The organism is Streptomyces sp. NPDC002580, from assembly GCF_042889485.1.
Classification (GTDB): domain Bacteria; phylum Actinomycetota; class Actinomycetes; order Streptomycetales; family Streptomycetaceae; genus Streptomyces.
Genome location: NZ_JBIAQZ010000006.1, coordinates 153990 through 381116, shown reverse-complemented (window position 1 = coordinate 381116; position 227127 = coordinate 153990). Strand labels below are relative to the sequence as shown.

Below are 227127 nucleotides of genomic sequence, written 5' to 3'. Positions count from 1 at the left end.
CGCCGGCGAGGACCGTGCCGCCGGTCTCCTTGGTGTCGGTGATGGCCGTGTCGAGGATGTTCGTGCCGGCCTTCAGCGTCTTGAGGAAGGCGGCCTCCTCGGCGAGGGCCACGGTCTCGATCCGCTGCCGGTCGCTGACCAGGTCCGGGTACTGCTGGCCCATCATCTCGATGACGACGTCGACGAGGTCCTTGACGACCGGACCGGTGGCACCGAGCAGCCTCATGTTGCGGATGGCGCGGCGCATGATGCGGCGCAGCACATAGCCACGGCCCTCGTTGCCGGGGCTCACGCCGTCGCCGATGAGCATCACGGAGGTGCGCATGTGGTCGGTGACCACGCGCAGCGACACGTCGGACTCCGGGGTGGCGCCGTACGCGACCCCGGTCAGTTCGGTGGCCTTCTTGATGACGGCCATCGAGGTGTCGATCTCGTACAGGTTCTGCACGTCCTGCAGGATCATCGCGAGGCGTTCCAGGCCGAGGCCCGTGTCGATGTTCTTGCTGGGCAGGTCGCCGAGGATCTCGAAGTCCTCCTTCGAGGTGCCCTCGCCGCGCTCGTACTGCATGAAGACCAGGTTCCAGATCTCCACGTACCGCTCGTCGTTGACGGCCGGGCCGCCCTCGACGCCGAACTCGGGACCGCGGTCGTAGTTGATCTCGGAACACGGACCGCAGGGGCCGGGAACGCCCATGGACCAGTAGTTGTCCTTCTTGCCGAGGCGCTGGATGCGCTCGGCCGGGACGCCGATCTTGTCGCGCCAGATGGTCTCGGCCTCGTCGTCGTCGAGGTAGACCGTGATCCACAGGCGCTCCGGGTCGAGCCCGTAACCACCCTTGTCCTGGGGCGTGGTGAGCAGCTCCCAGGCGTAGGTGATGGCACCTTCCTTGAAGTAGTCGCCGAAGGAGAAGTTGCCGCACATCTGGAAGAACGTGCCGTGCCGCGTGGTCTTGCCGACCTCTTCGATGTCGGGCGTGCGCACGCACTTCTGCACGCTGGTGGCGCGCGACCACGGCGGCTTGACCTCGCCGAGGAAGTACGGCTTGAAGGGCACCATGCCGGCGGGGACCAGGAGCAGAGTCGGGTCGTCCGCGATGAGCGACGCCGAAGGGACGACGGTGTGACCGCGCTCCTCGTAGAAGCTCAGCCAGCGGCGGCGGATTTCAGCCGACTCCATCAGTGGTCCTCATTCCGGTTGTACGTGTACGTCGTGTTCTCGATGTACTTGATCTGCTTGTCGCTGCCCGGCCGCTCGTGGTCGCCGATCGCGGCGATCCTGCGTTGCGGGGGCAGTTCGGTGTCCGGGCCGTGGTTCAGGCCCAGCACCTCGCCGAGTTCGGCCTCCCGCTGGGCCATCCCGTCGCGGACGTCGAGCGCGAACTCCTTGAGCCGGTGACCCGCGTCGATCGCCTTGTTGGCGGCCTGCGCCGCGAGGCTCTCGGGGGTCAGCCGCCTGAGCTTGCGGTTGACCTTGGTGGTGGCCCATACACCCGCGGCTGCGCCTGCGGTGAACCAGAACGTACGGCGGAACATCGCTGCGTCAGTCCTTCTTCCGCTTTCCCCGCCGCGCGGACGGGACGGTGCGACCCACGATCACGCTACGCCGGGGCGCCTTGTCGGGCACATTCTCACGACGGCCTCCGATGGCCCGGCGCACGCCGTAGCCGAACGCCGCGACCTTGACCAGCGGGCCGCCGAACGTGGAGGCGACGGTCGTCGACAGCGCGGACGCGTTCGACGTGACCTCCTGGACGTCCGAGGCGATGGCGTCGACGCGCTCGATCTGCGTCTGCGCGGAGCGGACCGCCACGGAGGCCTCGGCCAGGAGCGGGACGGCCTGGTCGGTCACGTCCGCCACGAGCTTGGTGGTCGCCCTGAGCGTCTGGGCCAGCCTCGCCAGCGCGACGGCGAGGAAGGACACCAGGATCGCCCAGAAGACCGCCACCAGAATCCCGGCCACCTCGCCACCGGTCACTGTCGCACCCGCTCCCTGACTGCCTGAACATCGAAAAGTCGTCCCCCGACCCTATCGCGCCAGGGCGGCCGCTCCGTACCGCATTAATCGGCTCCGGAGCGTGGAGTCGCCCGAAGCGATTGTACGGAGCGCCAGCGGGTCAGTACGCTCCGTATCTCATGCAGCGTTCTCACCGCGCTCGGCGCTCCCGTCCCGCGGAACCCGGCAATCTGCCCCTGGAACTCGACGCGTTCGTGGGGCGCTCCACCGAACTCGCCCGGCTGACCGGGGCACTGAAGGCGGTCCGCCTGGTCACCGTGACCGGCGTGGGAGGTGTCGGCAAGTCGCGGTTCGCGGCGCACGCGGCGGCCCGGACGGACGTACGCGACGGGGTGTGGCGTGTCGACCTGTCCGCGGTGCACGACCCGGAACTCGTCGAGTACGCGGTGCTAGAGGCCCTCGGGCTCACGGACCACACCGCGAAGTCGCCGCGGCAGGTACTGCTCGCCCATCTCGCCCGGCGCCGGCTCCTGCTCGTCCTGGACGGCTTCGAGCACCTGGTGGAGGTGAGCGCCTCCCTGGTGGGCGAGTTGCTGCGGCGGTCGCCCGGGCTGCGGGTGCTGGCCGCCGGCCGCCGGCCGCTGGGCATCGGGGGCGAGCGGGTGTTCCCGCTGGCCCCGCTGGGCGCGGCGGAGGCGACGGAGCTGTTCGCGGACCGGGCGGCGGCCCGGGTGCCCGGGTTCGCGCTGGACGAGGGCAACCGGTCCGACGTACAGGAGCTGTGCCGGCGGCTGGACGGGATCCCGCTGGCCGTGGAACTGGCGGCGGGCCGCCTCGGCACCCTCTCCCCCGCGCAGCTGCTCGCCCGGCTGGAGGACCGGTTCCGGCTGCTGACCGGCGGTCTGCGTGACGCGCCGCCCCGGCACCAGACGCTGCGGACGGCGATCGGCTGGAGCCACGAGCTGTGCACTCCGAAGGAACGGCTCCTGTGGTCACGGCTGTCGGTGTTCGCCGGGCGGTTCGACCTGGAAGCCGCCGAGTACGTGTGCAGCGGGGACGGCCTGCCCGCCGACGACGTCCTCGACGTCCTCGGGGAACTCCTCGCGCAGTCGGTGCTCTCGCGCGAGGAGACGGCGGCGGGTGTCCGCTACCGGATGCTGGACACGGTCCGGGCCTACGGCGCCGACTGGCTGGCGGCGACGGGCGACGCGCAGCGGCTGCGCCGCCGGCACCGCGACTGGTACATGGGCCTGGCCACCTGGTGCGAGCTGGACTGGTTCTCGCCGCGGCAGGGCGAGGTGGCGGCCCGGGTCGAGACGGAGCTGCCGAATCTGCGGTGCGCCCTGGAGTTTTCGCTGACCGAGCCGGACGACGCGCATCTGGGCCAGTACCTGGCGGGCGCCCTGTGGTTCTACTGGGTCGGCTGCGGCCGGCTCTCGGAGGGCCGGCACTGGCTGGAGCGCAGCGTCGAACTCGACGGCGACCGTGACCAGTCGCGGCTCAAGGCCCTGTGGGTGCTGGGCTACGTGGCGGTCCTCCAGGGCGACTCGGTGCCCGCGCTGTCCGCGCTCCAGGAGTGCCGCGAGGAGGCGGAACGTTCCGAGAACGCCGTCGCGGTCGCGTACGCCGAGCATCGCACCGGCTGTCTGGCCCTGGTCACGGACGACATGGCCCGCGCCGAGACCCTGCTGCGCTCGGCGCTGGACCGCTATCACGAGATCGGCGAACTCAACAGCAATGTCCTGATGGGTCAGGTCGAACTGGCGATGGCGCTCGCCTTCCAGGGCGACCTGCCGGGCGCGGTGAGGCTGTGCGAGGACGTCCGCCGGGTCTGCGAGGACCACGGGGAGCGCTGGGCGCTGGCATACGCGCTGTACGTGCTGGCGTACGAGGCCCAGGTCGAGGGTGACCAGGCGCGCGCCCGGGACCTCCTGGAGCAGGGCCTCACCATCGCGCACACCTTCCACGATCTGCTCGGCGCCGTCCTCGCGGTCGAGCTGCTCGCCCTGGTCACCGCGGTGGAGGGAGATCCCGCGGAGGCCGCGCTGCTCCAAGGGGCGGCGTCGCGGATGTGGCCGTCGGTGGGCCTGCCGCTGTTCGGTTCGGCGTACTACAACGCGCCGCACGAGCGCTGCGCCGCCCTGGCCCGGCAACGGCTGGGCGACGAGCGGTACGCGCAGTGCCTGCGGGCGGGGGAGCTGCTCGGGCAGGACGCGGCGGTCGCCCGCGCGCTCGGCGGGGCCGGGGCTCCGCCGCTGGAGGCGGTGCCGTCGCCGCGCAGGCTGCCCCCGGACATGCGAAAGCCCGCCGTCTCGCCCACCGCGAAGGGCGGGGAGACGACGGGCTGACACTGACGCGCAGGTGGTGCCACGTCCGCCGAAGGAAGATCAGCGGGCGTAGTACTCGACGACGAGCTGCTCGTCGCAGATCACCGGGATCTCCTTGCGGTTCGGCTCACGGTCCAGGCGGAACGCCAGGGCCGGGAGGTTCACCTGGAGGTAGCGCGGGGTCTCACCGTCGGGGGCGAACCCACCGGCACGGGCGACCTCGAACAGCGTCTTGCTGCGGCTGCGCTCGCGGACCATCACGACGTCGTCGGGACGGACACGGAACGAAGGCTTGTCGACCTTGGCGCCGTTGACCTCGATGTGGCCGTGGACGACCATCTGACGGGCCTGGTAGATCGTGCGGGCGATGCCCGAACGAAGGACCAGGGCGTCGAGACGACGCTCGAGCTCGATGACCAGGGCCTCACCGGTCTTGCCCTGCGTCTTGGCGGCACGCTCGTAGGCGCGGACGAGCTGGCGCTCGGACACGTCGTACTGCGCGCGCAGACGCTGCTTCTCGAGCAGACGGACCTTGTAGTCCGAGTTCTGCTTGCGGCCACGGCCGTGCTCGCCCGGCGGGTAGGGGCGGGCCTCGAAGTACTTGACGGCCTTCGGGGTCAGCGCGATGCCGAGGGCACGCGACTTCTTGACCTTGGGGCGGGACTGGTTCGGCATGAACCAAACACCTCATGTCTCTGATGCGAATACGGCTTCACCAGGGTTAGGGGAGGTCGCAATCCGCAGCCCGGGAAACCCTCCTCGCCGACGTGGCGAACCACGGGGACGGGGCGGGCAGCCGCTCCTGGGTCTGGGCACATACGTGCAGCACGCGAGTGACCCACCGACCGGTCCCGGAATTCCGGGTGGTGGTGGGTTGCCCGCGACACCTTCGACGGTGCGCGACGCTCCTGGAATCCCCCCGTGACGGCAGGGGCTCCGGCTGGATGTCCCGTTCTGGTGGTGCCGACCGGAGCCGGACACGGGACGCAGCGCTTCGAGTCATCCTACAGGGTGCTCAGGAACGCCCTCGACCGAGGTGCTTCCTGGTCCACTCCACCGCGTCGGCGTAGCGCGCCTCGGCGCCGTGCCGGGTCGGCGCGTAGTACTCCCGGCCCTGGAGCTCCTCGGGCGCGTACTGCTGGGCGGCGATGCCTTCGGGCAGGTCGTGCGGATACACGTACCCCTGGGCGTGCCCGAGCTTGGCGGCGCCCTTGTAATGCCCGTCGCGCAGATGGGTCGGCACCGGACCGGCGTGCCCCTTGCGGACGTCCTCCATGGCGGCGCCGATCGCCATGGTCGCGGCGTTGGACTTCGGGGCCAGGGCCAGGGCGATGGTCGCGTGGCTGAGGGTCAGCGCGGCCTCGGGAAAACCGATCATGGCGACCGCCTGGGCGGCGGCGACGGCTATGGGCAGCGCGTTCGGGTCGGCGAGGCCGATGTCCTCGCTGGCGGAGATCATCAGGCGGCGGGCGATGAAGCGGGGGTCCTCGCCCGCCTCGATCATCCGGGCCAGGTAGTGCAGGGCGGCGTCCACGTCGGAGCCGCGGATGGACTTGATGAGCGCGCTCGCCACGTCGTAGTGCTGGTCGCCGTCGCGGTCGTACTTCACGGCGGCGCGGTCGACCGTCTCCTCCAGTGTCTGGAGGGTGATCTCCGGCTCGCCCTTGTCGAGGGCCGCGCCGGCCGCGGCCTCCAGGGCCGTCAGGGCGCGGCGGGCGTCGCCGCCGGCGATCCGCAGCAGGTGCCCCTCGGCGTCCTCGGGCAGCGCGACGGCGTCCGCGAGACCGCGCGCGGAGGCGAGCGCCCGGCGCAGCAGGCCGCGCAGGTCGTCGTCGGTGAGCGGTTCCAGGGTGAGGAGCAGGGAGCGGGAGAGGAGGGGGGAGATCACCGAGAAGTACGGGTTCTCGGTGGTCGCGGCGATCAGCGTCACCCAGCGGTTCTCCACGGCCGGGAGCAGGGAGTCCTGCTGGGCCTTGCTGAAGCGGTGGATCTCGTCCAGGAAGAGGACGGTCTCCTTGCCGAAGCCGCCGGTGGCACGGCGGGCGCCGTCGATGACCGCGCGCACCTCCTTGACGCCCGCGGTGATCGCGGAGAGCTCCACGAAACGCTTCTGGGTGGCTTTGGAGACGACGTACGCGAGGGTCGTCTTGCCGGTGCCCGGCGGGCCCCAGAGGATCACCGAGGAGGGTCCTGCCGGGCCGCCCGCACCCTCGGCGACGAGTCTGCGCAGGGGCGAGCCCGGCTTCAGGAGGTGCTGCTGGCCCACGACCTCGTCGAGGGTGCGCGGACGCATCCGAACGGCCAGGGGACTTCCGGACGGGTCTTTTTCCTGGCGTTCTTCTGCCGCGGCGGTGAACAGGTCGGGCTCCACGTCAGGAACCCTATGTCACCGCACCGACAATCCCCGCGGGAGTGTCAGCGGGTCCAGAAGTCCCACCAGCGGGTCAGGATCAGCATCCCGATGATGCCGATGTGCATCGTCGGCAGGACCCAGGTGAACTCGCCGAGGAAGGCCTTCGTCCAGCGCGGGGCGGGCAGGAAGCCGTTGCGGACGTTGAACGAGGTCACGTACCAGAACATGATGATCGTGGCGACCCAGGCCAGGCTGCACCACAGGCACAGCGAGTTGATCCGGTACAGCGACTGGAACTGGAGCCAGGTGCAGAACGCGACGCCGAAGAGCGTGCCCGCGTTGAAGGTCAGCCAGTACCAGCGCGGGAAGGTGGCCCGCGCGAGCAGGCTCACACCGACGCAGATCACGATGCCGTAGGCGACGAGGCCCAGCATCGGGTTCGGGAAGCCGAAGACCGCGGCCTGGTCGCTCTTCATGATGTTGCCGCAGGAGACGACCGGGTTCAGGCTGCAGCCGGGGACGAAGCCCGGGTCCTCCAGCAGCTTGAACTTGTCGATCGTGATGACCCACGCGGCAAGGAGACCGGCCGCGCCCGTGATCACCAGCAGCAGGGCGAGGGCGCGGCTGCCGCCGGCCGTCCGCACGGCCGCGGAGCGTTCCTGGTCGGTCGGGACGTCCTTGACTGTGGTCTCGCTCATCACGCCGTTTCCGTTGCTTCGAAGGGGCCTGCGGGCAGGCTCATTGTGCCGCACCCGCCCGCTTGTCCACCGTTCGGTGGACATAAGAAGGTACGCAAGGCCGTCCCGGAGCGTTCGGTTCGGGGGGAAGCTCGTCGGCATGACAACACACGCGGACGGACTCGCGGTGGACGTACGGGGGCTGCGCAAGCAGTACGGGGACGTGACCGCCGTGGACGGCATCGATCTCGGCATCCGGAAGGGCGAGGTGTTCGGCCTGCTCGGACCCAACGGCGCGGGCAAGAGCACCACCGTGGAGATCCTCCAGGGCAACCGCCGGCGGGACGCGGGCGAGGTCTCGGTGCTCGGCTCGGACCCGGCGACGGCCACGCGCGCGTGGCGCTCACGGGTCGGAATCGTCTGGCAGGACGAATCCGCGCCCGCCGAGTTGACGGTGGACGAGACAGTGCGGCATTTCGCCCGCTATTACCCGAATCCCCGTGATCCCGGGGAAGTCATCGGCCTGGTCGGCCTGGAGGAGAAGGCGGGCAGCAGGATCAAGTCCCTGTCGGGCGGTCAGCGACGGCGGCTCGACGTGGCCCTCGGTGTCATCGGCGGCCCCGAACTGCTGCTCCTGGACGAACCGACCACGGGATTCGACCCGGCGGCGCGACGGCAGTTCTGGGAGCTGATCCGCAGGCTGGCCGACGAGGGCACGACCATCCTCCTGACCACGCACTACCTGGAGGAGGCGGAGGCCCTCGCGAACCGGCTGGCCGTCATCTCGCGGGGCCGGGTCGTCGCCGAGGGCGAACCGGCCGCGCTGCGCGAGCGCTTCGGTACCGAGGCCACCGTCGAATGGACCGAGTCCGACGGCAGCCCGCGCAGCGAGCGCACGCAGACGCCCACCCGGACCGTCGGCGAGCTGATCCACCGCTTCGACGGGGAGATCCCCGGGCTCAGGGTGAGCCGCCCGACCCTGGAAGACGTCTATCTGCGACTGACCGGCCTGGAGGACGCGCGATGACCACGACCGAGGTGCGCCCGCGCACGGGGACCACGAGCGAGGGGCTGCCCGGCGTCTGGGGGCTGGGGCTGCGGCGCGGGGCTCTGGAGATCAGGCAGTTCTTCCGGCAGCGCGACCAGGTGGTGTTCACCTTCGCCTTCCCGGTGGTGTTCCTGTTCCTGTTCGCGTCGATCTTCAGCGACGACGTGGAGGGCGCGGGCATCACCGCCTCCCAGCTGTACGTCCCGGCGATGATGGCCGCGGGCATCATGTCGACCAGCTTCCAGTCCCTCGGCATCTCGATCGCGATCGAACGGGACGAGAAGGTGCTGCGCCGGCTGCGCGGCACACCGATGCCGCCGGCCGCGTACTTCTTCGGGAAGATATGGCTGGTCCTGGTGACCGGCGCCCTGGAGACGGCGATCCTGCTCGGCGTCGGCACCACGCTGTACGACGTCGACCTGCCCTCGGACCCCGGCAAGTGGGCGGATTTCGGCTGGATCTTCATCCTGGGCCTGACGGCCTGCGCCCTGCTCGGCATCGCGATCAGTTCGGTCCCGAAGTCGGGCAAGAGCGCCTCGTCGGTGGTCGTCCTGCCCTTCCTGGTCCTCCAGTTCATCTCCGGCGTCTACATCAGCGTCGACACCATCCCGGACTGGATGCTGAACATCGGCGCCCTGTTCCCCCTCAAATGGATGTGCCAGGGGCTGCGCGGGGTGTTCCTGCCCGACTCGGCCAGGGTCCTGGAGCAGGCGGGCGACTGGGAGTTCGGACGGGTCGCCCTGGTGCTCGGAGCCTGGTGCGTCGGAGGATTGCTGCTGTGTCTGCTGACCTTCCGCTGGAAGAGCCGGCGCGACGGATGAGAACTCCGGCCGCGTGCCCCGGACCGGTGCCGGAGGGGACTCGTCCCGCACCGGCGCCGGACGGGGCTCCCGTGCGTCCCGCGCCGGGCGGGGCACGGCCGGGTCCGGTGCCGGACGAAGCGCGAACAGGGCCCGTTCCGGAGGGAGCCCGAACCGATCCGGCGCCTGGCGGGGCCCGCGCCTCGAACACCTGGGAACTCTCCTTCCGGCTCTGGGACTCGTACTTCGCGATCGTGTGGGTGGCCACCCTGGTGTTCGTGCTCGGCACGGCCCACCCGGGGTGGCACGTCCGTCTCGCGGCCGGCGGGCTGCTCCTGCTGCTGATCCCCTGGTACCTGCTGGTCGGACGCCCCGTCCTCACGTCCGGCGAGCCCGATGGGCGACGGGCCCTCGGCTACATCGCGGGCGCGGTCCTGCTGTTCCTGCCTCCCGGGGTGCTGGTCGGCGAGACCCGCCTGATGACCTTCGCGCTCATCCCCCAGTGCTTCATGGCGCTGCGGCTGCGCCGTGCCCTGACGGCCACGACCGTCGTCAACATCGCGCCGGTGGGGGGCTGGGCCCTGCTGTGGCGCCCCGAGGGCCAGGACCTCTTCTTCAACTCGGTCTTCGCCGTGGTCACGCTCGTGTTCTCGACGGCCATGGGCAGCTGGATCATCCGCGTCATGGAGCAGAGTCGGGAACGGGCCGCGCTGATCACCGAGTTGGACGCCAGCCGGCACGAGGTCGCCCGGCTCTCGGCCGCGCACGGGGCGCTGGCCGAGCGCGAACGGTTCTCCCGGGAGATCCACGACACGCTCGCCCAGGGCTTCACCAGCCTGCTGATGCTGGTCCAGGCCGTCGAGGCCGAACTCGACCACGATCCCTCGCGGGCCCGCCGCCATCTGGCCCTGATGGAGGCGACCGCCCGGCAGAACCTCGCCGAGGCGCGGGCCCTGGTCACCGGGGGCGCGCCCGCCGACCTGGACGGCGCCACGCTGCCCGACGCGCTGCGCCGGCTGGCCGCCCGCCATGACGCGGAGGTCGACATCCGGGGCCGGGTACGCCCACTGCCCGCGGCCTCCGAGGTGGTGATCCTCCGTTCCTGCCAGGAGGCACTGGCCAACACCCGCAAGCACGCCGGGAGTTCACCCGACGTCGCGGTCACCCTGGCCTACACCGCAGACTCGCTGACCCTGGCCGTACGCGACGACGGCCGCGGGTTCGACCCCGCCCTGCCGACCGCCGGATACGGGCTCACCGGGCTCCGCGCGCGGGCCGCCGAGGCGGGCGGTACCGCTGTGATCCGCAGTGCGCCGGGCGACGGCACGACCGTCACCGTGTGTCTGCCCGTTCCCGGGAGTGACGTGTGATCAGGATCATCCTCGCCGACGACCATCCCGTCGTCCGCGAAGGGCTGCGGGCGATGCTCAGCGCCGAGCCCGATCTCGAGGTGGTCGCCGACGCGTCCAGCGGTCCACGGGCGGAGGCGCTGGCCGCCGAACTCCGGCCCGACATCGTGCTCATGGACCTGCGGATGCCCGAGGGAGGGGGCGTCGACGCGATCGCGCGGATGACGCGGGCCGGGCTGCCCTGCCGGATCATCGTGCTGACGACCTACGAGACGGACCGGGACATCCTGCGGGCGGTGGAGGCCGGGGCGGCGGGGTATCTGCTGAAGGACCTGCCGCGCGCCGAACTGGCGGACGCCGTACGGGCCGCGGCGCGGGGCGAGACGGTTCTGGCCCCGTCCGTCGCCGCCCGGCTGGTCGACCAGCTCCGCACCAGGCCGGAACGGCCCCGCCTGTCCGAGCGGGAGACCGCGGTGCTGCGCCTGGTGGCCGAGGGCTGTACGAACGCGGAGATCGGACGCCGGCTGTTCATCGGCGAGTCCACCGTGAAGACCCATCTGCTGCGGGCCTTCGGGAAGCTGGGGGTCGACGACCGGACGGCCGCCGTGACGAGCGCCATGCGCTTCGGCTTCCTCGAATAGGGCCCCGCCCCACGGCCTGCCGGTTGCCTGGCGCCGGTGGGCTTCCCGGCGCCGGTGGGCTTCCTGGCGCCGGTGGGCTTCCTGGCGCCGGTGGGACTCAGATCCCTCAGTCCCACCGGCATTCACGGACCGGGGTCCGGGCGAGGTGCCCGCTCAGCCCAGGCGGGACCGCAGCTCGGCCACGATCTCGCCGACGGCGACCGCCGTCTGCTCCCCGGACTCCATGTCCTTGAGCTGCACGACGCCCTCGGCGAGGTCGCGCTCACCGGCGACGACGGTGAAGCGGGCCCCGCTGCGGTTCGCGTTCTTCATCGCGCCCTTGAGCCCCTTCGCGCCGTACGAGAAGTCGGCGGCGACACCGGCCCTGCGCAGTTCGGTGACCACGCCGAACAGCGTCCGGCGGGCCTCCTCCCCGAGCGGCACCGCGAACACGCTGGTGGCCGAGGGGATTTCGAGCTCCACACCCTCCGCCTCCAGCGCCAGCACCGTACGGTCGACACCCAGCGCCCAGCCGACGGACGGCAGCGCGGGGCCGCCGATCATCTCGGACAGCCCGTCGTAGCGGCCACCGCCGCCCACCGCGGACTGCGAGCCGAGACCGTCGTGCACGAACTCGAACGTGGTGCGCGTGTAGTAGTCCAGGCCGCGCACCAGCTTCGGGTCGTCCTCGAAGGAGACGCCCGCGGCCGTGATCAGGTCGCGCACCTCCTCGTGGTACGCCTTGCAGGCGTCGCAGAGGTAGTCGCGCAGCGACGGCGCCCCGCCCAGCTGCTTCTGGACGTCCTCGCGCTTGTCGTCGAGGACGCGCAGCGGGTTGATCTCCGCGCGGCGCAGCGTCTCCTCGTCGAGGTCCAGGCCCCGCAGGAAGTTCTGGAGCGCTTCCCGGTACACCGGGCGGCACTCCTTGTCGCCCAGGCTGTTCAGCAGGATGCGGAAGTTCCGCAGGCCCAGCGAGCGGTACGCCTGGTCGGCCAGGATGATCAGCTCGGCGTCGAGCGCCGGGTCCTCGGCTCCGATCGCCTCGGCGCCCACCTGGGAGAAGTGGCGGTAACGGCCCTTCTGGGGGCGCTCGTAGCGGTAGTACGAGCCCGAGTACCAGAGCTTGACGGGGAGGTTGCCCAGCTTGTGCAGGTTGGCCTCCAGAGCCGCGCGCAGCACGGAGGCGGTGCCCTCGGGGCGCAGGGCGAGCCTGTCGCCGCCCTTGGTCTCGAAGGCGTACATCTCCTTGGTCACGATGTCGGTGGACTCACCGACACCGCGCGCGAACAGCTCGACGTTCTCGAAGCCGGGCGTCTCGATGTAGCCGTAGCCGGAGTTGCGCAGCGGAGCGGCGATCGCCTCGCGGACCGCGAGGTACTTGGCGCTGTCCGGCGGAATCAGGTCGTACGTGCCCTTGGGGGCCTTGAAGGTGCTCACGGAAGTCTCGTCACATTCCTCGTCGAGGAGCGGAGGTCGGGTCCGCCCCGCGTTCTTGGCGGCTCGCCGCCACCTGCCGCAGATACGGGTTGGTGGCGCGCTCCTGGCCGATGGTCGTCTGGGCGCCGTGGCCGGACAGCACCACGGTCGAGTCGTCGAGCGGCAGGCACACACGGCCCAGCGAGTCGAGCATCTCGTCCATGTCGCCGCCCGGCAGGTCGGTGCGTCCGATGGAGCCGGCGAAGAGCAGATCCCCGGAGAAGAACACGGACGGGATGTCCGCGCTCTCGGGCATCTGAAAGGTCACCGACCCCTTCGTATGGCCCGGCGCGTGCGCGACGGACAGGTCGAGACCCGCCAGCTTCAATTCCGTGCCGTCGGTCAGCGTCCGTACGTCGTCGGGCTCCCCCACGGTCAGTTCGCCCATCAGCGGCATGCCGATGGACCGGCCGAGCGCCCGCTCGGGGTCGCTCATCATGTACCGGTCCTCGGGGTGGATCCAGGCGGGCACGTCGTGCGCTCCGCACACCGGGACCACCGAGGCGACATGGTCGATGTGGCCATGGGTGAGGATGACCGCGACGGGCTTGAGCCGATGCTTCTTGAGTGCTTCCTCGACTCCCTGGGCGGCCTGATGGCCCGGGTCGATGATCACGCACTCCTCACCCGCGGCGGGGGCGACCAGGTAACAGTTGGTCCCCCAGGCCCCGGCGGGGAACCCGGCAATGAGCACGATCGTCCTTCGTGGTGGCGTACGCGCTGGCGTCGTACGGGCGGGTGGCTGTGGATCAGAGCCTACCGGCGCTGCCGATTCCTCAGCGAACCCATATACGGTACGGGGCACACGCAGGCGGTCGGCTCAGGCGACGCACGCGTCCCACTCGACGTACGAGACGCACGAGGAGAAACCCGGTGGTCAGCCAGGAACAGCGGCGGCGTCAGCTCGCCCGGGAGAAGTTCTTGCGACAGCAGCAGCGCCGCACATCCGCTCGACGGAGGACCCATACACGCAACGCGGTGATCGCGGCGGTCGTCGGCGTGGTCGTCGCGGGCGGCGCGACGGCGTACGCGACCGGGGTCTTCAAGAGCGACGACAAGAAGACCAACGCGGGCGCGGAGGCGACGCCCAGCGCGACGCCGACGAGCAAGGCGCCCGATCCGTGCGAGAAGCCCGCAGAGGGCAAGGTGAAGCCGCTCACGTGGAAGAAGGAGCCGGCGGTCACCATCGACAAGGCCGCCGCCTACACCATGAAGATGGCGACGACCTGCGGCGACATCGACATCGCCCTCAAGGCGTCCGCCGCCCCGCACACGGTGAACTCGTTCGCGTTCCTCGCCGGCAAGGGCTACTTCGACCACACCAAGTGCCACCGGCTCACCCCCGAGGGCATCTACGTGCTGCAGTGCGGTGACCCTCAGGGCACCGGCGCGGGTGGTCCCGGCTACACGATTCCGGACGAGAACCTGAAGGACAAGGTCCTGAAGGGCAACACCTACCCGGCGGGCACGGTCGCGATGGCCAACCAGTACAACCCGCAGACGCAGAAGGGCCGCGACACCGGCGGCAGCCAGTTCTTCCTCGTCTACAAGGACAGTCAGCTCCCGCCCGACTACACGCCGTTCGGCACGTTGTCCGACGCGGGCATGAAGGTCCTGACGAAGATCGCCGCCGCCGGTGCGCAGGCCGCCGACCCGACGACCGGCAACACCGCGCCGAACGCGACCGTTGTGGTCAACAAGGCGACGGTCACGAAATCCTGACCCCTCAACTGCGGAACTTCGGTCGCGCGGGATGCGGACAGCCGCCCCGGCGGTCGCCTATGTTGGCCGTGACGAAACTGTGGACGATGCCAGGGGGCGCTGACGCCCCTCACAGGCATCATGTGGAGGAGGCGCTGTGAGCAGCGACCCGTGGGGCCGCGTCGATGAGACGGGGACCGTGTACGTGCGTACGGCCGACGGCGAGCAGGTCGTCGGTTCCTGGCAGGCCGGTACGCCTGATGAGGCGCTGGCCTACTTCGAGCGCAAGTACGAAGGCCTGGTTGTCGAGATCGGCCTCCTCGAGAAGCGGGTGAAGACCACCGACCTGTCGGCGAAGGACGCCCAGACCGCCATCGATCACATCCGCGAGCAGGTGGACGCCCACCACGCGGTCGGCGATCTGGCCGCCCTGAAGGTGCGGCTGGACAAGCTCGTGGAGACGGTCGACGCGCGCCGTGAGGAGCGCAAGGTCCAGCGGGCCAAGCAGTCCGACGAGGCGCGGCACGCCAAGGAGGCGCTGGTCGTCGAGGCCGAGGAGCTGGCGCAGAGCGACCAGTGGCGGGCCGCCGGGGAGCGGCTGCGCGCCCTGGTGGACACGTGGAAGGGGCTGCCGCGACTCGACCGCAAGTCGGACGACGAGCTGTGGCACCGCTTCTCGCACGCCCGCTCGGCGTTCTCCAAGCGGCGCAAGGCGCACTTCGCCTCGCTGGACGCGCAGCGCGAGGACGCCCGCAAGGTCAAGGAGAAGCTGGTAGCCGAGGCCGAGTCGCTGTCCGGCTCGACGGACTGGGGTCCGACGGCGGCCCGCTATCGCGAGCTGATGGCGGACTGGAAGGCCGCGGGCCGCGCCCAGCGCGAGCACGAGGACGACCTGTGGAACCGCTTCCGCGGCGCCCAGGACGTGTTCTTCGCGGCGCGCGGTTCGGTCTTCGCCGAGCGTGACGCGGAGCAGTCGGAGAACCTGAAGCTCAAGGAGGAGCTGGCCGAGGAGGCCGAGAAGCTCGTCCCGGTGCAGGATCTGAAGACGGCCCGCGCGGCGTTCCGTGCCCTCAACGAGCGTTGGGAGGCCATCGGGCACGTGCCGCGTGACGCCCGTCCCAAGGTCGAGGGCCGGATGCACGCGGTGGAGCGGGCTCTCCAGGAGTCCGAGGAGACCGAGTGGCGCCGGACGAACCCGGAGGCACGCGCGCGTGCCGAGGGTCTGACCGGTCAGCTGCAGGCCGCCGTGGACAAGCTCCAGGGCCAGATCGAGGCGGCGCGCTCCGCGGGCAACACCTCGAAGGCCGACAAGCTCCAGCGGGAGCTGGACGGCCGTCAGGCGCTGCTGGACCAGGCCCTGAAGGGTCTTCAGGAGTTCGGCGGCTGATCCCGGCGATACACCCGGCAGCACGAGGAGGGCCCCCGTACGGTTCGTACGGGGGCCCTCCTCGTGCTGCGGGACGCGTGCTGCCGGGCGGGCCCGGCCGGTTCGTGCGGCGCGGTGCCCGGCCGACGCGGCCGGGCACCGTCGGCCGTCAGGCCTCGGAGGGTCTGCGGGCCGACGTCACGCGGTACACGTCGTACACGCCCTCCACGCCCCGTACGGCCTTCAGGACGTGCCCCAGGTGCTTCGGGTCGCCCATCTCGAAGGTGAAGCGGGAGGTGGCGACCCGGTCCCGTGAGGTCTGGACGGCCGCGGACAGGATGTTGACGTGCTGGTCGGACAGGACGCGCGTGACGTCCGACAGGAGACGGGACCGGTCCAGCGCCTCGACCTGTATGGCGACCAGGAAGACCGAGGACTGGGTGGGGGCCCACTCGACCTCGAGGATGCGTTCGGGCTCGCGCGACAGCGAGTCCACGTTGACGCAGTCGCTGCGGTGCACCGACACGCCGCTGCCGCGGGTGACGAACCCGATGATCGGGTCGCCCGGCACCGGCGTGCAGCAGCGCGCGAGCTTGACCCACACGTCGTCGACGCCCTTGACGACCACACCGGGGTCGTTGCTGCTGCGCCGCTTGCGGCCGCGGCCCCGCGCGTTGGGTACCGAGTCGTCGATCTCCTCGGTGGCAGCCTCCTCGCCGCCGAGCGCCTGGACGAGCTTCTGGACGACGCTCTGGGCGGTGACATGGCCCTCGCCGATCGCCGCGTACAGGGACGAGATGTCGGGGTAGCGCATCTCGTGCGCGAGGGTGACCAGGGAGTCGCCGGTGAGGATGCGCTGGATCGGCAGGTTCTGCTTGCGCATCGCGCGGGCGATGGCGTCCTTGCCGTGCTCGATCGCCTCGTCACGGCGTTCCTTCGAGAACCAGGCGCGGATCTTGTTGCGGGCGCGAGGCGACTTGACGAAGCCGAGCCAGTCGCGGGAAGGGCCCGCGCCGGCCGCCTTGGAGGTGAAGACCTCCACCAGGTCACCGTTGTCGAGAGTGGATTCCAGCGGCACGAGGCGGCCGTTGACCCGTGCTCCTATCGTCCGGTGGCCGACCTCCGTGTGGACCGCGTACGCGAAGTCCACCGAGGTCGCGCCGGCCGGCAGCGCTATGACGTCGCCCTTGGGCGTGAAGACGAAGACCTCGTTGCGCGACAGGTCGAAGCGCAGGGACTCCAGGAACTCGCTGGGGTCCTCGGTCTCCTTCTGCCAGTCGAGCAACTGGCGCAGCCAGGCCATGTCGTTGACGGTGTCCTGGCCCGCGCTGCCCTTGGCCGCCCGGGGCACGTCGGTGCGGATCTTGGAGGAGCCGGCGACGGTCTCCTGCTTGTACTTCCAGTGCGCGGCGATGCCGTACTCGGCGCGGCGGTGCATGTCGAACGTCCGGATCTGGAGTTCGACGGGCTTGCCGTTGGGACCGATGACCGTCGTGTGCAACGACTGGTACATGTTGAACTTCGGCATCGCGATGTAGTCCTTGAACCGGCCGGGGACCGGGTTCCATCGCGCGTGGACGGTGCCGAGCGCCGCGTAGCAGTCGCGGACGGTGTCCACGAGGACGCGGATGCCCACCAGGTCGTAGATCTCCGCGAAGTCACGGCCGCGGACGATCATCTTCTGGTAGACGCTGTAGTAGTGCTTCGGCCGTCCGGTGACGGTCGCCTTGATGCGGGCGGCGCGCAGGTCGGACTGAACCTCGTCGGTCACTATGGCGAGGTACTCGTCGCGCTTGGGGGCACGTTCGGCGACCAGCCGGACGATCTCGTCGTACATCTTGGGGTAGAGGATCGCGAAGGCGAGGTCCTCCAGCTCCCACTTGATGGTGTTCATGCCCAGGCGGTGGGCGAGCGGCGCGTAGATCTCCAGGGTCTCGCGCGCCTTCTTCTCCTGCTTCTCGCGCTTGAGGTAGCGCATGGTGCGCATGTTGTGCAGACGGTCGGCGAGCTTGATGACCAGGACGCGGGGGTCCTTGGCCATGGCGACGACCATCTTGCGCACGGTCTCGGCCTGGGCGGCCTCGCCGAACTTGACCTTGTCCAGCTTGGTGACGCCGTCGACGAGCAGGCCCACCTGCTCGCCGAAGTCGCGGCGCAGGGTGTCCAAGCCGTACTCGGTGTCCTCGACCGTGTCGTGCAGGAGACCGGCCATGAGCGTCGCCGGGTCCATGCCCAGCTCGGCGAGGATGGTGGTGACGGCGAGCGGGTGCGTGATGTACGGGTCGCCGCTCTTGCGCTTCTGGCCGCGGTGCCAGCGCTCGGCGACCTGGTACGCCTTCTCGATCTGCCGCAGCGTCGCCGTCTCGATCTTCGGGTCGTTGCTGCGCACTATCCGCAGCAGCGGCTCCAGGACCGGGTTGTACGGGTTCGAGCGCTGGACGCCGAGGCGCGCGAGGCGGGCACGGACGCGGTTGGAGGAGCCACCGGAGCGCGCGGGCTGACCCGGCGCGGGACGGACCGCCGGGGTGGCCGCGGGGCGCTCGGGAGAGGCCGGCTTGGGGCGTGGCTGCTCGGCAGCCGCGTCGTCGGGCGCCGACTGGGCGTGCTCGACCGGCCCGCTCGCGGTCTTCCCGGCGGGCGTCTCCGCGGGGCCCGAGGCGGGCTCGGGCTTGGTGGGGGCGGTTCCCCCCAGGCGTTCAGCACTGGGGGCGAGTGGCTGGGCCTCGTCTGGCAAGAGGACTCCTCGTGCGCGATCCGGGTCCCCCGGTCAGGCTCCGGAAACCCCATGGTAGCGATCCCGGGCGCCGGACTCGCGGTCGGCCGTCCGCGACGGCCTCCCACGGCGACAACGCCAGAGGCGGGCACCGGATTCCTCCGGGCCCGCCTCCACGGTGTCCTACGGGTGCCTCAGGCCTTTCCGGGGCGCCTCCCGGGATATGTCCTCCCGGAAGGGGCGCACAGGGCCTCAGATCGTGAGGAGCGCCTCCAGGGGAGCTCCGTCCAGGGCCGGCTCCAGGCGGCCGCGGCCGCCCAGGAAGCCGAGCTCCATCAGCACGGCGACGCCCGCGACCTGGGCGCCCGCTCTGCGGATGAGCTGGAGCGAGGCCTCGGCGGTGCCGCCCGTGGCGAGGACGTCGTCGACGACCAGCACCCGGTCTCCCGCGCTCAGGTCCTCGGCGTGCACCTCGATCTCGGCGGAGCCGTACTCCAGGTCGTACGCCTGCGACAGGGTCGCTCCGGGGAGCTTGCCCGCCTTGCGGACGGGGATGAAGCCGAGCCCCGCGTGCACCGCGACCGGGGCTCCGAGGATGAAGCCACGGGCCTCCAGACCGACGATCTTGGTGGCTCCGGTCCGCACCGCGATGTCCGCGAGCGCGCCGGTCAGCGCGCCGAAGGCGGCCGGGTCGGCCAGGAGCGGGGTGATGTCCTTGAACATCACCCCCGGCTCCGGGTAGTCGGCCACGTCACGGATACGGCTGGACAGGAGCTCCTCGATACCGGTCATCGGCGCTTGCCCGAGGGCCGGCCGCGACCGCGGGTGCGGGACGCGGGCTGGTTGCGGGGGCCGACGACCGCGGGGGCGACGTCCTCCGGGTCCTCGTCGTCGTAGTACGCGCCCTCGGCGACCTGCGGCTCCAGGGACTCGCCCTTGGCGGCCGACTGGGCCCGCTTGGCGAGGACCCGCTTGCGCAGGGCCTTCATCTGCGGCTCGCTCTCCTTGAGGTCGGCGACGAGCGGCGTGGCGATGAAGATCGAGGAGTACGCGCCGGCCGCGAGACCGACGAACAGCGACAGCGAGATGTCGTTGAGCATGCCCGCGCCGAGCACACCGCCACCGATGAACAGCAGGCCCGCGACGGGCAGCAGCGCGACCACCGTGGTGTTGATGGAACGCACCAGGGTGCCGTTGATGGACCGGTCGGCGACGTCGCTGTAGGTCCAGCGGGTCTGCTTGGTGATGTCCTTGGTCTGCTCCTTGAGGCTGTCGAAGACGACGACCGTGTCGTAGAGCGAGTAACCGAGGATCGTGAGCAGACCGATCACGGTGCCCGGGGTGACCTCGAAGCCGACCAGGGCGTAGATGCCGACCGTGATGGTGATGTCGTGGATCAACGCGACCAGGGCCGCGATGGCCATGCGCCACTCGAAGGCGATGGCCAGGTAGATCACCACGAGGACCATGAAGATCGCCAGACCCTGCCAGGCCTTGTTGGCGACCTGGTCACCCCAGCTGGGGCCGACGAGGTCGGCGTTGATCTTCTCCGAGTCGACCTTCAGGTCCGCGGCGAGCTTTTCCTTGATCTCGTCCGACTTGGCGGTGTCGATGCTGGCGATCTGAACGCGCAGTCCGCCGTTGCCCAGCTTCTGGACGACCGCGTCGTGGCCCGAGGCCTCTTCCGCGAACGTCTCCGCCTGGCTCACCGAGACACTGGTCTTCTCGGTGGTGAAGACGGCGCCGCCCTGGAACTCGATGCCCATGTTCAGGCCCCGCACCGTCAGGCCGAGGATGGCCGTGATGGTGATCAGGATCGAGATGCCGTACCAGATCTTGCGCTTGCCGACGAAGTCGTAGCCGATCTCACCGCGGTGGAGCCGGGCGCCGAGGGTGCCGAGTTTCGACATCTCACGCCTCCTTCGTGTCGACGGGGGCGGACGCGCGACGGGTGCGGCGCAGCGGCGGCTTGGCGCCCAGTCGCTTCGGGTCGAGACCGGACCACTTGTGGCCGTTCGCGAAGAAGTCCTTGCGGGCGAGGATCGTCATCAGCGGCTTCGTGAAGAAGAACACGACGACGACGTCGAGCACCGTGGTCAGACCGAGGGTGAACGCGAAGCCCTGGACCTTGCCGACGGTGACGATGAAGAGCACCGCGGCGGCGAGGAAGGACACGAAGTCGGAGACCAGGATGGTGCGCCGGGCGCGCGGCCAGGCACGCTCGACGGAGGGGCGCAGGGTGCGGCCCTCCCGGATCTCGTCCCGGATGCGTTCGAAGAACACGATGAACGAGTCCGCCGTGATACCGATCGCGACGATCGCTCCACAGACGGCCGGCAGGTTCAGCGCGAAGCCGATGGCCGGGCCGAGCAGCGCCATGAGCACGTACGTGAGGGCGGCGGAGACCAGCAGGGAGGCGATGGCGACGAGCGACAGGCCCCGGTAGTAGACCACCAGGTAGATGATGACCAGGCCGAGGCCGATGGCGCCCGCGATCAGACCGGCCTGCAGCTGCTCGCCACCGAGCGCGGCGGTCACCGTGGTGACGCTGGACTCCTTGAAGCTGAGCGGCAGAGCGCCGTACTTCAGCATGTTGGAGAGGTCCTGCGCCTCGGTCTGGGTGAAGTTGCCGGAGATCTCCGCGTTGCCGCCGGTCAGCGCCTGGCTGACGAACGGGTCGGAGACGACCTCGTTGTCGAGGACGATCGCGAACTGGTTCTGCGGCGACTGGTTCTTGGCGAGCTTGCCGGTGATGGCGGCGAACTTCTCGGAGCCACTGCCGGTGAACTGCATCGTGACCTTCCAGCCCGATGCGCCCTGCGTGTCGAACTCCGCGGCGGCCTTCTTGATGTCCGTACCGGACACCTCGGCCGCGCCGAGCACGTACTTCTGCCACTGGCCCGAGGAGTTCTTGCCACAGGCCAGCGTCGGGTCGGTCGGCTTGACGCCCAGTCCGGCCTTGGCGCGGGCGGCCGGGTCGGAGCAGTCGAGGGCGGCGTAGTCGGCCTGCAGCTTGGCGGTCGCGGGGTCCACGCTGGCGCTCGCGGAGGGCGAGGCGCTGGAGGAGGCCGAGGAGCTCGCGGAGCTGCTCGCCGACGGCGAGGAGCCGGCCTTCAGGGCGTCGGTGACGGCACGGCCCTGGGAGGTGGCGGTGGCCGACGGCGTCGCGGTGGCCGAGGAGGACGAGGTCGCCTTGTCGGTCGCCTTGTCCGTGGCCTTGTCCGTGGCCTTGTCGGAGGCGCCCGGCGACGGGCTGGCCGACGCGTCGGCCCCGGAGACCTCGGTGGTCAGCACGGGACGGAAGTAGAGCTTGGCGGTGGTGCCGACCTGCTCGCGGGCCTGCTTGGAGTTCGTGCCCTTGGGGATGTTGACAATGATGTTGTCGGCACCCTGGGTCTGAACCTCGGCCTCGGAGACACCGAGACCGTTGACACGGCGGTTCATGATGTCGACCGCGGTGTCCATGTTGGTCTTGTTGATCGCGTTGGGCTGGCCCGGCTCGTTCTTCGCCGTGAGCGTGATGCTCGTGCCGCCGGCGAGATCGATGCCGAGACGCGGAGTGGTGTTGCCGGAGGCGAACATCCCTCCGGTGAGCGCCGCGATGGCGATCAGGATCAGGGCCAGCGAGCGCCCCGGCCTGCTCTGGGCGCTCGCGTTCCGGCCCTTCTTCGGTGCTGCCACCTTCTCGTACTCCCTCTCGGGCCGCCCCGCGCCGGGTGAGCGCGCAAACGGCCATGCCATGGTGTCGGGACTCCGTGCGAGAACAGCACGTCCCGGGAGGTGTCGGCGCGGATCGCGCCGCGCTCCCGGGTCGTGACTACTTCGCGTCGGCCTCGCCGTCGGTCTTCTTCGGCTCCGTGACGTCGACGGCCTGGTCGGCCTTCACCTCGTCGGCCTCGTCGGCGGGCTTGACCGCCACGTCCTTCTTGCCGAGGTCGAGGGGCTTGTCGTCGGAGGCGTCGGAAGAGGCGTCGGCGGCGGGCTCGTCGGTCTCGGTGAGGGAGGAGGCGTCGTCCGGCACGACGGAGCCGTCGGCCTTCAGGTCGTGCTCGATGCCGTGGACGATGCGGTTGTACTCGTCGTCCGTGAGGACGGCACCGATCGCATTCTTCGCGAAGAGCAGGTCCACACCCGGAGCGGCGTCAAGGAGAACCGTGTCCTCGTTGACCTCCTTGACTGTGGCGTACATACCACCGATCGTGCGCACGCCGGAGCCGGGCTGCAGCTCGTTGCGCATGGAAGCCGCCTGCTGCTGCTTCTTCTTGGCCGACCGGGTCATCAGGAACATGGCCCCGATGAGCACGATGAACGGGAGGAGGGTCACGAGACTCACGGGTCGGAACTTCCTTCTTCGACCGCAAAGGTGAGCGGCCTGCTGGATGGGGGTATGTATGCCGTCGACAGGGGCGGCATCGGCGGAGTCTAAGCGAGTCCGCGCTCAGGGAACAACGCTCAGCATGGCACCGGGGTTCCTGCCCCGGTACCTCCGCGCGCCGTCACGCCCCGAACAGGTCCTGTTGTCCGTTTCCGCCTGCTGAGCGGCTCGGCGGCGTGAGGCCGAGATGTGCCCATGCCGCGGGTGTAGCCACCCGGCCACGGGGAGTGCGGGCGAGGAGCCCCTCTCTGACGAGGAAGGGCTCGGCGACCTCCTCCACCGTCTCACGCTCCTCCCCCACAGCGACAGCGAGTGTGGACAATCCGACAGGGCCGCCGCCGAAAAGCTTGATCAGCGCCTCCAGGACCCCGCGGTCGAGGCGGTCCAGACCCCGCGCGTCGACCTCGTAGACCTTCAGCGCCGCGCCTGCGATCTCCCGGCTGACGATGCCGTCGGCCCTGACCTGCGCGTAGTCGCGCACCCGGCGCAGCAGACGGTTGGCGATGCGGGGCGTGCCGCGGGAGCGGCCGGCGATCTCGGCGGCGCCCGCGGTGTCGATCTCGACGTCCAGGAGGCCGGCGGAGCGGTGGACGACCCGCTCCAGCTCGGCCGGCTCGTAGAACTCCATGTGCGCGGTGAAGCCGAAGCGGTCGCGCAGCGGCGGCGGCAGCAGTCCCGCGCGCGTGGTGGCACCGACCAGGGTGAACGGGGGCAGCTCCAGCGGGATGGCGGTGGCGCCGGGGCCCTTGCCGACGATGACGTCGACGCGGAAGTCCTCCATCGCCATGTAGAGCATCTCCTCGGCGGGCCGGGACATGCGGTGGATCTCGTCGAGGAACAGGACCTCGCCCTCCTGGAGGGAGGAGAGGATCGCGGCGAGGTCTCCGGCGTGCTGGATGGCGGGCCCGCTGGTGATCCGGATGGGGGCGCCCATCTCCGCCGCGATGATCATGGAGAGGGTGGTCTTGCCGAGGCCGGGGGCACCGGAGAGGAGCACGTGGTCGGCGGTGGCGCCTCGCGCGCGGGCCGCCCGCAGGACCAGGTCGAGCTGCTCGCGGACCTTCTCCTGGCCGATGAACTCGCCCAGGTCCTTGGGGCGCAGGGCGGCCTCGACGGCCTGCTCCTCGCGCTCGGCGACAGATCCCACCAGCCGCTCGGCGGAGTCGTCGGTCGTGTCGTCCCAGTTCATCGGTGGTGCCTCGCGGTCTCGTCGTGGTGGGGCGGCCGGTGGGCCGGCGGCCGGGCGTCGCCCCGGGGCGCGGGCTCGGCCCGGGTGCCGGGGCCGTCGGTCAGCGTGCTCGGTTCAGGGTCTGCAGGGCGGCCCGCAGCAGCAGGCCGATCTGCGGGGTTCCCTCGGCGGCCTCGGCCTGCGGGGCGACGGCGGACACGGCCTCGTCGGCCTCGCGGGTCGCGTACCCGAGGCCGATGAGCGCGGCGTGCAGCTGTTCGCGCCAGCCCGCGGCGACCGGCGCCCCGACGGCCGGGCCGCCGGGGCCGACGGGCTCGCCGAGCCGGCCCTTGAGATCGAGCAGGAGCTTCTGGGCGCCCTTCTTGCCGATGCCGGGGACGGCGATGAGCGCCTTCTCGTCGCCGCCGGCCACGGCGCGGCGCAGCGCGTCGGGGGTGTGCACGGCGAGCATCGCCTGGGCGAGGCGCGGACCGACTCCGCTCGCGGTCTGGAGCAGCTCGAAGACCTGGCGCTCGTCGTCGTCGGCGAAGCCGTACAGGGTGAGGGAGTCCTCGCGGACGACGAGGGAGGTGGCGAGTTTGGCGTGCTGGCCCGTGCGGAGTCCGGAGAGCGTGCCCGGCGAGCACTGGACGGCGATGCCGATGCCACCGACCTCGACCACGGCGGAGTCGGGGGCGAGGGCGGCGACCGGGCCGCTGACGAAGGCGATCATGCGGTACGGCCTTTCGAGGCTTGACGCGGGGCGTTCGAGGCGTGCGCCGCCACGGCCCGCTGGAGTCTGTTCTGCGCGAGGTCCTGGTGGGGGCGCTTCTCCGCGACCGCCTGCTGGAGTCTGTTCTGGGCGGGGGCGCGCCAGATGTGGCAGATGGCGAGCGCGAGGGCGTCGGCGGCGTCGGCGGGTTTGGGGGGCGCGTCGAGTCGCAACAGCCGGGTGACCATCGCGCCGACCTGGGCCTTGTCCGCGCGTCCGCTGCCGGTGACGGCGGCCTTGACCTCGCTCGGGGTGTGCAGGGCGACGGGGATGCCGCGCCGGGCCGCGCAGAGCATGGCGACGGCACTGGCCTGGGCGGTGCCCATCACCGTACGGACGTTGTGCTGGCTGAACACCCGCTCCACGGCGACGTGTTCGGGCTCGTACTCGTCGAGCCACTGCTCGATGCCCTGCTCGATGGCGACCAGGCGCAGGCCCAGCTCGGCGTCCGCGGGGGTGCGGACGACTCCTACGCCGCGCATGGTCAGGGGCCGGCCGGCGACTCCCTCGACCACTCCGACACCGCACCGGGTCAACCCGGGGTCAACACCCAGCACCCGCACCCGGGCCCTCCTTCGACTTCCCGCCATCACCAGGGGGTTCCCCGGTTCGTGCAGGCTATCGGGTGCCACTGACAGGACTACGGGCCGACGGGTGTGTCCCATCGGCCCGTGGCACTGCGTGAGGCGCCAGGCGTCAGGCGTCGACCTTCTCCATGACCTCGTCGCTGACGTCGAAGTTGGCGAAGACGTTCTGCACGTCGTCACTGTCCTCCAGGGCGTCGATCAGCTTGAAGATCTTCCGGGCGCCCTCCTCGTCGAGCTCGACCTGCATGGTCGGGACGAAGTTGGCGTCGGCGGAGTCGTAGTCGATCCCGGCCTCCTGGAGCGCGGTGCGCACCGCGACCAGGTCGGTGGCCTCGGAGAGCACCTCGAAGCTCTCGCCGAGGTCGTTGACCTCCTCCGCGCCCGCGTCGAGCACGGCACCGAGGACGTCGTCCTCGGACAGCTCGCCCTTGGGGACGATGACGACGCCCTTGCGGTTGAAGAGGTACGACACGGAACCGGGATCGGCCATGTTCCCGCCGTTGCGGGTCATGGCGACGCGCACGTCGGAGGCCGCGCGGTTGCGGTTGTCGGTGAGGCACTCGATGAGCACGGCGACACCGTTCGGGCCGTAACCCTCGTACATGATCGTCTCGTAGTCGGCGCCACCGGCTTCGAGGCCGGCGCCGCGCTTGACCGCCGAGTCGATGTTCTTGTTCGGGACCGAGCTCTTCTTGGCCTTCTGGATGGCGTCGAACAGCGTCGGATTGCCGGCCACGTCGGCGCCGCCCGTGCGGGCCGCGACCTCGATGTTCTTGATCATCTTCGCGAAGAGCTTGCCGCGCTTGGCGTCGATCACGGCCTTCTTGTGCTTCGTCGTAGCCCATTTAGAGTGGCCGGACATCTGCCTGTCTCCTTCGCGTAACCCAACCTGTACGGACTCCCCCAGGCTTCGGAGCCTGGGAAGACCCCACAGATCCTACAAGGATGCCGGTGTCCGGTTCGCGCGCACCATCTCGACGAACAAACCGTGCACGCGATGGTCGCCGGTCAGTTCCGGGTGGAACGACGTGGCGAGCGCGTTGCCCTGGCGCACGGCGACGATGTGGCCGCCGTGCTCGGCGAGCACCTCGGCCTCGGCTCCCACGGACTCGACCCAGGGGGCGCGGATGAAGACGCCCTCCACGGGATCGCCCTCGACGCCCCGGACGTCGACCGCCGCCTCGAAGGACTCGTTCTGCCGTCCGAAGGCGTTGCGGCGCACGATCATGTCGATGCCGCCGATCGTCTCCTGGCCCGAGCGCGGGTCGAGGATCTTGTCGGCGAGCATGATCATTCCGGCGCAGGTGCCGTAGACGGGCATGCCGTCACGGACGCGCGCACGAAGGGGCTCCATCACTCCGAAGAGGACGGCCAGCTTGGAGATCGTGGTGGACTCGCCGCCCGGGATCACCAGACCGTCGATCTCGGCGAGCTCCTCGGGACGCCGCACCGGCCTGGCCACGGCGTCCGCCGCGGCCAGGGCGATGAGGTGTTCCCGTACGTCGCCCTGGAGTGCCAGGACGCCAATGACAGGAGTGGTCATGTGACTACCAGCCGCGGTTGGCGTAGCGCTCGGTCTCGGGGAGGGTGTCGCAGTTGATGCCGACCATGGCCTCGCCGAGGTTGCGCGACGCGTCCGCGATGATCTTCGGGTCGTCGAAGAACGTGGTGGCCTTCACGATGGCGGCGGCGCGCTTGGCCGGGTCGCCCGACTTGAAGATGCCGGAGCCGACGAAGACGCCCTCGGCGCCGAGCTGACGCATGAGCGCCGCGTCGGCGGGGGTGGCGACACCACCGGCGGAGAACAGGACGACCGGGAGCTTGCCGAGCTCGGCGACCTCCTTGACGATCTCGTACGGGGCGCGCAGCTCCTTGGCGGCGGCGTAGAGCTCGTTGTTGTCGTAGCCGCGCAGGCGGGCGATCTCGTTCTTGATCTGGCGCAGGTGACGGACGGCCTCGACGACGTTGCCGGTGCCGGCCTCGCCCTTGGAGCGGATCATGGCCGCGCCCTCGGCGATGCGGCGCAGGGCCTCGCCCAGGTTGGTGGCGCCACAGACGAAGGGGGTGGTGAACGCCCACTTGTCGGAGTGGTTGACCTCGTCGGCCGGGGTGAGGACCTCGGACTCGTCGATGTAGTCGACACCGAGGGACTGCAGGACCTGGGCCTCGACGAAGTGGCCGATGCGGGACTTGGCCATCACCGGGATGGAGACCGCTTCGATGATCTCCTCGATCATGTTCGGGTCCGACATCCGGGCCACGCCGCCGTCCTTGCGGATGTCGGCGGGCACCCGCTCCAGGGCCATGACGGCCACGGCGCCGGCGTCCTCGGCGATCTTCGCCTGCTCGGCGTTGACCACGTCCATGATCACGCCGCCCTTGAGCTGCTCGGCCATGCCGCGCTTGACGCGGGCTGTGCCGATCGCGGTGTTCTCGGCGGGCTGGGCGGAGTTGGAGAGCGTGCTGGACACGGGTTGACCTCACTCGGTGAAAGTGGACTGGTGCTTACCGAGGAAACGCGAGGCGACCAGGCCACTGCAAGGGCCAATGGGGAGGCGGTGGCTCATTTTCCTCCCCGCCTCCCCCGCGCGTCAGGTCGTCGGGCGGTCGGCCAGGGCCGTCGGGGGCTCGTCGTCCATCTCGAAGGCCATCGGGAACGGGGCGTGGCCCGCGAGGCGGAACCAGCGGACCTTGCGGTGGCGGCGCAGGGCGCGGGCCGCGCGTACGGCGTCGTTGTGGAAGCGCCGCGCCATGGGCACCCTGCGCACGGCCTGGGCCAGTTCGCCCGCCGCCGCCTCGCCGCCGGGCACCTCGCGGACCGCCTCGACCTGCTGCGTCTCCCCGAACACGGCCCGCAGGGCCTGGCTCAGTTCGCTCTCGGCCACCTCCCGCTGTTCCTCCTCGGCCTGCCGGGCCGCGTGCGCCGCCTCGTAGAGCACGATCGAGGCGGCCGGGTCGAGCACACCGGAGGTGGCCAACTCCTGGGCCACGGAGGCCCGGCGCAGCAGCTGCGCGTCGAGGCCGGCGCGGGTGGCGTCGATGCGGGCGTGCAGGCGGTCGAGCCGCCCGGCGGTCCAGCTCAGGTAGAGGCCGATCGCGACGAGGCCGACGAGGATCCAGATGAGGGTTGCGGTCACGGGCGGCAAGGCTACCGGTGCGGGGGTTCGGCTCCCTCGGGCCCCGGGTGCCCCGGCGGCCCCGGGAGGGTCCCTCTCCGGTCTCCCCGCCGCAGCGCACCGCGGATGCGAATCCGCCCTTCCCGCCCACGAGGCCCCGCCGGGCCGGGGCGAGCCGAGCACGGGCCGTTGCCCGGCCGGTATCGGCGGCTCGCGGCGCCCGCGCGGGAGCCGGAGCCGGAGCGGGAGCGGCAGCGTTGATGGACCCGGCGCGGGAGCGGTCCGCCTCGGGACGACCGGCCCCACGCCTCCGCGCCCACGGCGAAGCCCCGGAGAACCGGGCGGCCCCGCACGAGGGGGGTCCGCGTCGGGCCTGACCTGCCGTCACCCCGTGAGCCGATGGCCGATCCCCGAAGAGCCCGGCGGCCACACGCACCACGAGCCGCAGGGGAATCCGGGCGGTCCCGCACGCAGGCCGTTCCGCTTCGGGACGGTCCGGCCGTCATCCACCGGACACGGTGAAGCCGAGGAGACCGGTGGGTTCACGCGGCGCGGGACCGGGGTGGGTCGGCCCGGATGCGGGACCCGTGAGGTCCGGTCGGGCCGCTCGCTGTTCGCGTACCCGCGACGAAGCCCGGGTGACCGCGCACCCGCCACAGAGCCGGGGGGCTCCGCCCGGGCCAGGCGTTCGCGAGGTGACCCGGGCCCTCGTGTCCGCCCCGGTGTCTCAGTCCCGGGCCAGGCCGAAGCGGGCCCGCAGGCCGGTGCGCTCGTCGGTGGCGACCGCGGCCGCGCCGTCCGTCACCGTCTCGTACACCGCCAGGATGTCCGCGCCGACCGTCGACCAGTCGAAGCGCCGCACATGGGCGCTGCCCCGCTCACGCAGTTCGGCCCGGCGCTCCGGGTCGCCGAGCAGGCGCACCGCGGCGGTGGCCAGGGCACCCGCGTCCTCGTTGGTGAACAGCTCACCCGCCGCGCCCTGGTCGAGGACCTGGGCGAACGCGTCGAGATCGGCGGCGAGGACGGGCGCTCCGGCGGACATCGCCTCGACCAGGATGATCCCGAAGCTCTCGCCGCCCGTGTTGGGGGCCACGTAGAGGTCGACGCTGCGCAGGAAGCGGGCCTTGTCCTCGTCGCTGATCATGCCGAGGAACTCGACGCTCGAGCGCATCTCGGCCGGCAGCGACTGGACGGCCTCCTTCTCGTCGCCGCGTCCGGCGACCAGCAGTCGCGTCTGCGGACGCTCGGCGAGGATCTTCGGCAGGGCCTTCATGAGCACCGGCAGGCCCTTGCGGGGTTCGTCGATGCGGCCGATGAAACCGATGGTGTCGCCCTGCCACTCGGGCTTGGGCTTGGCACGCGCGAAGAAGTCGACGTCGACGCCGTTCGGGATGACGACGGCGTCGCCGCCCAGGTGCTCGACGAGCGTGCGCCGGGCGTACTCGCTCACGGCGATCCGGGCGCTGATCTTCTCCAGGGCTGCCTGGAGGATCGAGTACGCGGCCACCATCGCCCGCGAGCGCGGGTTCGAGGTGTGGAAGGTCGCGACGATCGGGCCCTGCGCCGCCCAGCAGGTCAGCAGGCCGAGCGACGGCGAGGACGGCTCGTGGATGTGGACCACGTCGAAGGTGCCGTCGTGCAGCCAGCGCCGTACCCGGGCCGCCGAGAGGAAGCCGAAGTTCAGCCGCGCCACGGAGCCGTTGTACGGCACCGGGACCGCGCGGCCCGCCGAGACGACGTACGGCGGCAGCGGCGTGTCGTCGTCCGCGGGGGCGAGGACGGAGACCTCGTGCCCCAGGCCGATCAGGTGCTCGGCCAGGTCGCGGATGTGGAACTGGACGCCGCCCGGGACGTCCCAGGAGTACGGGCAGACGATGCCGATCCTCACGGGGTCCCCTTCTCGGGATGCTCGGTGTTCGTCTGCTCGGGACGGCGCGCGGTCGACTCCTGGGGAGCCTTCCCGGGTTCGAGATCCTTGAGCCACAGCCGCTGCAACATGTGCCAGTCCTCCGGGTGGTCGGCGATGCCCGAGGCGAAGGCGTCGGCCAGCGCCTGTGTCATGACAGACGTCTTCTCGGTGCGGGTGCCCGACTCGGGGACCTCGACGGGCGGATGGATCCGGCCGCGCATCACGGGCGAGTCGTCGTACCAGAGGGTCACGGGCAGGAGTATGGCGCCGGTCTGCTGGGCGAGCAGGGCCGGACCGGCGGGCATCCGGGTCGCCTCTCCGAAGAACTCCACCTCGACGCCCGACGCCGACAGGTCCCGTTCGGCGACCAGGCAGACCAGGCCCCCGTCGCGCAGGCGCCGGGCCAGCGTGCCGAACGCGGTGCCGCCGCTGTGCGGCAGCACCTCCATGCCGAGGCCCTCGCGGTAGGCGACGAAACGGTCGTACAGCGATTCGGGCTTGAGGCGCTCGGCGACGGTCGTGAACGGCGTCTTCAGCCCGGTGGTGACCCAGGCGCCCGCGAGATCCCAGTTCGCCATGTGCGGAAGCGCCAGGACGACACCGCGGCCGGAGGCGAGGCTGTCGGTGAGGTGATGCACGTCCTTCGCCTCGAACCCGTTCCTCACCCGCTCCTCGCTCCACGCGGGAAGCCGGAACGACTCCATCCAGTAGCGCAGGTACGAGCGCATGCCGGCCCTGGAGAGCTCGGCGAGCCGCTCGGGTGTCGCGTCCGGCACCACGCGCGCGTAGTTGCTCTCCAGCCGCTGCACGCCCTTGCCCCGCTTCTTCCAGGCGATGTCGGCGAGCGTGCGGCCGAGGCGTACGGCGACCGGCTCGGGGAGCCTCTTGACCGTGCTCCAGCCGAGCGCGTAGGCACCGTCGACCAGCCGGTCCCCGAGGCTCGTCACGAGGCGGCCCCGCTGCTCTGGGAACCGGTCGCGGCGTCCGCCTCGGCGGACTCCCGGCGGACGGTGACGACGCGCTGGATCAGCGTGACGAGGCTGCCGACGGCGACGATCCACAGCGCGACGGGCAGCAGCACCTGGACGCCGGGCACGCCGAACGCGTGCAGTCCCGAGAGACCGGCCGCCACCAGTGAGATCACCAGTCGCTCGGCACGCTCGACGAGTCCGTTGACGGCGACCGGCAGGCCGATCGACTCACCGCGCGCCTTGGTGTAGGAGACCACCTGGCCGCTGGCGAGGCAGAAGATCGAGACGGCGCACAGGGCGTTGTCGTCGCCGTTGCCCGCGTACCAGAGGGCGAGTCCGCCGAAGATCGCGCCGTCCGCGACCCGGTCGAGCGTGGAGTCCAGGAACGCGCCCCAGCGACTGGTGCGGCCGAGCTGGCGCGCCATGTTCCCGTCGACCAGGTCGGAGAAGACGAAGAGCGTGATGACGATCGTGCCCCAGAAGAACTCTCCCCGGGGGTAGAAGACCAGCGCGCCCGCCATGACTCCGGCCGTGCCCAGGAGGGTGACGGTGTCGGGGCTCACCCCCCTGCGGATGAGAAACGCGGCGAACGGTGTGAGGACACGCGTGAAGAATGCACGCGCGTACTTGTTCAGCATGGCCTTCCCGAGGGTCGGTGTCGCCGGGCGGCCCCTGCTGGCCGTCGGCCGCCCCATCGTAGCCACGCGTGCGCTTGTGCGATGTCCGGGCACCCGAGCCCCGTGTCACGACGGGACGCCGTCGGTGTCACGGCGCGATCGCGTCCCCTGTATGGACGCACCGTGACGCGAGTGCCAAGCTCGAAGGCACCGCGGGCGCCACCGGAGCCGCCATCGCACGCGGCCTCCGCACGTCCGCGCCCACAGAGACCTCACCGTGCACGGGAGGCAAGGCCATGGGCGACAAGGCGAACACACACCCCGGAGCCGCCGGCAGGGCTACGGCGGCCGACCACCCCGCGTCCGTACGGAATGTGGTGCTGGTCGGCCACAGCGGATCGGGCAAGACGACGTTGGTGGAGGCTCTCGCGCTGACGGCGGGAGCGGTGAACCGGGCGGGCCGCGTGGAGGACGGCGGCACCGTCTCGGACTACGACGAGATCGAACACCGGCAGCAGCGGTCGGTGCAGCTCTCCCTGGTACCCGTCGACTGGGACGGGTACAAGATCAATATCTTGGACACCCCCGGATACGCCGATTTCGTCGGGGAGTTGAGGGCCGGTCTGCGAGCGGCGGACGCGGCCCTCTTCGTCGTCTCGGCGTCGGACGGGGTGGACGGCTCGACCCGGATGGTGTGGGAGGAGTGCGCGGCCGTGGGCATGCCCCGGGCCATCGTGGTCACCCACCTCGAATCGGCCCGGGCGGACTTCGAGGAGATGACCCGGATCTGCGCGGAGGCGTTCGGCGGGGACGACCCCGACGCCGTGCTCCCGCTGTACCTGCCGCTGCACGGCCCCGAGGCACCGGACGGGCACGCGCCCGTGACCGGCCTGATCGGGCTGCTGACCCGGCGGCTGTTCGACTACTCCTCGGGGGAACGCGAGGAGTCGGAACCGGGACCCGGGCAGCGGCCGCTCATCGAGGCGGCCCGCAACCGGCTGATCGAGGGGATCATCGCCGAGAGCGAGGACGAGACGCTCATGGACCGCTACCTCGGCGGCGAGGAGATCGATCTCACGACCCTCGTGAAGGACCTGGAGCAGGCCGTGGCCCGCGGGAGCTTCTTCCCGGTGCTGGCCGCGGCCCCGGCCGCCGAGGGCGCCCGGCAGGGACTCGGCACGGTCGAGCTCCTCGAACTCGTCACCGGCGGCTTCCCGACACCGCTGGAACGCCCGGCGCCCACGGTGACCACGCCGGACGGCGCCGCCCGCGAGGTGAAGGCCTGCGATCCGGACGGACCGCTGGTCGCGGAGGTGGTGAAGACCGCGTCCGACCCGTACGTGGGCCGGGTGTCCCTCGTCCGGGTCTTCTCCGGAACCCTGCGCCCGGACGAGACCGTGCACGTCTCGGGGCACGGTCTGACCGACCGCGGGCACGAGGACCACGACGTCGACGAGCGGATCGGCGCCCTGTCCGCGCCCTTCGGCAAGCAGCAGCGCGCCCTGACGCACTGCATCGCGGGCGACCTCGCCTGCGTGGCGAAACTGAACCGCGCCGAGACGGGGGACACGCTGTCGGCCAAGGGCAACCCGCTGCTCATGGAGCCGTGGCGGATGCCCGACCCGCTGCTCCCCCTCGCCATCGAGGCGCACAGCAAGGCGGACGAGGACAAGCTCTCCCAGGGACTCGGCCGGCTGGTCGCCGAGGACCCCACGATGCGCCTGGAACAGAATCCGCACACGCACCAGGTCGTCCTGTGGTGCCTCGGCGAGGCCCACGCGGACGTCGCCCTGGAACGGCTGCGCAACCGGTACGGCGTGCAGGTCGACGTGGTCCCGCACAAGGTCTCCCTGCGGGAGACGTTCGCCGCCCCTTCCACCGGGCGCGGACGGCATGTCAAACAGTCCGGCGGGCACGGCCAGTTCGCGATCTGCGCGATCGAGGTCGAACCGCTGCCCGGCGGCTCGGGCATCGAGTTCGTGGACAAGGTCGTCGGCGGCGCCGTGCCGCGGCAGTTCATCCCGTCCGTCGAGAAGGGCGTGCGCGCCCAGGCGGCCAAGGGCGTGGCCGCGGGCTATCCGCTCATCGACGTACGGGTCACGCTGACCGACGGCAAGGCGCACTCGGTGGACTCCTCCGACGCCGCGTTCCAGACGGCGGGCGCGCTCGCGCTGCGCGAAGCGGCGCGCGAGGCCAGGATCCATCTCCTGGAACCGGTGGCCGAGGTGAGCGTCCTGGTCGGCGACGACTACGTGGGCGCGGTGATGAGCGACCTGTCGGGGCGCCGCGGCCGGGTCGTCGGCACCGAGCAGGCGGGCGGCGGGCGCACCCTCGTACGGGCCGAGGTGCCGGAGATCGAGATCGGGAGGTACGCCGTGGACCTGCGGTCCGTCTCGCACGGCACCGCGCGGTTCGACCGGCACTACGCGCGGCACGAGCCCATGCCGCAGCAGGTCGCCGAACGCCTGCGCGAACAGGAGTCGGGTATCTGAGGGTTGGGGGTTTCGTCCGTCGGCGGGCGGCTTCCGCCGTCCGCCGACGAATGTCGGCCACGACCGTTACGCTGAGAACCTGATCAAGACGATGACCTGATCAACAGGTGTGCGGGGCAGGGAAGTCGGGAAAGCCGCAGGAGCGGGTGCGGCGGCGATGGGGGCGGAAGTGGCGTTCGACGGTTTCGATTTCACTCCCGGGGCGCAGGTGCCGCTCACGGGGGCCGCGGGGCAGACGGCGGCGACCTACGCCCTGGCCTCGGCGGCGTACCGCGACAGTCCGGTGGAGGAGATCCTCAAGGCCGACAACGAGTGGCACCAGTCGACGGTCAAGGCCGGGAAGGTCAAGCTGTTCGCGCCGAATCTGGGCGAGGCCTTCGCGGGCGCGGTCACGGCCCGCATGCTGGGCGCCGACCGCAAACCGCTCATCCAGTCCTTCGGCACCGAACCGCAGGTCGTGGTGGAGCACTGCCTGGCGGCGACCAACATCCGCCGGGACAGGGACAACTGGCTGTCGGCCGTCATGGTGCTCTGCGGGCTGCTGTTCCTGCCCGGACTCCTGGTGTGGCTGCTGGTCTTCCAGATCCGTACGCAGATCGCCAAGCGCGAGGACAAGCGGGCCTCCGCGCTCGGCACCACGCTCCTGGTCGCCGTCGGCGCGCTGGCCGTCCTGTTCCTCCTCCGTATGCCGTTCACCGGCTTCTGGGCCTGGTACGCGCGCGCCTCCGTGGTCCTCCCCGTCGTCGGCTGGCTGTGGGCGAGGCAGATCTGCGAGCGCACGGCCAAGGATCTGCGGGCGCGCTGGGACAGCATGCTGTCCGGCGGCGGCGTCGGCGCCAAGGTGCCCGGGGCGGTGCCCGGCAGCCCCGGCGAGACGGCGGCCGAGCGGCTGCGTCAGGCCCTCGCCCGGCTCACCGCGGAGCAGGGGTCCAACTCGGTCTTCTACGCGGGCCCCAAGGGCGTGCTCGGCATGGGCACCCGCTGGGGCAGCTGGCAGCTCGCCGAGGACCTGGAGTCGAAGGACGCGGGCAAGGAGATCCACCCGTTCCGCAGCTGGGACGTCATCCGCAGCATTCACGACCAGCTGCGGATGCTGGAGCGCGGTCCGCTCAACACCGGTGGTTTTCCCGCGCCTTCGATCAAGCACTGGGTCGTCACGCCGATCGGCGAGAACGCGAAGGCGGTGTCCCGGCCAGGCGGCACCGACGTGGACGCGTACACGGTCCGGACGCACGCGATCCAGGACATCTGCAACAAGCAGCAGTTCGGCAGCGGCGACCGGCACTATCTCGGAGTCCAGTGGACGCTCTGGGACGGCCAGTTGATCATCACGATGATGATCACGGTGACCGTGCTGCACCAGACGTTGCGCATCGAGGTGACCGGGCACGCGCTGGGGCCGGTGAACTCGCTGTTCACCACCAAGCCGGAGGCGCCGACCAAGGAGGTCGCGAAGGCCGTCAAGTTCTGGGAGACCCGCAAGGTGAGCCTGCCGCTGGTCACCACGGACGAGGTCGTACGGCTGACCGCGCGGGCGCCCCTGACCTGGTACCCGCCGCTCCTGAACTGGCTCGGCGGGAGTCTGACGCTGCCCGAGCCCTTCGGACTGCGGCACGCCTGGGCCGATCAGCCCTGGCGGCACCGTTTCATGGCGGACGACGCGCTGCGCGCCGCGACGCCGGTGCTGCGCGTGGTCCACGCGGCGGCGATCAAGGTCCTCGAGGAGAACGGCGTGGACACGGAGAAGTTCGGCAACCGCTCGGCCTTCCTCAGCACGGCGGTGCAGGACCCCATGCCGCGCAAGGCCGACCTGTACGACGCGTAGGCCCGCGGGAGGAGGGGCGCCCCGCGCCGGGCGGAGTCGCCCGGAGCCCGCCTCCGCCTCCGCGGCACGACCCCCGGGCGACTCCGCCCGGGGCCGCCCCTTCCGCCCGGATCCTGACCGGATCTAAGCGGTGGGCCAGGCTTCCGCCAGCATCTCGCGGGTGTCCGCGAGGAGTTGCGGCAGGACCTTCGTATGACCGACGACCGGCATGAAGTTGGTGTCGCCGCCCCAGCGGGGAACGATGTGCTGGTGCAGATGGGCGGCGATGCCCGCGCCGGCGACGGTGCCCTGGTTCATGCCGATGTTGAATCCGTGGGCGCCCGAGGCGGTGCGCAGGGCGGTCATGGCCTGCTTGGTCAGCTCACCGAGTTCGGCCGTCTCCGGCCCGGTGAGGTCCGTGTAGTCGGCGACGTGGCGGTAGGGCACGACCATGAGGTGCCCGCCGTTGTACGGGTACAGGTTGAGCACCGCGTAGACCTGCTCCCCGCGCCTGACGATCAGACCGTCCTCGTCGGACTTGGCCGGGATCGAGCAGAAGGGACAACCGTCGTCGGCCCCCGGGCCGGTGGGCTTGTTCTCGCCCTGGATGTAGGCCATCCGATGGGGCGTCCAAAGGCGCTGGAACGCGTCCTGCGTTCCCACTCCGATCTGCTGCTCCGGCTCACTCGTCATGTGTTGCAGCATATTGCTTCGCCCGTTCGCGGCGTGTCGGCGGGTGCCGCCGAAAGGCGCCTGCGGCGAAGCTGAGGCCATGGACGACGACAGCCCGACGGCCCGCTGGGAGCGGCGCACCGAGGTACCACTGGGAGCCGCGTCGCTGCTCTTCCTCGCCGCGTACGCGATCCATGTGCTGGCGCACGGCCTGCCCCAGGGAGGGCGGGATGTCTGCCTCACGGTGATCGCGGTCACCTGGGCGGCGTTCCTCTTCGACTACCTGGTGCTCTGGCGGCTCAGCGGACAGGGCGTCGGGTTCGTCCACCGCCACCTGCTGGACACCGTGGTGCTCGTCCTGCCGCTCCTGCGGCCGCTGCGGGTCGTCAAGCTCTACGACGCCGTCCTGCGGCGCCGCGGGGAGCCCCGGCTCCCGCTGTACGCGCGGGTGATGTTCTACGCGGGCATCGCGGTCCTGCTGCTCGGCTTCTCTGGTGCCCTGGCCGTCTACCAGGCCGAGTACAGGGCGCCGCACGCGACGATCGTCACCTTCGGGGACTCGGTGTGGTGGGCCGCGTCCACCCTCGCGACGGTCGGCTACGGGGACGTGACACCGGTGACGCCCAAGGGACGCACGATCGCGGTCGCCATGATGATGTGCGGCCTGGCGCTGCTGGGCGCGGTGACGGGGTCGTTCTCCTCGTGGCTGCTGCAGGTGTTCTCCCGCGAGGGCGACGAGAAGCCCCCGGGAAGCTGAGCTTCCCGGGGGCTTCTCGTCGCATGAGCGCTGCCGGATCAGATCTGCGTACGCTCCTCGACGACCTTAGCGATCTTGGCGATGGCCTCGTCGAGCGGGATGCCGTTCTCCTGGGAGCCGTCGCGATAGCGGAAGGAGACGGCGCCGGCCGCCATGTCCTCGTCCCCCGCGATGACCATGAAGGGCACCTTCTGCTTCTGCGCGTTGCGGATCTTCTTCTGCATGCGGTCCGACGACGCGTCGACCTCGACGCGCAGGCCCTTCCGCTTCGCCTCGGCGGCGAACTTCTGGAGGTACTCCACGTGCGCGTCGCCGATCGGGATGCCGATCGCCTGGACGGGCGCCAGCCACGCCGGGAACGCGCCCGCGTAGTGCTCCAGGAGTACGGCGAAGAACCGCTCGATGGAGCCGAAGAGCGCGCGGTGGATCATGACCGGGCGCTGCTTGGTGCCGTCGGGACCGGTGTACTCCAGGTCGAAGCGCTCGGGCAGGTTGAAGTCGAGCTGCACGGTCGACATCTGCCAGGTGCGGCCGATGGCGTCCTTCGTCTGCACGGAGATCTTCGGGCCGTAGAAGGCGGCGCCGCCCGGGTCCGGGACGAGCGGGAGGCCCTGCTTCTCGGCGACCTGGCGGAGCGTCTCGGTGGCCTCCTCCCAGATCTCGTCCGAGCCGACGAACTTCTCCGGGTCCTTGGTGGACAGCTCCAGGTAGAAGTCGGTGAGGCCGTAGTCGCGGAGCAGGCCGAGGACGAAGGTGAGCGTCTTGTCGAGCTCGTCCGCCATCTGCTCCTTGGTGCAGTAGATGTGCGCGTCGTCCTGGGTGAAGCCACGGGCACGGGTCAGGCCGTGCACGACGCCCGACTTCTCGTACCGGTACACGGTGCCGAACTCGAAGAGGCGCAGGGGCAGTTCACGGTACGAACGGCCGCGCGCGTCGAAGATCAGGTTGTGCATCGGGCAGTTCATGGGCTTGAGGTAGTAGTCCACGCCCTCGTCGAGCTGCATGGGCGGGTACATGCCGTCGGCGTACCAGTCCAGGTGGCCCGAGGTCTCGAAGAGCTTCCCCTTGGTGGCGTGGGGGGTGTAGACGAACTCGTAGCCCTCTTCCTCGTGCCGGCGGCGCGAGTAGTCCTCCATGACCCGGCGGATGATGCCGCCCTTGGGGTGGAAGACGGCGAGGCCGGAGCCGATCTGGTCCGGGATGGAGAACAGGTCCAGCTCGCTGCCCAGCTTGCGGTGGTCGCGCTTCTCGGCCTCGACGAGGAAGTCGAGGTGCGCCTTCAGCTCCTCCTTGGAGGGCCAGGCGGTGCCGTAGATGCGCTGGAGCATGGGGTTCTTCTCGCTGCCGCGCCAGTACGCGGCGGCGTTGCGCATCAGCTTGAACGCCGGGATGTTGCGGGTGGTGGGCAGGTGGGGACCGCGGCAGAGGTCCTTCCAGCACAGCTCGCCGGTCTTGGCGTCGAGGTTGTCGTAGATGGTCAGCTCGCCGCCGCCCACCTCGACGTTCGCGCCGTCGTCCGTGGACGCGGAGCCCTTGATGCCGATGAGCTCCAGCTTGTACGGCTCGTCGGCCAGTTCCTCGCGGGCGGCCTCGTCGGTGACGACGCGGCGGGAGAAGCGCTGCCCGCGCTTCTGGATCTCCTGCATCTTCTTCTCGACGGCCTTGAGGTCCTCGGGCGTGAAGGGCTTCTCGACGTCGAAGTCGTAGTAGAAGCCGTCCTTGACCGGCGGGCCGATGCCCAGCTTGGCGTCGGGGAAGAGCTCCTGCACAGCCTGGGCCATGACGTGCGCGGCGGAGTGGCGCAGGATGTTCAGGCCGTCCTCGGAGGAGATCTCGACGGGCTCGACCTCCTCGCCGTCCTTCACCTCGTACGCGAGGTCCTTCAGCTCGCCGGCCACGCGGGCGGCCACGACGGTGCGCTCGCCGGTGAAGAGGTCGGCGGCAGTAGTGCCCGTCGTCACCACGCGCTCTTCCCGCTCGGAATCGCGTTGGATGATCACACGGACGTCTGACACCGGACTCTCCTGACTGAAGGCGACTCCACACCACATACGGCATGGCATGGCAATGCCCGAATCCTACCGAGCCCGGGGTCCCCTCCGCGAAACGGTTAGAGGACGGGGTTCCCTCAGTCCTCGCTGCAGGCCTCCTCGAAGAAGTCCAGATTCTCCTGGAGCGACTTCATCAGCCGGTCCCGCTCGGCCTCGTCCACCTGTACGGGTACGACGCCGGAGGCGTCCGTGAGCCGCCGGAAGCCGCCGCGGCTCTCCAGCCGCCCGTGCACCCGCACCGGCAGTCCGACCAGGTGGGCCTGGCCCGCGATCCGGTACGCCTCCTCGTCGAGGGTCATCCGGACGTGCGGGACCTCGGCGCCCGCGAGGACCCGCAGCCTCACCGTTCCGGGCCCGCGCGGGCCCGACCTGCGCATCCGGACCACGGCGCCGGTGACGCGCACGGGCACGGACGGCTCCTCCCGCAGATAGCGGGCGCCGGCGTCGCGCAGCACGGGCAGGTCGCCGGGCGAGAACTCGACGGGCTCGGCGGGGTTCGCGCCGCCCTCTGGGGCGCCCTCGGCGGGCGACCACTCGACGGTGATCCGGGCGCCCTCGGTGCCGCGGACGAGGGCCACCAGGGATTCCATCAGTTCATGGCTGACCCCGGCCTCGACGGCCGCGTCGAAGGCGTCCATCCCGCCGGTGGCCCGCTGGTAGTCGATCGCCTCGCGGGCGGCGCACAGGGCCTCGTGCAGGCGGACGGCGAGCGGGCGGCCGGTGGCGACGGGCACGAAGGCGGTGAGGCGGCGGCCGCCGGGTTCGGCGCCGACCAGGACGTTCTCCAGGGAGGCCGCCGCGGACCTGCGGTGGCGGGCGCCGTAGTAGCCGGCCCGCGCGCGGGTGGCGAGGGCGGCCGCGAGCAGCATCTGGCGGGCGGCCCCGCGCAACTGCTCCTCCACGGTCCAGGGCGCGGCTCCCACCGGCCCGGTCGGCACGTCCCGCCACCAGCGGATCTCGTCGCTGGGCACGGCGAGGGCGACGAGCACGTCGCGGGCGGACGGGGATCCGCTGCGGGCGAGGGCGACGAGGGCCTCGCCGAGGAGGTCGTCGCTGTCGGGGAAGGCCCGGTTCTCCGGCACCAGCAGGCTGGTGCCGCCGCCCCCGGGCCCGGGTGGGGTCCACCGGCCGTACCGGCCCGCCGCTCCCCCGCGGCGCTGCCAGCCGTGTCGCCGCAGGAGTGCGCCGAGGACGGCCGGGTCGACCTGGTCGGGGTTCGGCGGATCGTTCCAGACGGCTTCGGCGGGGTGCGGCCTGACCGGCCGGAGGACCTCGTCGATGGGGCGGTGTGTCATGGTCTGCCTCCCGTCCCGACCCTCGTCATGATCTCGCAGAGGGCCCGGTCGTCGAAGATCCGGGCCGTCGGGACGCGGACGGTGGTCCGTCGGCGGCCCGTGATGGCGTGCCCGGCGAGGTTGATCCAGTAGCAGCAGTGCCGCAGGTCGAGCCGGTCGTGACCGGCACGCAGCCAGTCGTCCTGGGATCGGGGCACGAGCATCACGACCAGGATCTTGTGCACCGAGACCGGGGTGCGCGCGAGCTTCGCCAGGTGCTCGTTGTCGAGCGTGAAGGAGAAGGCGGGCCCCTGGGGGCGGGGCGGTATCTGGTAGGTGCACTTGAGCTGCACCTTGATGGTGACCTCGTCGTCGACCGTGTGCCCGGGGGCGCTGTGGCTGACGTGCCAGTCGATGCCGTTGTCGGGAAACGGCTGGGACAGCGAACAGCCCGCGGCCGCCGCGACGGCGTGCAGATAGCCCACCTGCAAGGTCTCCATGCAGGCGGTGGTGGCGAGCGATCCGCGATGGGGTGCCGTCCGCTGGGGCAGCAGCCCGCCCCGTTCGGGCTGCGCGAGTGCCATGAGTCCAACAGCCTTCCAGGCTTGGTGTATCCCCGCGACGGGTCGCTGAACTGCAAAGACCCGTACCTCTGTTGTCTCCTGGCGGCGTACGGCGCAAACAGCCCGGGTATCACCAAACGGGCAGAAGACGGTGCGTCGGCTGCCGTGGGTGAACGAGGAGTTGTGTGCGTATGACGTGCTGGTACGAGGGCCCTCTGGCCGCGTTCGACACGGAGACCACGGGCGTGGACGTCGAGACCGACAGGATCGTGTCGGCCGCCGTCGTCGTCCAGGACGCCGCCGGTACCCGTCCGAGGGTGACCCGATGGCTGGTGAACCCGGGAGTGCCGGTGCCCGCGGGGGCGACGGCGATCCACGGGCTCACGGACGAACATCTGCAGCGCAACGGCCGCTGGCCGTCGCCCGTGATGGAGGAGATAGCCCGGGAGCTGGGCGCCCAGGCCGCGGCGGGACGGCCGCTCGTGGTGATGAACGCCCCGTTCGATCTGACGTTGCTGGACCGGGAGTTGCGCAGACATCGCGCTTCGTCCCTCGACCACTGGTTCGAGTCGGCGCCACCGCGCGTGCTCGATCCCCGTGTCCTCGACAAGCATCTGGACCGCTATCGCAAGGGCCGTCGCACCCTGACGGACCTGTGCGCGCACTACGAGGTGGCGCTGGAGGGCGCGCACGACGCGGCGGCCGACGCGCTGGCCTCGCTGGAGGTGGTCCGTGCGGTGGGGCGGCGTTTCTCGGCCCGGCTGGAGCGGCTGTCGCCCGCGGAGCTGCACACGCTCCAGGCGGTGTGGCACGCGGCACAGGCGCGCGGGCTGCAGGCCTGGTTCGCGCGCAGCGGGACGCCGGAGGCGGTGGATCCGGCGTGGCCCCTGCGCCCGGATCTTCCGGCGGCGGCCTGACCGGGCACGATGCCCGCGGGGCAACGAAAAAACCGGTCCGTCTGTGACGGACCGGTCTTCTCCGGGTGGGCGATACTGGGTTCGAACCAGTGACCTCTTCGGTGTGAACGAAGCGCTCTCCCACTGAGCTAATCGCCCGGGAACGCACCGAACAATACAGGTCCCGGCGGGTGGGGTTCAAACCGCTTCGAGACGCGCCCTCAGGCCGCGCTCTCCGGCGCGCATCATCAGGGCGTGGTTGGCGCGGAAGAAGGGGCGTCCCGGCACGGCGAGCCGTCGCAGCAGCCGCGTCCGTACGCGCACCTCCTGGTCGTAGCGCGCCCGGGTGCCCGGGCCCGCGGCGTCGAAGGTCCAGCGGGCCCAGCCGTCGAGGTCGCCCGACATCTCGATCTCCAGGACGCCGGCCACCGGGTCCCGGCGGGCCGGGCGGGCGGTGACGGTGATGTCGTACGGCAGGACCGAGCGGATCCGGATGACGCCGCCCTGGTCGCCGAGGGGGGTCACCTCGCGCACCTGGGGCCACCAGCGCGGGTAGTTCGCGGCGTCTTCCAGTACCGGGTACACGTCCGCGGGCGGCGCGGGCAGCTCCCACACGCTGTGAAACCGGTAGTGGGTCCAGTCCATGGAACGAGTCTGCCCACCGGTGGCCGGATGTACCGGCCCCGTCCGTGCGCCGATCTGAGTACGGCGTGAGTACGCGCGCTCATGACCGATGACGTGACCGGGACCACACTCCGGTGTATGACCCAGATCCCGTCCCCGGCCGAGGAGTTGCGGCTCCTCGACGCCGAGCTGTGGCAGCTCGACGCGCGCCGCGCCGTGTTGCTCACCCGTCGCGCCTGGCTGGTGCACGCCCTCCGGCCGCCGCTGCGGGTCCCCGCCGCGGGCCCCACCGCTTCCGCCCGTCGGTCCGAGAGCACGGCGCCCGGAGTGCAGAACACCCTCCTGCTCCTCGGCGGCGTCCTGCTCACCGTCGCCGCCGTGGCGTTCACGCTCGTCGGCTGGGGACACCTGGGGATCGCCGGACGGTCCTCGGTGCTCGGCGCGGTGACGCTGGCCGCGCTCGGCGCGCCCGTGGTCCTGCTGCGGCGCGGGCTGCGCTCGACCGCCGAGGCGCTGGCGGGGCTCGGCCTGGCGCTGACGGTCCTGGACGCGTACGCGCTGTACGCCGTCGCCTTCCCCGGCGCCGACGGTCTCGGTTACGCGGCGATCGCCTCGGCGGCGCTGTCCGCCGTGTGGGCGGCCTACGGGCTCGCGGTGGGCGCCGCCCTGTCCGGGGCTGCAGGCCCTCGGACGGCCGAGGCGGGCACCTCGCCGGCGACCGCTCCGACCGCCGGACCCGCTTCCGCCGAGGGCGGTTCCGGACCCATGGAAGCGGGCACCGGACCACAGGTCACCGCCCCCGCGCGTCCGGCGCTGCGGCTGCCCCTTCCGGCCGCCGTCGTCGCCGCGCAGTTCCCGCTGTTCCTGTGGGCGGTGGCCGCCGCCGCGGGCGCGCACGCCGTCACGGCGGCCCTGCTGGTCACGGCCGCCTTCGACGCGGTGCTCGCGCTGCGCGTGCCCACGAGGTCCGTCCGCGCCGTCGCCGCCGTCGGCGCGTACGGCCTCGGTACCTGGGGCACCTTCGGCGCCGCCTGGCTGTCCTGGACGGCCACCGGTCCGAGCGCCGCCGCCCGTGCGGCGGCGCTCCTCCTCCTGGCCGCGTCGATCGCGCTGACGGCGGCGTGGGGTGCCCCGAGGCCGGGCGTGGCGACGGGTATCGCGGCGGCCGGGGGGCTGATCACGGTCCTCGCGTTCGGCGGCGTGCTGCGCACGTCGCTGCCCGGCGAGTGGACGGTTCCCGCTCATCTGGCGTGCGGCATCGCCCTGTCGGCCGTCGTACGGACCGGACTCCCCGCTCCCCTGCGCCGGGGGATCACCCTGGCCTCCGGCTGTGCGCAGGCCCTGGCCGTGGCCTGGGCGCTGCCCGTGGTCGTGATCAGTCTGCTGGGGCCGGTCGGCCGCGCGGGCTCGGTCTGGTCCGGTGTCCCGGCGAGCGCGCGGGACGCGGTCGCGGGCGGGCTCCCCTGGCCCTCGGACCTGGTCACGGCGCCGCTCGTCCTCGCGCTCGTCGCCGCCGTCCTGGTGGCGGGCGTCCGCGCCGCCGAGTGGCGTCCGCACGCGCTGACCGGTGCGCTGACGCTGACGTGGGCTACGGTGCTGGTCCTTCCGCCGACCCTCGAACTCCCTTACGCGGCCGGGCTGTCCGCGTACGGTCTCACCACGGTGGCCCTGCTCGGGTACGCCCGTTGGGCGCCCTCCCCGCTGACGGCCGTGGTGCTCGCTCTCGTCACCTCCGTCAGCCTCGCGTTCCTGTCGCTGGCCTCCGAGGCCGCGACCCTGACCGTGCTCGGCGCGCTGGCCGTCCTGTTCGCGGCCGCCGCCCTCCGGACCGGCCCGGGCCCGGTCACGGCGCCCGCGTCCCTCGGGTACGCCACCGCGCTCGCCTGCGCCACGGGTGCCTCCCTGGGGCTGGAGCCCCGGCACACGGCGCTGCTCGTGCTGGTCGTCCCCGTGGTCGCCGCGTTCGTGGCGGCGCGCGTCGACCCGGTGGCGACGCGGGTGTCGATCGAGGTCACCGGTGCCGTCGCGGCGCTGCTCGCGATCGCGCTCACGGTCACCGATCCGGCCCTGCTCGCCACGGTCCTGGCGCTGTGCGGGGTGATCGCCGCGGGCACGGCCGTACGGGAGGACCGGCGCGGCGTCGGGTACGCGGCCGCCGCCCTGTTCGTCCTGGCGGCCTGGGTGCGGCTGGCGGCCTGGGGCGTCGGCTCCCCGGAGGCGTACACCCTGCCGGTGACCGTCCCGGCGCTGTTCGTGGGCGCCTTCCGGCGCCGGCGGGACGCGGCGGTGTCGTCGTGGACGGCGTACGCGCCGGGCCTGTCCGTGACGCTCGTGCCGAGTCCCCTCGCGGCGTGGGGCGACGCGCAGTGGCCGCGCCCGCTGCTGCTGGGCGCGGCGGCGCTGGCCGTCACCCTGCTGGGTGCCCGGCACCGGCTGCGGGCCCCGCTGCTGCTGGGCGGCACCGTGCTCGTGCTGGACGTCCTGCACGAACTCGCCCCGTACATCGTCCAGGTGGTGGGCGCGCTCCCCCGGTGGACGCCTCCCGCACTCGCCGGTCTGTTGCTGCTCGCGGTCGGTGCCACCTACGAGCGGCGGATCCGCGACGCGCGGCGGGTGCGGGAGGTGCTGGGCAGGATGCGCTGACCCGTCGGGGCGCGCCCGGTCACGAGGGCATCCGGTCGCCGAGCAGTGCCAGGTTCTCGATGGCGGCGAGGCCGTAGAGCGCCGTGTCGTTCGTGTAGACCCAGTTGGCCTCGCTGCCCGGCACCAGGGTGACCGGGCCGCTCAGCTTCTCCGTCTTCCAGGGCGAGGACTCGGTGTAACCGTCGGAGTTGTAGAACTTCGCCCAGGCGCGGGTGGCGAGCTGGGCGTCGCCCGTCTGGACGGCGGCGTACGCGTCGAGGCGTGAGTGGCCCTGGAAGAGCAGCAGGGTGCCGAAGTTGGTGCCGTAGCGGGCGGCCTGCTCGGCCTTGGTGGCGTTGAAGTAGCGGCAGTAGTCGAGGTAGGCCTCCTTGAAGGCGGGCATGTCGACGAGGTCGATGAGCTCGGCGCACAGTTCGTTCAGGCCGAAGACCGCGGAGAGGTGCGAGACGCCGACCACGGGGTCCGCGGCGACGGCGAAGCGGCCGGTGTCCAGGTCGTACAGGCCGCTGCCCTGTACGAATCCGTTGGGCTGCGCGGCGATGGTCTCCATCGTGGAGAGCACCCGCGCCCTGGCCTTCTCCCACTTGGGTCCCCTGCGTTCCCACTCGGTCAGCCACGCCGAGACGAGCCCGCTCCAGTCCGTGCCGAAGCCGATCGACAGCGCGTGCCGGTCCGGTGTGTACGGCTCGGTGCGGATCTTGCGGAGCGGGTCGAGGGCGAGGAAGGTCTCGTCGGAGTCGACGTTGGCGTGCATGAGGTCGCCGACGCGCTCGTCGGCGGTGAGGAAGTAGTAGTAGCGCCGGTAGGTGGTGTTGGCGATGCGCTGCTGCTTGGCGCTGTCGGCGTAGTGCTGGACGCCGTGGCGGGTGCCGAGCCCCGCCCACCGGCCCAGGTGGTAGACGTCGACCTCGCCGGTGTGCCGGGTCATCGCCTCGGCGAACCGGAAGACGTCGGCGCGCCCGCTGCGCAGGTACGCGAACCACAGCCAGAGGTCCGGCGACAGTTCGGAGTTGTCCCAGGCGTAGCCGCCGACGTCGTAGCGCCACTGGTGCCTGGCCGGGTCGTACGAGTGCATGATGTCGCCGTAGTCCCAGAAGCCGTACCAACGGCGCATCTCCACCTGGTCCTTGTAGTAGGTGAAGAGGAAGTCGAGGTGGTCCTCGATCTTGGCCTTGGCGGGCGTGGACCTGTCGGGCTCGGCGTAGAGGCCCGGCCCGAACACCTTCGCCCCGATCAGCTGCTTCGGCGGGGCCGCGAGCTGCGGCAACACACGTACAGCGTCGATCTGTTCGGCGAGCTTCTCGGGACTGGGCGTCGACTCGTTGGCCCAGAAGAGGAGTTCCGAGGTGCGGGCGATGCCGTACGGGGTACCGAAGCCGGGTTCGTGGTCCTCGTAGGTGATGTTGAGGCCTTCGAGCTGTTCGGCGTACGTGTCCTGGCCCATGCCGTCGTGGTAGAAGCGCAGGTCCATGGGCCGCGCCTCGGGCGACCAGAGCCAGAGGGTGACCTCGGCTTCGTCGGTGTGGGCGTCGCGGATGTCGAGCTGGGCGGGGAACTTCTCCCAGAAGTCCCGCAGCCCGAAGGAGAATCCGCCGCTCGGCCCGCCGACGTAGCCGAAGCCCGACGCGCGCCGGCCACCGCCCGCGCCGATCCAGCCGTACCCCTTCTTGGTGCGCTTGCGCAGCGTGAAGCCGTCGGCGGAGAGCTGGGAAAGGGTGTAGTCGCCCCACTCGGGGATGTACTGGAGCCGGGTGGTGACCCGCTGGTCCCAGGTGGCGGGGTCGGGCAGCCTCTCCCCCGCGAACTGGGCGGCCTGGACGGCCGCTCCGGGGTCGCGGCGCAGCCCGGTCACGCCCTTGACCGCCTCGCGCAGCAGACCGGTGCCGTCGCCGCCGATCCGGATGTGCCGGTCGTAGGCGGCGTCCCGCATCGGGACGGTGAAGCGGACGCCCAGCCCGCGCACGAAGTCGCCGCTGCTCCTGCCCGGCTCCTGCTTTCCGTCGAAGGTGATCGTGTGCACCATGCGGAAGGAGTCGGCGCCCGCGTAGAAGTACAGGCGGACCGAGAAGGGCAGCCAGCTCCGGCCGCCCTTGCGGTGCTTGCCGTCGACGCGGACGACCGCCCGCACGGGACCGTCCTGTTCGACCTCCACCGCGGAGATCGCGCTCTCGAACCGCTCGGACCTCTCCGCGCCCTGGTCCTCGTCCTCGATCTCCGGCTGCCGGATGAGGACGAGGCGGCCGTTCCTGGCTATCTCGGTCGTGCCGCGTGTCACGGACTTGACGATCGTGGAGCCGCTCCGGCCGATCCTCGCGGTGATGACCCCGGTCGACACGTCGATGCTGCCGCCGCTTCTGTCGACGGTCACCTTCCGTTCCGGCGCGGCGGGTTCCCCCGCCGTCAGCGTGAGCCTGCCGGTGTCCGAACTCACCGCGTGGGCGGTCCACTTCAGGGATCCGTCCGGCCATTGGGCGATCGGCCAGGACTGGACGGGGACGGCCGTGCCGTCGGCGTCGGTGAGCGCGAACGTCTGGTCCCGCCGGTACGCGCCCTTCGGCCAGGGGACGCCGACGGTGGATCCGGGGGCGGCGCCGAGGCCGCCGTCCTCCAGCCAGTCCAGGGTCACCGGGCCCGGGTCCGCGGCCCCGGCCCCGGGGGCGGCCTGCGCGTTCGTGGCGCCGAGGGCCCAGCTGAACCGCGCCGCCGCTCCGGCGACGGCGGCCGCCTTGAGAAGGGACCTGCGGGGGATGCGAGACATGGCCTTTCCTTTCCTATCGATGGTCAGGGGCATGACAGATCGGGGGCCGGACGCTCGGTGCTCCGGCCCGCGGGAGACGGACTCAGCGGCGCCGCCGGCGTTCCTCGACGGCGACGGCCGCCGCCGCGACGGCCCCGAGGACGGGTACCGCCAACGGCGCGGCGAGCAGGGCGGAGCAGACCACGACGACCAGCCCGGCGACGAGCAGGAAGGACCCGGCGGGATCGAGGACGCTGCGGCGCCCGGCGTCCGCGAGCAGCTCGCGCCACCTGGCTCCCGGCTCCCAGACCGCGGCCGCCCGCAGCACGGAGACGGCTCCCCCGATCAGCGCGAAGATCCCGACGGCCCCGACGAGCGGGCCACCGGGGATTCCGGCGCGTACGGCCTGGACGTCCACCCGGACCACCGCCGCCCCGGCCCACGCGGCGGCCCCGACGAGCCGGCCACCGCGCAGGGACGCCCGGAAGTCGGCCACGAACTCCCGCCATCCACCGCCCTCATGGGCCGTACGCCGCCGCAGGTGCCGCGCGCCGGCCGCGAACGCGGCGGGGAAGGTGACCAGGGGCAGCGAGGCCAGCGCGATCCACACGCCGGTGAGCAGACACTCGGCGAAGAGGGCGAACCTCTCGGCGAGGACGGACTCCCGTGGTGTGCGGCGGGCCCCGGCCCGGGATCCCGGCTGGGTGGCGGCCATCTCAGCCCTTCAATCCCGACGTGGCCATACCGTCGATCAGATACCGCTGGAAGGCGAGGAAGAAGAGGAGCACCGGCAGCAACGCCACCAGCGACATCGCGATCATGCCGCCGTAGTTGGCGACCCCCTCCTGGTCGCGGAACATCATCATGCCGAGCGAGACCGTGTACTTGCCGGGCTCGTTGAGGTAGATCAGCGGCCCCATGAAGTCGTTCCAGGCGTTGATGAAGGTGAAGATCGCGCTGGTGATGAGGGCCGGGCGGCACAGCGGGAGCACGATCGACCAGTAGATCCGCAGGTGCCCGCAGCCGTCGAGCCGCGCCGCCTCGTCCAGCTCGCGGGGCAGGTTCCGCATGAACTGCACCATGAGGAAGACGAAGAACGCCTCGGTGGCCAGGTACTTGCCGATCAGCAGCGGCACATAGGTGTTGACCAGCTCCAGCTTCTGGAACATCACGTACTGCGGGATGAGCAGCACGTGATACGGCAGCAGCAGCGTGCCGATCATCAGCGAGAAGAGCAGGTTCCGGCCGGCGAACCGGATCTTGGCGAAGGCGTACGCGGTCAGCGAGCAGGAGATCAGGATGCCGACGACGGAACCGAGCGCGTAGAAGAGGGAGTTCTGGAAGAAGGTGGCGATCGAGATGTCGGCGATGCCGTCGGCCAGCCCCTCGAAGTTGGCGAGGATCGGGCTCGTCGGGAACAGGTCCAGACTGCCGATGATCTCGCGGCTCGGCTTGAACGAGGCGCCGAGGACCCAGAGCACGGGGTAGAGGACCACCGCGAGGACCAGCAGGGCCCCGATGTGCCAGGCGAGCGAGCCGGTGCGCTCGCGTCCCGAGGTACGGGAGCGTCCGGGCTCGGCCGCCGGGACGTTCGCGGCGCCGGAGCCGATCGTCTTGCCGGTGATGCCGCTCATCGGGCGTCCTCCTCGTAGTGCACCCAGCGCTTCTGCGACCAGAAGAGGACGGCCGTCACCAGGGCGACGGCGAGCAGCAGCATCCAGGCCATGGCGGACGCGAAGCCCATCTGGGACTCCCTGAAGCCCTTCTGGTAGAGGTAGCAGGTGTAGACGAGCGTGGCGTCGGCCGGACCGCAGGTGGTGTTGGAGACCACGTACGCCGAGCCGAAGATCTGGAACGAGTGGATGGTCTCCAGGAGCACGTTGAAGAACAGCACCGGGGAAATCATCGGCAGGGTGATGCTCCAGAACCTCCGCAGCGGTCCCGCGCCGTCCACCTCGGCCGCCTCGTACAACTCCCTCGGCACCTGTTTGAGCCCGGCGAGGAAGATCACCATGGGGGCGCCGAACTGCCAGACGGTGAGCGCGACCAGGCTGTAGAGCACCCGTCCCGGGTCGCCGACCCAGCCTCCGGCGGGGAAGCCGAGGAACGACTGCGCGCGGTCCACGACGGCGTCGTCGGAGAACAGCGCGCGCCAGACGAAGCCGACCGAGACGCTCGCGCCGATCAGCGACGGGGCGTAGAACGCGGCCCGGTAGAAGGCCTGGCCGCGGCGGCTCTGCGCGAGGAGCAGCGCCACCCCGAGCGCCAGCAGCAGCTTGAGCGGGGTGCCGATGACCACGTACTTGGCCGTCACCTCGACCGACTTCTGCCACCGGGGATCGTCGAACATCGTCGTGAAGTTGTGCAGGCCGATCCACTTCGGTGAGGCGAAGAGGTTGTAGTCGGTGAACGCGAAGTACAGGGAGGCGGCCATCGGGCCCGCGGTCAGCAGCAGGAAGCCCGCGATCCAGGGGGACATGAAGAGGTAGCCGGCGAGATTCTCCCGGCGTCCCCGCCGCCTCTCGGCGGCGGGGGCCGCGGGCCGGGCCGCCGGCACCTCGGGCGGAGAGTCCTTGACGAGCGTCACGGCGGTTCCCATCAGACGGCGAGGGCGGTCTTCGCCTCGGAGAAGAACTGCTTCACCGCGTCGGGGACCTTGGTGGTGCCCTGCGACATGTCACCGCCGATGCGCAGGAAGGCCGATTCGACGGTGTCGGCACCGGCCGGGTGCGGGGTGATCGTGCCGAGGACTCCCGCCGCGGCGACGTCCTGCTCGTACTGCGCGATGGCCTTGCTGGGAGCGTCGGCCGGCTTGAAGGCCTCGAACTGCTCGGTGGTGGCCAGGATGCCCCGGTCGTAGCCCATGATCTTGCCGACCTCGGGGTCGTGCACCATGAAGTCGATGAACTGGGCGACCTCCTTGGGGTGCTTGGTGCGCGCGGAGGCGCTGAGCATCAGGGAGGCGAGGTACTGGCCGGTCTGCTTTCCGTCGGTCGTCGGGATCGGCGCCAGACCGTAGCTGCTGTCGCCCTCGGCCGTGTAACGGACCGTGAAGTTGTCCCAGGTGAACTCCGAGGCGGCGTGGCCGGCCGAGAGCGAGGACTTGGGCTTGTCCTGCTCGACCCGCTTGGGATCGGTGATGATGCCGGCCTTGACGCGGTTGTAGCCGTCCGTCCACCACTCCGTCAGATCGGCCTCGTCGAAACCGAGTCCGTCCTCCGTGAAGAACGCCTTGCCGTTCTGCCGGAGATAGAGGTCGTACAGGTACATGATGGCGAAGTAGCCCGTGTCGCCCGGCGTCTTCTGGCCGTCGTGAACCTTCTTGAGCGCGGCGAAGTACTCGTCCCAGGTCCATCCCGGCTCAGGCTTGACACCGGCCTTCTCGAACACCTTCTCGTCGACGACAAGTGACATGGTGTTGGATCCGACGGGAATACCGAGCTGCTTTCCGTCGACCTGACCGACCTTCTCCACACCGGCGCGGAAGTTTTCCAGGCTGAGATTTCCGGCGTCTATCTGGGACTTGAGGTCGAGCAGGATCCCGCGCTTGTCGTACTTCCGCAGAAATCCTACGGCGTTCTGGAATACGTCCGGCGGATTTCCGCCCGCCGCCTGGGTCTGGAACTTCTCCCAGAAGGCCACATAATCCTGGAAATCCGTCTTCACCTTGATCTTCGGATACTTCTTCTCGAAGAGCGCGATGGACCGATTGATCCGCTTCGCCCGCTCGTCCGCGCCCCACCAGGCGTAACGGATCGTCACGGTCCCGTCTCCGGCGCCTCCGCCGTCCCCGCCGCAACCGGTCGCCGCGGCCAGCCCCAGCGTGGCCAGCGAAGCTCCGGCGGCCTTGAGGACCGTCCGCCTCTCGACACTCCCGTTGTTCCCCACCGTAGGGCCTCCCCGCACGTCGTCCTCGCCTGCATGAATCGTTTCAAGTAAGCGCTTGCTGCCACAAGGTACGGAGGGCCATCGGGCGCGTCAATGATTCGGACAGGATTTGATGTGCGGCGCCGCGGCCCCGTGGAGCCGGACTCCGCGGCGGGGCCGGCACCCGCGGACCGGAGTCCGCAGGTCGGGCGTACGGGGTCGGCCCGTCGGACATTCCGTCGCCGACGCGGCGAGACCCGCGCACGGCCGAAAAGGTACTGGTGCCGGGGGTTCTGACGGGGTGTCGAGCGCGGTGACGGAAACGGAGCGTGACGACGAACGGAGCCGCACCCGATGGCGGCGCCCGGCCCGGCCCGGTCAGGTCAGGTCAGGTCAGGTCAGGTCAGGTCAGGTCAGGTCAGTGTTCGGGGTGGGGCCAGGGCTTGAGTCCGGATCACGGGCGGGGCGGGTCGGGCTGGCGTCGGGGCGGGCCGGGCTGTGGCGGGTCGGGTCGGGTCGGGTCGGGTCGGGTCGGTTCACATCCGCGCCCCGACCGGTACGGGTCAAGCCGGTTGCCCGGGTCGGCTCGGGTCGGCTCAGCTCAACTCCGCAGCCCACCCCGCCTTCCGAAGCCGGTGTCCGGCCGCCTCGGCCCGAGTCCCCATCCCGGCCGGGCCCGCTCGAGCCGATATCCGGGGCGACCTCCCTACCCCGGCCCGGCCGTATCGACGTCCGGGGCGATGCGGCTCAAGTCCGAACCCCGCCCTGCCCGCCCGACCCGACGTCCAGGCCGATACAGCTCAAGTCCGAACCCCGACCATGTCGGCTCAGGCCAGGGCCCGAGGGCACTCGGCTCAAGTCCCGGTCCCCGGCCGGACCTGCGCGAACCTCCGCCCCGGCCTGCTCAACCCAAGTCCACGGTCCATCCCCGGCCCACCCGAACCGATGTCCAAGCCGGTTCGCCGCGAGTCCGGAACCCGACCGGGCCGCTCAGGCCAGCACCCGAGGACGCCCATCTCAAGCCTTGGCCCCCCGCCGGACCAGCTCAAGCCTGCGCCCAGGCCGGTCAGCCCAAGTCCCAGCCGGACGGGACCAGTCCGAGCCGAGGTCCGAGTGGGCTCGGGCCCGGCTCAAGCCCGTGTCCGGGTCGGCTCAGCCCAAGCCCGCTCTCCCAGCACCCGCCTTGCCCGACTGACCGCCTCCCGCTCTCCTGCCCTCCTGCCCTCCTGCCCTCCTGCCCTCCTGCCCTCCTGCCCTCCTGCCCAAGTCAACGCCCGACTTCTCTCAACCCCAAGTCCACCGCCCTGCCGGACCCACTCAATTCGATGCCCAGGTCGGCTCGGCCGGGCACCGCAGCCCGGGCCGGTCGGTCGGTCGAGCCGGGCCGGGCCGGGCCGGTCGGATGGGATGCGGTGCCGACTCGGCGTCGATCGATGCCGGCCCGGGCGCGAACCCCCTGCTCGCCCGGCTTGTGTGCCCAGCCCTCGCCGGCGCCCCCGGCCCGGTCCAGCACCACGGTCTCCGCCCGCGCGGGGAGTCTGCGCCGAGCTCGAACCGCGGTCGGCCCCAGCACGTCGGCCCGGCTCGATGCGCTCCCGCCTAGGCGGCGCGACCCTGCCGATTCATCCCCGGCGACACGGTCACGGGCGCACCGCCGGGCCGGTCCAGGAAACGTGGATCAGCGGGTCGAAGTGATGTTCCGGGGGCATCGACGACATCGGCACGCCCGCCGGAACCCGCTCAGGGGGCAAGAGCTCGGACGGCGGACCGAGGTGCCGCCGGGCGCGACGACGGGGCGATCCGCGAACCGTCCGACGCGGGGCGGCCACGGAGAGCGGCGTACGCCTCCGGGCGGGTCGGGCGCCGGGGTCGGGCCCCTGATGCGACGACATGGCGGCGGCCCCTCGCGCCCAGGACCAGGAGAACGCTCCAGAGCACCCACACCGGAGGAGGCAAGGACACCGCCCTCGCCCTCCTCCTGAACGGGGAGACGCGCAGGGACGGAGCCGTCGCGCGGCCGGGAGTGACCCGCAGGAGCCCCTGATGACACCCCTCGGTCGAGTCCGTACTCGCAGGAGTCCCCTGGTGACGCCCCCTCGGACCAGCCCGCCCGAGCCCGACGCAGGGCCCTCGGCCGGGCCGGACTCGGATCATCGGCGGCCCCGCCCGTTCGGCGCGGCCGTCCGACCCTCACCACGACGAAAACGGCCCCGGTCCACGTGTCGTGGGCCGGAGCCGTCTTTCGTCTGTGTGGGCGATACTGGGTTCGAACCAGTGACCTCTTCGGTGTGAACGAAGCGCTCTCCCGCTGAGCTAATCGCCCGGGCGCAGAGAGAACATTACCCCATGTCAGGGGGTGGCTTCGACCAGCGGAAACGGCCCGGAGGAGGCGCGAGGGGACCTCGTCACTCCTTGATGTTCCAGGGCATCTCGAAGCCGAACTTCCAGAGGTAGACACCGACGAGGACGGCCACGATCACGAGGCCCACCGTGGTGAGGATGATGTTGCGACGCCGGACCCTGGGGTCGAGCGCCCGCTGCGTGGCCTCCGTGACCTTGCGTTTCGTCCAGCGGAGCACCAGCTGGGCCCAGACGAACTCGGTCGCCCAGATCGCCATGCCGCCGAAGATCACCAGCCAGCCGGGGCCCGGCAGCGGAAGCATGACCACGCCCGCGCCGACGACCGCGAGCCCGACGACGAAAACGCCCACCTGCCAGCTCACGTGCAGCGCGCGGCGCGCCTTGATGAATTGCGGCGCCCGCGAACCGAGCGCTCGTTCATTCTCCGCCTCGTCGTCCACCATGGCGACCTCGCCCGGCTCGTCACTCCCCGTATTCATACGACCAAACCCTACCCGAGAGAAACCGGTCACCGGAATGGCCCTATCCGACGAACGTGCCCTCGGCCGGATGAGTTACATAAAGACACGCAAAACACTCAGAGGGGTTTACAACGCCACCGTAGGTGGCATGTCGATTTCGCCGACGTGCGAATCCCCGAGCGCACACTGAGCGAAAGGCCCTGGCGCTTATGAACACCACGGTCAGCTGCGAGCTGCACCTGCGCCTCGTTGTGTCGAGCGAGTCCTCACTGCCTGTACCCGCAGGACTGCGGTATGACACGGCCGATCCCTACGCCGTGCACGCCACCTTCCACACCGGAGCCGAGGAAACCGTCGAGTGGGTGTTCGCCCGCGACCTCCTCGCCGAGGGCCTGCACCGGCCCACCGGTACCGGCGACGTCCGAGTCTGGCCGTCCCGAAGCCACGGCCAGGGCGTCGTATGCATCGCCCTGAGCTCTCCGGAGGGCGAAGCCCTGCTCGAAGCCCCTGCGAGGGCCCTGGAATCATTCCTCAAGCGAACGGACGCAGCCGTGCCGCCCGGCACGGAACACCGGCACTTCGATCTCGACACGGAGCTCTCACACATCCTGGCCGAGAGCTGACGCGTCACCAGAGCCGCCCGGCGCCGTCCACTCGGGGAGACGGCTCGGGCCTGGACAACGCATGAATGAGGACACCGGCGCCGGCGCCGCGGACTTCCGCGGCGTCGGCGCCGGTGTCCGTGCACCGCCGTCACTCCAGCCCCACGCTCGCGGCCCCCTCCGCAGCCACCCCCACGACCGGGAGCCGCGACCGGGGCACGACGGCCGGGAGTCGCGAGCGGACATCACGGGGCGGACACCCCCGGCCGGGCAGCCGGCGCCGGGCACCGCACCGACCGGTCTCCCACGGTCACCGCCCGTCACGTCCGTCGGACGCCTCCCTCACCTCGGCCCTGCCTCCCACCTCGGGTGGCTCCTCTCGGCCCCGCGCTGCGGGCCGCCCCGGAAACTCGGCGACCGGCCCCCGCAGGACCTCCGGAGCGTCCGCTGCGCGCCCTCACGGACCCTCGCCCGTCTCCGCCGCGCCGTGAAGCCACTAACATCGGCCAGCATCGGGCGGGCACCCTCGCCCGACCCCCAGGCCAGGGAGCGAAACGTGCTGATCACCCACGACGCCCGGTGTGCGCTCGACGCCGTGGTGGATCTGGTGAACACCGCGCCGGAGGACGAGACGGCGGACGGGCTCGCCGATGTCCCGGCCCTCGCCGATTTCGTACGGAAGCACGAGATCAGCGATGTCGGTGTGCTGTCAGAGCGCGATCTCGCGGCGGTGCGCGACGTTCGCGGCCGGTTCGCCGGGATCTTCGCCGCCGAGGATCCGCGGGTCGCCGCCGCCCTCATCAACGAACTGGTCGCCGCCGCCGGCACCACGCCTCGGCTGACGGACCACGACGGCTACGACTGGCATGTCCACTACTTCGCTCCGGGCGCCTCGGTCGCCGACCACCTCGCGGCCGACTGCGGGATGGCCCTGGCCTTCTTCGTGGTCGCCGGGGAGCAGGAGCGGCTGCGCCGCTGCGAGGCCCCGGACTGCCGTCGGGCCTTCGTCGACCTCTCACGGAACCGCTCCCGCCGCTACTGCGACAGTCGCACCTGCGGGAACCGGCTCCACGTGGCCGCCTACCGGGCACGCCGGAAGGAAGCCGCGGGCTGACCGACCGGCGGGCCGACGGAAGCGCCGACAGGTGCGCCGAAGGCGTGACCGGCCGGAGGATCGGTCCCGTCGGGGAGGGGAGATGCCTGGTGGCGCTCAGGTGGAGCCGGGCTGACGGAGCCCTCGGCGGGTGACGCCAGGGGCTCCGTGTACAGCTCAGAGCAGCAGCAGGTCGTGCAGCGAAGCCATGAGCAGCAGGCAGCCGATCACCGCAAGGAAGATCATCAGCGGCGGCTGGGAAAGCGCGAAGAGGCAACCACGCCGCTCCTCGGGCGGGGCGGCGGTGTCGCTCGTTGTTGTGTCCAGCATCTCGCGGGCGATGATGACGCAGAGAGCACCTGGTCGGCGATCAACACGCCCGGAATATACGGGAGTTCGCTGGATCATGTGACGGGCGCGCTCGAACGTGAACGGTTCCGCGCGTTCGCCGTACGACGCACGTGCGATCTTGCACCGTCTCAGCCGGTCATATGCCGTGCTTCTTCAGGATCGCCTCGATGTCGCTGAAGTCGTCCCCGGAACTTTCGGCGCGCGGTGTCGCGGCGGGCCGCCGGGCGGCCGCTCCGGCGCCCTGGCCCAGCGACGGAGCCGAGGCCGCGGGAGCCACCGCGTCGCCCCGGCCGGCGGCCCTGGCCGCCTCCCTGCGCTCCTTCCGCGTCCCGCCACCACGGCGCTCGACCGCGCGCGTGGCCATGAACAGCAGCCAGGAGCCGCCGAGGAGGATGAAGCCGGCCCACGCGGTCGGGCTGAACGCGGTGTCGGCCAGCCAGCCGACGACACCCGTCATCACCAGGCCGATCGGCACCAGGGAGTAGGCGGCGATCCGGGCGGCCCTGAGGAAACGCTTGCGGTAGGCCGTCACCGCGGCGATGCCCAGGCCGGCGACGGAGACGGCGGCACAGACGGTCTCTGCGATCATTCCGGTCCTCCAGGCAGGGCTCGGTGGTCGGGAAGGTTTCGTCCCTTCCATCCTGCACCGCCCCGTGCCCGGTATGCCACGGTCCGGGCAGACCTCAGGGAGATCTCCGGGTCGCCGTCCTCCCCAGGTCCCGGTTGAACGGCCTCTCCCGGGACTGCGAGACTTGATCCCATGAACGACTCCTCCGACTCCTCCACCGCGTCCCCGGCCCCTGTCCTCCTGGACGTCTGGTGCGACCTCCAGTGCCCCGACTGCCGTGACGCCCTCGCCGACCTGCGCGCGCTGCGCGCCCGCTACGGCGACCGTCTGGAGCTGCGGCTGCGACACTTCCCCCTGGAGAAGAACAAGCACGCCTTCGCCGCGGCGCAGGCCGCCGAGGAGGCCGCCGAACAGGGCAGCGCCTGGCCGTACATCGAGGCCGTGCTCGCCCGCGTGGAGGAGCTGGGCCGCGGGGGCGAGGCCCGGCTGGTCGAGGTGGCGCGGGAACTCTCCCTGGACGCCGAGGAGTTCGACACGGCCCTGATCGACGGCCGGCACATCCTGATCGTCGACGCCGACCAGGCCGAGGGCAAGGCGATCGGCGTCACCGGCACCCCGACGTACGTCATCGACGGTGAACGTCTGGACGGCGGCAAGAGCCAGGAGGGACTGCGCGAGCGGATCGAGCGGATCACCGACCGGCTCCTCGCCGAACAGGCGTGACCTCCCGCGACACCGACACCGGCAGCGATGTCGGTGTCGAGCTTCAACCGGCACGCGTCCAAGGGCTCTTGACGGACCGGAGTCGGACGAGCCGTGTCCGCCTACACCAGCGCCTTGTACAGGTAGTGGCTCGTCGTCCTGTAGCCGAGTGACTCGTAGAGCCGCTCGGCCGGGGTGTTCCCCGCGAAGACGTTGAGGGCGATGTGGTTCAGCCCCGCGGACCTCGCCTGCGTCTCGGCCAGCAGCATGAGCGTACGGCCGTGTCCGCGCCCGCGGTGTTCGGTGTGGACCCCGACGTCGTACACGAAGGCACGTCCGTCCCGCTGCCCCAGCCAGAGTTCACCCACGGGAACGCCCTCGTGCTCCAGGACGCTCAGCCACACGTTCGCGGTGGCTGGGCCGTGCGGCAGCGCACCGCCGAAGTCACGGTCCGCCTTGGCGCGCGCGTCGGCCTCGGGAACACCGCGCCGGATCCAGTCCTCGGCGTACTCCCGTCTGCCCGTCCGGTCCCAGGCCTCGTACTCGTGCCGGGTCATGGTCCGGCCCTCGCTGCCGGGGGGCAGTACGGGCGGCGGACCGTCGAGCGCCTTCTCCATCCCGCGGTTGCGCCGGACGTAGCCGAGCCTGCCGGTGAATTCCAGCGCCCCTTCGGCATCGCCGGGGACGGCCACCTCGATCTGCCGGCAGCCCCAGCCGCGCGCCACCTCCTCCGCCGCCAGCGCGGCCACGGTACCCCTGCCACGACCCCGGTCCGGCTCGTCGATGCGCAGCGCGTGGATCGTGGCGACGGACGTTGCGGAGGCGGGATCCGCCGTGAGGTGGACGACGCCGACGGGACGGCTGTTCACACACACACGGTAGTGGCGCGAACGCGTCCCGTCGGCTGCCTGCTGAAGCGGCTCGGTCGGCCGCAGAGTCGTGGTCATCAGGGATTTCTACCCCCCAGAGGGCCGCGCGAGCAGCCGAATTACCTCGCGGCCGGTGACCGGGGCGTCCCGGTCAGGGATCGAGGTCGTCCGCCGCCCGCTCCTCGAAGACGCGCATGGCCTTGGCGGTCACCGGGCCCGGCACGCCCGGCAGTTCACGGGTGTCGACCCGGTGCACGGCCTGCACGTCGCGCAGCGTGGAGGTCAGAAAGATCTCGTCGGCGCGTTCGAGGACGTCCAGCGGCAGGTCGGTCTCCTTGGCGCCCGTCCATTCGACGGCCAGGGCGCGGGTGATCCCGGCGAGACAGCCGGAGGCGACCGGCGGGGTGTGGATCTCTCCGTCGAGGACGACGAACACGTTGGACCCGGTGCCCTCGCACAGTTGCCCCACCGTGTTGGCGAACAGCGCCTCGGACGCGCCGTGTTCACGGGCACGGGCCAGGGCGACCACGTTCTCCGCGTACGAGGTGGTCTTGAGGCCGGTCAGGGCTCCGCGTTCGTTGCGGGTCCAGGGGACGGTGACGACGGCCGTGGAGTCGGGGCGGCGGTCGGAGGCGCCGAGCGCGACGACGAGGGTCGTCCCGTGCTCGCCGCGGTCGGAGCCGAGCGGGCCGTGGCCGCCGGTGTAGGTGATCCGGAGCCGGCCGAGCGGCATCGGGTTGGCCTCGAGGACGGCGGCGCAGGCGCGGCGCACCTCGTCGGCGTCGGGCTCGGGCAGGCCGAGACCGCGCGCCGAGCGGGCCAGCCGGTCGAGGTGCCGGGTCAGCGCGAAGGGGCGGCCGTCGACCGCCTTCAGGGTCTCGAAGATGCCGTCACCCACGGTCAGCCCGTGGTCGAAGACGGAGACGCGGGCGGCCTCGATGTCCTGGAGCCCGCCGTCGAGCCAAAGCTTCACTGGTTCCCACCTCGCATGGATCCTCCGGCGCCGGACGGACCGTCCGGTGTGACGTTTCTCCCCGGCCCCGGGCGCGAACCGGGGAGTCCCCGGGTGCGGCTCAGGACGGGAGGGGCCCGTCACCCGCCTCGTACGTTCCCGACGCTACCGCGAGCAGCCGGGACGCCTTCAGTTCGGTCTCCCGCCACTCGCCCTCGGGGTCGGATCCCCAGGTGATGCCCGCTCCCGTGCCGAAGCGCAGGACTCCGGCGGCGCGGTCGATCCAGAAGGTGCGGATGCCGACGGCCAGCTCGCCGGTGCCCCGGTCGGCGTCGACCCAGCCGATCCCTCCGCAGTACGGGCCGCGCGGCGCGGTCTCCAGGGCGTCGATGATCCGCAGGGCGCTGGACTTCGGGGCGCCGGTCACGGAGCCGGGCGGGAAGGCCGCGGCGAGGAGGGCCGGCCAGCCGACGTCCTCGCGCAGCTCGCCGCCGACGGTGGAGACGAGGTGCACGAGGCCGGGGTGCTTCTCGACGACGCACAGGTCGGGCACGGTCACGGTGCCGGTGGAGCAGACCTGGCCGATGTCGTTGCGGACGAGGTCCACGATCATCACGTTCTCGGCGTAGTCCTTGTCCAGGAGGTCCGCCTCGGTACGTCCGGTGCCCTTGATCGGGCCCGACTCGACGGAGCGGCCCGCGCGGCGGACGAAGAGCTCCGGGGAGGCGGTGGCTATCTCGACGCCGTGGTCGGGCAGCCGAATCGTTCCCGCGTACGGTGCCGGGTTGCCGCGGGCCAGCAGGGCGGTCAGCGCGTCGACGTCCGCGTCGGGCGGGACGGGCGCGGAGAGGACGCGGCAGAGGTTCGCCTGGTAGACCTCGCCCGCCGCGATGTGCTCGCGGATGCGACGGACACCGTCGGTGTACGCGGCGCGGTCGAGGGACGAGGTCCAGTCCCCGGCCGCCGGGCCGTGCCACCGGCCGGGCACCGGCGCGGGCACCGGCTCGTTGCGTACGTCCCGGAAGCGGGCGCAGGTCAGACGCCCCTCGAAGTCGGCCGAGACGGCCCAGAAGCCGCTCGAGTCCAGGGCCGCGGGATCGCTGGTGACATCGAGGAGACCGGTCGCGAGGCGGCCGCCGAAACGGGCGAGAGGAGGAAGGTCGAGCACGCGGTCGAGTCTAGGTCGGGCCCGCCGCGGGTGCCCTGGCCTCGTCCTCGGGGGGACAGACCGCAGCACGCTGCGCAAACGCGTTTTTGTGCTGGCCCCGGAATCCGCTAGAGTTCAACTCGTCGCCGGGACGCGCAAGCGCCACGGAAACGACAAGCGGACGTAGCTCAGTTGGTAGAGCGCAACCTTGCCAAGGTTGAGGTCGCCAGTTCGAACCTGGTCGTCCGCTCGCAGGAAGTGGGGGATCTTCCCGAACCCCTACACTCCTGGTGGAGTGGCCGAGAGGCGAGGCAACGGCCTGCAAAGCCGTCTACACGGGTTCAAATCCCGTCTCCACCTCCAAGGACGATTAGCTCAGCGGGAGAGCGCTTCCCTGACACGGAAGAGGTCACTGGTTCAATCCCAGTATCGTCCACTGGTCCGCAAGGATCCCCGCGCGATTAGCTCAGCGGGAGAGCGCTTCCCTGACACGGAAGAGGTCACTGGTTCAATCCCAGTATCGCGCACGCAGTACCATCAGCAAGCGTGGCTCCGGCCCCGTGACCCGCGCGATTAGCTCAGCGGGAGAGCGCTTCCCTGACACGGAAGAGGTCACTGGTTCAATCCCAGTATCGCGCACCAGCAGAGCCCCCGGCCGTCTCGTACGGTCGGGGGCTTCGTCGTGCTCCGGCCGATGCGGCCGTTCCCGGAACACGACGCGGAACACGCCGAAGGGGCCCCTCCGCTCGGAGGGGCCCCTTCGGTCGTTCAGGAACGTTCAGGACGAGAAGAGCATGTGCCCGAAGCTCTTGTGCCGGTGGTGGCTGCCGTGGCCGCCGTAGTGACCGCCGCCGCCGTGCTGCGGGGCGCCCCAGGCGGGGGCCGGAGCGGACGGGTACGCCTGCGGGGCGCCCTGGGGCGGCGGCGCGGGCTGGGACCACTGCGACTCCACGCGGGTCAGCGACTCCAGCTCGCCGTAGTCGAGAAAAATCCCGCGGCAGCCGCTGCACTGCTCGATCTGGACGCCATTGCGGTTGTACGTGTGCATCGGCGCATGGCATTTCGGACACTGCATGCTCGGCTCAACTCCTCGCCGGTCGGTACTGCTTCCGCCTGGACAGACTCTGCCCGGCCTCGGTCGGTTGCACCCTACGTCGCGAAACCTCGCGTCAACTCGGGCGGGGTGGAACTCATTCGGTCGCAGGCGTCGACCACGGCCCGCTGCACCTCGTCCAACGGGCGGTCCGCCGCGGCGGACTTGACCACGGCCAGGGCCGCGGTCTGCACGGTGAGGGCCCGGGCCACGACGTCCAGGGCGGGCCAGGGATCACCGGCGGCCGGAACGGCCGGGCCGCCCGCGGCCCGGTAGGCGGTGAGGAAGCGGAGCCACTCGTCGGACGGGAGCAGCCCGCAGGCGTACCAGGCGGCCGGACGGGCCAGGTCCCACGCCGCTTCGCCGACCCCGAGGTCGTCGACGTCGATGAGGAACCAGGGACCGTCCGGCGCGGGACGGCGTACGAGCTGGCCGAGGTGGAGGTCGCCGTGGCACAGGGTCGTGACGTCCGGCATCGGGGCCTCCGCCCGCGCCCAGCCCGGCAGGGCGGCCCAGGCGCGCAGCACCGGGGCGGCGGCCGGATGCGGGCCGGCCGCGCGCAGCCGGGCGATCGCCCGGAGGGCCTTGTCGGGCCCCCGCATGGGCGGCAGGCCGTCCGGGGCGGGGGCCAGGTGCAGACGCGCCAGCAGGGTCCCGGCCGCCTCCCAGGGGGCCGCCTCGGGGGTCTCGGGGTCGACGGGGCCGCCGTACGGCCAGAGGGTCACCCGGCGGCCGAGGAGGTCGACGGGGATGCGGTCCAGAGGCGGCAGGAGGACGCCGGGGAGGCTCGCCGCCACGGAGAGGCGCCGGGCGAGCGCGGCGGGATCGGTGTCCTGGGCGTGGGCCTTGGCGACGACGTCGCCGTGCCGGACGACGGTGCCGTCGTCGCGGTCCGCGAGGACCGCGTCCTCCGCGCCGCAGGGGCAGGGGGTCGCGGCCGCCCGGTGCGCGGGGTGCGCCGCGTGGCGCGCCGCCTCGGTGAGTGCGGGCAGCAGGGTGTCTGCGGTCACGGGTCCCCCTGGAGTCGTACGACGTCTGCCGCCGAGGTTACGCAGGTGGTGACGGGCGTCGGCACCGCGCGCCCCCACCACCCCCGGGTGCCGCCCGGCTCGGGCGCTCCCCGTCTCGGCCCAGTACCGCGGGGTGCGGGCGCTGTCACCGGCACCGCAGGGCCCTGGTGCCTGCCGTCCCCGGCGTCCGGGCAGAAAAATGCCCGCGCAGCTCCCCAGCTGCGCGGGCATTTTCGTGCCGTCCGCCGCACCCCCGTCCCCACGGGGTTTCATGGCCGGATGTCCCCGCCCGGACCGCTCTTCCGGGCCTGGGACGCCGCTCAGCGCCCCAGCATCACGCCCACGGACGACGCCTGTGTGACCACCGCTTCCCAGCCGCCGAAGACGACCACGAGCAGGGCCGCCAGGGGAAGGACCATCGCTGTCGCCACCAAGGGGTGGCGCCGGCCCTGGCGGTTGCCGAACGCCGCGCTGTACGCCTTGCGTCCCTGCGTGCGGAGCACTGTCCGCGATGCCGTGTGGGCCATGGTCCCTCTCCTGACCGAGCTTCTGTCGTATCTGGCAGCGGCGGGTGTCTGACCTCGGGGGACGAGTGCGCCACCCGCCGCTTGAGGTCAAATCTAGGCGCGCGGCGGGGGCGGGTCGTCATGCCCTCGTACCGATTGCCGGGCCTCCCGGAGGATGAGCGGTCACCCGCGGAGTACTCCCCTGGGTGGAGACGAGGACCTGGGTCTCAGGGTCTTCCCTGAGGGCGCGTCCGATGTGCCCCTACTGTTCCGAACTGTCCTCCCGGGGGACCGGCTGCTCGACGAGCGCGAGCACCCGAGTCGCCATGAAGCGGGCGGTCCGTACCACTGATCCGTTTCGCGTGACTTCGCTCACTTCCACCACACCTCGGCGCACCGCCGTCTCCACCCGGCGCCCCGCCCTGCTCGCCACCACCTCGTACGTGCGCGTCGTGTCCCCTGCGTCCACGACTATCTCCACGCGGTCACCCTTCACGGGATCAATCCCCCTTCTGCGATGGATGGTTGGGATCACGGACGGTCCAAAGAGGCCTTTTTCGCAAGCTCCCTGACCACCTCTCAAGTTTCCCACCCGGCACTGACAATCGATCGGAACGAGAGGGCGCGGCCTCTGCGCGCACCCGGCCGCGGAAACGTAAGCTGTGGCTCGTCAAACGGACCGGGCAGCGGGGATGGACATGGCGATGATGCGCCTGAGGCGCGAGGACCCGCGTGTCGTCGGCTCGTTCAGGCTTCACCGACGGCTCGGCGCGGGTGGGATGGGCGTTGTCTACCTGGGATCCGACCGGCGCGGCCAGCGGGTCGCGCTGAAGGTGATCCGGCCGGATCTGGCGGAGGACCAGGAGTTCCGTTCGCGGTTCGCGCGTGAGGTCTCGGCGGCGCGGCGGATCAGGGGCGGCTGCACCGCCCGGCTCGTCGCGGCCGACCTGGAGGCGGACCGTCCGTGGTTCGCCACGCAGTACGTGCCCGGCCCCTCCCTGCACGACAAGGTCGCCGAGGAGGGACCGCTGTCGGCCGCCGACGTGGCGGCCGTCGGCGCCGCCCTCTCCGAGGGACTGGTCGCGGTCCACGAGGCCGGGGTGGTCCACCGCGACCTCAAGCCGTCCAACATCCTGCTGTCCCCGAAGGGGCCGCGGATCATCGACTTCGGCATCGCGTGGGCGACCGGGGCGAGCACGCTCACGCACGTCGGCACGGCCGTCGGCTCCCCGGGCTTCCTGGCGCCGGAGCAGGTGCGCGGCGCCGCCGTCACCCCGGCCACGGACGTGTTCGCGCTCGGGGCCACGCTCGCGTACGCCGCCACCCAGGACTCGCCCTTCGGACAGGGCAGTTCCGAGGTGATGCTCTACCGCGTGGTGCACGAGGAACCTCATCTGCACGGGGTTCCGGACGCCCTCGCGCCGCTCGTCCGGGCCTGCCTGGCGAAGGACCCCGAGGAGCGGCCCAGCACGCTCCAACTGTCCTTGCGCCTCAAGGAGATCGCGGCCCGCGAGGCCCAGGGCACCGCGGACGTGCGGCCGCCCGCGCCGCGCACGGATCCGGACCGGGCGCCGGTCCGGCAGACCGAGCAGTACACCGAGCAGCGCACCCAGCGCCGCCCGGGGGCCACTCCCCCGCCGCGCACCGGCGGGACGAACGGCGGCTCCCGGTCGGGATCGCGTCCGGCGCCCGCGCGCAACACCGGCCGGTCCGGCGGCAGGCCCGCGCCCCGCAGCGGTGCCGGGCGGCCCGGGCCGCGGACCACGGGGACGGGCCGGCGGCCCGCCAATCCGCGGCTGCTGCGCCAGCGGCTGTTCGTGTTCGTGGTGGTGACGCTGCTGGTCGCGCTCGGGATCGCGGCGGCCCAGGGGTGTCAGGGGCCCGCCCGTGGGCTCGACGACGGGGGCCGGCCGGGGGACGACGTACGCCAGGGGCGGTCGTGGTCCGTGCCGCCGACCACCGGCGGCTCGACGGCCGGACAGCACCGGGGCCCGCTCCAGCCGCTTCAGCGGCTGCACCCGGAGGACTAGGGACGGGTCGGCGGGTCGCCGCCGGGGGTCGGCTCATCCCCGCCGAGGCAGCGAGCGGGCGAGGGTGGACTCGTCCCCTCCGTGCCCTGCGGTGATCGCCCTCGTCGGCCACGACGGAGGCGCCTGACGGCGGCGGTCGGTGCCGGAGAGGGGGCGTGGTGCGGGTGGCCCGGTCCCTCTCCCCCGCTCCCGCCCGCAGGGCCGTCAGTGCTCCGGACGGCCCGTCGCCACCGCGTAGAAGGCGACCGCGGCCGCCGCTCCGACGTTCAGGGAGTCGACGCCGTGGGCCATCGGGATGCGGACCCATTCGTCGGCGGCCATCAGGGCCCGGGTGGACAGGCCGTCGCCCTCCGCGCCGAGCATCAGCGCGACCCGGTCCATGCGGTGCGGGGCCGCCTCGTCGAGGGAGCTGGCCTTCTCGTCCGGGGTGAGGGCGAGCAGGGTGAACCCCGCCTCGCGCACCGACTCCAGGCTCTTGGGCCAGGCGTCGAGACGGGCGTAGGGGACCGAGAAGACCGCGCCCATCGAGACCTTCACGGAGCGGCGGTAGAGGGGGTCCGCGCAGTCCGGGGAGAGCAGCACCGCGTCCATGCCGAGGGCGGCCGCGGAGCGGAAGATGGCGCCGATGTTGGTGTGGTCGTTGACCGACTCCATGACGACGACCCGGTGCGCCGAGCGGAGCAGTTCCTCCGCCGTCGGGAGCGGCTTGCGCTGCATGGAGGCGAGCGCTCCCCGGTGCACGTGATAGCCGGTGACCCGCTCGGCGAGCTCCGGGCTGACCGCGTACACGGGGGCCGGGAGCTCGTCGATGACGTCGCGCATGACATCGACCCATTTGGCGGAGAGCAGCATCGAACGCATCTCGTACCCTGCGTCCCTGGCCCGTCTGATGACCTTCTCGCCCTCGGCGATGAACAGGCCCTCGGCGGGTTCGCGCCTGCGGCGCAGTTCCACGTCGGTCAGGCCCGTGTAGTCGCGCAGACGCGGGTCGTCGGGATCCTCGACGGTGATGAGATCGGCCACAGGGTGATACTGCCTTGTCCTGGGTGTGGTGCCAACGGCTGGGAACGGGTTGGGTTACCCGGGGTTACTCGGGAAGGCCGGAGCCCGCGTTCACGACCTCGCCGATGACGATGACCGCGGGCGGCCTGACGTCCTCGGTCCGAACGGTCTCGGCGACGGTGGCCAGGGTGGCGTCGACCCGGCGCTGTGCCGCGGTCGTGCCCTCCTGGACGAGGGCGACGGGGGTGTCGGCCGGCTTGCCGTGCGCGACGAGCGTGTCGGCGATCCTGCCGATCTTGTCGACGCCCATCAGGACGACGAGGGTGCCGCGAAGCCTGGCGAGGGCCGACCAGTCGACGAGGGAACGCTCGTCGTCGGGGGCGACATGACCGCTGACCACCGTGAACTCATGTGCGACGCCCCGGTGGGTGACCGGGATGCCCGCGGCGCCCGGCACCGAGATCGAGCTGGAGATGCCGGGGACGACCGTGCAGGCGATGCCCGCCTCGGCGAGCGCCTGGGCCTCCTCCATGCCGCGGCCGAAGACGAACGGGTCGCCGCCCTTCAGCCGGACGACGGCCTTGCCCTGCCTCGCGTGCTCGATGAGCGCGTTGTTGATGGCCTCCTGGGCCATGAACCGGCCGTACGGGATCTTCGCCGCGTCGATCACCTCGACGTGCGGGGGGAGTTCGGCGAGCAGGTCACGGGGGCCGAGACGGTCGGCGATGACCACGTCCGCCTCGGCGAGGAGCCGGCGGCCGCGGACCGTGATCAGGTCGGGGTCGCCGGGACCACCGCCGACCAGGGCCACTCCCGCGGTGCGGGCGCGGTGGTGCGGCGCGACGAGGGTGCCGTCGCGCAGCCCCTCCACGACGGCGTCGCGGATCGCGGCGGTATGACGGGGGTCGCGGCCCTTGGCGTTCGTGGTGAGGACGGCGACGGTCACGCCCTCGCTGTGACCGGTGGCCGGGGTCCACGCGGTCGCGGCGTCGGCGTCGTCCGAGCGGACGCACCAGACGCGGTGGCGCTCCGCCTCCGCCGAGGCGGCGGTGGAGGCCTCCGGGTCGCTGGTGGCGATGAGGGCGTACCAGGCGTCGGCCAGGTCGCCCTCCTCGTAGGGGCGCCTCGTCCAGGTGATCTCGCCCGCGTCCGCCATCGCCTCGACGGACGGTGTCGCGTGCGGTGACACGAGGTGGACGTCCGCGCCCGCCGCGATGAGCGCGGGGAGTCGGCGCTGGGCCACGTGGCCACCGCCGAGGACGACCACGCGGCGGCCGGCGAGTCGGAGGCCTACGGGATAGGCGGGGTGTTCGGCCATGGCGGGGCGGCTCCCTCGTGCAAGCAGGCGGTGCGGAGGGGCGCGCTGCGACTCTGAAGCGGCCCTGACGTGGGGTTTTCGGTAGGGATTCCAGACTACGGCGGGGTGGGTGGGCGGCGTCGAACGCCTGCCCGCCCACCGACGCCGACGGCCTACTTCTCGGTCACCCCGGCCGAGTCGAACGTCGCGACCTCGTGCATCGCCCGGGCTGCGCTCTGGACGATGGGCAGGGCCAGGAGGGCGCCGGTGCCCTCTCCGAGGCGCAGGTCGAGGTCGATCAGCGGGCGCAGGCCCAGCTTGTTCAGGGCGGCCACGTGACCGGGCTCGGCACTGCGGTGCCCCGCGATGCAGGCGGCCAGCACCTCGGGGGCGATGGCGCGGGCCACCAGCGCCGCGGCCCCGGCGCTGACGCCGTCCAGGATCACCGGCGTACGCAGGGACGCGCCGCCGAGGAGGAGGCCGACCATGGCGGCGTGTTCGAGGCCGCCGATCGCGGCGAGGACGCCGATCGGGTCGGCCGGGTCCGGCTGGTGGAAGTCGATGGCGCGGCGCACGACCTCGGTCTTGCGGGCCAGGGTCTCGTCGTTGATGCCGGTGCCGCGACCCGTCACCTCGGCGGGGTCGGCACCGGTGAACACCGAGATCAGGGCCGCCGAGGCGGTCGTGTTGGCGATGCCCATCTCACCGGTCAGCAGGGCCTTGTTGCCCGCGGCCACCAGGTCGCGGGCCGTCTCGATGCCCACTTCCAGCGCCGCGACGACCTCTTCGCGGGTCATGGCGGGGCCCGTCGTCATGTCGGCGGTGCCCGCGCGGACCTTGCGGGGCAGCAGACCCGGCGTGGCCGGCAGGTCGGAGGCGACACCCACGTCGATGACACAGACCTCGGCGCCCACCTGGTTGGCGAACGCGTTGCAGACCGCGCCGCCGCCCAGGAAGTTGGCCACCATCTGCCCGGTGACCTCCTGCGGCCACGGCGTCACGCCCTGGGCGTGCACACCGTGGTCGCCCGCGAAGATCGCGACGGCGGCGGGCTCCGGGATCGGCGGCGGGCACATCCGGGACAGGCCCGACAGCTGCGCGGAGATGATCTCCAGCATGCCGAGGGCGCCCGCGGGCTTGGTCATCCTCTTCTGGCGCTCCCACGCCTCGCCCAGCGCCTTGGCGTCCAGGGGGCGGATGTTGGAGACCGTCTCGGCGAGCAGGTCGTGCGGCTCCTCGCCGGGCAGCGCGCGGCGGCCGTACGTCTCCTCGTGCACGACCCACGACAGGGGGCGGCGCTTGGACCAGCCGGCCTGCATCAGCTCGGGCTCGTCGGGGAACTCGTCGACGTATCCGACGCAGAGGTAGGCGACGACGTCGAGGTGCTCGGGCAGGCCCAGCTCGCGGACCATCTCCCGCTCGTCGAAGAAGCTGACCCAGCCGACCCCGAGACCCTCGGCACGGGCCGCGAGCCACAGGTTCTCGACCGCGAGGGCGGAGGAGTAGGGGGCCATCTGGGGCTGGGTGTGCCGGCCCAGGGTATGGCGGCCGCCGCGGGTCGGGTCGGCCGTCACGACAATGTTGACCGGGGTGTCGAGGATGGCCTCGATCTTCAGTTCCTTGAACTGCTTGGCGCGGCCCTTGGGAAGCGACTTGGCGTAGGCCTCGCGCTGGCGCTGGGCGAGTTCGTGCATGTTGCGCCGGGTGTCGGCGGAGCGGATGACGACGAAGTCCCAGGGCTGGGAGTGGCCGACGGAGGGCGCGTCGTGCGCGGCCTCCAGGACGCGCAGCAGCACGTCGTGCGGGATCGGGTCGCTGCGGAAGCCGTTGCGGATGTCACGGCGCTCACGGATGACGCGCAGCACGGCCTCGCGCTCGGCGTCGCCGTAGCCGGGTGCCGCGGGTCCGGTGGACTCTCGTACGTCTTCCACCACGGCCGTGCTCTCTTCCTGGTCGGCGACCTGGGTACGCAGGTCCTCCGCTTGCTGTGCGACTACGGGTTCCGGCTCCGCGGTGAGCGGTTCCACCGGGGTGGCCGGCTCGGGAGCGGGCTCCGCCTCCCGGGGAGCGGGTACGGGCGCCTGCGCGACCGGCTCCGCCTCGACCTCGGGCGTCTCGGCCATGGACGTCTCCGCGACGGATCCGGCGCTCTCCTCGACCGGGGCGGGGGGCACGACGGCCTCGCCGGGGGCGGGTGCCACGGCGGCCTCGGCCCGCGCGGGTTCCTGGAGCGGCTGCTCCTCCTCGCCGGGGAGGGGCGGCACGGGCATGCCGTGCGGCGGGGTCGGGGCCGTCGGCACCGCGACCGCCTCCGCCTCGGACACGAGGGGCGCGGCGGGGTGTCCGACGGCGCCCGTCGCGTCCGGCGCGCTCGGCTGGTGCCGCCTGCCGCGGGACCGGCCCGCCGGAGGAGAGACCGTCGAGCGCGCGGCGACGCCCACCGGCACGCCGTGCGGGGCCTCGGCGGGGCCGGGCTCGGGGAAGGTGACGCCGTTGTGGGCGAAGGCGCCGTCCTGCGGGAGCGCGGTGGCGTCCTCGGGGAGCGCGGCACCGTTCACGGCGAACACGGCCGGGTCCACGAGCCGCTGGACCTGGGGCTCCTCGGGGTCGGCGGCCGGCGCGCCGTGCGCGGCCTGTGCCGAGCGGGCGGAGAGTGCCGTCAGGGCGGACCCCGCCCCGTCGAAGGTGTGCGGGGCGACGGCCGTGACGGGGTGCTCGGCCTCCGCCTGGGACGCCTCGTCCGCGAAGCGGACGGCCGGTTCCGGGACGTGGACACCGGACACGGCGGAACCCTCGGCCTGGACCGCGGACTCGGCCGGGCCGGATCCGAGCGGGTCCGCGTCCGCGGTCCCCGGCGGGACGGTGTGCGGGCCGTGCGGGGCCGTGAGATCACCGGCCGGTGCGAGGGGCTCCGCGGGCACGACGTGCTCGGCGTCCGCGGGGACCTGGACCGGTGCCGCCTCGGGCATGAACGCCTCGGCGTCGCCACCGGCGTGCTCGGCCGCCTGCTCGGCGATCTGCTCGACGGCCTCGTAGGTGTCGGGAGCGCCGAGGGTGTGCGCGGCGTCCGGGAACTGCGGGGCGTCGGGAAGCTGCTGGAGCGGGGGGACGTCCGTCACCGGCCCGGCCTCGGAGGCCGGTCCTTCGGTGTGGTCCTGGAGGTCGAGCGACACCTCGTGGACCTGGGGCACCGGCGCCTGGCCGGCGTCCTGCGGCACGGACTGGTCGAGGACGAAGGGCACCGCCACGAACTCCGGCGCCGGGTCGGCCTCGGCGGCCCGCGGCACCCCGGGAACGGGTGCGGCGTCCACGCCGACCGTGTTCCCGGGCAGCGGCCCGGTCTCGGGGCCGAACGATTCCGGGGCCGACGGCTCGGCGGCCGTCTGCGGAGCCCACGCGACCGTGCCCTGGGGCGGGGTCGCGCCGAGCGGGGCCACGTCCAGGTACTCGGGACCGGCCGTCGCGGGGCCGGCGTGCCGCGCGGGCGTGGCCGGGGCGGTACGGGAGCCGCGGCGTGAGCCCGCGGGTCCCCGGTCGGCCAGGGAACGCACCGGACTGGAGGAACCGTCGGGCGTGGGCGGGCCGAGGTGCAGCGGGCGGCGCGGCGCCACGGGCTGCGGCACGGGCGCCGGGTTCGGCGCGCGGACGGCGCCGAGGTCGACCGCGCCGGTGTCCCGCCCGGACGTCTCGTGCGGGCCGGGTTCGTCGGTGAAGGGCATCGGGGTCGGCGGCGGCACCTCGTTGCCCCAGGCGCCCTGGGCGCCGGGAGCTCCCGGCATCAGAAGCAGGTCGTCTTCCTCGACGGGGCTCTCGGAGGGATCGAGGAAGGTGTACGCGCCCGGCGTGGTGACGCCCGGCTGCTCCACCATGCCTGCGCTCTCCGGCAATCCCTCGCCCGGGACCTGGCCGGTGTCGGTCATGCGTACCCCTCGCCCATCGGTTAGTGCTTCCAAGTCCAGCTCGCCCGGAACGGCGCACCGACCGCCCCACAGTGAAGAACGAGCGTGCGTGCCCAGCGGCACGAACGACCTGCCAACAAAGACGACAAAGCCATTAACTGGCATTGTCCCGGTCGTTCCGCCCTCGCGACAGGTTGATCCGCGAGCGTCCGCTGTGGACTGCGCCACGTTGCGCGTCCTCCGGGTTCCGCCGTACCACACACGCCTCAAAACGGGCGGGTTTTCCGGACATTGGCCTACGAAAGGCCGACCCCCGGGGCGCGGTACAACGATCGGCCAGCCTACCGCGCGCAGTACGACCGCAGGATCACGGGGCGCGATCCGGCAAACGGCCGCTGAGCAGGAACGCGACGCTCCGCTCCTTCTCCGTCCAGGCCCTCGTGTCGAGTTCGACGGACTGGATGAGGGCGCACTCGACGTCGTAGCCGTGCTCGGTCAGGTCGCGGCCGATGAGTTCGGCGGCGTCGCGGGTGGCGGCATGCGTGACGATGCGCTGCGGCCGGCGGTCGGCGACGGCCGAGACGACCGCCGCTCCCCCGCCGCCGACGCGGACGACGTCCGGTTCGGGCAGGTCTTCCAGGGCGTGCGGGGCGGTGCCGTGCACGATCTGCATCTGGACACCGAAGCGGCGGGCGGAGTGTTCGGTGCGGGCGCACGAGCCCGGGCTGCGGTCCACCGCGATGACGGCGGCGCCGGTGCGGGCGGCCTCGGTGGCGAACGCGCCGCTGCCGGAGCCGATGTCCCAGACGAGGTCGCCGACGCGGGGTCCCAGGCGGGCGAGTTGGGCGGCCCGCAGCAGATCCGTCTCGCCCTCGCCGAGGGCGCCGCCGTACGCCCCGGCGGGCAGGGCCCAGCCGCGGGGCCCGGCACCGGGCTCCCGGCCGGCGATCCAGCCGCCCCCTTCGGCCGCGGCCACGAAGCCGCCGATGACGATCACGACGTTCGGGTCGCGCCAGGTGTGGTCGGCCGCCTTGTCGGAGGTGAGGATCGTGACCTGTTCCCGGGTGGTGCCGAGTTCCTCGCAGATGACGAAGGTCCGGTGCACCCCTTCGAGGAGCAGCCCGAGTTCGGCGGGCCCGGCTCCGGGCGAGGTGAGGACCGCGACCTTGGTGTGGGCCCGGCATACATTCACCGCGCGTCGCAGGGTGCGGCTATGTGCGACAACCACTTGTGCGTCGTCCCAGGGCATTCCCGCGCGGGCGAAGGCCGCCGCCACCGGGGAGACGGCGGGTACGACTTCGACCTCCAGGCCGAACTCGGGCGAGCGCAGGGTCCGTACGACGCCGAAGAATCCGGGGTCCCCGTCGGCGAGGACGACGGCGGTACCGCGATGGCCCGCGATGCGGCGGGCGGCGAGGCCGACGCTGCCGAGACGGACCCGTTCGGCGCTCTCGGGCACTTCGGGCAGCGCCAGATGGTGGGCCGCCCCGGCCACCAGTGTGGCGGCATCGAGGGCGGCGCGCCCCGCGACGGTCAGCGGCGAGCCGTCCCAGCCGATCACCGTGACCCGGTCGGCCATCGTCGTCAGTCTCCAGAGGGTCTTCGCGGGTCGTCAGGTGCAGCCCGGACGGGCTCCGTGAGGGTACCTGGTGCGGGCCGTGGGCCGCCGTGCCGGGCGGCGTGGCGCGGGAGCGACTCCGTCGGGCCCGACCGCCACCCCGGCGCACGCTCCCGGGTCGGCACCGTGGGGACGGGCCACGGCGCGGGCACTCCGGCACGGCCCGTGTCTCGTCGCGCGGCCTTCCCGTACGCCGGTGAGGGTCCCGCGCGCGACGGCGCGGGTCGGTCCGACCCGGTCAGTTCCAGTCGGAGAACGACGTGAAGCCGCCGGTGTCGGCGAGGTGCTCGCCGATGCCGTCGAGGTCCTCCGGCAGCAGGCTCCACACGATGAAGTCGGTGCGCAGGTCGACCCAGGCGCCGTCCTCGGTACGGGTCCGCGCGATGCAGGCGTTGCGCAGCACGCCCTCGCTGATGCAGCCGATCCGCTGGGCGACCTGCTGCGAGGCGGTGTTACCGGCGGCCGTGCGCAGCTCGATGCGCTCGAACTTCTGCTCGCGGAAGAGCCATCGGGCGGTGGCGAGCGCGGCCTCGGACGCGTAGCCCTCGCCGCGCGCCCAGGGGGCGATGATGTAGGAGAGCTCGGTGGAGCGGACGCGCCAGTTCGTCCTGCCGAGTTGGATGATGCCGACCAGGCGCTGGGTGAGGAACTCGGTGACGGCGAGGTCGAGTCCACGCCCCGCCCTGCGTTCCGTGGGCGCGTAGTCGGTGATCCAGTCGCGGGCACCGTCCTCGGTGAACGGCTGAGGTATCGACGTCCAGGCCGCCACCATCTCGTCGTTCATCATCTCGGTCAGCGCGGGCACGTCGTCCTCGTCGAGCGCACGCAGGACCAACCGCTCCGTGCTGATGGAGATGTCGGGGAAGGTGCTCGTCATGCGACGCTCCGTAACCGTCGGGGACTTCGGACCTGATGTACCGTCGGGTCCGTTGAACTGCCCAGCATGCAGCATGAAACCACCGAACGGCACAACGGGGTCCACTCCGGGTAATGGAGTGGACCCCGTGCGGTGACGAGCGGGTCGTGGGCCCTGACCGGCCCTCGGGACCGGGCTCTTCGCGGCCCGGAACCGGCCTACTTGAACGACGGGATGACGGAGCCGGCGTACTTGTCCTCGATGAACTTCTTGACCTCGGGCGAGGTGAGGAGCTTCGCCAGCTTCTTCACGCGCGGGTCGCCCTCGTTGCCCTTCTTGACGGCGAGGAAGTTGCCGTACGGGTTGCTCGTCGCGGACTCCAGGACCAGGGCGTCCGCGGCGGGCTTGAGGCCGGAGGATATGGCGTAGTTGCCGTTGATCACCGCGGCGTCCACGTCGTCCAGGGAGCGCGGGGTCTGAGCCGCCTCGACCTCCTTGAACTTGAGGTTCTTCGGGTTCTTGGAGATGTCCTGCGGGGTCGCCTCGCTGCCGACGCCGTCCTTGAGGGTGATGAGCCCCTTGGACGCGAGCAGCTTCAGGGCACGCGCCTCGTTCACGGCGTCGTTCGGGACGGCGACGGTCGCACCGCTCTTCAGGGCGTCGGCGCTCTTGATCTTGTGCGAGTAGAGACCGAGCGGCTCCAGGTGCACCGTGACGACGGGCACGATGTGGGTGCCGCGCTTCTCGTTGAAGTCGTCGAGGTACGGCTGGTTCTGGAAGTAGTTGGCGTCGACCGAGCCGTCCTCGGTCGCCGTGTTGGGCACGATGTAGTCCTGGAACTCCTTGACCTCCAGGTCGAGTCCCGCCTTCTTCGCCAGGTTCGTCTTGATGAAGTTGAGGATCTCCGCGTGCGGAACCGGGCTGGCGGCTACGACCAGGGGTCCGCTGTAGTCGGAGGACGACGAGGCGGATTCCTTGTCCGAGCCGCAGGCGGAGAGCCCGAGGGTGAGGGCTCCGGCGGCGAGGACAGCGGTGGTGATCTTGGCGGCGTTACGCACGAAAAGTGCCTTTCCTGAGAGGTGGGGCGGACCCGTCACGGGGAACGGGGAAATCTGTGGGTGGACCGGGGACCGCGCGGGTCCCCGGGTCGATCAGGCGGCCTTGCCGACGTCCGCGGCCGCGGACCGCCCTGCCTTCAGCAGGCGCAGCCTCGGGGCGGGGCCGGAGTGGCCGCTGCGGCGGTCGAGGGTGCGGGCCGCGTAGTCGCCCGCGAACTGGATGGCCGAGATGACCACGGCGAGCAGGGCGACGATGATCCACATCAGCTCGGTCTCGAAGCGCTGGTAGCCGTAGCGGATGGCGAGGTCTCCCAGGCCGCCGGCGCCCACGGTGCCGGCCATCGCGGAGTAGCCGATGAGGGCCACGACCGTGGTGGTGCCCGAGGAGATCAGCGACGGCAGCGACTCGGGGACGAGGACCTTGCGGACGACGGTCCAGGTGTTGCCGCCCATCGCCTGTACGGCCTCGACGAGCCCGCCGTCCACTTCACGGACGGCCGTCTCGACCAGGCGCGCGAAGAACGGGATCGCGCCGATGGCGAGCGGCACGATGGCGGCCTCACGGCCGATCGTCGTACCGGTGATCCATCGCGTGAAGGTCATCAGCGCGACCATCAGGATGATGAACGGCATCGAGCGGGCGATGTTCACGACCTGCCCGATGACCTTGTTGGCGAGGACGTTCTGCAGCAGGCCGCCGCGGTCCGTCAGCACCAGCAGGACACCGAGCGGCAGGCCGCCGACGATCGCTATGAGGGTGGACCAGCCGACCATGTAGAGCGTGTTCCAACACTCCTCGGACAGCAGCGGCTGCATCTCGGACCAGGTCACTTGGCATCTTCCTTCACCAGTACGGGCTCCTGGCCCTGGATGTCGATCTGCAGGCCCTGCTCGCGGAGGAAGCCGATCGGTACGACGTTCTCCTCGTAACGGCCGGGCAGTTCGATGCGCATCCGGCCGACCTGCCTGCCCCCGACGGTGTCCATCGCGGCGCCCAGGATCGAGATGTCGATGTTGTAGGTGCGCGAGAGCTGCGAGATGACGGGCTGCGTCGCCGCCTCGCCGTGGAAGGTGACGTCGACGACGGTGCGGTCGTCACCGGAGGCGTCGCCGCTGACCGGGAAGAGCGCGGCGGCCAGCTCGGAGCCCGGGGTCGCGAGCAGTTCGCTGACGGTGCCGGACTCGACGACGCGGCCGTTCTCCATCAGCGCGGCCGAGTCGCAGATCGTCTTGACGACGTCCATCTCGTGGGTGATGAGCAGGACGGTCAGACCCAGTTGCCGGTTCAGGTCGCGCAGGAGCTGGAGGATGGAGCGGGTGGTCTCCGGGTCGAGCGCGCTCGTCGCCTCGTCGGAGAGCAGCACCTTCGGGTCGCCGGCGAGCGCCCGGGCGATGCCGACGCGCTGCTTCTGGCCGCCGGACAGCTGGGCCGGGTAGACCTTGGCCTTGTCGGAGAGGCCGACGAGGTCCAGCAGCTGGCGCGCCTTGTGACCGCGCTCCCGGCCGGAGACCCCGAGGATCTCGAGCGGCAGCTCGACGTTCTCCTGCACGGTCCGCGAGGACAGCAGGTTGAAGTGCTGGAAGACCATGCCGATCCGGCTGCGCGCCTGCCGCAGTTCCCGGCCCGCGCGCGGGCCGCGCCCGGCGAGGGCGGTGAGGTCCTGGCCGGCGACGGTGACCGTGCCGGAGGTGGGTCGCTCCAGGAGGTTGACGCAGCGGATGAGCGAGGACTTGCCGGCGCCGGACTGGCCGATGACGCCGTACACCTCGCCTTCGCGGACGTGCAGATCGACGCCGTCGAGGGCGGTCACTTCACGGCCGCGCGAGCGGTAGACCTTGGTGAGGCCCGTTGTCGTGATCACTGGGGTTTCCGTCACTGTCGAGTGCGGGGCGTGGGTGTGCGCCGGGCACGGGTGCATTCGGTCGGGAACGCGGCACGGTTCTCGCGATGGCGATGGAACCGGAAGGAGAACGTGTGCGCGGGGCAGCCCGGTCACGTACGCGGTACGGACACTGGGCGCGGCGATACCGCTTCGGGGCGCGGAATCAGGCGGTGGTGCGAGGGCCCTCTAGCGGGCGCACATTCGACACAGACAACGAGCACCGGGCGTCATGGTCGCCTCGGTCGCAAGGATGCGGTTGCTCGTCGTGGTCATGGAAGGAAGTAAACCAGACCGGGGGCCGGGCCCCGCCATCCCTGTCCGAATAGCGGACAGCGGTGGACGCGTCCGGCCACGGACGGGGATCCCTCTTCCCGCCGAGGGCCAGCGGGACAAGGGGGGAGGGGCGCTCGTCCGCGGGGTCCGTCCGCTTCGCCTGCCGGACGGTTGTGGCAAACGCCACGGTGGTGGAATCGGTGACGCGGTCAGCCCGGAGCGCCTGGCGCGCATCGTGACGCGTCGGCCCGCGACGCCCTCGCCGCACACCCCGGGGGCGAGGACGTCGGGCCTTTTGGGCCGTAATAGGGTCGCGGCATGTTTGATGCCCTGACGGTCGCCACGGCCGTCGCCGCGCTCGCGCTCGCCGCCTGGTGCGGTTGGGCCGCCTACCGCGATCAGCCCACCAAGGACTGGCACTTCATCGGCATGGCCGTGGTGTCGCTGCTCACCCTGGTCCAGCTGGTGATCGGCGTGGTCCAGCTGGCGCGCGGCGAGAAGCCGGAACAGGGCACGACGATCTTCGTGGCGTATCTGCTCGGCGCCCTCGCGTGCGTCCCCGCGGCGGGATTCATGTCGCTGGCGGAGCGCACCCGGTGGGGTTCGATCACGGTGGCGGCGGGCGGCGTCGTCCTCGCCGTGCTCCAAGTACGGCTCTACGACATCTGGGGAGGCTGAGATGACGGCCACGGAGGAGAACACGAGCGCGCCTCGGGACGAGCGCGGCGCGGAGCCGTCGGCGCTCCCGGCGGAGCGGAAGCGGGCCCGGCTCATCAGCGGGCCCGGCATGCTGCTGCTGTGGCTGTACGGCGTGATGGTGGTCGGCGCCGTCTCACGGTCGGCCGTGCAGATCTCCACGGAGTTCGACAGGGCGCCGCTCGCCTACTCGCTCTCCGCCATCGCCGGTCTCGTCTACGGGTTCATCACGTACTCGCTCGTGCGCGGCGGCGAGACGGCGCGCAGGGCGGCGCTGGTGTGCTGCGCCGCCGAGCTCGCGGGCGTGCTGGTCGTCGGGACCTGGACGCTGGTCGAGCCGTCCGCCTTCCCCGACGCCACGGTGTGGTCGGACTACGGCATGGGCTATCTCTTCATCCCGGTCCTGCTGCCGCTGTCGGCGATGCGCTGGCTGCGCAAGGCGCGTACGGCCGCCGCCCCGGACGGGCCGTAGCGCCCGAGGCCGGCCGGACCGCGGGGCTCAGGCGCTGGCGGCGTACGCCCCGGTGTCCGCGCCCTTGGCCAGGGTCACCAGGGTCATGCGCTCGCCGACCCGCTCCTGGGAGACGGGCTCGTAGCCGTGCTTGCGGTACAGGCGCAGATTGCGCTCGCTGCGGTGGCCGGTGAAGAGCTGGAAGGACTTGGCCGTTCCGTCGGCGCCGAGCCGGGCCTCGATCGCGGCCAGCAGGCGCCCGCCGAGGCCGTGCCGCTGCATGCGCGGATGCACGATGAGTTTGTTGATGCGGGCCGTGCCGTCGGCGTCGACGGCGCCACGCACCGAGGCCACCACCTCGTCCCCGAGACGGGCCACCAGTACGGTGCCGTCGGCCAGTTCCGCCCGCAGCGAGTCGAGCGGTTGGGTGAGCGGCTCGATGCCGTAGTCGCCGTACAGCTCGGCCTCGCTCTGGTAGCAGAGGTACTGCAGCTTCAGGATCTGTTCCGCATCCTGCTCGGTCGCCGCCGAGATGGTCACGCTCATGCCCATGTGTGCATGCCTCCCGCTCACTTGTTCCACCTACGTCCTTCACTCCTATCCCCGTCGTCAGCGGGCCGCAACCTCCGCGGCCAGCAAACGGCGCAGACATCCCAGGCATCTGGAACGTTCCGGACCAAGACTCCCCTGTGAGATACCCAACTCGCCTGCGATCTCCCGGTAGGTGAGGTCCCGCGGAGAGAGCAGCGCGGCCATCAGACTCGGGCAGCGACCGGGCAGCCGGCGCACGGCGTCGTGCAGCTCCCGGTGGCGCTCGGCGGTCATCGCCCGCTGTTCGGGACCGGAACCGCCGTCCTCCGCGGGCTCCACGGCGTACGGCTGCTCGGCGCGCGCCGCCCGGCGGCTGCGGCGGGCCTCCGAGCGCACGGCCCGGCGCAGCCAGCGCTGCGGGTCGGCGGGCGGGCCCGTCGTCTCCAGGCGCTCCAGGAGCCGCAGCCAGACGGCCTGCTCCAGGTCGCCGCGCTCGGCGCCGGACGCGTGCGCCTCGGCCGACGCCTCGGCGGCGAGCAGCGGCCGCAGGGCGGAAACCATCTCGTGGGTCATGTGCGGCACGACGCGGCCGCCCCGGCGGGAGGTTGCCGGGGCGGCCGGATGTCACTCCATCCGGGGTGACCTGGTCATCCGTTGACGCCCGGGGACGTCGGCCCGTCCCCGGAATCGTCCGGGGACGGCCCGGGGTGCCGGACTCAGCCCTTGAGGAAGTCCGCGCGCGCCAGCACCGCGGTGTCCGCGTTGTCGGAGAAGACACCGTCGATGCCCGTCGCGAAGTAGACCTTGAAGGCGCCGAAGGCGTCTCCGTAGGCGTCGACGGCGGTGCCCTTGCGGAAGTTCGCGGGAAGGAAGGGGTTCTCGTTGCGCATGGTGTACGGGTGCAGGATCAGGCCCGCGTGGTGCGCGTCGGCGACGAGCGTGGTCGGCGTGGTGAGGTTGCCGGCCGCGTCCTTCGGGATGACCAGGTCGAGCGTGGGGCCGATGCCCTGCGCGTAGGAGGCGATCCATTCCAGGCCCGCGGGCGTGACCAGGTCGGCGACCGTACGGGGGTCGCCCGCCTGGACGAAGTCCCAGGGGCGGGTGTTCGCGCCGGACAGCAGGACGACGAGCGGGTTGCCCACGAGCTTGTTCAGCCGCTCGACGCTGCTCGGCTCGAAGGACTGGAGGATGACCGGCGAGTCCTTCCTGTCCTTGCCGTACTTGCGCAGCAGCTTGGCGACCCGCTCCTCCAGGCCGAGGCCGAGGCTCCGGAAGTAGGTGGGGTGCTTGGTCTCGGGGTAGATCCAGACCTGCTTGCCGCGCTTGCGGGTCTGCTCGTCCTGCCAGCGGAGCACCTCCTCGAAGGTGGGGATCTCCCAGCGGCCGTTGTAGAGCGTGTTGTGCGGACGGTTGGCGGGGATGCGCTCGACGGCGCGCAGGGTCTTCAGCTCGGCGAGCGTGAAGTCCTCGGTGAACCAGCCCGTGGTGGCCACCCCGTCGAGCGTCTTGGTGGTCTTGCGGTCGGCGAACCCGGGGTGCGCCGAGACGTCCGTGGTCCCGCCGATCTCCGGCTCGTGACGGCATACGAGGTGACCGTCCCTGGTGGGCACCAGGTCGCCCGCCTCGACGACGTCGGCGCCGAGGTCGAGGGCCAGCTGGTACGAGCCGAAGGTGTGCTCCGGCCGGTAGCCGCTGGCACCGCGGTGTCCGATGACGGTCGGTCTGGGCAGGTTCCGGTATCCGCCGCCCCCGTGGCGTTCGTCGGCCCGCGCCACGCCCGGCGACCCGAGGACCGCTCCGCCCGCCCCGAGCACCGCGGCCCCGAGCAGCGTCCGCCGCGCCGTGCCCCGCTCCTGACCGTTCGACTCCTGCGCTCCCATGAGCGCTCCCCTCGCCGTAGGTGCCCTGCTCTGTCGAAGCGGGACGATCGTAGAGGTCCGCGTGTGACGGGAGGGAGGCCTGCGGCGGAACACGTGGGTGACCCTGGATGTCGCACGGGAAGCGGAACCTGACAGTCCGTCGGCTTGGGTCCGGTGGCCGGGGGTAGGCGTGAGCCGACGGCGAACGAGCGGAGAACCGTGGCGGGGTCACCCGTTCGCCGGTGCGGCGCGCGATGTCCGTCACATCGTTTCGCCCCGATGTCGGCCGCTCACGGGCGCGCCACCGCAGGTAAACGCGGGTCAACAGTGCGTATCCAGTCGATGAACCCGATGTGCAATCATCCCGGATCCGCGAGTATCGTCCTCACCTGCACATACTCCATACCGATCCCTTGACACCGGAGGGCCCGTTGTCCCGCTTCGCGCTCATCAAGGCAGTGCTCGGACCGATCATGCGCCTGATGTTCCGCCCACGGGTGGAAGGCGTGGAGCACATCCCGGGCGACGGCCCGGTGATCCTGGCCGGCAACCACCTCACCTTCATCGACTCGATGATCCTTCCGCTGGTCTGCGACCGGCAGGTGCTCTTCATCGGCAAGGACACGTACGTCACGGGCAAGGGCCTCAAGGGCCGCCTGATGGCGTGGTTCTTCACCGGTGTCGGCATGATCCCGGTGGACCGGGACGGCGCCAACGGCGGCGTGGCCGCGCTGATGACCGGCCGCCGCGTCCTGGAGGAGGGCAAGGTCTTCGGGATCTACCCCGAGGGCACCCGCTCCCCCGACGGCCGTCTGTACCGCGGCCGCACCGGCATCGCCCGGCTCACCATGATGACCGGCGCCCCGGTCGTCCCGTTCGCGATGATCGGCACCGACAAGCTCCAGCCCGGCGGCGCCGGGATCCCGCGGCCCGGTAAGGTCACGGTCCGCTTCGGCCCCGCCATGGAGTTCTCGCGGTACGAGGGCATGGACCGCGACCGCTACGTGCTGCGCGCCGTGACCGACTCCGTGATGACCGAGGTCATGCGGCTGTCCGGCCAGGAGTACGTCGACATGTACGCCACCAAGGCCAAGGCCGCCTGACTCCTCCGCCCGCGACGGGCGCCCGGCTCCTCGCCCGGCCCCGACGGCGTCTTGTGGGAACGGGCCCCGACCGGCACGACCGGTCGGGGCCCGTTCCTGTCCGGTCAGGACTCCAGTCGCCGACCGCGCAGCAGGAACCACGCCGCCACCGCGGTGGCGAGCAGGACCGCGGCGCCGACGCCGGAGGCGATCGCCAGACCGTCGACGAAGGAGTCCCTGGCCACGTCCAGCATCGCCTCGGCGGTGGGCCCGGGCAGGCTTCCGGCGGCCTCCACCGCTCCGCCGAGCGAGTCGTGCGCCGCGGCCGGTGTACCGGCGGGGCCGGTGAAGCCCGCGTACACGCCGGTCACGATCGAGCCGAGCAGGGCGATCCCGAGGGCCGCGCCGAGTTCGTACGCCGTCTCGGAGACCGCCGACGCGGCGCCCGCCTCGTTCTTGGGCACGGAGGACAGGATGACGTCGGCGGTGACGGTGAACGAGAAGCCCGCGCCGATGCCGACGACCAGCAGCGCGGCACCGAGCAGCGGATAGCCGGTGGACCGGTCGAGGAGCGTGAGCGTGCCGAGCGCGAGGCCCACCGCGGCCAGTCCGGCGGAGACGACCGCACGCACGGAGAACCGCCGCGCGAACCGTCCCGCGACCAGGCCCGCCGCCACCGCGCCCGCCGCGGCGGGGATTTCGGCGAGCCCCGCCTCCAACGGCCCTCGCCCCTGTACGAGTTGCAGGTACTGGGAGAGGAAGAAGACGAGTCCGGACAGGCCGAGCACGGTGAACAGGTCGGCGAGCACCGCGCCGGAGAACCCCCGGTTGCGGAACAGGCGCACGTCCAGCAGCGGTGTGGGAAGCGTCAGTTGGCGACGTACGAACCAGAAGAGGGCGCCGGTGCCGAGCAGCCCCGCGGCGAGCGCCTCGCCGCTCGCCCCGTGCGCGGCGACCTCCTTCACCGCGTACACCAGGGCGATCACACCGACGAGCGAGAGCGTGACGCTGATCAGGTCCCAGGGGCCGTGGGCCGGGTTCCTCGACTCGGGCAGCAGCTTGATGCCGACGAGCACGAGGACGACCATCACCGGGAGGTTGATGAGGAAGACCGAGCCCCACCAGAAGTGTTCGAGCAGGAAGCCGCCGACGACGGGACCGACCGCCGTCCCCGCGGAGGCCGTCGCGCCCCAGACGCCGATGGCGAGGCTGCGCTCGCGCGGGTCGTGGAAGATGTTGCGGATCAGGGCGAGGGTGGCGGGCATGAGGGTCGCGCCCGCGACGCCGAGCAGCGCCCGGGCCAGGATCATCATCTCGGGTGTCGTGGCATAGGCGTTGAGCACGGATATGAGGCCGAACGCCGTGGCGCCGACGAGCAGCAGCTTCTTGCGGCCGACGCGGTCCCCGAGGCTGCCCATGGAGACGAGCAGACCGGCGATGACGAAGGAGTAGACGTCACCGATCCACAGGAGCTGGGTGCCGGAGGGCTGCAGGTCCTCGCTGATGTACGGGGTCGCGAGGCCGAGGACGGTCGCGTCGACGGCCACCAGCAGCACGGCGAGGACGAGGACGCAGAGCGCGAGCCACCGGCCGGGGCTCTTCTCCACCTCCGCCGCGCGTACCGGCTGCAGGGTGCTGGTCATGGTTCCTCTCTCCGTAGCGCGCCGCCGAGCAGCAGCTCGACGATCAGGTGGTGGAAGTCGTTGGCGGCGACCCGGCCCTCGGTCACGGCCCAGGCCGCCGAGGCCATCAGCCCGTAGAGCGCCTCGGTGAGCCAGGCGGGGGTGAGGTCGATGCGGAACTCGCCGCTCTCCTGGCCGCGCCGGAACAGGGCCGCCATCCGGGCGTCGAGCCGGGCCCAGCCCTCGTGCTGCCCGTCGCCCTCGAACAGCTGGTTCTCCGTATAGAGGAAGGCGAGCAGTCCGGCGACCTTCTCCAGCTCCCGCACCAGGCGGCGCACGGCTTCCTGGGCGGTGCCGTCCTCGAGGCGGGCCGCGTCCAGCGCGGCCTCGCACTCCTCGATACCGAGTGCCTCCAGCGCCCTCACGAGCGCGTCACGGCCGGCGAACTGGCGGTGCAGCGTGGCCCGGCTGATCCCGGCGGCCCTGGCGACCTCGTCCATGGTCGCGGTGGATTTCCGGGTGAGCAGGGCGGCTGCGCTGCGCAGCACGTGGTCACGATCGACAGCCATGAGACAAGAATACTCCAAATGAGACATGGATGTCTCACCAGGGTGCGCGTTTCCCGCTCGGTGGCGGTCGGCGGGGAGTGCGGTGCTCAGCGTGACGGTGCTGTCCGGGTGGACCGCGGACGCCTCGCCCGACGGGCGGTGCTCAGTGCCAGGGCAGCTGCCCGCGTCGCTCCCAGTACGCCCCCGGCTCCTCCGTGAGCGCGGCGAGCCGGGACAGCTGGTCGTCGTCGAGGTCGACGACCGCGGCGTGCAGGTTCGAGGCGAGCTGGCCCACGGTGGCCGCTCCCGAGAGGACCACGCCGGCCCAGGGCTGCCGCAGGATCAGCGCGAGGGCCACCGCGTCACAGCCGAGGGAGGTCTCCTCGGCGACGGCCCGCAGCGTCCGGGGCGCGTTCGGTCCCGCGAGCCGGCCGTTGGCCATGCCCTCCTTGACGATCACGGTGAGTCCGGCCTCGCGCGCCTCGGCGAGCGCCGGGGCGGCCGAGGTCTCCAGGACGTTGTACGTGGACTGGACGGTACGGAAGAGGGGTGCGCCGTCCACCGTCACGGCGAGCGCCGCACGGATCGCCTCCGCCTGGGCGGGCCCACTGGTGGAGAAGCCGATCGACAGGCCCCCGGCCGCCGCTTCGGCGAGTGCCGCGTGCAGTTCCTTGTCCGTGAGGGCCGGGCTGTCCGGGGTCACGGAGTGGATCTGGTAGAGGTCGAGCCGGTCGCCGAGCAGCCCGGCGGTCTCCGCGCGCTGCCGCTCGTACGCGCCGAGGGAGTGGTCCTTCACCTCGTGCGCCTCGGCGTCGGTGCGCCAGTCGGCCGTGTAGGTGTAGCCCCATTTGCTGCCGACGACGAGGTCGTCGATGTCGGGGCGGCCGCTCAGCCAGTCGGCAAGGAACTCCTCGGAGCGGCCGTAGGAGCGGGCCACGTCGACGTAGCGCACCCCTTGGGCGTAGGCGGCGTCGAGGAGTTCATGGGTGCGCTCGCGCAGGGCGTCGACACCGCGGTCGGCCGGGAGGTCGTCCTCGCGGCCGAGGTTGATGTAGCCGGGGCGGCCGACGGCGGCGAGTCCCAGTCCGAGGTGGGCGGTGGGAGTCGTGGCTGAGGCGAGGCGTGCGAAGGGCATCGCGGCTCCGATCGGTCGGCTCCTTTACGGCTGCCGACCAACGTAACCCGCGACACCGTCCGTCGTACGGCACCACCTCCGCACGGCGCAGCTTCGGGCGTCGGACCGCCGCCCGAGAAGGGGCGGCCCCGTGCCGGTCACTCCCGCACGGGACCGCTCCCCTCCCGCTCCGGACTACTTCCGCTTCGCCCGCGCCCACGTCTGCTGGGCGGCGACGTCCGTCTTGATCTCGGCGAGCTGGACGGCGACGGCGCTGGGCGCCGTACCGCCGCGGCCGTCGCGGGAGGCGAGGGCTCCGGCGACGTTCAGGACGGACCGGACCTCGGGCGTCAGGTGCGCCGAGATCTTCGCGAACTGCTCGTCGGTCAGCTCGTCCAGCTCCTTGCCGTCCGCCTCGGCGACCTTCACGCACTCGCCGGCGACCTCGTGCGCGACGCGGAACGGCACGCCCTGCCTGACCAGCCACTCGGCGATGTCGGTGGCGAGCGAGAAACCGGCCGGGGCCAGCTCCTCCATGCGCTCGCGGTGGACGGTCAGCGTGGCCATCATGCCGGTGAAGGCGGGGAGCAGGACCTCGAGCTGGTCGCAGGAGTCGAAGACCGGCTCCTTGTCCTCCTGGAGATCGCGGTTGTACGCGAGGGGCAGCGCCTTCAGCGTGGCCATCAGTCCGGTCAGGTTGCCGATCAGACGGCCCGACTTGCCGCGCGCGAGCTCGGCGATGTCGGGGTTCTTCTTCTGCGGCATGATCGACGAGCCGGTGGAGAACGCGTCGTGGAGGGTGACGAAGGAGAACTCCTTCGTGTTCCAGATGATGACCTCCTCGGCGATCCGGGAGAGGTTCACACCGATCATCGCGGTGATGAAGGCGAACTCCGCCGCGAAGTCGCGCGAGGCGGTGCCGTCGATGGAGTTGGCCGCGCTGCCGTGCTCGAAGCCGAGGTCCTTCGCCACCGCCTCCGGGTCCAGGCCGAGGGAGGAACCGGCCAGGGCGCCGGAACCGTACGGCGAGACGGCCGTCCGCTCGTCCCACTGGCGCAGCCGCTCCGCGTCCCGGGACAGGGACTGGACGTGGGCCAGGACGTGGTGCGCGAACAGCACCGGCTGCGCGTGCTGGAGGTGGGTGCGGCCGGGCATCGCCACGTCCGGGTGGGCCTCGGCCAGACCGATCAGCGCCTCCTGGAGGTCGGCGATCAGACCGCCGACGATCCGGGCGTGGTCCCGCAGGTACATCCGGAAGAGCGTGGCCACCTGGTCGTTGCGGGAGCGGCCGGCGCGCAGCTTGCCGCCGAGGTCCGCGCCGAGGCGCTCGAGGAGGCCGCGTTCCAGGGCGGTGTGGACGTCCTCGTCGGCGACCGTGCCCACGAACGAGCCGTCGGCGACGTCCGACTCCAGCCGGTCGAGGCCCCCGATCATGCGCGTGAGCTCGTCCTCGGTGAGCAGGCCCGCCTTGTGCAGCACACGAGCGTGGGCACGCGAGCCCGCGATGTCGTACGGCGCGAGGCGCCAGTCGAAGTGGACGGACGCGGACAGCTTGGCCAGGGCCTCGGCGGGACCGTCGGCGAACCGTCCGCCCCAGAGCCGGACGTCACCGCTGTTGCTGCTCACTTGCGTTACTCCTCGAAAGGTGTGGATGTGCCACCGCCTCCCCACGCGTGCGTGAGGAGGCGGCTGCAAGGCCAGTGCTCGAAAGGCTCCGGGGCGGCGGACACGACACGGCCCGCGCCAAGTGCCGTACCGCTTACGCCAGATCCCGCTTGGCGGCGATCTTCGACGACAGGCTGTAGATGTCGATGAAGCCCTTGGCCGCGGCCTGGTCGAAGGTGTCGCCCGTGTCGTACGTGGCCAGGTCGAAGTCGTAGAGCGAGGTGTCGGAGCGCCGGCCCGTGACGACCGCGCGGCCGCCGTGCAGGGTCATCCGGATGTCGCCGTTGACGTGCTGGTTGGCCTCGTCGATGAAACCGTCCAGGGCGCGCTTGAGCGGGGAGAACCACTGGCCGTCGTAGACCAGTTCGCCCCAGCGCTGCTCGACCTGCCGCTTGTAGCGGGCGAGTTCACGCTCGACGGTGACGTTCTCCAGCTCCTGGTGGGCGGTGATCAGCGCGATCGCGCCCGGAGCCTCGTACACCTCACGGGACTTGATGCCCACGAGCCGGTCCTCGACCATGTCGATCCGGCCGATGCCCTGGGCTCCGGCACGCTCGTTGAGCTGCTGGATGGCCTGGAGGACGCTGACGGGCCTGCCGTCGATGGCGACCGGGACACCCTGCTTGAAGGTGATGATCACCTCGTCGGCCTCACGGTGCTCGGCCGGGTTCGAGGTGTACTCGTAGATGTCCTCGATCGGGGCGTTCCAGATGTCCTCCAGGAAGCCCGTCTCGACCGCGCGCCCGAAGACGTTCTGGTCGATGGAGTACGGGGACTTCTTGGTGGTGGCGATCGGGAGCTGCTTCTCCTCGCAGAAGGCGATCGCCTTGTCCCGGGTCATCGCGTAGTCGCGGACCGGGGCGATGCACTTGAGGCCCGGGGCGAGGGCGACGATGCCGGCCTCGAACCGCACCTGGTCGTTGCCCTTGCCGGTGCAGCCGTGGGCGACCGTGGTCGCGCCGTGCTTCTGGGCGGCGGCGACGAGGTGCTTGACGATCGTCGGCCGGGAGAGGGCGGAGACCAGCGGGTAGCGGTCCATGTAGAGGGCGTTGGCCTTGATGGCCGGGAGGCAGTACTCGTCGGCGAACTCGTCCCGGGCGTCCGCGACCTCGGCCTCGACGGCGCCGCAGTCGAGCGCTCGCTTGCGGATGACGTCCAGGTCCTCGCCGCCCTGGCCGACGTCGACCGCCACGGCGATGACCTCGGCGCCCGTCTCCTCGGCGATCCAGCCGATGGCGACGGAGGTGTCCAGACCGCCTGAGTAGGCGAGTACGACGCGCTCGGTCACGGGATTCTCCTCACAGTGCATTCGCTGACATGCATGAGTATGCAGTGTTCCGCATGATTCGTCAATCTCGGCCCGCCCCGGCACGCCCGGCCGAGGAATCTTCACCGAGGGTTGAACACTCGTAATCGTTTCCGCGTACCTCCCGCTGAACGCAGGCGCCGCGTTCGCGCACGGCAGCACCACGGACAACGGACCACCCGGACGACCGCCGGGCGGCCCCCACCCTGACCGAAAGAGGCTTCCGCATGTCCAGGGCTCTTCCGAAGTACAACAAGCGGCGCGTCGTGATGATCGGCGGAGCCTCCGCCGTCGCCCTCTCCGCGGCCGTGATCGCCGGCAGCGCCCTGGCGGGCGAGACACCCGGGAACGGCGCCCGGAACGCCACGACGAAGGCCGCCGCCGCGGGCACGGTGAACTGCCCGGCCGTCGCGCCGAGCCTGCCCGCGGTCCCGGCCTCCGCGAAGGCCGAGGTGGACCGCAACCTCACCCTGCTGAACACCCAGATCACCGAGGCGAACAAGCGCCTGGCCGACACCGTCGGACAGGGCGGCCCCAACTTCGTCCAGAACGCGATCCTCGGCCCCCTCAAGGACAAGCGCGTCGCCACCGTCAACCGCATCGCGACGGCCATCGGCCGCACCGCCGCCAAGCCGACCGGCCTGGACTCGCTGGCGCCCTGCACGCTCAACGCGGCCGGAGGCGTGGCCGCCGGCGACGCCGTGCCCAGCGCGCCGGCCACCGCACCGGCCGCCGGCGACACCGGCGCCGGCGACACGGGCGCCGCCACCGCGGCGGGCACCATCACCTGCCCGGACGTGGCGTCGCGACTGCCCGCCGTGCCCGCCACCGCGAAGGCCGAGGTCGACCGCAACCTCACCCTGCTGAACACCCAGATCGCCGAGGCGAACAAGCGCCTGGCCGACACCGTCGGACAGGGCGGCCCCAACTTCGTCCAGAACGCGATCCTCGGCCCGCTGAAGGACAAGCGGGCCTCCACGATCGACCGCATCGCGATCTCCATCGGCCGCACCGCCGCCAAGCCGACCGGCCTGGACTCCCTCGCCGCCTGCACGCTGACCAAGTGACGTGACACCGCCGCCCCGGTCGGCACGTGCCGACCGGGGCGACCGAGGCGGCCGGGGCGGCGACGCCGTTCCGCCGCGTCCAGCGGGCGACCTGCCCGGATCCGGCAATCCCTTAGACAGCCGAAAGACTTTCCCCGATAATCGTTAGACATGGGAAAGACTTATGAACGCATGGACGGCCGCCTCCGCACCTTCATCGAGGCGCAGCCCCTCTTCTTCACCGCGACCGCGCCGCTGTCCGAGCAGGGCACGGTCAATCTGTCCCCCAAAGGGCTCACCGGTTCCTTCGCCGTGCTCGACGAGCGGACCGTGGCCTACCTGGACTTCGCCGGGAGCACCGCCGAGACCATCGCGCATCTGCGCGAGAACGGCCGGATCACCTTGATGTGGTGCGCCTTCCAGGGCCCGCCGAACATCGTCCGGGTGCACGGCCGCGGCGAGCCGGTGTTCCGCGACGATCCACGCTTCGAGGAGCTCCTCGGCCACTTCGCCACGATCGATCCGGCCTCCCACGGCCTGCGCGCGATCATCGTCGTGACCGCCGAGCTGATCCGCGACAGCTGCGGATACGCGGTGCCGTACATGTCGTACGACGAGGACCGCGATCTGCACGGCAGGCGCTTCGCGCGCGAGGACGACGCCTCGCTGAGCGCCTACTTCACCAAGAAGGAACACATCGCGACGAGCCTGGACGGACTCCCCGGGCTGCCGCTCCCCCTGCCCCCCAGCACCGTCTGAGCCCGCGCCGCGCCGGGGAGCAGCCGCATCCGCCTCGGTGCTCGTGTCCACCCTGGGCCCCGGCGGGTCGCCGCTCCGCGTGAGCCTCCCGGGCGCACTGCCGACGCCGGGGGTGGCACCCGCCTGACCACCGCTCAGGCACCGCACGGGAGAGCCGTGTCGGACACACCGACGCGCAATCGACCGCGAGCGCCCGGTGCGTGGACACGGGGCCGGCGTCGACCGTGAGTCTCGACGCACGGGCGCGGGACGGGTGTCGCCCGCACGTCGACGGGAGCGGGGCCACCCGGTTCCCGCCCCGTGGAGCACCCGGGTCCACGCGGGCCTCCGGACCCGCGCGCCGACCTGCGATCCGAACTGTTCATCGAGTCCGCAGTTGGCTCCCGAACTTCTGAACGCACCGGCCTCGCGGACCGTATCTCTGGGCCAGGGGACCCTTCCCCCTCTACCCGTCCCAGGACGAACACGGAGGAACCGTGTCCACGATCGCCGGTGGTCGCGCCGCGCGGCGCCAGACCATGCGCCGAATCCGCCCTCGCCGCTCGCCCGCCGTCCCGTTGCTCATCGCCGTCTGGGCGGGAGCCGCGGGCGTCATCTGGCTGTGGTGGAACAACACCCCGTCCATCGCGGACAACAACGGCAGAATCCTCAACGCCGGCCGCATCACCGGACTGCTCGCCGGATACCTGATGGCGCTCGTGGTGCTGCAGATGGCCCGCGTCCCCGCCCTGGAACGCAGGGTGGGATCGGACCGGGTGGCACGCTGGCACGCGATGACCGGCCGCTACACCATCTGTCTGGTCCTCGCCCACCTCTTCCTGACCATGTGGGGCTACGCCCTCCAGTCCGGCAAGGGACTCGGCGGGATCGTGCAGCAGACCGTCGACTCGGTCAACCAGCTGCCCGACATGGGCAAGGCCGCGATCGGCACGGGTCTGCTCGTACTGATCGGGTTCATCTCCGTCGGCTGGCTCCGCCGGCTGATCCCGTACGACACCTGGTACCACGTCCACCTGCTGACCTACGCGGCGGTGTTCCTGACGTTCTGGCACCAGCTGTCCACCGGCAACGACTTCGCGGTGGAGCCCGTCGCGAAGACCGTCTGGTACGGCCTGTACGGGTCGGTGACGGCCCTGGTCCTCTGGTACCGCATCCTTTCCCCGGTCCGGCTGAACGTGAAGCACCGGATGCGGGTCGAGGCGGTCATCGAGGAGACGCCCGGCATCGTGTCGGTGCTGATCAGCGGGCGCAAGCTGCACCGCATGGGCGCCGAGGCCGGACAGTTCTTCCGCTGGCGCTTCCTGGCCCCCGGGATGCGGTTCAGTTCCCACCCGTACTCGCTCTCCGCGGCCCCGCGCCCCAACATGCTGCGCATCACGGTGAAGGCCATCGGCGACCACAGCTCCGCGCTGCGTGATCTGGAGCCGGGCACCCGGGTCTGGGCCGAGGGCCCGTACGGCGCGCTGACCGCGGGCAAGCGCAGCCGCGGCAAGGTGCTCCTGGTGGCGGGCGGCGTCGGCATCACCCCGATGCGGGCGCTGTTCGAGACCCTCCCCGGCGCGTCCGGTGACCTGACACTGCTCTACCGTGCCAACACCACCCAGGACCTGGCCCTGTGGGACGAACTCGCCGCGATCTCCAAGGAACGCGGGGCGCGCCTGATGTACGCGGTGAACAGCCCCGACGGCGAACGTCCGGACATCTCGGCGGACTCCCTGCGCCGCAAACTGCCGGACATCGACCACCACGACGTCTTCATGTGCGGGCCGCCCGGCTTCGCGCAAGAGGTGTACGACGCACTGCGCGGCGCGGGGGTCCCCGCCCGCCGCATCCATCACGAGTCGTTCGAGATGTGAGCGACGGGAGTCAGGAACGATGAAGAAGAATCACCCCATCCGGCGGTTCATGCTCGCTACGGCCGCCACTGTGTCCGGCATCGTGCTGTTGCTGGCGCTCAAGCCGTCGTCGGATCCGGCCGCCGCGTCCGCCCAGGGCGGAGCCGTGCCCCAGCAGACCGCGGCCGGGCAGGAGTCGCCGCAGGGCGGCAGCGCCCAGAAGCCGGGCACCACCACCGTCACCGGTGACGTGGCGAAGACCGAGTACGGTCCGGTCCAGGTACGGCTGACCATGAGCGGCGGCAAGATCACCAAGGCGGACGCGGTCCAGGCTCCCGCGGGCGGGACCAGTGATCAGAAGACCGCTCTCGCGGTGCCCAAACTCAACGAGGAGGCCGTCACCGCGCAGAGCGCCGACATCGACGCCGTCTCCGGAGCGACCTACACCAGCGGCGGCTACAAGAAGTCCCTGCAGTCGGCCCTGGACAAGGCGAAGGCCGCCGGCGGCTCGGACTCCTCGGGATCGGCCGCCTCGCCGAAGGCCCCGGCGGCGCAGACCCGCGTCATCACCGGGAAGCTCGCCCAGACGCAGTACGGCCCCGTCCAGGTCCGTGTCACCCTCAGCGGAACCAGGATCACCAAGGCCGAGGCCGTCCAGGCCCCGAGCGGCGGACAGAGCACGCAGATCAGCGGCGACGCCGTACCGAAGCTCAACCAGGAGGCCGTGGCGGCGGGCAGCGCCGACATCGACGCCGTCTCCGGAGCCACCTACACCTCCGGCGGGTACAAGAAGTCCCTGCAGTCGGCACTGGACAAGGCCGGTGGCTGAGCCCACCGAGGAGGCACCGCAGGAGCTGCGCCACGCCGAGGAGGTGATGGGCACGGTCTTCTCCTTCGACGTGCGCGGCGGCGAACCGGCCGCCGTACGGACGGCTCTGGAGGAGGCGGTCGCCCAACTCCATCAGGTGGACGCGGTGTTCAGCACCTACCGCGAGGACAGCCAGATCTCCCGGCTGGTACGCGGAGAGCTCACGGTCGAGGAGTGCGACCCGGAGGTCGCCGAGGTGCTGGAGCTGGGCGCGGAGGCGGAACGGGTCAGCGACGGCTGGTTCAGCCTCCGGTACGGGGGCGAACTCGACCCCACCGGGATCGTCAAGGGCTGGGCGGCCGAGCGCGCGGCCCGGCACCTCGCGGCGGCCGGGGCGAGCGGGGTGAGCGTCAACGGCGGCGGCGACGTCCAGCTGTGGGGCGTGCCCGGCCCGCACCGCCCCTGGCGGGTGGGCGTGTCGGACCCGCTCCGACCGGGCTCGCTCGCCGCGGTGGTCTCGGCCGCCGGTGTCGACGAACTGGCCGTCGCGACCTCCGGCACCGCCGAGCGCGGCGCCCACATCGTCGACCCCCGCACCGGCGGACCCGCGGTCACCGACCTGCTGGCCGTGACCGTGGTGGGCCCCCGGCTGACCTGGGTGGACGCCTGGGCGACGGCGGCCTTCGCGATGGGCTCGCGGGAGGGGCTCGCCTGGCTGGAATCGCTCCCGGACGTGGAGGCCCTGCTCATCACGGCGGGCGACGAGGTCAGATGCACGGGAGGACTCGCCCAGCGCCTGGGGTGACCGCCGCACAGCCGGCCACCGCACCTCCCCGCCGTACCCGGAACGGCCCCCTGGTCACCGTGACGTTCTCTGGTCATCGTGCCCGGCGCTCGCCCGTGACCACCGTGACGTTCCTCGGTCCAGTGCCCGGCGCTCGCCCCTGGTCACCGTGACGTTCCCAGGTCACCGTGCCCGGCGCCCGTTCTCACGGCATCCGGACCGGTGTCACCAGGGGCCCGGTGACCGGTGTGCCGCCACGGTCGTGGTTTCCGCCACGTGCGCGGGCGACCGCACGGCCGGCCACGCCGACCCCGCTCCCCGTCCCCGTCCCCGTCCCCGTCGGACGGTACGAGGCGCCCCGCTCCGGGGCACCCCACGTCGTGGAGGGCCCCGGTCGGCTCCCGCCGTACGGGCCTCCGGCGCCGCCCCGGCATCCCTGCCCCTGGGCGGCAGGCCTCACCGGACGCACCGGACTGCGGGCCCGGCCCTCCGTCCCGCCCGTCTCGCGGCGCTCGGCTCGGTGTCAGGCCTCTCAGTGGGCGTTCTGGGCCAGGCGCAGCAGGTGGTCGGCGAGTGCCTGGCCGCCCGTCGGGCTCCGGCTGATCAGCATCAGGGTGTCGTCGCCCGCGATCGTCCCGAGGATGTCGTGCAGTTCCGCCTGGTCGATCGCCGAGGCGAGGAACTGCGCGGCCCCCGGCGGGGTGCGCAGGACCACGAGATTGGCCGAGGCCTCCGCGGAGATCAGCAGCTCCGAGGAGAGCCGCCGCATCCGCTCCTCCTTCGCCGACTCCCCCAGCGGCGCGCGCGGGGTGCGGAACCCGCCCTCGCTCGGCACCGCGTAGATGAGGTCGCCGTCGTTGTTGCGGATCTTCACCGCGTTCAGCTCGTCGAGGTCCCGGGAGAGCGTCGCCTGGGTGACGTTCAGCCCGTCGTCGGCGAGCAGCTTCGCCAACTGGCTCTGCGAGCGCACCGGTTGCCGGTTGAGGATGTCCACGATCCGGCGGTGGCGTGCGGTGCGGGTCTGCGGCACGGCAGGCCCTGCGTGCTCGTGGTCCTGCGCCTGACTCATCGTCGTCGTCCCATTCCCGGAATCATCCGTCCCCGTTGGCTGCGTCGAGGATGCCGGGGAGAGCCTCCAGGAACGCGTCCACCTCGTCGTCGCCCAGGTTCAGCGGCGGCATCAGCCGTACGACATCGGGGGCGGGCGCGTTCACCAGGAAACCGGCGTCCTGAGCCGCCTGCTGCACCTGGGGCGCGAGCGGCTCGGTGAGCACGATACCCAGGAGCAGTCCCGCACCCCGGACGTGGTCGATCAAGGGATGGCCGGAACCGTCGCCGACGCCCTCGATCCCGTCCCGCAGTTTCTCGCCCGCGCGCTTCACGTTCTCCAGGAGTCCCTCGGACTCGATCGTGTCGAGCACGGCGAGTCCGGCGGCACAGACGACCGGGTTGCCGCCGAAGGTCGTGCCGTGGTGGCCGGGCTTCAGCAGGCCCGCGGCCCGGCCGAACGCGACGGTGGCACCGAGCGGCAGCCCGCCGCCGAGGCCCTTGGCGAGCGTCACGATGTCGGGCAGGACGCCCTCGTGGGCCTGGTACTCGAACCAGTGGCCGGTACGGCCGATTCCGGTCTGCACCTCGTCGAGCACGAGCAGCGCTCCGGTGGCGGCGGTGATGGCGCGGGCCGCCTTGAGGTAGCCGGGGGGCGGCACGACCACACCGTTCTCGCCCTGGATCGGCTCGATGATCACCAGAGCCGTGTCCTGGGTGACCGCCTCGGCCAGCGCCTGCGCGTCGCCGAAGGGGACGTGCGTGACGTCACCGGGCAGCGGCAGGAACGGCTCCCGCTTGCCGGGCTGGCCGGTGAGCGCGAGAGCTCCCATGGTCCGGCCGTGGAAGCCGCCGGTGGTGGCGACCATGTGGGTCCGGCCGGTCAGCCGGCCGATCTTGAAGGCGCCCTCGTTGGCCTCGGCCCCCGAGTTGCAGAAGTACACCCGGCCCTCGCGCCCGAAGAGCTGGAGCAGCCGTTCGGCGAGCGCGACGGGGGGTTCGGCGACGAAGAGGTTGGAGACATGGCCGAGGGAGCCGATCTGCCGGCTCACGGCCTCGACGATCGCGGGGTGGCCGTGTCCGAGCGCGTTGACCGCGATGCCGCCGACGAAGTCGAGGTACTCGTTGCCGTCGGCGTCCCACAGCCTGGTGCCGGCGCCGCGGACGAGCGGCAGGCGCGGGGTGCCGTAGTTGTCCATGAGCGCGCCCTGCCACCGCTGGGTGAGCTCTGCGTTCGTCGCGGTGCCGGTCATGCGGCGCCCCCCGCTTCCTCGTCGTCCGGCACGACCATCGTGCCGATGCCTTCGTCGGTGAAGATCTCCAGCAGGATCGAGTGCTGGACCCGGCCGTCGATGACCCGGGCGGTGGTGACGCCGCCCCGTACGGCGTGCAGACAGCCCTCCATCTTCGGCACCATGCCGCTGGCCAGCTCGGGAAGCAGCTTCTCCAGCTGGGAGGCGGTGAGGCGGCTGATCACCTCGTCGCTGTTCGGCCAGTCCTCGTAGAGGCCCTCGACGTCCGTGAGAACCATGAGGGTCTCGGCGCCCAGGGCCGCAGCGAGTGCCGCAGCCGCCGTATCAGCATTGACGTTGTAGACATGTCCGTCGTCCTGGCTCCGGGCGATCGAGGAGACGACCGGGATACGGCCGTCGGCGAGCAGTGCCTCGATCGCGCCCGTGTCGATCGCGGTGATCTCGCCCACCCGCCCGATGTCGACCGACTCGCCGTCGATCGTGGGCCGGTGCTTGGTGGCGGTGATGGTGTGCGCGTCCTCGCCGGTGAGGCCGACGGCGAGCGGCCCGTGCTGATTGAGGAGCCCGACCAGTTCGCGCTGGACCTGTCCGGCGAGCACCATGCGGACGACGTCCATCGCGTCCTCTGTGGTGACGCGCAGGCCCGCCCTGAACTCGCTGACGATGCCGTGCCGGTCGAGGGCGGCGCTGATCTGCGGTCCGCCGCCGTGCACGACGACCGGCTTGAGGCCCGCATGGTGCAGGAACACGATGTCCTGGGCGAAGGCGGCCTTCAGCTCGCTGTCGATCATGGCGTTGCCGCCGAACTTGACCACGACGGTCTTGCCTTGGTGCCGGGTCAGCCAGGGCAGCGCCTCGATGAGGATCTGGGCCTTGGGCAGCGCGGTGTGCTTGCGGGTCACATTGCTCATGACGAGTACGCGCTGTTCTCGTGCACGTAGTCGGCGGTGAGGTCGTTGGTCCAGATCGTGGCCGTGGCGTCGCCCGCGGCGAGGTCGGCGACGATGTGGACCTCGCGGTAGCGCATGTCGACGAGTTCGCGGTCCTCGCCGACGCCGCCGTCCTTGCAGACCCAGACGCCGTTGATCGCCACGTTGAGGCGGTCCGGCTCGAACACGGCCCGGGTGGTGCCGATCGCGGACAACACGCGTCCCCAGTTGGGGTCCTCGCCGTGGATCGCGCACTTGAGGAGGTTGTTGCGGGCGATGGAGCGGCCCACCTCGACGGCGTCGTCCTCGGTCGCGGCGCCCACGACCTCCACCTTGATGTCCTTGCTGGCGCCCTCGGCGTCGCGGATCAGCTGCTGTCCGAGGTCGTCGCAGACGGCCCGGACGGCCTCGGCGAACTCCGAGTACTCCGGGGTGACTTCGCTGGCGCCGGAGGCGAGCAGCAGCACGGTGTCGTTGGTGGACATGCAGCCGTCGGAGTCGACCCGGTCGAAGGTGGTGCGGGTGGCGTCACGCAGCGCCTTGTCCAGGGTCGCGCCGTCCACGTCCGCGTCGGTGGTGAGCACCACGAGCATGGTGGCGAGGCCGGGGGCGAGCATGCCGGCGCCCTTGGCCATGCCTCCGACGGTCCAGCCTCCGGTGGACCCCGCCCCGGTCGATCCCACCGTCACGACGGACGTCTTGTGCACGGTGTCCGTGGTCTTGATGGCGATGGCGGCCTTCTCGCCGCCGTGCGGGCCGAGTTCGGCGACGGCCAGGTCGATGCCGGGAAGCAGTTTGTCCATCGGCAGCAGGACGCCGATGAGGCCGGTCGAGCACACGGCGACACTGCCCGCGCCCGTGTCGCCGAGCGCCCCGGCGACCTTCTCGGCGGTGGCGTGGGTGTCCTGGAAGCCCTTGGGGCCCGTACAGGCGTTGGCGCCGCCCGAGTTGAGGACGACGGCGTTCAACTCGCCGCTCTTGAGGACCTGTTCCGACCAGAGGACCGGGGCGGCCTTCACGCGGTTGGAGGTGAAGACGCCGGCGGCGGCGCGGCGGGGCCCGTTGTTGACCACGAGGGCCAGGTCCGGGTTGCCGTTCTGCTTGATCCCCGCGGCGACCCCGGCCGCGGTGAATCCCTGTGCTGCCGTGACGCTCACGGTGCGACTCCGATCGTGGAAAGCCCCAGCTCCTCGGGGAGGCCGAGGGCGAGGTTCATGCTCTGGACGGCACCGCCAGCGGTGCCCTTGGTCAGGTTGTCGATGGCGCTGATCGCGATGATGCGGTGCGCGGCGGCGTCGTACGCGACCTGGACCTGAACGGCGTTGGAACCCTGGACGGACGCCGTCGCGGGCCACTGGCCCTCGGGCAGCAGGTGGACGAAGGGCTCGTCGGCGAAGGCCTTCTCGTAGGCGGCGCGCACGGACTCGGCGGCGACCCCCGGCTTCGCCTTGGCGCTGCACGTGGCGAGGATGCCGCGGGACATGGGCGCGAGGGTGGGGGTGAAGGAGACGGTGACGGGCTCCCCCGCGGCGCCGCTGAGGTTCTGGATCATCTCGGGGGTGTGCCGGTGGACGCCGCCGACGCCGTACGGGGTCATCGAGCCCATGACCTCACTGCCCAGCAGGTGCGCCTTGGGCGCCTTGCCGGCGCCCGAGGTGCCGGAGGCGGCGACGATCACGGCCTCGTTCTCGGCCAGCCCGGCCGCGTACGCCGGGAAGAGGGCCAGTGAGGCGGCCGTCGGGTAGCAGCCGGGCACCGCGATGCGCTTGGACCCCTCCAGCGCGGCGCGGGCACCCGGCAGTTCGGGGAGGCCGTACGGCCAGGTCCCGGCGTGCGGGGAGGCGTAGAACCGCTCCCAGTCGGCCGGGTCCGCCAGCCGGAAGTCGGCGCCCATGTCGACCACGAGGACCTCGGGGCCGAGCTGTTCGGCGACGGCGGCGGACTGTCCGTGAGGCAGCGCGAGGAACACGACGTCGTGACCGGCCAGCACCTCGGGGGTGGTCTCGGCGAGGACGCGGTCCGCGAGCGGGAGCAGATGCGGCTGGAGCGCGCCGAGCCGCTGTCCCGCGTTGGAGTTGCCGGTCAGGGCGCCGATCTCGATCTCGGGGTGTGCCAGGAGCAGGCGCAGGAGCTCCCCGCCCGCGTACCCACTCGCTCCCGCCACCGCCGCACGCATCGTCATGGAACCCTCCTCTTGGATGGCATGACTATACGTTTCGATGCACGTTTATGCAATCCTGCTCCGGCCCGCCCAGCGCGGCCCACCTCGTCCGGCCGCGCGAGCCGGCGGCCCGGGACGGTGGGCGCGGCGCGGGCCTCCGGGAGGGGCGGGGCGGCCGCTCCGGCCCAGGAGTCGGGCTGCACGGCCTTCCCCTCGACGATCAACCGATCCCCACCCGCACGCCGACTCAATCCCCTCCACGCGGACACCACATGATCGGAGCCGAAGAGAATGCGGCGGCGCATCGAATGAATTCCGATCAAACGTTGATATTCGGCCCGATGGGTACCGCCTGCTTGGAACCATCCCCCGCATGCGTTTCCACCGGGCCCCGCACAGAGCTCTCCTCCTCTGCCTCGCCGCCGCGACGCTCGCCGGCTGCTCCGGCTCCGGGGTCGGCTCCTCCGGCGTCGGCGGCTCCTCCCGTGCGGGCGGCCCGGCCGCCACGTCGGCGGCGGACTCCCGGCGGTCCGTCGTGACGTTCGCGGGCTCGTCGCCGCTGGGTCCCGAGGCGACGCGCCGGACCGCCGACCGGATGCGGGCGCGCGTCAAGGCGCTGGGGCTCAGGGACGCGCGGGTCGAGGAGGGCGACGGCACCGTCACGGTCACCGGTCCCACCGCCGACGAGAAGCGTCTGACGGGGCTGGGCGACTCCGGCAGGATCGGTTTCCGGCCCGTCCTGGCCCTGGAGGCCCTCAGCACCTCACCGACACCGGCATCGCGGCCCTCGCCCAGCGCGGACCCCGCGCGACAGCGCGCCGTCACCGAGGGCCTGCGCCCTCGTACCGCCGGTTCTCCGTCCGCCGGTGCCACGACGGGGACGGACGAGGAGGGCGCGGCCGACGCGGCCCTCCGGCAGCGCTTCTCGGTGCTGGACTGCTCGAAGGGGCAGCGGTCCGCGACGGAGGCGCGGGCGGCGAACCGGCCGCGCGACAGCGTCGTCGCCTGCGGAGCCGGCGGCGACGGCTCCCCTCCGGTCAAGTACGCGCTGGGTCCCACGGCCGTGGACGGGACTCGGGTCGCCTCGGCCGAGGCGGTGCACGACGAGCAGACCGGGAACTGGGCCGTGTCGCTCGACTTCGACTCCCTCGGGGCCCGCCAGTTCTCGGCCGTGACCGCGGACCTGTCCACGAGACAGTCACCGGAGAACCAGTTCGCCATCGTCCTGGACGGCGCCGTGATCTCCGCCCCGTCTGTCGGCCAGGCGCTCACCGGCGGCACCGCCGAGATCTCCGGATCCTTCACCCGGACATCGGCCGAGGAGCTCGCGGCCAACCTCGGCTCGGGGGCCCTCCCGGAGCCGCTGACCGTCACCGGTGTGACCCGGCTCCCCCACGGCTAGTACGTGCCGCCCGACGGGAACCGCCCCCCGTGGGGACGGTCGCCGCCGCGGGGAGCCCGATCGCCCGCCGTCACGCCCCGTCGGCGCGACGGACCGTACTCACCCGAACCCCAGGAGTCCCGACCGTGCACACACCGACCGTGCAGTCACCGGCGGCGTCGTCGTCCGCCCACTGGAGCGCGTACGAGATCTTCGCCGTCCTGTCGGGGATCATCCTGATCGGAGCGGCCTTCGCACCGGGCATGTCCTTCAAGAACCGCGTCTGGGCCGTCCTCGGCGGGATCGCCTTCATCTGCTACGGGTGGTACGTCGCCCACCAGACCACGGGTACGTTCAGCTTCCCCGTGATCATCTTCCTCATCCCGCCGGGCGCGGTGATCTACCTGCTCGTCAAGGCGTACGGCCGCACGAGCGGCCCCGGTACCCCGCCGGGCGGCGACCCCGAGGGCCGCAGGTCCCCGGGGATCGACGGCTGAGGTCCCGACGCGGGCCCGGTCCCCGCACATGCGGAAGCCCGCCGCCGCACACGCGGGGCGGGCCGCCGGACGCGGTCGCCGGTGACCTCCGGGAAGCGGCGGCCGGCAGATGGCCGGTGCCCTTCCCGGAGCGGCTCCCGGGGTCAGGAACGCTTGGCGGCCTGCTCCGCCTGCTTCTCCTTGATGCGTACCTCTTCCTTGCGGACCTCCGCCTGGGTGGCGCGCTCGCGCCGCAGCCACTCGGGGTTCTCGGTCTTCAGCGCCTCGATCTGCTCGGTGGTGAGGGCGTCGCTGACGCCGCCCCGGGCGAGCCCTGCGATGGAGACACCGAGCTTGGCCGCGACGACCGGTCGCGGGTGCGGGCCGTTGCGGCGCAGCTCCTGGAGCCACTCCGGCGGGGCGGTCTGCAGCGCGTTCAGCTCGGCACGGGAGACGACACCCTCCTGGAACTCGGCGGGGGTGGCCTCGAGGTACACACCCAGCTTCTTCGCCGCGGTGGCAGGCTTCATCGTCTGGGCGGTCTGGTGCGAACTCATGGGGTCAAGGGTATCGAGCGCACGGGCTCCCGCCGACCATCACCGGTACGGCACCCCTGGCGCCGCCGGGTAATCTGACGTGGTGACCGGCTCCGAAGCATCCCCCTCGTTCAGGCTCGCCTACGTTCCCGGGGTGACGCCCTCGAAGTGGGTGCGGATCTGGAACGAGCGGCTGCCCGGCGTGCCCCTGACCCTCGTCCAGGTCTCCGCCGCCGAGGTGTACGACGTCCTGCGCAGGGGCGACGCCGACGCGGGGTTCGTGCGGCTGCCCGTCGACCGGACCGACCTCAGCGCGATCCCCCTCTACACCGAGACGACGGTCGCCGTGGTGCCGAAGGACCACATCGTGTCGGCGGTCGAGCAGGTCTCCGCCGAGGACCTGGCCGACGACATCGTGCTGCACCCCCTGGACGACCCGCTCGACTGGGAGCGGCTGCCGGGCAAGCCCGCCCTGGAGCGGCCCGCCAGCACCGAGGACGCCGTCGAACTCGTCGCGGCGGGCATCGGGGTCGTCCTCGTCCCGCAGTCCCTCGCCCGGCTCCACCACCGCAAGGACCTCACCTACCGGACGGTCACGGACGCCCCCGAGTCGCGCGTGGCGCTGGCCTGGCCCGAGGAGAGGACCACCGACCTGGTGGAGGACCTCATCGGCATCGTGCGCGGCCGGACGGTCAACAGCACGCGGGGGCGCTCCTCGGCCGCGGCGCAGCAGAAGTCCGCTCCCGGCACGTCCGGGTCCACGTCCCGGAAGCCGGACTCGGGCGGCGGCGCGCGGCGCAAGCCCGCGCCCGGCAAGTCGGGCGGAAAGGCGACCGGCAAGAACCCCCGGAGCGGCGGTTCCGGCGGCCCGAAGGGCGGCGCCAAGGGCGGCGCGAAGCGCGGCAGGCCCCGCCGCGGCTCCTGACCCGGTTCCCGCCCCGTGACCGGCGGGAGGTACGGGATCCCGGCGGCCCTTGACCTGGAGCGCGCTCCAGGTTCTACGGTTTCCTCATGACCGGCGGACACCCCCTCCCGAGCACCCCGGAACCCGCGCTCACGATCGCCCAGGTCGTGGAGCGCACCGGGCTCTCGCACGACACGCTCAGGTACTACGAGAAGGCGGGCCTGATCGAACGGGTCGGCCGGACCACCGGGAACCAGCGGCGCTACGCGGCGGGGGACCTGGCCTGGCTGGAGTTCCTGATCAGACTGCGCGAGACCGGCATGTCGATCGCGGACATGGAGCGCTTCGCACGGCTGCGCTCCGGGGGCGACCCGACGGTCCCCGACCGCCTCGCGATGCTCCGGGAACACCGTGCCGACCTGGAGGACCGGATCCGCGCGCTGCGCCGCGCCGCGACCGCGCTCGACGCCAAGATCGACCACTACGAAGGGCTGCTGGAGCGGCCCGGATCGGACGGACCGGCATGAGCGACGCCACGAAGAGCACCGGATCCACCACCCGCGAAGAGCGTTTCGAGCACGGCCTGAAGATCCTCGACCGGGTGGACGGCGAGGCCGGTCAGCGGGTGCTGGCCGCGCTCTGCGACATCAGTCCCGAGCTGGGGCACCAGATCGTCGCCTGGGGCTTCGGCGACATCTACGACCGCCCAGGACTCGCCCCGCGCGACCGCCAGTTGGTGACCCTCGGCATGCTCACCGCGCTCGGCGGCTGCGAGACCCAGCTGGAGGTGCACGTCAACGCGGCGCTGAACGTGGGGCTCTCCTCGGAACAGATCGTCGAGGCGCTGCTGCACTCCGCCGTGTACTGCGGCATCCCGAAGGCGATGAACGCGACCCTGGTGGCGAAGAAGGTGTTCGGCGAGCGCGGGCTGCTCCCGGTGGGGTCCCGGCCCGCGGCCGACCCCACCGCCGCGTGATCCCCGTCGAACGGCAGGATGGGGAGGGGCGCGAGCGCGACACCGGACGGGACGGGGGCGGGACGGTATGGGCGAGTTCTGGCCGGTAGGGGATGTACTGGCGTACCTGGGCGGGAGCTGGCGGGTGGAACGCGCCGTGCGGGACCTCGCGCACGACGCCGCGGGGCGCTTCACCGGGACGACGGTCTTCGGTCCGCTCGGAACGGGGGAACTGCAGCACCACGAGTCGGGCACGTTCGTGTGGCAGGGCGTCGCCAGGCCGGCCGAGCGGACCCTGCGGTTCCTGCCGGGACCGGGCCCCGGAACCGCTCTCGTACGGTTCGCCGACGGCCGTCCGTTCCACGACCTGGACCTGCGAAGCGGTCGGTACGTCGCCGACCACCCGTGCTCGGCGGACCTCTACCGGGGAGAGTTCACCGTCCAGGGCGAGCACCGCTGGCGGACCGTCTGGCGCGTGCGGGGGCCCGCGAAGGATCTGGTGCTCACCACCGACTACCTGCGCGTGGACTGAGCGAACGCCCCGTCGAGGCGCAGGTTCCAGCGGCCCGCCCGCCCCATGACGGAGACCGTCGACAGGGGACGTACGTCGATGTTCCAGTAGGTCGACGGCGGCGCCTGCAGCGCGTAGACCAGCGCGGCACGGACCACCGACGGCTCGACCACCGCGACGATGCTGCCGCCGTCGTCCATCGGGCGGGTGTCGAGCCAGGCACCGACCCGGGCGATGAAGGACAACAGGGACTCGCCGCCGTGGGGCGTGGAACGCGGGTCGGCCAGCCAGGCGTCCACGGCCGCGGGCTCCCGGGCCATGGCCTCACCGAGGGTGAAGCCCCGCCAGCGGCCCATGTCGCAGTCGCGCAGGGCGAGCTGGACCAGCGGGGCGTAGCCCAGGACGTCACCGGTGGCCCGGCTGCGGGGCGTCGGCGAGCAGTAGCGCAGTTCCGCCGCGGCCAGCGGAAGCAACCCGTTGGCGGCACGCTGTGCTTCTTCCCAGCCCGCCTGGTCCAGCGGCCAGTCGTCCTCGAACCGCTCCGCGAGCAGCGCGGAGCTGCGTGCGGCGGCGACGAACGTGACCCGAAGTTGCATGCGCAGATCGTGGGTCGCGGGCCTCCGCAGGTCAAGGGGGGTCACTCAGGGTGTCCAAAAAGTTCACTGCATCAACAACTCCTCCTGGCCGGCCGACCGCCCGATCCACCGGGTTCCGCTCCGTCCGCCCGGCCCTGCCGAACGGACGGTGCGGCCGGCGCGGGCATGATCCACGGGGCCCGACGGCGACCGGGGCGATCCGGGCCCGGGGCTCCCGTCCGGCGGAGCGGGGCCGGGTCCGGGCCCCGCCGGTCCCGAGGCGGGATCGGGGCAGGGCCCCGCCCGTCGCCCGGCGCGGTCCCGGGCCGGACCCCGCCCGGGCGGAGACGCCGGAGCCGACACCCGGCCTCGCCCTTCGCGCGGCAAGGATCGAGGCCGAAGGGCCGCCAACTGGCTTTCCGGCCCCGCCCGGTCAGGCCCGCACCTCGTCGAACGCCACCGCCAGACGCCGTACCCCCTCCGTGATCTCCTCCGTCCCGGCCACCGCCGCGAAGCTCAACCGGATCTGGGCGGCCGGGGGTTCCGCACTGAAGTAGGGGCGTCCGGGGGCGACCGCCACCCCCGCGCGGAGGGCCGCGGTGACGAGAGCGGACTCGTCGGTGCCGTCCGGCAGCCGGAGCCAGAGGTGGTAGCCGCCGAACGGGATGTGGGGCAGGGCGAGTTCGGGAAGCCGCAGCCGCAAGGCGGCGGTCATGGTGTCACGCCGGGTCTTCAACTCGGCCGAAACAGCTCGCAGATGACGCGGCCAGGCCGGCGAGCCGACGAGTTCCAGCGCGGCCTCCTGGAGCGGACGCGGCACGAAGAAGGTGTCGACGACCTGGATGGCGCGCAGCCGTTCGAGCACCGGGCCGCGCGCGGCGAGCGCGCTCACCCGGAAGCTCGGCGAGGTCGCCTTGGTCAGGGAACCTACATGGACCACGACCCCGTCCGGGTCCTCGGCGGCCAATGGACGCGGGAGCGGCCCCGCGTCCTCGTGCACCAGACGGCGTACGAAGTCGTCCTCGACGACGAAGGCCCCGGCGTCCCGCGCGATGCGCAGCACCTCGCCCCGCCGCCCGGGCGCGAGCACGGCACCGGTCGGATTCTGGAACAGCGGCTGGCAGACGAAGACCCGGGCGCCGCTCGCCCGGAACGCGTCGGCGAGGAGCTCGGGCTTGACCCCGTCGGGATCCACCGGGACGGGCACGGGGCGAAGACCCGCGGCGCGGGCGATGGCCAGCATGCCCGGGTAGGTGGGTGACTCGACCAGGACGGGGGCACCGGGCGGCGCGAGCGCGCGCAGGGAGGTCGTCAGGGCGGACTGGCCGCCCGCCGTGACCAGCACCTCGGCCGCGCCGATCGCGCCCCCGATCCCCCGCGCGAACCACTCACGCAGTTCGGGCAGGCCCTCCATGGGCGGCCGGGACCACGCGCCGGGGCGGCGGCCCGCCCGGGAGAGGGCCGCGCCCATCGCGCGCTCCGGCTGGAGCGAGGGGTGCAGATAGCCCCCGTTGAACTCGATGACACCGGGCGGCGGCGCGGCCAGCGAGGCGAGGACTCCGGACGCGTCCACGGTGCGCGGGACGAGCTCGGTCGCGGCGTCCGCACTGAGCGCGACCTCCTGCCACGACGTGTCCCCGGTGGACGTCAGGGCCGCCCGGGGGCGCGCCCGGAACGCGCCCGCTCCGGGGCGGGTGACCACGAGCCCCTCGGCGGCCAGCTGAGCCAGCGCCCGCGACACCGTCACCGGACTCACCCGGAACCTCTCGACGAGCTCCCGGCTCGACGGCAGCTTCCCACCGGGAGAGTAGCGGTTCAGTTCCTGTCGCAGATGATTCGCCAGATCTCCCACACTGCTACGCTCTTGCATGAGAGCAGAGAGTAGCGCTATCGACCGGACCGGAATAGCGGTCAGCACCGGAGCCGGTCCCCGGTCCGCCGCGCGCACCGGGACCGGCCGCGCCCCGGCCGACTCGTCCGCCGAGAGCCGCCCGGCTCCGGCCGGCCCGCCACTCCGGACCACCGGACCCGCGGCCGGTGGTCCGCTCCGGGACCCCTCGGTCACCGACCGCCGCGCCGGAACCCTCCAGGCGGCCCTGGGCGTCACCGCCTTCTCCCTCACCTTTCCCGCCACCGCCTGGGGCCTGGAGGGCTTCGGGCCCTGGTCCCTGGTGGCCGTGCGCTGCGTTCTGGCGGCGGTCGTCGCGGGCGGCTGCCTCCTCGCCCTGCGGGTGCCCGTACCGGCCCGGCGGCACCTCGCGGGCCTGGCCGTCGTCGCCGCCGGTGTCGTCCTCGGCTTCCCCCTGCTGACCACGCTCGCCCTGCGCACCTCGACCACCGCGCACGCCGCCGTCGTCGTCGGGCTGCTGCCGCTGACGACGGCGGTCTTCTCCTCCCTGCGCACCGGCGCGCGGCCGTCGCGGATGTTCTGGCTGGCGGCCTGCGCGGGCGCGGCGGCCGTGATCGCGTTCACCGTGCAGCAGAGCGGGGGCGCCCTGACCGGTGCGGACGCCTACCTGTTCGGGGCCCTGCTGATCTGCGCGGCGGGCTACACCGAGGGCGGCAGGCTGGCCCGGTTGATGCCGGGCTGGCAGGTCATCGGCTGGGCCCTGGTCCTGTGCCTGCCGCTCAGCGTGCCGGGCGCGCTGCTGGCGCTCTCGCACGAGCCGGTGCGTCTGACGGCGCACAGCGTGACCGGGCTGCTGTGGGTAGCGGTCGGTTCGCAGTTCCTCGGACTGGTCGTCTGGTACCGGGGGATGGCGTCGATCGGAATCCCGAAGGCCAGCCAGTTGCAGCTGGCCCAGCCGCTGCTCACACTGGTGTGGTCGGTACTGCTCCTGGGCGAGCGGCTGACCCCGGCGGCACCCCTGACGGCGGCCGCCGTGCTCGTCTGCATCGCTCTGACCCAGCGCGCGCGAGGCTGACCCGCGCGCACGGGCCGAGCCGGCCCGCCCGGGCGGCCGTGGACTTCGGGCCACGCACCGTTACTCCCGTAGAGACGAGGAGACCGTTCAGATGCACGCAGCAAAAGGTGACCAACTGGTGCAGCACGGCAGGGTTGTCGGCCAGCACGACAAGGTCGCGGAGATCACCGAGGTCATGGGATCGGCGGGGGCTCCCCCCTACCGTGTGCGGTTCGAGGACGGCCACGAGGCCGTGTGCTCGCCGGGACCCGACTCCGAGATCCGCCACAAGGACATGCCGCGGTAGGACGAGAGGGACGGCGGGCGTTCCCGCCGGGAACGGGGGCTCGGCCGGCCACCGAAGGTGGCCGGCTACCGGTAGTGGTCGGCGACGACCCGCGCCATCGCGCCGGTGCGGTCGGCGCCGACCTCCGTGGCCGAGAAGAAGACATGACCCCGGACCTCGGCCCGGCCGCGGGCGAACGTGAGGTGCCGGGAGAGTTCGGCCGGGTTCTGCCACGCGGCGGGCTGCCCCGCGGCGCCCGCCTTGTACAACGCCTCCCCCACGTACAGCTGCACACCCGTCCCCCGGGCGACCCGCGCCCACCAGGGCAGCAGCTTCGCGTAGTCGGCCGCGTCGAAGCCGATGTTCCAGTACAGCTGGGGGCAGATGTAGTCGATCCAGCGTTCCCTGACCCATTTCCTGGTGTCGGCGTGGAGATCGTCGTACGTCTGCACGCCCGCCCGGGTGTCCGAGCCGTTCGGGTCGGTCTCCGCGTTGCGCCAGACACCGAAGGGGCTGATCCCGAAGCGGGTGCCGGGGCGGACCTTCTTGAGGGCCGCGGCCATGTCCAGCACCAGCCGGTCGACGTTGTGACGGCGCCAGGCCGCCCGGTCCGGGAAGCCCGCGCCGTGTTCGGCGTACGCCGCGTCGTCGTCGAAGACCTCGCCGTCCACCGGGTACGGGTAGAAGTAGTCGTCCCAGTGCACGGCGTCGACCGGGTAGCGGCGGACCGCGTCGAGCATCGCGGTCCGGACGAACGTCCGGACCGGTGGCAGCCCGGGGTTGTAGTAGAGCTTGCCGCCGTACCGCACGATCCAGTCCGGGTGGAGGCGCGCGGGGTGCGAGGCGGCGAGCCTGCCGGGATCCGGCTGCCCCGAGACGCGGTACGGGTTGAACCAGGCGTGCAGTTCCAGGCCGCGCGCATGGGCCTCCCGCACGGCGGTGCCGAGCGGGTCCCAGCCGGGGTCCCGGCCCTGGACGCCGGTCAGGTGCTCGGACCACGGCTCGTACGGGGAGGGCCACAGGGCGTCGGCGGTGGGACGGACCTGGAAGATCACGGTGTTCAGTCGGCGGCGGACGGCCGTGTCGAGATGGGCGAGCAGTTCGGCGCGCTGTCGCCCGGCGCTCAGGCCGGTGCGGGAGGGCCAGTCGCGGTGCGAGGCGGTCGCCAGCCACATGCCCCGCACGGCACGGGCCGCCCTCGGCCGGGGTGCCGCGGCCGGGCTCCGGGCGGCTCCCACGTCCCCCGCGGCACCCAGCCCCGACAGCGTCGCGAGCGCCGCCGTCGTGAACGCCCTGCGTGGCAGTCGCCCCACGCCCGCCCCCTCACTCTGTGGATCCCCGCGATCACGGATCGTCCCGACGTCCAGCATGCACCACCCCAACGATCGATCATCGATACTTGGGAGTAACGTGCACGTTCGGAGCAGGCGCCGAACAACGGAGGACCTGCCAGGGCGTGCGGATCAGCGAAGGGGACGATGTGACCGACATCGAACGCGTCGGAGTGGTGGGCTGCGGCCAGATGGGAGCGGGCATTGCCGAGGTGTGCGCCCGCGCCGGTCTCGACGTCAAGGTCGCCGAGACCACCGGAGAAGCCCTGGAGATCGGCCGGACCCGGCTCTTCTCCTCCCTCGCCAAGGCGGCCGGGCGCGGAAAGATCTCCGAGGACGAGCTCAAGGCCACCCAGGACCGGCTGAGCTTCACCACGGACCTCGGCGAGTTCGCCGACCGCGACCTCGTGATCGAGGCCGTCGTCGAGAACGAGCAGGTGAAGACCGAGATCTTCCAGGTGCTCGACCAGGTGATGACCAGGCCGGACGCGATCCTGGCCTCCAACACCTCCTCGATCCCGCTGGTGAAGCTGGCCGTCGCGACCTCGCGTCCCGACCAGGTCATCGGCATCCACTTCTTCAACCCGGCTCCGGTGCAGCAGCTCGTCGAGCTGATCCCGGCGCTGACCACCTCCGAGGGCACCATCAGCCGCGCCCAGCTGTTCGCCGAGAAGGCGCTCGGCAAGCACGCGATCCGCGCCCAGGACCGCTCGGGCTTCGTGGTCAACGCGCTGCTGATCCCGTACCTCCTGTCCGCGATCCGGATGTTCGAGTCGGGCATGGCGAGCCGCGAGGACATCGACAACGGCATGGAGATGGGCTGCGCCCACCCGATGGGCCCGCTCAAGCTGTCCGACCTGATCGGTCTCGACACGGTGGCCTCGGTCGCGTACTCGATGTACGAGGAGTACAAGGAGCCGCTCTACGCCGCTCCCCCGCTGCTCCAGCGCATGGTCGACGCCGGCCGCCTCGGCCGGAAGTCCGGCTCGGGCTTCTACGCCTACGGCCAGTGACAGGCGGACCCTGACCGAACGCCCCCTCCGTCCCACGGAGTCCGGGCGGGCGCGGGCCCGGCACCTTCCTCGGTGCCGGGCCCGCGCCGTTCGCACGCCGTGTGCGCGCCGGGCCCGCATATGCCGCGCGCACACGCTCCCCACGCGTCCACCAGGCGAGTTGACTTTCCGTGCGCACACAAGGGATGTGCCGACTACGGAAAGGAGCGGACCCGTGACCGCCGACCCCGAGCATCCCGTGGCACCGAAGGAACTCGCGGAGTTACGCCGGTCCCTCGAAGTGGGTCTCACCCGCATCGAGGGAGGGCTGGCACTGCTCACCCAGCGCGACGACCAGACGGCCAAGGACCTCGATGATCTCAGCACCCGGATCGTCGCGCTCGAACACACCCGCTGGCCGCTGCCCACCCTCGCCGCCGTCGCCGGCGTGGGCGCGTTGGCGGTGGCGGTCTGGCAGGCCCTGGGCCACTAGGCCCCCGCCGGATCCAGGACGACGGGGGGATCAGCTCAACACGTCCTGCCCGAGCCTGAGATGGTGCAGGAGGAGCAGCGCGGCGGCCATGTTGGCGGCCGGGACCTCACCGCGGGCGACCATGTCCGGGACGAGCTTCAGGGGGACCCACTCCCTGCGGTCGGACTCGAAGTCGTCCACGGGGTGTCCGATGTAGGCACCCTCGTCGGACCAGTAGATGTGATGCCGGGCGTCGGTGAGCCCGTTGGAGGGCTCGACGCTCATCAGATGCCGTAAGGGTCCCGGCCGCCAGCCGGTCTCCTCCTCCAGTTCACGGGCCGCGGCCACGACGAGGTCCTCGCCGTCCTCGACGACGCCCGCCGCGAGCTCCCACCCCCAGCTGTCGGTGATGAAGCGGTGCCGCCACAGGAGCAGCACCTCGTTGGCCTCGTTCACCACGGTCGCCACGGCGACGGGCCGCAGCCGTATCAGGAAGTGATCGAGATGTCGCCCGTCCGGCAGCTCCACGTCCGCGAGGTTGACGCTGAACCAGCGGTTTTCATACACAGTTTGTTCGTTCTGTTTCGTCCACTGCACGGTTATGCCACCTTCCGCCGAGTAGATGGCAATATCGCAGCCGCAGTCTCCTGACAGCAGGTGCGCAGCGGGCGGGGCTGGGGCAGGGACGGCGCACACGGCGGGCCGGAGCGGCGACCCGGCGGTCCGGTGCGAGAGAGGTGGGACGGCTTTCGAGTGGCCCCTACAGCGGTACGCGCAGTGCGCCGTCGATGAGTTCCGCGGCCTCCGTCGTGCCGGCGCAGCCGCTGCGCGCCAGGTGCTCGCGCACCGCGCGAAGTCTGTCGCGCAGCCGCTGGGACTCCATCCCCCTCGCCTGCTCGGCCATCCGGACGGCGGTGGCCACCGCCTTGTCCGCGTCGCCCTGGCGCAGCTCGATCTGACTGAGCATCGCCAGCCGGTGCACGCGGCCCCGGTCGTGCGCCGGATTGCCGACGGCCGCGACGGCGTGCTCCGAGGCGGCCACCAGGTCGCCGAGGCTGAGCAGCGCCTCCGCCACCTGCACGTTGACCAGTCCCGGCTGGACATAGCCGGTCTCGTCCGGTTCGTAACCACGCCGGATGCGATCGGCGGCCTGCTCGGCACGCCGGATGCAGGAGAGCGCGCTGCTGCCGTCGCCGAGGTGGGCGTACGCCTTGGCCTGCATCGCGTACAGGTCGGAGGCGAGCGCCGGAGTGATGTGGCGCCCCGCGGCGCGCAGCGCGGCCTCGGCGAAGGCGACCGCCTGCCGGTACTCACGCATGAACAGCGACTGGTTGACGAGCAGGGCTATGACGTACGCGCCGAGTCCCCGGTCCCCACTGGCCTTCGCCAGGCGCAGCGCCTGGTGGAAGTAGCGCTGGGCCAGCCCGTGCGCGTCGGAGTCGTAGGCGCAGATGCCCGCGATGGCCACCAACCCACCCGTCGCGCGGTGGAGTTGACGGCCGGTGGCGTCGGTGTAGCTGCCGCGCAGCAGGGGCGCGGTCTCCGAGTTGAGGAAGCCGACGATCCGGGTGCGGGTCGCGATGCCCCCGGCCTTGCGGTACATCTGCTCGTAGTGGGCGCGGGCCGCCCGCAGCATCTCGATGTCGGCCATGCTGACCTGATGGCGGCCGCCGCGGGAGACGTCCACGTCCTCGGGCGGGTTCTCCCACTCCCACACGGGCATCACCGCGGGTGTGCCGGTCACGGCGGGTGCGCCGAGGAGGTGAGGGCGCTGCTGTTCGTCGGAGCGCCACAGGGCGGTGGCGCGTTCGACGAAGCCGGACAGCGAACCGGCGTGCGGGGTGGACGGTTCGCCGGGGACCCCGAGGCCGATGTCGTCCAGGGTGACGGGCCGGTGGAGCCGCGCCGCGAGCACCTCGCAGATGAGGTCGGGCACTTGGCCGCGCGGCCGCTGGCCCTTCAACCACCGTGCCACGGCGGTGTGTTCGTAGCGGAGCGCGAGTCCGCGCGCCCGTCCCGCCTGGTTGACATGGGCGGCGAGTCCCGCGTGCGAGATGCCGGCCTCGTCCAGGATCGCGTCGAGCAGGGTGTTGGGCTGCATACAGGCCCCCGAGTGGCTCGTTGCCGACGGCGCCGATATCGTGCCCGACCGCGCGCCGCACCGCGCCCGACAGAGTAGCGCGTCCCGTTTCGCACGGGGTGTGAAGCGAATGCCCGTATCCGTACCGTACGCGCACTGTCGCGGAGAGTTTCGGACCGGTTGACTGAAATGCCTCGCAAGAGGCCGGTCGGGCCGCCGGCTCCCCCTCGTACAGTGCGGCGGCCCGCTCGCGCCGTCCGCCCGGCCGCCTGTCCGACACTCCGCGGCGGGGCGGACGGCCGGGACCGGCCCCGCCGGGGCGACCGCGGGACTCCGGTCGTCCGGACGGGTCCCGTGGCCGGGCGTGTCCGGGGCGGCGGAACCGCATGCCGCCGCCCCCAGGACACGGACACCGCACCCGCTCCCTCGGCCGGAAGGACGCTGGGCCCTGTCGTCACCTTCCCGACCGCCCCGCGACGCCACGCGCGCACGCTCGCCGCAGGGCCGCCCTCCCTGCGACGACGGGAGGTGACGACAGGACCTAGCGGGGCAGGTGATGGGAGACCCGGCCCTGTTTCAGGGCGACGCGCCGACGGTCGTTGCGCAGCACCAGAAGGGCCACGTCGTCGGCGGGCCGGCCGCGGGTGTGGCGCAGCAGGGCGGCGAAGACGGCGCGCAGGACGGACCGCGGCACGACGGGGCCGTCGCGGACCGCCTCCGTGAGCGTCGCGAGCAGCGGAAAGAACCGTCCCTGGGGATCACGGGCGTCCTCGGCACCGTCAGTGTGCAGGAAGAGCCCCTCACCGGGCAGGAGTTGCCCGCACGGTTCGGCCGCGAGACCGTCCGGGAGCGGGAACGGCCCGAGCGGGGGCAGCGGTTCGGCGTGGACCAGCGGGCGGACCCGGCCCCGGCCGAGCAGATACGGCCAGGGGTGGCCGCAGTTGAGTACGTACACCTCGCCGTCGCGGCGGATCTCCAGCAGCAGGAGGGTCACGAACTCCTCGGCGGCCGGGCCGTCGAAGTCCGTGCAGGCCGAGGGGTGTCCGGCCCGCTCGCGCAGATGCCGGGCCAGCGCCCGCTCGAGTCGCGCGAGCACGCCGCCGAGGTCGGGTTCGTCGTGCGCGGCCTCGCGGAAGCTGCCGAGGACGGCGGCGACGGGACCGATGGCGCCGAGTCCGTGGCCGCGGACGTCTCCCATCACGACCCGCACTCCGTGCTCGGTGGCGATCGCCTCGTACAGATCACCGCCGACGCTCGCGCCCCGGTCGGCGGAGAGCTGGGTCGCGGCGATGTTCAGCCCGTCGATCGACGGGGGCAGCGGGCGCAGCAGGACGTTCTGCGCGGCCCCCGCGACTCTGCGGATCTGCCGGAGCTCACGCAGCATCACCCTTCGGACCTGGGCCGTCAGTCCGACGCCGACCGCGAGGAAGACGGCGCCGGTGGCGACGCGGGCACCGAGTCCGTTCTGCTGCGCGAGCGGACAGGCCATCGTGTACGAGATGGCCAACGCGCCCCAGACGACGGGCAGCCCGAGGCTCAGCGCCCGGCGCGGGGGCAGCCGCTCGGCGGTGCGGCGGGCCCGACGGCCGAGGACGTCGGGGTCGCCGCGTCCACGGCCCCGTCGGTCGAATCCGGTCCGGGGCCCGCCGCCGCGCACCGCCCGGGTGATGCGGGCCCGCAGCCTCCCGCCCCGGCGCCGCAGCCCGTGAACGCCCCCGGCCGGGTCCCCCGAACGCGTCCGGAGCGTCGCCCTGCGGGGTGCCCCACCTCTGATACGGATCATGCCGATTGGCCCCCCAAAAGGCACGGACAGCGCAGACGGCCTCGGAGAGACCGGTCCGATTCTGTCGACCGCCCGCCCCGGCCGGGCCGGATCGCCCGGGCACATCACCCGAACGAGTGAGGTGACTTCAGGCGCCCGCATTTATGCAGGCCGGAGCCGGGAAGCCCGGAAAGGGGAGCGGGGAGCCGTGCGCCCGGCCGCGAACGATCCACGGCACCGAACGGCGCACAGCTCCCCGGTACGACCGGTGGCACCCCGGGTGGAACCCCGGGGAACCCGTCAGGTCCTAGGCTCCGCGCAACACGGCTCCCACGCGCTCGGCGGCCAGCGCCACCGCCGCGTCGCGCGCCGCGGAGGCCTCGTCGACGGTCAGGGTGCGGTCGGCGGCACGGAACCGCAGCGCGTAGGCGAGGGACTTCTTGTCCTCGCCGAGCTGCTCGCTCTCGTACTCGTCGAACAGCCGGATGGACTCCAGGAGTTCACCCGCGCCCTCGCGCAGCGCCGCCTCGACGTCCGTGTGCGGGACGGCCTTGCCGACGACCAGCGCGACATCCTGCGTGGCGACCGGGAAGGTCGAGATCTTCGGGCCCTTGGGGTGGCCCGAGCTCGCCCGCTCCAGCACGTCCAGGTCCAGCTCCATCGCGCAGGTGCGCGCGGGCAGGCCCAGCGTCTTCAGCACCCCTGGGTGCAGCTCACCGGCGTACCCGATGACCTGCTCCGCACCGTCCACGACGACCGCGAGCTCGGCGCAGCGGCCCGGGTGCCACGGCCCGTACTGACCGGAGCGGACGAGGAGTTCGGTCCCCGCCTCGCGGGCCAGGGTGCGCGCGGCCTCGATCGCGTCGGCCCAGTCGGCCGGGCGGCCCTTGTCCCACCAGCCGGCCTGCTCGCGGGCGCCCGCGAGGACGACGGCGGCGTGCCGGGGCTGGACGGGAAGCGCGGCGGTCAGGGAGGCGACCTGCTCGTCGGTGGGACGGCGGTCGACGGGCAGCCGCCCGGCGACGCGCAGTTCCTCCTGCGGCTGGAAGACCAGGCCCGTCTCGAAGAGGGCAAGGTCGTGGCTGCCGCGTCCGTCGTTGCGGCGCAGGCTCTGGAGCAGACCCGGCAGCAGCGTCGTACGGAGCGCGGGCTCCTCGTCGGAGAGCGGGTTGACCAGCTTGACGACCTTGCGCTTCGGGTCGTCGGCGGCCAGACCGAACTGGTCGAAGACATGCTCGCCGATGAACGGGTAGTTCGGCGCCTCCACGTATCCGGCGCCGGCCAGCGCGCGGCCGATCCGGCGGTGCAGGCGCTGCCGGTCGGTGAGACCGAGGCCGGCCGGGGGCTTCGGCAGCGTGGAGGGCAGGTTCTCGTAGCCCTCGAGACGGATGACCTCTTCGGCGAGGTCGTTCGGGTCCGTCAGGTCGGGCCGCCACGACGGGACGGTGACCAGGAGCTCGTCCTGTCCGTAGACGTCGCAGCCGACCTGCTGGAGGCGGCGGACGACGGTCTCGCGGCCGTAGTCGACACCGGCCACCTTGTCCGGGTGGTTCGCCGGGATGGTGATGGTGTGCGGGGCCGACGGCGTGATGACCTCGGTCACCCCGGCGTCGGCGGTGCCGCCCGCGAGGAGCACGAGCAGGTCGACGGTCCGCTGGGCCGCGGCGGACGCGGCCTCGGGGTCGACGCCGCGCTCGAAGCGCTTGGACGCCTCGGAGGCCAGCTTGTGACGGCGGGCCGTGCGCGCGATCGAGATCGCGTCGAAGTGCGCGGCCTCGATGACGACCTCGGTCGTGGTGCCCTCGGTGTCGTCGATCTCGGTGTGGGCGCCGCCCATGACCCCCGCGAGGCCGATGGGCCCGCGGTCGTCGGTGATCACCAGGTCCTCGGCGTGGAGCGTGCGCTTGACGCCGTCGAGGGTGGTGAGCTTCTCGCCCTTCTCGGCCCGGCGCACGCCGATGGTGCCCTGGACCCGGCCGCGGTCGTAGGCGTGCAGGGGCTGGCCGAGCTCCAGCATCACGTAGTTGGTGACGTCGACGGCCAGCGAGATCGGGCGCATCCCGGCCTTCTGAAGCCGGCGCCGCAGCCAGATCGGGGACCGGGCGTCCGGGTCGAGCCCGGTCACGGTGCGCGCGGTGAAGCGGTCGCAGCCCATCGGGTCGGAGATCTGCACCGGGTGGCCGAACGCGTTCGGGGCCGGTACGTCGAGCAGCGCGGGGTCGCTCAGCGGCAGACCGTAGGCGATGGCGGCCTCGCGGGCCACGCCGCGCAGCGACAGGGCGTAGCCGCGGTCGGGCGTGACGGCGATGTCGAGGACCTCGTCGACGAGCTGGAGCAGCTCGATCGCGTCGGTGCCGACCTCGACCTCGGGCGGCAGCACGATGATGCCGCCGGTGCCGTCGTCGCCCATGCCCAGCTCGTCGCCGGAGCAGATCATGCCGTGCGAGGTCTTGCCGTACGTCTTGCGCGCGGCGATCGCGAAGTTGCCGGGCAGCACGGCGCCGGGCAGCACCACGACGACCTTGTCGCCGACGGCGAAGTTGCGGGCGCCGCAGACGATCTCCTGGGGCTCACCGGTGCCGTTGGCCGTACCGACGTTCACGGTGCAGAAGCGGATGGGCTTCTTGAACTCCGTCAGTTCCTCGATGGTGAGCACCTGGCCGACGACCAGGGGGCCCTTGAGGTCGGCGCCGAGCTGCTCGACGCTCTCGACCTCCAGGCCTGCCGAAATGAGCTTGGCCTGGACGTCGCGCCCGGTCTCCGTCGCCGGCAGGTCGACGTACTCCCGCAGCCAAGAAAGCGGGACCCGCATCAGATCTCCATCCCGAACGGCCGGGTGAACCGGACGTCACCCTCGACCATGTCTCGCATGTCTTCTACGTTGTGACGGAACATCAGCATCCGCTCGATGCCGAACCCGAAGGCGAATCCGCTGTACTTCTCCGGGTCCACGCCGCAGGCGACCAGCACGCGCGGGTTGACCATGCCGCAGCCGCCGAGCTCGATCCAGCCCTCGGAGGAGCAGGTCCGGCAGGGACGGTCGGGGTTGCCGACGGACTCGCCCTTGCAGACGTAGCAGAGCATGTCCATCTCGGCGGACGGCTCGGTGAAGGGGAAGTAGTTCGGACGCAGCCGGGTCTTCATGTCCGAGCCGAAGAGCGACTGGACCATGTGGTCCAGGGTGCCCTTGAGGTCGGCCATGGTCAGGCCCTCGTCGATGGCCAGCAGCTCGATCTGGTGGAAGACCGGGGTGTGCGTGGCGTCGAGCTCGTCCGTGCGGTAGACGCGGCCGGGGCACACGACGTAGACGGGCGGCTCGCGGTCGAGCATGGCGCGGGCCTGCACCGGTGAGGTGTGGGTGCGCAGCACGACACCGGACTCGTCGCCGTGGGTGCCCTCGGGCCCCTGGACGAAGAAGGTGTCCTGCATCTGCCGGGCCGGGTGGTCGGGCGTGAAGTTGAGCGCGTCGAAGTTGAACCACTCCGCCTCGACCTCGGGGCCCTCGGCGACCTCGTATCCCATGGACACGAAGACGTCCGCGACCCGCTCCATCATGGTGGTCAGCGGATGCCGGGCGCCCGCGGGTACACGGTCGTACGGCAGGGTGACGTCCACCGCCTCCTCGACCAGTACGCGCGCGTCGCGCTCGGCTTCCAGTTCGGCCTGGCGGCCGGCGAGTGCCTTGTTCACGGCGCCGCGGGCCTGGCCGACGAGCTTGCCCGCCGCCGCCTTGGCCTGCGGGGGCAGTGCGCCGATCTCGCGGTTGGCGAGGGCCAGCGGAGAGGTGCCGCCGGTGTGGGCGACCTTGGCCTCCTGGAGCGCGTCGAGGTCACCGGCGGCCGCGAAGGCGGCGAGCGCCTCGTCCCGCATGCGCTCGATCTCTTCCGGTTTCAAGGCCTCGACCTCTACAGGGTCGTACGACTTATTAGGTGCCGACATCTCTTCCCGTGCTTCCGGTTGGCTGGCTGAGGGTCCCCGTCACCGACCCGGAGACGAATCGTCCGCAGATGAGAGGACGCGAAGGTGCCAAGGTCCGAGTCTATCGGGGGTGGGGGCCTGCCCAGGACTGGGCGTCCTCGCGGTGCTCCCGTGCTGATGCGCCCGTGGCGGCCGCTGCGGCGTCAGAGGAGATACGCCGGGGTGGCCACGGGCAGCGTAAATCGGAACTCGGCTCCCCCGCCGGGGGCTCGGCCGACCGTGATGGAGCCGCCGTGGGCCTCGACGATGCCCTTGACGATGTAGAGCCCGAGGCCGGTGCCACCGCGCTTGCTGCCCCGCCAGAAGCGGGTGAAGACGCGGTTCATGGACTCCTCCGGGATTCCGGTGCCCTCGTCGCTCACGGTGACCGACGTGACGGCACTGGCCGTGCCCTCGTCGTCCGGCCGCTCACGCGGGGGCATCGAGGGTGCCACGTCGATGGTGACGGTTCCCTCGCCGTGGCGCACCGCATTTTCGATGAGGTTGCTGAGCACCTGGTCGACCTTGTCCGGGTCGGCCCAGAGCGCGGGCAGGGGCTGTTCGACGCGCAGCAGGAACCGGTCGGCGGGCTGGCCCGAGGCGACGTACGCCTGGATGTGACGGCTTACGGCGGCGCCCATGTCGACGGGCTGGCGGCGCACTTCGAGGCGCCCGGAGTCGATGCGGGAGATGTCGAGGAGCTCGGCGATGAGCCGGGTGACGCGGTTCGCGTCGGCGTCGACGGTCTCCAGCATCAGTTTCTTCTGGTCGTCGGTGAAGCGTTCCCATTTGGCGAGCAGGGTCGCCGTGAAGCCCTTGACGGAGGTGAGCGGCGAGCGCAGTTCATGGGCGACCGTGGCGATCAGCTCGGCGTGGCTGCGCTCGGTCCGGCGGCGGGCCTCGGTGTCCCGCAGGCAGACGACGACCCGGCGGACCGGGCCGGTGGGCCGGGTGCGGACGTAGCGGGCGGAGACGAGGACCTCACGGCCACCGGGGAGCAGCAGGTTGCGCTCGGGCTGGCCGTTGCGGATGGCGAGGCCGCCGTAGGGATCGGTGAGCTGCCACCAGCGGCGGCCTTCCAGGTCCTCCAGGGGGAGCGCCGATTCGAGCCGGCTGCCGAGGGCCTCGACGGCGGGTACCGCGGTGATGCGGGCGGCGGCGGCGTTGAAGCAGATCACCCGGCCGTGCTCGTCGGCGACGACGATCCCGTCGGGCAGGTCGTCGGGGTCTATCCCCAGCGCGGGACCGGCTCCCGCGGTGTCATCGTGCGGGGACGCGGACGGGCCGCGCACGTCTCGTGCTCGCAGCGCGCTCTGCGCGCCGCCCGTGCCGACACTCATCCCCGTACTCCACCTCTCGTCCGGCGCAGAGGGCCCCCGAGCCCGTCACCCTACTAGCTGTCGGTGACGGAGCGGCACCCTGTGGAGGCGCGCTGTGCACGGGCTGACGCGTAGAGACATACGGCCGCGGCCGTGGCCAGGTTCAGGCTCTCGGCCTTTCCGTGGATGGGAACGCGCACGACCGCGTCGGCCAGCGCGCGGGTCTCCTCCGGGAGCCCCCAGGCCTCGTTGCCGAACACCCAGGCGGTGGGACCGCCCATGGTCCCCTTGTCCAGTTCGTCGTCGAGGTCGTCCTCACCGGCGCCGTCGGCGGCGAGGATGCGGATCCCCGCCGCCTTGAGGCCCGCGACGGCCTGCTCGACGGGCACGCCGACGGCGACGGGCAGATGGAACAGGGAACCGACGGAGGCCCGTACGGACTTGGGGTTGTAGAGGTCGACGGACGCGTCGGTCAGGACGACGGCCTCGGCGCCCGCGGCGTCCGCGCAGCGCAGCACGGTCCCGGCGTTCCCCGGGTCGCGGACGTGGGCGAGGACGGCGACGAGCTTCGGGCGGGCCTCCAGGATGTCCTCGAAGGGCGTGTCCAGGAAGCGGCAGACCCCGACGAGACCCTGCGGGGTGACGGTCGTGGAGATGTCCGCGACGACCTGCTCGTCGGCGAGGTGCACCCGGGCGCCGGCGCTCCGGGCGCCGGCGACGATGTCGGCGTAGCGCTCCGCGGCCTCGACGGTGGCGAACAGTTCCACGAGGGTGGCGGCGCCGTCGGCGCGGTGCGCCGCGGCCTCCCGGACGGCCTGCGGTCCCTCGGCGAGGAACAGCCGCTCCTTGCCCCGGAAGTTCCGCCGGGCCAGCCGCCGGGCGGCCAGGACACGCGGGGAACGGGGCGAGATCAGCTCGGGGCTGGCGGAGGGCATGTTCTGGTTCACCTTCGGTATCGGTGCGGTTCGCACGGCAGCGGGGGCGACTGTGTCCCAGGGGCGCGGGGCCCTGTCGATCTGCTGCTCCGCCGCGTGGGCGCGACCGGCCGCCGACGGCCCGCGCCCGGACGACCATCCGTGGGGGAGCAGCAAAGGACCCGCAGGTCTGCAACCTGCGGGTCCTTATCGTCACATCGGCTCAGAGCCAGCGTGGCGTCACGCGGCCTTCGGCGCGTTGACGTCCGACGGCAGGGCCTTCTGCGCGACCTCGACGAGCGCGGCGAACGCGTTGGCGTCGTTGACGGCCAGCTCCGCGAGGATCTTGCGGTCCACCTCGATGTTGGCGGCGTTCAGACCCTGGATGAGGCGGTTGTACGTCATGCCGTTCTGGCGGGCCGCAGCGTTGATGCGCTGGATCCACAGCCGACGGAAGTCGCCCTTGCGCTTCTTGCGGTCGTTGTAGTTGTAGACCAGGGAGTGGGTGACCTGCTCCTTGGCCTTGCGGTACAGGCGCGAACGCTGACCGCGGTAGCCCTTGGCCGCCTCGAGGATCGCCCGGCGCTTCTTGTGGGCGTTTACTGCCCGCTTGACGCGTGCCACTTTTTAACTCCTTGTTGCGGGGCCACGGTGGTACTCACACGGCCCGAAATCGATTGGGTCCCGGATTTGGACGAACAGCGCCGAGGCGCCGGTACGTCACTTGCCGAGAAGCTTCTTGATCTTCGCGGCGTCGCCCGGGGCCATCTCGGCGGTGCCGGTGAGACGACGCGTCACGCGGGACGACTTGTGCTCGAGCAGGTGGCGCTTGCCGGCGCGCTCACGCATCACCTTGCCGGAGCCGGTGATCTTGAAGCGCTTGCTGGCACCGCTGTGCGACTTGTTCTTCGGCATAGCGCCGTTCTCTCCTCGTCAGTGGCGTTCCGGTGCCCGGTCGCAAGACCGGGCACGGTGGAACGTCATATGTATGGATTGACATCCCGGGGTGTCAGCCCTGGGATCACGCCTCGGCGGACGCCTCGGCCGGAGCCTCGGCGGATACCTCGGTGGTCTCGCCCTCGGCGGCCTCACCGTCGACGATGTCGCCTTCGACGATGTCGCCGTCAGCGGCGTTCTGCGAGCGACCCGGGTTGGCCTTAGCTTCTGCCTTACGGGCTGCCTGGGCCTCACGGGCCTCGGCCATCGCCTCGGTCTTCTTCTTGTGGGGACCGAGAACCATGATCATGTTTCGGCCGTCCTGCTTCGGGTTCGACTCGATGAACCCGAGGTCCTCGACGTCCGAAGCGAGACGCTGCAGCAGTCGGTAGCCGAGCTCCGGCCGGGACTGCTCGCGACCACGGAACATGATCGTGATCTTGACCTTGTCGCCCTGCTTGAGGAACCGGACGACGTGACCCTTCTTCGTGTCATAGTCGTGCGGGTCGATCTTCGGCCGGAGCTTCATCTCCTTGATGACCGTGTGCGCCTGGTTCTTGCGCGCCTCACGGGCCTTCATGGCCGACTCGTACTTGAACTTGCCGTAGTCCATGAGCTTGCAGACGGGCGGGCGAGCAGTCGCCGCCACCTCGACCAGGTCGAGGTCGTACTCCTGAGCAAGCTCAAGGGCCTTGGCAAGCGGAACAATCCCGACCTGCTCGCCGCTGGGACCGACAAGTCGCACTTCGGGAACGCGAATCCGGTCGTTGATGCGGGGCTCGGCGCTGATGGATCCTCCTAGGTAGCACCACACGGCGGTCTGGCGGACAGCCGCGTATGTCTCTGATGACACTGGGACCAACCATCGCGGGGCATGAAAAAATGCCCCTGACGGGACACAGGCGGGGCTCCATGGATTGCCGGAGCACCGCCGCGGTCAACCGCGGGGCGCGCATTCGGACGACTCCACCGTCCGTACGGAACGGTGGGGGCCGTCTGACCGGATGACCCGCCGTCCCGGGGGACAGTCAGGTGGGAGTTCGGAGCCTCCACTTGTGGGCCGAGCACATAGGTGTCCGGCCGGTCGTTACACAAGGTTAGCAGCTCCGCCGGGCAGGCGCTAACCGGAGGCCTCCCCGCCGTCGCACACCCGGCGGCGGGCTCCCGCGGACGGGGCCGCGGACGCCGGGGCCTATCGTGGGAGGCATGAGTGACACCCCTCCCCAGAACCCCGACTACGACACCATGACCCGCGACATCGCCGAGGTCCCCGCGGTCGAGGTCATCGTGACGGTCGCCGTCAACCTGATGAGCGCCGCCGCCGTGAAGCTCGGTCTCACCGAGGAGGGCGACGAGCACAAGGACCTGGACGAGGCGCGCAAGCTGGTCACCGCGCTGGCCGGGCTGCTCGACGCGAGCGCGACCGAGATCAGCTCCTTCCACGCGGCACCGCTGCGTGACGGTCTCAAGTCGCTCCAGCTGGCCTTCCGCGAGGCCTCGCTCGTCCCGGACGAGCCGGGCCAGGGCCCGGGCGAGAAGTACACGGGCCCCGTCTACGGCTGACCCGTGCCCGGGTCCCCGCGGACCCGGACCTACCCGCGTACGTACAGGGGCTCGCCCGGTGGCGTCGCCTCGGCCGGCAGAAGTGCCAGGTCGAGGCCGCGCACCAGGCGGGCCCTCAGTGTTTCGTCGGCGGCGAGCCGTTCGGCCACCGCGCGCGCGGTCGCGGCGGGGTCCGCCGACGGGTCGAGGACGAGGGCGAGCGTGCCGTCGGCCCGGCCGGGGCCGAGATGGGCGCGGACCACCCGCGGCTCGGCGGCCACCGCTGCCCGTACCGCCTCGACCACCGCGGGATCGGCGAGCGGATCGGCCGTCGTCCGCCCCTCGGCCACGGCCAGCAGGGCGGAGCCGGTCAGCTGGTAGGACACGGGTCCGGCCAGGTCCAGCACGATCGTGTCGGCCTTCTCGTGCGCCGCGGCCTCCAGGACCTGCCGCAGGCGTACGGCGACCGGGCGGGCCTCCGGGTCCCAGGCGGCCAGCGCGTCGGTGGAGGTGAAGGCGGGCAGGGCCGTGCGGTTCCCTGCCTTGAGGGTGGGCACCGCCATGTCGCTGGTCTTCTCGCGGCGCAGCCCGTTCGCGTCCTCCTCGACCTCGCCGAGCACGGCCACGATCGGCACGAGCAGCCGGGCGGTCCCGAGTGCCTCCAGGACCGGGGGCACCGCGGTGCGGTCCGCGGACCAGGCGGCGAGCGCCGCGCTCAGCCGGGGGTCGGCGGAGCCGTCGTCGTCACGGAAGCCGGGGTCGGGAATGTTCTTGTTCGCCACGGTCCCCGACCCTATCGGGGGGATGCTGCTGCGCTTGTGCGGCCCCGGAAACGCGGTGGTGACGGATTCACGATTTTCTCAGGCTTCCCTGACGCGCCTCTAACACGCGTCTAACCACGGGCACAGCCGGGCCGTCCAGCATCACGGGATGGACCGTCACAGAGCACGCGGGCGCCGCGCCCGGCCGTCGGGACGCAAGCCGCTCCTCTCCCTCGCGGTCGCCTCCGCGGTCCTCGTCGGGGCGACGGCGGCCGGGGCCGTGTACGTACAGGCACAGGCGCACGACGGCCCGGCCGCCGTATCGTCGTCGGCGCCGGCATCGCCCTCTTCGTCGCCGGCCGGGAGCGAGGAGGCGTCGGTGGAACCCGTGGCCGAGCCCTCCGTCGACCGGGACGCGCTGCTCGCGAAGGCGTTGAGGTCCGTGTCGGTGCCGGACGGCGCGAGGACGTCGGTCGCCGTGCTCGACGTCGACTCCGGTGAGAGCGCGGTCCACGGTGACGCCTCCTTCGACACCGCGAGCATCGTCAAGGTGGACATCCTGGCCGCGCTGCTGCTCCAGGCCCAGAAGGCGGACCGCCGTCTCACCGCGCGGGAGAGGACGTACGCCACCGCGATGATCGAGAACAGCGACAACGCGTCGGCGTCCGCGCTGTGGGCCGTGATCGGCCGGGCGGACGGCCTGGACTCCGCGAACAGACGCTTCGGTCTGACGGACACGGTGGGCGGCGACGGCGAGCTGTGGGGGCTGACCCGGACCACGGCGAGCGACCAGCTCAGGCTGCTCCGCCAGGTGTTCGGTGACGACTCGGAACTGAGCGGGACCTCCCGGTCCTACCTCCAGGGACTCATGGGCAAGATCGCGGCGGACCAGCGGTGGGGGGTGTCGGCCGCGGCCGACGGCTCCGGCTGGGCCCTCAAGAACGGCTGGCTGGCGCGTAGCACGACCGGGCTGTGGGTCGTCAACAGCGTCGGGCGGATCTCGGTCGACGGCCACGACTATCTGGTGGCGGCGCTGTCGAACGGCAACTCCACGCAGGCGAAGGGCATTTCCCTGGTGGAGGCGGTGGCGAAGGCCGCGGTGTCCGCGTTCGGGGACACGGTCGAGGGGTGACGGGTCCCGTACGGGACCGTGGGCGGGTGCGCCGGGTGCGCGTCCGCCGGGCACCGCGCCGTGTACGCGGGGCGCGCCCGGCGCACACAGGTGACGCGGGTGACGCGGTGGCGTACGTCGTGCCGCCGGCCCGCACTCCGTGGATCGGGGGAACTTCGAACGGGGTTCTAGGACCGGCCGAACAGGCGTGGGTCCGGGCTCCTGCGGCCGCGCCAGAGGACCACCGCCGCCGCGAGCAGCGCCAGGCCCACGGCGCCCGCGAGGGGGCCGGCCCACTTGTCCGAACCGCCGCCGTCGTCGGGGGCGTCGGGGCCCGTGCCGAAGTACTTCTGCCCGTACGCCGTCGGCCCGGGGCTTTCCGGCTCGATCTTGCCGCCGGCCTTGATGGCGGCGGCGGGGTCGATGAAGCCGAAGCCGCGGGCGTCGTCCCGGCCCCCGGAGGGGACGTCGCGGGCGGTGTCCTCCAGGAGCTGTTTGATCTGGGCCGGGGACAGGTCCGGATGGGCCGCCCTGATGAGCGCGACCGCGCCGGAGACGAACGCGGACGCCGCGCTGGTGCCCCAGCCCTCGTAGTAGCGGTCGTCCGGGTCGGCGATGACGACGTCGACACCCGGGGCGCTGACGGTGGCGTACCAGCGGCGGGTGGAGAAGGAGGCGCGGGTTCCGTAGCGGTCGACGGCGGTCGCCGCGATCACACCGGGGTACGCGGCGGGGTACGAGATGTGGTCGCCCTTCTCGCCGCCGTTGCCGGCCGAGGCGACGACGACGGCACCCTTCCGCAGCGCGTACTGGACGGCCTCGTCCTCGGCGGGCTCGGGGTGGGCGGACTTGGAGTCGTCGCCGAGGGAGAGGTTGATGACGTCGGCGCCGTGGTCGGTGGCCCAGCGGATGCCCTCGGCGAGCGCGTTGCCCCGCGTGTTGCGGGCCTTGGAGCGGGCCGGGTCCTTGTCCTCGAGGATGACGCGGACGGGCAGGACCTTCGCCTGCGGGGCGATGCCCATGACGCCGTCGGCGCCGCCCGCCCCGTGTCCGTGCCCGGCGATGATGCCCGCCATGGCCGTGCCGTGCCGTGCCCAGGGCCGGTCGCCGCGGCTCGCTCCGAAACCGACCATGTCCTTGCCCGCGAGCACGTTGCCCGCGAGGTCCGGGTGCCGGTCGTCGACGCCGGTGTCGAGGACGGCGACGGTGACGCCCTTGCCCTGGGTCGTGCGCCACGCCTCCCGGGTGTGCATCGCGTCGAGGCCCCACTGCTGGGCGCGGATGCCGTCGGCGTACGCGACGGTCGAGGGCACCAGGGCGAGGGAGCCGGCGAGGAGGACACCGAGGACACCGGACCTGCGGGAGAGCCGGGGCGGGCGGGCAGCCAGGAGCGCCCGGGCACCTTCGACGACGGCGGAGCGGTCCGGCCGGGCCGCTCCGGGCGGTCCCGGCCTCCGGTGTCGTCCGGCCGTGCCGGTCCCCGCGGTCCGGCCGGTCTCCCCCGCCATCTCGCTCTCCCCCGTCTCGTCGGTCCGCCGGGCCGGCGCGCTGTGGTCGGCGGCTGCCCGCCCGGTCGTGCCGGGCCGCCGCACGCGGTCGGCGGGGCCGTCCTCGCGGATCACGACCGCTTCTCCGTGACCGAGTCGACGACCTTGCGGAAACCCCGCTCCACCCGGTCGGCGAGGCCCTGTGCCTCGTGACCGAGGCCCGCCTGGGCCACGGCCGCGGTCGAGCCCGCCTTCGTGGCCTCGGCCGCGGGCCGCGGGGCGGTCACCTTGCGCCCGTCCGCGAACCCGGAGACGGCGTACACGACGACCGGGGCGTCCGTGAGGACCCGCTCGGTCCAGGAGGCGCGCTGGGCCTTGCCGAAGCCCTCGGCGACGGTGCCCTTCGCCGCGTAGGGGCGGGGCATGAGATCCGTGCGCCGGTCCAGGCCCTCCTTGCGGAAGCGGGCCTTCAAGGAGGTCATCGCCGCCGCGTCCGCCTTGGTGAACAGCAGTCCGACGGTGGTGACATGACTCCGGGTCGCGTCCATGTAGGTGGCGCGCAGCAGTCGCAGGCAGCCGACGGGGGCGAGCGCCTGGCGCAGCAGCGGGTCGAAGGCGGCCTCGCAGCCGGTGTCCGGTGCGACGGCGATCCGCGTCCAGCTGCGGTCGGAGCCGCCGGGTCCCGCCCCGTCGCCCCGCACGGTCGGCGGGAAGAGCACGTCCACGGGCACGCCGTGCCAGAGCTCGCCCGCCGCGGTGAAGGCGCCGCGCGAACCGGGTCCGTCCGCTTCGTCCCCGGTCAGCCAACTGCCGGTCACCGCACCGCCGATGAGCCCGAGTCCGAGAACCACGCAGGCGGCGGCGACGAGGGTACGGTGCCGGGCCCGGCCACGGAACGGACGTCCGCGCGGGGTGTCCTCGTGGTGGGTCTCGGGCTCGGCGAACGTCACGAAGGGGCGGTGCGTGCCCGGAGCGCCCTCGGCGAAGGCTCCAGGCGCAGGCGGAGCGGGAGGGGTCGCCGCGAACGGGGCCGAGACGACCGGCGGCGGGGTGACGGGCGGCGGGGTCGCGGCCCGCAGCCGGGACTTCTCGGCGTGCTCGGTCAGCAGCCGCCGGGCCGTCTCGGAGAGCCGCTCCCCGGGAACCGGTGCGGGCTCCTGGGCCCCGGTCCGCGAGGGAGAGCCGGCCGGTCGCGGGGACTCTGCGGAGTGCGGCGGCTCGGCAGGGTGCGGGGGCTCGGCGGGGTGCGGAGGCCGGGACGGACGCGAGGGTTCGAAGGCACGCGGGGTCCCCGGGACGCGCGCGGGCGCGGGCGGGTGCGGCTCGCGGGTGGGTCCCGGTCCGGGGTGCCGTGCCGCGCCGGGCCGCGACGGCCCGGTGGTCTGCGGGGCAGCACCGGGTCCCGCCGGTCCGACGGGACCCGGTGACACGTCCGGGAAGCGCGCGGAGGCCGCGGGGGGCGGCGGCGCCATCGGCCCCGGCCGTCCCTCGGGACGCAGGTGGGGGAAGCGCCGTGACTCCGGCCGGGCCGGGGACGCGGGACCCTGCGGACGTACGTCCGACGCGGGCCGGTCCTGGGCCGCGGCGGCCGCGCGGTCCGTCGGGGCCGCCTGGCGGCCCCGCTGGGGCGCTTCCGGCGCGGGGTCCTGGGACGCGGTCGGTGCCGTGGGGCGCCGAGCACCGGCCGGTGAGGCGCCGGAGGGTGCGGCACCGGCCGAGACCGTCTTCGGCGTGTCCGACGGAGGCGCCGCCGGCGCGGCGGAGGGGCCGTACGCGGGTGCGCCGGACGACGCGGGCAGGGGCCTGCCCGGGGAGACGGAGGCGGGCCGGCCGGGCGACGCGGGTATCGGGCCGCCCGCCGAAGCGGACGTCGGCGCCTCGGACGAGGCCGGTCCCGGCGTACCGGACGACGACCGGGCCGGGGACGAGGCGGGCTTCGGGGGGTCCGTCACGGCGGACACCCCGCCCGATTCCGCCGACGTGTCGAAGAAGTCGTAGGAGGGCGGCGGTGAGGGCACTCGCGAGGCGCGCACGGCTCCCGACGGGGAAGCCGGAGGGTACGTCGGCGCGGCGGCGGGCGACGGCGCCTGGGCGTCCTCGGGCGACCGGGACCCGTCTCCGCCCGCGAAACGGCCTCCCGTCGAAGCGGGCCGCTCAGGTGCCGACGGCGGGCCCGCGGGCTGGGGCGGCACCGACCGGCCCGGTGCGCGGGGCGGGCTCGCGGGGCGCGGCGGGACCAGCGGAGCGCGGTTCGACGCGCCGGGTCCCGACCCTGACGGGGTCCCCTGCCCGGTGGGCGAAGGGGGCTCGGCGGACCAGTCCTCCCCGCCCGACGGCCGGTGTCCGGACGCCGGAGACGGCGCGTTCGCCGGAGGGGGCGGGGTCAGGGGGGTCCGGGAAGGCGGGACCGGGGACGTCCGGTCGGTCGCCGGGGGTTCGGCGGGTGGGACCGTGGGACGCGGGGGAATCGAGGCGCGCCGCGCTTCCGTGCTCATGCACCCCCCGTTTCCTCGTACCGGGCTGTCGGCCGCCGCGGAGCTCGCGAGCCGTTTCGTCTCCGCGGAAGGGACTCGCCACGGGCACGCATACCCGCGACCGTGGACCGCCACCCCCGGGCAGGGCCCGCCGGGCGAGGTCGTCCCTCCCTGCGTCCGCGCCACTCTACGGGTTGACGCGCGTCCGGCGGGAACCAGTCCGGAGCCCCGGGGCATCTGCCCGGAACATCCCCTACCCTGCGGTAATCGATTCTGGCAGTCTTCGCACATGACTGCCCGTGCCGCCGACAGGGCCCGTTACGACCGGGCCACCGCTCACCTCGACGCCCCCGTCGCGATCGTGGATCTGGAGGCATTCGACGCGAACGCGGAGGATTTGCTCCGCCGGGCCGGCGGCAAGCCGATCCGCGTCGCCAGCAAGTCCGTCCGCTGCCGGACCCTGCTGGAACGCGTCCTGCGACGGGACGGCTTCGCGGGGATCATGTCCTTCACCCTCGCCGAATCGCTGTGGCTGGCCCGGTCGGGTTTCGACGACGTGCTGCTCGCCTACCCGTCGGCCGACCGGAAGGGCTACGCCGAGCTGGCCGGCGACCCCAAGCTGGCCGCCGCGGTGACCGTCATGATCGACGACCCGGCGCAGCTCCGGCTGATCGACGAAGCCCGTGAGGGCGGCACCGAGGTCGTGCGCGTCTGCCTGGAGCTGGACACCTCGCTCAAACTGTTCGGCGGCCGGGTGCGGGTGGGCGCGCTGCGCTCGCCGCTGCACTCCCCCGCCCAGGTGGCGGAGATGGCCCGCGCCGTCGTCCGCGCACCGGGGTTCAAGCTGGTGGGGATCATGGCGTACGAGGGCCACATCGCGGGCGTCGGGGACTCCGTCGCGGGACGGCCGCTGCGCTCGCGCGCCGTGCGGCTGATGCAGAGCACCGCCCGCAAGGAGCTCGCGCAGCGCCGCGCGGAGGTCGTCCGGGCGGTACGGGCGGTGGAGCCGGACCTCGAGTTCGTCAACGGCGGCGGTACCGGCAGCGTCCAGCACACGGCCGCCGAGGACTCGGTCACCGAGATCGCGGCCGGGTCCGGGCTCTACGTGCCGAGGCTCTTCGACAACTACACGTCGTTCAGCGGACGTCCGGCCGCGCTGTTCGCCCAGCCCGTCGTGCGCCGGCCGGGTGTGGGCGTGGTGACCGTGCTGGGCGGCGGGTACCCGGCCTCCGGGGCCCCGGGCGCCGACCGGCTGCCCGTCCCGTACCTGCCGGAGGGGCTGGCGTACGACCCCCAGGAGGGTCCCGGCGAGGTGCAGACCCCGCTGCTCGGCTCCCCGGCGGACGATCTGCTGATCGGCGACAAGGTGTGGTTCCGGCACGCCAAGGCCGGTGAGCTGTGCGAGAGGTTCGACACGCTGCACCTCGTCGAGGGCGACGCGGTCACCGCGACCGTCCCGACGTACCGCGGCGAGGGTCACACCTTCCTCTGACCCACCGATCCACTGGCCCCTGATCCCCTGCTGTCCTGATCCGGTGGTGTTCCGCTGATCCGGGGCTCCGCCGGCACGGCGAGCGGCCCGCCGCCCTCGGATCAGGGGCCCGGTCCGCTCCCGCGTCCCGAGGTCCGGGACGGTGGTCGGCGCGGCGGCACCCCGCCCCTTCAGGTCACGTCACGTCGACGGGCCGATGCTGCTGCCCGCACCGCCGCCCCCGTCGCGGTCGCCGACGGACCGGATGCCCTCGGTGATCCGGTCCATGTCGGACAGCGGCGGGCCGTCCGGGCCGGCGTCGAAGGCGAAGCGGACGATGACCAGGGACTCCGAGCCCACGCTGGAGGGGAAGGCCAGCGACTCGACGTAACCCCCGGGCCCCACGCCGGTCTTGACCTTCCAGCGCACGAAGTACCCGGCGCGCCCGGCCACGGCGACGGAGCCGGACTTCACCAGCCGGTGGGATCGGACGCCCCCGAACGGTCGGCTGTCGAGGAGGTCCCGGTCGTACGCGCTGTCGGTGGCGTCCTCGATGTCCCCCTCGGCCAAGGCCTTCGGGGACCGCTCGTCGGTGGCCGTGGCCGTGCGCGACGTGATCCGGCCGTGCCGGCACAGACCGGGGTCGCCCGGGCAGTCGTAGGTGCCCGGAGTGCTCATCAGCAGGTCGTGGTCGGCGGCGTACTTCGGCCGTTCCCAGCCGTCGAGCAGGGGGAAGGTGATGCCGTCGAGTTCGTCCACGACGACGGACGGGTCCCCGGCCGACGGCGAGGGTCCGGACGGGGAGGGCGAGGGGCCTCCGGCGCCCGTGGCGGACCCGGCGGTCGGCGTGGTCGGTGTCCCGGTCTCTTCGCCGCTGTCGTCCCGCAGCAGCACCGCGCCCGTGACGATCGCGGCGACGAGGACGACCGCGGCGGTCACCAGCGCGACGGCCCTGGCCCGACCGGGCCCGGAGCCGCCGGGCGACTCCGGCCGCGTCAGGGGCTGTTGGACGGACTCGGGCTGGCGCCGGTGGTCGGTCCACATGGTCCCGTCCCACCAGCGCTCGACGAGCGGGTACGACGGGTCGCGGTACCAGCCGGGTGGAGGCGTCATGCTCATCCCGGCACTCTAGTGCCGCGTCGGTCAGGCGTTCGCCCGCCGGTGAACGCCCGCCGCGCACGGGTCGCGCCCCCTGCGATACGCCCTCCGGAGGTCCCCGGCGAAGCCGCGCGGCCGGTCCGAGGGCGGGGCGCGTGCCGGGCGACGGGACGGGGCGGGGGGACGGGCGACGACAGGTCAGGGCAGGGCGAAAGCCGGCCGACGGGGTGTCAGGACCGCGGCGGGGATCAGTACACGGTGTCCGCCAGGTCCGGCACGACCGAGCCGTCCCGTCCGCGCACCGGCCCGGGGGCTCCGTCCGGCGCGGTGTAGGCGCTCGTGGAGCACGGATAGCGCCCCGGTCTGCGGGGCAGCGGATCGATGAACATCGGGTTGACGACCCAGCGGCCGTCGGCGTCGTCGTACGCCCGGCACATGATCTCGCCCTTGTTGCGGTTGATGACGAGATGGGCGCCGGTGGCGTCGCCGACGAAGGTGACGTCGGTGTCGGCGTCCCCTGCCGCGATCACGGGACGGTGACCGGCGTCGCGGCGCTGCCAGGCGGCGGCGCCGCGCACGCCGTAGATCTCCTGGTTGATCCAGCAGCGTTTCCCGTCGACGTACGGGATGACCTCCCCGCGGCTCTCGGGGACGCCGCCGCAGCCCTGGTTCCGGGTGGTGATCCGGCCGTGCCGGTCGAGGACGGACCGGATCGCGACGGTGTGCGCCGCGTCGACGCCGACGCCCCGCGACCACACCTCGGTGACGGGTTCGGAACCCGCCGAGACGATGAAGACGTCGAATCCGGCGCGGCGGAGCGTACGGATGAGATCGCGCTGCTGGTCGTAGTAGCGGACGTACGCGGGGACCGTGTGGGTGCCGAGCGTGCGGGTCGAGCCGACGGGGGCCGCGAGCGCTTCGGCGCGGGCGCTACGGGCGTAGGCCGACAGTTCGGCGACCGTGTGCCCGGCGAACAGCTGGGGCACCCAGGCGTACTGGGGGACGGTGCGCCGGTGGTTCCAGCGACCGGTGAACGCGGCGGCGCCGCTCATGGTCCGGCCGGTCTCGCGGATCTCCAGGATCTCGTCGGCGCAGCGGGCGTTCGTGGCGGTCGGCAGGGGTGTGCCCACCGGCACCCGGGTGCCGCAGGCGGCGGTGAGGGCGCCGGCCGCCGTGTCGCCGAGCCACTCGCTGGTGGCCCTCCAGCTCGCCGGGCGCAGGATCCGGTCGTGCCGCAGCGCCCAGGAGATCGTGGCGTCGGTGGCGTCGTTCTTGGTGACCGTGTTGTCCCAGTCGAAGACGGCGACCGGCCGTTCGCCGTCCCCGTCGCCTCGCGCGCAGGTGCCGCGGTCGTCGATGACCTGTTGCAGGCGGGCCCGGTTGTCGCCGTGCCAGACCCCGGACAGGCGGGGGCAGTTCCGGTGCGGGGAGGGGGTCGTCGGCGGCGCGGCCGCCAGAGCGGCGGCCGCGGCCAGGGTCCAGGCCAGCATGTGCCGGTGCGGTCGTTTTCTTCCGTCTCGCATGACAGAGGGACCGTACCGGGAGAGGGCCTACAGGGGCGTGACGTACGCGCCCGAGATGCCTCCGTCCACCAGGAAGTCGGTGGCGTTCACGAAGGAGGAGTCGTCGCTGGCGAGGAACGCGACGGCCGCCGCGATCTCGTCCGCCTCGGCGAACCGTCCCACCGGGATGTGCACCAGCCTGCGCGCGGCCCGCTCCGGGTCCTTGGCGAACAGCTCCTGGAGGAGCGGGGTGTTGACGGGGCCGGGGCACAGGGCGTTGACGCGGATGCCCTCCCTGGCGAACTGGACGCCCAGTTCACGGGACATGGCCAGCACACCGCCCTTGGAGGCCGTGTACGAGATCTGCGAGGTCGCGGCTCCCATCCGGGCCACGAAGGACGCCGTGTTGATGATGGAGCCGCGGCCCTGTCGGCGCATGTAGGGGAGGGCGGCCTTGCAGCACAGGTAGACCGAGGTGAGGTTGACGTCCTGGACGCGCTTCCAGGCCTCCAGGCCCGTGTCCAGGATGGAGTCGTCGTCCGGCGGCGAGATGCCCGCGTTGTTGAAGGCGATGTCGACGGATCCGTAGGTGTCGTACGCGGTCCGGAAGAGCGTCTCGACCTGCTCGGGGTCGGTGACGTCGACCTTGACGAAGGTCCCGCCGACCTCCTCGGCCGCCGCCTTTCCGCTGCGCTCGTCGATGTCGCCGCAGACCACGTGGGCGCCCTCGGCGGCCAGCCGGCGGGCGGTGGCGAGGCCGATGCCGCTGCCGGCGCCGGTGATGACGGCGGTGCGGCCGACCAGCCGGCGGCAGATGTTCGCTTCGGTCGCTTGCGTCGCTTCGGTCACAGTGCGGGGCCCTCCGTGCTGATGAAGACGTTCTTGGTCTCGGTGAAGGCGGTGAGGGCGTCCGGGCCGAGTTCGCGGCCGATCCCCGACTGCTTGAAGCCGCCGAAGGGGGTCCAGTAGCGGACGCTGGAGTGGGAGTTGACGGACAGGTTGCCCGCGCGGACGGCCTGGGAGACGCGCAGGGCGCGGCCGACGTCGCGGGTCCAGACGGAGCCGGACAGGCCGTAGTCGGTGGCGTTGGCGAGCCGGACGGCGTCGGCCTCGTCCTCGAAGGGCAGCACGACGGCGACGGGTCCGAAGACCTCCTCGACGGCCACGCGCGCGCCGGGGTCGACGCCGGTCAGGACGGTGGGCGCGAACCAGAAGCCCGGGCCTTCGGGGGCCTTGCCCCGGATGCCGGGCGCGTCGGCGTCGACGTAGGACCGTACGCGCTCCAGCTGGGCCCGGGAGATCAGCGGGCCCATCTGCGTCCGCTCGTCGGACGGGTCGCCGACGACGACGGACTCGACCGCCGGGGCGAGGAGTTCGAGGAAGCGGTCGTGGACGGAGCGCTGGACGAGGATGCGGGTGCGGGCGCAGCAGTCCTGGCCGGAGTTGTCGAGGAAGGCCATCGGAGCCGCCGCGGCGGCGGCCTCGACATCCGCGTCGGCGAAGACGATGTTGGGGCTCTTGCCGCCGAGTTCGAGGGTGACGCGCTTGAGGAGCGCTGAGCCCTTCGCCAGCACCTGCTTGCCCACGGCCGTCGACCCGGTGAAGACGATCTTCGCCACGCCGGGGTGTTCGACGAGCGCGGCGCCCGCGACGGGTCCGGCCCCCGGCAGTACCTGGAACAGGTGCTCGGGCAGGCCCGCCTCCAGGGCGAGTTCGGCCAGCCGCAGTGCCGTCAGCGGGGTCGTCTCGGCGGGTTTGAGGACGACGGCGTTGCCGGCGGCGAGGGCCGGTGCGGTGCCCCAGGCGGCGATGGGCAGGGGGAAGTTCCAGGGGGCGATGACCGCGACGACGCCGAGCGGTTCGAGGAGGGTGATGTCGAGGCCGCCGGGGACCGGGATCTGACGGCCGGTCAGCCTCTCCACTCCCCCGGCCGCGTAGTCGAGCAGGTCGCGGACGTTGCCCGCCTCCCAGCGGGCGTTGCCGAGGGTGTGACCGGCCTCGCGTACCTCCAGGCGGGCCAGTTCCTCGACGTGGTCGTCGACGACGGCCGCGAAGCGGCGCAGCAGCCGGGCGCGGTCGGCCGGGGCGAGGGCGACCCAGCGGACCTGGGCCCTCGCGGCCCGTACGACGGCGTCCCCGACGTCCTGGGCGGTGGCGGCCGGGACGGTGGCGACGACCTCCTCGGTGGCGGGGTCGAGCACCTGGAGTTCGTGCTCGTACGGGGGCGAGGTGTACGGGTACGACGGGTACGGGTGCGGCAAGGGGGTCCTCACATGCGTTCGAAGGAGCGGCGCAGCTCCCAGTCGGTCACCGCGGCGTCGAAGGCCTCCAGTTCGACGCGCGCCATGTTGCGGTAGTGCGCGACCACCTCGTCGCCGAAGGCGGCCCGCGCGAGGGGGCTGTTCTCCCAGAGTCCGGCGGCCTCGCGCAGGGTGGTCGGGACGTGGTCGTACGCGGCGGCGTAGGCGTTGCCCGCGCACGCCTCGGGAAGCTCCAGCTTCTGTTCCACGCCGTACAGACCCGCCGCGACGAGTCCGGCGACGGCCAGGTACGGATTGACGTCGCCGCCGGGCAGCCGGTTCTCGAAGCGCGTCGAGCGGCCGTGGCCGACGACGCGGAGCGAGCAGGTGCGGTTGTCGTGGCCCCAGGCGACGGCGGTCGGCGCGAAGGAGCCGGGCTGGAAGCGCTTGTACGAGTTGATGTTGGGCGCGTACAGGAGCGAGAAGTCGCGCAGGGCGGCCAGTTGTCCGGCGAGGAAGTGGCGCATGACCTCCGACATGCCGTCCGGGTCCTGGGCGGAGCCGGCCATCACGTTCCTGCCGTCGGCGTCGGCGAGGGAGAGGTGGATGTGGCAGGAGTTGCCCTCGCGCTCGTCGTACTTGGCCATGAAGGTGAGCGAGACGCCTTCCTGGGAGGCGATCTCCTTGGCGCCGGTCTTGTAGATCGCGTGCTGGTCGCAGGTGACGAGGGCCTCGTCGTACTTGAAGGCGATCTCGTGCTGGCCGGGGTTGCACTCGCCCTTGGCGGACTCGACGGTGAGGCCGGCGGCCTGCATCTCGTTGCGGATGCGGCGCAGCAGGGGCTCGACGCGTCCGGTCCCGAGGACCGAGTAGTCGATGTTGTACTGGTTGGCCGGGGTGAGTCCCCGGTAGGCCGCGTCCCAGGCCTGCTCGTAGGTGTCCTTGAAGACGATGAACTCCAGCTCGGTGCCGACCTGGGCGGTGTAGCCGAGCGCCGCGAGGCGTTCGAGCTGGCGGCGCAGGATCTGGCGGGGCGCGGCGACCACCGGGGAGCCGTCGTTCCAGGCGAGGTCGGCGATGAGCAGCGCGGTGCCCTCGTTCCACGGGACCCGCCGCAGGGTGGAGAGGTCGGGACGCATCGCGAAGTCGCCGTAGCCCCGGTCCCAGGAGGACATGGCGTAGCCGTCGACCGTGTTCATGTCGGCGTCGACGGCGAGGAGGTAGTTGCAGCCCTCGGTGCCGTGCTCCAGCACCTCGTCGAGGAAGAAGCCCGCGGCGAACCGCTTGCCCTGCAGGCGCCCCTGCATGTCGGGGAAGGCCAGGACGACCGTGTCGATCTCACCGGTCCCGACGAGGGAGCGCAGCTCCTCGACGAGGAGCGGGGGTGTGCGGTCTGCCACCGGAAGTGCCTCCTTGGGTCAGCCGAGAGCCATAAGGTATTGCCGAGAACCATTGCTTGGGAAGGGGGCGCGACCGGATGACGCGGGCGGAATCCGACCGTGGGACGGGCGACCGGCTGACGCCGGTGCTGCGGCCGGTACGGGCGGGCAACGGCTTCGAGGAGGCACTGGAGCAGATCCTCCAGATCGTCCGCCTCGGGCTGGTGCCGGGCGGCGAACGGCTGCCCGCGGAGCGGGAGTTGGCGGAGCGCCTGGGGATCAGCCGGGTGACGCTGCGCGAGGTCCTGAAGGTGCTCCAGGACCAGGGGCTCGTCGAGTCGCGGCGCGGCCGCTACGGCGGCACCTTCGTGCTGGCCCGCACCGCCACCCCCGGTGAGCACGAACTGCGCCGCCGGGTCGCCGCGGTCGACATCGAGGACGTGCTGCGCTTCCGGGAGGTCCTGGAGGTGGGCGCGGCCGGGCTGTGCGCGACGCACGGGCTCGACGCGGAGCGGTCCGGACGGCTGCGCGAGGCGCTCGCCCGGACGAACGACGCCCCGCTGACCGACTACCGGCGCCTGGACACCCTGTTCCACCTCACCCTCGCGGAGCTGTGCGGCTCCCCGTCCCTCACCGCGCGGTACGCGGCGGTCCGGGCCTCGGTCAACGACCTGCTGGACTGCATCCCGCTCCTCGTCCGCAACCTGGAGCACTCGCAGCGCCAGCACACCGCGCTCGTCGAGGCGGTGCTGGACGGGGACGCGGACGGGGCGCGGGAGATCATGCGCGAGCACTGCGCGGGCACGGCGGCGCTGCTGCGGGGGTTCCTGGCCTGAGCCGGACGTGCCGCGCGGAGCCCCGCGTTCCGCTCCCCCGCCCGCAAAGGTATGAGACCTTTCCATTGAAGTGGTGGAGTCGTCGCCGTCCACGGGCGACGGGGCGACCCGGAATCCGAGGGAGTAGCGCGTGAGCAGGCCGCTGGTCGGTGTGAGTACGTATCTGGAGGCCGGGGCGCGCTGGGGCGTGTGGGAGCTGGAGGCGGCGCTGCTGCCGGCCGGCTATCCGCGGCTCGTGCAGCGGTCGGGCGGACTCGCCGTGATGCTGCCGCCGGACGATCCGGACCTGGCGGGGGAGACCGTCGCCCGGCTCGACGCGGTGGTCGTCGCGGGCGGCCCCGACGTCGACCCCGCCCGGTACGGCGCCGAGCGCTCCCCGCGGACGGGCCCGCCCGCCCCCGAGCGCGACGCCTGGGAACTCGCCCTGATCCGGGCCGCGTTGGACTCAGGCACGCCGCTCCTGGGCGTCTGCCGGGGCCAGCAGCTCCTGAACGTGGCGCTGGGCGGCACGCTGGTCCAGCACCTCGACGGGCACGTGAAGGACATCGGGGTGGTCGGACACCACGAGGTCACGCCCGTACCGGGGACGCGGTACGCCGGTCTCGTACCCGGTCCGTGCCAGGTCCCGACGTACCACCATCAGGCCGTGGACCGCCTCGGCACCGGCCTCGTGGCCTGCGCGCACGCCGCCGACGGCACGGTGGAGGCGATCGAACTCCCCGGCCCCGCCTGGGTCCTGGGCGTCCAGTGGCACCCGGAGATGGGCGACGACCTGCGGGTGATGCGGGGCCTGATCGCGGCGGCGACCTGAGCGACCGGCCCCCGCGCCGCCATCCTCCACCCCGTCACCCCTCGACCCCGTCACCCCCTCCACCCCCTCCACCCCGCACCCCTCGGCGCCTCCACCCCTCGGCGCCTCCGCCCCTCGGCGCCTCCGCATGCCGAACCCGGGGTGCTGTTCTCCTCTTTCCGGGGCCGGAACATTCCAGCCCGTCCGGCGATCGAGGACGAGGCCGTCAGGCCGAAGCGGGGGTCTGGGGGCGCAGCCCCAGGAACGGGACGGGAAGGGGCGGAGGGGGCGAAGAAGCCGGCGGCGGAAGCGGGCCGGACCGCTACGCCCCGCGGGTCAGGGACAGCAGGTCCCGGGCCGGCCCGGTGGGGCGGTGCCCCGTCGGCCAGACGGCCCGCAGGGCGCGCGTGAGCCGGACATCGGCGAGCGGGATACCGACCAGCCGGTGGGCGGACAGTTCCTCGCCGAGGGCGAGTTCGCTGAGGACGGCGGGCCCGGCACCGCTGACGGCGGAGGCCTTGACCGCGGTCGTCGAGGACAGCTCGATCAGCGGGCGGGCGAGTCCGCCGAGCGCCGCGTCGAGGACCTGGCGGGTGCCCGAACCCTCCTCCCGCAGGATGAGCGGCGTGGCCGCCAGCTCCGCCGCGGCGAGCGGCGCGCGGCGGCGCGCCCAAGGATGTCCGGGCGCCGTCACGACGATCAGCCGGTCGTGCGCGATCACCGTCGCGTCGAGGCCGGACGGCACCGAGAGCCCCTCGACGAAACCGAGGTCCGCCTCACCGGTGAGCAGCCGCTCGGCGACACCGGCGGAGTTCCCGGCGAGCAGCGACACCGCCGTGTCGGGGCGCTGCGCGCGCAGGGCGATCAGCCAGCCGGGCAGCAGGTACTCGGCGATGGTCATGCTCGCGGCCACCCGGAGCCGCGAGTCACGCCGGTCGCGCAGGGCCTGCGCACCGGCGTCGAACGCCTCGGCCGCGTCCACCACCCGCCGCGCCCAGTCGGTGACGAGCGCTCCCTCCCGGGTGAGCCGGGAGCCGCGCGGCGAACGGTCGACGAGCGCCACCCCCAGCTGCCGCTCCATGGAACGGATACGGCTGCTGGCCGCAGGCTGGGTGATCCCCAGCTCGCGTGCGGCGCGTCCGAGACTCCCGAGGCGTGCCACCGCCAGCAGCAGTTCCAGCGCGCCGAGATCGGGGACCCGGTGCGCGATCCCGGCGCCGGTCCGACCCTGAGCGCTGCTAGTCATAAATCCAGCTTATGCCCTCATAGGCGAGGACTCCCTGGTGGGGCGCCGCCGGGCCCGCGACCGTGGAGCCATGGTCACCGCAGCCCAGCCCCTCACCGCCCACGAGGCGGGAACCCTCCGCGACACGAAGGCCCCCCGGATGCCGTGGAACCGCGCCATACCCGCGGTCCGGTATCTCGGCCCGAACTGGTACGCCTCCGTGATGGGGACCGCGATCGTCGCCACGGCCGGAGCCGGACTGCCCGGGCACGTGCCGGGCCTGCGCACCGCCTGCACCGTCGTGTGGGCCCTCTCGCTGGCCCTGCTGACGCTGCTGCTCGCCGCCCGCGCCCTGCACTGGGCGTACCACCGGGACCAGGCCCGCGCCCATCTCCTCGACCCGGCCGTGGCACCCTTCTACGGCTGTCTGTCGATGGCGCTGCTCGCGGTGGGCGGCGGCACCCTGCTCGTCGGCCGGGACTGGATCGGGACACCGGCGGCGGTCGTCGTGGACTCCGTCCTGTTCACGGCCGGGACGCTGATCGGACTCGCGGCCGCCGTGACCGTGCCCTACCTCATGGTCGTACGGCATCGCATCGAGCCCGGACAGGCGTCCCCCGTGTGGCTGCTGCCGATCGTCGCCCCCATGGTGTCGGCCGCCCTCGGCCCCCTCCTCGTTCCCCACCTGCCGGCCGGACAGCCGCGGGAGACGCTCCTCCTGGCCTGTGTCGCGATGTTCGGGATCAGCCTGGTGGCCACCATGGTGATGCTGCCGATGATCTTCGCCCGGCTCATCACCGGTGGCCCGCTGCCGCTCGCGCTCACTCCGACGCTCTTCCTCGTGCTCGGCCCGCTGGGCCAGTCGACGACCGCGGTCGGCAAGTTCGCGGACGCGGCACCCGGCGTGACACCCGCCCCGCTCGACGAGGGCTTCGCGCTCCTCTCCGTGCTCTACGGCGTCCCCGTGATCGGCTTCGCGCTGCTGTGGCTCGCGCTGGCCGTGGCGATGGTCGTACGGGCCCGCCGCCAGGGCATGGGTTTCGCCATGACGTGGTGGGCGTTCACCTTCCCGGTGGGCACCTGTGTGACCGGCGCGGAGGGCCTGGCCCGGCACACCGGCCTGGCCGCCTTCGACACCCTCGCCGTCGCCCTGTACGTCCTGCTCGTCGCCGCGTGGTCGGTGGCCGCCGTCCGCACGGCCCACGGCCTGTTCAACGGCAAGCTCCTCGCGGCACCCCGCTGAGGACGGCACCCCGCTGAGGACGACCTCCCGCGCCACCCCTCCAGGCTTCACCGTCCCCGTCGGACAGGTCACGGCCGGTTCCACCCGCCGGCAGTGGCCTCTCCCTGTGGACCCGCAGTACGGACGACCGTCACGCTGACGGCTGAGACACGATCGAGTCCGGATGCGGGGGAGTTCGGATGGAACCACGGACGCATCCCGCGCGCCGGAGCGGGCGGCCTTCCGTGCTCCCTCCACCGGCCCCCTGAACAGCCGACTTCTCCGGGCCGGGCCCGCGCCGCTTCGGGACGTAGATGACACGGCCGCGACGGGAAGCCACGGGCTGGGGGGGCAGGGGCAGGGCTCGGTCAGGAGGTGTAGCTCCGGAGCCCGCCCCCGGGGGACGGGGCGGCGGCGTTCACAGTGTCTCGGCCAGCCGTGCGCGGGCCTGCGCGAGTGACGGTCCGTACCAGGTCAGCAGGCGGCCGTCGACGAGTGCGCAGGGCACCCCGGGGAAGCACTCCGGACCGTCGTCGGGAGTGAAGCGGTAGGGCTCGTCGGGCAGCACCACGAGATCCGGGGCCGCCGCGGTCAGCTCGGGGAGCGGGATGCGCGGGTAGCGGTCCCCGTGGTGGGCGTACACGTTGTCGACGCCCAGCCTGGCGAGGACGTCTCCGGCGAAGGTGTCGCGGCCCAGTACCGTCCAGGGCCGCCGCCAGACGGGCACGACCGCGGTCCTGCGGGGGCGGGGAGCGGGCGGCTCGGCCCACGCGTCCTCCGCCTCGTCCAGCCAGCGCGGACGGCTCCGCGCGCCGCACGCGCGGAGCACCCGGTCCAGTTCCCGGAGGGCCCCCGGCACGTCCCGCACCTCGGTGACCAGGACCTCGGTACCGGCCTGGCGCAGGGCGGTCAGGTCGGGCTCCCGGTTCTCCTCCTCGTTGGCGACGACGAGGTCGGGCGCCAGCCGCAGGACGGCGTCGACGTCGGGGTTCTTGGTGCCCCCGATCCGTACGACGTCGAGGTCTACGGGGTGGCTGCACCAGTCGGTCGCGCCCACCAGGACGGCGGGTACGGTCACGGCCACGGCCTCCGTGAGGGAGGGCACGAGGGACACCACACGCACGCCTGTCCGCCTCTCCCACGTCATTCTCGCCAGAACCCGCTCGGCGTCACCCGTGCCGCCCGGCGTCACCCGCACCGCTCAGCGCCGTCCGAACCGCCCGGCATCACCCGTACCGCCCGGCATCGCTCGCACCACCCCGCACCGCCCGGCGCCGTCAGAACCGTCCGTCGTCGCCCGTGCCGCTCAGCGTCCGCCGAAGTTGTGCCGGTCCTCCACCGCGTCGATGTGGTCGGCGACCTCGACGACCACCACTCTGGTGTCCGGCACGGTGGCGCGCCAGCGGTGCCGGACGCCGCCCGACAGGTAGAGCGTGTCGCCCCGCCCGAGGCGATGGGCCCGCCCCTCGGCCTCGACCTCGACCGCACCGTCGGCGACGAACATCAACTTGTCGTTGCGGTGCTGGAGTTCGCGGGCCTCTTCGTGGTCGCCGGTGAACTCGGTGGCGTGCATCTGGTGATGACCGCGCACCAGGGGGCGGGCCTGGGATTCGGGAGTGAGCTCGGCGCCCACGTCGGCGCGCACGACGTCGACACTGCACGCCGGGTCGGCGGCGGCCAGCAGTTCGGCGGCCGAGGTGCCGAGCGCGTAGGCCACCCGCTCCAGTGAACTCTTGCTGGGCCGCGCCCGCTCGTTCTCCACCTGGCTGAGAAAGGGCACGGACAGGCCGCTGCGTTCGGCCACGACGGCGAGGGTGAGCCGTAGTTCCCGACGCCGTCGCCGTACGGCCGCGCCCACCCGAAGGGGCTGTTCTTTGTGGTCGCCCATGGCTCCGGCTCCCTCCCTCGCGTCGTCGGTCCGCGAACCGCCCGAATATGTGGTCCGCTCCTTCTGATGAGTTGTTTGCACCCTACGCATGTTCGGCAAACCGTTTCATGGACCCGTCACATCGACGTCACATAGAAGGAGTGCGAGGGTTACAGTTCGCGCCACCGCGTGAGCCGGTCCGCCCCCGGGGGCGCGTTCCCCGCCGGCGGGACGAAAGAGCCGATCACCAGGGCCGGATGCCCGTGCGCGGCCGACAGCGGTGTCGTGGCGGGTCGAGCCGGAGCCCGGCGGTCCGCGAGCGAGCGGCCGGTGAGCAGGGGACGGGTGCGCGGCCGACGGGTCCCGGGCGGCGGCGAGCCGGAGCCCGAGGCGCCCGCCCCCTCGCTCCATCCCGGTCAACTCCAGCCACTCCACGCCGAGTTCGAGGTCGTGCGTGGTCGGGGGAGTCGCCCACCGAGCCCCTCGGTCCCGCGGGGCCCGGTTCCGCCGCTGGTCGCACTCGGTGTGCCGGGATCCCGAAGTGGGCGCGAGCGGCGGGAGGTTGACGTTCCGCGAGGGTGGCCCACCCGCTGACGACCGGGGCGCCGGACCGTGGTGCCGTACGGGAGAGGCCGTGTCGCGCGTGGCCTCGGAGCGGCGCGCGGAGGTGGCCGGGCGCCGAGCGTGCGGTCCCGGGCCGACGCCCGCATGGCTCCGGGGCCGGGGTGAGGAGCCCGCCGTGATGGGTTGTCCGGATCTTTCCCGTACGCCAGTACGGAGTCACGTGTCCCTTCGGCCGCGCGTACGGTCCGACCGCCGACGGCGGAAGCATCCGGCAGCAGGGGCGCACGCACGCCCGGGTCTCCGGACCGGGCGGAGGAGTGAGGGAGGAGGAGACCGGGAGGCGGCAGGACGGCAGGGGGTCGGAGGCAGGAGGTGGGAGGCAGGAGGTGGGAGGCAGGAGGTCGGACGGGACCGGACGCGGAACGCGGTCCCCCGGACGCCGCGAGGGGTGGCCCTCGTCCCGCGGGTCAAACAAGCCCGCACGACCAGGACCACCCCTCAGGGTGAACCGCTCACCGCCGCCCACCGTCACGCAGCACGGCTCACCACCGCTCGGCGCGCGGAGCGCGGCCTATCGCGGAGTCATCCGCCGCACCATGTCCGGGTGTTCCTCGAGCCACGCGGCTACGGCGTCCTCCTCGTGCCCCTGTCCGCGCCGTTTGATCTCACCCTCCAGGCCGCCGAGTTCGGACTCGCTCATCCTGAAGTTCCTGATCCATTCGGTGAGCTTCGGGTACTGCCCCGGGAACGCCTTGCTGGAGATCGTCCGGATGGTGTCGCCCTCGCCGAACAGCTTCTTGTCGTCCTTGAGCTTGGTGAGCCCGTACTCGCTGTAGGCCCAGTGCGGTGACCACAGGACGACCGCGACCGGCCGCTTCGCCGCGTACGCGCGCTTCAGCTCGGCCAGCATCGCCGGCGTCGAGCCGTCGACGACCTCGTACTCCTTGTCGAGCCCGTAGCCCGGAAGCACCTTGTTCTTCAGCAGGTTCATCTCACCGGTGCCCGGCTCGATCCCGATGATCTTCCCGTCGAAGGTCTTCGACTTCCCCTTGAGGTCGGCGAGGGACCTGACGTCCTTCACGTACGAGGGGACGGCGATCTCCAGGGAGGTCGGCTCGTACCAGGTGCCCAGGTCCTTCAGGTCGTTCTTGTGGCGCTCCCAGTAGGTGGACTGGGCGTGCGGCAGCCAGGCGTCGAAGTTGAGGTCGAGGTCCCCGGAGGCCAGGCCCGTGTAGACGGGTCCGACGTCCATCTGCTTCAGGTTGAGCGTGTAGCCGCGACGGGCCAGGACGTGCTTCCAGAGGTAGGTGACGGCGACGTCCTCGTCCCAGGGGAACCAGGCGACGTCCAGGGCGCGCTTCGCCTCGGCCGGGGCCGCGGCGGAACCGCTCCTGACCGGGGCCAGCTTGTCGACGACACCGGGGTTCTTCTTCAGCCAGGAGCGCACGGCGTCCTGCTGCCTGCCCTTGCCTGCCTTGTTGATCTCGGCCTCGAGGCCGGTCAGCTGCTTCTCGGTCATCCGGAAGTGCTTCAGCCACTCGCCGACGACCGGGTTGTCCCGCGCGAAACCCTTGCGGGACAGGGTGTGCACGCCGTCGCCCTTGCCCCAGGCGCCCTTCGGGTCCTTGAGCTTCTTCAGCTTGTAGTCGCTGTAGGCCCAGTGCGGCGACCAGAGGGTGGCGACGATCGGCTGCTTCGCGGCGTACGCGCGCTTCAGCTCGGCCAGCATCGCCGGCGTGGAGCTGTCGACGACCTCGTACTCCTTGTCGAGCCCGTAATCCTTGAGGACCTTGCTCTTGAGCAGGCCCATCATCCCGGCGCTGGACTCGATGCCGGTGATCCTGCCGCCGAAGGTGGCGGCCTTGCCCTTGAGGTCCTCCAGGGAGTCGACGCCCTTCATGTAGGCGGGCACCGACAGCTCCAGGGACGTCGGGCCGTACCAGGAGCCCAGGTCGTCGAGCCGCTCGCCGTACTTCTTCCAGTACTGCGCGTGTGTGGTCGGCAGCCAGGAGTCGGTCTCGAAGTCGACGTCGCCCTGGGCCAGCGAGGTGTACAGCGGGCCGGCGTCGAACTGCCTGACCTCGGCCCGGTAGCCGCGCCGCTCCAGGATCTCCTGCCAGAGGAAGGTGGAGGCGACGCCCTCGTCCCAGGGGATGTAGCCGATGGTGACCTTCTCGCCCCGGCCGACGTTCTCGCCGTCGGCCGCGGTGGAGGCCGAGCCCGCGCCGCCGAGGACGCCCATGCCGCCCGCGGTCAGGGCGAGCACGACGACGCCCACCACGGCCACCACGGGACGGGGGCGGTACGACCAGATCCTCAGGCCTTGCGCGGCGCGCGCCTTGGCGGCGGCGCGGCGGCCGAGGGGGGAGACGTGGGTGCCCAGTGCGCCGGTCATGCGGTCGAGGTAGATCGCGAGGATGACGATGGCGACGCCGGCTTCCGAGCCGAGGCCGACGTTCAGCTGGCCGATGGCCTCGTTGACGTCGCCGCCGAGGCCGCCGGTGCCGACCATGCCCGCGATGGCGGCCATGGACAGGCCCAGCATGATCACCTGGTTGACGCCGGCCATGACGGTGGGAAGGGCCAGTGGCAGCTGGACGCGCAGCAGGATGTCGCGCGGGGTGGTGCCGAACGCGTCGGCGGCCTCGACCAGTTCCTTGTCGACCTGGCGTATGCCGAGTTCGGTCATGCGGACGCCTGGGGCCAGCGCGAAGATCAGGGTGGCGACGATTCCGGCGGGGGCACCGGTGCCGAAGAACAGGATCGCCGGGATGAGGTAGATCATCGCGGGCAGCGTCTGCATGAAGTCGAGGACCGGCCGGACGATGCCGCTGACCCGGTCGGAGCGGGCGGCCCAGATGCCCACCGGCACGGAGACGACGAGCGCGATGAGCGTCGCGACGAGGACCAGTGAGAGGGTCACCATCGCGTCCTCCCACAGCCCGAGGGAGTCGATGAAGGCGAATCCCGCGAAGGTGAGGACACCGGCGGAGGTGCCCCGCAGCCAGAAGGCGATGACGGCGAAGATGCCGGCCAGGAGCAGCGGCTCCGGCGCCTGGAGGACCGCGTCGATGCCGTCGTAGGTGCCCGAGAAGACGGTCTTGAGGAAGTCGAAGAGCCAGGCCATGTGGGTCAGAAGCCAGTCGACGGCGTCGTTGACCCAGTCGCCGAAGGGGATCCTAGGCATGCGCCTTCACCCCCTGGTCCCGCGAGCCGGTACAGCGGTCGGGGGTGCCCCGCTCGTCACCGAGGAAGCCGACGAGCCGCTGCCGGGGGACGACACCGACGAGGGCGCCCTTCCCGTCGAGGACCGCGACCGGGTGCGACAGACGGGCGCTGATCGCGCACAGGTCCACGAAGGGGGTCTCGGGAGTGGCGGTCTCACAGGCGCAGTCGGCCTCGTCGCCGCGCAGGCCCGTGTCCATCACGGCGCCCGCGGTCAGCACCCGTGAGCGGTCGACGTCCTGGGTGAAGGAGGCGACGTAGTCGTCGGCGGGACGGACGAGGATGTCCTCGGCCGATCCGGTCTGGACGATGCGGCCGTCCCGCATGACGGCGATCCGGTCGCCCAGGCGCATCGCCTCGTTGAGGTCATGGGTGATGAAGACGATGGTCTTCTCGAGCTTCTTCTGGAGTTCGATCAGCTGGTCCTGCATGTCCCGGCGGATCAGCGGGTCGAGCGCGCTGAACGACTCGTCCATGAGCAGCAGGCCGGCGTCGGTGGCGAGCGCGCGGGCCAGTCCCACGCGCTGCTGCATACCGCCGGACAGTTCGTCGGGCCAGGACTTCTCCCAGCCCGCGAGTCCGGCCAGTTCCAGGGCGGCGGCCGCCCGCTCCCGGCGTTCGGCGGCCGGTACGCCCTGGACCTGGAGGCCGTACGCGGCGTTCTCCAGCACGCTGCGGTGCGGGAACAGCGCGAAGTGCTGGAAGACCATGCTGATCTTGCGGGAACGGACCTCGCGCAGTTCGCGCGCGCTGAGCGCGGTGAGGTCCTGGCCGTCGAAGCGGACGTGCCCCGCGGTGGGTTCCAGCAGCCCGTTGAGCATGCGCAGCAGCGTGGACTTGCCGGATCCGGACAGGCCCATGACGACGAAGATCTGCCCCGGCTCCACCGTGAAGGACGCGTCGATCACGGCGGCGGTGGCGCCGTCCGCGCGCAGCTCCTCACGGTCGGCCCCCTGGCGGAGCCGCTCGACGGCCGCTTCCGATCGTCTTCCGAACACCTTGTACAGATGGTCGGCCTCAAGCCTGGATGACACGGGTGCCTCTCGTTCGTGCAGGGGAACGGGATGAACGAACGTTTCTTCGTTCCCGACGGCGGGTGACGGTTGAACAGACAACCGGGTTCACTCAGAGGCGGCGCCTGCCCCCGCTCACTCACGGCAAACACGGGAGTGGTCCAGGTCACCGTCAGTGGCGTACGGCATGATGCGGGACGTGACACAGCAGACTCGACGACTCATGCTCCTCGACACCGCCTCGCTGTACTTCCGCGCCTACTTCGGCGTTCCGGAATCCGTGAGGGCCCCGGACGGCACGCCGGTCAACGCCGTGCGCGGGCTGCTGGAATTCATCGACCGGCTGGTCAAGGACCACCACCCCGACGACCTGGTGGCCTGCATGGACGCCGACTGGCGCCCGCAGTGGCGGGTCGACCTGATCCCGTCGTACAAGGCGCACCGGGTGGCCGTGGAGACCGAGACCGGCCCCGACGAGGAAGAGGTGCCGGACACGCTCTCCCCTCAAGTACCCGTCATCGAGGCCGTTCTGGACGCGCTGGGCATCGCGCGCGTGGGTGTCGAGGGGTACGAGGCGGACGACGTGATCGGGACCTTCACCGGACGTGCCACCGGCCCGGTCGACATCGTCACCGGCGACCGTGACCTGTACCAACTCGTCGACGACGGGCGCGGGGTGCGCGTCCTGTACCCCCTCAAGGGTGTCGGCACGCTCCAACTCACGGACGAGGCCTGGCTGCGCGAGAAGTACGGCGTGGACGGACCCGGGTACGCGGATCTGGCACTGCTGCGCGGGGATCCGAGCGACGGGCTGCCCGGTGTGCCCGGCATCGGGGAGAAGACGGCCGCCAAACTGCTCGCCGAGTTCGGCGACCTGGCCGGGATCATGGCCGCGGTCGACGACCCGGAGGCCAAGCTGACCCCTTCGCAGCGCAAGCGTCTCGACGAGTCACGGCCGTACATCGCCGTGGCACCGACAGTCGTCAAGGTCGCCGGTGACGTGCCGCTGCCGGCGGTGGACACGGCCCTGCCGAACGAGCCGCGCGACCCGGCCGCCCTGGACGAACTCGCGGCGCGCTGGGGCCTGGGCGGAGCGCTGCGCCGACTGCTCACCACATTGCAGGCATAGCCGAACACTTCCGGCATGACTGGTACCCGTCGACACATAGGTGCCAGAGAGGAAGGAGTGCTAACTTAGGTAAGCCTAACCAGGTAAACAGGAGGCAGTCATGGCAGAGCGCCCGGAACGCAAGCCCCGCAGGCCCCACACCGCGCAGGTCGTGCGGACCGAGCGGCTGACCCCCCACATGCAACGCGTCGTGCTGGGAGGCGACACCCTGACGGAGTTCACCGCGGGGACGAGCACCGACCACTACGTGAAACTGCTGTTCGGCGCCGAGGGCGTCAGCTATCCCGAGCCCTTCGACCTGGAGCGCATCCGCGAGGAGTTCCCCCGCGAGCAGTGGCCGGTGACCCGGACGTACACGGTGCGTGCCTGGGACCCCGAGGCGCGCGAGCTGACACTGGACTTCGTGGTGCACGGGGACGAGGGACTCGCCGGACCGTGGGCGCTGCGGGTCCAGCCGGGCGAGGTCGTCCGGTTCATGGGTCCCGGTGGCGCCTACGCGCCCGACACTGACGCCGACTGGCATCTGCTCGCCGGTGACGAGAGCGCGCTGCCCGCGATCGCCGCCGCCCTGGAGTCGCTGCCCGACGGCGCCGTCGTCCGCGCCTTCGTCGAGGTCTCCGGTCCCGAGGAGGAGCAGAAGATCGACTCCGACGCGGAGGTCGTCTGGCTGCACCGCGGCGACCGGCCCGTCGGCACGGCCCTGGTGGAGGCCGTACGCGCCCTGGAGTTCCCGGAGGGCCGGGTGCACGCGTTCGTACACGGCGAGGCGGCCTTCGTGAAGGAACTCCGGAGACTGCTGCGGGTCGAGCGGGAGATCGCCCGCGAGGACCTGTCCATCTCCGGCTACTGGCGCCTCGGCCACAACGAGGACGGCTGGCAGGCCTCGAAGCGCGCGTGGAACGCCCAGGTGGAGGCGGAGCAGGAGGCGTCGGCCTGAGGCCGGGCCACACCCCGTACACACGCCAGGAGGCGGTCCCCGTCGCGCGGGACCGCCTCCTGGCGTGTGTACGTGTACGCGTGCGTGTCACCCGCCCCGCGGTGCGTGCGGCCTGCCGGCCGGCCCGTACGCCGGTACGGCCTCTGGACCGCACGCCGGTTCGGCCGCTGACCGACCGCACGCCGGCGCCACCGGGGTGGTCCGCGCCCCCGGCGAGCCCGAGCAGCACGATGACGACCGACTGCAGGGCGGTGATCAGGCCGTTGTTGACGACGTTGCCGTTCATCAGCGCGGCCCGGCTGACCGGGGTGGTCAGGAAGCGGTCGATCGTGCCGCGTCGGATCTCCTCCAACGTACCCGTGCCGGCCCACAGGTTGGAGCTGAGGGCGCTCATCACGACGACGCCCGGCACCAGGTGGTCCAGGTACGAGGTGGTGCCGAAGCCACCGAGTTCGACGACGTTCCTGAAGAGGCCTCCGAACAGGAGGAGCCAGATCACCGGTTGGATCAGGGTGATGAGCGCGTACGCGGGCCGGCGCGCCGGCACCATCAGTTGACGCTGCGTCATGTACCAGGTCCGGGAGACGGCGGCGCTCATCGGGCACCTCCGGCGAGGACGAGGAAGCGGGCGCCCTCCGCCTCGGCCTCCGAGTAACGGCGGCCCGCCCAACGGAGATAGACGTCGTCGAGCGAGGGACGGGCGAGGGTCGCGGCGGTGACCTCGACCCCGGCCCGCTCCAACGCCCCGAGCAGCGCGGGGACCGCGGCACCTCCGCCGTCGGCCCGGACGCTGACGCGCCGCCCGAGTAGCCCTTCACCGGGCGGCGCGCCGCGTCGGTGAGGGTGAACCGCTCCAGGAGTCCGTCGACCCGGCGGTCCAGGTCCGCGCCCCTCAGGCCGTAGAGCCTGCCCTGGAGGCGGAGGTTCTCCCGGCCGGTCGCCGCCGGGTCGGCGCCCGGGCTCTGGGCGACCACGCCGATCGCGCGCCGCACCCGGTCCGGGTGGCGCAGGACGTCGTGGCCCGCGACGGTGGCGGGGCGGGTCGGGCGCGGACTCCGTGCGAGGGGCGCCGGGTGCGTGAGCACTTAGGCCCGTCGCCGACACGGCCGCGTCACGCGGGCGAAACAGGGGCTCCCTAATTTCTGTCACCCGACAGGAATTCACTCCCTTCCGCGCCGAAGGCAGGTGCCGCCGTGACCACCACCGCCCCCTCCGACGTACGCCCCGATCCGCCGACGTCCCCGCAGGACAGCTCCCTCACCGAGTTCGGCTACCGCCAGGAACTGCACCGCAGCCTCGGCCGCTACGCCTCGTTCGCCGCCGGGTTCTCCTTCATCTCCGTCCTCACGACGGTCTTCCAGTTCTTCGCGTTCGGGTTCGCCTTCGGCGGCCCGGTCTTCTTCTGGACCTGGCCCGTCGTGCTGATCGGCCAGCTGGCCGTCGCCGCCTGCTTCGCGGAACTGGCCGCGCGCTATCCGATCTCCGGCGCGATCTACCAGTGGTCCTCCCGCCTGTCGAACCGCGCCTTCGGCTGGTTCGCGGGCTGGATCATGGTGATCGGGCAGGTCGTCGTGGTGGCGGCCGCGGCGCTCGCGCTCCAGATGGTGCTGCCCGCGATCTGGTCCGGCTTCCAGCTCGTGGGCGACGACCCGGCGCCGACCAGCCCCGACGGCGCGGCCAACGCGGCCGTCCTCGGTGTCGTCCTGCTCGTCCTGACCACCCTGGTGAACCTCCTCGACAACCGCGTGATGTCCACGGTCAACCGGATCGGCGTCACCGCCGAGATCATCGGCGCCGTCCTGATCGTCGTCCTGCTGTTCACCCACTCCGAGCGCTCCCCCGGCATCACCTTCCACACCGGCTCGGGCGGCTCGGGTCTGCTCGGGGCGCTGATGGTGGGCTCGTTCATGGCCGCGTACGTGATGATCGGCTTCGACAGCGCCGGCGAGATGAGCGAGGAGACCCACCACCCGAGGCGTACCGCGCCCCGTACGATCCTCACCGCGCTCGGCGCCGCCGGCCTGCTCGGCGGGCTGATCGTGCTCGGCGGGCTGCTCGCCGCCCCGAGCCTGACCGACGGCCGCCTCGGCGTCGACGGCCTGAGCTACGTCCTGACCAGCAGCCTCGGCGACGGGCTCGGCCGGGCGCTGCTGGCCGATGTCGTGGTGGCCGTCGCGGTGGCCACCCTGGCGATCCAGACCTCCGCCAGCCGCATGCTCTTCTCGATGGCCCGCGACCACCAGCTCCCCTTCTCCGGCCGGCTCGCGAAGGTCGACCCGCGTACGGGCATGCCGAGCGCCCCCGCCCTGGTCGTCGGTGTCCTCGCGGCCGCCCTGCTGCTCCTGAACTTCGCCTCGCCTGACGCGTTCCTGGCGATCGGCACCACCTGCATCGTGATGCTGTACCTCGCGTACGCGATGGTCACCGGACCGCTGCTGGTGCGCCGGCTGCGCGGACGCTTCCCGGCGGACGGCGCCGACGAGACGGGCGCCCCGCTGTTCTCCCTCGGCCGCTGGGGCGTCCCCGTCAACGTGCTCGCCCTCCTCTACGGCCTCCTCATGACCGTCAACCTGGCCTGGCCGCGCGCCGAGGTGTACGACCCGGCGGGCGGGCACTGGTACTTTCAGTGGTTCACGGTGCTGTTCCTCGCCCTGACGCTGGCCGTGGGCGCGGGGTACCGGGTGTTCAGGTCGCGGGCCACCGTCCCGGAGTCCTCCGAGGTGGTTCCGGCCTCGTACGCTTGAGCAGGTGAGACGCAAGCCCAGGATCCCGCCCTCTCCCCTCCCGCAGCGCCAAGGGGTCGACCCCGTGCGGATCAGACTGCCGCGGGAGGGGGCGTGGGCCACGGTGCGCGAGCACCTGGTGGAGCGGCTCGCGGCCGGGGACGGCGTCATCGACGCGATGATCGACGACGGGCTGATCGTCGGGGAGGACGGCCGGCCGCTCTCGGCGGGAACGGCCTACGCGCCCGGGATGTTCCTGTGGTTCCACCGGGAGCTGCCGCACGAGGAGCGGGTGCCGTTCCCGCTGGAGGTGGTCTACCGGGACGAGCACATCGTCGTCGCCGACAAACCCCACTTCCTCGCCACCACCCCCCGCGGCAGCCATGTGGCCGAGACGGCCCTCGCCCGGCTGCGCCGGGAGCTGGACCTGCCGGCTCTCGGCGCCGCGCACCGCCTCGACCGGCTGACCGCCGGGCTCGTGCTGTTCACCGTGCGGCCCGACGAACGGGGCGCCTATCAGTCGCTGTTCCGCGACCGGCTCATCTCCAAGGAGTACGAGGCGCTCGCCCCGTACGACTCCGGTCTCGGCCTGCCGCGCACGGTCCGCAGCCGCATCCTCAAGGAGCGGGGGGTGATGGCCGCGCGCGAGGTGGAGGGTGAGGTGAACGCGGTCAGCCGGATCGAACTGGTGGAGCATCAAGGCGGGCTGGGCCGCTACCGGCTGATTCCCGGCACCGGTCAGACCCATCAACTCCGTTTGCACATGAGCGCGTTGGGCGTGCCGATCCTCGGCGATCCGCTGTATCCCGTGGTGACCGGGCCGGTGCCGGCCGGTGACTTCCGGCGCCCGCTGCAACTGCTGGCGCGGGCACTGGAGTTCACCGATCCGGTCACCGGACGGTCCCATCGGTTCGTCAGTGGGCGGGCGTTGGAGGCGTGGACCTCGTACGACGCGTGGGCGGCCCGGAGCCCCGGGGATCAGTAGCCGCGCCACCACCTCAGGAGGCGCTGCCAGGCGCCGGGCCGGTGGGCGGGCTCGGGGGCCGGTGCGGCCGGGGGCGGCGGGGCCACCGGCGCGGGCGTGGGCTCGGCCGGTGCCGGACTGTCCGTCATGACGTGCCAGTGGGACCGCTGGGCGGGCAGCGCGCGGACCGAGGGACGTTGCGTGACCTCCTGCTTCGGCTTCGGCTGGAACCGCACGGGCAGGTCGACGAGGTGACGTGAGGACATGGAGCCGCGCCAGCGCAGGTCGCTCTCGTCGCAGTCGATCTCGACGTCCGGCAGTCGCAGCAGCAGGGCGTCGACGCCGACATCGGCGATGGCACGGCCGATGTCCTGGCCCGGGCACTCGTGGGGACCGCCGCCGAAGGCGAGGTGGGAGCGGTTGCCCTGCATGCTGGCGGCCAGGTCGGGACGGATCCTGGGGTCGATGTTGCCCGGCGCGATCCCGAACAGCAGTCCGTCGCCCTTGCGGATGCGCTGGCCGCCGAGTTCCGTCTCCTGCTTCGCGAAGTAGCCGAGGACGGCGCTGAACGGCGGCTCGTTCCACAGGGACTGTTCGACCGCCTCGGGCACGGTCATCTGCCCGCCGTTCAACTGGGCACGGAAGCGCGGATCGGTGAGCACCATGCGCAGCACGTTGGCGATGAGGTTGGCGGTGGCCTCGTAGGCGGCGAGCAGGACGAGTCGCAGGTGCTGGGCGACCTCGTCGTCGGTGAGCCGGGCCGGGTGGTTGATGAGGTGGCTGGTGAAGTCGTCCTCGGGCTCGGCGCGGCGCCGCAGGGTGTGCTGGGTGAGCACGCCCATGACGTACTCGTTGCTGGCGATCGCGGTCTCGGTGCCCTTGAGCAGGTCGCGCGTGGCCTGCACCATGCGGTCGTTGTAGTCCTCGGGCATGCCGATGATCTCGCAGAGCACGGACATCGGCAGGTGCTCGGAGAACTGTCCGACCAGGTCGGCCTCGCCGCGTTCGCAGAACTCGTTGACCAGGCGCTGCGTGGCGCGGTTGATGTAGCGCCGCAGGCTGCGGAAGTCGATGGTGGTCATGGCGCCGGTGACCGCTCCGCGCAGCCGCAGGTGCTCGTCGCCCTCGGCGTGGGAGCAGATGGGCTGCCAGGCGATGTGGGGGGCGAGCGGGTGGTCGGCGCCCGCCGTGCCGTCCTGGACGGCGGTCCACAGCCGGCTGTCGCGCGTGTAGTGCGAGGGCGTGCTGACCATGTGCAGGTTCTCGGCGTGGCCGAGGACGACCCAGATCGGCACGTCGTTGTGGAGTAACACGGGCGCGACGGCGCCGTGTTCGGCGCGGAGCTTCTCGTACAGGGTGCCCAGGTCCTCGGCCTCCGGCCCGTACAGACGGCGCAGTCCGCCCGGGTCGACGGCGTGGGCGGGGCAGCCGGGCGGGGGCCCGAACGGGGGTTCTTCCGTACCGGCCGGGAAAGGGGATTCAGTCGTCACAATGATCGCTCCGAAGCTGAAATGTGTTCTGTGGATGGGGAGTTGACGTACGAGGGGGCGTTCACCGTACGACGTTCAGACGCGCGCCGAAGTCATCGCCAGCGAATGCAGGAACCGCATCAACGTCATCAAGGTGTCGCGGCTGGAGGCCCTGCGGCGGGCGTCGCACTTCACGATCGGGATGTCCTCGGACAGGTCGAGCGCGGCCCTCAGGTCCTCGACCGGGTACCGGGGCGCGTCGGGGAAGTCGTTTATCGCGACGACGAACGGGACGCCGCGTTCCTCCAGGCGGCCGATCACATCGAAGCTGACTTCCAGGCGGCGGGTGTCGATGAGGACGACCGCCCCCAGCGCTCCCTCGAACAGTCCGTTCCACAGGAACCAGAAGCGCTCCTGGCCGGGGGTGCCGAACAGGTAGAGCACCAGTTGGTCCGTGATGGAGATCCGGCCGAAGTCCATGGCGACGGTGGTGGCCGTCTTGGACTCGGACCCGTAGTTGTCGTCGACTCCGATGCCGGCCTGCGTCATGGTCTCCTCGGTCGTCAGCGGCTTGATCTCGCTGACGGAGCCCACCATGGTCGTCTTGCCCACGCCGAAGCCGCCCACGATCACGATCTTCACGGCCGCCTGCGCGGTGTGCGGAAGGTGGTCCTCGGCACGAGGGCCCGTGATGGTGTCAGAGCTTTTGAAGTCCATGCATCACCGCTTCGAGGAGGGAACGGTCGGGGAGCGCCTGCCGGACGATCGGGGCGCGCGCCTGTACCAGTTCGGCCGCCAGCAGCTCGGTGAGCAGGACGGTCACCACGCTGTACGGCAGATGGAGATAGGCCGAGATCTCGGCCACGGACAAGGGGGCCCTGCACAGCCGCAGCAGCGCCGACTGTTCGGGCTGGGCGGCCGGGGGCGGCTCGGCGGCGCGTGCCACGACCAGCGTGACCAGGTCGAGCGCGGCGCGGTCGCCGTCCTCGCCGCCGCCCGTGAGCACGTAGAGCCGCTCTGGGTTCTTCGGCTTGTCCTGCCCCTCCTCCCCCTCGTGGTCCTCCGGGACCACGAGGGGGGAATCCGTCGCGGGGGGTTCCGCTGGCCGCTCCCTGGGTTGGCGCCGACGCCGTTGGGGAGGAGTCATACGGTCTGCCCGTTGCGCCGAGGCGGGCTGGTCAGGTGGGCCCCGATCCGGACGACGAGATCGCGCATGCGGTTGCTCATCAGGCCGGGTTCCGCGGCCTGGTTGGCGAGCACCGCGAGGTAGGCGTTGGCTCCCGCCGACATGAGGTAGAAGTAGCCGCCGTTGATCTCGATGATGACCATGCGCATCCGGCCGTCGCTCTTCGGGATCTCGCTCGCGACGGCTCCGGCCAGGCTCTGCAGGCCCGCGCAGGCCGCGGCCACGCGGTCGGCCGCGTCGGGATCTCCGCCGTAGCGGGCGATGCGCAGTCCGTCGGCGGAGAGCACCACGATCTGCTGGATTCCTGGCACTCCGTCGGCGAGTTCCTTGAGCATCCAGTCGAAGTTGGCTCGCTGCTGGATCACTTGAGGTCCCCCTCGTCATCTGCCTCTTCGCCGGTCTCGGCAGGGGCCGGTCGGTTGTCCGTGCTGAAAGCGGTCGGGTCCGGGTCACCCTTGAGCCCGTTCATGAACGCCTCGACCCACAGCCCGGGTTCGGGCTCCTTCTCCTCCGGGACCGGCTCGGGAGACCACGGCGACGGGATGCCGGTGGCCTCGGCGGCCTCCTGCTCGGCCCGCGCCTCGGCGAACCGCTGGCTGAGCGGGACCTTGACGCGGCTGCGGCGCTGCGGCAGGCCCCCCGGGGTCCACTCCGTGACCACCGGGACGTCGTCCTCGCGGGGGTCGCCGCTCGACCCGGGGATGCGGGGGCCGGTGGTCGGCTTGCGCTTCTTGGGCTTGCGCGCCGGGCCCTCCACCCCGCCGTTGTCGATGCCGGTCACCGAGGGGGCCCCGATGCCGTGCGCGAGACCGGGAGCGAAATCGGTGGTGAGCATGGCGCGCGGGGCGACGAGGACGGCACGGACACCGCCGTACGCGGACTGCCGCAGCGAGATCTGCATGTTGTACATCTCGGCGAGTCGACCGACGACGGCCATGCCGAGCCGGGGCGCCTGCCCCATGACGTTCGGGTCGACGCCCGCCGCGGCCAGCCGGAGCAGCTCCTCGATCTTGCCGCGGGCCTCGTCGCTGAGGCTGACGCCGCCGTCCTCGATCTCGATGGCGACGCCGGTCTGCACCTCGATGGCGGTGACGTGCACCTTGGTGTGCGGCGGCGAGTAGCGGGTGGCGTTGTCCAGGAGCTCGGCCAGCGCGTGGATGAGCGGTTCCACCGAGACACCCGTGACGGCCACGTCGACGATGTTGTGCAGCTCGATGCGCCGGTACTCCAGGATGCGGGACATCGCACCGCGCAGGACGCTGAACAGCGGTACGGGCTCGGGCCATTGGCGTCCGGGGCGGCCGCCGCCGAGCACGGCGATGGAGTCGGCGAGCCGGCCGATCAGCGCGGTGCCGTGGTCGATGCGCAACAGGTCGTCGAAGACCTCGGGGTTGCGCCCGTGGTCCTCCTCCATCTCGCGGAGTTCGTTGTTCTGCTGGTGGACGATGGCCTGCACGCGTCGGGCGATGTTGACGAAGGACCGCTGCGCCGCGTCGCGCATCGACTCCTCGGCGTCGATGATCTTGAGCAGTTTCTTCAGCAGGTCCCGCTGGGACTTGGGGATCTCGGGGAGGTCCGCGTTGTCGCGTCCCAGGGTGCGGAGCACCTCCGAGGGCGAGTCCCCGTCGTGCAGTCGGTCCAGCGCGTACGGCAGGACCTCCTGCGTGAAGCGCACGAGGTCCTGGTCCTGCGCGGCGACGCGCCGCTCCAGGGACGCGGTGCGGTGCGCGAAGTCGGCCCGCAGTTCGCGGGCGACGCGGCCGCGGCGGACCGCCTCGCCGCCGATCGCGATGACCAGCAGCGTGGCGAAGCCACCGCACAGGGCGACCGCGGCGCGGGCCGGCTCGGTCACGGCGGCGACGGCGGCGCCGGTCGCCACGGCCATCAGCACGGCGGGCAGCAACAGCACGCGCGCGTAAGGAAGTTCACGGCCACCGGGAGGCGATTGAACACTCACCATGTATGCCCTCTGAGACAAGTCGGCTGGGGGTGGGGGAGTTTACGGGGTAAACGACATGAATCGACACCAGTCAAACAGTATCTTCGGAACTTTTGGGAACAAGCGCACGAATACATCTCAACTCGGTGCGCTGCGGGCGAGCTTAGTCCGACCGGATCAACGCTGTGTCATATTCAGCAAGCACCTGAAATCGCCCGGGAGACTGGAGTAACCTCAGCCCCATTTACACGCTGCGCCCCCATTCGCACACGGTGCGTAACGGCGTTCGGGCGTGCGAGATCCACGCCCTCCCGGGGTGGAGCGGCGCCGGACCCTCAGACGCCGGCGATGCGCAGCGCCGCGTCCGCCGTGGCCTCGGCGAAGGCCGACACCGGGCGCTGCGGATCGGAGCGGTGCACGAGGATGACCCCCTCGATCAGACCGAAGAGCAGATCCGTCCGCAGATCGAGCTCACTCTTGGCGAGCGCGCCGCCGGCCGCCGTGGCGGCGAGCAACTGACGGTAGGTGTCCTTGAGTTCGGCCCGTACGGCATGGAAACCGGCGAAGCGTTCGGAGCGCACCTCGGGCAGCAGGTAGAGGCCGCCGAGGTTGTGCGGGCCCCCGCAGAGGACCTCCACGTCCGCACGGCACAGCTCCCACAGCCGACCCTCGGCCGGGGCGGCGTCGGCGGCGAGGAGTTCACGGGCGAACGCCAGCGACGGCGTGACCGTGGACTCCAGCAGCTCGGCGAGCAGCTCCTCCTTGCCGGACACGTAGTGGTACATGGACGCCTGGCGCATGCCCGCCCGTTCGGCGACGGCGCGGGTGGTGGTGGCCGCGTATCCCCGCGTCGTGAACAACTCGGCGGCGGCGTCCAGCAGTTCGGCGCGCGGCGTCAGCCCGCTGTCCGGCCGCTGCGCGGCCCGCGGCCTGCCGACCCGTCGCCCGCCACCTGTTCCCATGCGTTCGATCCTCGCACACGCACGGCGCCCCGCCGGGGCCCTGCCGGGGCGCCGCGGGTGGCGCGCGGGGCGCCGTGCGGACCCCTGCCCGGCCCCGGCGGCGCCGCCCCCGTGAGGGACAGGTAACCGCGCGGCAACACACGGGACACGGCCGCGACCCACCCCGCCCCTAATTTCTGTCGGGCGACAGAAATGACCCAGGAGCCGGAGGACCCCGCGATGGCGACAGCGACCACGCACGGAGCACGCGATCACGCCCGCGCCCAGGAGGGAACCCGCGCGGAGGCCATGCCCGTGGTTCCCGCGGGCGACTGGCCGGGTCCGTCCCACGGGCCGGGGCCGCTGGTGTGGGCCGAGACCGTGGCGGGCGGCAACTACACGCACAAGGTGCTGGCCCGGGGCACCGAACTGCGCCTGACCGACCTCGCGGGCGACGCCTGCGCGCACCTCCTGCTGTACGTGGCGGACCGCCCCTGGGAACGGCTGAACGTCGCCGACACCGTCAAGGTCCAGTGGAACGCCTACCTGGGCCCGGGGCGGTTGCTGCTCTCCGACCAGGGGCGGGTGCTCGCCTCGGTGGTGGCCGACACCTCCGGACGGCACGACGCCCTGTGCGGCACCTCCACCCTCGTACGCAACACCGGGCGGTACGGGGACGGAACCCCGCAGTCCGCGTCCCCGGCCGGACGCGAGCTGTTCAAGCTGGCCGCCGCCAAGAACGGGCTCGGGCCGCGCGATCTGCCGCCCTCGCTCTCCTTCTTCCAGGGCGTGGAGATGAACGAGGACGGCTCGCCGGCCTTCACCGGTTCGGCCGGTCCCGGTGCCGCCGTCACCCTGCGCGCCGAGCAGGACCTCACCGTGCTGATCGCGAACGTCCCGCACCCGGCCGATCCGCGCCCGGAGTACACGAGCACCCCGCTGGAGGTGCTGGCCCGGCGCGCACGGGCGACCGAACCGGACGACCCGCTGTGGGACGCCACACCCGAGGGCCGCCGCGCCTTCCTCAACACCGCCGAATTCCTTGCCACGAGGGGGCTCGCATGACGCACGTCACCGTCCCGGCCAGGGCGGCCTGGTCCGCCGTCGTCCGCACCGGCGAGACACTGACCGTCACCGATCTGCACGGCAACCAGGCCGTCGACTTCCTCGTGTACGACGCGAAGGACACGGCCGTCCGCTACAGCGCGCCCGACACGATCCAGGCCCAGGGGAACATCTTCCTGACGACGGGCAGTGTGCTGATGTCGAACGAGCACACCCCGCTGATGACCGTCGTCGACGACCAGGTCGGCCGCCACGACACCGTCGGCGGCGCCTGCTCCAAGGAGTCGAACACCCTGCGCTACGGGCACCACACCTGGTCCCAGCACGCCTGCGTGGACAACTTCCTCGCCGAGGGCGCCCGCCACGGCCTGGGCAAGCGCGATCTCGTGTCCAACATCAACTGGTACATGAACGTGCCCGTCGAGAAGGACGGCACCCTCGGCATCGTCGACGGCATCTCCTCCCCGGGGCTCACGCTGACACTCCGCGCCGAGCGCGAGGTGATCGTGCTCGTCTCCAACTGCCCGCAGATCAACAACCCGTGCAACGGCTTCGAGCCCACGGCGGTCACGATGACGATCGGGGCACCCGCATGACCTTCGACACCCTGCTGATCGCCAACCGCGGCGAGATAGCCGTCCGGATCATCCGCACCGCCCGTGAACTGGGCCTGCGCACGGTGGCCGTGTACTCCGACGCCGACCGTGCCGCGCCCCACGTCCGGCTCGCCGACGAGGCCGTACGCCTCGGCCCGGCACCCGCCAAGGAGTCCTACCTCGACGGCGACCTGGTCCTGAAGGCGGCCAAGGACACCGGGGCCGGGGCCGTCCACCCCGGGTACGGCTTCCTGTCCGAGGACGCGGCGTTCGCGCGGCGCTGCGAGGACGCCGGGATCGTGTTCGTCGGGCCGACGCCCGGGCAGCTGGAGCTGTTCGGCGCCAAGCACACCGCGCGGGCGGCGGCCGAGGCCGCGGGAGTACCGCTGGCGCCGGGCACCGGGCTGCTCGCCGGACTCCCCGAGGCCCTGGACGCGGCCGGCCGCATCGGCTATCCCGTCATGCTCAAGGCCACCGGCGGTGGCGGCGGCATCGGCATGTCGGCATGTCGATCGGCCGAGGAACTGGCCGAGGCCTGGGACCGGGTGCAGCGCGTCGCTGCCGCCTCCTTCTCCTCCGCCGGAGTCTTCCTCGAACGACTGGTGGAACACGCCCGCCATGTGGAGGTGCAGGTCTTCGGCGACGGCCTCGGCCGGGTCGTCACCTTCGGCGACCGCGACTGCTCGCTCCAGCGCCGCAACCAGAAGGTCCTGGAGGAGGCGCCCGCCCCCGGCCTGCCCTCCTCCGTGCGCGACCGACTCGCCTCCGCCGCACGCGAGTTGTGCGCCTCGGTCGGCTACCGCTCGGCCGGAACGGTCGAGTTCGTGTACGACGCAGCCCGAGAGGAGGCGTACTTCCTGGAGGTCAACACCCGCCTCCAGGTGGAGCATCCGGTCACCGAGGAGATCTACGGCGTCGACCTGGTCGCCTGGATGTTGCGCCTGGCCCGGGGCGAGCACGAGGTCGTGCGGGACCCGGGGGCGCCGCGCGGTCACGCCGTCGAGGCCCGCCTGTACGCCGAGGACCCCTCACGCGAACACCGGCCGAGCGCGGGCCTGTTGACCCGGGTCGCGTTCCCCGACGGGGTCCGCGTGGACGGCTGGGTCGAGACGGGCACCGAGGTGACCACCTCGTACGACCCGATGCTCGCGAAGATCATCGCGTACGGCCCGGACCGGGAGCGGGCCCTGGAACGGCTCGACGAAGCGCTGGCCGGGACCCGGGTGGACGGCATCGAGACGAACCTCGGGCTGGTGCGGGCCGCGCTCGCCGAACCGTCCTTCCGCCGGGCCGCGCACTCGACGGCCACCCTGGCCGGCGTCACCGATCCCACCCCGCGCGTCGAGGTCGTGAACGGCGGCACGCTCACCACCGTGCAGGACTGGCCCGGCCGCACCGGCCACTGGCAGGTCGGGGTGCCGCCGTGCGGCCCGATGGACGACCTCTCCTTCCGGCTCGGCAACCGGGCCCTCGGCAACACCGAGGGCGCGCCCGGACTCGAATGCACCCTCCAGGGACCGGCGTTGAGGTTCACCCACGCCACGACCGTGTGCGTCACGGGGGCTCCCGCACCGGTCACCGTGGACGGCACGCCCGTCGCCCGGTGGGAGCCGGTGACCGTGCCGGCCGGATCACTGCTGGAGGTCGGCGCGCCCGCCGCGCACGGGCTGCGCACCTACGTGCTGTTCGCGGGCGGCGGCCTCGACGTCCCCGCGTTCCTCGGCAGCGCCGCCACCTTCACCCTCGGCCGGTTCGGGGGCCACGGGGGCCGGGCCCTGCGGACCGGGGACGTGCTGCACGGCGGCACGGTCACGGCCTCCGGGGCACCCGTACCGCCCGGCGACCGCCCCGGCTTCACCGCCGAGTGGCGGATCGGCGCCCTCGAAGGACCGCACGCGGCACCGGAGTTCTTCACCGAGGACGACATCCACGACTTCTACGCGGCCGACTGGAAGGTCCACTTCAACTCGGCCCGCACCGGCGTACGGCTCATCGGCCCCAAGCCCCGCTGGGCCCGCACGGACGGCGGCGAGGCCGGCCTGCACCCGTCCAACATCCACGACACCCCGTACTCGGTCGGCGCCGTCGACTACACGGGCGACATGCCGGTGCTGCTCGGACCGGACGGCCCCTCCCTCGGCGGCTTCGTCTGCCCGGCGACCGTCGTCAGCACGGAGCGCTGGAAGCTCGGCCAGCTCCGCCCCGGCGACACCGTGCGGTTCGCGCCGCTCGCCGACGACGGTTCGGCGCGGCCGGCGATCGTCGACGGCGGCGTGCTCGCGCGGGACGGCGACGTGACCTACCGGCGCAGCGGCGACGACAACCTGCTGGTCGAGTTCGGGCCCATGCAGCTGGACCTCGCCCTGCGCATGCGGGTCCACGCGCTGATGGAGGCCGTGACGGGCGCCGCCCTCGACGGTGTCACCGACCTGACGCCGGGCATCCGCTCGCTCCAGATCCAGGCGGACCCGCGCCGGCTCCCCCAGCGCGAACTCCTCGAATCCGTACGCCGGACGGTCCGCGCGCTCCCCCCGACCGACCAGCTCGTCGTCCCCTCCCGGACCGTCCATCTCCCGTTGTCCTGGGACGACCCGGCCACCCGCGAGGCCATCGCCCGCTATATGGCCGGGGTCCGCGACGACGCCCCCTGGTGCCCGTGGAACATCGAGTTCATCCGCCGGGTCAACGGCCTGGACTCGGTGGACGACGTGTACCGCACGGTCTTCGACGCGGAGTACCTGGTCCTCGGCCTGGGCGACGTCTACCTGGGCGCCCCGGTCGCCACCCCGCTCGACCCCCGCCACCGGCTGGTCACCACGAAGTACAACCCGGCCCGCACCTGGACCGCCGAGAACTCGGTCGGCATCGGCGGCGCCTACCTCTGCGTCTACGGCATGGAGGGGCCCGGCGGCTACCAGTTCGTCGGCCGTACGACACAGGTGTGGTCGCCCTGGCAGCAGCGCGGCGCGTTCGAGCCGGGCTCGCCCTGGCTGCTGCGCTTCTTCGACCGCATCAAGTGGTACCCGGTGGAGGCGGACGAACTCCTGGAGCTGCGGGCCGACATCATCTCCGGCCGCTTCGTGCCACGCGTCGAGGAGGGCACCTTCTCACTCGCCGCGTACGAGGCCTTCCTCGCCGAGAACGCCGAGTCCATCGAGGAGTTCCGGTCCCGGCAGGGCGGCGCGTTCTCGGACGAGCGGGACGCCTGGGAAGCGGCGGGCGAGTTCACCCGCGCGGACACGACGGCGGCCCCACCGGCTCCGGCGGCCGAGGTGAGTGTCCCGGAGGGCGGCCGGCTGATCGAGGCCGAGTTCGCCGCGTCGGTGTGGCAGGTGCACGTGACACCGGGCGAGCGGGTGACGGCGGGGCAGCCGTTGCTCGCGCTGGAGGCGATGAAGATGGAGTCGCGTGTCCCCGCCCCGATCGACGGAGTGGTCCGGCGGATACTCGCCGGACCGGGCGATCAGGTCGAGGCGGGCACGGCCCTGGTGGTACTGGCCCCCCTGGAACCAGCGGCACCCTGACCCCTCCCCCGCCCGTACGCCTCCCGACCTCCCCACCTCCACCCGGTAGCGGTCCCGCACCGCTCCTCCCCCACCCGTAACCGTCCCGTGCCGCTTTCCCCCACCGGTAGCCGGTCCGCACCGCTTCTCCCCACCGGCAGCCGGGTCGCACCCCCTCCCCCATCCGCATCGGCCTCGCCCAGACGCCCGCACCCGTCCGGGTCCGATCGCCTCCGGCGCCGGCGCCACCCGCCTCGTCCGCACCGTTCCACCCGCCCGCACCCGGCCTTCGTCGTCCGTCCCCGACCCCGCTCCGGCGGCCGCACCACGACCGTCGGCGCTCCGCCGCCCTGCCCGTCGCGCCGCCCGTCGCGCCGGGGCCCCGGTCCGCCGGAACCCGGCGGACCGGGGCGGACCGGCACATCCGGCGGAGGCTGGCGGGGAACCCGTCCCAGCACAAGGAGTTCCGATGTCCGCCCTCACCCGAGTCCGCACGGCGTACGCCCGCATCGAGGCGGTGGACCGCCCGGAGATCTGGATCGACCTGCGCCGCCGGGAGGAGGTCGAGCGGGAGGCCGAGGCCGTGGACGCCCGCGTCGCCGCCGGGGAACGCCTCCCGCTCGCGGGCAGGCTCCTCGCCGTGAAGGGCAACATCGACGTGGCCGGCCTGCCCACCACGGCGGGGTGCCCGGCCTACGCGTACACACCGGGCGCCGACGCCCCCGCGGTCGCCCGGCTCCGCGCGGCCGGAGCCCTCGTCCTCGGCACCACGAACCTCGACCAGTTCGCCACCGGTCTGGTCGGCACCCGCTCCCCGCACGGCGCCGTCCGCGGCGCCCTGGACCCGACCAGGATCAGCGGCGGCTCCAGCTCGGGATCGGCCGTGGCCGTGGCCCTCGGCATCGTCGATCTCGCCCTCGGCACGGACACCGCCGGGTCCGGCCGCGTCCCCGCGGCGTTCAACGGCGTCGTCGGCCTGAAGCCGACCCGCGGTCTGGTGCCGACGACCGGTGTCGTCCCCGCCTGCGCCTCCCTGGACTGCGTCACCGTGTTCGCCCGCACCCTCCCGGAGGCCGAACAGGCCCTCGCCCACCTGACCTCCCCCTCCGGACGCGCCCTGCCTCCACTGGCACAGCGCGCGCCGGGCCCCTGGCGCGTCGCCGTCCCGCCGACGGAACAGCTCGGCGAACTGGACGAGGGCTGGGCACAGGCGTACGAGGCGGTGGTGCGCCGGCTCTCGGCCGCCGGAGCCGAGGTGCGCACCCTCGACCTCACCCCGTTCACCGAGGCCGCCGCGATGCTCTACGAGGGCGCCTTCGTCGCCGAGCGCTACGCGGCGGTGGGGAGTTTCATCGACAAGTTGACCGCCGAGGGAGGTGACGGCCTCGATCCGACCGTCGCGGGGATCATCACGCGGGCCCGGGACGTCCCGGCCCACCAGCTGTACGCCGACCAGGAGCGGCTGGCCGCGCTGCGCACCCGGGCGCTCGCCGAACTGGCCGACGCGGACGCCCTGCTCCTGCCCACCGTGCCCGGCCATCCCACGCTCGCCGAGGTCGCCGCCGATCCGCTGGGCACCAACGCCAGGCTGGGCCGCTTCACCAACTCCACGAACCTCTTCGACCTGGCCGCCGTGGCCGTCCCGGCCGGTGCCACCCCCGCGGGACTCCCCTTCGGCGTGATGCTGATCGGCCCGGCGTTCACCGACGAGCGGCTCGTCCGGATCGCCCGCTCGCTGGAGCCGGGGACGAGCCTCGCCGTGGTCGGGGCGCATCTGTCCGGTCAGCCGCTCAACGCCCAGCTGCTGTCCCTGGGCGCCCGTCTCGACCGTACGACCACGACGGCCGCCGTCTACCGCCTGCACGCCCTGGCCACCACCCCGCCGAAGCCGGGGCTGGTCCATGTCGGGGAGGGCGGCGGCGCCGTCGAGACCGAGGTGTGGAGCCTCCCGGCGGACGGCCTCGGACGACTGCTGGCGGCGCTCCCCCGCCCGATGACGCTGGGCAGCGTCGAACTGGCCGACGGCAGCCATGTGCCGGGATTCCTGTGCGAACCGGGCGCGCTGGCCGACGCTCCCGACATCACGGAGCACGGCGGCTGGCGCGCCTACCTGCGCCACCACGCGGGCCGCTGAAACACCCGGCGACGACCGGGGGCCAGCCGGCGCGCCCCCGGATCAGGGGCGATGAGGCCCAGTGCTCTTCACCCGCCGACGACGCCGGAGATCCCCACCCACCGCACGGGAACAGTGGCACCGGTGGTGCTCCCCAGCTTCCCGACGAGGGACACGGACGCCCGCGATTGCCCGGCCTCCCGCGCGGGAGGACTCGGACGTCGGCGGTGTCCACCGCCCCGGCAGGAAACACGGGCACCGGTGTTCTCGACGCCAGGGCAGGAGACGCGAAAGCCGGTGGTGCCCCGCCTCCCCGACGGGAAGCGGAGCACCACCGGCCGAACCACCGGGCCTGCCGAGCGCGCGGGCTCAGCCCACCGACGAGTAGGCCACCACCCCGCGCAGCAGGGCGTCGACCGCCTTGCGCGCGTTCTTCGCGACCGTCGACTTCTCGCCGCCCGAGACGGGCGCGGCTGCCGCGATCTGACCGAGGACGTCGATGACCTGCTTGCACCAGCGCACGAAGTCGCCGGCGGGCATCTCGGCCTCACGCAGCACCTCGTCGAGGCCCTTGCCGGACGCCCACTCGTGGGCGGCCCAGGCGAAACCGAGGTCCGGCTCCCGCTGGCCGACCCCCTCGGTCTGGCTGATCCCGAAGTCCTCCTCCAGGGCGTCGAGACGGCCCCAGATGCTCACCATCTCGCCGAGCGCGGCCTTGGCCTTGCCGGAGGGCACCTTCGGCGCCATCGCGTCGTCGGCGACCCGGGACTCGTAGACCAACGCCGATACGCAGGCGGCCAGTTCGGCGGGGCTGAGCCCGTCCCAGACACCGGCCCGCAGACATTCGCTGGCCAGCAGGTCGAGTTCGCCGTACAGCCGGGCGAGCCGCTTGCCGTGCTCGGTGACCTCGTTGCCGCGCAGGTAGTCCAGCTCGGTGAGCAGGGCGACGATCCGGTCGAAGGTGCGGGCGATGGTGTTCGTCCGCCCCTCGATGCGGCGCTCCAGCTGCGTGGTGTCCCGCTGCAGACGGTGGTAGCGCTCGGCCCAACGGGCGTGGTCCTCACGGTCGCTGCACCCGTGGCAGGGGTGCGCGCGGATCGCCGTGCGCATCCGCGCGATCTCACGGTCGTCGGCCGCCTCCGCGCGCTTCTTTCGGTGCCGGTCCGGGACGATGTGCCCGGCCTTGGTCCGCAGGGCGGACGCCAGATCCCGCCGGGACTGCGGCGAGCGAGCGTTGAACGACTTGGGGATCCGCATCCGGTCGAGGGCCTCGACCGGCACCGGGAAGTCCATCGACGCCAGCCGCTTCACCTGGCGTTCGGCGGTGAGCACCAGCGGGCGCGGACCGTCGTGCTGCTCGAACCCGCGGTGGCCGTTGGACCGGCCGGCGGGCAGCCCGGGATCGAGCACCAGGGCGAGTCCGGCGTACTTGCCGGTCGGCACGTGGATCACGTCACCCGGCTTCAGCTTCTCCAGGGCGACGGCCGCTTCGGCCCGGCGCTGCGACACCCCCTGGCGGGCCAGCTCGGTCTCCCGGTCCTTGAGTTCACGACGCAGCCCCATGTACGCGTCGAAGTCCCCGAGGTGGCAGGTCATGGACTCCTTGTAGCCCTCGAGGCCTTCCTCGTTGCGCTGCACCTGCCGGGAGATCCCGACGACCGACTTGTCGGCCTGGAACTGCGCGAAGGACGTCTCCAGGAGCTCGCGCGAACGGTGCCGCCCGAACTGCTCGACCAGGTTCACCGCCATGTTGTACGACGGCTTGAAGCTGGAGCGCAGCGGATAGGTGCGGGTGCCCGCGAGTCCCGCCAGGTGCTCGGGACTGAAGCCGCGCTGCCACAGCACGACCGCGTGGCCCTCGATGTCGATGCCGCGGCGGCCGGCCCGGCCGGTCAGCTGGGTGTACTCGCCGGGGGTGATGTCGGCGTGCTGCTCGCCGTTCCACTTGACGAGCTTCTCCAACACCACCGAGCGCGCGGGCATGTTGATGCCCAGCGCCAGGGTCTCCGTCGCGAACACGGCCTTGACGAGGCCGCGGACGAAGAGCTCCTCGACGACCTCCTTGAAGGTGGGCAGCATGCCCGCGTGGTGGGCCGCGATGCCGCGCTCCAGGCCCTCCAGGAACTCGAAGTAGCCGAGGACGTGCAGGTCCTCGTCCGGGATGGAGGCGGTGCGCTCCTCGACGAGTTCACGGACCCGCGCGCGGGCCGCGTCGTCGTTCAGCCTCAGTCCGGCGTGCAGGCACTGCTGCACGGCGGCCTCGCAGGCCGCGCGGCTGAAGATGAACGTGATGGCGGGCAGCAGTCCTTCGGCGTCGAGCCGCTCGATGACCTCGGGACGGCCCGGTGTCCAGATGCGCGACCGCTGCCTGCGCTCACGCTCCCGGTCGGCCTCCCGCATCGCGCGGCCCCGTCTGCGGTCCTGGTACGAGGGCCGGCTGGCCTCCATCCGCGCCATGCGGGTGAGGTCGGGGTTGACGGCCTTCCGCTGGCCCTCGCCCTCCTCGAACAGGTCGTACATCCGCCGTCCGGCCAGCACGTGCTGGAACAGCGGGACGGGTCGGTGCTCGGAGACGATCACCTGGGTGTCGCCGCGCACGGTGTCCAGCCAGTCGCCGAACTCCTCCGCGTTCGACACCGTCGCCGACAGTGACACCAGGGTCACCGACTCGGGGAGGTGGATGATCACTTCCTCCCAGACGGCGCCGCGGAAGCGGTCGGAGAGGTAGTGCACCTCGTCCATCACCACGTAGCCGAGTCCGAGGAGCGTCTGCGAGCCCGCGTACAGCATGTTGCGCAGGACCTCGGTGGTCATGACGACCACCGGCGCCTCGGAGTTGACGCTGTTGTCGCCGGTGAGCAGGCCGACCTTGTCCGCGCCGTAGCGGCGGCACAGGTCGGCGTACTTCTGGTTGGACAGCGCCTTGATCGGCGTGGTGTAGAAGCACTTCTTGCCCTGCTGGAGGGCGAGGTGGACGGCGAACTCGCCGACGATCGTCTTGCCCGAGCCGGTGGGCGCGGCCACCAGGACGCCCTTGCCCGCTTCGAGCGCCTTGCAGGCCTCGATCTGGAAGGGGTCGAGGCCGAAGTCGTACATCTCGCGGAAGGGGGCGAGCGCGGTGGCCTGCTCGGCAGCGCGCCTGCGTGCTGCCGCGTACCGCTCGGCCGGTGAGAGGTCCTCTGTCATCGTGCTTTCGAGACTACCGGGAGCCACTGACATGAGGACGATCATTATCCGGATCGGACCCCGTGAAACCTTGGATCACCGCAGCTCAGGGAAGTGCGACGCGCACCGCGGCCGGTATGCACTCCGCGGTCAGCGGCAGCGGCCCGAGCGGCTCACCGTCCGCGTATCCGGTGACGCCCTCCGCGACGAGCTCGACACGGGACGCCCGGTAGGTGCTCACCACGGGATGGTCGACGTGGGTACCCCGGTACACCTTGGGGAACACCTTGAGCAGCGTCGTACGGCTGCAGTCGCCGACCACCGTGATGTCGAACAGTCCGTCACCGAGGTCGGCGCCGGGGCAGATCCGCATGCCGCCGCCGTACGACGATCCGTTGCCGACGGCCACGAGCGTCGCGTCGATCTCGCGGGTCGCGCCGTCGTCCAGCGTGAGGCGGTACGGGACGGGCCGGAACGCCGCCAGTTCGGCGAGCATGGCGAGGTCGTACCTGAAGCGGCCGACGGGCAGCCGCATCCGGTTGCCGCGGTCGTTGACCCGGGAGTCGAAACCGGAGGCGAGGACGGTGCCGAACCAGCTGCCGTTCACCCGGCCCAGGTCGACGTCCTGCACCCGGTCGCCCTTGAGTGCCTCGGCGATCAGCCGCCCGGCGGCCGCCGGGTCGCGTACGGGCACCCCCAGGGCCCGCGCGAAGTCGTTGCCGGTTCCGACGGCGACCAGGCCGAGCGGGGTGCGGGTGCCGGCGACGGCCTGCAGGGCGAGGTTCGCCATGCCGTCGCCGCCGACCGCGACGAGGGCGCCGGTGCCGGCCTCGACGGCCTCCCGCGCCCGCGTGAGGCCGTCCGCCGCGTCCTCGCCGAGGACGGTCCGCACGGAGAATCCCGCGGCCCGCAACGCGGAAGCGGCCGGCTGCGCCGCGCGGGCGCCCCGGCCGCGGCCCGCGGTGGGGTTGACGAAGAGGGTGATCTCGCTGGTCATCGCCCGACCCTACGAGGTTCCGGGCCTCGTCAGGTCACGTCGTCATAACCGTTGACCCGCTCCGAGTTCGCCTGCTCCGGAAGGGTCCGGCCGGCCGTCACGGACTCGGCCTCGCCGATGTCCTCGGGGGTGAGGTCGAGGTCGGAGGCCTCGTCGTCGGCGGGGCCCTCCGCCGCGCGGCGGGCACGACGCCGGTCGTTCATCAGGGACACGCCCGTGGCGACGAAGTACAGGATCCAGATCGGCCCCGCCAGAGCCAGCATGGAGACGGGGTCGGTGCTGGGCGTGGCGATCGCCGCGAAGAGCGTGATGCCGATGACCATCGCGCGCCACCAGCCCGCCATCCGCTTCCCCGAGAGGACACCGCCGAAGTTCAGCATGACCAGCAGCAGCGGAAGCTCGAAGGAGATCCCGAAGACGAGGATCATCCGCATGATGAGCTGCAACAGGTCGTCGAGCGGAAGCTGGTTGTCGCTGCCGATGATCGAGAACTCCAGCATGACCGACGCCATCTTGGGCAGCGTCCAGTACGCGAAGTAGGCGCCGGCGACGAAGAGGGGGACGCCCGCGGCGACGAAGCCGAGCGCGTACTTCTTCTCGTCACGGTGCAGACCGGGCGCGACGAAAGCCCAGAGCTGGTAGAGCCACACCGGGGCCGCCAGCACGACACCGGCCGACATCGACACCGTCAGTGCCAGCGTGAACGGACTGAGCAGACCGTTCTGCACGATGCGGGCGCACTGCACGGTGTCGGTGCTCTTCGCCAGATCGGAGAAGCTGTACTCGCACCCCACGGCGTCAAGGATGGGGTTCGTGAAGAACTCCATGATGTTCTTGTAGAAGAAGGCCGAGACGATCATCCCGATGACGATCGCCAGCAAGCTCTTCACGAGCCGGTTGCGGAGCTCGCGAAGGTGATCCACGAGGGGCATCCGACCCTCGGGGTCCTTCTCCGTGTCGCGGGCAGACTTGAGCAACCCACATCCTCATCTCATGCGGCGGGCCGGACGTCACCGGCCCTGCGTCAGCGCTGGGTCGTGTCCGTCGGCTCGTTGACCGGGCGGGAGCTGGTCACGTCGCCGGGGGCCGCCTGGATGGTGCGCTGCGCCGGGGGCTGCTCGTCGGTGCTGGGCGGGCCGGCCGGAGCCGGGTTGCTGCCCTCGTCCTTCATCGCCTTCGCCTCGCTCTTGAGGATCCGGGCGGACTTGCCGAGGGAGCGCGCCATGTCCGGAAGCTTCTTCGCGCCGAACAGCAGGATGATGACGACGAGGATGAGAATGATCTCGGGAGCTCCGAGCCTTCCGAACATAAGTCTTTACCTTCTCACCGAGGCTGCATGGTCGTGGGGTGCTGTCCGATCGGTCGGACACCTGTCCGATCGTCGTGTCGCCAGCGATCGTAGCGCTCAGGGGTGAACGCGGAGCAATCCCTGTGCGTACTCCCAGGTCGCGGCTCGCGCCTCGTTATCCGGGCCGCGACCTTGAGCGTACCTGTCCTCGATGAGAAGTTGACAGGCCGAAGCGGCTCATTGCGTATCCATGGAACGACTCATACCGCGTCCATAGAGCGGGCGGCTCCGACGGCGGCCCGCTCCAGGTCCTCGGCGGCTCTGTTGATACGGCGCGCGGAGTCGGCCACCTGACTGCCCAGACGCTCCGCTTCCAGGAAGACACGGACGGCGAGCACTCCGAGAACGGTGATTCCCAGGAAACCCGCGGCGATCGCAAACATCGGCCAGAACATGACGTCGACCCTAGAGGGTGGAGTGCAGCCGCAGGGTGCGGACCCCGCCCCCGGTGAGGAGCTCGACGATGCGCTCCCCCGCGGGCTTGCGGACGGCGGAACCGCATTCGGGGCAGGTGAAGGAGTAGAACGTGGTCCTGCTGCTGGCGCCGATGGCCAGGCGCAGGGCTCCGGGCCTGAGCTCGAAGCCGGCCCGGCAGTCGGGACAGGCGGCCCTGAACAGGACCTCGACGACTCTGCGCATCCCCGCGAAGGCCGTCACGACCGACACCTCGGGCGCCCCCGAGGGCGCTCCCGTCCGTCCCGGCGTTCCCGCCCACCCGGCACCCGGCTTCTCCGGACCACCCGGCCCGCCCCGCACCCCGGACATCGACGACCTGTTCAAAGCCCTTGCTCCCGCCCCTCGTACGGTCCGTCCTCAGCCCCTTCGAGCCCGTCGTAGGCGGCGAGTGCCTCGCGGGCCGCGCTCCGGGCGCTGTCCGCGAGGTCCTGCGGCGAGACGATCCGGCCGTCACCGCCGAGACGCAGGGCCAGCCGCCGCAGCGACGTGGGATCGGGGGTCCGCAGGGAGATGCGCAGCCCGCCGTCCGGCAGCTCGTCCGCGCTGTCGTGCGGGTAGTACTCGGCGACCCAGCGCCCGCCCGGCCCGACCTCGACGACCACCTCGGGATCCTCGGCCGCGGGCTGGACCAGCCCCTCGGAGAGGTCCCGCAGCTCGATCTCGGGCGGTGCGGACGGCTCGTCCAGGATGCGGATCTCGGCGACCCGGTCGAGCCGGAAGGTGCGGCGCGCCTCGGAGCGGCGGCACCACGCCTCGACATAGGTGTGCCCGACGCTGACCAGGCGGATCGGATCGATCTCGCGCTCGCTCAGCTCGTCCCGCGAGGGCGAGTAGTAGCGGATCCACAGCCGGCGCCGCTCGGAGATCGCCCGGTCCACGTCGGCGAAGACACCGCCCTCGGACTCGAACGTCACCGACAGCCGGGAACTGGCGCCCGCCGCCTCCCCCGAGGCGGCCTCCACCTTCGCGGTGGCCCGCAGCAGCGCCTGCCGGTCGCCCTCGCGCAGCCCGGGCAGGGTGGACACCGCGCGGGCGGCCACCAGGAGCGCGGTCGCCTCGTCGGCGGCGATCCGCAGCGGCGCGGCGACGTCGTCGGGGTTGTGCCACCAGATCCGGTCGCCGTCGGTGTCGATGTCGAGCAGATCGCCGCCCCGGAAGCTCGTCCCGCACAGCGGCAGCACGTCGAGGTCGGAGATCAGCTCGTCCTCGGTGATCCCGAAGGCGCGGGCCACATCGCCGATGCGCGCTCCGGGGCGCTCGCGCAGATAGGTCACCAGGGAGAGCATCCGCCGCGTCTGGTCGAGCGCGTTCGTGGGCCTGGCCGGTTTTCCTGCCACGTTCTTGACGTTCCCCTCAGCCCTTGGCCACGGCGCGCAGCCGGTCGACCACTTCGGCCCGCAGTTCGGCGGGCTCAACGACGACCACGTCCGGCCCGAACTCCACGAGCCAGGCGTCCAGGCCGTGCCCGTACGGAATCTCCAACTCGTCCCATCCCTCGCCCAGTTCCCGTACGGAGACGGCCTTGGCCCGCAGTGGGTAGCCCGCGCCGCTGCGCAGCCGGATCAGCGCGGAACGGTCGGCGATCTCCCCCGCCCAGCCGGCCACCGTCTCCCGCACGGTGACGACATCGGGCACCTCGACGGTGTACTTCCCCGTACGCGCGCGGACCTTGCCGGTGATCCGGGAGAGCCGGAAGACGCGCTCGGCGGCGCGGTCGCGGTCCCAGCCCGCGAGGTACCAGTGGCCGCGCCAGCACTCCAGGGCCCAGGGCTCGACGTGCCGGGTCTCAGGGCGCACGGCCGTGGCCTTGCGGTAGTCGAAGACGACCGGGCGGCGGTCGCGGCAGGCCAGCATCAGGGGTTCGAAGGCCGCTTCGTGGACGGGGATGTGCGGCTCCAGGGCACCGTGCGCCTCGTAGGGGTCCACGTCCTCGGGCAGACCCGCGGCCCGCAGCTTCTGGAGCGCCCCGCTCGCGGCACCGGCCAGCCGGGCCTGCTGCCAGACCTTCGCGGCCAGCCCGAGGGCGGCGGCCTCCTCTGCGTCGAGGGTGATGGGCGGCAGACGGTTGCTGTCGCGGCGGGCGAGATAGCCGACCTCGCCGTCGAGGTTCTCCACCGTCTCGATGACCAGGCCCAGCTCGCGCAGGTCGTCCTTGTCCCGTTCGAACATCCGGTTGAAGGAGTCGTCCGACCCTGCTTCCAGATACGCCTCGATGGACTCGCGGAGTTCGCGCTTGCTGAGCGGCCGCCGCGTCCCGAGCAGACACAGTGCGAGGTTCATCAGCCGCTCGGCCTTGGCAATGGCCATCGACGCCCTTCCTATGGTGCTTCCGACCGATGACCGTACCGCTCCGACGTGCCGCGGCAAAAGCCGAGGGCCCATGCCCGGACAGGCATGGGCCCTCGACGATCAGATCTGATCTCTTTAAGGTCAGACTCCGAGCAGGTCGACCACGAAGATCAGGGTCTCACCCGGCTGGATCGCCGGGGTCGGGCTCTGGTTGCCGTAGGCGAGGTGCGCGGGGATGGTCAGCCGGCGACGACCGCCGACCTTCATGCCCTGTACGCCCTGGTCCCAGCCCTTGATGACACGGCCGCCACCGAGCGGGAAACGGAACGGCTCCCCACGGTTCCAGCTCGCGTCGAACTCCTCACCCGTGCTGAACGCCACACCCACGTAGTGCACCGTGACGTTCTGACCCGACTTGGCCTCGGGGCCGTCACCCTCCCATACGTCCTTGATCTCGAGGTCGACCGGCGGCTCGCCCTCGGGGAAATCGATCTCGGGCTTCTCGATGCTCACGTCTTTGCTCCTGCTTGTGTACGTATGGGCAACGCGGACAGTCTTACATCAAAGACGGGTCACATCTTCGCCAGGATGTCGACCGAGAAGACGAGCGTGGAGTCCTTCTTGATGCCGCTGCCGCTCGGCGGGTTGTCGCCGTAGCCCAGCTTCGGCGGGATCACGATGAGGACGCGACTGCCCACCTTCTTGCCGGTCAGCCCCTGCGCCCAGCCCTTGACGACCTGCTGCAGCCCGAACGACGTCAGCTGACCCCGCGAGTACGTGGAGTCGAACTCCTTGCCGGTGTCCCAGAGCACGCCCTCGTACTGCACCAGGATGCTGCTGTCGGCCTTGACCTCCTCGCCGTCACCCTCGATCACGTAGTTCGCCACCAGCTTCGTGGGAGCGTCCGTCTTCGCCGGGATCGTGATCTTGGGGGCCTTGCCGTCCGTGTTCGTGCCGACCTTCGGCAGCGCGGCGTCGTTCTGCGGGACGTCCTTCCCCTTGGCGGAGCTCTTGGAGTTGAACGTGTTCTCGATGTCCACGACGAACACGATCGTGTCCGTGCCCTTGATGCCCGCCTGCGCGTTGCCCTGCTTGCCGTAGCCCCAGGTCGGCGGGACGGCCATCTCGACGCGGCTGCCGGCCTTCTTGCCGATCAGGCCGTAACGCCAGCCGTCGATGATGCCGCCCTGCGCGAGCTGGATGACCAGCGGCGTCTTACGGTCGTAGGAGTTGTCGAAGACCTTCGCCGTGGCCCAGATCTGGCCGAGGTAGTTGGCCTGGATGTAGTCGTTCTCCGCGACCGTCGTGCCGTTGCCCGCGATGACCGTCCTGACCGCGAGGTCCTTCGACGGCTCACCGGTGCCCTTGGCGACGGTCGGCTTCTCCCCGAACTTCGTACCGGCGGTGATCGCCGGCAGCGGCCCGTCGACGATCTTCGGCGGGGGCGGAGCGGAGGCCGCGGCGGACGCCGAGGGCGACGCGCTGCTGGACTTGGCCGTGTCTGACTTGCCGTCGTCACCGCATCCGGCGAGTGTGACCAGTCCAGCGGGAACGGTGAGAAGGAGTGAGCGTCGGCGCACGGTGGGGGCCTCGTATCGGTCGATCTTGTTGATGGCGTGCGCGCAACTCTACGACGTGAGAAGGGCGCCGTACGGAAAACGTACGGCGCCCCGCGTTGCGTTCCGCCTCACTCGCGGAACGCCCGGCTCACATTCCGGCGATGAGCTTCTCCACCCGGTCGTCCACCGATCGGAACGGGTCCTTGCACAACACCGTGCGTTGTGCCTGGTCGTTCAGCTTCAGATGGACCCAGTCGACCGTGAAGTCCCGGCGCTGCTCCTGCGCCCGCCGGATGAAGTCGCCGCGCAGCCGCGCCCGAGTCGTCTGCGGCGGCACCGACTTGCCCTCGAAGATCTTCAAATCGTTGCAGATCCGAGCGGCTTGCCCCTTCCTCTCCAACAGGTAGTAGAGGCCACGACGACGGTGGATGTCGTGATAGGCGAGGTCTATCTGCGCGACCCGCGGGTTTGACATGGTCATGTTGTGCTTGGCCCGGTACCGCTCGATGAGCTGGTACTTCATGACCCAGTCGATCTCGGTGCCGATCCGGTCGAGGTCCTCGGCCTCGATCGAGTCGAGCACCCGGCCCCACAGTTCCAGCACCTGGTCGACGGTTCCGGTACGGATGCCGCGGCGCTCGACGAAGTCCACGGCCTTCTCGTAGTACTCGCGCTGCACCTCGAGGGCGGAGGCCTCACGGCCGCTGGCCAGACGCACCTTGCGCCGGCCGGTGATGTCGTGACTGACCTCACGGATCGCCCGGATCGGGTTCTCCAGCGTGAGGTCGCGCATGACGGTGCCCGCCTCGATCATGCGCAGGACGAGGTCGGTGGCACCGACCTTCAGGAGCATGGTCGTCTCGGACATGTTCGAGTCGCCGACGATGACGTGCAGCCGCCGGTAACGCTCGGCGTCCGCGTGCGGCTCGTCACGCGTGTTGATGATGGGCCGGGAGCGGGTCGTCGCGGAACTGACACCCTCCCAGATGTGCTCGGCCCGCTGACTCACGCAGTACACGGCACCGCGCGGCGTCTGCAGCACCTTGCCGGCGCCGCACAGCAGCTGCCGCGTGACGAGGAACGGAATGAGGATGTCCGCGAGCCGGGAGAACTCCCCGTGCCGGGCCACCAGATAGTTCTCGTGGCACCCGTAGGAGTTGCCCGCAGAGTCGGTGTTGTTCTTGAACAGATAGACGTCGCCCGCGATTCCTTCCTCGTGCAGGCGTCTTTCGGCGTCCACCAGGAGTCCTTCGAGAATGCGCTCGCCGGCCTTGTCGTGGGTGACGAGTTCCGTCACGTTGTCACATTCGGGTGTCGCGTATTCCGGATGTGATCCCACGTCGAGATAGAGGCGGGCGCCGTTCCGCAGAAAGACATTGCTGCTGCGGCCCCATGACACGACACGGCGGAAGAGGTACCGCGCCACCTCGTCGGGAGACAGGCGGCGCTGTCCCCTGAACGTACACGTGACGCCGTACTCGTTCTCCAGCCCGAAAATGCGGCGGTCCATGACTGAACATTACGCCCGATCCCCTGAGCTGAAACGGGGTTCGACGGCACGGTTTGGATCATTTTCCGATGAGGCCGCGACAACCGCTCCCGAGCCGGTGGCCGCGAGGACCCGACCCGTGGCCAGCAGAACCACCAGCGCGGCGACGCCCGCGACCCCCGGAACGGCGAACCCCCGGGCCGCCCCGCCCCACTCGACGACCGGCCCCGCGAGGCCCGTTCCGACCGACGCGCCCACCGTGAACGTCGTCACGAGCCAGGAGAAGGCCTCGGTGACCGTCCCCGCCGGCGCGTGCCGGTCCACCAGCACGAAGGCGCAGGCGATACAGGGCGCGAGGAACACTCCGGCGAGCGTGGCCAGAGCCGTCATCGCCACCGGCCCGGGCACCAGCGTCAGCGGGAGGTAACACACCGCCAGAAGGCCCACGAGCACCCGCAGTCGCCGCTCCGGAGCCCCGCCCCACGAACGCGCTCCGTAGACCAGACCGCCCAGCAGCGCGCCCAGCCCGATGCCCGCCATCAGCCAGCCGTACACCGCGTCCCCGCCGTGCCCGTCGGCGTACGAGAGCGCGGCGACCGTGATCGAGCCGAGCGCGATCCCGACGAACAGGAAGGCCGCCAGCAGGGCCAGCAGTCCCGGGGAGCGCAGCGCCCCCAGCCAGTGCGCCTCCCGCGGAGCCGAACGCCACGCGCGCGAGGGCGGCGAGAGAACCACCGAGAGGGCGCCCAGGACCCCGATCACGGCGAGGATCAGCAGAGCGGCACGGGGGGACCAGAGCGCGGCGCACAGCGTCACCAGCAACGGGCCGACGGTGAACATGACTTCCTGGGCCACGGCGTCCATCGCGTACGCGGTGTGGACCTGCTCCTCCTCGCGCAGGACGGAGGGCCACAACGCCCGCAGGCCGCCCTCCAGGGGTGGCGTGAAGAGTCCGGCCACGGCCATGGCGGCGCAGGCGAGCGCCGTCCGGTCCGTCCCGACGAAGGCGAACACACCCATCCCCAGGGCCGAGACGAGCGCCGCCGGCAGCTGCACCCGCGGCTGCCCCCGCAGGTCCACCAGCCGTCCCAGCAGCGGCTGCCCCACCGCGTTGGCCACCCCGTACACCGCGGCGAGCACGCCCGCCAGGCTGTACGTGCCGCCCTCGGCCCGGACGAACAGCACGACGGCGATGGCCGCGGTCGCGTTCGGCAGCCGCCCCACGAGCGTGCCGACGAGCAGCCGGGCGGCGTGCCTCGCCCTGAGGATCTCCAGGTATCCCGCGGCCATGTCGAGCCCTTCTCGTAGTGCGCGACGCTTACGTGTTACGTATAACGTCCTTCTCCATACGTACCATGTGCGCTGTCCGGGAGTCCAGACGAAGGAGCAGGCCGACGGTGGCAAGAGGTAGCACGCGCCCCACGAGCCGGGACGTCGCCCAGGCCGCCGGGGTCTCCCAGGCGGCGGTCTCCCTGGTCCTGGGCGACAAGTGGCGCGGCCGGGTCTCCGCGACGACCGCCGAGCGCGTCCGGGAAGCCGCCCAGGAACTCGGCTACCGCCCCAACCTGGCCGCCCGCAACCTCCGCCTCGGCCGCACCCGCACCGTCCTCCTCGTGGTCCCCGCCCTCACCACGGAATTCTTCGCCGGCGTCTACACCGGCGCCGCCCGCGTGGCCTCCGAACACGGCTTCGGCCTCGTCCTGTACCCCTCCCCCGAAGGCATCGGACCCGCCCGCGACCCCTTCGGCTCCGCCCAGGCCGCCCTCGACGGCGTCATCGCCTCCTCCATGGCCGCCGACGCCCTCACCGCCATCCGCGGCGACCAGCTCCCCCTGGTCATGCTCGACAGCGACCCCGCCGGCAGCCAGGGCGCGGCCACCGTCAACCTCGACATCAGGGACGGCGTACGCCAGGTCACCGGCCACCTCCTGGACCTGGGCCACCGCCGCTTCCTGCACCTCGCGGCCGACATCGCCTCCTGGACCTTCGAGGTCCGCGGCCGGGAACTGGCCTCCTGCCTCTGCGAGGTCCCCGGAACCAGCCTGCGCATCGCACGGGCACCCATCTCCTTCGAGGACGCCCTGGCCGCGACCCAGACCGCCCTCTCCGCCCCGGGACCCCGCCCCACCGCCGTGATCTGCGACGACGACAAACTCGCCGCGGGCGCCTACAAGGCCGCCCGCCGCCTCTGCCTGCGCATCCCCGACGACATCTCCATCACCGGCCTGGACGACCTCGCCCTGGCCCGCGCCCTCGACCCGGAACTCACGACGGTCCGCCTGGACGCGGAACGCTTCGGCGAACAGGGCATGAAAGCCCTCCTGGCCGTCCTGGACGGCCGCACACCCCCACAGGAGGACATCCCCGTGGAACTGGTCGTACGAGGCTCCACGGCCCCACCAGGCCCGTAGACGCCACACTCGACGGCCCCGGCCCACCGGACACGGGTCCCTCACCGTGCCCGCGCACAGGGACACGCAGGTACACGCCCCACGCGGAAGGGGCCGCACCGGTATGCACCGGGGCGACCCCTTCCGTACGAGCACCGACGGACGCGAGACCGAACCACCACCTCACCCGCCGACGCCGCTCCTCGTCACTCGTCCTCGGCGTCCTCGGCCTCCGCCGCGGTCTCCGCTCCCCCGGCCTCCAGCAACCGGGCCAGCTGACGACCGACGATCCGCTTGAACTTCCGCTGCTGCGGGCGCGACCGGTCCAGCACCGCGACCTCCAGCCGCTCCGCCGGAATCTCCCGCTCACCACCACCCGGCTCCCGGGACAACGACTGGACGGCCAGCTTCAGCGCCTCCGCCAGCGACATCCCGTCCCGATGCTGGGTGTCCAGATAGGTGCTGATCTGCTCGGCGTTGCCACCGACGGCCACCGAACCGTGCTCGTCCACGATCGAACCGTCGTGCGGCAGCCGGTAGATCTGGTCACCCTCGGGCGTCTCCCCGACCTCGGCGACCACCAGCTCCACCTCGTACGGCTTCTCCGCCGCCGACGAGAAGATCGTGCCCAGCGTCTGGGCGTACACGTTCGCGAGACCACGGGCCGTCACATCGGCACGGTCGTACGTGTAGCCACGCAGGTCGGCGTAGCGCACCCCGCCGATCCGCAGATTCTCGTACTCGTTGTACTTACCGGCGGCCGCGAAGCCGATCCGGTCATAGATCTCGCTGAACTTGTGCAGCGCGCGGGACGGGTTCTCGCCGACGAACACGATGCCGTCGGCATACTGCAGCACGACAAGGCTGCGGCCACGGGCGATGCCCTTGCGGGCATACTCCGCACGGTCGGCCATCGCCTGCTGGGGTGAGACATAGAACGGAGTCGACACCGGCTATCCGTCCCTTTCTGTCGAAGTCACTGGATCACCTGGAAGGAAGAAGCCGGTCTCAGAGCAGCGCGGCACGCGGGCCGTCGGGCTGCACGAGTCGCCGCTCCAGGATCGAGCGGGCGATCTCGGAGGATTCCTCGTCGGTGAGCCGGCGGAAGCCGCTCTCGGTGATCACGGTGACGATCGGGTAGATCCGGCGCGCGACATCGGGACCACCGGTCGCCGAGTCGTCGTCGGCCGCGTCGTAGAGGGCCTGGATGACCAGCGTCGTGGCCTGGTCCTCCGTCAGATCCTTGGCGTAGAGCTTCTTCATCGCGCTGCGCGCGAAGACCGAGCCGGAGCCCGTGGCCGCGTAGCCCTGCTCCTCGGAGCGGCCGCCGGTGACGTCGTACGAGAAGATGCGGCCCTTGTTCCGGTCCACGTCGAACCCGGCGAAGAGGGGAACCACGGCAAGGCCCTGCATGGCCATGCCGAGATTGGAACGGATCATCGTGGACAGGCGGTTCGCCTTGCCCTCCAGGGAGAGCTGCGCGCCCTCCACCTTCTCGAAGTGCTCCAGCTCCAGCTGGAACAGCTTCACCATCTCGACGGCCAGACCCGCCGTACCGGCGATGCCCACCGCCGAGTACTCGTCGGCCGGGAAGACCTTCTCGATGTCGCGCTGCGCGATGACGTTCCCCATCGTGGCCCGCCGGTCGCCGGCGAGGACGACCCCGCCGGGGAAGGTGACGGCCACGATCGTCGTGCCGTGCGGGGCCTCGATGACGCCCTGGACGGGCGGCAGTTGCCGCTTGCCCGGGAGCATCTCCGGCTGATGCTCGGACAGGAAGTCCATGAAGGACGACGACCCGGGCGTCAGGAAGGCAGCCGGTAGACGCCCGGTGCTACGAGTGTTGGCTTCCACGCGTTTCCCTCCAGGTAGGCGGCAGCCCGACGAACAGCGTCGGGATCGTCTCCCAACTTGCCGATGGCCGAATTGCAGTTGAAGCACAGTACGCCACGGACACTACCCGTCTTGTGGCAGTGATCCACATGAACTGCAGGAGCTTTCAAGCAGATCACGCAGAGCCCCTTTTGAGAGGCGACCATGTCGTCCCGCTGAGCCTCGGTGAGACCGTAGCTGCGCTTCAGGTGTCCGGCGCGGCCCCTTGGCCGCCTTACATGCCTTGCAACACGTCGCGAGCCCGTCGGAGGCGGTCGCATTGCGATGCCAGCCGCTGTGCGGCTTGATTTCCCCACAGCTTCGGCAGTGCTTGTGGCCTTCGGGCACCTTCACCCTGGGCCTGACATTCCTGCCCTTGGCCAGCTGGCGAGTTTGGTGATACTCCGCCCAACACTCTCGGCAGTAGGCCTGCAGCCCGTCACGGGCCGCTTTGTTCTTGGCGAAGGCTGCTCGCGGCCTGGATTGCTTGCACCGCGAGCAGCACTTCACGCCTTCCCTGTTTCCCAATCGCGAGGCCCCCGTCACCTACGATTCGAAGGCTACTCGCCACCCTTCTGAACGAAACTTCGAACGAAGTCCTCGGCATTCTCCTCGAGTACATCGTCGATTTCGTCAAGAACCGAGTCGACATCGTCGCTCAGCTTTTCCTGGCGTTCCTTGAGGTCGTCGGTCGCCTGTGCGTCCTGCGTCTGCTCCTCGACCTCCTCGGTGGAACGCGTCGCCTTCTGCTGTCCGCCGCCGGTGTCCTTGGTCGCCATAACCCTCACCCCGCTCGGTTCGACGTTCTTGATCAGACCCTACAAGCAGGGTCCGACATCGGCCCCGCAGTTTCTCCAACGTACGGGGGCCATCTCGATGATTCCCTTACGCCGGTCGTTCCACCCCGTCCGGCCGGTGCCGTCCGGGAGGGAAATCAATGGCCCGAAAGGACCCTGACCAGGTCCTCTGCCGTGCGGCAGCGGTCCAGGAGTTCCTTGACGTGATTACGCGTTCCGCGAAGCGGCTCCAGGGTTGGAACGCGCTGGAGCGAATCCCGGCCCGGCAGATCGAAGATCACCGAGTCCCAGGATGCCGCCGCCACGTCGTCGGCGTACTGCTCCAGGCAGCGGCCACGGAAGTACGCCCGGGTGTCCTCCGGCGGCTTCGTGCGGGCCCGCTCGACCTCTCTCTCGTCCAGCAGGCGCTTCATCTTGCCGCGGGCCGCCAGCCGGTTGTAGAGGCCCTTCTCGGCGCGTACGTCGGCGTACTGGAGGTCGACCAGGTGCAGCCGGGCGGCGTCCCAGTCGAGGTCGTCGCGGCGCCGGTAGCCCTCCATGAGTTCCCGCTTGGCGACCCAGTCGAGCTCTCCGGAGAGGCTCATCGGGTCGTTCTCCAGGCGGTTGAGCGTGTCCTCCCAGCGCAGCAGGACGTCCTTGGTCTGTTCGTCGACGTCGGCCCCGAAACGCTCCTCGACGTACTTGCGGGACAGCTCGAAGTACTCCATCTGGAGTTGCACCGCGGTGAGTGTGCGTCCACTGCGGAGCGTGATCAGGCGCTTGAGGGTCGGGTCGTGGGAGACCTGGTGGAGGGTGCGTACGGGCTGGTCGACGGCCAGGTCGACGGCGATGAAGCCGTCCTCGATCATGGACAGGACGAGCGCGGTCGTGCCGAGCTTGAGATAGGTCGAGATCTCGGAGAGGTTCGCGTCCCCGATGATCACGTGCAGCCGGCGGTACTTCTCGGCATCGGCGTGCGGCTCGTCGCGGGTGTTGATGATGGGGCGCTTGAGGGTGGTCTCGAGGCCGACCTCGACCTCGAAGTAGTCGGCGCGCTGGCTGAGCTGGAAGCCGTGCTCGTGTCCGTCCTGGCCGATGCCGACGCGGCCCGCTCCGGTGACGACCTGGCGGGAGACGAAGAACGGTGTCAGGTGCCGCACGATGTCCGAGAAGGGGGTTTCCCGCTTCATCAGGTAGTTCTCGTGCGTGCCGTACGAGGCGCCTTTGTTGTCGGTGTTGTTCTTGTACAGGTGGATCGGCTGGGCGCCGGGGAGCTGGGCCGCGCGCTCCGCGGCCTCCGCCATGATCCGCTCGCCGGCCTTGTCCCACAGGACGGCGTCCCGGGGGTTGGTGACTTCGGGGGCGCTGTACTCCGGGTGTGCGTGGTCGACGTAGAGCCGTGCACCGTTGGTGAGGATGACATTGGCCAGGCCGATGTCCTCGTCGGTGAGCTGGCTGGAGTCGGCCGTCTCCCGGGCGAGATCAAAGCCTCGCGCGTCCCGCAGCGGGTTCTCCTCCTCGAAGTCCCAGCGGGCGCGGCGCGCCCGGTGCATCGCCGCCGCGTAGGCGTTGACGATCTGGGACGAGGTGAGCATGGCATTGGCGTTGGGGTGACCGGGGACGGAGATCCCGTATTCCGTCTCGATGCCCATTACTCGCCGTACGGTCATGCGGCCCTCCTTGCCCGGCGGCGCCCTCGGTCGGGGGCGCTGCTCAAGTACCGCTGGCGCTCCGGTGCGTGTGCGGTGCCCGTCCCCGCACTGCGCGACTCGGCGGTACGAAAGAGCCTAGAACGCCTATGCGCTGGTGGGGAGATCATTTGCGTCATTGCTGTGGTCCGGCTTCGTCCTGAAAAACAGTCGGCTGCGGGTACCCGTGGAGGGGACCCGCAGCCGCCCTGTCTTTTACAGGTACTGACCGGTGTTGGCCACTGTGTCGATGGAGCGTCCGGTGTCCGCGCCCTGCTTTCCGGTGATGAGCGTGCGGATGTAAACGATCCGTTCGCCCTTCTTTCCGGAGATCCTGGCCCAGTCGTCGGGGTTGGTGGTGTTGGGGAGGTCCTCGTTCTCCTTGAACTCGTCCACGCATGCCTGGAGGAGATGGGAGACGCGGAGGCCCTTCTGGCTGTGTTCCAGGAAGTCCTTGATGGCCATCTTCTTGGCGCGGCCGACGATGTTCTCGATCATGGCGCCGGAGTTGAAGTCCTTGAAGTAGAGGACTTCCTTGTCGCCGTTGGCGTAGGTGACCTCCAGGAAGCGGTTCTCCTCCGATTCGGCGTACATCTGCTCCACGGCTGTCTGGATCATGCCGTGGACGGTGGCCGCCCTGTCGCCGCCGTGCTCCCCGACGTCCTCGGGGTGCAGGGGGAGGCGCTCGGTGAGGTACTTCTGGAAGATGTCCTTCGCCGCTTCGGCGTCCGGACGTTCGATCTTGATCTTCACGTCGAGCCGGCCGGGCCGCAGGATGGCGGGGTCGATCATGTCCTCGCGGTTCGAGGCGCCGATCACCACGACGTTCTGCAGGCCCTCCACGCCGTCGATCTCGGCGAGCAGCTGGGGGACGATGGTGTTCTCCACGTCCGAGCTGACGCCGGATCCCCGGGTGCGGAAGAGGGATTCCATCTCGTCGAAGAAGACGATGACGGGGGTGCCCTCGCTGGCCTTCTCCCGTGCGCGTTGGAAGACGAGGCGGATCTGCCGCTCGGTCTCGCCGACGTACTTGTTCAGGAGCTCGGGGCCCTTGATGTTGAGGAAGAAGCTCTTGCCGGTGGCCTGTCCGGTCACTTCGGCGACCTTCTTGGCCAGTGAGTTGGCCACGGCCTTGGCGATGAGCGTCTTTCCGCATCCGGGGGGCCCGTAGAGCAGGACGCCCTTGGGCGGCCGCAGTTCGTGCTCCTTGAAGAGGTCGGGGTAGAGGTACGGGAGCTCGACGGCGTCGCGGATCATCTCGATCTGGCCGCCCAGACCGCCGATCTGCTCGTAGCCGATGTCCGGGACCTCTTCGAGGACGAGTTCCTCGACCTCGCTCTTCGGGACGATCTCGTAGACATAGCCGGAACGGGGTTCGAGGAGCAGGGCGTCTCCGGGACGGATGTTGACGTCCAGGAGTGGTTCGGCGAGCCGGACCACCCGTTCCTCGTCGGTGTGCCCCTGCACGAGGGCGCGCTCGCCGTCCTCGAGGATCTCCTTGAGGGTGACGATGTCGCCGACGCTCTCGTACTCCATGGCCTCGACCACGTTGAGAGCTTCGTTGAGCATGACTTCCTGGCCGCGCCTGAGCTCTTCGAGCTCCACGCTGGGGCTGACGTTCACCCGGAGTTTGCGGCCCCCGGTGAAGATGTCCGCCGTGCCGTCCTCGTTCGCCGTGAGGAAGACACCGAAGCCGGCCGGTGGCTGTGCGAGCCGGTCGACCTCCTCCTTGAGGGCCACGATCTGGTCGCGGGCCTCACGGAGTGTGTTCGCGAGCCGCTCGTTCTGTGCGGACACGCCTGCCAGGTTCGTCTGCAACTCGACGATCCGCTCTTCGAGAATCCTCGTATGCCGCGGAGAGTCGGCGAGCTTGCGTCGCAGGACGGCGATCTCCTGCTCAAGGTAGGCAATCTGCCCGGCGGGGTCATCGGACCCTCTTCCCGGGCGGATGCCGCGGTTCATGTCGTCGTCGTGGGCTGCCACGGTCCTCACCTCCTCCAAGGGGAGCTGGACGCTTCCAGACCCTACCTGGGTGGGTGTCGATTGAAACCCCTAGATCACAAAGACTGTAGGGGTGTGTCCGATCTTCACCCTTGCGCTCTCCCTCACGCCAGGGGAATACCCACCGAACATGATTGGGAAGCGGACGGAGGTAGGGTCGAAGTGTTCAACACCCGTCAGAGCTGGCCCGATTCCCCAGTCTTCGGTCCGCTCGACGCAGAAAATGGCAGGAGAAACGACCGTGCAGCAGGAGACCGGAGCCGACGGCGAGGCGCTTGAGGTCTGGATCGACCAGGATCTCTGTACCGGCGACGGGATCTGCGTCCAGTACGCCCCCGAGGTCTTTGAGCTGGACATCGACGGTCTGGCGTACGTGAAGAGTGCCGATGACGAGCTCCTGCAGGCGGTGGGTGCCACAACGCCCGTACCGCTGCCCCTTCTGCGCGATGTGACCGACTCGGCGAAGGAATGTCCGGGTGACTGCATCCATGTCCGTCGGGTTTCGGACAAGGTCGAGGTCTACGGCCCTGACGCGGTGTGATTTTCCGAACACTCCGCGCCACGATTCGTCCCGTGCGTCACACCCTCCGCGGCGCGGAGGGTGTTTTCGTCTGTCCGGGCCGGGCGGGTGCGGATGTGCCCCGCCGGGCGCTCAGGACAGCGTCGAGCGGATGAACGCGCCGTTCTTCCACTGCCACTTGACGCTGTCCTTCACGTCCGGGCAGCAACTCGGTACGTCGACCGAGGAGTAGCCGAGGAGTGTGGCCGTGACGGCTGCGTCGCGCACCGCGAAGTCGGTGACGCTCATGCGGTCCTTGGGATCGACCAGGGTCGCCACGACCCGGGGATCGGTTCCCTCGGTCTGGGTGAGGACGTAGACGCCGCTGGGCGGTGTGCCGGAGCCGGCGTCGCAGCGGACGACGGCCACGGTCTCCGGGCGGCCGTCGCCGTCGAGGTCGCCGGAGGCCTTCTTCTCGACGAGCGCCTTGAAGGGGCCGCAGGCGATCGGGAAGTCCACCCCGGTCGGGTCGGGGGCGGCCACCGGGGCCGTCACCGATTTCGCGTCGGCGCCGGGCTGGGCCGCCGTCGCCGGGTCGGGCTGGAGGACGGAGGAGAGCGCCACGACTCCCGCCAGGGCCGTGGCCGTGGCTACCCACTGAAGGGGGCTGGTGTGCGTGTGGGCCAGTTCCGGGACAACGGATTGCTGCACTAGGGGTGTCTCCCGCGAGGGCTGTGCCGGTGGGGGTGAGGTGTCCCGCATGGTGCCACACGTCACAGCCCGGTGGAACGGCGGGGTCCGGACTCGTGAGGAGTTCCGGTGGAGTCTCCCGCTCCGTTCCGGCACGGCCGCGGCGGTCGGGCCCGGGCGGGGGCGTGGGGGTTCTCGGCGGCTCCGGCCGGCCGGGCGCGGGAGGCGTCTTCCGTACGTCCTGGCGCCCCGGGTTCCGCCGGTCCGCCCGCCACGCGAGCCGACCGCGGGGGCCTTGCGGGCGGCCGGCCCGCGTGGGCGGGCGACGTCCCGTGGCAGGCTCCCGGGGGGGGCGGGGCCGTAGGTCCCGGACAGGGCCGCCCACCTGCGCGGCGGGCTCCGTGCCGGGTCCCGGGCGGCAGGGGTGCGGTGGGTTCGGGGATCCGGCGGCCGGGTTCCTGGCGTCCCGTCAGAAGCCTTGCGGGCGGCCGCCGGAGCGTTCGGCGGAGCCGTCGGACCGGGTTGCCGAGGTCCGCCGGCGGGTCTTCTGGCGGTGGGTCAGGGAAACACCGATGTGGCCGAGTTCCCCGGTCGGTCGGGGAACTCGGCCACATCGGTGGTGTGTTGGGTACGTCAGCGGCCGGAGCCGCCGTCGGCGTTCGGACCGGAGTAGTCCTCGCCGTACGAGCCCTTGGAGGGGCGGCGGCGGCGCATGGGCGGCTCGACGCCGTCCGCGAGGCGGCGGGCGGTGAGCAGGAAGCCGGTGTGGCCGATCATCCGGTGGTCGGGGCGGACGGCCAGGCCTTCGATGTGCCAGTTGCGGATCATCGATTCCCAGGCGCTGGGCTCGTTGAAGCAGCCGATCTCGCGGATCGACTCGACGGTGCGCGCGAGCTGGGTGGTGGTCGCCACGTAGCAGCAGACGATGCCGCCGGGGACGAGCGCCTTGGAGACGGCCTCCAGGCACTCCCAGGGGGCGAGCATGTCGAGGATGACGCGGTCGACGTCGGTGTCGCTCAGGTTGTCCTGGAGGTCACCGACGGTGAGCTGCCAGGCGGGGTGCGGTCCGCCGAAGTAGCGTTCCACGTTCTGCTGGGCGATCTCGGCGAAGTCCTCGCGGCGCTCGTAGGAGTGCAGCATGCCCTGGTCGCCGATGGCGCGCAGCAGGAAGCTGCTGAGCGAGCCGGATCCGACCCCCGCCTCGACGACGCGGGCGCCGGGGAAGATGTCGGCGAAGGCCAGGATCTGCCCCGCGTCCTTGGGGTAGACCACGGCGGCGCCGCGGGGCATGGACAGGACGTAGTCGGGGAGCAGGGGGCGCAGCGCGAGATAGGCGACGTTCCCCGTGGTGCGGACGACGCTGCCCTCGGGAGCACCGATCAGCTCGTCGTGGGGGAAGGAACCCTTGTGGGTGTGGAAATTCTTCCCGGCCTCGAGCGTGAACGTGTAGTGGCGGCCCTTGGGGTCGGTCAGCTGAACCTGGTCCCCGACCTTGAAGGGCCCGCGCCTGCGGGCGGCACCGGTCGGTTCGGACATGTGACCAGCCTACCGGTCCCGGGCGGGGCCGCCGACCACGGTCAGGAGGGCCGGGCCATGGCCTTCACGAAGGCGCGCTCGACGTCGGCGGCGGACAGGACGCCGTAGATCTCGCCGGAGTCCTCCACCACCAGGTACTCGGTGGCGGGGCTCGCGCGCAGGACGTCGAGGAGGTCTTCGCCGGCGAGTTCGGCGGAGACGCGCATGCCGTCGGTGAGGTCCTGGGCGAGGCCGCTGACGGCGACCCAGGGGCGGCGGTGTTCGGGTACGCCGACGATGGCGGCCTCGCGGACCAGGGAGAGCGGTTCGCCGTCGACGTCGACGACGACGAGGGCGCGGGCGCCGACGTCGTTGGCGCGGCGGAGCGCTTCGGAGAGCGGGGTGCTGGTCTCGACGGGGACGGCGCGCCGGGTGAGGGAGCGGGCGCGCAGTTCGGGGAGGTGTTCGCGCAGCCGGGCCATCCGGAGGCTGTTGCCGGCGCCGGTCCAGATGATCGCCGCGAGGATCGCGGCGAGGAGGGCGTCGGTGACGGTGTCCATGCCGCCGAAGTCCTCGGGGGCGGCGCCGAGTGCCTCGGACCGGGTGAGCAGGGGCAGCCCGATGAGGACGGAGACGGCGAGGGCGCGGCCGACCCAGGCGGCGGCGACGGTGCCGCTCATCGGCTTGCCGGTGATCTTCCAGACGACGGCGCGGAGCATGCGGCCGCCGTCGAGGGGCAGGCCGGGCAGCAGGTTGAAGGCGGCGACGAAGAGGTTGGAGACCATCAGTCCGGCGAGCAGGACGCCGGGGATGGTGCCGGGTTCGACGGGCAGCATGGCGAGGTAGAAGAGGCCGGACAGGACGAGGGAGAGGAGTGGGCCGACGAAGGCGAGGACGAATTCCCTGCCGGGGGTCTCGGCCTCCTTCTCGATCTCCGAGACGCCGCCGAAGAACTGGAGCTGGATCCGGCGCACGGGGAGTTTGAAGCGGAGGGCGGCGACGGTGTGGGCGAGTTCGTGGACGAAGACGGAGGCGTAGAAGGCGACCGCGAAGAAGAGGGAGACGAGGTAGCGGGTGGCGCCGAGTTCGGGCAGGACGCGGTCGAGCTGGCCGCCGAACACCCAGGTGATCAGGGCCGCGACGAGGAACCAGCTGGGCGCGACGTAGACGGGGACGCCGAACGGGCGGCCCATGAGGAGTCCGCCGCCGGGTTCCTTCGGGCGGCGGGGCGGTCGCCTCTTGCCGTTGCCGGTGCTCGCCAGGGTGCGGTGGGCCTCGGCGTGTTCGTCACGGGCGGTGAAGGGCGAGGGCCCTTCGTGGGGTTCGTCCGGGCCGGCGGAGGGTTGACCGGGTTCGTCGTGGGGCCGGGGGCCGTCGGTGCGTTCCGTGGTCGTGGGTGGTTTCGCCAGGGGGTCGGTGGACGCTCCGGGGCGGGGTGTGGGGTCGGGGTGCGTCTCGGACGTGGTCCGGGGCGCGGTGGCGTCGTCGGCCGCGGAGTCGGCGGGGGGTCCGGGGTGGGGCTCGGCCTGGGTCCGGTCGGGGTCGCCGGTCGTCGTCGGGGCCGTGGGGTGGCCGTCGGCGGAGGTGTCGACCCCGTCGGTGTGCGCCCGGGTCCGGGAGTCGTGATCGGGGGCCGGGGGCGTCGGCCCGGGCCCGGCGTCGCCGGCGCGTGGGGCGTCGGCGGCCGGACCGGTGGAGGCTCTGGGCCTCTCGTGGTCCTCGGTCGCCTCGCCGGTGCCGGACCGCGGCTGCCCGCTCCCGCCGCTCTCGTCCACGATGTCCCCTCGTTCGAAGAGTCTCCCGCCCCGGGCCGTGCTGAGCGGAAGGGTCTGTGGTCGATGGTATGCGGCCGTCGCGGCTCGTTCCGCCCCGGCACCCCCTCTGTTTTCCGCGGCGTGCTCCGGGCGGGACGGGGTGACTGTCGGTGGCGGGCCGTAGAGTCGTCGTCATGGAATCCAGCACCGGGGGCGGCGCGCCCGATGAAGCGGTGGCGGCCGCCGAAGCCGTCGTGTCCGTCGCCGTGGGACCGGCTCCGGTGGTCGCGCGGGCGCCCGCCTCGCTGTCGCCCTCGCGTGCCAGTGACTTCATGCAGTGTCCGCTGCTGTACCGGTTCCGGGTGATCGACAAGCTGCCGGAGAAGCCGAGCGAGGCGGCGACCAGGGGGACCTTGGTGCACGCGGTCCTCGAACGGCTCTTCGACGCCCCGGCGGCGGACCGGACGGCGCCCCGCGCCAAGTCGCTGATCCCGGGCCAGTGGGACCGGTTGCGGGAGTCCAGGCCGGAGGTCGCGGAGCTGTTCGCCGACGATCCGGAGGGTGAGCGGCTCGCGCGGTGGCTCGGCGAGGCCGAGCGGTTGGTGGAGCGCTGGTTCACGCTGGAGGATCCGACGCGGCTCGAACCGGCGGAGCGGGAGCTGTTCGTCGAGGCGCGGCTCGATTCGGGGCTCACGCTGCGCGGCATCATCGACCGGGTCGACGTGGCTCCGACGGGCGAGGTCCGGATCGTCGACTACAAGACGGGGAAGGCGCCGCGGCCGGAGTACGCCGAGGGCGCGCTGTTCCAGATGAAGTTCTACGCCCTGGTGGTGTGGCGGCTGAAGCGGGTGGTCCCGCGTCGGCTCCAGCTCGTCTATCTCGGCAGTGGTGACGTGCTGACGTACGACCCGGTGATCGCGGATCTGGAGCGTGTCGAGCGGAAGCTGCTCGCGCTGTGGGAGGCGATCCGGCTGGCGACGGAGACGGGTGAGTGGCGGCCGCGTCCCACCAAGCTCTGCGGCTGGTGCGACCATCAGGCCGTCTGTCCGGAATTCGGCGGTACTCCCCCGGTGTATCCGCTGCCGGTCAGGGCGGCCGAGTCGGGCACCGGGGAGCAGGGCAGAATGGGGCCGGACTAGCGAAGGAGACTCACGTGGCCATCCGCGTCCTACTGGTCGACGACCAGCCGCTGCTGCGCACCGGCTTCCGGATGATTCTGGAGGCGGAGCAGGATCTGGCGGTCGTCGGCGAGGCCGGTGACGGTCTCCAGGCGCTCGATCAGGTTCGTGCCCTGCAGCCCGATGTGGTTCTGATGGACATCCGTATGCCGCGGATGGACGGTGTCGAGGCGACGCGGCAGATCACCGGTCCGGGCCGGGACGGTCCGGCGAAGGTGCTCGTGCTGACGACGTTCGACCTCGACGAGTACGTGGTGGAGGCGCTGCGCGCGGGCGCCAGCGGTTTTCTCCTCAAGGACGCGCCGGCCAACGAGCTGGTGCAGGCGATCCGGGTGGTCGCGGGGGGTGAGGCGATGCTCGCGCCGAGCATCACCCGTCGGCTGCTCGACAAGTACGCGGGTCATCTGCCTTCCGGTGACGAGCCGGTTCCCGACACGTTGCACACGCTGACGGACCGCGAGGTCGAGGTGCTGAAGCTGGTGGCGCGGGGGCTGTCGAACGCGGAGATCGCGGCCGATCTGTTCGTCAGCGAGACCACGGTCAAGACACATGTGGGACATGTCCTGACGAAGCTGGGGCTGCGGGACCGGGTGCAGGCCGCGGTGTACGCGTACGAGAGCGGGCTGGTGCGTCCCGGGGCGCAGTAGCGCCGGTTCGCCGGGGCCGGTCCCCGGTCCGTCGTGGGCAGCGCGAAGGGCGCCCGTTCCCTGCAGGGAGCGGGCGCCCTTCGCGTGGGGCTGCTTCGGGCGGTGGGGTCAGCCCTTGCTGATCTCCCAGAACCGGAAGACGGTCGAGGCGTCGAGGCAGTTCTCGAGGCCGTAGACGTTGTCGCGTGCGACGGCGTACTGCTTGGCCTGCCAGATCGGGATCATCGGCAGGTCTTCGGCGACCAGGTCCTGGACCTTGCCGTATTCGCCGCTGGTCGAGGAGCGGTCGCTCTCGGCGGCCGTCTTCGGGATGAGCTTGTCGATGATCAGGTCGTTGGTGAAGTTGTTCTTCAGCACGTTGCCCTTGCCGAAGAACGGGGCCGTGAAGTTGTCGGGGTCCGGGTAGTCGGGGACCCAGCCCTTCACGTAGACGCCGTACTTGCCCTTGGCGATGTCCTTCTCGTACTGGGCGTAGGGAACGGACTTCACGGTCGCGTCGAACAGGCCGCTGGCGTTGAGCTGTGCGGCGATCGCCTTGAACTCCTGGTCCGTGGAGGGACCGTAGCGCGAGGGGGTCGACCAGAGGGTGAGCTTCACCTTGCCCGTGACGCCCTCGGTGCGCAGGGCGGCCGCGGCCTTGGAGCGCGAGGGGCGGGCGCCGTAGGTGTCGAAGTAGGACGTGCTGTGGCCGGTGATGCCGGCCGGGATGATCGAGTACAGCGGCGTCGCCGTGTTCCGGTAGACCTCGTCGACGAGGGCGTCGCGGTCCAGGAGGTGGGCGATGGCCTTGCGGACGCCGGGCTTGCCCACCACCGGGTCGTTCATGTTGAAGACCATGTGCTGGACTTCGGCGCTGGTGCCCTCGACGACGTTGATCCCGCTGTCGCTCTCGGTGCCGTTCTCGATGTCCGCGATGGCGTCGGCGGCGAGGCCTCGGTAGGCGATGTCGACCTGGTTGTCCAGGAGCGCCTTCTTCAGTCCCGCCTGGTCGCCGTGGAAGAACTTCAGCGTGATGTCGGCGCCCTTGCCCAGGGCGGTGCCCTTGTACTTCGGGTTGACCGAGAAGACGGCCTTGTCGTCGCTGAACGAGTCGAGCTTGTAGGGGCCGGAGCCGACGGCCTCGCCGTCCTCGCGGAGTCCGTTGGTGGCGTACTCCCGGTGGTCCACGATCGAGCCGGCGCCGGAGGCGATCTTGCTCGGGAAGGTGGCGTCGGCGTCCTTGAGCCGGAAGACGACGGTCTTGGCGTCGGGCGTCCGGACCGAGTCGAGCATGGGGAACATGATCGCCGGGCCGGCGCCGTCGTTGATCTTCAGCATGCGGTCGAAGGAGTACTTGACGTCCGCGGAGGTGAGGTCGTCACCGTTGCTGAACTGCAGTCCGTCCTTCAGCGTGCACTGGTAGACCTTGGTGTCCGCGTCGGTGAACGCGCATTTCTCGGCCGCGTCCGGCTCGGGCTCGGTGCCGCCCTTGGGGAAGCTCAACAGCGACTGGAAGACGTTGTTGAACAACAGCCACGATCCTGGGTCGTAGCCGGAAGCGGGGTCGGTGGCGAGGACGTCGTCGGACATCCCCATCACCACGGAGGAGCCCCTGCTCCCGGAATCGCCTGTCTCCGAGCCACAGCCGGTGAGAAGGCCGGAGGCCAGTCCCGCCATGATCGGCAGGACTGGCCACTGGTTACGCATGTTCACTTGCACGTGCCTTGTCGTTGGATCTGGTGGACCCGGGGCCGCTCGCGGCCCCGGGTCGGGATGGATCGGTCAGTCGCTGACGCCGCGGCCGAGCTCCCACAGCTGCAGGGTGGAGGAGGAGTTCAGCGCCCACTCCCCGCCCGTGATGTCGTCGCGCGCGGCGATGAACTGCTTGCCCTGCCACAGCGGGATGATCGGCACCTCGTCGGCGACGATGTCCTGGATCTCCGTGAGGCTCTTGGCCGCGCTCACGCGGTCGGCCTCGCGGCGGGACTCCGGGATGAGGTTGTTGATGATGTCGCTGTTCGCGTACGGCGACTTGAGGAAGTTGTGCTTGTCGAGGAACGGCGCCAGGAAGTTGTCGGCGTCGGGGAAGTCGGGGAACCAGCCCATGCCCCACACGTCGTACTTGCCCTCGCGCTCGGCCGGGACGAACTTGTCCCAGCTCGTGCCCTGGGTCGTGACCTCGAAGAGGCCGCTCTTGTTGAGCTGGTCCTTCAGGATCTTGAACTCCAGCGCGGTCGCCGTACCGTAGTGGTCGGTCGTGTAGTGCAGGGTGATCTTGACCGGGGTGGTGATGGAGGCCTTGGCCAGCAGGTTCCGGGCGCGGCTGACGCTCGGGTCGCCGTACTTGTTGAAGAACGAGTTGGAGTGGCCCGTGATGGTCGCCGGGACCAGGGAGTAGAGCGGCTGGGCCTGCGTCTTGTACACCTCGGACACGAGCTCGCCGCGGTCGATGACCTGCGCCATGGCCTGGCGGACGGCCTGGGTCTTCACCGTCGGGGCGGAGGTGTTGAAGGCCAGGTAGCGGATCTCCAGACCGGGCATCTCGTTCAGGTCGACGTTGCCGCCCGACGCGTTGTCCAGCTTCTCGATCTGGGCCGGCGACATCGAGCGGGTCATCAGGTCGATGTCACCGTCCTCGAGCGCCTTGCCCATGGCCGCGGGGTCCGGGAAGGAGCGCATCTCGACCTTGGAGTTCTTCACCTTCAACTGGCCCTGGTAGTGGGAGTTCTTGGTGAAGACGGCCTTGACGACCTTGTCGTCGCTGACCTCGGTCTCCAGGGTGTACGGGCCGGAGCCGTCGACGGAGAACCCGTCGCGCAGCTTGTCCTTCTCGTAGTTCTTGGGGTTCACGATGCCGGCCACCGGCGTCGACAGCTTGAACGGGAACGTCGCGTCGGCGCTCTTCAGGTGGAAGATCACCTCGCGGTCGCCCCGTGTCTCGACGGTGTCGACGTTGGACAGCAGGGAGTAGACCTCACTGGCCGCCTCGATGGCGAGCGCGCGGTCGATCGAGAACTTGACGTCCTTCGCGACGACCGAGTCGCCGTTGGAGAACTTCAGGCCCTCGCGCAGCGTGCACGAGTAGCGCTCGTTGCCGGCGTCCGTGAAGCCGCACTTCTCGGCCGCCTCAGGCTGCGGCTCACCGTCACCGCGCGGCTGGACCATCAGCGTCTGCACGGTCTGGCGAAGCACGTTCCAGGTGCCGACGTCGTACGCGTAGGCCGGGTCGAACGGTGCCGGGGCATCCTTCGTCGCGGTGAACGCGTCCGTAGTGCCGACAACGATGGCATCGCCGCTGTCACTCCCGCTGGCGGACCCGCCACACGCGGCGAGCACCGGGGCGAGCAGGCCAACCACGGCCGGCAGCACCAAAGTCTTGCGGTTCATGCTCGTGTTTCTCCAGAGCTGTAGTTTCCGCGAACCGGCATGCAAGGGTGGCGCGGCGGGTCACGGGGTCACGGCGATGTTCTCGCGATGACATTAGTCCGCACCGCGCCGAGGACTCACAGGCACCGGAAACCCCTTCCGCTCACGCTGCGATACCGGGCGTGGACGCACCGATAACCCGACACGGGAAGGAATTAGTGCAGCGTTCCATCAATCGGGACACAAGGGCGCGTCCTGCACTGACGAATGGGGGGTGAAAGCACAAGTCGGTCGCCCTGTCGACCTTGCGTCACGTGATGAACCTCACAGCATGAACTCGATTGGTGAGTACCGGAATTCAGCCATCCGCCCGATATCGATTTTCGGAGGGCCGTCGCCCGCGATTACCACAGCGAGCGACCGGAGTCTCCCCGCGTTCGGCGCACCACACAGGGCGACCGGAAGGCATACGTTCGGTGAATGCCTAGCTCGTTTCCGTCATCAGACGGTGCAGAAAGGGCAGGTCGACCTCTTCCAGGGAGGCGACGACCGTGCGGCGGGCCGCCGGGGCGATGGGCGCGACCGAGGGAACGGCGATGACCTGGCAGCCGGCGGCCTCGGCGGAGGCGACTCCGGTCGAGGTGTCCTCGATGACGGCGCATCGGGACGGTTCGGCGCCGAGCCCCGAGGCCGCGAGCAGATAGGGGTCGGGGAACGGCTTGGTCCGCTCCACCTCGTCACCCGCGACGGTCAGCGCGAAGAAGTGGGAGCCGATCGAGCCCAGCACCCGGTCGATGATCCGCCGGTGCGAGGCGGAGACCAGCGCGGTGGGGATCTCGTGCGCCGCGAGCTCGGCGAGGAGCCTGGCCGCGCCCGGCATCAGGGGCAGGGAGCGGCCGATGCGCTCCTCGAACCCGTCGTTGAGCAGCAAGGTCACCTCGGCCAGCGTGATGTCGGCTCCGGTGGCCTCGATGAGGAAGCCGGCGCTGCGGGTCATCGGACCGCCGACGACGACATGGCGCCAGGAGTCGTCCAGCGCGTGGCCGAGGGCCTTGAAGACCTCGACCTCCACGTCCCACCAGAACCCCTCGGTGTCCACCAGGGTTCCGTCCATGTCGAGGAGCACGGCCTGCAGGGCTGAGCCTTCGGCCGTACGAGTTCCGAGCGCGGGGACCGTACTGGTCATCCTGGCGCACCTCCTTGAGGGACGATCAGGCCGGTCGCCCCTTTTTGCGCCAAAGGGCAACCGGCCTGCGGTGGACCGATCAGTGTACGACTTATCCGATCAGTGTGCTCATTGACGCGCTTTACCGGCGCGTCGGGGCACTCACCGTGCGTTGAAGTACGTCGCCTCCGGGTGGTGGATCACGATCGCGTCGGTCGACTGCTCCGGGTGGAGCTGGAACTCCTCGGAGAGGTGGACGCCGATCCGCTCCGGCTGGAGCAGGTCGGCGATCTTGGCGCGGTCCGCCAGGTCGGGGCAGGCCCCGTAGCCGAGGGAGAAGCGGGCGCCGCGGTACTTCAGGGCGAACATGTCCTCGATCTCGGACGGGTCCTCGCCGGCGAAGCCCAGCTCGGAGCGCACCCGCGCGTGCCAGTACTCGGCGAGGGCCTCGGCCAGCTGGACGGACAGGCCGTGCAGTTCGAGGTAGTCGCGGTAGGCGTTGGACTCGAAGAGCCTGGCGGTCTCCTCGCCGATCCGGGATCCGACCGTGACGACCTGGAGGCCGACCACGTCGGTCTCCCCCGACTCCTCGGGGCGGAAGTAGTCGGCCAGACACAGGCGGCGGCCGCGGCGCTGACGCGGGAACGTGAACCGGGTCCGCTCGTTGCCCTGCTCGTCCAGGATGATCAGGTCGTCGTCCTTGGAGACGCACGGGAAGTAGCCGTAGACCACGGCCGCCTCCAGCAGGTTGTCGGTCTGGAGCTTGTCCAGCAGCCCGCGCAGCCGCGGCCGGCCCTCGGTCTCGACCAGCTGCTCGTACGTCGGACCGTCGCCGGCGCGCGCCTGCTTGAGACCCCACTGGCCCTTGAACAGGGCGCCCTCGTCCAGCCAGGAGGCGTACTCCTTGAGCTGGATCCCCTTGATCACGCGGGTGCCGGAGAAGGGCGGCTTCGGAACCGGGTGGTCGATGGAGACGTCGGAGCGGACGTGGCCCTCCTCGGGGCGCTCCTCGACGACCACGTCGGCGGTGGCCCGCACCCGGCGCTGCTTGAGTTCGGGCAGGACCGCGCCGGGCACTCCGCGTTTGACGCCGATCAGGGCGTCCATCAGGCGCAGGCCCTCGAAGGCGTCGCGGGCGTAGCGGACCTCGCCCTGGTAGATGTCGTGGAGGTCCTGTTCGACATAAGCCCTGGTCAGGGCGGCGCCGCCGAGGATGACGGGGTAGTCGGCGGAGAGGCCGCGCTGGTTGAGCTCCTCCAGGTTCTCCTTCATGATCACGGTGGATTTGACCAGGAGTCCGGACATGCCGATGACGTCGGCGCGGTGTTCGGCGGCGGCGTCCAGGATCGCGGAGACCGGCTGCTTGATGCCGAGGTTGACGACGTTGTAGCCGTTGTTGGACAAGATGATGTCGACGAGGTTCTTGCCGATGTCGTGGACGTCCCCGCGCACCGTGGCCAGCACGATGGTGCCCTTGCCCTCCGCGTCCGACTTCTCCATGTGCGGTTCCAGGTAGGCGACGGCCGTCTTCATCACCTCGGCGGACTGGAGCACGAACGGCAGCTGCATCTGGCCGGAGCCGAACAGCTCGCCGACCACCTTCATGCCGTCCAGCAGCGTCTCGTTGACGATGTCCAGTGCCGGCCGGTCCTGGAGGGCCTCGGCGAGGTCGGCCTCCAGGCCGTTCTTCTCGCCGTCGATGATCCGCCGCTTGAGCCGCTCGTCCAGCGGCAGGGCGGCCAGTTCCTCGGCCTTGCCCGCCTTCAGCGACTTCGTGGTCGCCCCCTCGAACAGCGCCATCAGCTTCTGCAGCGGGTCATAACCCTCCGCCCTGCGGTCGTGGATCAGATCGAGGGCGGTGGTGACCTCCTCCTCGCTGAACCGGGCGATCGGCAGGATCTTCGAGGCGTGCACGATCGCCGAGTCCAGGCCCGCCTTGACGCACTCGTCCAGGAAGACGGAGTTGAGCAGGATCCGGGCGGCCGGGTTCAGACCGAAGGAAATGTTGGACAGGCCGAGGGTGGTCTGCACGTCCGGGCGGCGGCGCTTGAGCTCACGGATCGCCTCGATCGTCGCGATGCCGTCCTTGCGGGACTCCTCCTGACCGGTGCAGATGGTGAAGGTCAGGCAGTCGATGAGGATGTCGCACTCATGGATGCCCCAGTTGCCCGTCAGGTCGTCGATGAGCCGCTCGGCGATCGCCACCTTCGTCTCGACGGTGCGGGCCTGGCCCTCCTCGTCGATGGTCAGCGCGATCAGCGCCGCCCCGTGCTCCCGCGCCAGACCGGTGACCTTCGCGAACCGCGACTCCGGACCGTCACCGTCCTCGTAGTTCACCGAGTTCAGAACCGCACGACCCCCCAGGCGCTCCAAACCGGCGCGGAGCACCGGGACCTCGGTGGAGTCCAGCACGATCGGCAGCGTGGAGGCGGTCGCGAAACGGCCGGCCAGCTCGTCCATGTCGGCCGCCCCGTCCCGCCCGACGTAGTCCACACACAGGTCGAGCATGTGCGCGCCCTCGCGGATCTGGTCCCGCGCCATCTCGACACAGTCGTCCCAGCGCCCCTCCAGCATCGCCTCACGGAACTTCTTCGAACCGTTGGCGTTGGTGCGCTCACCGATCGCCATGTAGGCGGTGTCCTGCCGGAACGGAACACTCTGGTACAGGGAGGCGGCACCCGGCTCCGGACGCGGCTCACGCCCGGCGGGCGTGAGCCCGTTCACCCGCTCCACCACCTGCCGCAGATGCTCCGGCGTCGTACCGCAACAACCACCGATGAGAGAGAGACCGTAGTCGCGGACGAAGTGCTCCTGGGCGTCGGCCAGCCCCTCGGCGTCGAGCGGGAAGTGGGCTCCGTCCTTCGTCAGGATCGGCAGACCCGCGTTCGGCATGCACAGCAGCGGGATGCGGGAGTGCCGGGTGAGGTAGCGCAGGTGCTCGCTCATCTCGGCGGGGCCGGTCGAGCAGTTCAGGCCGATCATGTCGATGCCGAGGGGCTCCAGCGCGGTCAGCGCGGCGCCGATCTCGGAGCCCAGCAGCATGGTGCCGGTCGTCTCGAAGGCCATCGACACGAGGAGGGGGACCTGGACGCCGGTCGCGTCCATCGCGCGGCGCGCGCCGAGGATCGAGGACTTCGTCTGGAGCAGGTCCTGGGTGGTCTCCACGATCAGCGCGTCGGCGCCGCCGGCGAGCAGGCCCTCGGCGTTGGCCTGGAAGCCGTCGCGCAGCGTGCCGTAGGAGACGTGGCCGAGGGTCGGCAGCTTCGTCCCCGGGCCGATCGAGCCGAGGACCCAGCGCTGGCGGCCGTCGCGGGCGTCGAACTCGTCGGCGACCTCGCGGGCCAGCCGGGCCCCGGCCTCCGACAGTTCGTGGACGCGCTCCGCGATGTCATACTCGGCCATCGCCGAGTGGTTCGCCCCGAAGGTGTTGGTCTCCACGCAGTCGACGCCGACGGCGAAGTAGGCCTCGTGGACGGAGCGGACGATGTCGGGGCGGGTGACGTTGAGGATCTCGTTGCAGCCTTCGAGGTTCTCGAAGTCCTCCAGCGTCGGGTCCTGCGCCTGAAGCATCGTGCCCATCGCACCGTCGGCCACCACCACGCGGGTGGCGAGTGCTTCTCGGAGTGCGTCGGTTCGCCTGCGGCCTTCGGAGAGACCGGACGAAAGGGACGGGTTCGGCAACGAGGCCATGAAGGTGCTCCCTGGAGTGCGACGGCTGTCGGCTTTGCGCTTCCCATGGAAAGCGCACGCCGTCAGGGTAGCCCGGAGCAGTGCCGATCAGTCATGGGCGTCCACGGGCCGGACGGGTGTGGCGCGGGTGACGGCGGCGTGGAGTGGTCCGGAACATGGGGTGACCACCCATTGGCGGGAGCTCGGTAACGACCGGTAGTGTTCGACATTGCCGAACGGCAGCGGTCATCGCACGCCGGCGGTCGAAGGGGACGGAGGCAGCACGGCGATGGCACGGAACATCCAGTCGCTCGAGCGGGCGGCGGCGATGCTGCGGCTGCTCGCGGGCGGCGAGCGACAGCTCGGCCTGTCGGACATCGCCTCCTCGCTGGGTCTGGCCAAGGGTACGGCCCATGGAATCCTGCGCACCCTCCAGCACGAGGGGTTCGTCGAGCAGGACGCGACCTCCGGGCGCTACCAGCTGGGCGCCGAGCTCCTGCGCCTCGGCACCACCTACCTCGACGTCCACGAACTACGGGCGCGCGCCCTGGTGTGGACCGACGACCTGGCCCGCTCCAGCGGTGAGAGCGTCTATCTGGGCGTGCTGCACCAGCAGGGCGTCCTGATCGTGCACCATGTCTTCCGGCCGGACGACAGCCGCCAGGTCCTGGAGGTCGGGGCGATGCAGCCGCTGCACTCCACCGCGCTGGGCAAGGTGCTCTCGGCCTACGACCCGGTGGCGCACAGCGAGGTCCTGGAGGTCGACCGCAAGGCGTTCACGCCCCGCACCATCAGCGAACTGGACCAGTTCGAGGGCGTCCTCGACGTGACCCGCGCGCGGGGGTACGCGGACGACGTCGAGGAGACGTGGACGGGCGTCGCCTCGGTCGCCGCCCCGATCCACAACCGGCGGCGGATGCCGGTCGGCGCGGTGGGCATCACGGGAGCCGTGGAGCGGGTCTGCAAGGACGGGGAGCTGCGCCCCGACCTGATCGCGGCCGTCCGGGACTGCGCCCGCGCGGTGTCGCGGGACCTGGGCGCCGGGCGGTTCTGACCCCGGCCCCGGGGCTCATGGGGGACGAAGGCCGGGAAGCGGACGCTTCCCGGCCTTCGTCATGCCCAAGACCCGCGGGAACGCGTCCCGCACGCCCGTGGACCTGCGACGACGCGTCGACGGCGCACGGCGGTCAGTAACGATCGCGCTTTCGGCAACCGGACCCTTGACGAGCTGGTAATACGGGAGCAAGACTCCCGTCCATCGGTCGACATTGTCGAACACCTACCGGCAATAGGCGTTAGGGTGTGGCAATGCCAGGACCGAGATCGCTCTCACTCCCCGAGAGCACGAACCACCGGTGGGACCCGGGGTTCGGCTTCCCCTGGACGAAGGACAAAGGAGTCGCGGGTGTCCAGCTCCGACATCTTCATCGGCGAGACCATCGGTACCGCCGTACTCATCCTGCTCGGCGGTGGCGTGTGCGCCGCCGTCACACTGAAGGCCTCCAAGGCGCGTGGCGCCGGGTGGCTCGCCATCGCCTTCGGGTGGGGCTTCGCGGTCATGACCGCGGTCTACATCTCGGCGCCGCTCTCCGGCGCCCACCTCAACCCGGCCGTGACACTCGCGCTCGCGATCAAGGACGACGACTACAGCAACCTCGCCACCTACTGGGGCGGGCAGCTGCTCGGCGCCATGATCGGCGCGGCACTGGTCTGGGTCGTCTACTACGGCCAGTTCCTCGCCCACCTCACCGACAGCGAGATCGTCGGGGGCCCCGAGGAGCAGACCACGAAGTCCGTCGAGGCCCAGGAGAAGGGCGCGGGCCCCGTGCTCGGCATCTTCTCCACCGGCCCCGAGATCCGGAACGCCGTGCAGAACCTGGCCACCGAGATCATCGGCACGGTCGTCCTGATCCTCGCGATCCTCACGCAGGGTCTGAACAACAACGGCGACGGCCTGGGCGTCCTGGGCGCCCTGATCACCTCGTTCGTGGTGGTCGGCATCGGCCTCTCGCTCGGTGGCCCCACCGGCTACGCGATCAACCCGGCCCGTGACCTCGGTCCGCGCATCGTGCACGCCCTGCTCCCCCTGCCCAACAAGGGTGGTTCGGACTGGAGCTACGCCTGGATACCGGTCGTCGGCCCGCTCATCGGCGGCGCGATCGCAGCAGGCATTTACAACGTCGCCTTCGCTTAGGAGCCCCCGCTCCAGCACGCTTGGAAGCCACGGCCCATGAGCCGCGAGCCGCACAGCACCGCCTTGAAGCACCGCGCCGTAGACAGCCCCTCTCCCACGGACACCAGGAGCACACCGTGACCGACGCACACACCGCCGGCCCCTTCATCGCCGCGATCGACCAGGGCACCACCTCGTCCCGCTGCATCGTCTTCGACCGCGACGGGCGCATCGTCTCCGTCGACCAGAAGGAGCACGAGCAGATCTTCCCGAAGCCGGGCTGGGTCGAGCACGACGCCGCCGAGATCTGGACCAACGTCCAGGAGGTCGTCGCCGGAGCCGTCTCGAAGGCCGGCATCACCCGCGAGGACATCAAGGCCATCGGCATCACCAACCAGCGTGAGACCACGCTGCTGTGGGACAAGAACACCGGTGAGCCCGTCCACAACGCCCTCGTCTGGCAGGACACCCGCACCGACGCCCTCTGCCGGGAGCTCGGCCGCAACGTCGGACAGGACCGCTTCCGCCGCGAGACCGGCCTGCCGCTCGCGTCGTACTTCGCCGGACCCAAGGCCCGCTGGCTCCTCGACAACGTCGAGGGCCTGCGCGAGCGCGCCGAGGCCGGGGACATCCTCTTCGGCACCATGGACACCTGGGTCATCTGGAACCTGACCGGCGGGGTGAACGGCGGCAAGCACGTCACCGACGTCACCAACGCCTCCCGCACCATGCTGATGAACCTGCACACCCTCGCGTGGGACGAGAAGATCGCCGAGTCCATCGGCGTTCCGCTGGCGATGCTGCCCGAGATCCGCTCCTCCGCCGAGGTGTACGGCGAGGTCACCGGCGGCCCGCTCGGCGACCTGCTCGGCGGCATCCCGGTCGCCTCCGCGCTCGGCGACCAGCAGGCGGCCCTCTTCGGCCAGACCTGTTTCTCCGAGGGCGAGGCCAAGTCCACGTACGGCACCGGCACGTTCATGCTGATGAACACCGGTGACAAGATCATCAACTCCTACTCGGGCCTGCTGACCACGGTCGGCTACCGGATCGGCGACCAGGAGCCGGTCTACGCCCTGGAAGGCTCCATCGCCGTCACCGGTTCGCTGGTGCAGTGGATGCGCGACCAGATGGGCCTGATCAAGTCCGCCGCCGAGATCGAGACGCTCGCGTCCTCGGTCGAGGACAACGGCGGCGCGTACTTCGTACCGGCCTTCTCCGGTCTGTTCGCCCCGTACTGGCGTCCCGACGCCCGCGGTGTGATCACCGGCCTGACCCGGTACGTGACCAAGGCGCACATCGCGCGCGCCGTCCTGGAGGCCACCGCCTGGCAGACCCGCGAGATCAGCGACGCCATGACCAAGGACTCCGGCGTCGAGCTCACGGCGCTCAAGGTCGACGGCGGCATGACCTCCAACAACCTGCTGATGCAGACCCTGGCCGACGTCCTGGACGCCCCCGTGGTGCGCCCGATGGTCGCCGAGACCACCTGCCTCGGTGCCGCCTACGCCGCCGGTCTGGCCGTCGGCTTCTGGACCAACACCGAGGACCTGCGCGCCAACTGGCGCCGGGCCGCGGAATGGACCCCCAACATGGACGCGGACGTCCGCGACCGTGAGTACAAGAGCTGGCTCAAGGCCGTCGAGCGGACCATGGGCTGGATCGAAGACGAGAACTGACGAGGAGTAAGAACCCGCAATGACCAGCCAGTCCACCCTGCAGTCCGTGCCTGCCCTCGGTACGCACCCGGCCTCCGGCTCCAACCCGAGCCGCGCCGAGGCCCGGGAGCAGCTTTCCAAGGCGACGTACGACCTCCTCGTCATCGGCGGCGGCATCCTGGGCATCTCCACCGCCTGGCACGCCGCGCAGTCCGGGCTGCGGGTGGCCCTGGTCGACGCCGGCGACTTCGCCGGCGCCACCTCCTCCGCCTCCTCCAAGCTCCTCCACGGCGGTCTGCGCTACCTGCAGACCGGCGCGGTGAAGCTGGTGGCGGAGAACCACTTCGAGCGCCGTGCGGTCAGCCGCCAGGTGGCCCCCCACCTGGCGAACCCGCTCACGTTCTACCTCCCCGTGTACAAGGGCGGGCCGCACGGCGCGGCGAAGCTCGGGGCGGGCGTCTTCGCCTACTCCGCCCTGTCGGCCTTCGGTGACGGCGTGGGACACCTGCTCAGCCCCTCCAAGGCCGCGCAGGACGTGCCCGAGCTGCGCACCGACAACCTCAAGGCCGTCGCCGTGTACGGCGACGACCAGATGAACGACTCCCGGATGGCCCTCATGACGGTCCGCGCGGCCGTCGAGTCGGGCGCCGCGGTCCTCAACCACGCCGAGGTCACGGGTCTGCGCTTCACCCGCGGCCGGGTGACCGGCGCGGAGCTGCGGGACCGGCTGTCCGGCGACGAGTTCGGCGTGAGCGCCCGGCTCGTGCTGAACGCGACCGGCCCCTGGGTCGACCACCTGCGCAAGCTGGAGGACCCGAACGCGGCCCCCTCCATCCGGCTGTCCAAGGGCGCGCACCTGGTCCTGAAGCGGACCTCCCCGTGGAAGGCCGCGCTGGCCACCCCGATCGACAAGTACCGCATCACCTTCGCCCTCCCCTGGGAGGACATGCTGCTGCTCGGCACCACCGACGAGGAGTACGAGGGGGACCCGGCGGACGTCTCGGTCACCGAGAGGGACACGGCCCAGATACTCGACGAGGCCGCGTTCTCCATCCGCGACCAGCAGCTCTCCCGTGATCTGATCACGTACTCCTTCGCCGGTCTGCGGGTGCTGCCGGGCGGCCCCGGCGACACGTCGAAGGCCAAGCGGGAGACGGTCGTCACGGAGGGCCGCGGCGGGATGCTGTCCGTCGCGGGCGGCAAGTGGACCACCTTCCGGCACATCGGCCGTACGGTCATGAAGAAGCTGGAGGCGCTGCCGGGCCGGCCGCTGGGCGAGGACTTCGAGCCGGTCTCCGAGCTGCCGAGGAGGATGCCGCTCCCCGGGGTCGCCAACCCGCGTGCGGTGGAGCACCGTCTCCTGGTCGACGGTCCGGCGCCGGGTCCGCGCATGGCCGCCGACACCGCCAGGCACCTGGCCACCCACTACGGTTCGCTGGCCTTCGACATCGCCCGGCTGGCGAACGAGAACCCCGCTCTGGGGGAGCGTGTCCACCCGGACGCCCCCGAGATCTGGGCGCAGGTCGTCTACGCCCGGGACAACGAGTGGGCCGAGACGGCGGACGACGTGCTGCGCCGCCGTACGACGCTGACGATCCGCGGTCTCGCCACGGACGACGTCCGCGGCCGGGTGCAGGAGCTGCTCGACGACAAGTAGGCGTCCGCGGCCGGGTGCGGGGCGGCTCCCACGGGGGGTGCCGCCCCGCACGCGTGTGCCGACGCGGGCGGGCCGGGGCACGAGCGGGCGCGCCTGCCGGAACCGGAGTCCGGGCGCGGCCCGCCGAAACCGCGCCGCGCCCGGAACACCGGCGGGCCGAGGGGACCTTCCCGCCGGGGTCGGCCCCGGCGACGGCGGTGGGCCGACGGCGGGCGTCCGGCCGGGCCGGTCCCGTCCCGGCCGGACCCGCTCGGCGGACACCCGGCCGCGGAGGAACCGGCCGTCCGCGATCCGGAGTTGCGGCGCGCGGGGTACGGGTGCGGGTGCGGGTACGGGGCAACCTCCTCGGTCCGTACGCGGGTTGACCTCCGGCGGTGCGGGTGGCCGCACGGTGGTCCGGGGTGCCGACGAAGCGTGTTTCCGGGGCTCCGACGGGGCAGTGATCCGTTCACTCCCCCGTGCAAGGGGGCTGCGGAGGCCCCCTCGGCACGCCGTAAGGTTGAGGCGTACGCGAGGGCACATCGGAAGGAGGCGCTGGGTGATCGAGCTGGAGGGGGTTCCCGAGCTGATCGACCCAGTCATGGTGGCCGCGTTCGAAGGCTGGAACGACGCCGGCGACGCCGCCTCCACCGCGGTCGCGCACCTGGACAGGGAATGGAAGGGCGAGGTGTTCGCGGCGCTGGACGCCGAGGACTACTACGACTTCCAGGTGAACCGTCCGACCGTGTGGCTGGACGACGGTGTACGCAAGATCACCTGGCCCACCACCCGGCTGTCGGTGGTCCGGGTCGGCGGTGCCAAGCCGCGCGATCTCGTGCTGGTCCGGGGCATCGAGCCGTCGATGCGCTGGCGCTCGTTCTGCAACGAACTGCTCGGCTTCGCGCACGAGCTGGGCGTGGAACTGGTGGTGATCATGGGGGCGCTGCTCGGCGACACCCCGCACACCCGTCCGGTTCCGGTGAGCGGAGTCACCTCCGACGCCGACCTGGCCCGCACGATGGACCTGGAGGAGACCAAGTACGAGGGCCCCACGGGCATCGTCGGCATCCTCCAGGAGGCGTGCACGCACGCGGGCGTACCGGCCGTGTCCCTGTGGGCGGCCGTACCGCACTACGTGTCCCAGCCGCCCAACCCGAAGGCGACCCTGGCTCTGCTCAACCGCCTGGAGGACCTGATCGACCTGCGCATCCCCCTGGGCGAGCTGCCCGAGGACGCGCGTGCCTGGCAGCTGGGCGTCGACCAGCTGGCCGCCGAGGACAGCGAAGTCGCCGAGTACGTCCAGACGCTGGAGGAGGCCCGGGACACCGCCGAGCTGCCGGAGGCGTCGGGCGAGGCGATCGCCCGCGAGTTCGAGCGCTATCTGCGCCGCAGGGACGGCGGCGGTACGGCTCCCGGAGCCGGGAGTCTCGGACCGGAGGGCGGAGAGCCGGCCTCGTATCTCCGCGACACCCCCGGCGGCCGTACGCGACCGCCCGTGTCGCAGCGCCCCGAGTCCGACGCGGGGCAGGCCACCGGGTCGGACGGGGAGCCGCGGAAGGCGGCGGAGCCGGACGAGGCCGCCGACGGGACCACCGGCGCGGATGCGCCGGGCCGCAAGTCCCGTTCCAAGGGCTCCAAGCGCGCCAAGGGTTCCAAGAGCCCAAAGGATTCCCCGGACTCCCCCGGAGCGCCGGGGACGCCGGGCTCCGCGGGGACATCGGATCCCTCGGGCTCCTCCGACTCCACGGGCCCCTCCGGCTCCACGGGGTCGTCCAGTTCCTCCGACTCCTCGGACTCCTCCGAGGAGTGAGCGCGCGGGGGCGGCGGCACCGGCCGCGCCCGCCGTCCTCGGCCGACCGGACCGTCCCTCCGCCGGTGGAGCTCCGGCTCCCGGGCCCGCCGGTCCGCTTCCCCTGCCCGCCGCTCCGGTGCGCACGGTGAAGCCCGCGTCGCGGCGAGCGGGTGCGCCGTCGGCGGCGATGCGGCCTGCGCGCACGGCGGGTCGGCACCGGTGACACCGTCGGCCTGGACCGCGCCGGGCCGAAGAACCGACGGACCTGCGTGGGCACGGCGGGGAGACTCCGCCATCGCGCCACACCCCGTGCCGGCCGCCCGTACGGCCGTCCGACAGCTCACCGACGCGCGTCGGCGCTCCACGGCGAATCGGAACCGACCCCGTCCCACGGTCAACCACCGCTGCCGCAACGCCACATGACAGGCGTCTCCACAGCATTTGGCGTGATTACGGCGTGACATCTGGTTCAGGCCGGATTGCACACGCTTCCCCATTCAACTTGTTCTCAAACCAAGTTGGCGAATTCGGGGTGGACGAGCCGCCGTGGGCGTGCCAGGTTGTGCCCCGAAGGCGCCGCCCCGCAACGGGACATGGCACCGGACGCCGACCGCGGGACAGCGCGGGACAGCGGAACGACCCGCACATCGGAACGGCACACGCAGGGACCGGCACCCCCAGGGATCGAAGGGAGCGGTACGCGATGACCGACCAGGTACAACCGGCGCAGGGCCCGGGAACGTCCGGGCCGGGGCCCGACGGAGCGGGATTCACCTACCGAGGAGCCGAGCAGGAACTGATCGTCGTCGCACGCCCCGAGGCCCGGCTGCGCGCCGGGACCGCGGACGTCCGTTCGGCGGCGGGCGCGGACGTCTCCGCCCTCAACATGTTCCTCAGCGACGAACAACTCACCATGGAGCCGCTGTTCGGCAGCGAGGAACGGCTTCAGCAGTCCGCGGCGGGCACCGGGAGCGGGCCCGACCTCGCACTCTTCTACCGGGTGCGCGGCGTGCGCAGCCGTGCGCAGGAGCTGCGCGCCCGGATCGCCGCGCTGCCGGAGATCGACACGGCGTACGTGAAGCCCGGCGCCGTTCCGGCCTCGACCGGGCCGGCCGCCTGGGGCGGCCCGAGCGCCGACGACAGCCGACGGCTGAAGGAGGGGGCGCCCGTCACCCCCGACTTCACCAGCAGGCAGGGCTATCTGCGTCCGGCCCCGGAGGGGGTCGACGCCACCTGGGCCTGGCAGCGGCCCGGCGGCACGGGCCGGAACGTCACGGTGATCGACGTGGAGGGTGCCTGGCAGCTCGGGCACGAGGACCTCGCCTCGAAACTCGCCGGCGTCGTCGTCGGCACCCCCCTCACGGACATCGCCTGGCGCAACCACGGCACCGCCGTCATCGGGGTGATCGGCGGCGACCGCGACGAACACGGGATCACCGGGATCGCGCCGGACGCGGTGACCGCGGCCGCGTCCTTCCAGGGCATCGGAACGGCCGCGGCCATCCACGCGGCGGCGGAACGGCTGAGCCCCGGCGACATCATCCTGGTCGAACTGCACGCCCCCGGGCCCCGGTTCGACTTCGAGGAACGCGACACCCAGGAGGGCTACATCGCGCTCGAGTGGTGGCCGGACGACTTCGCGGCCGTCCAGTACGCGACCGCCCGGGGCATCCTCGTGGTGGAGGCCGCGGGCAACGGCGGCGAGTCGCTCGACGACGCGGTGTACGAGCGGCGCCCCGAGGAATTCCCCGAGTGGTGGCGCAACCCCTTCAACCCCTCCAACCGGTCCTCCGGGGCGATCCTGGTCGGCGCGGGCGCACCGCCCCCCGGCACGCACGGCCGCGACCACGGCCCGGACCGCTCACGGCTCGCGTTCTCCAACTACGGTGCCCGCATCGACACGCAGGGCTGGGGACGCGAGGTGACGACCACCGGCGGCTCCTGGGACCGGCCCGGCGATCTGCAGGGCGGCGCCGAGGAGATCGCCTGGTACACGGACACGTTCTCCGGGACCTCTTCCGCCTCCCCGGTGGTGGTCGGCGCCCTGGCCTCGCTGCAGGGCATGCTCAAGGCGGCGGGCCAGGCGCCGATGTCCTCGGAGCGTGCGCGCGCGGTGCTGCGGGCCACGGGTTCCCCGCAGCAGGACGCGCCGGGCCGGCCCGCCTCCCAGCGGATCGGCAACCGGCCGGACATCAGGGCGGCGGTCACCCGTCTGCTGCCGGAGGCGGTCGGCTCGGGCCAGGCCGAGCGGTACTGGGACGAGCTGCTGCCGTATCCGCGCGAACTCCCGCCGAGGCTCCGGCTGTACGTGTCCGGCGCCTGGCGCAACCTCGACGACCCGTCCCCCGGGATCCGCCAGGCGGTGCACTCCGCCTTCGCGGGGGGACGGCCCGATGTACGGGTCTGGTTCTCGGACGACGAGATCGTCGGCCTGGTCGTCACGGGCTGACGAGCCGATCCTCCCGGACCGGAACGGAACGCAACCAACCATTGACGGAAGGTGGCACCCGAATGAGCACGATCCCGCAGATGAGCCAGCAGGGACAACAGGGACAGCACCAGGGACAGCAGGGCCCCAGCACGGCACCCCCGCAGCAGTTCGGGCCGCAGCAGGGCATGGGCCAGCAGCCCTTCGGCACACAGCAGGGCATGGGCCAGCAGCAGCCGTACGGACCGCAGGGCATCGGCCAGCAGACGCAGCAGCCGTACCCCCAGCAGGGCATCGGACAGCCGATCCCGCAGCAGCAGATTCCGGCGCACCTCCAGCAGCAGCTCCAGCACCTCGGCCAGCAGCAGCCCTTCCAGCACCTGCTCCAGCAGCTCGGCGGGCAGCAGGCGCAGGCGCCGGGGCAGCCGCTCGTGCTGCCGAGCGCCGTCGAGCGCGCGGCGCTGACGAGCGGTACGGCCACGAAGTTCTGGGACGTCGTCACCCCGCTGCCGGGGCAGCCGTCGATCCTCTACCTGTTCATCGACAACGGCTGGCGTCAGCTCGTGAACCCGAACCAGACCACGCATGACGAGGTCCAGCGGGCCTTCGCCTTCGGGCAGCAGGTCATCGGGATCTACGACTCGGCCACGAACACCGTCCAGGCCGTGATCGTGAACCGGCAGTAGCGGCGGGGCCGGCGGACGGCACCACGCACAGGGCGCCGGGCGGATCACTCCGCCCGGCGCCCGACCGTGTACGGGGACCGGTTACAGCGCCACACCCATGAGGGCGTCGACGGCGCGCGACACGACGCCGGGGGCTCCCTCGTCGGTGCCGCCCGTCTCGTGCTGGAGCGCGGCCCAGCGGTCGACGGCGGCGAGCGCGGTGGGCGCGTCGAGGTCGTCGGCGAGCGCGGCGCGGATCTCCTCGACGAGTGCGTCGGCGAAGGGCCCGTCGGGCCGGGACACGGCGGCCCGCCAGTTCTCCAGGCGGGCGACGGCCTCCTCCAGGACGGCGTCGGTCCACTCCCAGTCGGCCCGGTAGTGGTGGGAGAGCAGCGCGAGGCGGATGGCGGCCGGGTCGACCCCGTCGCGCCGCAGGCTGGAGACGAAGACGAGGTTGCCCTTCGACTTCGACATCTTCTCGCCGTGCAGCGCGACCATGCCGGCGTGTACGTAAGCCTTGGCCATCGGGAACTCGCCGGTCAGCACCTGGGCGTGCGAGGCGCCCATCTCGTGGTGCGGGAAGACGAGGTCGGAGCCGCCGCCCTGGACGTCGAAGCCCATGCCCAGGTGGTCGAGGGCTATGGCCACGCACTCGATGTGCCAGCCGGGCCGGCCGCGGCCCAGGGAGCCGCCGTCCCAGCTCGGCTCGCCCTCGCGGGCGGCCATCCACAGCATCGGGTCGAGGGGGTTCTTCTTCCCGGCCCGGTCCGGGTCGCCGCCCCGCTCGGCGGAGAGCAGGCGCATCGCGTCGGCGTCCAGGTTGGACACCTTTCCGAAGTCGGGGTCGGACTCGACGGAGAAGTACACGTCGCCCTCGAGCTCGTACGCCGCTCCGGCGTCCCGCAGCCGTTCGACGAGCGGCACGATGCCGGGTATCGCCTCGACCGCGCCTATGTAGTGGCGCGGCGGCAGCATCCGCAGGGCGGTCATGTCCTCGCGGAAGAGAGCGGTCTCCTTCTCCGCGAGTCCCACCCAGTCGACGCCGTCGCGCTCGGCCCGCTCCAGCAGCGGGTCGTCGACATCCGTCACGTTCTGGACGTAGTGAACCTGCCGCTTGGTGTCGAGCCACACGCGCTGCACGAGGTCGAACGCGTTGTAGGTCGCCGCGTGTCCCAGGTGGGTGGCGTCGTACGGCGTGATGCCGCAGACATAGATACGGGCGACGGGACCGGGGTCGAGGGTGACGAAGCCACCGGTCGCGGTGTCGTGGATCCGGAGGTCGCGGCCCTCGCCGGGCAGGGCGGGAACCTCAGAAGCGGGCCAGGCATACATGTCATGAGACTAACCGGCCCGAACTTGCCCGTACGAACCGGCCAGCGGATGTCGGCCGGGAAGGCGGTCTTGCGCGATGCCCACGACCTGTGGGAATGGGCCGACACCTACACCGGCGGCCAGGGGATCGCGGGCCACTCCCCGCTCGGCTCAGGGTGGCGGCCCGAGACGAGCATCGCCTCGACCCGCGCGCGTGTGGCGTCGGTCTCGGCCGTGGTGACGAGTTCGGCCAAGCGGGTGGCCAGCGGCGCGCCCGGCGCCAGGGCGTCGCGCAGGGAGGCGAGGACCTCCAGCGCCTCGGCGGTCAGCGGCTCCCCCGCCCAGCCCCACAGGAGCGTGCGGAGTTTGTTCTCGGCGTTGAAGGTGACCCCGTGGTCGATGCCGTAGAGGCGGCCCTCCCCGGCGGGCAGCAGGTGGCCTCCCTTGCGGTCGGCGTTGTTGATCACGGCGTCGAGGACGGCGAGCCGCCGCAGCCGGACGTCGTCGGCGTGCACGAGCAGGGCCGTTTCGCCCTCGCCGACCTCGGCGAAGCCGATCGCCTTCCAGCCCTCGGCCGGCTCCTCCCCCTCGACGAGCGCGAGGAGTCCGTCCCCGTCCTGCCCGGCCGGGGACTCGATCCACAGCTGGCACATGCCCTCGCCGTACGGCCCGTCGCGCAGCACCGTCGTGGGCACGAGCCCCCAGCCGGTCGCCTGGGAGACCTCGTACGCGGCGACCTCGCGCTGGGCGAGCGTGCCGTCGGGGAAGTCCCACAACGGCCGTTCCCCGGCGACGGGTTTGTAGACGCAGGCCACCTCACGGCCCTCGTACGACACGGAGCAGTAGAGCACCGCGTTCGAGGCCTCACGGATCCGGCCGCGGACCTTCAGCTCGCCCCGGGCGAGCAGTTCGGCGGTCGTCACGCTCCGCGACGGTATCCGTTCTGGCGCGGACATACGTGTCCTTCCGGGTCGAGCGGGAGGCTGCACAGCGGGCAGGGCGGCCGGCCGGCGTTGACGACGTCGAGGGCGCGCTTGGCGAAGGCCCGGGCCTGGAGGCCGGTGAGCCGGACCCGCAGCATCGGCGGGCCGTTCTCCTCGTCCTGGAGCAGCCGCTCCTCGGCTTCCGCGAGGTCCTCGTCGGAGTCCGCCTCGAGCTCCACGAGGGCCTGCGCCTCGACGATCATGCGCTGTTCCTCACCGTCCCAGGCCAGCGCCATGGTGCCGACCCGGAACTCCTCCTCCACGGGTGTGTCGAGGGGGGCGGTGTCGGACACGTCGGCGGAGGCCACGGCCGGGACCGGTGCGTTGCCTCCGGTGCGCCGGACGACCTCGTCGAGGAGCTCGTCCATCCGTTCGGCCAGTGCGGCGACCTGGGTCTTCTCCAGCGCCACACTCGTCACCCGGGGTCCTGAGGACGCCTGAAGGAAGAAGGTACGGCGCCCGGGCAACCCGACCGTACCGGCCACGAAGCGGTCCGGGGGGTCGTAGAGGAACACCTGACGGGACACGTCCTGTCTCCATTGAATCGGCATGGGGACCGGCTGAGTGCGCCGGCCCGCATCGGCTGCTGAGAACTGTCTGACAACTACTGTGCTGCTTCGACCGCTTCACCCTACTGCGGCCGACGATCACGGTGCGCCCGCACCGCCCCCGACCGGAGCGTCGCCGCTCGGGGGTTCCGCGCGCGGCGCGAGGGACGCGAAATCACCGGTGTCCCCCAGGCGCACGAGAAAAGGCCTCAACCGGGTGTAACGGATCGCGGTGATGGAACACGGTTCTACGGAGATCCGTTGGAAGAGGTCGAGATGAAGTCCGAGTGCGTCGGCGACGAGCGACTTGATGATGTCGCCGTGCGAGCACATGAGGTAGACCGCGTCAGCGCCGTGGTCGCGCTCCACGCGCGCGTTCCACTCGCGCACGGCCTCGGCGGCCCGGCTCTGCATCGCCCGCATCGACTCGCCGCCGGGGAAGGCGGCCGCGGACGGATGCGCCTGGACGACCTCCATCAGCGGCTCACCGGTGAGTTCGGCGAGCTTGCGGCCCGACCAGTCGCCGTAGTGCGCCTCCCCGATGCGTTCCTCGGTGTGCGAGGGGACGTCGGGGCGGGCCTCCAGGAGGGGCTGGACGGTCTCCTGGCAGCGCTGGAGGGGGCTGGAGACGACCTCGGCGATCGGCAGGCCCGCGAGTCGCCCGGGCAGGGCCGCGGCCTGCTCGGTGCCGCGCTCGTCGAGAGCCACGCCGGGCGTCCAGCCGGCGAGCAGTCCCGCGGTGTTGGCGGTGGAACGTCCGTGCCGGACGAGGATCAGGGTGGGCATGCGGCCCAGCGTAAACGGACGGCCGACGTGGGCGGTGGGCCCTGGGGAAAGCGGTCACCGGCGTGCGGCGGCGGCCCGACGACGGGAGAATGCGCTCCGTGATCGTGGACTGTGCCATCTACCGTGCCGGGCGCCGGACGGAGGGCCCGGACGACCTCTCCGACGCCCTGGCCCAGTGCCGGGCCGGGAGCGAGGCCTTCGTGTGGATCGGCCTGCACGAGCCCACGGAGAAGGAGTTCGACCTGGTCACGCGGGAGTTCGGACTGCATCCGCTGGCGGTGGAGGACGCGCTCAAGGCTCATCAGCGTCCCAAGCTCGAGGTGTACGAGGACTCGCTGTTCGTGGTGCTCAAGCCGGTGTCGTACGAGCCGGAGAGCGACGCCGTCTCCTCGGGCGAGGTGATGGTCTTCCTCGGCGACTCGTTCGTGGTGACCGTGCGGCACGGCGAGGAGTCGCCCCTCGCGGCGGTCCGGCAGCGTCTGGAGTCGGACCCAAAGACGCTGCGGCACGGGCCGACGGCGGTGCTGTACGCGATCGCCGACGCCACCGTGGACCACTACCTGGACGTCGCGACCGAGCTCGGCACCGACCTGGAGGGACTGGAGGCGGAGGTCTTCTCGCCGCAGTCGGGCGGTTCGCGGAACACCGCGTCGAGGATCTACGCGTTCAAGCGGCAGGTGCAGGAGTTCCGCAGGGCGACGGTGCCGCTGACGGGTCCGCTGGCCCGGCTGTCGGGCCCGGGCGTCGCTTCGGCGGCCGTCCCGTTCGTGGACGACAAGGCGCAGCCCTTCTTCCGTGACGTCAACGATCACCTGCTGCGGGTCAACGAGTCCGTCGAGGGCCTGGACCGGCTGGTGTCCGACATCCTCTCGGCGCACCTCGCGCAGATGAGCGTGCGGCAGAACGACGACATGCGGAAGATCTCCGCCTGGGCGGCCATGGCCGCGGTCCCGACGATGGTCGCGGGAATCTACGGGATGAACTTCGACCACATGCCCGAGCTGCACTGGTTGTGGTCGTACCCGGTGGTGATCGGGTGCCTGGTGGTGCTCGAGTTCGGGCTGTTCCGCCTCTTCAAGCGGCGGGGCTGGCTGTAGTCCGTCCCGGTGCGGGGTCGGGGTCAGGCGAACTCCGGTGCCGTCGCGGCGGGGCCGTCCAGCGCGCCCCGTCGCTCGGGCATCTCCAGGGAGACCATCCGGCGCCAGCCCGCGGCCCGCTCGTAGGCGTACACGGCGTGGATGCCCGCGGCGAGGACGGCGGCCCGGCCCCGGGACCAGCCGAGGATGCGTCCCATGTGGGCCATGACGGCGAGGCTGACGTCCCGGTAGACGCGGATCTCGGCGAGGGCGCACGCGCGCAGGGTGCGCTGGATGGCGCGGCCGTGACCGGCGCGGGCGAAGCGCAGCAACTCCTCGTGGCAGTAGGCGAGGTGGTTGTCCTCGTCGCCCGAGATCATCTTCACCGCGCGGCCGATGTCGGGGTGGTCGGCGAAGTGCCTGCGCAGCAGGTCCATCTGCTCGGAGGCCCGCTGTTCGGTGACCCGGCTGTGGGCGAGGTAGGTGACGATGTCCGGCACGGTGAGCGGCCTGTCGCTCTTGAGCCTGTCGTGCGCCAGGCCGATGCCGTCGCGCTCCAGGAGCATCGTGTAGTCGGTGTCGGGCGGGACCTCGACCGGTTCGAGGCCGCGCTTCCGCAGGAGGGCGTTGAAGATCCGCCCGTGCTTGTCCTCGTCGGCGCCGTGCCGGGCGATCTTGGGGGCGAACGAGCGCTCGCTCGCCGGGACCAGCGCGGCGATGCGGGCGTTCTCCCAGCCCCCCTGCGACTCCCCGCCGGCGGCGATGGAGCAGAAGAGCCGGTAGGACTCGTCGTTGTCGAGGATCTCCTGGAACAGAGTCTTGGCCGAAAGCATCACTGACACCTCTCCGCAGGGTTGTGCAGAAAACGAGTCAAATGGGATGTCGGCCACCCGGCAACCGATGTGTCGGACGAATCCGCCGAACGGCTGATGACGCGGCGGGCCCCGGCGCGTAACCAAGGGGCCGCCCGCGCGTTGTTCTCCGTGACGGCCGTGGCGGGGAAGACCCCCGAGCCCCCACCACGGCCGCAGAACTTTCCCGGTGCCGTTACGCCAGTCCGGCCCGCTCCAGGGCGTCGGAGCCGGCCCGCAGCGAGGCGATCCGGTCCTCCAGCGTGAAGCCCGCGGGCGCCAGAGTGAGCGTGGTGACCCCGGCCGCGGCGTACGCCTGCATGCGGTCGGCGATGCGGTCCACCGAGCCGAGCAGGGTCGTCTGGTCGATCAGCGCGTGCGGGACGGCGGCCGCGGCGCCCTCCTTGTCGCCGGACAGGTACTTGTCCTGGATCTCGGCCGCTTCCTTCTCGTAGCCCATGCGCTGGGCGAGCTGGTTGTAGAAGTTCTGCTTGCGGCTGCCCATGCCGCCGACGTACAGGGCGGTGTACGGGCGGAACATGTCGGCGAGCGCGGTGACGTCCTTGTCCTCGCCGAGCGCGAGCGGAAGGGTCGGACAGACGTCGAAGCCCTCCAGCGTCTTCCCGGCCTTCTCCCGGCCCGCGCGCAGGTACGTGATCGCGGTGTCCTCGAGGTGCTCGGCGGAGGGGAAGATGAGCAGCGCGCCGTCCGCGATCTCGCCGGTCTGCTCCAGGTTCTTCGGGCCGATCGCGGCGATGTAGAGCGGGATGTGCTCGCGCTCCGGGTGCACGGTCAGCTTGAGCGGCTTGCCCGGACCGCCCGGCAGCGGCAGGGTCCAGTGCTCGCCCTCGAACGACAGCCGCTCGCGCGTCATCGCCTTGCGCACGATCTCCACGTACTCGCGGGTCCGGGCCAGCGGCTTGTCGAACTTGACGCCGTACCAGCCCTCGGAGACCTGCGGTCCGGAGACACCGAGGCCGAGACGGAAGCGGCCGCCCGACAGCGAGTCGAGGGTCGCGGCGGTCATCGCGGTCATCGCGGGCTGCCTGGCCGGGATCTGGAAGATGGCCGAACCGACGTCGATGCGCTCGGTCTGGGCGGCGACCCAGCTGAGCACGGTGGCCGCGTCGGAGCCGTAGGCCTCGGCGGCCCAGCAGACGGCGTATCCGAGCCGGTCGGCCTCCTGGGCGACGGCGAGATTGTCCGCGTCCATTCCGGCGCCCCAGTAGCCGAGGTTGATGCCGAGCTGCATGACCGATCCCCTTACCCATCAGTAACGTCCCTTGTGTCCGAGACCCTAGCGTGCGCGCGCCCCGGGCGGGGAGGGGCGCCGTCCCGTTCTCGGCGAGGGCGCGGGAGACCGCCCGGCCGCCCGGCGCGGCCCCCGGTGCCCGCCCGGCCGGCCGGGTCCCGGCCGCCGCGGGGCGCCACCTGCCCCCACGTGCGGGGGTCGCCGGAATTTCGGTTGTCCACAGGCCCCCACGCGGCCGGTGCCGGACAGTAATCTCGGCGTCCATGGAGCAGAGGCATCTCGGCCGTACAGGCCTGCGCGTGTCCCGGATCGGACTCGGCACCCTCACGTGGGGGCGGGACACCGACGAGCACGACGCCGCGGACCTCTTGAAGACGTTCTGGGAAGCGGGCGGAACCCTCGTCGACACCGCGGACGTGTACGGCGACGGCGAGGCCGAGTACCTCCTGGGACGCCTCATGGAAGGGCTCGTGCCGCGCCGCGACCTGGTCATCTCGACCAAGGCGGGAAGCGTGCGCGACCCCGACCGCCGCTTCGACGGCTCGCGCAGCCACCTGCTGTCGGCCCTGGACGCCTCGCTCACCCGGCTGGGCACGGACTACGTCGACGTGTGGCACGTCCACGCCTACGACCCGGACACGCCCCTGGAGGAGACCCTCCAGGCGATGGACCTGGCCGTCAGCAGCGGCCGCGCGCGCTACGCGGGCGTCTCCAACTTCTGCGGCTGGCAGCTCGCGAAGGCCGCCACCTGGCAGCTCGCCGCTCCGGGCATACGCACCCGGCTGGCCAGTACGCAGATGGAGTACTCCCTGCTCCAGCGCGGCATCGAGCGGGAGGTGCTGCCCGCCGCGCTCGACCTGGGCGTCGGCCTGCTGCCGTCCTCGCCGCTCGGGCGCGGTGTGCTCACCGGCAAGTACCGGGGCGGGACACCGACGGACTCGCGGGGAGGCTCGGAACACCTCGCGCCCTTCGTCGCGCCCTACCTCGACGAGACGGCGAGCGGCATCGTGGAGGCGGTGACGACCGCGGCGGAAGGCCTCGCCGTGACCGCGCTCCAGGTGGCGCTCGCCTGGGTCCGCGACCGGCCCGGAGTGGCCGCCCCCATCGTGGGCGCGCGCAACGCGCAGCAGCTCACGGCCGCGTTGTCAGTGGAGACCCTTAGTCTTCCTGACGAGATCTGCCGGGCGCTCGACGACGTGTCCGCCCCGGTGCACCACTATCCCGATCACGACTGGAGCACGCTGTGAGCACGGAGCCCGAGACCACGGAGGAAGCGGAGCCGGGGGCGCCGGGCGCGGACGCGGCCGTCGGCACCCCGCAGAACGCGGGCGAGGACGTGGACCCCGCGGAAGCGGGCTCCGAGGACACGGACTCCGGGGACGGGGGCTCCGGGGACGGGGACGCCTCCGAGGGCACGGACACGGAGGCCGCCGCCGGCACGGAGGCCGCGGAAGGCGCCGCCCAGCTGTCCGAGGCGGCCGCCGAGCTGGCGGCCCAGCGTGTGGAGCGGGAGCGGATCGAGCGGCGGAAGGCCGAGAAGCAGGCGCCGATCGAGGCCGGGACCAAGCTCAGCGGCACGGCCGCGGACCTGCTCGCCGCCGTACGGGCCGTCGAGAGCGGCCAGAAGCCCGGGACCACCCCGTTCCGCGAGCCGGATCCCACGCCGCCCAGGTCGGCACAGGAGCCCGTGCGGCGACCGCAGCCCGCGGCCGCGCCGGCCCCGGCACCCGAAGCGGTCGGGGCCGTCCGTGCCGTGCTCGTCGAGGGCGGCGCGCCCGAGGCGCTCGCGGCACAGGTCGTCGCCGTCCTGGGTGAGAACGCCGAGGACGGACTGCGGGAGGATCCCTGGCAGTTGCTGCGCGTCGCCGGGGTAAGGCCCGAGCAGGCCGACGGGTTCGCCCGCGCGCTCCTCGGCGCGGAGTGCGGCCCGGACGACGAGCGCCGCGGCCGGGCGCTGACCGTGTGGCTGCTGGAACAGGCGGCCGCCGCCGGGCACACCGCCCTGGACGCCCCGGTGCTTCTCGCGGCCCTCTCCCAGCGCTCGGTGCCGGACCCGGACGCGGCCGTCCAGAGCGCTCTCGCGGAGGGGGACGCCCTGGTCTTCCAGGACGCCCTGGACACCGCTCCCGCGGCCGCCCCGGCGCCCGCGGCGTCTCAGGAGGACGAGGCCCAGGAGCCGCAGGAGCGCCCGGTGCGGATCCTGATCGGCCTGGAGCGGTACGCGCTGGCCGAGGAGAGCCTCGCCGACGGACTGGCCCGGGTGATGAACTCGGTTCCGAAGGAGGACGGTTCGGCCGCCGACTGGGAGCGGGCGGCGGCAGCGGCCCCCCGTTCCGCCGGTGAGCTGATCCGAGCGGTCGCCGCTCACGGCCTGGTGCTGCACACGGGCGGCGACGCCTCCCGGGCCGAGACGGCGGCGCTGCTGCGCGCGGCGGACGGGCTCGGCCTGCGCGGCTGGGCCGCCACGCACACCTCCCTCGGCCGCGACGCCTTCACCGCCGAACCGGCCGGGCCCGACCTGGCGGGCAGCGGCGCGGAGAGCGGCGTCGCCACCGTCGGCGGGCTGCTCTCCGGCACCGAGGGTCCGGGGCGGGACGCGGACGGCGCGCTGGACCTGGACCTCCTGGTCGTCCTCGACGCGCCGCAGCTCGACGTGGAGACGGCGGCGATGCTCGCCGAGTCGCTGCCGGACGGTGCCCGCCTCGTGCTGAGCGGCGATCCGGGGGTGCTCTGGTCGGCGGGCCCCGGCAGGGTCTTCGCGGACCTGCTCGCCGCCCGCACCTGCCCGCAGGTGGCCTCGCGGACCCCTGACCCCGGCCCCATCGGCGAACTCGTCTCCGGAGTCGGTATCGGCGAGCTCAACCAGGTCGAGGCGCCCGGCAAGGAGGTCGTGATCGTCCCGGTGCGGGACGCCGGCGAAGCGGTCCACCGGACCGTGCAGCTGGTCGCGGACTCGGTGCCGCGAGCGTTCGGCATCCCTGCCGAGCGGACACAGGTCCTCACCCCGGGGCACGGTGGCGCGGTCGGCACCCGCGCGCTGAACACCGCGCTCAAGGAGCGGCTGAACCCCGGTCCGGGGCGCTTCGGCGGCTTCGACCCGGGCGACCGGATCGTCCACACCACGGCGCCCGGTCAGGCGGTGCCGGGCCACGTGGTCAAGGCCGACGCCGAGGGACTGCACCTGGAGTGCTCGGGCGCCCCCGTGGTCGTACCGAAGGAGCAGGTCGAGCAGTCCGTACGGCACGGCTGGGCCCTCACCGCGCACCAGGCGGTGGGTATGCGCTGGCCCGCCGTGGTCGTGGTGCTCCCGGGCGACGCGGCGGCGGCGCTGACCCGGCCGTGGGTCCACACCGCGTTCGGTCGGGCCGGGCGTCACCTCTCCGTCGTGCACGGGGTGGAAGGGGCGCTGGCGCGCGCCGTGGCGGAGGTCCCGCAGAAGCCGCGCACCACACGGCTGCCCGCACTGCTGACGGCCCAGACGCCGGCCGCCGGCTGATCCTCACCGGGCCCGGACCCGGCTCCGTCGCCGCACCGCGTGGTCACGCGCGGCAACGGAACGGGCCGCGGTGTCGCCGCGCGGGCCACACAGGTGCGCACCGGGACGCACGGGGGCGGTCACCGGACTCCGGTGACCGCCCCCGTGCCTGCCCGCGACGCGGGGCCGGTCTCAGCGATCGGCGTCCAGCGGCTCGGCCTCCGCGTCGGAGCCGAGGTCGTCCTCCAGGTCGTCGTCCGACTCCTCGTCGAAGACGGCGCTCACGTCGAAGCGGCAGACGACACGCTGCGGGTCGATCGACTCGAAGGGTGCCTCCAGCCATTCACCGGGCTCGGCGGGTTCGTCCGCGGCGGTCACCCAGAGCGTGGAGTCGCCCTCCTCGAGACCGAATTCCTTGTGCCGGGACGCGATCTCGTCCGGCTCGAACTCGCCGAACAGGACCCCGAGCGCCCCGTGGACGGTGCCGGCCGCCGCGTCGAAGCCCTCGGTGGCGGTGGCACCGTCCTCCTCCACGGCTTCCACCCGCTGGGCCTGCGCCAGCAGTCGCTGCGGCTCCACCACCGCGTAGTCCCGGCGGATCACCACGCTGAGCGCGTTCGGCTCCTCGGGTCCGGTGTACGGAGGCAGGGTGTCGTCACCGCCGGGGATCTCGAACGGCGTGACCTCGTCGTAGCGGTCGTAGAGGAGCTCGTCGTACTCCTCGGCCGCCGCGGCGAGCTCGTTGAACGCCTCGTAGACGGCCGGGTCGTCGTCGCCCGTCCTGCGCTCGACCGCGGCCAGGTGGCGGTCGAGAGCGGTCTTGACCGCCTCGGCGGCGGCACGTACCTCGGCAGCGGTGGGCTGCACAGCATCAGACATAGTGCAGACGCTATCCGTACAGGGCCTCTGCCCGCACAATAGATGCGATGCCGGAATACGAATTTGTGGACGTGTACGTACCTCGCGGGGTCTCCCGCAAGGAGACGACACGTCTGCTGACGGACCATGCCGAGTACGGACACTGGGAGTTGGACCGCCTGAGCCTGCTGCGCGACGGCAGCCGCAGGGTGCGGATGCGACGACGGATTATTCGTCAGGTACGCGCCACGTGGTGACGGAAAGCCGCCGAAAGGGTGCGGGCCCCGCCGTCGCGGAGCCCGCACCACCGCGGACGCAGGTGCCAGGCGCAGAACGATCGTGATGTCTCGGCCACACCCGTGCCGCGCCCTGTTCCCGGTGCGCCACGCCGGATCACCGCTCGCGCCGCACGAAGCCGCGTCAGGGCCGCACCTGGTGCCGGCCATGTCTCACGACGTCTCGCCGGGTCGCACCCGCGCCGTACCCGGGCACGCGCGCGGTGTCGCCCGCCGAGGTGGTCTCCCCGAGGATTCCGGTACCGGCCCGGCCGCCGACGCTAGGCCGCCGAGCGCGACCGGCGGAAGAGCACGGCGCCGGCCAGGAGCGCGGCGGCTCCCGTCGGTACGACCGCGCCGAGCGGCAGCTCACTTCCCGTGTGGGCGAGCTGGGCCGAGCTGTTCGGGACGGCCTGGGCCACGGCCCGAGAGCCCGGTCGGTCGTCCTGTGCGGGGGTGCCACGGTGCTTGCCGCCGCCCGGCCGGGGCGTGCCCGTGTCGCCGGGGTTCCCGGGCGTACCCGGGTGGCCGGCGTGACCCGGAGTGCCGGGCTGACCGGGGGTGCCGGGGTGACCCGGAGTACCGGGGGTGCCCGGGTGACCGGGGTGACCCGGATGTCCGGGGTGGCCCGGGTGGCCCGGGTGGCCCGGATGTCCGGGGTGGCCGCCGGGCGGGGTGTCGGCGTGACCGCCGCCGTTCGCGCAGCCGTCGGCCGCTGTCGCGTTGCCGATACCCACGACGTTCACGCTGTTGCCGCAGGCGTTGACCGGGACGTCCACCGGCACCTGTACCTGGTTGCCGGATCCCACCCCCGGCGAGTGGGCGGTGTGACCGCCGGCCCGGGAGCCGCCGCCCGAGTGGGACCCCGTGCCGCCGTGTCCGCCGGGAGCACCTCCCCGGCCGCCCTGGTTGACGCATGTGTTGCCCGTCGCCGGGTTGAGCAGCCCGATCACGCTCACGGTGTTTCCGCAGACGTTGACCGGCACGTGCACCGGCACCTGCACCGTGTTGCCCGACAGCACGCCGGGCGAGCCCGACGCTGAACCGATCGCGCCCGAGTCGGCGTGTGCGGAGACGCCGGTGACCGCGAGCACTCCACCGGCCGCCGCCACGGTCATCAGGCCCTTGCGGGTGACCTGTCGCATAGCTGTATCCCTGCCTTAGTCCTTGGGACGTGGACCGTCCGGAACACGCACCCGCCCACGCGACGGGTACGCGGAGAAACCGGTCGGCCCCGGAGCGCATGGCGCGCACTCCGGGGCCGACGAGTTCAGACCTTCACGAAGTGACCCTCATGAGGTGAGCCACGGGGTGCCCCCTCGTGGGATGAGGAACGACGTCAGTGGTTGACGCAGGTGTTGCCGAAGGCGGGGTTCAGCAGCCCGATCACGGAGATCGTGTTGCCGCAGACGTTCACGGGGACGTGAACGGGCACCTGGATGACGTTGCCGGAGACGACGCCGGGAGAGTGCACAGCGGCACCCTGGGCACCCGAATCGGCGACAGCCAGGCCCGCACCCGCGAGAACCAGACCACCGGTGGCAGCCGCAGCGGCGACGACCTTCTTGATCATTATTCCTCCTTGTAGGCAAACACGACCCTCAGTAGCGGATCGCAACACCTGTAACGAGGAGGGAGTAGTAGAGCTATGGGCTTATGGTCGCATTCACCCGTCCCGGGCGATCTCCGCACGCACGGGCGATTGTCGACGTCAACTCCCCGCCCCCGCGGGCGACAGGGCGGGGAGTGACGCCGTCGGCGTCACGAGGCGTCGATGAAGCGGTCCAGGACCCGCACCCCGAACTGGAGCGCGTCCACCGGCACCCGCTCGTCGACACCGTGGAACATGCCCGCGAAGTCCAGCTCGGGCGGCAGCTTCAGCGGGGCGAAGCCGAAGCAGCGGATACCGAGGTCGGCGAAGGACTTGGCGTCGGTACCGGCCGAGAGCATGTACGGCACGGCGCGCGCGATGGGGTCCTCGGCGGAGAGGGCGGTCTGCATGGCGTCGACGAGGGCGCCGTCGAAACCGGTCTCCAGAGCCTTGTCCGCGTGCACGTCCTCGCGCCTCACCCGAGGGCCGAGGATGCGGTCGAGGTCGGCGAGGAACTCCTCCTCGTAGCCCGGCAGGTAGCGGCCGTCGACGTGCGCGGTGGCCTGCCCGGGAATCACGTTGACCTTGTAACCGGCGCCCAGCTGGGTCGGGTTGGCGGTGTTCTGCAGGGAGGCGCCGATGAGCTTGGCGAGGCCGCCGAGCTTGGCGAGCGTCCCGTCCATGTCCTCCGGGTCCAGCTCGGTGCCGAGGGCGTCGCCGAGTTCGTCGAGGAAGTGACGCAGGGTCTTCGTCACGCGCACCGGGAACTTGTGCCGGCCGAGCCGCCCGACGGCCTCGGACAGTTCGGTGATCGCGTTGTCCTTGTGGATCATCGAACCGTGTCCGGCGGTGCCGTCCACGGTCAGCTTCATCCAGTGCATGCCCTTCTGCGCGGTCTCGACGAGGTACAGCCGCAGCTTCTCGTTGACCGTGAAGGAGAACCCGCCGACCTCGCCGATCGCCTCGGTGACGCCCTCGAAGAGACCGGGGTGCTTGTCGACCAGGTGCCGGGCGCCCCACGTGCCGCCCGCCTCCTCGTCGGCGAGGAAGGCGAGGACGATGTCGCGCGGGGGCTTGCGACCGGTACGCATCCGCTCCCGTACGACCGCCAGGGTCATGGCGTCCATGTCCTTCATGTCGACCGCGCCGCGGCCCCACACCATCCCGTCGGCGATCTCGCCCGAGAAGGGGTCGTGGGTCCAGTCCGCCGCGTTGGCCGGTACGACATCGGTGTGGCCGTGGATGAGGAGCGCGGGCCGCGAGGGGTCCTCGCCCTCGATACGGGCCACGGTGGAGGCGCGGCCCTTGTGCGACTCGAAGATCTGCGGTTCGAGGCCGACCTCGGCGAGCTTCTCGGCGACGTACTCCGCGGCCTCGCGCTCGCCGGGGCCCGAGTGGTCCCCGTAGTTGCTGGTGTCGATCCGGATCAGCTCACGACAGAGGTCCACGACCTCGTCCTCGCCGGTGACGTTCCTGGTCGTGCCGCTCTCGCTCACGCCGCTTCCTCCCGCTGTCGCCGCTGGTGGTCCCCCTCATCCTCCCTCCGATCCCCTTCGCCCCCAAGGCCGGGCCCGGTCCGTCACACGCCGTTCACGCAGCGACGGGGGGTGATCGGAGGCCCTCGAAAGCCTGGTAATGTTTCCTCTGTCGCCGCGAGGGAAACCCGCGCGACAGACACCTTGTCCGGGTGGCGGAATGGCAGACGCGCTAGCTTGAGGTGCTAGTGCCCTTTAACGGGCGTGGGGGTTCAAGTCCCCCCTCGGACACCAGCTGAGACCCCACTTCGTGTGGGGTCTTCTGCGTTTCCCGGCCCTGGCGCCGCCGCGCAGCCGACGGCCCGGAGCCCCCGGCCAGGCCGCACCGGCAATCGACGTCCGCGCGCTCCGCCGTGACGAGCACGACCGCCACCGGCCCGGCACCCCGAGGGGGCCGCCCTCGCACCCCGTCCTCCGCGTCCGGCGATCCTCACTACCGAATCAGGGTCCGAAGATTCTTCGAAACTTTCGAAGAGTCGACCCATCAAGTGGATCTTGGGCGGGAATCACCTAACGATCAGCAACCTTCAGTCTCGATATCCATGCCACTTGAGCAGGCAAGACATCACACTCAAGACTTCCCAGCCTCGGCGAATGTTTCGAATCCAATGCCGAAAGTATTGACAGTTGACAGGGGCAGATCAACACTGGGCGCGATTCACCGAGCTCCAGCCCGGCCGTGTTCCGCGATGTCGACGCTCGGACGTCGTCGCCTCCCGCTCAGCAATCGTCGCGCGATCCTCGCGACGTCATGTCGCGCTGCCCGGCCCCGCCCGCCTCACGAGAACGAGGAGGAAACACGCACATGACCGACGCACCCGCACACCCGTCGAACCGCAGTCGCGGTCGCTCCGGAGCGCTCCGTCGCTTCCGACTGCTCATCAGTGGCGTAAGCACCATGCTGCTGGTCGCCCTGGCCGCACTGACCCTGCCCGGTACCGCCCACGCCGACACGGTCGTCACCTCGAACCAGACCGGCACCGACAACGGCTACTACTACTCGCACTGGAGCGACGGCGGCGGCTCGGTGTCCATGACCCTGGGCAGCGGCGGCAACTACGGCTACCAGTGGAGCAACGTCGGCAACTTCGTCGGCGGCAAGGGCTGGAGCACCGGCGGACGCAAGTCCGTGAACTACTCGGGCAGCTTCAACCCGTCCGGCAACGCCTACCTGGCCCTCTACGGATGGACGCAGAACCCCCTCGTCGAGTACTACGTCGTCGACAACTGGGGCACCTACCGGCCCACGGGCACCTTCAAGGGCACCGTCACCACCGACGGCGGCACGTACGACATCTACCAGACCACGCGGGTCAACCAGCCGTCCATCGAGGGCACCAAGACGTTCCAGCAGTACTGGAGCGTCCGGCAGTCGAAGCGGACCGGCGGCACCATCACCACCGGCAACCACTTCGACGCGTGGGCCGGCAAGGGCATGAGCATGGGCAACTTCAACTACATGATCATGGCCACCGAGGGCTACCAGAGCAGTGGCAGCTCCAACATCACCGTGAGCGAGGGCGGTTCGAGCGGGGGCGGCGGGACCGGCGGTGGCGGGAGCGGCGGCGGCTGCACCGCGACACTGTCGGCCGGCCAGCAGTGGAGCGACCGCTACAACCTGAACGTCGCCGTCAGCGGCTCCAGCAACTGGACCGTGACCATGAACGTGCCCTCCCC

General features: G+C 71.6%; 195 protein-coding genes, 8 tRNA genes and 4 pseudogenes (1 of these 207 cut by a window edge). 71 read left to right on the top strand and 136 right to left on the bottom strand.

All coding sequences use genetic code 11. The features are described from left to right. The 3 genes in view from alaS to ACFYW7_RS20975 are tightly spaced (at most 7 nt apart) and all read right to left on the bottom strand, a layout consistent with a single transcriptional unit that may run on beyond the window. On the bottom strand, window positions 1–1177 hold the beginning of the coding sequence (gene alaS, locus ACFYW7_RS20985; protein ID WP_389504394.1) for an alanine--tRNA ligase. 1496 nt of this gene lie to the left of the window's left edge; 1177 of the gene's 2673 nt are visible here — the first part of the coding sequence; the start codon lies at window positions 1175–1177; its stop codon lies off the left edge, out of view. Then, window positions 1177–1533, bottom strand: a complete 357-nt coding sequence (locus ACFYW7_RS20980) for a DUF6167 family protein (RefSeq protein ID WP_389504392.1) — start codon at window positions 1531–1533, stop codon at window positions 1177–1179. The genes alaS and ACFYW7_RS20980 overlap by 1 nt, the downstream gene beginning before the upstream one ends. 7 nt (window positions 1534–1540) lie before the next feature. Then, entirely contained in the window at window positions 1541–1975 is a 435-nt protein-coding gene (locus tag ACFYW7_RS20975) for a DUF948 domain-containing protein (RefSeq protein ID WP_389504390.1), read from the bottom strand. A gap of 158 nt (window positions 1976–2133) precedes the next feature. Here ACFYW7_RS20975 and ACFYW7_RS20970 point away from each other — a divergent pair, with 158 nt between their 5' ends. Then, entirely contained in the window at window positions 2134–4302 is a 2169-nt protein-coding gene (locus tag ACFYW7_RS20970) for an ATP-binding protein (RefSeq protein ID WP_389504388.1), read from the top strand. A 39-nt stretch (window positions 4303–4341) separates the two neighbouring features. Here ACFYW7_RS20970 and rpsD read toward each other — a convergent pair whose 3' ends face one another. The 3 genes from rpsD to ACFYW7_RS20955 all read right to left on the bottom strand — a co-directional run bounded on the left by rpsD (window position 4342) and on the right by ACFYW7_RS20955 (window position 7332). After that, window positions 4342–4956 (bottom strand): 30S ribosomal protein S4, encoded by a 615-nt coding sequence (gene rpsD, locus ACFYW7_RS20965; protein WP_389504385.1) that lies wholly within the window; start codon window positions 4954–4956, stop codon window positions 4342–4344. 340 nt (window positions 4957–5296) lie between these two features. Continuing rightward, complete coding sequence (locus ACFYW7_RS20960) at window positions 5297–6652, bottom strand: replication-associated recombination protein A (protein WP_389504383.1); 1356 nt, start codon at window positions 6650–6652, stop codon at window positions 5297–5299. A gap of 44 nt (window positions 6653–6696) precedes the next feature. Then, window positions 6697–7332, bottom strand: a complete 636-nt coding sequence (locus ACFYW7_RS20955; RefSeq protein ID WP_389504381.1) for a vitamin K epoxide reductase family protein — start codon at window positions 7330–7332, stop codon at window positions 6697–6699. A gap of 139 nt (window positions 7333–7471) precedes the next feature. Here ACFYW7_RS20955 and ACFYW7_RS20950 point away from each other — a divergent pair, with 139 nt between their 5' ends. From ACFYW7_RS20950 to ACFYW7_RS20935, 4 genes are all read left to right on the top strand, one after another. Next, window positions 7472–8338: an ABC transporter ATP-binding protein gene (locus tag ACFYW7_RS20950; RefSeq protein ID WP_389504379.1), complete on the top strand. Its 867-nt coding sequence runs from the start codon at window positions 7472–7474 to the stop codon at window positions 8336–8338. Continuing rightward, entirely contained in the window at window positions 8335–9180 is an 846-nt protein-coding gene (locus tag ACFYW7_RS20945; protein WP_389504377.1) for an ABC transporter permease, read from the top strand. The genes ACFYW7_RS20950 and ACFYW7_RS20945 overlap by 4 nt, the downstream gene beginning before the upstream one ends. Window positions 9181–9287: 107 nt before the next feature. Then, complete coding sequence (locus ACFYW7_RS20940; protein ID WP_389504375.1) at window positions 9288–10529, top strand: sensor histidine kinase; 1242 nt, start codon at window positions 9288–9290, stop codon at window positions 10527–10529. Beyond that, window positions 10526–11149, top strand: coding sequence for a response regulator (locus tag ACFYW7_RS20935; protein WP_389504373.1), 624 nt, complete (start codon window positions 10526–10528; stop codon window positions 11147–11149). The genes ACFYW7_RS20940 and ACFYW7_RS20935 overlap by 4 nt, the downstream gene beginning before the upstream one ends. A 153-nt stretch (window positions 11150–11302) precedes the next feature. On the opposite strand, the gene hisS is transcribed toward ACFYW7_RS20935, so the two are convergent. After that, on the bottom strand, window positions 11303–12565 hold the full coding sequence (hisS, locus tag ACFYW7_RS20930) for a histidine--tRNA ligase (RefSeq protein ID WP_389504370.1): 1263 nt from the start codon (window positions 12563–12565) through the stop codon (window positions 11303–11305). Window positions 12566–12575: 10 nt separating this feature from the next. Beyond that, complete coding sequence (locus ACFYW7_RS20925; RefSeq protein WP_389504368.1) at window positions 12576–13298, bottom strand: MBL fold metallo-hydrolase; 723 nt, start codon at window positions 13296–13298, stop codon at window positions 12576–12578. Window positions 13299–13477: 179 nt separating this feature from the next. Between ACFYW7_RS20925 and ACFYW7_RS20920 the strand changes: the two genes are divergently transcribed. Both ACFYW7_RS20920 and ACFYW7_RS20915 read left to right on the top strand, forming a co-directional pair. Next, window positions 13478–14326 carry a peptidylprolyl isomerase gene (locus ACFYW7_RS20920; RefSeq protein WP_389504366.1) on the top strand — a complete coding sequence of 283 codons (849 nt, stop codon included), beginning with the start codon at window positions 13478–13480 and terminating at the stop codon, window positions 14324–14326. Window positions 14327–14462: 136 nt separating this feature from the next. Continuing rightward, a complete protein-coding gene (locus tag ACFYW7_RS20915) occupies window positions 14463–15692 on the top strand; it encodes a DUF349 domain-containing protein (RefSeq protein WP_389504364.1) in 1230 nt (409 codons plus the stop codon). Window positions 15693–15840: 148 nt separating this feature from the next. Here the strand turns inward: ACFYW7_RS20915 and ACFYW7_RS20910 are convergent, their stop codons facing one another. The 15 genes from ACFYW7_RS20910 to pgsA all read right to left on the bottom strand — a co-directional run bounded on the left by ACFYW7_RS20910 (window position 15841) and on the right by pgsA (window position 31977). After that, window positions 15841–18405, bottom strand: coding sequence for a RelA/SpoT family protein (locus ACFYW7_RS20910; protein ID WP_389504362.1), 2565 nt, complete (start codon window positions 18403–18405; stop codon window positions 15841–15843). Window positions 18406–18636: 231 nt separating this feature from the next. After that, a complete protein-coding gene (locus tag ACFYW7_RS20905; protein WP_389504360.1) occupies window positions 18637–19176 on the bottom strand; it encodes an adenine phosphoribosyltransferase in 540 nt (179 codons plus the stop codon). Further along, on the bottom strand, window positions 19173–20294 hold the full coding sequence (gene secF / locus ACFYW7_RS20900) for a protein translocase subunit SecF (RefSeq protein ID WP_389504358.1): 1122 nt from the start codon (window positions 20292–20294) through the stop codon (window positions 19173–19175). Before secF ends, ACFYW7_RS20905 begins: the two co-directional genes overlap by 4 nt. Window position 20295: 1 nt before the next feature. After that, the gene (gene secD / locus ACFYW7_RS20895) at window positions 20296–22065 is read right to left on the bottom strand and encodes a protein translocase subunit SecD (protein ID WP_389504356.1); all 1770 of its coding nucleotides are present in this window, start codon (window positions 22063–22065) and stop codon (window positions 20296–20298) included. A gap of 136 nt (window positions 22066–22201) precedes the next feature. Continuing rightward, window positions 22202–22717, bottom strand: a complete 516-nt coding sequence (gene yajC / locus ACFYW7_RS20890; protein ID WP_389504354.1) for a preprotein translocase subunit YajC — start codon at window positions 22715–22717, stop codon at window positions 22202–22204. Between the two features lie 163 nt (window positions 22718–22880). Beyond that, entirely contained in the window at window positions 22881–23948 is a 1068-nt protein-coding gene (ruvB, locus tag ACFYW7_RS20885) for a Holliday junction branch migration DNA helicase RuvB (protein ID WP_389504352.1), read from the bottom strand. A 100-nt stretch (window positions 23949–24048) separates the two neighbouring features. After that, on the bottom strand, window positions 24049–24660 hold the full coding sequence (gene ruvA / locus ACFYW7_RS20880) for a Holliday junction branch migration protein RuvA (RefSeq protein ID WP_389504350.1): 612 nt from the start codon (window positions 24658–24660) through the stop codon (window positions 24049–24051). After that, entirely contained in the window at window positions 24657–25262 is a 606-nt protein-coding gene (ruvC, locus tag ACFYW7_RS20875; protein WP_389504348.1) for a crossover junction endodeoxyribonuclease RuvC, read from the bottom strand. Before ruvC ends, ruvA begins: the two co-directional genes overlap by 4 nt. A 133-nt stretch (window positions 25263–25395) precedes the next feature. Continuing rightward, on the bottom strand, window positions 25396–26148 hold the full coding sequence (locus ACFYW7_RS20870; protein ID WP_389504345.1) for a YebC/PmpR family DNA-binding transcriptional regulator: 753 nt from the start codon (window positions 26146–26148) through the stop codon (window positions 25396–25398). A 75-nt stretch (window positions 26149–26223) separates the two neighbouring features. Then, window positions 26224–26829, bottom strand: a complete 606-nt coding sequence (gene pdxT, locus ACFYW7_RS20865) for a pyridoxal 5'-phosphate synthase glutaminase subunit PdxT (protein WP_389504341.1) — start codon at window positions 26827–26829, stop codon at window positions 26224–26226. Window positions 26830–26833: 4 nt separating this feature from the next. After that, the gene (gene pdxS / locus ACFYW7_RS20860; protein ID WP_389504656.1) at window positions 26834–27682 is read right to left on the bottom strand and encodes a pyridoxal 5'-phosphate synthase lyase subunit PdxS; all 849 of its coding nucleotides are present in this window, start codon (window positions 27680–27682) and stop codon (window positions 26834–26836) included. Window positions 27683–27877: 195 nt separating this feature from the next. Beyond that, window positions 27878–28423 carry a hypothetical protein gene (locus ACFYW7_RS20855; protein WP_389504339.1) on the bottom strand — a complete coding sequence of 182 codons (546 nt, stop codon included), beginning with the start codon at window positions 28421–28423 and terminating at the stop codon, window positions 27878–27880. Between the two features lie 706 nt (window positions 28424–29129). Beyond that, the gene (locus ACFYW7_RS20850; protein ID WP_389504336.1) at window positions 29130–30290 is read right to left on the bottom strand and encodes a glycosyltransferase family 4 protein; all 1161 of its coding nucleotides are present in this window, start codon (window positions 30288–30290) and stop codon (window positions 29130–29132) included. Continuing rightward, window positions 30287–31258: a phosphatidylinositol mannoside acyltransferase gene (locus ACFYW7_RS20845; RefSeq protein ID WP_389504333.1), complete on the bottom strand. Its 972-nt coding sequence runs from the start codon at window positions 31256–31258 to the stop codon at window positions 30287–30289. Before ACFYW7_RS20845 ends, ACFYW7_RS20850 begins: the two co-directional genes overlap by 4 nt. Next, window positions 31255–31977, bottom strand: a complete 723-nt coding sequence (gene pgsA, locus ACFYW7_RS20840) for a phosphatidylinositol phosphate synthase (protein WP_389504654.1) — start codon at window positions 31975–31977, stop codon at window positions 31255–31257. Before pgsA ends, ACFYW7_RS20845 begins: the two co-directional genes overlap by 4 nt. Window positions 31978–32195: 218 nt before the next feature. On the opposite strand from pgsA, the gene ACFYW7_RS20835 reads away from it, so the two are divergent. Next, the gene (locus ACFYW7_RS20835; protein WP_389504331.1) at window positions 32196–34391 is read left to right on the top strand and encodes an elongation factor G-like protein EF-G2; all 2196 of its coding nucleotides are present in this window, start codon (window positions 32196–32198) and stop codon (window positions 34389–34391) included. Window positions 34392–34548: 157 nt separating this feature from the next. Continuing rightward, window positions 34549–36216, top strand: coding sequence for a hypothetical protein (locus ACFYW7_RS20830; protein WP_389504329.1), 1668 nt, complete (start codon window positions 34549–34551; stop codon window positions 36214–36216). A gap of 123 nt (window positions 36217–36339) precedes the next feature. Here ACFYW7_RS20830 and ACFYW7_RS20825 read toward each other — a convergent pair whose 3' ends face one another. Next, window positions 36340–36900, bottom strand: coding sequence for an HIT family protein (locus ACFYW7_RS20825; RefSeq protein ID WP_389504327.1), 561 nt, complete (start codon window positions 36898–36900; stop codon window positions 36340–36342). A gap of 67 nt (window positions 36901–36967) precedes the next feature. Between ACFYW7_RS20825 and ACFYW7_RS20820 the strand changes: the two genes are divergently transcribed. Beyond that, window positions 36968–37624, top strand: a complete 657-nt coding sequence (locus tag ACFYW7_RS20820) for a potassium channel family protein (protein ID WP_389504325.1) — start codon at window positions 36968–36970, stop codon at window positions 37622–37624. A gap of 38 nt (window positions 37625–37662) precedes the next feature. Here the strand turns inward: ACFYW7_RS20820 and thrS are convergent, their stop codons facing one another. The 3 genes from thrS to ACFYW7_RS20805 form a co-directional block, all read right to left on the bottom strand. Beyond that, complete coding sequence (gene thrS / locus ACFYW7_RS20815) at window positions 37663–39639, bottom strand: threonine--tRNA ligase (RefSeq protein WP_389504323.1); 1977 nt, start codon at window positions 39637–39639, stop codon at window positions 37663–37665. A 113-nt stretch (window positions 39640–39752) separates the two neighbouring features. After that, complete coding sequence (locus ACFYW7_RS20810; protein ID WP_389504321.1) at window positions 39753–40970, bottom strand: hypothetical protein; 1218 nt, start codon at window positions 40968–40970, stop codon at window positions 39753–39755. Continuing rightward, window positions 40967–41533 (bottom strand): DUF4365 domain-containing protein, encoded by a 567-nt coding sequence (locus ACFYW7_RS20805; RefSeq protein ID WP_389504319.1) that lies wholly within the window; start codon window positions 41531–41533, stop codon window positions 40967–40969. The genes ACFYW7_RS20810 and ACFYW7_RS20805 overlap by 4 nt, the downstream gene beginning before the upstream one ends. Window positions 41534–41703: 170 nt before the next feature. Between ACFYW7_RS20805 and ACFYW7_RS20800 the strand changes: the two genes are divergently transcribed. Then, the gene (locus ACFYW7_RS20800) at window positions 41704–42429 is read left to right on the top strand and encodes a 3'-5' exonuclease (RefSeq protein WP_389504317.1); all 726 of its coding nucleotides are present in this window, start codon (window positions 41704–41706) and stop codon (window positions 42427–42429) included. A 66-nt stretch (window positions 42430–42495) separates the two neighbouring features. Here the strand turns inward: ACFYW7_RS20800 and ACFYW7_RS20795 are convergent. Together ACFYW7_RS20795 and ACFYW7_RS20790 are read right to left on the bottom strand one after the other, a co-directional pair. Beyond that, a tRNA-Val gene (locus tag ACFYW7_RS20795) sits at window positions 42496–42567 on the bottom strand. 39 nt (window positions 42568–42606) lie between these two features. Then, window positions 42607–43053: an SRPBCC family protein gene (locus ACFYW7_RS20790; RefSeq protein ID WP_389504315.1), complete on the bottom strand. Its 447-nt coding sequence runs from the start codon at window positions 43051–43053 to the stop codon at window positions 42607–42609. A gap of 117 nt (window positions 43054–43170) precedes the next feature. On the opposite strand from ACFYW7_RS20790, the gene ACFYW7_RS20785 reads away from it, so the two are divergent. Continuing rightward, the gene (locus ACFYW7_RS20785) at window positions 43171–45675 is read left to right on the top strand and encodes an SCO7613 C-terminal domain-containing membrane protein (protein ID WP_389504313.1); all 2505 of its coding nucleotides are present in this window, start codon (window positions 43171–43173) and stop codon (window positions 45673–45675) included. A 19-nt stretch (window positions 45676–45694) separates the two neighbouring features. Here the strand turns inward: ACFYW7_RS20785 and ACFYW7_RS20780 are convergent, their stop codons facing one another. The 7 genes from ACFYW7_RS20780 to ACFYW7_RS20750 all read right to left on the bottom strand — a co-directional run bounded on the left by ACFYW7_RS20780 (window position 45695) and on the right by ACFYW7_RS20750 (window position 55119). Beyond that, on the bottom strand, window positions 45695–48433 hold the full coding sequence (locus ACFYW7_RS20780) for a Tat pathway signal sequence domain protein (protein WP_389504311.1): 2739 nt from the start codon (window positions 48431–48433) through the stop codon (window positions 45695–45697). Between the two features lie 82 nt (window positions 48434–48515). Further along, complete coding sequence (locus ACFYW7_RS20775; protein ID WP_389504309.1) at window positions 48516–49127, bottom strand: hypothetical protein; 612 nt, start codon at window positions 49125–49127, stop codon at window positions 48516–48518. Window position 49128: 1 nt separating this feature from the next. Then, window positions 49129–50046, bottom strand: coding sequence for a carbohydrate ABC transporter permease (locus ACFYW7_RS20770; protein WP_389504307.1), 918 nt, complete (start codon window positions 50044–50046; stop codon window positions 49129–49131). Continuing rightward, entirely contained in the window at window positions 50043–51011 is a 969-nt protein-coding gene (locus tag ACFYW7_RS20765; RefSeq protein WP_389504305.1) for a carbohydrate ABC transporter permease, read from the bottom strand. The genes ACFYW7_RS20770 and ACFYW7_RS20765 overlap by 4 nt, the downstream gene beginning before the upstream one ends. Next, complete coding sequence (locus tag ACFYW7_RS20760; protein ID WP_389504303.1) at window positions 51011–52300, bottom strand: ABC transporter substrate-binding protein; 1290 nt, start codon at window positions 52298–52300, stop codon at window positions 51011–51013. Before ACFYW7_RS20760 ends, ACFYW7_RS20765 begins: the two co-directional genes overlap by 1 nt. Window positions 52301–54530: 2230 nt before the next feature. After that, a tRNA-Val gene (locus ACFYW7_RS20755) sits at window positions 54531–54602 on the bottom strand. An 82-nt stretch (window positions 54603–54684) separates the two neighbouring features. Continuing rightward, entirely contained in the window at window positions 54685–55119 is a 435-nt protein-coding gene (locus ACFYW7_RS20750; protein WP_389504301.1) for a TIGR02611 family protein, read from the bottom strand. 191 nt (window positions 55120–55310) lie between these two features. Between ACFYW7_RS20750 and ACFYW7_RS20745 the strand changes: the two genes are divergently transcribed. Together ACFYW7_RS20745 and ACFYW7_RS20740 are read left to right on the top strand one after the other, a co-directional pair. Further along, a complete protein-coding gene (locus ACFYW7_RS20745) occupies window positions 55311–55724 on the top strand; it encodes an SsgA family sporulation/cell division regulator (RefSeq protein WP_003959770.1) in 414 nt (137 codons plus the stop codon). A gap of 535 nt (window positions 55725–56259) precedes the next feature. Next, window positions 56260–56817: a CGNR zinc finger domain-containing protein gene (locus ACFYW7_RS20740; protein ID WP_389504299.1), complete on the top strand. Its 558-nt coding sequence runs from the start codon at window positions 56260–56262 to the stop codon at window positions 56815–56817. Between the two features lie 156 nt (window positions 56818–56973). Here ACFYW7_RS20740 and ACFYW7_RS20735 read toward each other — a convergent pair whose 3' ends face one another. Further along, on the bottom strand, window positions 56974–57126 hold the full coding sequence (locus tag ACFYW7_RS20735; protein ID WP_167455603.1) for a hypothetical protein: 153 nt from the start codon (window positions 57124–57126) through the stop codon (window positions 56974–56976). A 157-nt stretch (window positions 57127–57283) separates the two neighbouring features. After that, window positions 57284–57736, bottom strand: a complete 453-nt coding sequence (locus ACFYW7_RS20730) for a hypothetical protein (protein ID WP_389504297.1) — start codon at window positions 57734–57736, stop codon at window positions 57284–57286. A gap of 171 nt (window positions 57737–57907) precedes the next feature. Between ACFYW7_RS20730 and ACFYW7_RS20725 the strand changes: the two genes are divergently transcribed. Continuing rightward, on the top strand, window positions 57908–58438 hold the full coding sequence (locus tag ACFYW7_RS20725; RefSeq protein WP_389504295.1) for a DsbA family protein: 531 nt from the start codon (window positions 57908–57910) through the stop codon (window positions 58436–58438). A gap of 101 nt (window positions 58439–58539) precedes the next feature. Here the strand turns inward: ACFYW7_RS20725 and ACFYW7_RS20720 are convergent, their stop codons facing one another. The 3 genes from ACFYW7_RS20720 to ACFYW7_RS20710 form a co-directional block, all read right to left on the bottom strand. Beyond that, window positions 58540–59364 (bottom strand): GNAT family N-acetyltransferase, encoded by an 825-nt coding sequence (locus ACFYW7_RS20720; protein ID WP_389504293.1) that lies wholly within the window; start codon window positions 59362–59364, stop codon window positions 58540–58542. Between the two features lie 73 nt (window positions 59365–59437). Then, window positions 59438–60259: an aminotransferase class IV gene (locus ACFYW7_RS20715; protein WP_389504291.1), complete on the bottom strand. Its 822-nt coding sequence runs from the start codon at window positions 60257–60259 to the stop codon at window positions 59438–59440. A gap of 100 nt (window positions 60260–60359) precedes the next feature. Next, window positions 60360–61406 (bottom strand): chorismate-binding protein, encoded by a 1047-nt coding sequence (locus ACFYW7_RS20710; RefSeq protein ID WP_389504289.1) that lies wholly within the window; start codon window positions 61404–61406, stop codon window positions 60360–60362. Between the two features lie 156 nt (window positions 61407–61562). On the opposite strand from ACFYW7_RS20710, the gene ACFYW7_RS20705 reads away from it, so the two are divergent. The 5 genes from ACFYW7_RS20705 to ACFYW7_RS20685 all read left to right on the top strand — a co-directional run bounded on the left by ACFYW7_RS20705 (window position 61563) and on the right by ACFYW7_RS20685 (window position 62027). Next, window positions 61563–61635, top strand: a tRNA-Gly gene (locus ACFYW7_RS20705). 39 nt (window positions 61636–61674) lie between these two features. Beyond that, window positions 61675–61748 (top strand) — tRNA-Cys (locus ACFYW7_RS20700). A gap of 1 nt (window position 61749) precedes the next feature. Then, a tRNA-Val gene (locus ACFYW7_RS20695) sits at window positions 61750–61821 on the top strand. A gap of 19 nt (window positions 61822–61840) precedes the next feature. Next, window positions 61841–61912: transfer RNA gene (locus ACFYW7_RS20690), tRNA-Val, on the top strand. Window positions 61913–61952: 40 nt separating this feature from the next. Continuing rightward, window positions 61953–62027, top strand: a tRNA-Val gene (locus ACFYW7_RS20685). A 136-nt stretch (window positions 62028–62163) separates the two neighbouring features. Here the strand turns inward: ACFYW7_RS20685 and ACFYW7_RS20680 are convergent. The 4 genes from ACFYW7_RS20680 to ACFYW7_RS20665 all read right to left on the bottom strand — a co-directional run bounded on the left by ACFYW7_RS20680 (window position 62164) and on the right by ACFYW7_RS20665 (window position 64490). Continuing rightward, entirely contained in the window at window positions 62164–62460 is a 297-nt protein-coding gene (locus ACFYW7_RS20680; RefSeq protein WP_389504287.1) for a zf-TFIIB domain-containing protein, read from the bottom strand. 74 nt (window positions 62461–62534) lie between these two features. Continuing rightward, a complete protein-coding gene (locus ACFYW7_RS20675) occupies window positions 62535–63488 on the bottom strand; it encodes a phosphotransferase (protein ID WP_389504285.1) in 954 nt (317 codons plus the stop codon). Window positions 63489–63808: 320 nt separating this feature from the next. Next, window positions 63809–64015 carry a hypothetical protein gene (locus ACFYW7_RS20670; protein ID WP_389504283.1) on the bottom strand — a complete coding sequence of 69 codons (207 nt, stop codon included), beginning with the start codon at window positions 64013–64015 and terminating at the stop codon, window positions 63809–63811. Window positions 64016–64256: 241 nt separating this feature from the next. Next, window positions 64257–64490 carry a hypothetical protein gene (locus ACFYW7_RS20665; RefSeq protein WP_389504281.1) on the bottom strand — a complete coding sequence of 78 codons (234 nt, stop codon included), beginning with the start codon at window positions 64488–64490 and terminating at the stop codon, window positions 64257–64259. A 196-nt stretch (window positions 64491–64686) separates the two neighbouring features. On the opposite strand from ACFYW7_RS20665, the gene ACFYW7_RS20660 reads away from it, so the two are divergent. Further along, window positions 64687–66024: a protein kinase gene (locus ACFYW7_RS20660; RefSeq protein ID WP_389504652.1), complete on the top strand. Its 1338-nt coding sequence runs from the start codon at window positions 64687–64689 to the stop codon at window positions 66022–66024. Between the two features lie 204 nt (window positions 66025–66228). On the opposite strand, the gene ACFYW7_RS20655 is transcribed toward ACFYW7_RS20660, so the two are convergent. The 8 genes from ACFYW7_RS20655 to ACFYW7_RS20620 all read right to left on the bottom strand — a co-directional run bounded on the left by ACFYW7_RS20655 (window position 66229) and on the right by ACFYW7_RS20620 (window position 77616). Further along, a complete protein-coding gene (locus tag ACFYW7_RS20655; RefSeq protein ID WP_389504279.1) occupies window positions 66229–67047 on the bottom strand; it encodes a TrmH family RNA methyltransferase in 819 nt (272 codons plus the stop codon). A 64-nt stretch (window positions 67048–67111) separates the two neighbouring features. Then, window positions 67112–68344 (bottom strand): uroporphyrinogen-III C-methyltransferase, encoded by a 1233-nt coding sequence (gene cobA, locus ACFYW7_RS20650; RefSeq protein WP_389504277.1) that lies wholly within the window; start codon window positions 68342–68344, stop codon window positions 67112–67114. 152 nt (window positions 68345–68496) lie between these two features. Further along, entirely contained in the window at window positions 68497–72243 is a 3747-nt protein-coding gene (gene cobT, locus ACFYW7_RS20645) for a nicotinate-nucleotide--dimethylbenzimidazole phosphoribosyltransferase (RefSeq protein ID WP_389504275.1), read from the bottom strand. A gap of 346 nt (window positions 72244–72589) precedes the next feature. Further along, complete coding sequence (gene cbiE, locus ACFYW7_RS20640) at window positions 72590–73801, bottom strand: precorrin-6y C5,15-methyltransferase (decarboxylating) subunit CbiE (RefSeq protein WP_389504273.1); 1212 nt, start codon at window positions 73799–73801, stop codon at window positions 72590–72592. Between the two features lie 277 nt (window positions 73802–74078). Then, window positions 74079–74717, bottom strand: a complete 639-nt coding sequence (locus ACFYW7_RS20635; RefSeq protein ID WP_389504271.1) for a GNAT family N-acetyltransferase — start codon at window positions 74715–74717, stop codon at window positions 74079–74081. Between the two features lie 197 nt (window positions 74718–74914). Next, a complete protein-coding gene (locus tag ACFYW7_RS20630) occupies window positions 74915–75754 on the bottom strand; it encodes a MetQ/NlpA family ABC transporter substrate-binding protein (protein WP_389504268.1) in 840 nt (279 codons plus the stop codon). A 93-nt stretch (window positions 75755–75847) separates the two neighbouring features. Beyond that, window positions 75848–76585, bottom strand: coding sequence for a methionine ABC transporter permease (locus tag ACFYW7_RS20625; protein ID WP_389504265.1), 738 nt, complete (start codon window positions 76583–76585; stop codon window positions 75848–75850). Continuing rightward, window positions 76582–77616 carry a methionine ABC transporter ATP-binding protein gene (locus ACFYW7_RS20620; RefSeq protein WP_389504261.1) on the bottom strand — a complete coding sequence of 345 codons (1035 nt, stop codon included), beginning with the start codon at window positions 77614–77616 and terminating at the stop codon, window positions 76582–76584. The genes ACFYW7_RS20625 and ACFYW7_RS20620 overlap by 4 nt, the downstream gene beginning before the upstream one ends. A gap of 612 nt (window positions 77617–78228) precedes the next feature. Between ACFYW7_RS20620 and ACFYW7_RS20615 the strand changes: the two genes are divergently transcribed. Both ACFYW7_RS20615 and ACFYW7_RS20610 read left to right on the top strand, forming a co-directional pair. Further along, complete coding sequence (locus ACFYW7_RS20615; RefSeq protein WP_389504259.1) at window positions 78229–78588, top strand: hypothetical protein; 360 nt, start codon at window positions 78229–78231, stop codon at window positions 78586–78588. A 1-nt stretch (window position 78589) separates the two neighbouring features. Continuing rightward, window positions 78590–79078 (top strand): hypothetical protein, encoded by a 489-nt coding sequence (locus ACFYW7_RS20610; protein WP_389504257.1) that lies wholly within the window; start codon window positions 78590–78592, stop codon window positions 79076–79078. Window positions 79079–79105: 27 nt separating this feature from the next. On the opposite strand, the gene ACFYW7_RS20605 is transcribed toward ACFYW7_RS20610, so the two are convergent. The 3 genes from ACFYW7_RS20605 to ACFYW7_RS20595 form a co-directional block, all read right to left on the bottom strand. Continuing rightward, complete coding sequence (locus ACFYW7_RS20605) at window positions 79106–79609, bottom strand: GNAT family N-acetyltransferase (protein ID WP_389504650.1); 504 nt, start codon at window positions 79607–79609, stop codon at window positions 79106–79108. 57 nt (window positions 79610–79666) lie between these two features. Beyond that, window positions 79667–80161: a sigma-70 family RNA polymerase sigma factor gene (locus ACFYW7_RS20600; protein ID WP_389504255.1), complete on the bottom strand. Its 495-nt coding sequence runs from the start codon at window positions 80159–80161 to the stop codon at window positions 79667–79669. Between the two features lie 143 nt (window positions 80162–80304). After that, window positions 80305–81468: a glycerophosphodiester phosphodiesterase gene (locus ACFYW7_RS20595; RefSeq protein ID WP_389504253.1), complete on the bottom strand. Its 1164-nt coding sequence runs from the start codon at window positions 81466–81468 to the stop codon at window positions 80305–80307. Window positions 81469–81878: 410 nt separating this feature from the next. Here ACFYW7_RS20595 and ACFYW7_RS20590 point away from each other — a divergent pair, with 410 nt between their 5' ends. Further along, entirely contained in the window at window positions 81879–82550 is a 672-nt protein-coding gene (locus ACFYW7_RS20590; protein ID WP_389504251.1) for a lysophospholipid acyltransferase family protein, read from the top strand. Window positions 82551–82654: 104 nt separating this feature from the next. Here ACFYW7_RS20590 and ACFYW7_RS20585 read toward each other — a convergent pair whose 3' ends face one another. The 5 genes from ACFYW7_RS20585 to ACFYW7_RS20565 all read right to left on the bottom strand — a co-directional run bounded on the left by ACFYW7_RS20585 (window position 82655) and on the right by ACFYW7_RS20565 (window position 88766). Beyond that, window positions 82655–84172 carry an MFS transporter gene (locus ACFYW7_RS20585; protein WP_389504249.1) on the bottom strand — a complete coding sequence of 506 codons (1518 nt, stop codon included), beginning with the start codon at window positions 84170–84172 and terminating at the stop codon, window positions 82655–82657. Continuing rightward, window positions 84169–84720, bottom strand: a complete 552-nt coding sequence (locus ACFYW7_RS20580) for a TetR/AcrR family transcriptional regulator (protein WP_389504247.1) — start codon at window positions 84718–84720, stop codon at window positions 84169–84171. Before ACFYW7_RS20580 ends, ACFYW7_RS20585 begins: the two co-directional genes overlap by 4 nt. Window positions 84721–84862: 142 nt before the next feature. Beyond that, window positions 84863–85834: an aldo/keto reductase gene (locus ACFYW7_RS20575; protein ID WP_389504245.1), complete on the bottom strand. Its 972-nt coding sequence runs from the start codon at window positions 85832–85834 to the stop codon at window positions 84863–84865. Window positions 85835–86008: 174 nt separating this feature from the next. After that, the gene (gene argH / locus ACFYW7_RS20570; RefSeq protein WP_389504243.1) at window positions 86009–87439 is read right to left on the bottom strand and encodes an argininosuccinate lyase; all 1431 of its coding nucleotides are present in this window, start codon (window positions 87437–87439) and stop codon (window positions 86009–86011) included. Window positions 87440–87572: 133 nt separating this feature from the next. Beyond that, a complete protein-coding gene (locus tag ACFYW7_RS20565) occupies window positions 87573–88766 on the bottom strand; it encodes an argininosuccinate synthase (RefSeq protein ID WP_389504241.1) in 1194 nt (397 codons plus the stop codon). 245 nt (window positions 88767–89011) lie between these two features. Here ACFYW7_RS20565 and ACFYW7_RS20560 point away from each other — a divergent pair, with 245 nt between their 5' ends. The 5 genes from ACFYW7_RS20560 (at window position 89012) to ACFYW7_RS20540 (ending at window position 94037) form a co-directional block, all read left to right on the top strand. Continuing rightward, window positions 89012–89851, top strand: a complete 840-nt coding sequence (locus tag ACFYW7_RS20560; protein WP_389504239.1) for a hypothetical protein — start codon at window positions 89012–89014, stop codon at window positions 89849–89851. Window positions 89852–90001: 150 nt separating this feature from the next. Then, entirely contained in the window at window positions 90002–90589 is a 588-nt protein-coding gene (locus ACFYW7_RS20555) for a pyridoxamine 5'-phosphate oxidase family protein (RefSeq protein WP_389504237.1), read from the top strand. Window positions 90590–91107: 518 nt separating this feature from the next. Beyond that, a complete protein-coding gene (locus tag ACFYW7_RS20550; protein WP_389504648.1) occupies window positions 91108–92445 on the top strand; it encodes a ferric reductase-like transmembrane domain-containing protein in 1338 nt (445 codons plus the stop codon). 19 nt (window positions 92446–92464) lie between these two features. After that, window positions 92465–93253, top strand: a complete 789-nt coding sequence (locus ACFYW7_RS20545) for an FMN-binding protein (protein ID WP_389504235.1) — start codon at window positions 92465–92467, stop codon at window positions 93251–93253. A 46-nt stretch (window positions 93254–93299) separates the two neighbouring features. Continuing rightward, a complete protein-coding gene (locus tag ACFYW7_RS20540) occupies window positions 93300–94037 on the top strand; it encodes an FAD:protein FMN transferase (RefSeq protein ID WP_389504646.1) in 738 nt (245 codons plus the stop codon). Between the two features lie 511 nt (window positions 94038–94548). On the opposite strand, the gene ACFYW7_RS20535 is transcribed toward ACFYW7_RS20540, so the two are convergent. Genes ACFYW7_RS20535 through argC form a run of 5 tightly spaced genes read right to left on the bottom strand, consistent with a single transcriptional unit; the run spans window position 94549 to window position 99427 of the window. Beyond that, window positions 94549–95085: an arginine repressor gene (locus ACFYW7_RS20535; RefSeq protein ID WP_389504233.1), complete on the bottom strand. Its 537-nt coding sequence runs from the start codon at window positions 95083–95085 to the stop codon at window positions 94549–94551. Window positions 95086–95107: 22 nt separating this feature from the next. After that, window positions 95108–96316 (bottom strand): acetylornithine transaminase, encoded by a 1209-nt coding sequence (locus ACFYW7_RS20530; RefSeq protein ID WP_389504231.1) that lies wholly within the window; start codon window positions 96314–96316, stop codon window positions 95108–95110. Continuing rightward, the gene (argB, locus tag ACFYW7_RS20525; protein ID WP_389504229.1) at window positions 96313–97227 is read right to left on the bottom strand and encodes an acetylglutamate kinase; all 915 of its coding nucleotides are present in this window, start codon (window positions 97225–97227) and stop codon (window positions 96313–96315) included. The genes ACFYW7_RS20530 and argB overlap by 4 nt, the downstream gene beginning before the upstream one ends. Beyond that, window positions 97224–98402 (bottom strand): bifunctional glutamate N-acetyltransferase/amino-acid acetyltransferase ArgJ, encoded by a 1179-nt coding sequence (gene argJ / locus ACFYW7_RS20520; protein WP_389504227.1) that lies wholly within the window; start codon window positions 98400–98402, stop codon window positions 97224–97226. The genes argB and argJ overlap by 4 nt, the downstream gene beginning before the upstream one ends. Beyond that, on the bottom strand, window positions 98399–99427 hold the full coding sequence (gene argC / locus ACFYW7_RS20515; protein WP_389504225.1) for an N-acetyl-gamma-glutamyl-phosphate reductase: 1029 nt from the start codon (window positions 99425–99427) through the stop codon (window positions 98399–98401). Before argC ends, argJ begins: the two co-directional genes overlap by 4 nt. Window positions 99428–99779: 352 nt before the next feature. On the opposite strand from argC, the gene ACFYW7_RS20510 reads away from it, so the two are divergent. Beyond that, complete coding sequence (locus tag ACFYW7_RS20510; RefSeq protein ID WP_389504223.1) at window positions 99780–100808, top strand: hypothetical protein; 1029 nt, start codon at window positions 99780–99782, stop codon at window positions 100806–100808. A gap of 125 nt (window positions 100809–100933) precedes the next feature. Then, complete coding sequence (locus tag ACFYW7_RS20505; RefSeq protein WP_389504221.1) at window positions 100934–101284, top strand: hypothetical protein; 351 nt, start codon at window positions 100934–100936, stop codon at window positions 101282–101284. A 143-nt stretch (window positions 101285–101427) separates the two neighbouring features. On the opposite strand, the gene ACFYW7_RS20500 is transcribed toward ACFYW7_RS20505, so the two are convergent. Then, complete coding sequence (locus ACFYW7_RS20500; protein WP_389504219.1) at window positions 101428–101820, bottom strand: DUF5997 family protein; 393 nt, start codon at window positions 101818–101820, stop codon at window positions 101428–101430. An 82-nt stretch (window positions 101821–101902) separates the two neighbouring features. Here ACFYW7_RS20500 and ACFYW7_RS20495 point away from each other — a divergent pair, with 82 nt between their 5' ends. From ACFYW7_RS20495 to ACFYW7_RS20480, 4 genes are all read left to right on the top strand, one after another. After that, window positions 101903–102724, top strand: coding sequence for a LysR family transcriptional regulator substrate-binding protein (locus ACFYW7_RS20495; protein WP_389504217.1), 822 nt, complete (start codon window positions 101903–101905; stop codon window positions 102722–102724). Between the two features lie 86 nt (window positions 102725–102810). After that, entirely contained in the window at window positions 102811–103230 is a 420-nt protein-coding gene (locus tag ACFYW7_RS20490) for a MerR family transcriptional regulator (RefSeq protein ID WP_389504215.1), read from the top strand. Beyond that, window positions 103227–103679, top strand: a complete 453-nt coding sequence (locus ACFYW7_RS20485; protein ID WP_389504213.1) for a carboxymuconolactone decarboxylase family protein — start codon at window positions 103227–103229, stop codon at window positions 103677–103679. Before ACFYW7_RS20490 ends, ACFYW7_RS20485 begins: the two co-directional genes overlap by 4 nt. Before the next feature lie 67 nt (window positions 103680–103746). Then, the gene (locus tag ACFYW7_RS20480; protein ID WP_389504211.1) at window positions 103747–104190 is read left to right on the top strand and encodes a DUF6314 family protein; all 444 of its coding nucleotides are present in this window, start codon (window positions 103747–103749) and stop codon (window positions 104188–104190) included. On the opposite strand, the gene ACFYW7_RS20475 is transcribed toward ACFYW7_RS20480, so the two are convergent. Both ACFYW7_RS20475 and ACFYW7_RS20470 read right to left on the bottom strand, forming a co-directional pair. Further along, window positions 104172–104765 carry a histidine phosphatase family protein gene (locus ACFYW7_RS20475; protein WP_389504209.1) on the bottom strand — a complete coding sequence of 198 codons (594 nt, stop codon included), beginning with the start codon at window positions 104763–104765 and terminating at the stop codon, window positions 104172–104174. The two genes, ACFYW7_RS20480 and ACFYW7_RS20475, sit on opposite strands and share 19 nt — an antisense overlap. Window positions 104766–105177: 412 nt before the next feature. Further along, on the bottom strand, window positions 105178–106614 hold the full coding sequence (locus ACFYW7_RS20470; protein WP_389504207.1) for a PLP-dependent aminotransferase family protein: 1437 nt from the start codon (window positions 106612–106614) through the stop codon (window positions 105178–105180). Here ACFYW7_RS20470 and ACFYW7_RS20465 point away from each other — a divergent pair. Next, window positions 106613–107668: a DMT family transporter gene (locus ACFYW7_RS20465; RefSeq protein WP_389504205.1), complete on the top strand. Its 1056-nt coding sequence runs from the start codon at window positions 106613–106615 to the stop codon at window positions 107666–107668. The genes ACFYW7_RS20470 and ACFYW7_RS20465 overlap by 2 nt on opposite strands. A 91-nt stretch (window positions 107669–107759) precedes the next feature. Beyond that, on the top strand, window positions 107760–107954 hold the full coding sequence (locus tag ACFYW7_RS20460; protein WP_389504203.1) for a DUF1918 domain-containing protein: 195 nt from the start codon (window positions 107760–107762) through the stop codon (window positions 107952–107954). 65 nt (window positions 107955–108019) lie between these two features. Here the strand turns inward: ACFYW7_RS20460 and ACFYW7_RS20455 are convergent, their stop codons facing one another. After that, entirely contained in the window at window positions 108020–109246 is a 1227-nt protein-coding gene (locus ACFYW7_RS20455; protein ID WP_389504201.1) for a glycoside hydrolase family 10 protein, read from the bottom strand. Window positions 109247–109413: 167 nt separating this feature from the next. On the opposite strand from ACFYW7_RS20455, the gene ACFYW7_RS20450 reads away from it, so the two are divergent. Together ACFYW7_RS20450 and ACFYW7_RS20445 are read left to right on the top strand one after the other, a co-directional pair. Continuing rightward, window positions 109414–110277 carry a 3-hydroxybutyryl-CoA dehydrogenase gene (locus ACFYW7_RS20450; RefSeq protein WP_389504199.1) on the top strand — a complete coding sequence of 288 codons (864 nt, stop codon included), beginning with the start codon at window positions 109414–109416 and terminating at the stop codon, window positions 110275–110277. 214 nt (window positions 110278–110491) lie between these two features. Next, entirely contained in the window at window positions 110492–110749 is a 258-nt protein-coding gene (locus tag ACFYW7_RS20445; protein WP_389504197.1) for a hypothetical protein, read from the top strand. 30 nt (window positions 110750–110779) lie between these two features. On the opposite strand, the gene ACFYW7_RS20440 is transcribed toward ACFYW7_RS20445, so the two are convergent. From ACFYW7_RS20440 to infC, 10 genes are all read right to left on the bottom strand, one after another. Further along, window positions 110780–111325 (bottom strand): NUDIX hydrolase, encoded by a 546-nt coding sequence (locus ACFYW7_RS20440; RefSeq protein ID WP_389504195.1) that lies wholly within the window; start codon window positions 111323–111325, stop codon window positions 110780–110782. Between the two features lie 163 nt (window positions 111326–111488). Continuing rightward, entirely contained in the window at window positions 111489–112829 is a 1341-nt protein-coding gene (locus ACFYW7_RS20435) for a transcriptional regulator (protein WP_389504193.1), read from the bottom strand. Between the two features lie 520 nt (window positions 112830–113349). After that, a complete protein-coding gene (locus tag ACFYW7_RS20430; protein ID WP_389504191.1) occupies window positions 113350–114591 on the bottom strand; it encodes a PP2C family protein-serine/threonine phosphatase in 1242 nt (413 codons plus the stop codon). A 286-nt stretch (window positions 114592–114877) separates the two neighbouring features. Further along, a complete protein-coding gene (pheT, locus tag ACFYW7_RS20425; RefSeq protein WP_389504189.1) occupies window positions 114878–117382 on the bottom strand; it encodes a phenylalanine--tRNA ligase subunit beta in 2505 nt (834 codons plus the stop codon). After that, on the bottom strand, window positions 117382–118509 hold the full coding sequence (gene pheS, locus ACFYW7_RS20420; RefSeq protein WP_389504187.1) for a phenylalanine--tRNA ligase subunit alpha: 1128 nt from the start codon (window positions 118507–118509) through the stop codon (window positions 117382–117384). Before pheS ends, pheT begins: the two co-directional genes overlap by 1 nt. A gap of 182 nt (window positions 118510–118691) precedes the next feature. Further along, window positions 118692–119867, bottom strand: a complete 1176-nt coding sequence (locus tag ACFYW7_RS20415) for an ATP-binding protein (RefSeq protein WP_389504184.1) — start codon at window positions 119865–119867, stop codon at window positions 118692–118694. A 53-nt stretch (window positions 119868–119920) separates the two neighbouring features. Continuing rightward, complete coding sequence (locus ACFYW7_RS20410) at window positions 119921–120781, bottom strand: TrmH family RNA methyltransferase (RefSeq protein WP_389504180.1); 861 nt, start codon at window positions 120779–120781, stop codon at window positions 119921–119923. A gap of 219 nt (window positions 120782–121000) precedes the next feature. Further along, entirely contained in the window at window positions 121001–121384 is a 384-nt protein-coding gene (gene rplT / locus ACFYW7_RS20405) for a 50S ribosomal protein L20 (protein WP_329212826.1), read from the bottom strand. 96 nt (window positions 121385–121480) lie between these two features. Further along, entirely contained in the window at window positions 121481–121675 is a 195-nt protein-coding gene (gene rpmI / locus ACFYW7_RS20400) for a 50S ribosomal protein L35 (RefSeq protein ID WP_389504176.1), read from the bottom strand. A 106-nt stretch (window positions 121676–121781) separates the two neighbouring features. Further along, the gene (infC, locus tag ACFYW7_RS20395) at window positions 121782–122510 is read right to left on the bottom strand and encodes a translation initiation factor IF-3 (RefSeq protein ID WP_389504644.1); all 729 of its coding nucleotides are present in this window, start codon (window positions 122508–122510) and stop codon (window positions 121782–121784) included. A gap of 392 nt (window positions 122511–122902) precedes the next feature. On the opposite strand from infC, the gene ACFYW7_RS20390 reads away from it, so the two are divergent. Next, a complete protein-coding gene (locus ACFYW7_RS20390; RefSeq protein WP_151468384.1) occupies window positions 122903–123259 on the top strand; it encodes a DUF1844 domain-containing protein in 357 nt (118 codons plus the stop codon). A gap of 29 nt (window positions 123260–123288) precedes the next feature. On the opposite strand, the gene ACFYW7_RS20385 is transcribed toward ACFYW7_RS20390, so the two are convergent. After that, entirely contained in the window at window positions 123289–124020 is a 732-nt protein-coding gene (locus ACFYW7_RS20385; protein WP_389504174.1) for an SseB family protein, read from the bottom strand. A gap of 148 nt (window positions 124021–124168) precedes the next feature. Between ACFYW7_RS20385 and ACFYW7_RS20380 the strand changes: the two genes are divergently transcribed. Beyond that, the gene (locus ACFYW7_RS20380; protein ID WP_389504172.1) at window positions 124169–125131 is read left to right on the top strand and encodes a serine hydrolase; all 963 of its coding nucleotides are present in this window, start codon (window positions 124169–124171) and stop codon (window positions 125129–125131) included. Window positions 125132–125298: 167 nt separating this feature from the next. On the opposite strand, the gene mycP is transcribed toward ACFYW7_RS20380, so the two are convergent. Further along, window positions 125299–126732, bottom strand: a complete 1434-nt coding sequence (gene mycP, locus ACFYW7_RS20375) for a type VII secretion-associated serine protease mycosin (RefSeq protein WP_389504170.1) — start codon at window positions 126730–126732, stop codon at window positions 125299–125301. Further along, the gene (locus ACFYW7_RS20370) at window positions 126729–127547 is read right to left on the bottom strand and encodes a hypothetical protein (protein WP_389504168.1); all 819 of its coding nucleotides are present in this window, start codon (window positions 127545–127547) and stop codon (window positions 126729–126731) included. Before ACFYW7_RS20370 ends, mycP begins: the two co-directional genes overlap by 4 nt. Window positions 127548–128328: 781 nt before the next feature. Between ACFYW7_RS20370 and ACFYW7_RS20365 the strand changes: the two genes are divergently transcribed. Together ACFYW7_RS20365 and ACFYW7_RS20360 are read left to right on the top strand one after the other, a co-directional pair. Beyond that, window positions 128329–128595 (top strand): hypothetical protein, encoded by a 267-nt coding sequence (locus tag ACFYW7_RS20365; RefSeq protein WP_389504166.1) that lies wholly within the window; start codon window positions 128329–128331, stop codon window positions 128593–128595. A 765-nt stretch (window positions 128596–129360) separates the two neighbouring features. Beyond that, the gene (locus ACFYW7_RS20360; protein WP_389504164.1) at window positions 129361–130563 is read left to right on the top strand and encodes an amino acid deaminase/aldolase; all 1203 of its coding nucleotides are present in this window, start codon (window positions 129361–129363) and stop codon (window positions 130561–130563) included. 180 nt (window positions 130564–130743) lie between these two features. Here the strand turns inward: ACFYW7_RS20360 and ACFYW7_RS20355 are convergent, their stop codons facing one another. The 5 genes from ACFYW7_RS20355 to ACFYW7_RS20335 form a co-directional block, all read right to left on the bottom strand. Next, the gene (locus ACFYW7_RS20355) at window positions 130744–131661 is read right to left on the bottom strand and encodes a DUF2510 domain-containing protein (protein WP_389504162.1); all 918 of its coding nucleotides are present in this window, start codon (window positions 131659–131661) and stop codon (window positions 130744–130746) included. Between the two features lie 227 nt (window positions 131662–131888). Next, a complete protein-coding gene (locus ACFYW7_RS20350; RefSeq protein ID WP_389504643.1) occupies window positions 131889–133130 on the bottom strand; it encodes a haloacid dehalogenase-like hydrolase in 1242 nt (413 codons plus the stop codon). 60 nt (window positions 133131–133190) lie between these two features. After that, a complete protein-coding gene (locus ACFYW7_RS20345; RefSeq protein WP_389504160.1) occupies window positions 133191–133991 on the bottom strand; it encodes a 3-oxoacyl-ACP reductase in 801 nt (266 codons plus the stop codon). Further along, window positions 133988–135403, bottom strand: a complete 1416-nt coding sequence (locus tag ACFYW7_RS20340) for an aldehyde dehydrogenase family protein (RefSeq protein WP_389504158.1) — start codon at window positions 135401–135403, stop codon at window positions 133988–133990. The genes ACFYW7_RS20345 and ACFYW7_RS20340 overlap by 4 nt, the downstream gene beginning before the upstream one ends. An 8-nt stretch (window positions 135404–135411) precedes the next feature. Continuing rightward, a complete protein-coding gene (locus ACFYW7_RS20335) occupies window positions 135412–136782 on the bottom strand; it encodes a glutamine synthetase family protein (RefSeq protein WP_389504156.1) in 1371 nt (456 codons plus the stop codon). A gap of 77 nt (window positions 136783–136859) precedes the next feature. On the opposite strand from ACFYW7_RS20335, the gene ACFYW7_RS20330 reads away from it, so the two are divergent. Then, entirely contained in the window at window positions 136860–137597 is a 738-nt protein-coding gene (locus ACFYW7_RS20330) for a FadR/GntR family transcriptional regulator (RefSeq protein ID WP_389504154.1), read from the top strand. Between the two features lie 130 nt (window positions 137598–137727). Further along, window positions 137728–138408 carry a gamma-glutamyl-gamma-aminobutyrate hydrolase family protein gene (locus ACFYW7_RS20325; protein WP_389504152.1) on the top strand — a complete coding sequence of 227 codons (681 nt, stop codon included), beginning with the start codon at window positions 137728–137730 and terminating at the stop codon, window positions 138406–138408. A 301-nt stretch (window positions 138409–138709) separates the two neighbouring features. Here the strand turns inward: ACFYW7_RS20325 and ACFYW7_RS20320 are convergent, their stop codons facing one another. After that, window positions 138710–139633 carry a LysR family transcriptional regulator gene (locus tag ACFYW7_RS20320; protein ID WP_389504150.1) on the bottom strand — a complete coding sequence of 308 codons (924 nt, stop codon included), beginning with the start codon at window positions 139631–139633 and terminating at the stop codon, window positions 138710–138712. Window positions 139634–139703: 70 nt separating this feature from the next. Here ACFYW7_RS20320 and ACFYW7_RS20315 point away from each other — a divergent pair, with 70 nt between their 5' ends. Next, window positions 139704–140855 carry a TDT family transporter gene (locus ACFYW7_RS20315; protein WP_389504148.1) on the top strand — a complete coding sequence of 384 codons (1152 nt, stop codon included), beginning with the start codon at window positions 139704–139706 and terminating at the stop codon, window positions 140853–140855. A gap of 397 nt (window positions 140856–141252) precedes the next feature. Here ACFYW7_RS20315 and ACFYW7_RS20310 read toward each other — a convergent pair whose 3' ends face one another. The 4 genes from ACFYW7_RS20310 to ACFYW7_RS20295 form a co-directional block, all read right to left on the bottom strand. Beyond that, window positions 141253–141957: a helical backbone metal receptor gene (locus tag ACFYW7_RS20310; RefSeq protein WP_389504146.1), complete on the bottom strand. Its 705-nt coding sequence runs from the start codon at window positions 141955–141957 to the stop codon at window positions 141253–141255. A 183-nt stretch (window positions 141958–142140) separates the two neighbouring features. Next, window positions 142141–142722 (bottom strand): helix-turn-helix domain-containing protein, encoded by a 582-nt coding sequence (locus ACFYW7_RS20305; protein WP_389504144.1) that lies wholly within the window; start codon window positions 142720–142722, stop codon window positions 142141–142143. 1114 nt (window positions 142723–143836) lie between these two features. Continuing rightward, on the bottom strand, window positions 143837–146452 hold the full coding sequence (locus tag ACFYW7_RS20300; RefSeq protein WP_389504142.1) for an ABC transporter permease/substrate binding protein: 2616 nt from the start codon (window positions 146450–146452) through the stop codon (window positions 143837–143839). Continuing rightward, the gene (locus ACFYW7_RS20295; protein ID WP_389504140.1) at window positions 146445–147524 is read right to left on the bottom strand and encodes a glycine betaine/L-proline ABC transporter ATP-binding protein; all 1080 of its coding nucleotides are present in this window, start codon (window positions 147522–147524) and stop codon (window positions 146445–146447) included. The genes ACFYW7_RS20300 and ACFYW7_RS20295 overlap by 8 nt, the downstream gene beginning before the upstream one ends. 169 nt (window positions 147525–147693) lie before the next feature. Here ACFYW7_RS20295 and ACFYW7_RS20290 point away from each other — a divergent pair, with 169 nt between their 5' ends. Next, window positions 147694–148632 (top strand): 5'-3' exonuclease H3TH domain-containing protein, encoded by a 939-nt coding sequence (locus ACFYW7_RS20290; RefSeq protein ID WP_389504641.1) that lies wholly within the window; start codon window positions 147694–147696, stop codon window positions 148630–148632. Between the two features lie 100 nt (window positions 148633–148732). Continuing rightward, entirely contained in the window at window positions 148733–149569 is an 837-nt protein-coding gene (locus ACFYW7_RS20285; RefSeq protein WP_389504138.1) for a siderophore-interacting protein, read from the top strand. 181 nt (window positions 149570–149750) lie between these two features. On the opposite strand, the pseudogene ACFYW7_RS20280 reads toward ACFYW7_RS20285, so the two are convergent. Beyond that, window positions 149751–150167: pseudogene (locus ACFYW7_RS20280) on the bottom strand (ABC transporter permease); the annotation flags it as partial. Next, window positions 150164–150603 (bottom strand): annotated as a pseudogene (locus ACFYW7_RS20275) (hypothetical protein); the annotation flags it as partial. The pseudogenes ACFYW7_RS20280 and ACFYW7_RS20275, both read right to left, overlap by 4 nt. 159 nt (window positions 150604–150762) lie before the next feature. Between ACFYW7_RS20275 and ACFYW7_RS20270 the strand changes: the two are divergent. Together ACFYW7_RS20270 and ACFYW7_RS20265 are read left to right on the top strand one after the other, a co-directional pair. Continuing rightward, a complete protein-coding gene (locus ACFYW7_RS20270; protein ID WP_389504136.1) occupies window positions 150763–152313 on the top strand; it encodes an amino acid permease in 1551 nt (516 codons plus the stop codon). Between the two features lie 4 nt (window positions 152314–152317). Continuing rightward, window positions 152318–153277 (top strand): RluA family pseudouridine synthase, encoded by a 960-nt coding sequence (locus tag ACFYW7_RS20265; RefSeq protein WP_389504134.1) that lies wholly within the window; start codon window positions 152318–152320, stop codon window positions 153275–153277. Here ACFYW7_RS20265 and ACFYW7_RS20260 read toward each other — a convergent pair. From ACFYW7_RS20260 to ACFYW7_RS20235, 6 genes are all read right to left on the bottom strand, one after another. Next, window positions 153271–154746 carry a cytochrome P450 gene (locus ACFYW7_RS20260; RefSeq protein WP_389504132.1) on the bottom strand — a complete coding sequence of 492 codons (1476 nt, stop codon included), beginning with the start codon at window positions 154744–154746 and terminating at the stop codon, window positions 153271–153273. The two genes, ACFYW7_RS20265 and ACFYW7_RS20260, sit on opposite strands and share 7 nt — an antisense overlap. Before the next feature lie 75 nt (window positions 154747–154821). After that, window positions 154822–155442 carry an ATP/GTP-binding protein gene (locus ACFYW7_RS20255; RefSeq protein WP_389504130.1) on the bottom strand — a complete coding sequence of 207 codons (621 nt, stop codon included), beginning with the start codon at window positions 155440–155442 and terminating at the stop codon, window positions 154822–154824. After that, window positions 155423–155872 (bottom strand): DUF742 domain-containing protein, encoded by a 450-nt coding sequence (locus ACFYW7_RS20250; RefSeq protein ID WP_389504128.1) that lies wholly within the window; start codon window positions 155870–155872, stop codon window positions 155423–155425. Before ACFYW7_RS20250 ends, ACFYW7_RS20255 begins: the two co-directional genes overlap by 20 nt. Continuing rightward, window positions 155869–156276 carry a roadblock/LC7 domain-containing protein gene (locus tag ACFYW7_RS20245; protein ID WP_389504126.1) on the bottom strand — a complete coding sequence of 136 codons (408 nt, stop codon included), beginning with the start codon at window positions 156274–156276 and terminating at the stop codon, window positions 155869–155871. Before ACFYW7_RS20245 ends, ACFYW7_RS20250 begins: the two co-directional genes overlap by 4 nt. Next, window positions 156273–157871 carry a sensor histidine kinase gene (locus tag ACFYW7_RS20240; RefSeq protein WP_389504124.1) on the bottom strand — a complete coding sequence of 533 codons (1599 nt, stop codon included), beginning with the start codon at window positions 157869–157871 and terminating at the stop codon, window positions 156273–156275. Before ACFYW7_RS20240 ends, ACFYW7_RS20245 begins: the two co-directional genes overlap by 4 nt. Window positions 157872–158185: 314 nt before the next feature. Then, on the bottom strand, window positions 158186–158812 hold the full coding sequence (locus tag ACFYW7_RS20235) for a TetR/AcrR family transcriptional regulator (protein ID WP_389504122.1): 627 nt from the start codon (window positions 158810–158812) through the stop codon (window positions 158186–158188). A gap of 219 nt (window positions 158813–159031) precedes the next feature. Between ACFYW7_RS20235 and ACFYW7_RS20230 the strand changes: the two genes are divergently transcribed. The 4 genes from ACFYW7_RS20230 to atzF all read left to right on the top strand — a co-directional run bounded on the left by ACFYW7_RS20230 (window position 159032) and on the right by atzF (window position 166089). Next, window positions 159032–159856 carry an urea amidolyase associated protein UAAP1 gene (locus ACFYW7_RS20230; RefSeq protein ID WP_389504120.1) on the top strand — a complete coding sequence of 275 codons (825 nt, stop codon included), beginning with the start codon at window positions 159032–159034 and terminating at the stop codon, window positions 159854–159856. After that, window positions 159853–160452, top strand: a complete 600-nt coding sequence (locus tag ACFYW7_RS20225) for an urea amidolyase associated protein UAAP2 (protein WP_389504118.1) — start codon at window positions 159853–159855, stop codon at window positions 160450–160452. Before ACFYW7_RS20230 ends, ACFYW7_RS20225 begins: the two co-directional genes overlap by 4 nt. Then, entirely contained in the window at window positions 160449–163976 is a 3528-nt protein-coding gene (locus ACFYW7_RS20220) for a 5-oxoprolinase/urea amidolyase family protein (RefSeq protein WP_389504116.1), read from the top strand. The genes ACFYW7_RS20225 and ACFYW7_RS20220 overlap by 4 nt, the downstream gene beginning before the upstream one ends. Before the next feature lie 448 nt (window positions 163977–164424). Next, window positions 164425–166089: an allophanate hydrolase gene (gene atzF / locus ACFYW7_RS20215; protein WP_389504114.1), complete on the top strand. Its 1665-nt coding sequence runs from the start codon at window positions 164425–164427 to the stop codon at window positions 166087–166089. A gap of 348 nt (window positions 166090–166437) precedes the next feature. Here atzF and ACFYW7_RS20210 read toward each other — a convergent pair whose 3' ends face one another. The 12 genes from ACFYW7_RS20210 to ACFYW7_RS20155 form a co-directional block, all read right to left on the bottom strand. Then, on the bottom strand, window positions 166438–169299 hold the full coding sequence (locus tag ACFYW7_RS20210) for a DEAD/DEAH box helicase (protein WP_389504112.1): 2862 nt from the start codon (window positions 169297–169299) through the stop codon (window positions 166438–166440). Window positions 169300–169339: 40 nt separating this feature from the next. Beyond that, entirely contained in the window at window positions 169340–170230 is an 891-nt protein-coding gene (locus ACFYW7_RS20205; RefSeq protein ID WP_389504110.1) for a diacylglycerol kinase, read from the bottom strand. A 29-nt stretch (window positions 170231–170259) separates the two neighbouring features. Then, window positions 170260–171207 (bottom strand): twin-arginine translocase subunit TatC, encoded by a 948-nt coding sequence (tatC, locus tag ACFYW7_RS20200; protein ID WP_389504108.1) that lies wholly within the window; start codon window positions 171205–171207, stop codon window positions 170260–170262. A 47-nt stretch (window positions 171208–171254) separates the two neighbouring features. Next, complete coding sequence (gene tatA, locus ACFYW7_RS20195; protein ID WP_389504106.1) at window positions 171255–171539, bottom strand: Sec-independent protein translocase subunit TatA; 285 nt, start codon at window positions 171537–171539, stop codon at window positions 171255–171257. A 239-nt stretch (window positions 171540–171778) separates the two neighbouring features. Next, window positions 171779–171973: a hypothetical protein gene (locus ACFYW7_RS20190; protein ID WP_389504104.1), complete on the bottom strand. Its 195-nt coding sequence runs from the start codon at window positions 171971–171973 to the stop codon at window positions 171779–171781. Window positions 171974–171983: 10 nt separating this feature from the next. Next, window positions 171984–172217 carry a hypothetical protein gene (locus ACFYW7_RS20185; RefSeq protein WP_389504639.1) on the bottom strand — a complete coding sequence of 78 codons (234 nt, stop codon included), beginning with the start codon at window positions 172215–172217 and terminating at the stop codon, window positions 171984–171986. A 137-nt stretch (window positions 172218–172354) separates the two neighbouring features. Then, entirely contained in the window at window positions 172355–173371 is a 1017-nt protein-coding gene (locus tag ACFYW7_RS20180) for a helix-turn-helix transcriptional regulator (RefSeq protein WP_389504102.1), read from the bottom strand. A 16-nt stretch (window positions 173372–173387) separates the two neighbouring features. Further along, entirely contained in the window at window positions 173388–174341 is a 954-nt protein-coding gene (locus ACFYW7_RS20175; protein WP_389504099.1) for a helix-turn-helix transcriptional regulator, read from the bottom strand. Window positions 174342–174464: 123 nt separating this feature from the next. After that, complete coding sequence (locus ACFYW7_RS20170; RefSeq protein ID WP_389504096.1) at window positions 174465–174836, bottom strand: FKBP-type peptidyl-prolyl cis-trans isomerase; 372 nt, start codon at window positions 174834–174836, stop codon at window positions 174465–174467. Between the two features lie 59 nt (window positions 174837–174895). After that, complete coding sequence (locus ACFYW7_RS20165; RefSeq protein ID WP_389504092.1) at window positions 174896–175903, bottom strand: FKBP-type peptidyl-prolyl cis-trans isomerase; 1008 nt, start codon at window positions 175901–175903, stop codon at window positions 174896–174898. 127 nt (window positions 175904–176030) lie between these two features. Further along, the gene (gene pafA, locus ACFYW7_RS20160) at window positions 176031–177392 is read right to left on the bottom strand and encodes a Pup--protein ligase (protein WP_389504089.1); all 1362 of its coding nucleotides are present in this window, start codon (window positions 177390–177392) and stop codon (window positions 176031–176033) included. A gap of 9 nt (window positions 177393–177401) precedes the next feature. Beyond that, window positions 177402–178661, bottom strand: coding sequence for an MFS transporter (locus ACFYW7_RS20155; protein WP_389504087.1), 1260 nt, complete (start codon window positions 178659–178661; stop codon window positions 177402–177404). A 107-nt stretch (window positions 178662–178768) separates the two neighbouring features. Between ACFYW7_RS20155 and ACFYW7_RS20150 the strand changes: the two genes are divergently transcribed. After that, entirely contained in the window at window positions 178769–179782 is a 1014-nt protein-coding gene (locus ACFYW7_RS20150; RefSeq protein ID WP_389504085.1) for a LacI family DNA-binding transcriptional regulator, read from the top strand. 185 nt (window positions 179783–179967) lie between these two features. On the opposite strand, the gene prcA is transcribed toward ACFYW7_RS20150, so the two are convergent. The 6 genes and pseudogenes from prcA to arc form a co-directional block, all read right to left on the bottom strand. Then, complete coding sequence (gene prcA / locus ACFYW7_RS20145; RefSeq protein WP_389504083.1) at window positions 179968–180711, bottom strand: proteasome subunit alpha; 744 nt, start codon at window positions 180709–180711, stop codon at window positions 179968–179970. Window positions 180712–180769: 58 nt separating this feature from the next. Continuing rightward, on the bottom strand, window positions 180770–181615 hold the full coding sequence (gene prcB / locus ACFYW7_RS20140; RefSeq protein WP_389504081.1) for a proteasome subunit beta: 846 nt from the start codon (window positions 181613–181615) through the stop codon (window positions 180770–180772). Beyond that, window positions 181567–182143: pseudogene (locus ACFYW7_RS20135) on the bottom strand (endonuclease VII domain-containing protein). Before ACFYW7_RS20135 ends, prcB begins: the two are co-directional and overlap by 49 nt. A 50-nt stretch (window positions 182144–182193) precedes the next feature. After that, window positions 182194–182412 (bottom strand): ubiquitin-like protein Pup, encoded by a 219-nt coding sequence (locus ACFYW7_RS20130; RefSeq protein WP_093831806.1) that lies wholly within the window; start codon window positions 182410–182412, stop codon window positions 182194–182196. A 155-nt stretch (window positions 182413–182567) separates the two neighbouring features. Beyond that, a complete protein-coding gene (gene dop / locus ACFYW7_RS20125) occupies window positions 182568–184079 on the bottom strand; it encodes a depupylase/deamidase Dop (protein WP_389504078.1) in 1512 nt (503 codons plus the stop codon). A gap of 234 nt (window positions 184080–184313) precedes the next feature. Next, on the bottom strand, window positions 184314–186080 hold the full coding sequence (arc, locus tag ACFYW7_RS20120) for a proteasome ATPase (protein ID WP_385702560.1): 1767 nt from the start codon (window positions 186078–186080) through the stop codon (window positions 184314–184316). A 241-nt stretch (window positions 186081–186321) separates the two neighbouring features. Here arc and ACFYW7_RS20115 point away from each other — a divergent pair, with 241 nt between their 5' ends. After that, window positions 186322–186639: a ferredoxin gene (locus ACFYW7_RS20115; RefSeq protein WP_389504075.1), complete on the top strand. Its 318-nt coding sequence runs from the start codon at window positions 186322–186324 to the stop codon at window positions 186637–186639. A 111-nt stretch (window positions 186640–186750) separates the two neighbouring features. Here ACFYW7_RS20115 and ACFYW7_RS20110 read toward each other — a convergent pair whose 3' ends face one another. From ACFYW7_RS20110 to ACFYW7_RS20100, 3 genes are all read right to left on the bottom strand, one after another. Further along, complete coding sequence (locus ACFYW7_RS20110) at window positions 186751–187308, bottom strand: hypothetical protein (RefSeq protein ID WP_389504073.1); 558 nt, start codon at window positions 187306–187308, stop codon at window positions 186751–186753. A gap of 612 nt (window positions 187309–187920) precedes the next feature. Continuing rightward, window positions 187921–188823 carry a tRNA (adenine-N1)-methyltransferase gene (locus ACFYW7_RS20105; RefSeq protein ID WP_389504071.1) on the bottom strand — a complete coding sequence of 301 codons (903 nt, stop codon included), beginning with the start codon at window positions 188821–188823 and terminating at the stop codon, window positions 187921–187923. Window positions 188824–188864: 41 nt separating this feature from the next. Then, window positions 188865–190577 (bottom strand): site-2 protease family protein, encoded by a 1713-nt coding sequence (locus ACFYW7_RS20100; protein WP_389504069.1) that lies wholly within the window; start codon window positions 190575–190577, stop codon window positions 188865–188867. A 173-nt stretch (window positions 190578–190750) separates the two neighbouring features. Between ACFYW7_RS20100 and ACFYW7_RS20095 the strand changes: the two genes are divergently transcribed. Both ACFYW7_RS20095 and ACFYW7_RS20090 read left to right on the top strand, forming a co-directional pair. Further along, window positions 190751–191695: a RecB family exonuclease gene (locus ACFYW7_RS20095; RefSeq protein WP_389504067.1), complete on the top strand. Its 945-nt coding sequence runs from the start codon at window positions 190751–190753 to the stop codon at window positions 191693–191695. A 14-nt stretch (window positions 191696–191709) separates the two neighbouring features. After that, the gene (locus ACFYW7_RS20090) at window positions 191710–192381 is read left to right on the top strand and encodes a response regulator (protein WP_369239127.1); all 672 of its coding nucleotides are present in this window, start codon (window positions 191710–191712) and stop codon (window positions 192379–192381) included. Between the two features lie 108 nt (window positions 192382–192489). Here ACFYW7_RS20090 and ACFYW7_RS20085 read toward each other — a convergent pair whose 3' ends face one another. From ACFYW7_RS20085 to metH, 4 genes are all read right to left on the bottom strand, one after another. Next, window positions 192490–194073 (bottom strand): ABC transporter substrate-binding protein, encoded by a 1584-nt coding sequence (locus ACFYW7_RS20085; RefSeq protein WP_389504064.1) that lies wholly within the window; start codon window positions 194071–194073, stop codon window positions 192490–192492. A 69-nt stretch (window positions 194074–194142) separates the two neighbouring features. After that, window positions 194143–195747: an ABC transporter substrate-binding protein gene (locus ACFYW7_RS20080; RefSeq protein ID WP_389504062.1), complete on the bottom strand. Its 1605-nt coding sequence runs from the start codon at window positions 195745–195747 to the stop codon at window positions 194143–194145. 463 nt (window positions 195748–196210) lie between these two features. Beyond that, complete coding sequence (locus tag ACFYW7_RS20075) at window positions 196211–196912, bottom strand: HAD family hydrolase (RefSeq protein ID WP_389504060.1); 702 nt, start codon at window positions 196910–196912, stop codon at window positions 196211–196213. A 141-nt stretch (window positions 196913–197053) separates the two neighbouring features. After that, window positions 197054–200581: a methionine synthase gene (metH, locus tag ACFYW7_RS20070; protein WP_389504058.1), complete on the bottom strand. Its 3528-nt coding sequence runs from the start codon at window positions 200579–200581 to the stop codon at window positions 197054–197056. Window positions 200582–200849: 268 nt separating this feature from the next. Between metH and ACFYW7_RS20065 the strand changes: the two genes are divergently transcribed. From ACFYW7_RS20065 to ACFYW7_RS20035, 7 genes are all read left to right on the top strand, one after another. Next, complete coding sequence (locus tag ACFYW7_RS20065) at window positions 200850–201614, top strand: IclR family transcriptional regulator (RefSeq protein WP_389504056.1); 765 nt, start codon at window positions 200850–200852, stop codon at window positions 201612–201614. A gap of 351 nt (window positions 201615–201965) precedes the next feature. Next, complete coding sequence (locus tag ACFYW7_RS20060; RefSeq protein WP_389504054.1) at window positions 201966–202754, top strand: MIP/aquaporin family protein; 789 nt, start codon at window positions 201966–201968, stop codon at window positions 202752–202754. Window positions 202755–202870: 116 nt separating this feature from the next. Continuing rightward, entirely contained in the window at window positions 202871–204409 is a 1539-nt protein-coding gene (gene glpK, locus ACFYW7_RS20055) for a glycerol kinase GlpK (RefSeq protein ID WP_389504052.1), read from the top strand. Window positions 204410–204428: 19 nt separating this feature from the next. Further along, window positions 204429–206045 carry an FAD-dependent oxidoreductase gene (locus ACFYW7_RS20050; protein ID WP_389504050.1) on the top strand — a complete coding sequence of 539 codons (1617 nt, stop codon included), beginning with the start codon at window positions 204429–204431 and terminating at the stop codon, window positions 206043–206045. Between the two features lie 538 nt (window positions 206046–206583). Continuing rightward, window positions 206584–207834, top strand: coding sequence for a PAC2 family protein (locus ACFYW7_RS20045; RefSeq protein WP_389504048.1), 1251 nt, complete (start codon window positions 206584–206586; stop codon window positions 207832–207834). 685 nt (window positions 207835–208519) lie between these two features. Further along, the gene (locus ACFYW7_RS20040) at window positions 208520–210265 is read left to right on the top strand and encodes a S8 family peptidase (protein ID WP_389504046.1); all 1746 of its coding nucleotides are present in this window, start codon (window positions 208520–208522) and stop codon (window positions 210263–210265) included. Window positions 210266–210327: 62 nt separating this feature from the next. Beyond that, window positions 210328–210930, top strand: a complete 603-nt coding sequence (locus tag ACFYW7_RS20035) for a hypothetical protein (RefSeq protein ID WP_389504043.1) — start codon at window positions 210328–210330, stop codon at window positions 210928–210930. A gap of 81 nt (window positions 210931–211011) precedes the next feature. Here the strand turns inward: ACFYW7_RS20035 and mshC are convergent, their stop codons facing one another. The 4 genes from mshC to ACFYW7_RS20015 all read right to left on the bottom strand — a co-directional run bounded on the left by mshC (window position 211012) and on the right by ACFYW7_RS20015 (window position 214537). Next, window positions 211012–212241 carry a cysteine--1-D-myo-inosityl 2-amino-2-deoxy-alpha-D-glucopyranoside ligase gene (gene mshC, locus ACFYW7_RS20030; RefSeq protein ID WP_389504041.1) on the bottom strand — a complete coding sequence of 410 codons (1230 nt, stop codon included), beginning with the start codon at window positions 212239–212241 and terminating at the stop codon, window positions 211012–211014. Window positions 212242–212348: 107 nt separating this feature from the next. Further along, window positions 212349–213176 (bottom strand): SCO1664 family protein, encoded by an 828-nt coding sequence (locus ACFYW7_RS20025; RefSeq protein ID WP_389504039.1) that lies wholly within the window; start codon window positions 213174–213176, stop codon window positions 212349–212351. Next, complete coding sequence (locus tag ACFYW7_RS20020; protein WP_389504037.1) at window positions 213140–213730, bottom strand: DUF3090 domain-containing protein; 591 nt, start codon at window positions 213728–213730, stop codon at window positions 213140–213142. Before ACFYW7_RS20020 ends, ACFYW7_RS20025 begins: the two co-directional genes overlap by 37 nt. Window positions 213731–213850: 120 nt before the next feature. Beyond that, entirely contained in the window at window positions 213851–214537 is a 687-nt protein-coding gene (locus tag ACFYW7_RS20015) for a histidine phosphatase family protein (protein ID WP_389504035.1), read from the bottom strand. 98 nt (window positions 214538–214635) lie between these two features. Here ACFYW7_RS20015 and corA point away from each other — a divergent pair, with 98 nt between their 5' ends. After that, the gene (gene corA, locus ACFYW7_RS20010) at window positions 214636–215634 is read left to right on the top strand and encodes a magnesium/cobalt transporter CorA (protein WP_389504033.1); all 999 of its coding nucleotides are present in this window, start codon (window positions 214636–214638) and stop codon (window positions 215632–215634) included. A gap of 23 nt (window positions 215635–215657) precedes the next feature. Here corA and ACFYW7_RS20005 read toward each other — a convergent pair whose 3' ends face one another. Together ACFYW7_RS20005 and ACFYW7_RS20000 are read right to left on the bottom strand one after the other, a co-directional pair. Then, complete coding sequence (locus tag ACFYW7_RS20005; RefSeq protein WP_389504031.1) at window positions 215658–216446, bottom strand: ferritin-like domain-containing protein; 789 nt, start codon at window positions 216444–216446, stop codon at window positions 215658–215660. Between the two features lie 214 nt (window positions 216447–216660). After that, the gene (locus ACFYW7_RS20000; RefSeq protein WP_389504029.1) at window positions 216661–217716 is read right to left on the bottom strand and encodes an LLM class F420-dependent oxidoreductase; all 1056 of its coding nucleotides are present in this window, start codon (window positions 217714–217716) and stop codon (window positions 216661–216663) included. Window positions 217717–217979: 263 nt separating this feature from the next. Here ACFYW7_RS20000 and ACFYW7_RS19995 point away from each other — a divergent pair, with 263 nt between their 5' ends. Both ACFYW7_RS19995 and ACFYW7_RS19990 read left to right on the top strand, forming a co-directional pair. Further along, window positions 217980–218963: an aldo/keto reductase gene (locus ACFYW7_RS19995; RefSeq protein ID WP_389504027.1), complete on the top strand. Its 984-nt coding sequence runs from the start codon at window positions 217980–217982 to the stop codon at window positions 218961–218963. After that, window positions 218960–221212, top strand: coding sequence for a helix-hairpin-helix domain-containing protein (locus tag ACFYW7_RS19990; RefSeq protein ID WP_389504025.1), 2253 nt, complete (start codon window positions 218960–218962; stop codon window positions 221210–221212). Before ACFYW7_RS19995 ends, ACFYW7_RS19990 begins: the two co-directional genes overlap by 4 nt. Window positions 221213–221383: 171 nt before the next feature. Here the strand turns inward: ACFYW7_RS19990 and ACFYW7_RS19985 are convergent, their stop codons facing one another. Then, window positions 221384–222070 carry a hypothetical protein gene (locus ACFYW7_RS19985; protein ID WP_389504023.1) on the bottom strand — a complete coding sequence of 229 codons (687 nt, stop codon included), beginning with the start codon at window positions 222068–222070 and terminating at the stop codon, window positions 221384–221386. 47 nt (window positions 222071–222117) lie between these two features. Between ACFYW7_RS19985 and ACFYW7_RS19980 the strand changes: the two genes are divergently transcribed. Then, window positions 222118–222306 (top strand): DUF5703 family protein, encoded by a 189-nt coding sequence (locus ACFYW7_RS19980; RefSeq protein ID WP_328556467.1) that lies wholly within the window; start codon window positions 222118–222120, stop codon window positions 222304–222306. Between the two features lie 299 nt (window positions 222307–222605). On the opposite strand, the gene ACFYW7_RS19975 is transcribed toward ACFYW7_RS19980, so the two are convergent. The 3 genes from ACFYW7_RS19975 to ACFYW7_RS19965 form a co-directional block, all read right to left on the bottom strand. Then, window positions 222606–223469, bottom strand: a complete 864-nt coding sequence (locus ACFYW7_RS19975; RefSeq protein WP_389504020.1) for a chaplin — start codon at window positions 223467–223469, stop codon at window positions 222606–222608. 194 nt (window positions 223470–223663) lie between these two features. Then, window positions 223664–223897, bottom strand: coding sequence for a chaplin ChpH (gene chpH / locus ACFYW7_RS19970; RefSeq protein WP_020939032.1), 234 nt, complete (start codon window positions 223895–223897; stop codon window positions 223664–223666). A 188-nt stretch (window positions 223898–224085) separates the two neighbouring features. Further along, window positions 224086–225411 (bottom strand): M20/M25/M40 family metallo-hydrolase, encoded by a 1326-nt coding sequence (locus ACFYW7_RS19965; RefSeq protein ID WP_389504018.1) that lies wholly within the window; start codon window positions 225409–225411, stop codon window positions 224086–224088. 185 nt (window positions 225412–225596) lie between these two features. Between ACFYW7_RS19965 and ACFYW7_RS19960 the strand changes: the two genes are divergently transcribed. Both ACFYW7_RS19960 and ACFYW7_RS19955 read left to right on the top strand, forming a co-directional pair. Beyond that, window positions 225597–225684, top strand: a tRNA-Leu gene (locus ACFYW7_RS19960). A 664-nt stretch (window positions 225685–226348) separates the two neighbouring features. Beyond that, window positions 226349–227127, top strand: a pseudogene (locus ACFYW7_RS19955) (glycoside hydrolase family 11 protein); the annotation flags it as partial.

Bases quoted from the DNA above. Each gene is read 5' to 3' on its own strand.
- ACFYW7_RS20980 (WP_389504392.1), bottom strand. From the start codon at position 1,533: ATGTTCCGCCGTACGTTCTGGTTCACCGCAGGCGCAGCCGCGGGTGTA.
- ACFYW7_RS20970 (WP_389504388.1), top strand. From the start codon at position 2,134: ATGCAGCGTTCTCACCGCGCTCGGCGCTCCCGTCCCGCGGAACCCGGC.
- rpsD (WP_389504385.1), bottom strand. From the start codon at position 4,956: ATGCCGAACCAGTCCCGCCCCAAGGTCAAGAAGTCGCGTGCCCTCGGC.
- ACFYW7_RS20955 (WP_389504381.1), bottom strand. From the start codon at position 7,332: ATGAGCGAGACCACAGTCAAGGACGTCCCGACCGACCAGGAACGCTCC.
- ACFYW7_RS20950 (WP_389504379.1), top strand. From the start codon at position 7,472: ATGACAACACACGCGGACGGACTCGCGGTGGACGTACGGGGGCTGCGC.
- ACFYW7_RS20945 (WP_389504377.1), top strand. From the start codon at position 8,335: ATGACCACGACCGAGGTGCGCCCGCGCACGGGGACCACGAGCGAGGGG.
- ACFYW7_RS20905 (WP_389504360.1), bottom strand. From the start codon at position 19,176: ATGACCGGTATCGAGGAGCTCCTGTCCAGCCGTATCCGTGACGTGGCC.
- secF (WP_389504358.1), bottom strand. From the start codon at position 20,294: ATGTCGAAACTCGGCACCCTCGGCGCCCGGCTCCACCGCGGTGAGATC.
- ruvB (WP_389504352.1), bottom strand. From the start codon at position 23,948: ATGAACTGGGACGACACGACCGACGACTCCGCCGAGCGGCTGGTGGGA.
- ruvA (WP_389504350.1), bottom strand. From the start codon at position 24,660: ATGATCGCCTTCGTCAGCGGCCCGGTCGCCGCCCTCGCCCCCGACTCC.
- ACFYW7_RS20870 (WP_389504345.1), bottom strand. From the start codon at position 26,148: ATGTCCGGCCACTCTAAATGGGCTACGACGAAGCACAAGAAGGCCGTG.
- pdxT (WP_389504341.1), bottom strand. From the start codon at position 26,829: ATGACCACTCCTGTCATTGGCGTCCTGGCACTCCAGGGCGACGTACGG.
- pdxS (WP_389504656.1), bottom strand. From the start codon at position 27,682: ATGGCCGAGCAGCTCAAGGGCGGCGTGATCATGGACGTGGTCAACGCC.
- pgsA (WP_389504654.1), bottom strand. From the start codon at position 31,977: ATGGGGCGGCCGACGGCCAGCAGGGGCCGCCCGGCGACACCGACCCTC.
- ACFYW7_RS20835 (WP_389504331.1), top strand. From the start codon at position 32,196: ATGGGCGACAAGGCGAACACACACCCCGGAGCCGCCGGCAGGGCTACG.
- ACFYW7_RS20830 (WP_389504329.1), top strand. From the start codon at position 34,549: ATGGGGGCGGAAGTGGCGTTCGACGGTTTCGATTTCACTCCCGGGGCG.
- ACFYW7_RS20825 (WP_389504327.1), bottom strand. From the start codon at position 36,900: ATGCTGCAACACATGACGAGTGAGCCGGAGCAGCAGATCGGAGTGGGA.
- ACFYW7_RS20820 (WP_389504325.1), top strand. From the start codon at position 36,968: ATGGACGACGACAGCCCGACGGCCCGCTGGGAGCGGCGCACCGAGGTA.
- ACFYW7_RS20810 (WP_389504321.1), bottom strand. From the start codon at position 40,970: ATGACACACCGCCCCATCGACGAGGTCCTCCGGCCGGTCAGGCCGCAC.
- ACFYW7_RS20805 (WP_389504319.1), bottom strand. From the start codon at position 41,533: ATGGCACTCGCGCAGCCCGAACGGGGCGGGCTGCTGCCCCAGCGGACG.
- ACFYW7_RS20800 (WP_389504317.1), top strand. From the start codon at position 41,704: ATGACGTGCTGGTACGAGGGCCCTCTGGCCGCGTTCGACACGGAGACC.
- ACFYW7_RS20790 (WP_389504315.1), bottom strand. From the start codon at position 43,053: ATGGACTGGACCCACTACCGGTTTCACAGCGTGTGGGAGCTGCCCGCG.
- ACFYW7_RS20785 (WP_389504313.1), top strand. From the start codon at position 43,171: ATGACCCAGATCCCGTCCCCGGCCGAGGAGTTGCGGCTCCTCGACGCC.
- ACFYW7_RS20780 (WP_389504311.1), bottom strand. From the start codon at position 48,433: ATGTCTCGCATCCCCCGCAGGTCCCTTCTCAAGGCGGCCGCCGTCGCC.
- ACFYW7_RS20775 (WP_389504309.1), bottom strand. From the start codon at position 49,127: ATGGCCGCCACCCAGCCGGGATCCCGGGCCGGGGCCCGCCGCACACCA.
- ACFYW7_RS20770 (WP_389504307.1), bottom strand. From the start codon at position 50,046: ATGAGCGGCATCACCGGCAAGACGATCGGCTCCGGCGCCGCGAACGTC.
- ACFYW7_RS20765 (WP_389504305.1), bottom strand. From the start codon at position 51,011: ATGGGAACCGCCGTGACGCTCGTCAAGGACTCTCCGCCCGAGGTGCCG.
- ACFYW7_RS20750 (WP_389504301.1), bottom strand. From the start codon at position 55,119: ATGAATACGGGGAGTGACGAGCCGGGCGAGGTCGCCATGGTGGACGAC.
- ACFYW7_RS20745 (WP_003959770.1), top strand. From the start codon at position 55,311: ATGAACACCACGGTCAGCTGCGAGCTGCACCTGCGCCTCGTTGTGTCG.
- ACFYW7_RS20735 (WP_167455603.1), bottom strand. From the start codon at position 57,126: ATGCTGGACACAACAACGAGCGACACCGCCGCCCCGCCCGAGGAGCGG.
- ACFYW7_RS20730 (WP_389504297.1), bottom strand. From the start codon at position 57,736: ATGATCGCAGAGACCGTCTGTGCCGCCGTCTCCGTCGCCGGCCTGGGC.
- ACFYW7_RS20725 (WP_389504295.1), top strand. From the start codon at position 57,908: ATGAACGACTCCTCCGACTCCTCCACCGCGTCCCCGGCCCCTGTCCTC.
- ACFYW7_RS20720 (WP_389504293.1), bottom strand. From the start codon at position 59,364: ATGACCACGACTCTGCGGCCGACCGAGCCGCTTCAGCAGGCAGCCGAC.
- ACFYW7_RS20680 (WP_389504287.1), bottom strand. From the start codon at position 62,460: ATGCAGTGTCCGAAATGCCATGCGCCGATGCACACGTACAACCGCAAT.
- ACFYW7_RS20670 (WP_389504283.1), bottom strand. From the start codon at position 64,015: ATGGCCCACACGGCATCGCGGACAGTGCTCCGCACGCAGGGACGCAAG.
- ACFYW7_RS20660 (WP_389504652.1), top strand. From the start codon at position 64,687: ATGGACATGGCGATGATGCGCCTGAGGCGCGAGGACCCGCGTGTCGTC.
- cobA (WP_389504277.1), bottom strand. From the start codon at position 68,344: ATGGCCGAACACCCCGCCTATCCCGTAGGCCTCCGACTCGCCGGCCGC.
- cobT (WP_389504275.1), bottom strand. From the start codon at position 72,243: ATGACCGACACCGGCCAGGTCCCGGGCGAGGGATTGCCGGAGAGCGCA.
- cbiE (WP_389504273.1), bottom strand. From the start codon at position 73,801: ATGGCCGACCGGGTCACGGTGATCGGCTGGGACGGCTCGCCGCTGACC.
- ACFYW7_RS20635 (WP_389504271.1), bottom strand. From the start codon at position 74,717: ATGACGAGCACCTTCCCCGACATCTCCATCAGCACGGAGCGGTTGGTC.
- ACFYW7_RS20615 (WP_389504259.1), top strand. From the start codon at position 78,229: ATGTTTGATGCCCTGACGGTCGCCACGGCCGTCGCCGCGCTCGCGCTC.
- ACFYW7_RS20610 (WP_389504257.1), top strand. From the start codon at position 78,590: ATGACGGCCACGGAGGAGAACACGAGCGCGCCTCGGGACGAGCGCGGC.
- ACFYW7_RS20605 (WP_389504650.1), bottom strand. From the start codon at position 79,609: ATGGGCATGAGCGTGACCATCTCGGCGGCGACCGAGCAGGATGCGGAA.
- ACFYW7_RS20600 (WP_389504255.1), bottom strand. From the start codon at position 80,161: ATGACCCACGAGATGGTTTCCGCCCTGCGGCCGCTGCTCGCCGCCGAG.
- ACFYW7_RS20595 (WP_389504253.1), bottom strand. From the start codon at position 81,468: ATGGGAGCGCAGGAGTCGAACGGTCAGGAGCGGGGCACGGCGCGGCGG.
- ACFYW7_RS20585 (WP_389504249.1), bottom strand. From the start codon at position 84,172: ATGACCAGCACCCTGCAGCCGGTACGCGCGGCGGAGGTGGAGAAGAGC.
- ACFYW7_RS20580 (WP_389504247.1), bottom strand. From the start codon at position 84,720: ATGGCTGTCGATCGTGACCACGTGCTGCGCAGCGCAGCCGCCCTGCTC.
- ACFYW7_RS20575 (WP_389504245.1), bottom strand. From the start codon at position 85,834: ATGCCCTTCGCACGCCTCGCCTCAGCCACGACTCCCACCGCCCACCTC.
- ACFYW7_RS20560 (WP_389504239.1), top strand. From the start codon at position 89,012: ATGTCCAGGGCTCTTCCGAAGTACAACAAGCGGCGCGTCGTGATGATC.
- ACFYW7_RS20555 (WP_389504237.1), top strand. From the start codon at position 90,002: ATGGGAAAGACTTATGAACGCATGGACGGCCGCCTCCGCACCTTCATC.
- ACFYW7_RS20550 (WP_389504648.1), top strand. From the start codon at position 91,108: ATGCGCCGAATCCGCCCTCGCCGCTCGCCCGCCGTCCCGTTGCTCATC.
- ACFYW7_RS20545 (WP_389504235.1), top strand. From the start codon at position 92,465: ATGAAGAAGAATCACCCCATCCGGCGGTTCATGCTCGCTACGGCCGCC.
- ACFYW7_RS20540 (WP_389504646.1), top strand. From the start codon at position 93,300: ATGGGCACGGTCTTCTCCTTCGACGTGCGCGGCGGCGAACCGGCCGCC.
- ACFYW7_RS20535 (WP_389504233.1), bottom strand. From the start codon at position 95,085: ATGAGTCAGGCGCAGGACCACGAGCACGCAGGGCCTGCCGTGCCGCAG.
- ACFYW7_RS20530 (WP_389504231.1), bottom strand. From the start codon at position 96,316: ATGACCGGCACCGCGACGAACGCAGAGCTCACCCAGCGGTGGCAGGGC.
- argB (WP_389504229.1), bottom strand. From the start codon at position 97,227: ATGAGCAATGTGACCCGCAAGCACACCGCGCTGCCCAAGGCCCAGATC.
- argC (WP_389504225.1), bottom strand. From the start codon at position 99,427: ATGACGATGCGTGCGGCGGTGGCGGGAGCGAGTGGGTACGCGGGCGGG.
- ACFYW7_RS20510 (WP_389504223.1), top strand. From the start codon at position 99,780: ATGCGTTTCCACCGGGCCCCGCACAGAGCTCTCCTCCTCTGCCTCGCC.
- ACFYW7_RS20500 (WP_389504219.1), bottom strand. From the start codon at position 101,820: ATGAGTTCGCACCAGACCGCCCAGACGATGAAGCCTGCCACCGCGGCG.
- ACFYW7_RS20490 (WP_389504215.1), top strand. From the start codon at position 102,811: ATGACCGGCGGACACCCCCTCCCGAGCACCCCGGAACCCGCGCTCACG.
- ACFYW7_RS20485 (WP_389504213.1), top strand. From the start codon at position 103,227: ATGAGCGACGCCACGAAGAGCACCGGATCCACCACCCGCGAAGAGCGT.
- ACFYW7_RS20480 (WP_389504211.1), top strand. From the start codon at position 103,747: ATGGGCGAGTTCTGGCCGGTAGGGGATGTACTGGCGTACCTGGGCGGG.
- ACFYW7_RS20475 (WP_389504209.1), bottom strand. From the start codon at position 104,765: ATGCAACTTCGGGTCACGTTCGTCGCCGCCGCACGCAGCTCCGCGCTG.
- ACFYW7_RS20465 (WP_389504205.1), top strand. From the start codon at position 106,613: ATGAGAGCAGAGAGTAGCGCTATCGACCGGACCGGAATAGCGGTCAGC.
- ACFYW7_RS20470 (WP_389504207.1), bottom strand. From the start codon at position 106,614: ATGCAAGAGCGTAGCAGTGTGGGAGATCTGGCGAATCATCTGCGACAG.
- ACFYW7_RS20460 (WP_389504203.1), top strand. From the start codon at position 107,760: ATGCACGCAGCAAAAGGTGACCAACTGGTGCAGCACGGCAGGGTTGTC.
- ACFYW7_RS20435 (WP_389504193.1), bottom strand. From the start codon at position 112,829: ATGCAGCCCAACACCCTGCTCGACGCGATCCTGGACGAGGCCGGCATC.
- ACFYW7_RS20430 (WP_389504191.1), bottom strand. From the start codon at position 114,591: ATGATCCGTATCAGAGGTGGGGCACCCCGCAGGGCGACGCTCCGGACG.
- pheT (WP_389504189.1), bottom strand. From the start codon at position 117,382: ATGCGGGTCCCGCTTTCTTGGCTGCGGGAGTACGTCGACCTGCCGGCG.
- pheS (WP_389504187.1), bottom strand. From the start codon at position 118,509: ATGTCGGCACCTAATAAGTCGTACGACCCTGTAGAGGTCGAGGCCTTG.
- ACFYW7_RS20415 (WP_389504184.1), bottom strand. From the start codon at position 119,867: ATGAGTGTCGGCACGGGCGGCGCGCAGAGCGCGCTGCGAGCACGAGAC.
- ACFYW7_RS20410 (WP_389504180.1), bottom strand. From the start codon at position 120,781: ATGCCCTCCGCCAGCCCCGAGCTGATCTCGCCCCGTTCCCCGCGTGTC.
- rpmI (WP_389504176.1), bottom strand. From the start codon at position 121,675: ATGCCGAAGAACAAGTCGCACAGCGGTGCCAGCAAGCGCTTCAAGATC.
- ACFYW7_RS20390 (WP_151468384.1), top strand. From the start codon at position 122,903: ATGAGTGACACCCCTCCCCAGAACCCCGACTACGACACCATGACCCGC.
- ACFYW7_RS20380 (WP_389504172.1), top strand. From the start codon at position 124,169: ATGGACCGTCACAGAGCACGCGGGCGCCGCGCCCGGCCGTCGGGACGC.
- ACFYW7_RS20360 (WP_389504164.1), top strand. From the start codon at position 129,361: ATGACTGCCCGTGCCGCCGACAGGGCCCGTTACGACCGGGCCACCGCT.
- ACFYW7_RS20355 (WP_389504162.1), bottom strand. From the start codon at position 131,661: ATGAGCATGACGCCTCCACCCGGCTGGTACCGCGACCCGTCGTACCCG.
- ACFYW7_RS20350 (WP_389504643.1), bottom strand. From the start codon at position 133,130: ATGCTGGCCTGGACCCTGGCCGCGGCCGCCGCTCTGGCGGCCGCGCCG.
- ACFYW7_RS20330 (WP_389504154.1), top strand. From the start codon at position 136,860: ATGACGCGGGCGGAATCCGACCGTGGGACGGGCGACCGGCTGACGCCG.
- ACFYW7_RS20320 (WP_389504150.1), bottom strand. From the start codon at position 139,633: ATGACTAGCAGCGCTCAGGGTCGGACCGGCGCCGGGATCGCGCACCGG.
- ACFYW7_RS20315 (WP_389504148.1), top strand. From the start codon at position 139,704: ATGGTCACCGCAGCCCAGCCCCTCACCGCCCACGAGGCGGGAACCCTC.
- ACFYW7_RS20305 (WP_389504144.1), bottom strand. From the start codon at position 142,722: ATGGGCGACCACAAAGAACAGCCCCTTCGGGTGGGCGCGGCCGTACGG.
- ACFYW7_RS20300 (WP_389504142.1), bottom strand. From the start codon at position 146,452: ATGCCTAGGATCCCCTTCGGCGACTGGGTCAACGACGCCGTCGACTGG.
- ACFYW7_RS20290 (WP_389504641.1), top strand. From the start codon at position 147,694: ATGCGGGACGTGACACAGCAGACTCGACGACTCATGCTCCTCGACACC.
- ACFYW7_RS20285 (WP_389504138.1), top strand. From the start codon at position 148,733: ATGGCAGAGCGCCCGGAACGCAAGCCCCGCAGGCCCCACACCGCGCAG.
- ACFYW7_RS20255 (WP_389504130.1), bottom strand. From the start codon at position 155,442: ATGGACTTCAAAAGCTCTGACACCATCACGGGCCCTCGTGCCGAGGAC.
- ACFYW7_RS20250 (WP_389504128.1), bottom strand. From the start codon at position 155,872: ATGACTCCTCCCCAACGGCGTCGGCGCCAACCCAGGGAGCGGCCAGCG.
- ACFYW7_RS20240 (WP_389504124.1), bottom strand. From the start codon at position 157,871: ATGGTGAGTGTTCAATCGCCTCCCGGTGGCCGTGAACTTCCTTACGCG.
- ACFYW7_RS20235 (WP_389504122.1), bottom strand. From the start codon at position 158,812: ATGGGAACAGGTGGCGGGCGACGGGTCGGCAGGCCGCGGGCCGCGCAG.
- ACFYW7_RS20230 (WP_389504120.1), top strand. From the start codon at position 159,032: ATGGCGACAGCGACCACGCACGGAGCACGCGATCACGCCCGCGCCCAG.
- ACFYW7_RS20225 (WP_389504118.1), top strand. From the start codon at position 159,853: ATGACGCACGTCACCGTCCCGGCCAGGGCGGCCTGGTCCGCCGTCGTC.
- ACFYW7_RS20220 (WP_389504116.1), top strand. From the start codon at position 160,449: ATGACCTTCGACACCCTGCTGATCGCCAACCGCGGCGAGATAGCCGTC.
- atzF (WP_389504114.1), top strand. From the start codon at position 164,425: ATGTCCGCCCTCACCCGAGTCCGCACGGCGTACGCCCGCATCGAGGCG.
- ACFYW7_RS20210 (WP_389504112.1), bottom strand. From the start codon at position 169,299: ATGATCGTCCTCATGTCAGTGGCTCCCGGTAGTCTCGAAAGCACGATG.
- ACFYW7_RS20205 (WP_389504110.1), bottom strand. From the start codon at position 170,230: ATGACCAGCGAGATCACCCTCTTCGTCAACCCCACCGCGGGCCGCGGC.
- tatA (WP_389504106.1), bottom strand. From the start codon at position 171,539: ATGTTCGGAAGGCTCGGAGCTCCCGAGATCATTCTCATCCTCGTCGTC.
- ACFYW7_RS20190 (WP_389504104.1), bottom strand. From the start codon at position 171,973: ATGTTCTGGCCGATGTTTGCGATCGCCGCGGGTTTCCTGGGAATCACC.
- ACFYW7_RS20185 (WP_389504639.1), bottom strand. From the start codon at position 172,217: ATGCGCAGAGTCGTCGAGGTCCTGTTCAGGGCCGCCTGTCCCGACTGC.
- ACFYW7_RS20175 (WP_389504099.1), bottom strand. From the start codon at position 174,341: ATGGCCATTGCCAAGGCCGAGCGGCTGATGAACCTCGCACTGTGTCTG.
- pafA (WP_389504089.1), bottom strand. From the start codon at position 177,392: ATGGACCGCCGCATTTTCGGGCTGGAGAACGAGTACGGCGTCACGTGT.
- ACFYW7_RS20155 (WP_389504087.1), bottom strand. From the start codon at position 178,661: ATGGCCGCGGGATACCTGGAGATCCTCAGGGCGAGGCACGCCGCCCGG.
- ACFYW7_RS20130 (WP_093831806.1), bottom strand. From the start codon at position 182,412: ATGGCGACCAAGGACACCGGCGGCGGACAGCAGAAGGCGACGCGTTCC.
- dop (WP_389504078.1), bottom strand. From the start codon at position 184,079: ATGACCGTACGGCGAGTAATGGGCATCGAGACGGAATACGGGATCTCC.
- ACFYW7_RS20115 (WP_389504075.1), top strand. From the start codon at position 186,322: ATGGCAGGAGAAACGACCGTGCAGCAGGAGACCGGAGCCGACGGCGAG.
- ACFYW7_RS20105 (WP_389504071.1), bottom strand. From the start codon at position 188,823: ATGTCCGAACCGACCGGTGCCGCCCGCAGGCGCGGGCCCTTCAAGGTC.
- ACFYW7_RS20095 (WP_389504067.1), top strand. From the start codon at position 190,751: ATGGAATCCAGCACCGGGGGCGGCGCGCCCGATGAAGCGGTGGCGGCC.
- ACFYW7_RS20080 (WP_389504062.1), bottom strand. From the start codon at position 195,747: ATGAACCGCAAGACTTTGGTGCTGCCGGCCGTGGTTGGCCTGCTCGCC.
- ACFYW7_RS20075 (WP_389504060.1), bottom strand. From the start codon at position 196,912: ATGACCAGTACGGTCCCCGCGCTCGGAACTCGTACGGCCGAAGGCTCA.
- metH (WP_389504058.1), bottom strand. From the start codon at position 200,581: ATGGCCTCGTTGCCGAACCCGTCCCTTTCGTCCGGTCTCTCCGAAGGC.
- ACFYW7_RS20065 (WP_389504056.1), top strand. From the start codon at position 200,850: ATGGCACGGAACATCCAGTCGCTCGAGCGGGCGGCGGCGATGCTGCGG.
- ACFYW7_RS20050 (WP_389504050.1), top strand. From the start codon at position 204,429: ATGACCAGCCAGTCCACCCTGCAGTCCGTGCCTGCCCTCGGTACGCAC.
- ACFYW7_RS20040 (WP_389504046.1), top strand. From the start codon at position 208,520: ATGACCGACCAGGTACAACCGGCGCAGGGCCCGGGAACGTCCGGGCCG.
- ACFYW7_RS20035 (WP_389504043.1), top strand. From the start codon at position 210,328: ATGAGCACGATCCCGCAGATGAGCCAGCAGGGACAACAGGGACAGCAC.
- mshC (WP_389504041.1), bottom strand. From the start codon at position 212,241: ATGTATGCCTGGCCCGCTTCTGAGGTTCCCGCCCTGCCCGGCGAGGGC.
- ACFYW7_RS20025 (WP_389504039.1), bottom strand. From the start codon at position 213,176: ATGTCCGCGCCAGAACGGATACCGTCGCGGAGCGTGACGACCGCCGAA.
- ACFYW7_RS20015 (WP_389504035.1), bottom strand. From the start codon at position 214,537: ATGCCCACCCTGATCCTCGTCCGGCACGGACGTTCCACCGCCAACACC.
- ACFYW7_RS20005 (WP_389504031.1), bottom strand. From the start codon at position 216,446: ATGCTTTCGGCCAAGACTCTGTTCCAGGAGATCCTCGACAACGACGAG.
- ACFYW7_RS20000 (WP_389504029.1), bottom strand. From the start codon at position 217,716: ATGCAGCTCGGCATCAACCTCGGCTACTGGGGCGCCGGAATGGACGCG.
- ACFYW7_RS19995 (WP_389504027.1), top strand. From the start codon at position 217,980: ATGGAGCAGAGGCATCTCGGCCGTACAGGCCTGCGCGTGTCCCGGATC.
- ACFYW7_RS19985 (WP_389504023.1), bottom strand. From the start codon at position 222,070: ATGTCTGATGCTGTGCAGCCCACCGCTGCCGAGGTACGTGCCGCCGCC.
- ACFYW7_RS19980 (WP_328556467.1), top strand. From the start codon at position 222,118: ATGCCGGAATACGAATTTGTGGACGTGTACGTACCTCGCGGGGTCTCC.
- ACFYW7_RS19975 (WP_389504020.1), bottom strand. From the start codon at position 223,469: ATGCGACAGGTCACCCGCAAGGGCCTGATGACCGTGGCGGCGGCCGGT.
- chpH (WP_020939032.1), bottom strand. From the start codon at position 223,897: ATGATCAAGAAGGTCGTCGCCGCTGCGGCTGCCACCGGTGGTCTGGTT.